General features: G+C 66.1%; 211 protein-coding genes, 2 tRNA genes and 2 pseudogenes. 121 read left to right on the top strand and 94 right to left on the bottom strand.

Annotation, left to right across the window (positions count from 1 at the left end):
• The first annotated feature begins 56 nt into the window (after window positions 1–56).
• From ASD87_RS01635 to ASD87_RS01605, 7 genes are all read left to right on the top strand, one after another.
• A complete protein-coding gene (locus ASD87_RS01635) occupies window positions 57–1,097 on the top strand; it encodes a cyclase family protein (protein WP_056316279.1) in 1,041 nt (346 codons plus the stop codon).
• Between the two features lie 3 nt (window positions 1,098–1,100).
• Window positions 1,101–2,705 (top strand): AMP-binding protein, encoded by a 1,605-nt coding sequence (locus ASD87_RS01630; protein ID WP_056316276.1) that lies wholly within the window; start codon window positions 1,101–1,103, stop codon window positions 2,703–2,705.
• A 13-nt stretch (window positions 2,706–2,718) separates the two neighbouring features.
• On the top strand, window positions 2,719–3,462 hold the full coding sequence (locus ASD87_RS01625) for a GntR family transcriptional regulator (RefSeq protein WP_056316273.1): 744 nt from the start codon (window positions 2,719–2,721) through the stop codon (window positions 3,460–3,462).
• Window positions 3,463–3,605: 143 nt separating this feature from the next.
• Window positions 3,606–4,865: an ABC transporter substrate-binding protein gene (locus ASD87_RS01620; RefSeq protein ID WP_082586178.1), complete on the top strand. Its 1,260-nt coding sequence runs from the start codon at window positions 3,606–3,608 to the stop codon at window positions 4,863–4,865.
• A gap of 131 nt (window positions 4,866–4,996) precedes the next feature.
• The gene (locus ASD87_RS01615) at window positions 4,997–6,217 is read left to right on the top strand and encodes a hypothetical protein (protein WP_056318629.1); all 1,221 of its coding nucleotides are present in this window, start codon (window positions 4,997–4,999) and stop codon (window positions 6,215–6,217) included.
• 49 nt (window positions 6,218–6,266) lie between these two features.
• Window positions 6,267–6,704 (top strand): NUDIX hydrolase, encoded by a 438-nt coding sequence (locus ASD87_RS01610; protein WP_056316267.1) that lies wholly within the window; start codon window positions 6,267–6,269, stop codon window positions 6,702–6,704.
• A 60-nt stretch (window positions 6,705–6,764) separates the two neighbouring features.
• Window positions 6,765–8,159, top strand: a complete 1,395-nt coding sequence (locus ASD87_RS01605; protein WP_056316265.1) for a GntP family permease — start codon at window positions 6,765–6,767, stop codon at window positions 8,157–8,159.
• On the opposite strand, the gene ASD87_RS01600 is transcribed toward ASD87_RS01605, so the two are convergent.
• Complete coding sequence (locus ASD87_RS01600; RefSeq protein ID WP_056316262.1) at window positions 8,138–9,049, bottom strand: LysR family transcriptional regulator; 912 nt, start codon at window positions 9,047–9,049, stop codon at window positions 8,138–8,140. The two genes, ASD87_RS01605 and ASD87_RS01600, sit on opposite strands and share 22 nt — an antisense overlap.
• Before the next feature lie 125 nt (window positions 9,050–9,174).
• On the opposite strand from ASD87_RS01600, the gene ASD87_RS01595 reads away from it, so the two are divergent.
• Together ASD87_RS01595 and ASD87_RS01590 are read left to right on the top strand one after the other, a co-directional pair.
• Window positions 9,175–9,918 carry an SDR family oxidoreductase gene (locus ASD87_RS01595; RefSeq protein WP_056316260.1) on the top strand — a complete coding sequence of 248 codons (744 nt, stop codon included), beginning with the start codon at window positions 9,175–9,177 and terminating at the stop codon, window positions 9,916–9,918.
• A 323-nt stretch (window positions 9,919–10,241) separates the two neighbouring features.
• Complete coding sequence (locus tag ASD87_RS01590; RefSeq protein ID WP_056316258.1) at window positions 10,242–11,126, top strand: crotonase/enoyl-CoA hydratase family protein; 885 nt, start codon at window positions 10,242–10,244, stop codon at window positions 11,124–11,126.
• A gap of 24 nt (window positions 11,127–11,150) precedes the next feature.
• Here ASD87_RS01590 and pdeR read toward each other — a convergent pair whose 3' ends face one another.
• Together pdeR and ASD87_RS01580 are read right to left on the bottom strand one after the other, a co-directional pair.
• A complete protein-coding gene (gene pdeR / locus ASD87_RS01585; RefSeq protein WP_056316254.1) occupies window positions 11,151–13,148 on the bottom strand; it encodes a cyclic di-GMP phosphodiesterase in 1,998 nt (665 codons plus the stop codon).
• Window positions 13,149–13,437: 289 nt separating this feature from the next.
• Entirely contained in the window at window positions 13,438–14,433 is a 996-nt protein-coding gene (locus tag ASD87_RS01580; RefSeq protein ID WP_056316251.1) for a tripartite tricarboxylate transporter substrate binding protein, read from the bottom strand.
• A gap of 222 nt (window positions 14,434–14,655) precedes the next feature.
• Between ASD87_RS01580 and ASD87_RS01575 the strand changes: the two genes are divergently transcribed.
• Both ASD87_RS01575 and ASD87_RS01570 read left to right on the top strand, forming a co-directional pair.
• Window positions 14,656–16,431, top strand: coding sequence for an IlvD/Edd family dehydratase (locus ASD87_RS01575; protein ID WP_056316248.1), 1,776 nt, complete (start codon window positions 14,656–14,658; stop codon window positions 16,429–16,431).
• A gap of 16 nt (window positions 16,432–16,447) precedes the next feature.
• Window positions 16,448–17,164, top strand: coding sequence for a GntR family transcriptional regulator (locus ASD87_RS01570; RefSeq protein WP_056316245.1), 717 nt, complete (start codon window positions 16,448–16,450; stop codon window positions 17,162–17,164).
• Between the two features lie 47 nt (window positions 17,165–17,211).
• Here the strand turns inward: ASD87_RS01570 and ASD87_RS01565 are convergent, their stop codons facing one another.
• Window positions 17,212–18,141: a LysR substrate-binding domain-containing protein gene (locus ASD87_RS01565; protein WP_056316242.1), complete on the bottom strand. Its 930-nt coding sequence runs from the start codon at window positions 18,139–18,141 to the stop codon at window positions 17,212–17,214.
• 116 nt (window positions 18,142–18,257) lie between these two features.
• On the opposite strand from ASD87_RS01565, the gene ASD87_RS01560 reads away from it, so the two are divergent.
• The 10 genes from ASD87_RS01560 to ASD87_RS01515 all read left to right on the top strand — a co-directional run bounded on the left by ASD87_RS01560 (window position 18,258) and on the right by ASD87_RS01515 (window position 29,339).
• Window positions 18,258–19,538, top strand: a complete 1,281-nt coding sequence (locus ASD87_RS01560; RefSeq protein ID WP_082586177.1) for an amidase — start codon at window positions 18,258–18,260, stop codon at window positions 19,536–19,538.
• 38 nt (window positions 19,539–19,576) lie between these two features.
• Window positions 19,577–20,743, top strand: a complete 1,167-nt coding sequence (locus ASD87_RS01555; RefSeq protein WP_082586176.1) for an ABC transporter substrate-binding protein — start codon at window positions 19,577–19,579, stop codon at window positions 20,741–20,743.
• A 25-nt stretch (window positions 20,744–20,768) separates the two neighbouring features.
• Window positions 20,769–21,638 (top strand): branched-chain amino acid ABC transporter permease, encoded by an 870-nt coding sequence (locus ASD87_RS01550; RefSeq protein WP_056316234.1) that lies wholly within the window; start codon window positions 20,769–20,771, stop codon window positions 21,636–21,638.
• A 13-nt stretch (window positions 21,639–21,651) separates the two neighbouring features.
• A complete protein-coding gene (locus ASD87_RS01545; RefSeq protein WP_082586174.1) occupies window positions 21,652–22,638 on the top strand; it encodes a branched-chain amino acid ABC transporter permease in 987 nt (328 codons plus the stop codon).
• Window positions 22,635–23,417 (top strand): ABC transporter ATP-binding protein, encoded by a 783-nt coding sequence (locus ASD87_RS01540; protein WP_056316228.1) that lies wholly within the window; start codon window positions 22,635–22,637, stop codon window positions 23,415–23,417. The genes ASD87_RS01545 and ASD87_RS01540 overlap by 4 nt, the downstream gene beginning before the upstream one ends.
• Window positions 23,395–24,105 carry an ABC transporter ATP-binding protein gene (locus tag ASD87_RS01535; protein WP_056316225.1) on the top strand — a complete coding sequence of 237 codons (711 nt, stop codon included), beginning with the start codon at window positions 23,395–23,397 and terminating at the stop codon, window positions 24,103–24,105. Before ASD87_RS01540 ends, ASD87_RS01535 begins: the two co-directional genes overlap by 23 nt.
• 15 nt (window positions 24,106–24,120) lie before the next feature.
• On the top strand, window positions 24,121–25,017 hold the full coding sequence (locus tag ASD87_RS01530; protein WP_056316222.1) for a polysaccharide deacetylase family protein: 897 nt from the start codon (window positions 24,121–24,123) through the stop codon (window positions 25,015–25,017).
• Between the two features lie 233 nt (window positions 25,018–25,250).
• A complete protein-coding gene (locus ASD87_RS01525) occupies window positions 25,251–25,772 on the top strand; it encodes a sigma-70 family RNA polymerase sigma factor (RefSeq protein ID WP_056316219.1) in 522 nt (173 codons plus the stop codon).
• Window positions 25,773–25,780: 8 nt separating this feature from the next.
• Window positions 25,781–26,833 (top strand): FecR family protein, encoded by a 1,053-nt coding sequence (locus tag ASD87_RS01520; RefSeq protein WP_056316218.1) that lies wholly within the window; start codon window positions 25,781–25,783, stop codon window positions 26,831–26,833.
• A gap of 70 nt (window positions 26,834–26,903) precedes the next feature.
• Entirely contained in the window at window positions 26,904–29,339 is a 2,436-nt protein-coding gene (locus tag ASD87_RS01515) for a TonB-dependent receptor (protein ID WP_200952109.1), read from the top strand.
• Window positions 29,340–29,426: 87 nt separating this feature from the next.
• Here ASD87_RS01515 and ASD87_RS01510 read toward each other — a convergent pair whose 3' ends face one another.
• Entirely contained in the window at window positions 29,427–30,335 is a 909-nt protein-coding gene (locus ASD87_RS01510) for a LysR family transcriptional regulator (protein WP_056316215.1), read from the bottom strand.
• A gap of 123 nt (window positions 30,336–30,458) precedes the next feature.
• On the opposite strand from ASD87_RS01510, the gene ASD87_RS01505 reads away from it, so the two are divergent.
• From ASD87_RS01505 to ccmI, 16 genes are all read left to right on the top strand, one after another.
• Window positions 30,459–31,421, top strand: coding sequence for a 3-hydroxyacyl-CoA dehydrogenase family protein (locus tag ASD87_RS01505; RefSeq protein ID WP_056316212.1), 963 nt, complete (start codon window positions 30,459–30,461; stop codon window positions 31,419–31,421).
• Window positions 31,418–32,278, top strand: a complete 861-nt coding sequence (locus tag ASD87_RS01500) for a 3-keto-5-aminohexanoate cleavage protein (RefSeq protein WP_056316207.1) — start codon at window positions 31,418–31,420, stop codon at window positions 32,276–32,278. Before ASD87_RS01505 ends, ASD87_RS01500 begins: the two co-directional genes overlap by 4 nt.
• A 255-nt stretch (window positions 32,279–32,533) precedes the next feature.
• Window positions 32,534–32,692, top strand: a complete 159-nt coding sequence (gene napE, locus ASD87_RS01495) for a periplasmic nitrate reductase, NapE protein (RefSeq protein WP_056316205.1) — start codon at window positions 32,534–32,536, stop codon at window positions 32,690–32,692.
• The gene (locus ASD87_RS01490; RefSeq protein ID WP_056316202.1) at window positions 32,692–33,033 is read left to right on the top strand and encodes a chaperone NapD; all 342 of its coding nucleotides are present in this window, start codon (window positions 32,692–32,694) and stop codon (window positions 33,031–33,033) included. Before napE ends, ASD87_RS01490 begins: the two co-directional genes overlap by 1 nt.
• On the top strand, window positions 33,017–35,512 hold the full coding sequence (gene napA, locus ASD87_RS01485; protein WP_056316199.1) for a periplasmic nitrate reductase subunit alpha: 2,496 nt from the start codon (window positions 33,017–33,019) through the stop codon (window positions 35,510–35,512). Before ASD87_RS01490 ends, napA begins: the two co-directional genes overlap by 17 nt.
• Before the next feature lie 18 nt (window positions 35,513–35,530).
• Window positions 35,531–36,007 (top strand): nitrate reductase cytochrome c-type subunit, encoded by a 477-nt coding sequence (locus ASD87_RS01480; protein ID WP_056316196.1) that lies wholly within the window; start codon window positions 35,531–35,533, stop codon window positions 36,005–36,007.
• Window positions 36,008–36,023: 16 nt separating this feature from the next.
• A complete protein-coding gene (locus ASD87_RS01475) occupies window positions 36,024–36,662 on the top strand; it encodes a cytochrome c3 family protein (RefSeq protein ID WP_056316193.1) in 639 nt (212 codons plus the stop codon).
• Window positions 36,649–37,332, top strand: coding sequence for a heme ABC exporter ATP-binding protein CcmA (ccmA, locus tag ASD87_RS01470; protein ID WP_056316190.1), 684 nt, complete (start codon window positions 36,649–36,651; stop codon window positions 37,330–37,332). Before ASD87_RS01475 ends, ccmA begins: the two co-directional genes overlap by 14 nt.
• Window positions 37,298–37,963 carry a heme exporter protein CcmB gene (gene ccmB, locus ASD87_RS01465; protein WP_056316187.1) on the top strand — a complete coding sequence of 222 codons (666 nt, stop codon included), beginning with the start codon at window positions 37,298–37,300 and terminating at the stop codon, window positions 37,961–37,963. Before ccmA ends, ccmB begins: the two co-directional genes overlap by 35 nt.
• 8 nt (window positions 37,964–37,971) lie before the next feature.
• Complete coding sequence (gene ccmC, locus ASD87_RS01460) at window positions 37,972–38,808, top strand: heme ABC transporter permease CcmC (protein WP_056316185.1); 837 nt, start codon at window positions 37,972–37,974, stop codon at window positions 38,806–38,808.
• On the top strand, window positions 38,805–38,954 hold the full coding sequence (gene ccmD, locus ASD87_RS01455) for a heme exporter protein CcmD (protein ID WP_056316183.1): 150 nt from the start codon (window positions 38,805–38,807) through the stop codon (window positions 38,952–38,954). Before ccmC ends, ccmD begins: the two co-directional genes overlap by 4 nt.
• Entirely contained in the window at window positions 38,951–39,457 is a 507-nt protein-coding gene (gene ccmE / locus ASD87_RS01450; protein ID WP_056316181.1) for a cytochrome c maturation protein CcmE, read from the top strand. The genes ccmD and ccmE overlap by 4 nt, the downstream gene beginning before the upstream one ends.
• Complete coding sequence (locus ASD87_RS01445) at window positions 39,454–41,478, top strand: heme lyase CcmF/NrfE family subunit (protein ID WP_056316178.1); 2,025 nt, start codon at window positions 39,454–39,456, stop codon at window positions 41,476–41,478. Before ccmE ends, ASD87_RS01445 begins: the two co-directional genes overlap by 4 nt.
• Window positions 41,478–41,999 carry a DsbE family thiol:disulfide interchange protein gene (locus tag ASD87_RS01440; RefSeq protein ID WP_056316176.1) on the top strand — a complete coding sequence of 174 codons (522 nt, stop codon included), beginning with the start codon at window positions 41,478–41,480 and terminating at the stop codon, window positions 41,997–41,999. The genes ASD87_RS01445 and ASD87_RS01440 overlap by 1 nt, the downstream gene beginning before the upstream one ends.
• Window positions 41,996–42,541 carry a cytochrome c-type biogenesis protein gene (locus ASD87_RS01435; protein WP_082586173.1) on the top strand — a complete coding sequence of 182 codons (546 nt, stop codon included), beginning with the start codon at window positions 41,996–41,998 and terminating at the stop codon, window positions 42,539–42,541. Before ASD87_RS01440 ends, ASD87_RS01435 begins: the two co-directional genes overlap by 4 nt.
• Window positions 42,538–43,887 carry a c-type cytochrome biogenesis protein CcmI gene (gene ccmI / locus ASD87_RS01430; RefSeq protein WP_056316173.1) on the top strand — a complete coding sequence of 450 codons (1,350 nt, stop codon included), beginning with the start codon at window positions 42,538–42,540 and terminating at the stop codon, window positions 43,885–43,887. Before ASD87_RS01435 ends, ccmI begins: the two co-directional genes overlap by 4 nt.
• Window positions 43,888–43,924: 37 nt before the next feature.
• Here ccmI and ASD87_RS01425 read toward each other — a convergent pair whose 3' ends face one another.
• The 4 genes from ASD87_RS01425 to ASD87_RS01410 all read right to left on the bottom strand — a co-directional run bounded on the left by ASD87_RS01425 (window position 43,925) and on the right by ASD87_RS01410 (window position 49,669).
• Window positions 43,925–47,125, bottom strand: coding sequence for a tetrathionate reductase subunit A (locus ASD87_RS01425; RefSeq protein ID WP_056316171.1), 3,201 nt, complete (start codon window positions 47,123–47,125; stop codon window positions 43,925–43,927).
• Window positions 47,126–47,162: 37 nt separating this feature from the next.
• Window positions 47,163–48,197, bottom strand: a complete 1,035-nt coding sequence (gene nrfD / locus ASD87_RS01420; RefSeq protein ID WP_056316168.1) for an NrfD/PsrC family molybdoenzyme membrane anchor subunit — start codon at window positions 48,195–48,197, stop codon at window positions 47,163–47,165.
• A 19-nt stretch (window positions 48,198–48,216) separates the two neighbouring features.
• Window positions 48,217–48,990, bottom strand: a complete 774-nt coding sequence (gene dsrO, locus ASD87_RS01415) for a sulfate reduction electron transfer complex DsrMKJOP subunit DsrO (RefSeq protein WP_056316165.1) — start codon at window positions 48,988–48,990, stop codon at window positions 48,217–48,219.
• 127 nt (window positions 48,991–49,117) lie between these two features.
• The gene (locus ASD87_RS01410; RefSeq protein WP_082586172.1) at window positions 49,118–49,669 is read right to left on the bottom strand and encodes a DNA-deoxyinosine glycosylase; all 552 of its coding nucleotides are present in this window, start codon (window positions 49,667–49,669) and stop codon (window positions 49,118–49,120) included.
• A 172-nt stretch (window positions 49,670–49,841) separates the two neighbouring features.
• Here ASD87_RS01410 and ASD87_RS01405 point away from each other — a divergent pair, with 172 nt between their 5' ends.
• Window positions 49,842–50,705: a pirin family protein gene (locus tag ASD87_RS01405; protein ID WP_056316162.1), complete on the top strand. Its 864-nt coding sequence runs from the start codon at window positions 49,842–49,844 to the stop codon at window positions 50,703–50,705.
• A 69-nt stretch (window positions 50,706–50,774) separates the two neighbouring features.
• On the opposite strand, the gene ASD87_RS26505 is transcribed toward ASD87_RS01405, so the two are convergent.
• The 3 genes from ASD87_RS26505 to ASD87_RS26825 all read right to left on the bottom strand — a co-directional run bounded on the left by ASD87_RS26505 (window position 50,775) and on the right by ASD87_RS26825 (window position 52,802).
• Window positions 50,775–51,077, bottom strand: a complete 303-nt coding sequence (locus tag ASD87_RS26505; RefSeq protein ID WP_082586171.1) for a DUF2332 family protein — start codon at window positions 51,075–51,077, stop codon at window positions 50,775–50,777.
• Window positions 51,078–51,105: 28 nt separating this feature from the next.
• Window positions 51,106–51,999: an IS3 family transposase gene (locus tag ASD87_RS26500; protein WP_082586170.1), complete on the bottom strand. Its 894-nt coding sequence runs from the start codon at window positions 51,997–51,999 to the stop codon at window positions 51,106–51,108.
• 86 nt (window positions 52,000–52,085) lie between these two features.
• Entirely contained in the window at window positions 52,086–52,802 is a 717-nt protein-coding gene (locus ASD87_RS26825; RefSeq protein WP_156403369.1) for a hypothetical protein, read from the bottom strand.
• Between the two features lie 647 nt (window positions 52,803–53,449).
• Here ASD87_RS26825 and ASD87_RS01400 point away from each other — a divergent pair.
• On the top strand, window positions 53,450–54,895 hold the full coding sequence (locus tag ASD87_RS01400) for an IS1182 family transposase (RefSeq protein WP_056316158.1): 1,446 nt from the start codon (window positions 53,450–53,452) through the stop codon (window positions 54,893–54,895).
• Between the two features lie 194 nt (window positions 54,896–55,089).
• On the opposite strand, the gene ASD87_RS01395 is transcribed toward ASD87_RS01400, so the two are convergent.
• Window positions 55,090–55,959: a LysR family transcriptional regulator gene (locus ASD87_RS01395; RefSeq protein ID WP_056316155.1), complete on the bottom strand. Its 870-nt coding sequence runs from the start codon at window positions 55,957–55,959 to the stop codon at window positions 55,090–55,092.
• Between the two features lie 110 nt (window positions 55,960–56,069).
• Here ASD87_RS01395 and ASD87_RS01390 point away from each other — a divergent pair, with 110 nt between their 5' ends.
• Entirely contained in the window at window positions 56,070–57,056 is a 987-nt protein-coding gene (locus ASD87_RS01390; RefSeq protein ID WP_056316152.1) for a zinc-dependent alcohol dehydrogenase family protein, read from the top strand.
• Between the two features lie 66 nt (window positions 57,057–57,122).
• Here ASD87_RS01390 and ASD87_RS01385 read toward each other — a convergent pair whose 3' ends face one another.
• Genes ASD87_RS01385 through ASD87_RS01375 form a run of 3 tightly spaced genes read right to left on the bottom strand, consistent with a single transcriptional unit; the run spans window position 57,123 to window position 59,970 of the window.
• Complete coding sequence (locus ASD87_RS01385; protein WP_056316151.1) at window positions 57,123–58,331, bottom strand: GGDEF domain-containing protein; 1,209 nt, start codon at window positions 58,329–58,331, stop codon at window positions 57,123–57,125.
• A 53-nt stretch (window positions 58,332–58,384) separates the two neighbouring features.
• Window positions 58,385–59,014, bottom strand: a complete 630-nt coding sequence (locus tag ASD87_RS01380) for a class I SAM-dependent methyltransferase (RefSeq protein WP_056318620.1) — start codon at window positions 59,012–59,014, stop codon at window positions 58,385–58,387.
• Window positions 59,015–59,064: 50 nt separating this feature from the next.
• Window positions 59,065–59,970 (bottom strand): LysR family transcriptional regulator, encoded by a 906-nt coding sequence (locus ASD87_RS01375; protein ID WP_056316148.1) that lies wholly within the window; start codon window positions 59,968–59,970, stop codon window positions 59,065–59,067.
• A 107-nt stretch (window positions 59,971–60,077) separates the two neighbouring features.
• Between ASD87_RS01375 and ASD87_RS01370 the strand changes: the two genes are divergently transcribed.
• Window positions 60,078–60,956: an aldo/keto reductase family oxidoreductase gene (locus ASD87_RS01370; protein WP_056316145.1), complete on the top strand. Its 879-nt coding sequence runs from the start codon at window positions 60,078–60,080 to the stop codon at window positions 60,954–60,956.
• A gap of 84 nt (window positions 60,957–61,040) precedes the next feature.
• On the opposite strand, the gene ASD87_RS01365 is transcribed toward ASD87_RS01370, so the two are convergent.
• The gene (locus ASD87_RS01365) at window positions 61,041–62,897 is read right to left on the bottom strand and encodes a phosphoenolpyruvate carboxykinase (GTP) (protein ID WP_056316142.1); all 1,857 of its coding nucleotides are present in this window, start codon (window positions 62,895–62,897) and stop codon (window positions 61,041–61,043) included.
• 141 nt (window positions 62,898–63,038) lie between these two features.
• On the bottom strand, window positions 63,039–64,685 hold the full coding sequence (locus ASD87_RS01360; RefSeq protein WP_056316139.1) for an acyl-CoA synthetase: 1,647 nt from the start codon (window positions 64,683–64,685) through the stop codon (window positions 63,039–63,041).
• A gap of 151 nt (window positions 64,686–64,836) precedes the next feature.
• Here ASD87_RS01360 and ASD87_RS01355 point away from each other — a divergent pair, with 151 nt between their 5' ends.
• Entirely contained in the window at window positions 64,837–65,562 is a 726-nt protein-coding gene (locus tag ASD87_RS01355) for a TetR/AcrR family transcriptional regulator (RefSeq protein WP_056316137.1), read from the top strand.
• On the opposite strand, the gene ASD87_RS01350 is transcribed toward ASD87_RS01355, so the two are convergent.
• A complete protein-coding gene (locus ASD87_RS01350; protein WP_056316132.1) occupies window positions 65,526–66,437 on the bottom strand; it encodes an SDR family oxidoreductase in 912 nt (303 codons plus the stop codon). The two genes, ASD87_RS01355 and ASD87_RS01350, sit on opposite strands and share 37 nt — an antisense overlap.
• A 138-nt stretch (window positions 66,438–66,575) precedes the next feature.
• Here ASD87_RS01350 and ASD87_RS01345 point away from each other — a divergent pair, with 138 nt between their 5' ends.
• The 5 genes from ASD87_RS01345 to ASD87_RS01325 all read left to right on the top strand — a co-directional run bounded on the left by ASD87_RS01345 (window position 66,576) and on the right by ASD87_RS01325 (window position 71,540).
• Window positions 66,576–67,370 carry an enoyl-CoA hydratase/isomerase family protein gene (locus ASD87_RS01345; RefSeq protein WP_056316129.1) on the top strand — a complete coding sequence of 265 codons (795 nt, stop codon included), beginning with the start codon at window positions 66,576–66,578 and terminating at the stop codon, window positions 67,368–67,370.
• Window positions 67,371–67,445: 75 nt separating this feature from the next.
• Window positions 67,446–68,723, top strand: coding sequence for a Zn-dependent hydrolase (locus tag ASD87_RS01340; protein ID WP_056316125.1), 1,278 nt, complete (start codon window positions 67,446–67,448; stop codon window positions 68,721–68,723).
• Between the two features lie 12 nt (window positions 68,724–68,735).
• Window positions 68,736–69,071, top strand: a complete 336-nt coding sequence (locus ASD87_RS01335) for a co-chaperone YbbN (RefSeq protein ID WP_056316122.1) — start codon at window positions 68,736–68,738, stop codon at window positions 69,069–69,071.
• A gap of 56 nt (window positions 69,072–69,127) precedes the next feature.
• Entirely contained in the window at window positions 69,128–70,033 is a 906-nt protein-coding gene (locus ASD87_RS01330) for a DMT family transporter (RefSeq protein WP_056318617.1), read from the top strand.
• Window positions 70,034–70,169: 136 nt separating this feature from the next.
• Window positions 70,170–71,540: a carotenoid oxygenase family protein gene (locus ASD87_RS01325; protein WP_056316121.1), complete on the top strand. Its 1,371-nt coding sequence runs from the start codon at window positions 70,170–70,172 to the stop codon at window positions 71,538–71,540.
• Here ASD87_RS01325 and ASD87_RS01320 read toward each other — a convergent pair.
• Both ASD87_RS01320 and ASD87_RS01315 read right to left on the bottom strand, forming a co-directional pair.
• Entirely contained in the window at window positions 71,525–72,409 is an 885-nt protein-coding gene (locus ASD87_RS01320; RefSeq protein ID WP_056316119.1) for a DMT family transporter, read from the bottom strand. The two genes, ASD87_RS01325 and ASD87_RS01320, sit on opposite strands and share 16 nt — an antisense overlap.
• Entirely contained in the window at window positions 72,400–73,188 is a 789-nt protein-coding gene (locus ASD87_RS01315; RefSeq protein WP_082586169.1) for a GNAT family N-acetyltransferase, read from the bottom strand. The genes ASD87_RS01320 and ASD87_RS01315 overlap by 10 nt, the downstream gene beginning before the upstream one ends.
• Window positions 73,189–73,315: 127 nt before the next feature.
• Between ASD87_RS01315 and ASD87_RS01310 the strand changes: the two genes are divergently transcribed.
• Window positions 73,316–74,821: a PLP-dependent aminotransferase family protein gene (locus ASD87_RS01310; RefSeq protein WP_056316116.1), complete on the top strand. Its 1,506-nt coding sequence runs from the start codon at window positions 73,316–73,318 to the stop codon at window positions 74,819–74,821.
• On the opposite strand, the gene ASD87_RS01305 is transcribed toward ASD87_RS01310, so the two are convergent.
• On the bottom strand, window positions 74,818–75,114 hold the full coding sequence (locus ASD87_RS01305; RefSeq protein ID WP_056316115.1) for a hypothetical protein: 297 nt from the start codon (window positions 75,112–75,114) through the stop codon (window positions 74,818–74,820). The genes ASD87_RS01310 and ASD87_RS01305 overlap by 4 nt on opposite strands.
• Complete coding sequence (locus ASD87_RS01300; protein ID WP_056316112.1) at window positions 75,114–75,746, bottom strand: LysE family translocator; 633 nt, start codon at window positions 75,744–75,746, stop codon at window positions 75,114–75,116. The genes ASD87_RS01305 and ASD87_RS01300 overlap by 1 nt, the downstream gene beginning before the upstream one ends.
• A 152-nt stretch (window positions 75,747–75,898) precedes the next feature.
• Here ASD87_RS01300 and ASD87_RS01295 point away from each other — a divergent pair, with 152 nt between their 5' ends.
• Window positions 75,899–76,741, top strand: coding sequence for a DUF72 domain-containing protein (locus tag ASD87_RS01295; protein WP_056316109.1), 843 nt, complete (start codon window positions 75,899–75,901; stop codon window positions 76,739–76,741).
• Window positions 76,742–76,760: 19 nt separating this feature from the next.
• On the opposite strand, the gene gorA is transcribed toward ASD87_RS01295, so the two are convergent.
• Window positions 76,761–78,119: a glutathione-disulfide reductase gene (gorA, locus tag ASD87_RS01290; protein ID WP_056316106.1), complete on the bottom strand. Its 1,359-nt coding sequence runs from the start codon at window positions 78,117–78,119 to the stop codon at window positions 76,761–76,763.
• A 182-nt stretch (window positions 78,120–78,301) separates the two neighbouring features.
• On the opposite strand from gorA, the gene ASD87_RS01285 reads away from it, so the two are divergent.
• Complete coding sequence (locus ASD87_RS01285) at window positions 78,302–78,925, top strand: LysE family translocator (protein WP_056316104.1); 624 nt, start codon at window positions 78,302–78,304, stop codon at window positions 78,923–78,925.
• Window positions 78,926–79,000: 75 nt separating this feature from the next.
• Here the strand turns inward: ASD87_RS01285 and ASD87_RS01280 are convergent, their stop codons facing one another.
• Both ASD87_RS01280 and nirK read right to left on the bottom strand, forming a co-directional pair.
• On the bottom strand, window positions 79,001–79,327 hold the full coding sequence (locus tag ASD87_RS01280) for a cytochrome c5 family protein (RefSeq protein ID WP_056316103.1): 327 nt from the start codon (window positions 79,325–79,327) through the stop codon (window positions 79,001–79,003).
• A gap of 71 nt (window positions 79,328–79,398) precedes the next feature.
• Window positions 79,399–80,481: a copper-containing nitrite reductase gene (nirK, locus tag ASD87_RS01275; RefSeq protein ID WP_056316100.1), complete on the bottom strand. Its 1,083-nt coding sequence runs from the start codon at window positions 80,479–80,481 to the stop codon at window positions 79,399–79,401.
• Window positions 80,482–80,672: 191 nt separating this feature from the next.
• On the opposite strand from nirK, the gene ASD87_RS01270 reads away from it, so the two are divergent.
• Window positions 80,673–81,431 (top strand): Crp/Fnr family transcriptional regulator, encoded by a 759-nt coding sequence (locus tag ASD87_RS01270; RefSeq protein ID WP_056316097.1) that lies wholly within the window; start codon window positions 80,673–80,675, stop codon window positions 81,429–81,431.
• On the opposite strand, the gene ASD87_RS01265 is transcribed toward ASD87_RS01270, so the two are convergent.
• Together ASD87_RS01265 and ASD87_RS01260 are read right to left on the bottom strand one after the other, a co-directional pair.
• Window positions 81,428–82,273, bottom strand: coding sequence for an SUMF1/EgtB/PvdO family nonheme iron enzyme (locus ASD87_RS01265; RefSeq protein ID WP_056316094.1), 846 nt, complete (start codon window positions 82,271–82,273; stop codon window positions 81,428–81,430). The two genes, ASD87_RS01270 and ASD87_RS01265, sit on opposite strands and share 4 nt — an antisense overlap.
• 111 nt (window positions 82,274–82,384) lie before the next feature.
• A complete protein-coding gene (locus tag ASD87_RS01260; protein ID WP_056316091.1) occupies window positions 82,385–84,670 on the bottom strand; it encodes a nitric-oxide reductase large subunit in 2,286 nt (761 codons plus the stop codon).
• Between the two features lie 212 nt (window positions 84,671–84,882).
• On the opposite strand from ASD87_RS01260, the gene ASD87_RS01255 reads away from it, so the two are divergent.
• Window positions 84,883–85,593 (top strand): aspartate/glutamate racemase family protein, encoded by a 711-nt coding sequence (locus ASD87_RS01255; protein WP_056316088.1) that lies wholly within the window; start codon window positions 84,883–84,885, stop codon window positions 85,591–85,593.
• 6 nt (window positions 85,594–85,599) lie between these two features.
• Here ASD87_RS01255 and ASD87_RS01250 read toward each other — a convergent pair whose 3' ends face one another.
• Window positions 85,600–86,310 carry a Crp/Fnr family transcriptional regulator gene (locus ASD87_RS01250; RefSeq protein WP_056316086.1) on the bottom strand — a complete coding sequence of 237 codons (711 nt, stop codon included), beginning with the start codon at window positions 86,308–86,310 and terminating at the stop codon, window positions 85,600–85,602.
• A gap of 160 nt (window positions 86,311–86,470) precedes the next feature.
• Here ASD87_RS01250 and ASD87_RS01245 point away from each other — a divergent pair, with 160 nt between their 5' ends.
• Both ASD87_RS01245 and ASD87_RS01240 read left to right on the top strand, forming a co-directional pair.
• Entirely contained in the window at window positions 86,471–88,126 is a 1,656-nt protein-coding gene (locus tag ASD87_RS01245) for an acyl-CoA synthetase (RefSeq protein WP_056316084.1), read from the top strand.
• A gap of 35 nt (window positions 88,127–88,161) precedes the next feature.
• Window positions 88,162–89,931: an acyl-CoA dehydrogenase gene (locus ASD87_RS01240; RefSeq protein ID WP_056316081.1), complete on the top strand. Its 1,770-nt coding sequence runs from the start codon at window positions 88,162–88,164 to the stop codon at window positions 89,929–89,931.
• 31 nt (window positions 89,932–89,962) lie between these two features.
• Here the strand turns inward: ASD87_RS01240 and ASD87_RS01235 are convergent, their stop codons facing one another.
• On the bottom strand, window positions 89,963–90,859 hold the full coding sequence (locus tag ASD87_RS01235; protein WP_056316078.1) for a LysR substrate-binding domain-containing protein: 897 nt from the start codon (window positions 90,857–90,859) through the stop codon (window positions 89,963–89,965).
• Window positions 90,860–90,983: 124 nt separating this feature from the next.
• Here ASD87_RS01235 and ASD87_RS01230 point away from each other — a divergent pair, with 124 nt between their 5' ends.
• The 6 genes from ASD87_RS01230 to ASD87_RS01205 all read left to right on the top strand — a co-directional run bounded on the left by ASD87_RS01230 (window position 90,984) and on the right by ASD87_RS01205 (window position 96,538).
• The gene (locus tag ASD87_RS01230; RefSeq protein ID WP_056316075.1) at window positions 90,984–91,733 is read left to right on the top strand and encodes an SDR family NAD(P)-dependent oxidoreductase; all 750 of its coding nucleotides are present in this window, start codon (window positions 90,984–90,986) and stop codon (window positions 91,731–91,733) included.
• A 37-nt stretch (window positions 91,734–91,770) separates the two neighbouring features.
• Window positions 91,771–92,760: a TRAP transporter substrate-binding protein gene (locus ASD87_RS01225; protein ID WP_056316071.1), complete on the top strand. Its 990-nt coding sequence runs from the start codon at window positions 91,771–91,773 to the stop codon at window positions 92,758–92,760.
• Window positions 92,761–92,834: 74 nt separating this feature from the next.
• Complete coding sequence (locus ASD87_RS01220) at window positions 92,835–93,365, top strand: TRAP transporter small permease (RefSeq protein ID WP_056316068.1); 531 nt, start codon at window positions 92,835–92,837, stop codon at window positions 93,363–93,365.
• Between the two features lie 13 nt (window positions 93,366–93,378).
• Window positions 93,379–94,638, top strand: a complete 1,260-nt coding sequence (locus ASD87_RS01215) for a TRAP transporter large permease (RefSeq protein WP_056316065.1) — start codon at window positions 93,379–93,381, stop codon at window positions 94,636–94,638.
• A gap of 29 nt (window positions 94,639–94,667) precedes the next feature.
• The gene (locus ASD87_RS01210; protein WP_056316062.1) at window positions 94,668–95,531 is read left to right on the top strand and encodes a transketolase; all 864 of its coding nucleotides are present in this window, start codon (window positions 94,668–94,670) and stop codon (window positions 95,529–95,531) included.
• Window positions 95,528–96,538, top strand: a complete 1,011-nt coding sequence (locus tag ASD87_RS01205) for a transketolase family protein (RefSeq protein WP_056316060.1) — start codon at window positions 95,528–95,530, stop codon at window positions 96,536–96,538. Before ASD87_RS01210 ends, ASD87_RS01205 begins: the two co-directional genes overlap by 4 nt.
• A 26-nt stretch (window positions 96,539–96,564) precedes the next feature.
• Here ASD87_RS01205 and ASD87_RS01200 read toward each other — a convergent pair whose 3' ends face one another.
• A complete protein-coding gene (locus ASD87_RS01200) occupies window positions 96,565–97,803 on the bottom strand; it encodes an MFS transporter (protein WP_056316058.1) in 1,239 nt (412 codons plus the stop codon).
• 92 nt (window positions 97,804–97,895) lie between these two features.
• Here ASD87_RS01200 and ASD87_RS01195 point away from each other — a divergent pair, with 92 nt between their 5' ends.
• Complete coding sequence (locus ASD87_RS01195) at window positions 97,896–98,354, top strand: helix-turn-helix domain-containing protein (protein ID WP_056316055.1); 459 nt, start codon at window positions 97,896–97,898, stop codon at window positions 98,352–98,354.
• Here the strand turns inward: ASD87_RS01195 and ASD87_RS01190 are convergent.
• The 4 genes from ASD87_RS01190 to ASD87_RS01175 all read right to left on the bottom strand — a co-directional run bounded on the left by ASD87_RS01190 (window position 98,351) and on the right by ASD87_RS01175 (window position 102,037).
• Window positions 98,351–99,322: a pyridoxamine 5'-phosphate oxidase family protein gene (locus ASD87_RS01190; protein WP_056316054.1), complete on the bottom strand. Its 972-nt coding sequence runs from the start codon at window positions 99,320–99,322 to the stop codon at window positions 98,351–98,353. The genes ASD87_RS01195 and ASD87_RS01190 overlap by 4 nt on opposite strands.
• A 30-nt stretch (window positions 99,323–99,352) precedes the next feature.
• The gene (locus tag ASD87_RS01185) at window positions 99,353–100,015 is read right to left on the bottom strand and encodes a glutathione S-transferase family protein (protein WP_056316051.1); all 663 of its coding nucleotides are present in this window, start codon (window positions 100,013–100,015) and stop codon (window positions 99,353–99,355) included.
• 104 nt (window positions 100,016–100,119) lie between these two features.
• Window positions 100,120–101,025 carry a LysR family transcriptional regulator gene (locus ASD87_RS01180; protein WP_056318615.1) on the bottom strand — a complete coding sequence of 302 codons (906 nt, stop codon included), beginning with the start codon at window positions 101,023–101,025 and terminating at the stop codon, window positions 100,120–100,122.
• A 127-nt stretch (window positions 101,026–101,152) separates the two neighbouring features.
• The gene (locus ASD87_RS01175; protein WP_056316048.1) at window positions 101,153–102,037 is read right to left on the bottom strand and encodes a LysR substrate-binding domain-containing protein; all 885 of its coding nucleotides are present in this window, start codon (window positions 102,035–102,037) and stop codon (window positions 101,153–101,155) included.
• A 122-nt stretch (window positions 102,038–102,159) separates the two neighbouring features.
• On the opposite strand from ASD87_RS01175, the gene ASD87_RS01170 reads away from it, so the two are divergent.
• Window positions 102,160–102,834 (top strand): flavodoxin family protein, encoded by a 675-nt coding sequence (locus ASD87_RS01170; RefSeq protein ID WP_056316046.1) that lies wholly within the window; start codon window positions 102,160–102,162, stop codon window positions 102,832–102,834.
• Here the strand turns inward: ASD87_RS01170 and ASD87_RS01165 are convergent.
• The 7 genes from ASD87_RS01165 to ASD87_RS01135 all read right to left on the bottom strand — a co-directional run bounded on the left by ASD87_RS01165 (window position 102,774) and on the right by ASD87_RS01135 (window position 109,618).
• A complete protein-coding gene (locus ASD87_RS01165) occupies window positions 102,774–103,661 on the bottom strand; it encodes an AraC family transcriptional regulator (protein WP_056316044.1) in 888 nt (295 codons plus the stop codon). The genes ASD87_RS01170 and ASD87_RS01165 overlap by 61 nt on opposite strands.
• Window positions 103,662–103,681: 20 nt before the next feature.
• Window positions 103,682–104,641, bottom strand: coding sequence for a proline dehydrogenase family protein (locus ASD87_RS01160; protein ID WP_056316041.1), 960 nt, complete (start codon window positions 104,639–104,641; stop codon window positions 103,682–103,684).
• Window positions 104,642–104,713: 72 nt separating this feature from the next.
• Window positions 104,714–105,622, bottom strand: a complete 909-nt coding sequence (locus ASD87_RS01155) for a DMT family transporter (protein ID WP_056316039.1) — start codon at window positions 105,620–105,622, stop codon at window positions 104,714–104,716.
• Window positions 105,623–105,793: 171 nt separating this feature from the next.
• Complete coding sequence (locus tag ASD87_RS01150; protein ID WP_056316037.1) at window positions 105,794–107,041, bottom strand: D-amino acid dehydrogenase; 1,248 nt, start codon at window positions 107,039–107,041, stop codon at window positions 105,794–105,796.
• 106 nt (window positions 107,042–107,147) lie between these two features.
• Window positions 107,148–107,585, bottom strand: a complete 438-nt coding sequence (locus tag ASD87_RS01145; protein WP_056316034.1) for an Rrf2 family transcriptional regulator — start codon at window positions 107,583–107,585, stop codon at window positions 107,148–107,150.
• Window positions 107,586–107,644: 59 nt separating this feature from the next.
• Window positions 107,645–108,862 (bottom strand): NO-inducible flavohemoprotein, encoded by a 1,218-nt coding sequence (gene hmpA, locus ASD87_RS01140; protein ID WP_056316032.1) that lies wholly within the window; start codon window positions 108,860–108,862, stop codon window positions 107,645–107,647.
• Window positions 108,863–108,952: 90 nt separating this feature from the next.
• A complete protein-coding gene (locus ASD87_RS01135; protein WP_056316029.1) occupies window positions 108,953–109,618 on the bottom strand; it encodes a 4'-phosphopantetheinyl transferase superfamily protein in 666 nt (221 codons plus the stop codon).
• Window positions 109,619–109,728: 110 nt separating this feature from the next.
• On the opposite strand from ASD87_RS01135, the gene ASD87_RS01130 reads away from it, so the two are divergent.
• The 19 genes from ASD87_RS01130 to ASD87_RS01040 all read left to right on the top strand — a co-directional run bounded on the left by ASD87_RS01130 (window position 109,729) and on the right by ASD87_RS01040 (window position 125,619).
• Entirely contained in the window at window positions 109,729–110,451 is a 723-nt protein-coding gene (locus ASD87_RS01130) for a beta-ketoacyl synthase chain length factor (protein WP_056316026.1), read from the top strand.
• Entirely contained in the window at window positions 110,448–111,311 is an 864-nt protein-coding gene (locus ASD87_RS01125; protein ID WP_056316024.1) for a 1-acyl-sn-glycerol-3-phosphate acyltransferase, read from the top strand. Before ASD87_RS01130 ends, ASD87_RS01125 begins: the two co-directional genes overlap by 4 nt.
• The gene (locus ASD87_RS01120; protein WP_056316022.1) at window positions 111,292–111,552 is read left to right on the top strand and encodes a phosphopantetheine-binding protein; all 261 of its coding nucleotides are present in this window, start codon (window positions 111,292–111,294) and stop codon (window positions 111,550–111,552) included. Before ASD87_RS01125 ends, ASD87_RS01120 begins: the two co-directional genes overlap by 20 nt.
• A gap of 16 nt (window positions 111,553–111,568) precedes the next feature.
• Window positions 111,569–111,823, top strand: coding sequence for an acyl carrier protein (locus ASD87_RS01115; RefSeq protein ID WP_056316019.1), 255 nt, complete (start codon window positions 111,569–111,571; stop codon window positions 111,821–111,823).
• Window positions 111,820–112,368, top strand: coding sequence for a hypothetical protein (locus tag ASD87_RS01110; protein ID WP_056316017.1), 549 nt, complete (start codon window positions 111,820–111,822; stop codon window positions 112,366–112,368). Before ASD87_RS01115 ends, ASD87_RS01110 begins: the two co-directional genes overlap by 4 nt.
• A gap of 4 nt (window positions 112,369–112,372) precedes the next feature.
• Window positions 112,373–114,076 (top strand): AMP-binding protein, encoded by a 1,704-nt coding sequence (locus ASD87_RS01105; protein ID WP_056316015.1) that lies wholly within the window; start codon window positions 112,373–112,375, stop codon window positions 114,074–114,076.
• Window positions 114,063–114,815 (top strand): glycosyltransferase family 2 protein, encoded by a 753-nt coding sequence (locus tag ASD87_RS01100; protein WP_056316012.1) that lies wholly within the window; start codon window positions 114,063–114,065, stop codon window positions 114,813–114,815. The genes ASD87_RS01105 and ASD87_RS01100 overlap by 14 nt, the downstream gene beginning before the upstream one ends.
• On the top strand, window positions 114,812–115,735 hold the full coding sequence (locus ASD87_RS01095) for a glycosyl transferase (RefSeq protein WP_056316011.1): 924 nt from the start codon (window positions 114,812–114,814) through the stop codon (window positions 115,733–115,735). The genes ASD87_RS01100 and ASD87_RS01095 overlap by 4 nt, the downstream gene beginning before the upstream one ends.
• On the top strand, window positions 115,728–116,177 hold the full coding sequence (locus ASD87_RS01090) for a thioesterase family protein (RefSeq protein WP_056316008.1): 450 nt from the start codon (window positions 115,728–115,730) through the stop codon (window positions 116,175–116,177). The genes ASD87_RS01095 and ASD87_RS01090 overlap by 8 nt, the downstream gene beginning before the upstream one ends.
• Complete coding sequence (locus ASD87_RS01085) at window positions 116,168–116,806, top strand: outer membrane lipoprotein carrier protein LolA (RefSeq protein WP_082586166.1); 639 nt, start codon at window positions 116,168–116,170, stop codon at window positions 116,804–116,806. The genes ASD87_RS01090 and ASD87_RS01085 overlap by 10 nt, the downstream gene beginning before the upstream one ends.
• Window positions 116,790–119,117 carry an MMPL family transporter gene (locus ASD87_RS01080; RefSeq protein ID WP_156403368.1) on the top strand — a complete coding sequence of 776 codons (2,328 nt, stop codon included), beginning with the start codon at window positions 116,790–116,792 and terminating at the stop codon, window positions 119,115–119,117. The genes ASD87_RS01085 and ASD87_RS01080 overlap by 17 nt, the downstream gene beginning before the upstream one ends.
• Window positions 119,118–119,142: 25 nt before the next feature.
• A complete protein-coding gene (locus ASD87_RS01075; protein WP_056316003.1) occupies window positions 119,143–120,405 on the top strand; it encodes an NAD(P)/FAD-dependent oxidoreductase in 1,263 nt (420 codons plus the stop codon).
• 7 nt (window positions 120,406–120,412) lie between these two features.
• A complete protein-coding gene (locus tag ASD87_RS01070) occupies window positions 120,413–120,967 on the top strand; it encodes a DUF3261 domain-containing protein (RefSeq protein ID WP_056316002.1) in 555 nt (184 codons plus the stop codon).
• Complete coding sequence (locus tag ASD87_RS01065) at window positions 120,964–122,163, top strand: beta-ketoacyl-[acyl-carrier-protein] synthase family protein (protein WP_056316001.1); 1,200 nt, start codon at window positions 120,964–120,966, stop codon at window positions 122,161–122,163. The genes ASD87_RS01070 and ASD87_RS01065 overlap by 4 nt, the downstream gene beginning before the upstream one ends.
• A complete protein-coding gene (locus tag ASD87_RS01060; RefSeq protein ID WP_056315998.1) occupies window positions 122,160–122,615 on the top strand; it encodes a hotdog family protein in 456 nt (151 codons plus the stop codon). Before ASD87_RS01065 ends, ASD87_RS01060 begins: the two co-directional genes overlap by 4 nt.
• Entirely contained in the window at window positions 122,612–123,343 is a 732-nt protein-coding gene (fabG, locus tag ASD87_RS01055; protein ID WP_056315995.1) for a 3-oxoacyl-ACP reductase FabG, read from the top strand. Before ASD87_RS01060 ends, fabG begins: the two co-directional genes overlap by 4 nt.
• Complete coding sequence (locus ASD87_RS01050) at window positions 123,343–124,569, top strand: beta-ketoacyl-ACP synthase (protein ID WP_056315992.1); 1,227 nt, start codon at window positions 123,343–123,345, stop codon at window positions 124,567–124,569. The genes fabG and ASD87_RS01050 overlap by 1 nt, the downstream gene beginning before the upstream one ends.
• A 64-nt stretch (window positions 124,570–124,633) precedes the next feature.
• Window positions 124,634–125,074, top strand: a complete 441-nt coding sequence (locus ASD87_RS01045; RefSeq protein WP_082586165.1) for an excinuclease — start codon at window positions 124,634–124,636, stop codon at window positions 125,072–125,074.
• Between the two features lie 80 nt (window positions 125,075–125,154).
• A complete protein-coding gene (locus ASD87_RS01040) occupies window positions 125,155–125,619 on the top strand; it encodes a GatB/YqeY domain-containing protein (protein WP_056315985.1) in 465 nt (154 codons plus the stop codon).
• Here the strand turns inward: ASD87_RS01040 and dinB are convergent.
• Window positions 125,616–126,713: a DNA polymerase IV gene (dinB, locus tag ASD87_RS01035; RefSeq protein WP_056315984.1), complete on the bottom strand. Its 1,098-nt coding sequence runs from the start codon at window positions 126,711–126,713 to the stop codon at window positions 125,616–125,618. The two genes, ASD87_RS01040 and dinB, sit on opposite strands and share 4 nt — an antisense overlap.
• Before the next feature lie 75 nt (window positions 126,714–126,788).
• Between dinB and ASD87_RS01030 the strand changes: the two genes are divergently transcribed.
• Window positions 126,789–127,211, top strand: a complete 423-nt coding sequence (locus ASD87_RS01030) for a PaaI family thioesterase (RefSeq protein ID WP_056318610.1) — start codon at window positions 126,789–126,791, stop codon at window positions 127,209–127,211.
• Between the two features lie 19 nt (window positions 127,212–127,230).
• Here ASD87_RS01030 and ASD87_RS01025 read toward each other — a convergent pair whose 3' ends face one another.
• Window positions 127,231–127,686 carry a BPTD_2524 family lipoprotein gene (locus ASD87_RS01025; protein WP_056315981.1) on the bottom strand — a complete coding sequence of 152 codons (456 nt, stop codon included), beginning with the start codon at window positions 127,684–127,686 and terminating at the stop codon, window positions 127,231–127,233.
• A gap of 138 nt (window positions 127,687–127,824) precedes the next feature.
• Here ASD87_RS01025 and ASD87_RS01020 point away from each other — a divergent pair, with 138 nt between their 5' ends.
• The gene (locus ASD87_RS01020) at window positions 127,825–129,741 is read left to right on the top strand and encodes a S9 family peptidase (RefSeq protein ID WP_056315978.1); all 1,917 of its coding nucleotides are present in this window, start codon (window positions 127,825–127,827) and stop codon (window positions 129,739–129,741) included.
• On the opposite strand, the gene ASD87_RS01015 is transcribed toward ASD87_RS01020, so the two are convergent.
• On the bottom strand, window positions 129,731–130,963 hold the full coding sequence (locus tag ASD87_RS01015; protein WP_056315975.1) for a GGDEF domain-containing protein: 1,233 nt from the start codon (window positions 130,961–130,963) through the stop codon (window positions 129,731–129,733). The genes ASD87_RS01020 and ASD87_RS01015 overlap by 11 nt on opposite strands.
• A gap of 396 nt (window positions 130,964–131,359) precedes the next feature.
• Window positions 131,360–132,595, bottom strand: a complete 1,236-nt coding sequence (locus ASD87_RS01010) for an MFS transporter (RefSeq protein WP_056315973.1) — start codon at window positions 132,593–132,595, stop codon at window positions 131,360–131,362.
• Window positions 132,596–132,774: 179 nt separating this feature from the next.
• On the opposite strand from ASD87_RS01010, the gene ASD87_RS01005 reads away from it, so the two are divergent.
• Window positions 132,775–133,590, top strand: coding sequence for a helix-turn-helix domain-containing protein (locus ASD87_RS01005; protein WP_056315971.1), 816 nt, complete (start codon window positions 132,775–132,777; stop codon window positions 133,588–133,590).
• Window positions 133,591–133,686: 96 nt separating this feature from the next.
• The gene (locus ASD87_RS01000) at window positions 133,687–136,305 is read left to right on the top strand and encodes a penicillin-binding protein 1A (protein ID WP_056315968.1); all 2,619 of its coding nucleotides are present in this window, start codon (window positions 133,687–133,689) and stop codon (window positions 136,303–136,305) included.
• A gap of 62 nt (window positions 136,306–136,367) precedes the next feature.
• Here the strand turns inward: ASD87_RS01000 and ASD87_RS00995 are convergent, their stop codons facing one another.
• Window positions 136,368–137,081 (bottom strand): metallophosphoesterase, encoded by a 714-nt coding sequence (locus ASD87_RS00995; protein WP_056315967.1) that lies wholly within the window; start codon window positions 137,079–137,081, stop codon window positions 136,368–136,370.
• Window positions 137,082–137,272: 191 nt separating this feature from the next.
• Between ASD87_RS00995 and ASD87_RS00990 the strand changes: the two genes are divergently transcribed.
• Window positions 137,273–138,448, top strand: a complete 1,176-nt coding sequence (locus ASD87_RS00990) for a PepSY domain-containing protein (protein ID WP_056315964.1) — start codon at window positions 137,273–137,275, stop codon at window positions 138,446–138,448.
• Window positions 138,445–138,642 carry a hypothetical protein gene (locus ASD87_RS00985; protein WP_056315961.1) on the top strand — a complete coding sequence of 66 codons (198 nt, stop codon included), beginning with the start codon at window positions 138,445–138,447 and terminating at the stop codon, window positions 138,640–138,642. Before ASD87_RS00990 ends, ASD87_RS00985 begins: the two co-directional genes overlap by 4 nt.
• Window positions 138,643–138,716: 74 nt before the next feature.
• Here the strand turns inward: ASD87_RS00985 and ASD87_RS00980 are convergent, their stop codons facing one another.
• On the bottom strand, window positions 138,717–139,541 hold the full coding sequence (locus tag ASD87_RS00980) for an aldo/keto reductase (RefSeq protein ID WP_056315959.1): 825 nt from the start codon (window positions 139,539–139,541) through the stop codon (window positions 138,717–138,719).
• Window positions 139,542–139,813: 272 nt separating this feature from the next.
• On the opposite strand from ASD87_RS00980, the gene ASD87_RS00975 reads away from it, so the two are divergent.
• Entirely contained in the window at window positions 139,814–141,619 is a 1,806-nt protein-coding gene (locus ASD87_RS00975; protein WP_056315956.1) for an ABC transporter ATP-binding protein/permease, read from the top strand.
• 51 nt (window positions 141,620–141,670) lie between these two features.
• Window positions 141,671–142,057 carry a Rieske 2Fe-2S domain-containing protein gene (locus tag ASD87_RS00970; RefSeq protein WP_056315953.1) on the top strand — a complete coding sequence of 129 codons (387 nt, stop codon included), beginning with the start codon at window positions 141,671–141,673 and terminating at the stop codon, window positions 142,055–142,057.
• A gap of 40 nt (window positions 142,058–142,097) precedes the next feature.
• Here ASD87_RS00970 and ASD87_RS00965 read toward each other — a convergent pair whose 3' ends face one another.
• On the bottom strand, window positions 142,098–143,081 hold the full coding sequence (locus tag ASD87_RS00965) for a bile acid:sodium symporter family protein (RefSeq protein ID WP_056315950.1): 984 nt from the start codon (window positions 143,079–143,081) through the stop codon (window positions 142,098–142,100).
• A 111-nt stretch (window positions 143,082–143,192) separates the two neighbouring features.
• On the opposite strand from ASD87_RS00965, the gene ASD87_RS00960 reads away from it, so the two are divergent.
• Complete coding sequence (locus ASD87_RS00960) at window positions 143,193–144,035, top strand: LysR family transcriptional regulator (protein ID WP_056315948.1); 843 nt, start codon at window positions 143,193–143,195, stop codon at window positions 144,033–144,035.
• 16 nt (window positions 144,036–144,051) lie between these two features.
• On the opposite strand, the gene ASD87_RS00955 is transcribed toward ASD87_RS00960, so the two are convergent.
• From ASD87_RS00955 to ASD87_RS00945, 3 genes are all read right to left on the bottom strand, one after another.
• A complete protein-coding gene (locus ASD87_RS00955; RefSeq protein ID WP_056315946.1) occupies window positions 144,052–144,360 on the bottom strand; it encodes a hypothetical protein in 309 nt (102 codons plus the stop codon).
• Between the two features lie 121 nt (window positions 144,361–144,481).
• Entirely contained in the window at window positions 144,482–145,360 is an 879-nt protein-coding gene (locus ASD87_RS00950; protein WP_056315944.1) for an N-formylglutamate amidohydrolase, read from the bottom strand.
• 3 nt (window positions 145,361–145,363) lie between these two features.
• Complete coding sequence (locus tag ASD87_RS00945; RefSeq protein ID WP_056315942.1) at window positions 145,364–146,353, bottom strand: tripartite tricarboxylate transporter substrate binding protein; 990 nt, start codon at window positions 146,351–146,353, stop codon at window positions 145,364–145,366.
• A 105-nt stretch (window positions 146,354–146,458) separates the two neighbouring features.
• Between ASD87_RS00945 and ASD87_RS00940 the strand changes: the two genes are divergently transcribed.
• A complete protein-coding gene (locus ASD87_RS00940; protein WP_056315939.1) occupies window positions 146,459–147,394 on the top strand; it encodes a LysR substrate-binding domain-containing protein in 936 nt (311 codons plus the stop codon).
• Window positions 147,395–147,491: 97 nt separating this feature from the next.
• Here ASD87_RS00940 and ASD87_RS00935 read toward each other — a convergent pair whose 3' ends face one another.
• From ASD87_RS00935 to ASD87_RS00910, 6 genes are all read right to left on the bottom strand, one after another.
• On the bottom strand, window positions 147,492–147,707 hold the full coding sequence (locus tag ASD87_RS00935; RefSeq protein ID WP_006388022.1) for a hypothetical protein: 216 nt from the start codon (window positions 147,705–147,707) through the stop codon (window positions 147,492–147,494).
• Window positions 147,708–147,807: 100 nt separating this feature from the next.
• Complete coding sequence (locus ASD87_RS00930) at window positions 147,808–148,914, bottom strand: AGE family epimerase/isomerase (RefSeq protein WP_056318608.1); 1,107 nt, start codon at window positions 148,912–148,914, stop codon at window positions 147,808–147,810.
• A gap of 147 nt (window positions 148,915–149,061) precedes the next feature.
• Window positions 149,062–149,274, bottom strand: coding sequence for a hypothetical protein (locus tag ASD87_RS00925; protein ID WP_006218759.1), 213 nt, complete (start codon window positions 149,272–149,274; stop codon window positions 149,062–149,064).
• A 327-nt stretch (window positions 149,275–149,601) separates the two neighbouring features.
• Window positions 149,602–149,826, bottom strand: a complete 225-nt coding sequence (locus ASD87_RS00920; protein ID WP_056315937.1) for a hypothetical protein — start codon at window positions 149,824–149,826, stop codon at window positions 149,602–149,604.
• 71 nt (window positions 149,827–149,897) lie between these two features.
• The gene (locus ASD87_RS00915) at window positions 149,898–150,644 is read right to left on the bottom strand and encodes a sulfite exporter TauE/SafE family protein (RefSeq protein ID WP_056315934.1); all 747 of its coding nucleotides are present in this window, start codon (window positions 150,642–150,644) and stop codon (window positions 149,898–149,900) included.
• 63 nt (window positions 150,645–150,707) lie between these two features.
• Complete coding sequence (locus ASD87_RS00910; RefSeq protein ID WP_056315931.1) at window positions 150,708–151,616, bottom strand: DMT family transporter; 909 nt, start codon at window positions 151,614–151,616, stop codon at window positions 150,708–150,710.
• Window positions 151,617–151,776: 160 nt separating this feature from the next.
• Here ASD87_RS00910 and ASD87_RS00905 point away from each other — a divergent pair, with 160 nt between their 5' ends.
• Both ASD87_RS00905 and ASD87_RS00900 read left to right on the top strand, forming a co-directional pair.
• Window positions 151,777–152,247 (top strand): Lrp/AsnC family transcriptional regulator, encoded by a 471-nt coding sequence (locus tag ASD87_RS00905; RefSeq protein ID WP_006226939.1) that lies wholly within the window; start codon window positions 151,777–151,779, stop codon window positions 152,245–152,247.
• Between the two features lie 125 nt (window positions 152,248–152,372).
• The gene (locus tag ASD87_RS00900; protein ID WP_056315928.1) at window positions 152,373–152,606 is read left to right on the top strand and encodes a hypothetical protein; all 234 of its coding nucleotides are present in this window, start codon (window positions 152,373–152,375) and stop codon (window positions 152,604–152,606) included.
• A 98-nt stretch (window positions 152,607–152,704) separates the two neighbouring features.
• Here the strand turns inward: ASD87_RS00900 and ASD87_RS00895 are convergent, their stop codons facing one another.
• Both ASD87_RS00895 and ASD87_RS00890 read right to left on the bottom strand, forming a co-directional pair.
• Window positions 152,705–153,301 (bottom strand): YSC84-related protein, encoded by a 597-nt coding sequence (locus ASD87_RS00895; RefSeq protein WP_056315925.1) that lies wholly within the window; start codon window positions 153,299–153,301, stop codon window positions 152,705–152,707.
• Between the two features lie 100 nt (window positions 153,302–153,401).
• On the bottom strand, window positions 153,402–153,581 hold the full coding sequence (locus ASD87_RS00890) for a hypothetical protein (protein WP_230965016.1): 180 nt from the start codon (window positions 153,579–153,581) through the stop codon (window positions 153,402–153,404).
• Between the two features lie 330 nt (window positions 153,582–153,911).
• Here ASD87_RS00890 and ASD87_RS00885 point away from each other — a divergent pair, with 330 nt between their 5' ends.
• Window positions 153,912–154,865, top strand: a complete 954-nt coding sequence (locus ASD87_RS00885) for a succinylglutamate desuccinylase/aspartoacylase family protein (RefSeq protein WP_056315919.1) — start codon at window positions 153,912–153,914, stop codon at window positions 154,863–154,865.
• A 104-nt stretch (window positions 154,866–154,969) separates the two neighbouring features.
• On the opposite strand, the gene ASD87_RS00880 is transcribed toward ASD87_RS00885, so the two are convergent.
• Together ASD87_RS00880 and ASD87_RS00875 are read right to left on the bottom strand one after the other, a co-directional pair.
• On the bottom strand, window positions 154,970–155,341 hold the full coding sequence (locus ASD87_RS00880) for a GNAT family acetyltransferase (protein WP_056315917.1): 372 nt from the start codon (window positions 155,339–155,341) through the stop codon (window positions 154,970–154,972).
• A 264-nt stretch (window positions 155,342–155,605) separates the two neighbouring features.
• Window positions 155,606–156,520 carry a PhzF family phenazine biosynthesis protein gene (locus ASD87_RS00875; protein ID WP_056315915.1) on the bottom strand — a complete coding sequence of 305 codons (915 nt, stop codon included), beginning with the start codon at window positions 156,518–156,520 and terminating at the stop codon, window positions 155,606–155,608.
• A 241-nt stretch (window positions 156,521–156,761) separates the two neighbouring features.
• On the opposite strand from ASD87_RS00875, the gene ASD87_RS00870 reads away from it, so the two are divergent.
• The 3 genes from ASD87_RS00870 (at window position 156,762) to ASD87_RS27545 (ending at window position 157,806) form a co-directional block, all read left to right on the top strand.
• On the top strand, window positions 156,762–157,004 hold the full coding sequence (locus ASD87_RS00870; RefSeq protein WP_056315913.1) for a CrpP-related protein: 243 nt from the start codon (window positions 156,762–156,764) through the stop codon (window positions 157,002–157,004).
• A 147-nt stretch (window positions 157,005–157,151) separates the two neighbouring features.
• Entirely contained in the window at window positions 157,152–157,460 is a 309-nt protein-coding gene (locus ASD87_RS00865) for a hypothetical protein (protein ID WP_227741206.1), read from the top strand.
• Window positions 157,461–157,581: 121 nt separating this feature from the next.
• A complete protein-coding gene (locus ASD87_RS27545; protein WP_175236208.1) occupies window positions 157,582–157,806 on the top strand; it encodes a CrpP-related protein in 225 nt (74 codons plus the stop codon).
• Window positions 157,807–157,989: 183 nt separating this feature from the next.
• Here the strand turns inward: ASD87_RS27545 and ASD87_RS00860 are convergent, their stop codons facing one another.
• A complete protein-coding gene (locus tag ASD87_RS00860; protein ID WP_056315908.1) occupies window positions 157,990–158,226 on the bottom strand; it encodes a hypothetical protein in 237 nt (78 codons plus the stop codon).
• A gap of 351 nt (window positions 158,227–158,577) precedes the next feature.
• Between ASD87_RS00860 and ASD87_RS00855 the strand changes: the two genes are divergently transcribed.
• The gene (locus tag ASD87_RS00855; protein WP_056315905.1) at window positions 158,578–159,849 is read left to right on the top strand and encodes a putative Na+/H+ antiporter; all 1,272 of its coding nucleotides are present in this window, start codon (window positions 158,578–158,580) and stop codon (window positions 159,847–159,849) included.
• A gap of 145 nt (window positions 159,850–159,994) precedes the next feature.
• Here the strand turns inward: ASD87_RS00855 and ASD87_RS00850 are convergent.
• The 9 genes from ASD87_RS00850 to ASD87_RS00810 form a co-directional block, all read right to left on the bottom strand.
• A tRNA-Pro gene (locus ASD87_RS00850) sits at window positions 159,995–160,071 on the bottom strand.
• Window positions 160,072–160,313: 242 nt separating this feature from the next.
• Complete coding sequence (locus tag ASD87_RS00845) at window positions 160,314–160,751, bottom strand: MerR family transcriptional regulator (protein ID WP_056315902.1); 438 nt, start codon at window positions 160,749–160,751, stop codon at window positions 160,314–160,316.
• A gap of 58 nt (window positions 160,752–160,809) precedes the next feature.
• On the bottom strand, window positions 160,810–161,148 hold the full coding sequence (locus tag ASD87_RS00840) for an integration host factor subunit alpha (protein ID WP_081101104.1): 339 nt from the start codon (window positions 161,146–161,148) through the stop codon (window positions 160,810–160,812).
• Between the two features lie 2 nt (window positions 161,149–161,150).
• Window positions 161,151–163,568, bottom strand: a complete 2,418-nt coding sequence (pheT, locus tag ASD87_RS00835) for a phenylalanine--tRNA ligase subunit beta (RefSeq protein WP_056315897.1) — start codon at window positions 163,566–163,568, stop codon at window positions 161,151–161,153.
• 13 nt (window positions 163,569–163,581) lie between these two features.
• The gene (pheS, locus tag ASD87_RS00830; RefSeq protein ID WP_056315894.1) at window positions 163,582–164,604 is read right to left on the bottom strand and encodes a phenylalanine--tRNA ligase subunit alpha; all 1,023 of its coding nucleotides are present in this window, start codon (window positions 164,602–164,604) and stop codon (window positions 163,582–163,584) included.
• Between the two features lie 77 nt (window positions 164,605–164,681).
• Complete coding sequence (rplT, locus tag ASD87_RS00825) at window positions 164,682–165,041, bottom strand: 50S ribosomal protein L20 (RefSeq protein WP_006218741.1); 360 nt, start codon at window positions 165,039–165,041, stop codon at window positions 164,682–164,684.
• Between the two features lie 17 nt (window positions 165,042–165,058).
• Window positions 165,059–165,256: a 50S ribosomal protein L35 gene (rpmI, locus tag ASD87_RS00820; protein ID WP_008159912.1), complete on the bottom strand. Its 198-nt coding sequence runs from the start codon at window positions 165,254–165,256 to the stop codon at window positions 165,059–165,061.
• 309 nt (window positions 165,257–165,565) lie between these two features.
• Window positions 165,566–167,092, bottom strand: a complete 1,527-nt coding sequence (locus ASD87_RS00815) for a YifB family Mg chelatase-like AAA ATPase (RefSeq protein ID WP_056315892.1) — start codon at window positions 167,090–167,092, stop codon at window positions 165,566–165,568.
• A 117-nt stretch (window positions 167,093–167,209) separates the two neighbouring features.
• Window positions 167,210–167,485, bottom strand: a complete 276-nt coding sequence (locus tag ASD87_RS00810; protein WP_056315890.1) for an accessory factor UbiK family protein — start codon at window positions 167,483–167,485, stop codon at window positions 167,210–167,212.
• 673 nt (window positions 167,486–168,158) lie between these two features.
• Here ASD87_RS00810 and ASD87_RS00805 point away from each other — a divergent pair.
• Together ASD87_RS00805 and amt are read left to right on the top strand one after the other, a co-directional pair.
• Complete coding sequence (locus ASD87_RS00805) at window positions 168,159–168,497, top strand: P-II family nitrogen regulator (protein WP_006218735.1); 339 nt, start codon at window positions 168,159–168,161, stop codon at window positions 168,495–168,497.
• A gap of 28 nt (window positions 168,498–168,525) precedes the next feature.
• Window positions 168,526–169,764 carry an ammonium transporter gene (amt, locus tag ASD87_RS00800; RefSeq protein WP_056315887.1) on the top strand — a complete coding sequence of 413 codons (1,239 nt, stop codon included), beginning with the start codon at window positions 168,526–168,528 and terminating at the stop codon, window positions 169,762–169,764.
• Between the two features lie 193 nt (window positions 169,765–169,957).
• Here the strand turns inward: amt and ptsP are convergent, their stop codons facing one another.
• The 6 genes from ptsP to thrS form a co-directional block, all read right to left on the bottom strand.
• Entirely contained in the window at window positions 169,958–171,667 is a 1,710-nt protein-coding gene (ptsP, locus tag ASD87_RS00795; protein WP_056318605.1) for a phosphoenolpyruvate--protein phosphotransferase, read from the bottom strand.
• 112 nt (window positions 171,668–171,779) lie between these two features.
• The gene (locus tag ASD87_RS00790; RefSeq protein ID WP_006387993.1) at window positions 171,780–172,049 is read right to left on the bottom strand and encodes an HPr family phosphocarrier protein; all 270 of its coding nucleotides are present in this window, start codon (window positions 172,047–172,049) and stop codon (window positions 171,780–171,782) included.
• 108 nt (window positions 172,050–172,157) lie between these two features.
• Window positions 172,158–172,559: a PTS sugar transporter subunit IIA gene (locus ASD87_RS00785; RefSeq protein ID WP_056315884.1), complete on the bottom strand. Its 402-nt coding sequence runs from the start codon at window positions 172,557–172,559 to the stop codon at window positions 172,158–172,160.
• Window positions 172,560–172,574: 15 nt separating this feature from the next.
• Complete coding sequence (gene gshB, locus ASD87_RS00780) at window positions 172,575–173,561, bottom strand: glutathione synthase (RefSeq protein WP_056315880.1); 987 nt, start codon at window positions 173,559–173,561, stop codon at window positions 172,575–172,577.
• A 163-nt stretch (window positions 173,562–173,724) separates the two neighbouring features.
• Complete coding sequence (gene infC / locus ASD87_RS00775) at window positions 173,725–174,276, bottom strand: translation initiation factor IF-3 (protein WP_082586164.1); 552 nt, start codon at window positions 174,274–174,276, stop codon at window positions 173,725–173,727.
• Between the two features lie 36 nt (window positions 174,277–174,312).
• Complete coding sequence (gene thrS, locus ASD87_RS00770) at window positions 174,313–176,250, bottom strand: threonine--tRNA ligase (RefSeq protein ID WP_056315874.1); 1,938 nt, start codon at window positions 176,248–176,250, stop codon at window positions 174,313–174,315.
• A gap of 566 nt (window positions 176,251–176,816) precedes the next feature.
• Between thrS and ASD87_RS00765 the strand changes: the two genes are divergently transcribed.
• Window positions 176,817–177,530 (top strand): response regulator transcription factor, encoded by a 714-nt coding sequence (locus ASD87_RS00765; protein ID WP_056315872.1) that lies wholly within the window; start codon window positions 176,817–176,819, stop codon window positions 177,528–177,530.
• A 27-nt stretch (window positions 177,531–177,557) separates the two neighbouring features.
• On the opposite strand, the gene hemN is transcribed toward ASD87_RS00765, so the two are convergent.
• The gene (hemN, locus tag ASD87_RS00760; RefSeq protein WP_082586163.1) at window positions 177,558–178,988 is read right to left on the bottom strand and encodes an oxygen-independent coproporphyrinogen III oxidase; all 1,431 of its coding nucleotides are present in this window, start codon (window positions 178,986–178,988) and stop codon (window positions 177,558–177,560) included.
• Between the two features lie 154 nt (window positions 178,989–179,142).
• Here hemN and ASD87_RS00755 point away from each other — a divergent pair, with 154 nt between their 5' ends.
• The 10 genes and pseudogenes from ASD87_RS00755 to ASD87_RS00710 all read left to right on the top strand — a co-directional run bounded on the left by ASD87_RS00755 (window position 179,143) and on the right by ASD87_RS00710 (window position 189,247).
• Window positions 179,143–179,406, top strand: coding sequence for a hypothetical protein (locus ASD87_RS00755; RefSeq protein WP_056315870.1), 264 nt, complete (start codon window positions 179,143–179,145; stop codon window positions 179,404–179,406).
• A 187-nt stretch (window positions 179,407–179,593) separates the two neighbouring features.
• Complete coding sequence (locus tag ASD87_RS00750) at window positions 179,594–180,334, top strand: FadR/GntR family transcriptional regulator (RefSeq protein WP_056315868.1); 741 nt, start codon at window positions 179,594–179,596, stop codon at window positions 180,332–180,334.
• A complete protein-coding gene (locus tag ASD87_RS00745; protein WP_056315867.1) occupies window positions 180,331–181,605 on the top strand; it encodes a Zn-dependent hydrolase in 1,275 nt (424 codons plus the stop codon). The genes ASD87_RS00750 and ASD87_RS00745 overlap by 4 nt, the downstream gene beginning before the upstream one ends.
• 174 nt (window positions 181,606–181,779) lie before the next feature.
• Window positions 181,780–183,342 (top strand): annotated as a pseudogene (locus ASD87_RS00740) (ABC transporter substrate-binding protein); the annotation flags it as partial.
• A 92-nt stretch (window positions 183,343–183,434) separates the two neighbouring features.
• Window positions 183,435–184,442 carry an ABC transporter permease gene (locus ASD87_RS00735; protein ID WP_056315866.1) on the top strand — a complete coding sequence of 336 codons (1,008 nt, stop codon included), beginning with the start codon at window positions 183,435–183,437 and terminating at the stop codon, window positions 184,440–184,442.
• The gene (locus ASD87_RS00730; protein ID WP_056315863.1) at window positions 184,439–185,278 is read left to right on the top strand and encodes an ABC transporter permease; all 840 of its coding nucleotides are present in this window, start codon (window positions 184,439–184,441) and stop codon (window positions 185,276–185,278) included. Before ASD87_RS00735 ends, ASD87_RS00730 begins: the two co-directional genes overlap by 4 nt.
• A 9-nt stretch (window positions 185,279–185,287) precedes the next feature.
• A complete protein-coding gene (locus ASD87_RS00725; RefSeq protein WP_056315860.1) occupies window positions 185,288–186,928 on the top strand; it encodes an ABC transporter ATP-binding protein in 1,641 nt (546 codons plus the stop codon).
• A 39-nt stretch (window positions 186,929–186,967) separates the two neighbouring features.
• Window positions 186,968–187,258 (top strand): cupin domain-containing protein, encoded by a 291-nt coding sequence (locus ASD87_RS00720; RefSeq protein ID WP_056315859.1) that lies wholly within the window; start codon window positions 186,968–186,970, stop codon window positions 187,256–187,258.
• A 47-nt stretch (window positions 187,259–187,305) separates the two neighbouring features.
• Window positions 187,306–188,370 carry a histone deacetylase family protein gene (locus ASD87_RS00715; RefSeq protein WP_056315856.1) on the top strand — a complete coding sequence of 355 codons (1,065 nt, stop codon included), beginning with the start codon at window positions 187,306–187,308 and terminating at the stop codon, window positions 188,368–188,370.
• Window positions 188,333–189,247: a DMT family transporter gene (locus tag ASD87_RS00710; protein WP_056315854.1), complete on the top strand. Its 915-nt coding sequence runs from the start codon at window positions 188,333–188,335 to the stop codon at window positions 189,245–189,247. The genes ASD87_RS00715 and ASD87_RS00710 overlap by 38 nt, the downstream gene beginning before the upstream one ends.
• A gap of 30 nt (window positions 189,248–189,277) precedes the next feature.
• On the opposite strand, the gene ASD87_RS00705 is transcribed toward ASD87_RS00710, so the two are convergent.
• Complete coding sequence (locus ASD87_RS00705) at window positions 189,278–190,303, bottom strand: LacI family DNA-binding transcriptional regulator (protein WP_056315850.1); 1,026 nt, start codon at window positions 190,301–190,303, stop codon at window positions 189,278–189,280.
• Window positions 190,304–190,433: 130 nt separating this feature from the next.
• Here ASD87_RS00705 and ASD87_RS00700 point away from each other — a divergent pair, with 130 nt between their 5' ends.
• The 4 genes from ASD87_RS00700 (at window position 190,434) to ASD87_RS00685 (ending at window position 195,245) form a co-directional block, all read left to right on the top strand.
• On the top strand, window positions 190,434–190,991 hold the full coding sequence (locus tag ASD87_RS00700; RefSeq protein ID WP_056315847.1) for a TRAP transporter small permease: 558 nt from the start codon (window positions 190,434–190,436) through the stop codon (window positions 190,989–190,991).
• A 79-nt stretch (window positions 190,992–191,070) separates the two neighbouring features.
• The gene (locus ASD87_RS00695; protein ID WP_056315845.1) at window positions 191,071–192,351 is read left to right on the top strand and encodes a TRAP transporter large permease; all 1,281 of its coding nucleotides are present in this window, start codon (window positions 191,071–191,073) and stop codon (window positions 192,349–192,351) included.
• Window positions 192,352–192,382: 31 nt separating this feature from the next.
• Complete coding sequence (locus ASD87_RS00690) at window positions 192,383–193,399, top strand: TRAP transporter substrate-binding protein (protein ID WP_056315844.1); 1,017 nt, start codon at window positions 192,383–192,385, stop codon at window positions 193,397–193,399.
• A 64-nt stretch (window positions 193,400–193,463) separates the two neighbouring features.
• The gene (locus ASD87_RS00685) at window positions 193,464–195,245 is read left to right on the top strand and encodes an IlvD/Edd family dehydratase (protein ID WP_056315842.1); all 1,782 of its coding nucleotides are present in this window, start codon (window positions 193,464–193,466) and stop codon (window positions 195,243–195,245) included.
• Between the two features lie 29 nt (window positions 195,246–195,274).
• Here the strand turns inward: ASD87_RS00685 and ASD87_RS00680 are convergent, their stop codons facing one another.
• The 14 genes from ASD87_RS00680 to leuC all read right to left on the bottom strand — a co-directional run bounded on the left by ASD87_RS00680 (window position 195,275) and on the right by leuC (window position 210,065).
• Window positions 195,275–195,670 (bottom strand): YbaN family protein, encoded by a 396-nt coding sequence (locus ASD87_RS00680; protein WP_196589544.1) that lies wholly within the window; start codon window positions 195,668–195,670, stop codon window positions 195,275–195,277.
• 64 nt (window positions 195,671–195,734) lie between these two features.
• Window positions 195,735–196,496: a tetratricopeptide repeat protein gene (locus ASD87_RS00675; protein ID WP_156403366.1), complete on the bottom strand. Its 762-nt coding sequence runs from the start codon at window positions 196,494–196,496 to the stop codon at window positions 195,735–195,737.
• A 5-nt stretch (window positions 196,497–196,501) separates the two neighbouring features.
• The gene (locus ASD87_RS00670; protein ID WP_056315838.1) at window positions 196,502–198,355 is read right to left on the bottom strand and encodes a hypothetical protein; all 1,854 of its coding nucleotides are present in this window, start codon (window positions 198,353–198,355) and stop codon (window positions 196,502–196,504) included.
• 31 nt (window positions 198,356–198,386) lie between these two features.
• A complete protein-coding gene (locus ASD87_RS00665; RefSeq protein WP_056315836.1) occupies window positions 198,387–198,725 on the bottom strand; it encodes an EamA family transporter in 339 nt (112 codons plus the stop codon).
• Window positions 198,722–199,708: a glycosyltransferase family 2 protein gene (locus tag ASD87_RS00660; protein ID WP_056315834.1), complete on the bottom strand. Its 987-nt coding sequence runs from the start codon at window positions 199,706–199,708 to the stop codon at window positions 198,722–198,724. The genes ASD87_RS00665 and ASD87_RS00660 overlap by 4 nt, the downstream gene beginning before the upstream one ends.
• Before the next feature lie 523 nt (window positions 199,709–200,231).
• Window positions 200,232–200,308 (bottom strand) — tRNA-Val (locus ASD87_RS00655).
• Window positions 200,309–200,511: 203 nt separating this feature from the next.
• Complete coding sequence (locus ASD87_RS00650; RefSeq protein WP_056315832.1) at window positions 200,512–201,177, bottom strand: phosphoribosylanthranilate isomerase; 666 nt, start codon at window positions 201,175–201,177, stop codon at window positions 200,512–200,514.
• A 68-nt stretch (window positions 201,178–201,245) separates the two neighbouring features.
• Window positions 201,246–202,343, bottom strand: a complete 1,098-nt coding sequence (locus tag ASD87_RS00645) for a TRAP transporter substrate-binding protein (protein ID WP_056315829.1) — start codon at window positions 202,341–202,343, stop codon at window positions 201,246–201,248.
• Window positions 202,344–202,395: 52 nt separating this feature from the next.
• The gene (gene truA, locus ASD87_RS00640; protein WP_056315824.1) at window positions 202,396–203,205 is read right to left on the bottom strand and encodes a tRNA pseudouridine(38-40) synthase TruA; all 810 of its coding nucleotides are present in this window, start codon (window positions 203,203–203,205) and stop codon (window positions 202,396–202,398) included.
• A 3-nt stretch (window positions 203,206–203,208) separates the two neighbouring features.
• Window positions 203,209–205,173 (bottom strand): FimV family protein, encoded by a 1,965-nt coding sequence (locus tag ASD87_RS00635; protein ID WP_056315820.1) that lies wholly within the window; start codon window positions 205,171–205,173, stop codon window positions 203,209–203,211.
• Window positions 205,174–205,500: 327 nt separating this feature from the next.
• Entirely contained in the window at window positions 205,501–206,631 is a 1,131-nt protein-coding gene (gene asd / locus ASD87_RS00630) for an aspartate-semialdehyde dehydrogenase (protein WP_056315817.1), read from the bottom strand.
• A gap of 249 nt (window positions 206,632–206,880) precedes the next feature.
• Window positions 206,881–207,957: a 3-isopropylmalate dehydrogenase gene (gene leuB / locus ASD87_RS00625; RefSeq protein ID WP_056315814.1), complete on the bottom strand. Its 1,077-nt coding sequence runs from the start codon at window positions 207,955–207,957 to the stop codon at window positions 206,881–206,883.
• Window positions 207,958–207,987: 30 nt separating this feature from the next.
• Entirely contained in the window at window positions 207,988–208,638 is a 651-nt protein-coding gene (gene leuD / locus ASD87_RS00620; protein ID WP_056315812.1) for a 3-isopropylmalate dehydratase small subunit, read from the bottom strand.
• A 23-nt stretch (window positions 208,639–208,661) separates the two neighbouring features.
• Window positions 208,662–210,065 (bottom strand): 3-isopropylmalate dehydratase large subunit, encoded by a 1,404-nt coding sequence (gene leuC, locus ASD87_RS00615; protein ID WP_056315809.1) that lies wholly within the window; start codon window positions 210,063–210,065, stop codon window positions 208,662–208,664.
• 530 nt (window positions 210,066–210,595) lie between these two features.
• Between leuC and ASD87_RS00610 the strand changes: the two genes are divergently transcribed.
• From ASD87_RS00610 to ASD87_RS00585, 6 genes and pseudogenes are all read left to right on the top strand, one after another.
• Entirely contained in the window at window positions 210,596–212,101 is a 1,506-nt protein-coding gene (locus ASD87_RS00610) for a TolC family outer membrane protein (RefSeq protein ID WP_056315805.1), read from the top strand.
• 25 nt (window positions 212,102–212,126) lie between these two features.
• The gene (locus ASD87_RS00605; RefSeq protein WP_056315801.1) at window positions 212,127–212,339 is read left to right on the top strand and encodes a hypothetical protein; all 213 of its coding nucleotides are present in this window, start codon (window positions 212,127–212,129) and stop codon (window positions 212,337–212,339) included.
• Window positions 212,323–214,488 carry a type I secretion system permease/ATPase gene (locus tag ASD87_RS00600; protein ID WP_056315798.1) on the top strand — a complete coding sequence of 722 codons (2,166 nt, stop codon included), beginning with the start codon at window positions 212,323–212,325 and terminating at the stop codon, window positions 214,486–214,488. Before ASD87_RS00605 ends, ASD87_RS00600 begins: the two co-directional genes overlap by 17 nt.
• Before the next feature lie 7 nt (window positions 214,489–214,495).
• On the top strand, window positions 214,496–215,917 hold the full coding sequence (locus ASD87_RS00595) for an HlyD family type I secretion periplasmic adaptor subunit (RefSeq protein WP_056318595.1): 1,422 nt from the start codon (window positions 214,496–214,498) through the stop codon (window positions 215,915–215,917).
• Window positions 215,918–215,936: 19 nt separating this feature from the next.
• Window positions 215,937–216,593: a response regulator transcription factor gene (locus tag ASD87_RS00590; protein WP_056315795.1), complete on the top strand. Its 657-nt coding sequence runs from the start codon at window positions 215,937–215,939 to the stop codon at window positions 216,591–216,593.
• Window positions 216,594–216,677: 84 nt separating this feature from the next.
• Window positions 216,678–222,884: pseudogene (locus ASD87_RS00585) on the top strand (retention module-containing protein); the annotation flags it as partial.
• Window positions 222,885–224,259 lie beyond the last annotated feature (1,375 nt).

Raw genomic sequence — 224,259 nt, 5'->3', positions numbered from 1 at the left:
TACGTAAATACGTACTATATTCATAAGAACATAGAAAACCGACAGGAGACAAGCAGATGAAACGCTGGACGCAACGCCCCGAAGGTTCCACCTGGGGCGACTTCGGCCCCGACGACGAACTGGGCCGCCTGAACCTCCTGACCGAGGAAAAGGTGCTGCAGGCGGTGCGCGAAGTGCAAGCCGGCAAGGTCTTCTGCCTGTCGCTGCCGCTGGATCTGCCCGGCGGCAACGTGCTCAATCCCCGCCGCCACGCGCCCACGCTCAAGCCCACCTTCCGCGAGGGCACGCCTTATTTGAACTTCGCCATGTCGCAGGTGCAGCCCGAGGCGGTCGACGTGCTGTCGGACGATCAGGTCACCCTGTCCATGCAGTACTCCACGCAATGGGACGGCCTGTGCCACGTGGGCGCGATGTTCGACATCCAGGGAGACGGCCAGGCGCGCCGCGTCTACTACAACGGCTACGCAGCCGGCGTGGATGTGTTTGGCGGCGCGGATCCCGACAACTCGCAAGCCCCCTGCTGCCCGCCGGGCGGCTCCTTTGCGCGCAAGCTCAGCGTCAGCCGCTACGCCGAAAAAGGCATGCAGGGCCGCGGCGTGCTGGTCGATCTAGCGCGCGCGTTTGGCCCCGGCCGCACCCTCGTCGGCCATGACCAGCTCCAGGCTGCCATGCGCGAGCAGGACGCCGTGCCCGAGGCCGGCGACATGCTGGTGCTGCGGACCGGATTCGCCGAAGCCATCGTGGCCATGAACGGCCAGCCCGATCCGCACAAACTCGAGGAAACCGGCGCGGTGCTGGACGGGGCCGACCCCGCCCTGCTCGACTGGATCACGCAGTCCGGCATTGCGGCAATCTGCGCCGACAACTATGCCGTGGAGGCCTATCCCGCGCGCACCGCCGGCCCGGGCCATTCCATCCTGCCGCTGCACCATCATTGCCTTTTCAAGCTGGGCGTGCCGCTGGCCGAGCTGTGGTACCTGAAGGACCTGGCCGACTGGCTTCACGCGCACGGCCGCAGCCGGTTCCTGCTGACCGCCCCGCCCTTGCGCATGCCCGGCGCGGTGGGTTCGCCCGTGACGCCCATTGCCACGGTGTAAGCCATGCCGCTGTCCCACTCCACGTTCTCCCAACACCTGGATGCGCTCGCGGCCCGTCAGCCCGATGCCATTGCGCTGATCGACCGCGACCAGCCGCTGCGCCTTGCCGACCTGCGCGCGCGCAGCCGCGCGTTGGCGGCTGGCCTTGCCCGCATCGGTGTGCAGCCCGGCCACCGCGTCGCCGTCTGGCTGCCCAATTGCGCCGCCTGGGTCGAAACCTTTCTGGCGTGCGCGCATCTGGGCGCGCTGGTGCTGGCCGTCAACACGCGCTTCCGGTCGGTTGAGGTGGCCGACATCCTGGGCCGCGGCCGCGCCGACTGGCTGGTGTACTGGCCCGACTTCAAGGGCATCGACTTCCAGGGCATCCTGGATGGCGTGGCGCCCGTGGATGCGGAGCAGTTGCAGGGCGCCGTCGCCCTGGCCGGACCGGACGAACTGCCCCCGGCATCGCTGCACGGCAAACCGGTGCACCGGTACGACGCGCTGCTGGCCTGCGCCGATCCCGCGCCCGCCCCGCACGCCAATGCCGGGGTGCTGTGTTTCACCACATCCGGCACCACCTCCAAGCCAAAATTCGTGCTGCACGATCAGCACACCCTGCTGCGGCACGGCGCCATGGTCGCGCAGGCGTTCGGCTACGAAGACCGGGCATGCGTGCTGGCCAGCGCGCCGTTTTGCGGCGCCTTCGGATTTGCCACGCTGGTGGGCGGTCTGGCGCGCGGCGTGCCGGTCGTCTGCGCGCCCGTCTTCGATGCGGCCGAATCGGCACGCGCCATCGCCCGCCACGCCGTCACGCACACCTATGCCAACAACGAGGCGCTGGTCGGCATGATGCAGGCCGCCGCGCCCGGCACGTTCTCGTCCGTCCAGTTGTTCGGTTTTGCCAGCTTCACGCCCGCGCTGGACAACATGCTGGACCTGGCCCGCGCGGCCGGCGTCCCGCTCACCGGCCTGTATGGCTCCAGCGAACTGATCGCGCTGGTGGCCGGCCAGCCCCGCGATCCCGCCGAAGGCGACGTGTCGGCGCGGCACCAGCCCGGCGGCACGCTGATCTACCCGGGTGCCCGCGTGCGGGCCCGCGATCCCGAAAGCGGCCAGGTGCTGCCGCACGGCCAGTCCGGCGAGATCGAGATCCTGTCGCCCAGCCTGATGCTGGGCTACCTGGACAACCCGGACGCCTCCCGCGCCGCCCTGACGGCCGACGGCTACTTCAAGACCGGCGATCTGGGCTATACGCTGACCGACCGCCAATTCGTGTTCCAGACCCGGATGGGAGATTCGCTGCGGCTCTCGGGCTTTCTGGTCAATCCGGTGGAGATCGAGCAGGTCGTCGAAACCCTGCCGGGCGTGCGCGCCTGCCAGGTGGTGGGCGCCACGCGCCACGGCAAGATCGTGCCCTACGCCTTCGTGCTGCTGCACGCGGGCGCCCAGGCCGACCCGGCCGGTTGGACCGCGGCGTGCAAGACGGCCATGGCGGGCTTCAAGGCGCCCGCCGGGTTTACCGTGCTGGACGCCTTTCCGTCGGTCGAGAGCGCCAACTCGGTCAAGATCCAGAAGCACCGGCTGCGCGAGATGGCGGACGCTATGCTCTCGGGTTCCGCGTCATAACCATCCGCCCGCCATGCCCGCCCGCAAGCTTTTTTCGCGCAGTCCCCAGCCGCTTTATCTGCAGGCCGCCGCGCTGTTTCGCAGCCACATCCAGAACCGGACGTGGCGGCCCGGACAGCAGATTCCGCCCCTGGAAGCGCTGATGGAAACCTACGGCATCTCGCGCGCGACGATCCGCCAGGCGTTCGGCCTGCTGGAAGAGGACGGCCTCATCCGGCGCTCGCGCGGGTCGGGCACCTTTGTGAACGCCGAGCTGCCGGAAACGCCCACCCTGCTCATTCCCAAGACCTGGGCCGAAACCGTCGAGCTGAGCAACCAGCTGGGCACCGTGTCGCTGGTCGAGTCCAACGCCGACTCCCCGCTGCCCGACACGCTGGGCATGCCGTGCGGCGCCGACCGCAGCGGCAGCTTCCAGTACTTGCGGCGCATCCACACGACCGATGCCGGCCCCTTCTGCTATAGCGAGGTTTTTCTGGACAGTGGCCTCTTTCGCAAGCATCGCGCCCGCATCCAGAAGAGCACCGTTGCGCCGGTGCTGGACCAGTTCTACGGGGCGCGCATCTCCGAGGCGCGCCAGGTCCTGAACGTGATCGAGGCGGGCCAGGAGTCGGCCGAATCGCTGCAGATTCCCGTGTCCTCGCCGGTGGCCGAACTGCGCCGCTATGCCTGCATCGACGGCCGCGTGGTGTATTTCGCGCGGCTGGAATTTCCGTTTCGCAAGGTGCGAATGGAATTCGACCTGCTCACCAACCGCTGACCGCCTTGCCGACCCGCTTCAAGGAGACCATCGCCCACCCATCGCCCGCCCGCTGTCCCAACCCCACACAAGGCGCCAGATCAATAAAACCAGGACACGCGCCCGCACTATCCGAAAAGAATCCGGCATACAGGGAGACAACCATGAAGCATGCCGACAAGACCCGGATTTCAATGCAGTGCCGCAGCAAGATCATCCAATTGTTCGCCGCCACGGCGATAGCTGCCGCCGCCGGCGCACTCGCGCAGTCGCCTGCGCCCGCCGTTTCCGACGACGTCGTGCGGCTGGGCCTGATCCTGGACATGAGCGGCGTCTATGCCGACGTGACCGGCAAGGGCAGCGCCACCGCCGCCGAGATGGCGATCGCCGATTTCGGCGGGACCGTGCTGGGCAAGAAGGTGGACCTGCTGGTGGTGGACCACCAGAACAAGGCCGACATCGCCGCCGCCAAGGCGCGCGAGTGGTACGACATCCAGAAGGTCGACGCCATCATGGACGTCGCCGGCTCCGCGCCCGCGCTGGCCGTGCTGGAAGTGGCGCGCGAAAAGAAGAAGATCGTCGTCTTCAGCGGACCGGGCACCGAGCGCATCACCAACGACCTGTGCTCGCCCTATTCCGTGCACTACACCTACGACACCTGGTCGCTCGCCAACACCACCGCGCGCGCCACCGTCGAGCAAGGCGGCAAAAGCTGGTACTTCCTGACGGCCGACTACGCGTTCGGCCACACGCTGCAGGCCTCGGCCACCGACGTCGTGAAGGCCAACGGCGGCACGGTGCTGGGCGCCTCGCGCCATCCGCTGGGCTCCAGCGACTTTGCCTCGTACCTGTTGCAGGCGCAAGCCAGCAAGGCGCAGATCGTCGGGCTGGCCAACGCGGGCGGCGACACGGTCAACGCCATCAAGGCGGCCAGCGAATTCGGGCTGACCAAAGGCGGGCAGAAGATGGCGGGCCTGCTTCTGTACATCAACGACATCCACGCCATCGGCCTGGACGCTGCCGCCGGCCTGACGCTGACGGAAGCTTTCTACTGGGACATGAACGACCAGACCCGCGCCTGGTCGCAGCGCTATTACGACAAGCTCAAGAAGATGCCCAACATGAGTCAGGCGGGCACGTATTCGTCGGTGATGCACTACCTGAAAGCCGTGCAGGCGGCGGGCACCGACGAGCCCACGGCGGTCATGAAGCAGATGAAGGCCACCCCCATCAACGACTTCTTCGCCACCAACGGCCGCATCCGCGAGGACGGCCGCATGGTCCACGACATGTACCTGTTCGAGGTGAAAAAGCCGTCGGAGTCCAAGCGGCCGTGGGACTACTACAAGCTGGTGGCCACGCTGCCCGGCGACCAGGCGTTCATGCCGCTGTCCCGGTCGACGTGCCCGCTGGTGCAGAAGTAGCGCGGCAGGCGGTCCTGCGGCGGGCGTCCCCGCGGCGGGCGGACGCGGCCGATGGCATCCGCGGCGGGAAACGCCCGCCGCGGGCAACGCCCGCCGCGTTATCCTTGCGGCTTTGCATCCGCCGCGCCGACATGCCGCAACAAGCCGCCCGCATCATCGAAGGCACGATAGACCAGATCCGGGTCGCCACGCCGGTCCGGCGAAACGATGTGTTCCTGCGGATCGGCGCGCAGATGATCTGGGGTCCCGGGCTGGACCCATCGCACATCGCCCAGCTGCGCGCCTTCCACGACAAAGGCACGGCCGTGCGCATTGGGGTGCTGGAGGCCGAGCATGGCCTGAACCGCTTCTGTTGGGCCGTGCCGGCGCAGGGCGATCCCATTGCTCCGCTCACCTACCAGACCGCGCAACGGCGTAGCGGGCGCGAGGCCGCGATCTGCGGCGCCGTGGGCGTGACCGCGCTGGGTGCAGCGTGGCTGTCCGGGATCGCGACGCTGCCGCGCGTATTCCTGATGGTGTTCGCGCTGGTGATCGCGTTGATGGGGCTGGTACTTGCCGCGAATGCCTTGCATGTCCTCTGGCACAACCGCCGCGAGCGGCCACGCATTCTCGCCAGCGAGGCGCAGTTCGATCCCGCCCGGCGGCCAGCGGCCATGGCGGCCACTTCAGCTGCGCCAGCCGCCCCGCGTCCCCGGCAGGAACCCGCTGCGCTGACGCAGGATGGCGATCCGCCCCTGCTCCTGATCCGGGGGCAGCTTGACGGGATCACGCATGAAACGCGGCATGTGCACAAAGGCCCGACCTACGGCCACTATCGCTTTTCCATCCAGGGCCGCGCGTTCCTGATGACGGTCGATGAATCGCTGGGAAGCTGGCAGCCGTTCCTGGCGCAGGACGATGCCGTGGAAATGGCCGTCAACGCCCAGCCGGTTCCGGGCGAACCGCATGCGGTGTATGCGCTGCGCAATCTGGAGGACGGGCGCGCCTACATGTGCCATCTGCGATTCCGCGCCATTCCCGGCCGCGACACGCCGGTCGGCGTCGGCATGAACCAGCGCGCGCCCCTGCTCAAGGCCATCGGCGGCCTGATGCTTGCGGTCTGGCTGTTTCTGATTGGCCTGACCTGGTTCCTCGACGCCGACGCGCTACAGGGCGATTTTCCGGAACTCGCGCTCTTCATCCTGGGGATGTTCCTGCTGGTTTGGCTGTGCTTTGCGCTGCCGCTTCTGTGGCTCGACATGCGGTGGCGCATGGGCAGGCCGACACGGCGCCAGCGCATCACCGAACGCATCTACGCGCTGCTCGGTCTGGGCACGCCGTTCGCCCCCAGCCAACGCATCGAAGAGGTGTGACCGGACCGGCGTATCCTTGCCGCATGCCTGACTGCCGCTGGAGACCCGCATGACGCCACCCGCCCCGCGCCCCATCGCCGCCACCATCGCCGCCGTCGTGCGCGACGGCCACGTGCTGCTGGTGCGCCGCGCCAATCCGCCCGATCAGGACCGCTGGGCGTTTCCGGGCGGCAAGATCGATGCGGGCGAACGCCTTCCCGATGCGGCCGCGCGAGAGTTGCTGGAAGAAACGGGCGTCACCGCCGAGCCGCTGCACGTCTTCGACGCCGTCGACGTGTTCGACCGCGACGACGCAGGCGCCCTGCGCCGCCACTTCATCCTGATCGCGGTGCTGTGCCGCTGGGTGTCCGGCGAACCGGTCGCCGGCGACGATGCCCGCGACGCGCGCTGGGTGTCCCTGGCCGATCTTGATGCCCACGCGCTGGCCACCAGCTTCGGGGTGGCGGAACTGGCGCACAAGGCGGCGGATTTGATGGCAGCGCGCTGACCGCCCGATACGTTAAGGTGTAGCCCCACACCCCTTGTCTCTTCATTCCTGGAGTACCGAATGACCGGATTGTTCATCGTGGTGGCGGCGTTGGCGTTCTTGATGCTGGCGGCGTATCGAGGCTATAGCGTGATCCTTTGCGCGCCCATTGCGGCGATGGGCGCGGTGCTGCTGACGGACCCGTCGGCGCTGGCGCCCGTGTTCTCGGGCATCTTCATGGAGCGCATTGCGGGCTTTGCCAAGCTCTACTTCCCCGTGTTCCTCCTGGGGGCCGTGTTCGGCAAGCTGATCGAGCTATCGGGCTTTTCGCGCGCCATCGTGCAAGCGGTGCTGCGGCTGATCGGGGCCGAGCGCGCCATCGTGGCCATCGTGCTGGTCTGCGCGGTGCTGACTTACGGCGGCGTGTCGCTGTTCGTGGTGGTGTTCGCGGTATACCCGTTTGCCGCCGAGATGTTCCGCCAGGGCGGTATCCCCAAGCGTCTGATGCCGGGCGCGATTGCGCTGGGCGCCTTCACGTTCACCATGACGGCGCTGCCGGGCACGCCGCAGATCCAGAACATCATTCCGACGACCTTCTTCGAGACCACGACCTGGGCCGCGCCCTGGCTGGGCCTCATCGGCGCCACGTTCACGCTGACCGCGGGCATCGCCTACCTGGAATGGCGCCGCAAGCGCGCCGCCGCGGCCGGCGAGACCTACGGCACGGACCTGCGCAACGAACCCGCCACGCCCCCCGCCGAACGCAATCACCATCCGCTGATCGCGCTGCTGCCGCTGGTGGTGGTGGGTGTGGTGAACTTTCTGCTGACGCGCTGGATCCCGGGCTGGTATCCGGCCGGTTCCGAAGTGAACTTGCCCGGCCTGCCCAAGCCCCTGCCCGTCAACGCGGACGAGCAGGTGGCGCTGTGGGCCGTGATGGGTGCGCTGATCGCGGGCATCGTCACCATCCTGCTGTTCTCGTTTCGCGCCATCAAGTCGCATTTTGCGGAGGGCAGCAAGAGCGCCGTGTCGGGCGCGCTGCTGGCCTCGATGAACACCGCGGCCGAGTACGGGTTCGGCGGCGTCATCGCCGCACTGCCGGGCTTTCTGCTGGTGGCGCAGGCCCTGAAGGCCATTCCCGATCCGCTGGTCGGCGAAGCCGTGGCGGTGACGACGCTGGCCGGCATCACCGGATCGGCCTCTGGCGGCATGAGCATCGCGCTGGCCGCGATGTCGCAGACCTTCATCGACGGCGCCCTGGCGGCCGGCATTCCCATGGAAGTGCTGCACCGGGTTGCTGCGATGGCGAGCGGCGGCATGGACACGCTGCCGCACAACGGCGCGGTCATCACGCTGCTGGCCGTCACGGGCCTGACGCACCGCCAGTCCTATGGCGATATCTTCGCCATCACCCTGATATCGACGCTGTCGGTGTTCCTGGTGATCGGCGTGTTCTACCTGACCGGCATCGTCTGATCGAAGGCGGCGGCAAACACGCCTGCCAGCCACTGCGTGAACACGCGCACCCGCGCCGGCACCTGCCGGTTCTGCGGCGTCAACACCGACACCGGCATCGGCGCGGGCGGCGCGTGGGGCAGCACGATCTTCAAGTGCCCCGCCGCCAGTTCGCGTTCCACGCGATAGCGCGGCACCTGCACCATACCCAGGCCCGCCAACGCCGCGCTGGTGTAAAGCTCGGCGCCGCTCACGCTGACAACCGCGCGCGGGCGCACCTGCACGATGCGGCCATCGACCCAAAAATCCAGCGGCGCCGCGCGGCCCGTGGCGCTGGACACGTAGTCCACGGCCAGGTGCTTTTCCAGCGCCTGCACGCTGTCCGGCATGCCATGTCGAGCCAGGTAGACGGGGCTGGCCACCGTCACCTGCGGCATCTGCGCGATCGTCCGCCCGACAAGCGTCGAATCCTGCAGCACGCCCGCCCGCAGCACGCAGTCCACGCCTTCACGCACCAGGTCCACCAGCCGGTCGTCTTCGCCCAAGTGCAGGGCAATGTCGGGATAGCGCTTCAGAAAGTCCGGCAGGCCGGGCATTACGAAAAAGCGGGCAAGCGTGCCCTGCGCATTGACCCTGAGCAGCCCCTTGGGGGCCGTATCCAGGAACGCGCCATCGGCCTCCTCCAGGTCGGCCAGCAGCCGCACGCACCGCCGGTAGTGGGCCTCGCCGTCGTGCGTCAGCCGCACCTGACGCGTGGTGCGCTCGAGCAGGCGTGCGCCCAACCGGGCCTCCATGCGCTTGATCAGGTTGGTCACCGTGGCGCGCGGAATGCGCAGGTCATCGGAGGCCTTGGTAAAGCTGCCGCGCTCTGCAATGCGCACGAACACCTGCATTTCCTGGAATCGATCCATGCCTTTGGCTACCTGCCACGCAGGTCCATTGTTAAAGCAAATGAAATTATCTTAGCAAACGGAGGCTAATTATCTTTCGAACGGAATAGTCGATCATATGCCTCACCCCTTCACGGAGAGATCGCATGACCGACCAAGCTTCCCAACGCGTTGCCCTCGTCACGGGCGGATCGCGCGGCATCGGCGCCGCCATCGTGCGCCGCCTGGCCCATGACGGCTTTGCCGTCGCCATCAACCATGCGTCCGGCGCGGCAGACGCCGACGCCCTGGCCGCCGACATCCGCCAGGCCGGCGGACGCGCCCTCGCGGTGCGTGCAGACGTCTCCAAGCCGGATGCGGTGCGCGCGATGTTCGATGCCGTCACGGCCGAATTCGGCCGCCTGGACGTGCTGGTCAACAGCGCGGGCGTGCTGCAGGTGCAGCCGCTGGCGGACACCAGCGACGACCTGTACGACCGGACGTTCGACATCAACACCCGGGGCACCTTCAACACTTTGCGCGAGGCGGCCGCCCGCCTTGCCGATGGCGGCAGCATCGTCAATGTGTCCAGCACCACCGTCGCGCTCAACTTGCCCGGCTACTCGGTCTACATCGCCAGCAAGGCCGCCGTCGAAAGCCTGACGCAGGTTTTTGCCAAGGAACTGCGCGGCCGCCAGATCAGGGTGAATGCCGTCGCCCCCGGCCCCGTCGCCACCGAGCTGTTCTTCAAGGGCAAGAGCCCCGAGCTGATCGAGCACTACGCCAAGATGCCGCCGCTGGAACGCCTGGGCCAACCGGATGACATCGCGGGCATCGTCTCGTTCCTGGCGGGACCGGACAGCGGGTGGGTAAATGGGCAGATCGTGCGCGCCAATGGCGGCGTGGCCTGAAAACTTTTTCGTCGGCGCCGGCGCCTTCCTGCGGCGCGCTCTCATCCCAACGCACGAGCCCGGCCAGTCGGCCGGGCTTTTCTTTCACGGCGCTGAACGCCGCATATTTGCTGCTGTCCTCATCCGTTCTACCCATGCGCGCCTCGGCCGATGGACCGAGGAGCCGTTGCAGGTTTTGAAATTTTCCGATCTCGCGCTCGGGACTTTGCATTACGGAAAAGTCTGGCCAGTTGGACGAGGTTTGCATGAGACGGAGTGCCTAAGCCGTGGTTTAGCCTGACCCGGCAGTACTCCGACTCACCTTGATCGATTGGACGAAAGCAATGAATCAACTCATTCATCCGGACTGCCACCCCTTTACCGCCGCAGGCAATCTGAAGCAGATCTCCGCGTATTACGAGGAAGGTCGCCGTGTCATGTGGATGATGCTGCGCGCGCAACCGCGCCCGTGCTTTAACCATGAACTCATCGACGAGATCATGACCCTGGCGCGCGCCGCCAAGGATTCCGGCCTGCCCATCGACTTCTGGGTCACCGGTTCGCTGGTGCCCCAGATCTACAACGTTGGCGGCGACCTGAACTTTTTCGCCGAGGCCATCCGCACCGGCAAGCGCGAGGCGCTGCGGGCCTATGCCCGCGCCTGCGTGGACTGCGTGCATGCCGCCACGCGCGGTTTCGATACCGGCGCCATCTCGCTGGCGATGATCGAAGGCACCGCGCTGGGCGGCGGCTTCGAGGCCGCGCTGGCCCACCACTTCGTGCTGGCGCAGAACAATGCGCGCATGGGCTTTCCCGAAATGGCGTTCAACCTGTTTCCCGGCATGGGCGGCTATTCGCTGGTCGCGCGCCGCTCGGGCATGAAGCTGGCCGAAGAGCTGATCGGCACCGGCGAATCGCACACCGCCGAGTGGTATCACGGCCGCGGCCTGGTCGACGTGCTGTTCGAGCCGGGCGACGCCTACAAGGCCACACGCACCTTCATCGACGTCATGCGCCCCAAGCTCAACGGCATGCGCGCGATGCTGCGCGCCCGCCAGCGCGTGCTCAGCCTGTCGCGTTCCGAACTGATGGATATCACCGAGGATTGGGTCGAGGCGGCCTTCTCCATCGATCCGAAGGACCGCGCCTACATGGAACGGCTGGTGATGGCGCAGAACCGCCGCACGGCAGGCAGCTCGGAGGCCACCGAAGTGGCCACCATGCACTGACCCGGCGGCGCGCCGCCGGTTGCGTCACGCAATGAGATGCAGCCGGCGGCGTTGCGCCAGCCAGGCGGTGAGCTCTTGCGCCGGCATGGGCTTGGCGTACAGATAGCCCTGCTTGGCGTCCACGCCCAGGGTGTCCAGGAAGACCGTTTCTTCCTGGGTCTCCACGCCCTCGGCGATGACCTTGAGCTCCAGCGTGCGCGCCACCGCGACGATGGCGCGCGCCAGCGCCTGCGACACCGGATTCTCGTTCACGCCGCGCACGAAGCTGGCGTCGAGCTTGATCGCGTCCAGCGGAATGCGCGCCAGCTGCGACAGCGACGAATAGCCCGTGCCGAAGTCGTCCAGGTGCACGCGCGCGCCCAGTTGCCGGAACTGCTTGATGAGTTCGATGGCGGCGTCTTCATCGTCGATCAGGCAGCTTTCCGTCAGTTCGATATCGAGAAGGCAGGGATTGAGGCTGGCGTCGTTGATGGCCCGCATGAATTCGCTGACCACACCCTTGTCGTCCAGCTGGCGGGCCGACATATTGATGGCGATGCGCAGATTCAGGCCGTCGCGCTTCCAGGCCGCCGCCTGCCGCGCGGCTTCGCGCATCACCCAGACACCCAGCGGCGAGATGAGGCCCGACTCCTCGGCATACGGAATGAAGGTGTCGGGTCCGACCATGCCGCGCTCCGGAGAGCGCCAGCGCACCAGCGCTTCCACGCCGTCCACCTCGCCGGTGCGTCCCACCAGCTTGGGCTGGTAGTACAGCATCAGATGATTCTCGGCCAACGCCTTGCGCAGATTGGTGTCCAGCCACACGTAGTCCGCGTTGCGGCGGTCCATGTCGGGCTGGAACACGCGGTACGTATGGCGGCCCGCTTCCTTGGCCACATACATGGCGATGTCGGCGCTGCGCACCACGCTGTCCAGGTCGGCCCCGTGATCGGGGTACATGGCGATGCCGATGGAGCAACTGGTGTAGACCTCGATGAGGCCCTGGCGGAAGGGCTCGCGCAGCCGGTCGATGATGCGCTGCGCGGTGGCCTCCAGCTGCCAGGCCTGCGCCTCTTCCTGCAGCACGATGAATTCGTCGCCGCCCAGGCGGGCCAGCGTCTGGCCATCGGAAAGGCAGTTCGAGATGGCGACGGCCACGGCTTTCAACAGCCGGTCGCCGAAGCCGTGGCCGTAGTGGTCGTTGATGCGCTTGAAGTTGTCCAGGTCCAGGAACAGCACCCCGCCCCGCCCTTCCCGGCCAGCGTCCAACGCGGCCTTCAACCGCGACGTGATCGCGTGCCGGTTGGGCAGGTTGGTCAGCATGTCGGTGTTGGCAAGCACCCGCAGGCGTTCCTGCGCCTGACGCTCTTCCGTGATGTCCGTGCCCGAACAGATCAGGTAGACGCGCTTTTCGCCGCTGCCGCTGGTGACGAACTTGTTGCGGAACAGAAAGAGGCGCGGCCCCTTGACGGTGTTGATCGTGCGCTCGACCTCATACGACTGTCCGCGCTTGTAGAACTCGGCAATATTACGGCGCGAGGCGATGGCTTCTTCGCGCGTCATGAACATCTCGAAGACGCTGCGGCCCACGATGTCCTGTTCGCGCTTGCCGGTGTATTCCTCGCACAGCTTGTTGAAGCGCTGCACGCGGCCATTCTGGTCCACGATGGCGATGACCGAATTGGCTTCCGACACCACCGTTTCGGCGAACGACAGGCCTTCGACGAGGTCCTTGGCGACGGATTCGGTATCGGTGTGAGCCGATGCGGTGCCGGCCCATTCGTTGGCGTTGATCTTGCGGCCGACCAGGTGCAGGTGCAGCAGATCGCCATACAACGTGATGTCGATGCGCAAGCTGGACGTGATGCCGGTCAGGCTGCGCACGGCCTCGGCCTGATCCGGGCGCAAGGCCATGGCAATATTGGTCGCGCCCTTGACTGCGGCGAGTTCAATCGCATCGCTATCGGCGGATAACCGCCAATATGGGCTCTGCGTACCGAAATGCGTGTGCAGGATCGACTTTTCGTCCTGGTTCTCAGTCATTGGTATCCCCCCGCCGTCCTAAGGCCCGCGAAACACATTACGGGCTACTGAATTTGGGGTCAACCACCTTTGCGGCGGTGCAAACCTATTTATTGCGGTTTATTGCACAGCCATTCCCGCAGCTTTGCAATTGTCTGAAATACAGGTGTTTTCCCGGCGCAGCCGGCGTGCAACGGGAATCGATTATTTCGCTTCCTTTCAATACCCGCAAAAACGACAACGCCGGAAACCCCTGGCGGATTTCCGGCGTGTGGCGGAGATGGCGCGCAAGGCGCCCGCGGCAATGGGCTTATTCGCCCTTCACGCCCGCCTCATCGATGACCTTGGTCCAGCGCGCCACTTCGGCCGACACGCGCTTGCCGGCGTCGGCAGGCGTGGTCCACGTGGCGATCGCGCCCTGGTTCAGCAGCGACGCCTTCACTTCGGGCTTGGCCAGGATCTTCTTGAGCTCGGCATTCAGGCGTTCGATGACCGGCGCCGGCGTGTTGGCGGGCGCCACGATGCCAAACATCGAGCTGACCTCGAAGTCCTTCAGGCCGGCCTCGGCGGCGGTGGGCACGTCGGGCAGCGCATCGACGCGCTGCGGCGAGGTCACCGCCAGGGCGCGCAGCTTGCCCGCCTTGATGTTGGCCTGCGCCGCAGGCACCGTTTCGATCATGCTCAGCACCTGTCCGCCCATCAGGTCGGTCATGGCCGGGCCGCTGCCCTTGTAAGGCACGTGCAGGATGTCGGCGCCCGCCGCGCGCTTGAACATTTCGCCGGCCAGATGCTGGGGCGAGCCATTGCCGGCCGAGGCCATGGTCAGGTAGCCGGGCTTGGACTTGGCGAGCGCGATGAATTCGGGCAGCGTCTTGGCCTGCACCGACGGATTCACCACGAACACCAGCGGCACGGTGCCGACGATGGACACCGGCGCGAAGCTCTTTTCCACGTCGTAGGTGACGCGCCCGCGGTACAGCGCGGCATTGATCGAGTGGCTGGTCAGCGCGCCCATCAGCAGCGTGTAGCCGTCGGGCTGGGCCTTGGCGACCTGGTCCGCGCCGATGTTGCCGGCAGCGCCCGCGCGGTTTTCCACCACCACGGTCTGGCCCAGCGCGCCCGTCAATTCCTGCGCAAGCACGCGGCCGATCACGTCGGTGGCGCCCCCGGGCGGGTAAGGCACGATCATGCGGATGGGCTTGTCCGGATAGGCGTCGGCGGCAAGCGCCGGGGCGGAAACGCCGGCGCAAAGGGCCAGCAGGGAAAACAGCACGGCGCGGCGCGGCCGCAGACGCAGGTCTGACATAGGGTCTCTCCAAGCCGGGATGGGTATAGGAATGAACGGACGCCCGGTTCGTCAACCGAGCCAGTGTAGGGGGCCGTGCTTGATTGAAGAATCGCCATTTTTCTATCGACTGATCTTTATTTCAGATCAATAGAAGGCATCTGCACAAACCGCTTGCGGGCGTTGCAAGGGGCTGGATATGATGACGCCGCAGGATTATCAATAATATTATCGGGACTGAAAATGACGGACGAGACCAAGGGCGGCAAGCCCGGCAAGGGCCCCTTTGACAGCGACAGCGCCACCGCGCAAGGCGTCGCCCGCGGGCTGACCAATTACGGCGACAAGGGTTTTTCGCTGTTCCTGCGCAAGGCCTTCATCAAGGGCGCCGGCCTGTCGGACGATGCCCTGGCGCGTCCCATCATCGGTATCGTCAACACCGGCAGCAGCTACAACCCCTGCCACGGCAACGCCCCGCAGCTCATCGAGGCCGTCAAGCGCGGCGTCATGCTGGCCGGCGGCCTGCCGATGGACTTTCCCACCATCTCGGTGCACGAAAGCTTCTCGCAGCCCACCAGCATGTACCTGCGCAACCTCATGTCCATGGACACCGAGGAGATGATCCGCGCGCAGCCGATGGACGCCGTCGTGCTGATCGGCGGCTGCGACAAGACCGTGCCTGCGCAACTGATGGGCGCCGCCTCGGCAGGCGTACCCGCCATCCAGCTCGTCACCGGGTCGATGCTGACCGGCTCGCACCGCGGCGAGCGCGTGGGCGCCTGCACCGACTGCCGCCGCTACTGGGGCCGCTACCGCGCCGAGGAAATCGACGCTGTCGAGATCGCCGACGTGAACAACCAGCTCGTCGCCAGCGTGGGCACCTGTTCCGTCATGGGCACGGCCAGCACGATGGCCTGCATTACCGAAGCGCTGGGCATGATGGTGACCGGCGGCGCCTCGGCCCCGGCCGTCACCGCCGACCGCGTGCGCGTGGCCGAGCACACCGGCGCCACCGCCGTCGCCATGGCGGCTTCGCGCCTGACCCCGGACCGCATCCTGACCGGCAAGTCCATCGAAAACGCGCTGCGCGTGCTGCTCGCCATCGGCGGGTCGACCAACGGCATCGTCCATCTGACCGCCATCGCCGGCCGCCTGGGCATCGACATCGACCTGGCCGGCCTGGACCGCATCAGCCGCGAGACGCCCGTGCTGGTCGACCTGAAGCCGTCGGGCCAGCACTACATGGAAGACTTCCACGACGCGGGCGGCATGCCCGCCCTGCTGCGCGAGCTGCGCCCCTTCCTGCATCTGGACGCGCTCACCGTGTCCGGCCGCACGCTGGGCGAAGAACTGGACGACGCCCCCCCGCCCTTCAAGCAGGACGTCATCCGCACGGCCGCCGCGCCCATCTATCCGGTGGGCGGCCTGGCCGTGCTGCGCGGCAACCTGGCGCCCGGCGGCGCCATCATCAAGCAGTCGGCGGCCAATCCCCAACTGATGGAGCATGAAGGCCGCGCGGTGGTGTTCGAAGACGCCGAGGACATGGCGCGCCGCATCGACGACGACGCGCTGGATGTGACCGCCGACGACATCCTGGTGCTCAAGCGCATCGGCCCCACTGGCGCGCCGGGCATGCCCGAAGCTGGCTACATGCCCATTCCGAAGAAGCTCGCGCGCGCCGGCGTCAAGGACATGGTCCGGATCTCGGACGGCCGCATGAGCGGCACCGCGGCCGGCACCATCGTGCTGCACGTCACGCCGGAATCCGCCATCGGCGGTCCGCTGGCTTATGTGCAGAACGGCGACCGCATCCGCCTGTCGGTGGCCCGGCGCGAAATCGCGCTGCTGGTCGACGACGCGGAGCTGGCGCGCCGCGCCGCCGCCCAACCCATCACGCGGCCGGCCGCCGACCGCGGCTACCGCAAGCTCTTCCTGCAGTCCGTGACGCAGGCCGACCAGGGCGTCGACTTCGACTTCCTGCGCGCCGGCGTCACGCACGACACGGTGCCCAAGAAGTAAACCTACCCTCATCGCCATGAACGCCATCACGCCCGCCGCCTTGCAGGAACCCGCCCCCGACGCCGTACAGGCGGCGGTGGCCGCGCTGGAGGAAGACATCGTCTTCGGCCGGCTGCATCCGCGCGAACGCCTGACCGAGGACGAGCTGATGGCGCGTTTTGGCATGAAGCGGCACGCGGTGCGCCAGGTGCTGGTCGACCTGGAGCTTCTGGGCGTGGTCGAGAAAAAGCGCAACATCGGCGCGGTGGTGCGGGCGTTCTCGGTGCGCGAGGTCATGGAGCTGTACGCCTTGCGCGAGGTGCTGGAAGTGCACGCCGCCCGCCAGATGCCGCTGCCCGTGCCCGAAGCGCGGCTGGCCGCGCTGGTGGCCGTGCAGCGCGAGCACGACGCCGCGGTGGCCGCGGGCGACGCGCGCCGCGTGTTCCGCAGCAACCAGCACTTTCACCGTGAATTCGTCGGCCTGCTGGACAACGCCGTGCTGGGCCAGGCCATCGAGGAATACGCGCGCCGCACCCACCCGATCCGCTTCGGCTCGCTGGTGACAGCCGGCCACCGCGAACGGGCGCGTCAGGAGCACTGGACGATGATCCAGGCACTGCGCGACGGCGACCGCGACGCGCTGATGGCCGTGTGCCGCGACCACCTGATCCCGTCGCGCGATGCCTATCTGGCCTCGCAACAGGCGTATGCGCAGACGCAGGGCGCGTACCTGCCGCCTTCCGCTGCGATCTGACCGCTCGCTGGTGATGGCTTACTTGTCAACGCATCCATCAATCTCGGTCACTTCGTTTTAGCCTCGGAACCGGCGGGCAAGCCCTTCTTTGATCCGCGCAGAATCCGGGCGAAGGCCTCTGCCGTGGGGTTGACGTTGTCGGGGCGGCGAGCACAGTAAAGGTCCACATCGAAGGCATTTTGCTGCCCCGTCAGCGGCCGGTATTCGACGCCGTTAATGCGCAGCGTCGCCGCCGATTCCGGCACCAGGGCCACCCCCATTCCGCCTTCGACCAGCGCCAGCAAGGTCGGCAGAACACTCTCGTACACGATATGCGGCCGCACATTGTGATCCCGGAACAATCGCGTCTGCACGGCATTGAAGTACGACGAGGCCTCACGTTTAAAGCCGACCACATCCAGACCGTCAAGTCGCGCCATCGGCACGCGTTCATAACGTGTCAGCGGATGTCCCGGCGGCAGAGCCAGGATCATCTTCTCGCGGTGCACCCGCTCAAACACCAGATCGGGCTCGACCGCGCGCGGCAAGCGGCGAAAGATCGCCAGGTCGATGGTATTGGCCATCAACTGTTCCGTCAGCTCGCTAGTTAGCGCATTTTCCAGCACCAATTCGACGTCCGGATACTCCGCGCGGTACTTCGCCAGCACACGCGGCAAGACCTGATAAGCCGCGGTGCTGACAAAACCCACCGCCAGCCGCCCGGCATCACCGCTGCCGGCACGCCGCGCCGCATGCACGGCGGCCTCATCCTCGTCGAGCAAACGCCGCGCGCGCAGCAAGAGCACTTCGCCCGCCTTGGTCAACTTGACGGACCGGGTGGACCGCACGAACAGCTCGGTGCCGACCTGGGCCTCGAATTGGCGTATCAACTGGCTAAGCGGCGGCTGGCTGAGATTGAGCCTGACTGCCGCCCGACCAAAGTGCAGCTCTTCGGCCACCACCACAAACGCACGCAGTGCGCGTGAAACCAAGGACATGGTTTACCCCGAACATTAGGTCAGTTTTCATCTTAATTGCTGTTTTTTATTGTATTAGACATACCAATTGGCCAACCATAAAGTTCTCAGTGACGTAGCCCACAACGGATCTCACTGTGAAGCCTTTGAATCAATGGACGGCCTGCGAAATGGCCGCCGCCATCGCCCGCGGCGACACCACCCCCGAAGCGGTGGCGCGGGCCTGCCTGGACCGTATCGCCGAGCGCAACGACGAAATACAGGCCTTTGTGGCGCATGACCCCGAGCGCGTCCTGGCAGAAGCCCGGCGTGTCACGCCCCTGGCCAGCGCGCCGTTGCGTGGCGTGCCGTTTGCCGCCAAGGACATCTTCGACTCGGCGGACTATCCAACCGAGTACGGCTCACCCATCTATCAAGGCCATCGCCCGTCCACCGACGCCAGCTGCATCGCCATGGCCCGCCATCATGGCGCGATGCTTCTGGGCAAAGTCGCCACAGGCGAATTCGCCACGCAAACACCCAGCCGCGCCGTCAATCCGCTGCGCGTGAGCCATACGCCTGGCGGTTCCTCCAGCGGTTCGGCCGCCGCAGTCGCGGATGGGATGGTGCCGGTTGCCTTCGGCACTCAGACCACCGCCTCCATTGTCCGGCCCGCCATTTACTGCGGCGTCGTGGGCTTCAAGCCCAGCTTCGGCCTGATCGCCTCAGCGGGCATGAAGGCCTTGAGCCCCTCGCAAGACACGGTCGGGGTGATTGTTCGCGATGTGGCCGACGCGGCGTTCTTCACCCTGGGCCTGCATGCCGCGCGCGACGTCATGGCCGCGACGGGCGCTCGCCCGCGCGTGGGGCTCTGCCTGTCCCGCCAATGGGACTATGCGCAAGCGGCAACACTGGGCGCCATCGAGCGCGCCGCCGCCGCATTGCAGCGCCAGGGCTGCACTGTTGAACGCTTCTGGCTGCCGGACGAGTTCGAAGCGCTGGAAGCGCTTCAGCTGCGCATCTTTGCCTTCGAGGCTCGGCTGTCCCTGGCGCAGGAACGTCTGCAACACGCAGATCGCCTGAGCCCGCGCCTGGCTGCCCGGCTCAGCACCGAAATCGGCCTGGACGAATACACCCTCATGCTGCAACAGGCCGCGCGGCTGCGCGCCCGTGCGCGCCGGCTGTTCAACGATTACGACGTGCTGCTGTATCCCGCCGCCGAAGGCGAAGCAGAAGCCGGCCACCAGTCTGCCGGCTCGCCCCGATATGGCGCGATCTGGACCTTGCTGCATTTGCCCTGCATCTCCTTTCCGCTGGAGATCGGCCCGGGCGGCCTGCCAGTGGGCGCGCAGCTCATTGGCCCCTATGGCCAGGACACGCGCCTGCTCGCCGCCGCCCGCTTTGTGACCGAGGCGCTGCAGCCGCCGCCTGCCTCGTGAATCCAGTCAACCGCAGTACGACTACAAGGGGAATACCAATGAAAGCAAAACATATCCTGGCCACACTGGCCTTGAGTGCATTGAGCCTGGGCGCCCACGCCCAGGAGACACTGAAGATCGGCGGTATCGGGCCACTGTCGGGTGGAGGCACCGCGTGGGGCCTGGCGGTGCAGCGCGGCGTGCAGATGGCGATCGACGAAGTCAACGCGCAAGGCGGCCTCAAGGTGGGCGGCAAGACCTATAAGCCCGAATTGCTGATGTATGACGACAAGTACAGCGCCACCGGCGGGCGCACGGCCGCCGAACGGCTGGTCAATTACGACAAGGTCAAGTTCATCGTCGGGCCCATCGGCACGCCGTCGGTCATGGCGGCAGTTCCCATCGTCAATCAGGGCCGCGTCATCATGCTGTCCAATGGCTATGCGCCGGACATCCTCAAGCAGAACGGCAAGGACGGCTACAACTTCCGCACCATGAACAGTAATGTCGAGTTCGGCCCGGCCATGGTGAAGTGGCTGAAGGAGAACCGTCCAAAAGCCAGGAAAGTGGCCCTGATCGTGCCCAATGACGCCACCGGGCAAGTCGTGATGCCCACGCTGGGCCAGGCCTATAAAGACGCCGGCTACAGCGTGTGGTCGGAAGGCTATGAGCGCGGCTCCAAAGAATTCACGCCGCTCTTGATGCGCATGATGGCCCAGGATGCCGATGTGCTGGACCTGAATTTGAACGCGCCAGGCGAGGCCGGCCTGCTGGTCAAACAGGCTCGCCAGATAGGCTACAAGGGCATCATCTGGCAGGTGGGCGGCCCTGGCATCGACGAGGTCGCCGATATCGCCGGCCCCCTGGCCGAGGGCTTCATGTCCTATGACGTGTTCGACTTCAACGAACCCGCCGCCAGGAAGTTCGTCGAGAACTACAAAAAGCGCTGGAGCGGCGTCATCAATGCCCAGACGCCCGGCTGGTACAACTCGGCGCGGATTCTCTTCAAGGCCATCGAAGAAGCGGGAACGGTCAGCGACACGGATAAGGTACGCAAGGCAATGGAGAGCATCAGCGGCTTTGACGCCGGCATTTACGGCCCGGTGGTCTGGGGCGGCGAACGCGCTTATGGCGTCAACCATCAACTGCTGAACAAGTTCTGGATCACCGAGATCAAGAACGGCAAGCCGCATGCCCTGACTTCCCTGGTTCCGGTCAAGGAATAAGCCCGTCCCGTTTCGAGGAATGCTCATGTTCTCCGCACCTGTGCTGATGCAGGTGCTGATCAATGGCTTGAGCCTGAGCGCGATCTATGTGCTGATCGCGCTTGGCTTCACGCTGTTGTTCGGCATCATGAAAGTCGTCAACTTCGCGCATGGCAGTTTCGCCATGCTGGGCGGCTACGCCCTGTTCTACTACTTCGGCGAATTGAAGCTGCCATACGTTGTCGCCATCGTGCTGGCGGCACTGACAGTCGCCTCGCTAAGCCTGATCCTGGAATGGCTGGTGTTCCGCCGTTTCTATCAAAAGATGTTCCAGAGCATGATTGGCCTGCTGGGATTGGACATCGCCATTGTGTACACCAGCGTGCTGGTCTGGGACGTCTATGAGCGTTCGGTGCCCGCAGCGCTCGACACCATGGTGCAACTGGGCCCGGTCATGATTCCCGCCCACAAGCTGATGGTGATAGGCATCGCGATCGCCGTACTGCTGGCGTTCTGGGCCTTCATGAGCAGCAGCCGCTACGGCCTGGCGGTGCGCGCCTCGGCCGAAGACATCGAGATCGCCGAAGCGCAGGGGGTGAACACGCGCCGCATCTACCAGCTGGCATTCTTTCTGGCGGTCTTCATGACCGCCATCGCGGGAGCCATCTACGCCCAGACCTATGCACTCTCGCCCTTCATGGGAGAGCGGCCTTTGATGGTTGCCTTCATCGTGGTCATTCTGGGCGGCATGGGCAGCATCCCCGGCGCGGCGCTCGGCGGTGTGATTTTCGGCTTTGCCGAGAGTTTCCTCGCCACGTTTTACGGCTCGGCCACCTCGACCTTTGTTTCCTTTGCGGTCGTCATCGCCCTGCTGGTGATACGCCCCTGGGGCCTGCTGGGCAAACCCGAACACTGAAGGACGCGCACTCATGACTCAACTATCCATGCCCCTGGCGCGACCCGCACGGCCCCGGCGCTCGCGCGGCCTGGCAGCCAGTCTGGCAGGCCTGCTGGTGCTGGCGCTGCTGGCACTGGCGCCCCAGGTGTTCGACAACGCCTTCCTGCTCGCCATCGGCGCGCTGATTCTGCTCAACATCATCGGCGCCCTGAGCCTGCACCTCATCATCCGAACCGGCCATATTTCGCTATCGCACGCAGGTTTTATCGGCATCGGCGCCTATGGCTGCGCGCTGGCCGTCACGAAACTGCAACTGCCGCCCGCAATGGGCCTGGCCGTGGGTACTGCCGCAGCCGGCTTGCTCGCCCTGCTGGTCGGCCCGGTGCTGCTGCGCCTGACCGGCAAGTATTTTGTGCTGGTGACCTTTTTGCTGGGCGAGATCATCCGTCTGGTGCTGGTCGAATGGGAAAGCCTGACGGGCGGCGCCAACGGCCTGTCCAATCTGCCACCGCTCAACCCGGCCTGGAGTTCACCGCTGGCCCAGTACTACGTGTCCCTGGTCGCGGCGGCGCTGTGCACCCTGCTGTGCGTGCGGTTGCTGATGTCCGAAACCGGCCGCGCCATCGATGCCGTGCGTGAGGCGCCGCGTCTGACCGAATGCGCGGGCGTGCGCGTGTTGCCGCTCAAGGTGGGCATTTTCGTGCTGGGTTGCGCGCTGGCGGGTCTGCAAGGCGGGCTGCTGGCTTTCTTCATGCGGTACATCGACCCGACCACGTTCGGGATGGTCGATTCGCTCAATCTGGTCGTGATGAATGTGCTGGGGGGCATGTATAACGCCATCGGCCCCATTATCGGCGCCGTCTTTCTGGTTGCCCTGCCCGAATTGCTGCGCGGCTATGTCGAAGTGCAGCGCATTCTGTTCGGCATCGCCCTTATCGTCGTGATGGCCGCCTTCCCTTCGGGCTTGGCAGGTCTGTTCAGCTGGCTGGCCACGCGCCGCCGTGGAGGCCAGGCATGAAAACCCTGCTTGAGGTGCAAGACATCGGTCGCAGCTTCGGCGGTCTGAAAGCGGTCGATGGCGTAAGTTTCGAAGTCTATGCTGGCGAAATTCTTGGCGTCATCGGCCCCAACGGCGCGGGCAAGACCACATTGGTCAACCTGATCAGCGGCGTCATCATGCCCTCACGCGGCACGGTCGTCTTCGATGGCGAAAAAGTGACCGGCTGGGCGCCATCCAGACTCAGCGGACGCGGACTGGTGCGCACCTTTCAGTCCACAGCCGTCTACAGCGCAGCCAGCGTGCGCGAAAACCTGGTGCGCGGCAGCTATCTGCTGCGCTATCCCGGCGCGCTGCCGGCTCTGTTCGGCATGGGCAGCAGCAGCCAGCGCCGGGCCGAGTCCGACGCGCTGGTCGAACAATTGCTCAGCAGCATGAATCTGCGCGCCGTGGCCGATGCCAGCGCCGGCAGTCTGCCCTACGGCTTACAGAAGATCCTCGGCATTGCCATTGCACTGGCGGCTCGGCCTCGGCTATTGATGCTGGATGAACCCGTTGCCGGCCTTAGCGCCGAGGAAACCGACCAGGTGCGCAAGGTCATCCAGCAAGTGCGCGAATCCGGGGTCACCGTCATGGTGATCGATCACAACATGCGCTTTATCGCCGGCCTGTGCGACCGCCTGCTGGTGGTTGCCGCCGGCCAGGAATTGACCCGAGGCAAACCGGCCGACGTGCTGCGCGACAGCCGGGTTGTCGAAGCTTATCTGGGGACGAGAAATGTCACTGCTGGAATTGCGTGATCTGGAAGTACGTTATGGCCAGGTGGTCGGCACGCGCCGGTTGTCGCTGACCATCGCCGCGGGTGAAACCGTCGCGCTCATCGGCGCCAACGGCGCCGGCAAAAGCAGCACCTTGCGCGCCATTTCCGGCCTGGCGCGGCAATATCAGGGCGAAATTCTCTGGGAAGGCCGCAGCATCAAGACACTGCCGGCTTCGGAAGTGGTCAAGCTGGGCATTGGGTTCTCGCCGGAGGGACGGCGCGTGTTTCCGTCGCTGACGGTGGCCGAAAACCTGAAGATGGGCGCGTTCGGCCGGGGCCGTGAACGCGCCACGCAGCGCATGACCGAGATTTACGGCTATTTCCCGCGCCTGAAGGAACGCGCCCGCCAGGCTGCGGGTAGCCTGTCCGGTGGCGAACAGCAAATGCTGGCCATCGGCCGTGCGCTGATGAGCGGACCAAGATTGTTCCTCCTGGATGAGCCCTCTTTGGGGCTGGCGCCTATTGTCGTCGAGCGCATTGGCGACATACTGCTCGAGATCCAGGCTCGCGAAGGCCTGAGCTTTGTGCTGGCGGAACAGAACGCCAACTGGGCGATGCGCGTCGCCAGCCGGACCGCCATTCTGCAATTGGGCGAGAAGGTCTATGACGACGCTTCTGATGCCCTGCTCGAAGACCCCAAGGTACAGACTGCCTTTCTAGGCGTTTAAACACAGGACACCATCATGCTTCTTCCGTATCACGACCGCTATCCCTATAGCGCGATTCCAGAACGCAGCAACTACAACTGGCCGCAAGGCAAACGTCTGGCGGTTTACCTGGGCCTGAACATCGAGCATTTCGCCTTCGGCGCCGGCCGGGGACACAATCTCGGCGCCGAGCTGCCGCAGCCGGATGTACGCGCGTTCGCATGGCGAGATTATGGGAACCGGGTCGGCGTCTGGCGCCTGCTGGATCTGTTCGACGAGCTTGAGCTGCCGGCCGCCCATTTGCTCAACACCGTGGTCTTTGACTACGCGCCGCAGATCGCCGAACGCCTGGTAGCGCGTGGCGATGAGATCATCGGCCATGGCCGGACCAATGCCGAAGCCCAAGGGCATCTCTGGCCGGCCGACGAACGCCGCCTGCTGCTGGAGGTGCGCGATGCCATCAAGACGCATACCGGCCAGGATGTTCGCGGCTGGATGGGACCATGGATGTCGCAAAGCCACCAGACACCGGAATTGCTGGTGGACACCGGCTACAAATTCGTCATGGATTGGCCGGCCGACGACCAACCGGTATGGATGAGCACGCAACAAGGCCCGCTGATGTCCGTGCCCTATCCGCTGGAGATCAATGACTCGCCGCAGATGCTGGTGCGCCGCCATTCCGCCGTGGAATTTGAACAGATGATCATCGATCAGTTCGACGAAATGCTGGCGCAATCGGCCAGGCAGCCTCTGGTCTGCGGCATTGCGCTGCACACCATGATCGTCGGCCAACCTTACCGCCTGCGGGCCTTGCGCCGTGCGCTGAAGTACATCGTCGAACACCCCGAGCGCGACAAGATCTGGTTCACCCGGCCGGGCGCCATCTACGATCACTGCGCGGCGCTCGCCACCGGCACCATGCCGCAATAGCCCAGTGCCCCACCGGTTCTGAAACCGATTCCGCCACTCGCTTTCAGAACCACCTATCCGGCCGCTTATATCTGACGCCTGCCGGCAACGCCCGGCCGCCCTCGCCCGGCAACAATTTGACAAGCCCTGCCTGGAATCGGTAATAATAACAATTACTATTTCCCGTAATTCGCATGAGCAGTTGTCCCGCCTCCGACTGCGAGGCGCCGGCGGCTTGATCAAAAGGTTGGATCTTGAGTACGCCGGGATGCGCCTTCCCCTCCTCCATCGAAACGCTTTATAGCGATCACCACTCCTGGCTGAGAGGATGGTTGCGCCGCCGCCTGGGCAACGCCGATCAGGCCGAAGACCTGGCGCACGACACCTTCATCCGCCTGCTTAGCAGCGATCGGATTCCGGCCACGCTCACCGAGCCGCGCGCGTTTCTTACCACCGTCGCCCAGCGCCTGGTGTCCAACCACTGGCGCCGCGAGAAACTGGAGCGCGCCTATCTGGAGGCGCTGGCCCAGGCCCCGCAGGCGGTGCACTGGTCGCCCGAGGACCGGGCCATCGTGCTGGAAACGCTGCTGGAGCTGGACCGTCTGCTGGACGGGCTGCCCGCCATCGTGCGGCAGGCATTCCTGCTGTCGCAGTTGGACGGGCACACGCACGCCCAGGTGGCTGACGCGCTGGGCATCTCGGTCCCCACGGTCAAGCGCTATCTCGTCAAGGCCTTGCAGCGCTGCTGCTTCGCCGATCTGTCTTTTACCGGATGAGCCGCCGCATGTCCGCCTCGCCGTGGTACGGCGCCACCCGCGATGCGGCTGCCGTATCGCCCGCCGTCGCGCAACGCGCGCTGGAATGGCTGGTGCAATTGCAAGACGACCCCGTTGCCCCCGAAACAGTGCGCGCATGGACCTCCTGGCGCGCCGCGCACCCCGACCACGAGCGCGCGTGGCTGCGCATCGAATCCGTGCAAGGCCGACTGCAGCCGCTGGCTGCCCCGGGAAGCTCGGCCATCGCGCAGGCAGCGCTGGCCGCCCCCGCCTGCGCCCAGCGCCGGCGCGCATTGAAGGCCGTGAGCGTCCTGGGTATCACCAGCGGCGCGGCCTGGGGCGTCGGGCAGAGCGCCCCGTGGCGCACTTGGACGTCAGACCATCGCACCGCCATCGGCGAACACCGCAGCCTGACGCTGCCGGACGGAACCCGTGTGGTGCTGAACACCGACAGCGCCATCGACGTGCGCTACAGCGCGGGTTTGCGGCGCGTGGCGCTCATCGCGGGCGAAATCCTGATCACCACTGCCCAAGAGACAGGCGTACCCCACCGGCCCTTTCTTGTCGAGACCGCGCACGGCACCGCGCGAGCGCTGGGCACCGAATACGCCGTGCGGCTGCTGGACACCTCGACCGAGGTCAGCGTGTTCGAAGGCGCCGTCCAGATCCGCCCGCGCGACGACGCCGCGCACGGACTGACGTTGCAGGCGGGACTGCGCGCCCATTACTCGTCGCGTGGCGTCGCGCAACCGGCCGCCGCCGAGACTAACCAGATCGCCTGGAAAGACGGCTTCATCGTGGCGCGCGGCATGCGCCTGGCCGATTTCATTGCCGAACTCGGCCGCTATAGCCGCGATACGCTGAGTTGCGATCCCGCCGTGGCGGACCGGCTGCTGTCCGGTTCCTTTCCCGTCAACAACGTGGACAAGGTGCTGGCCGCGCTCAGCGCCACGCTGGACATCCGCGTGGAAACCGAGACGCGGCGCTGGCGCGGCCGCCGTCTGCACCTTATCGCCGGCCCCGACACGGCGCGTCAGTCACCGTTGTTACAAAAAAGCTGATCCGTTTTTCGATCCCAAGGGTCAAGGAGGGTGAGCACACAGCAACCTCACCTCTCTGAAAGGCCAGTTCATGAATCACGTCCGGGCGCCCAAGCGCCAGTCCTCCCGCATCCTGCGCCGCGCAGCCACGGCGCGCCTGGCGGGCCGCATCGCCACCGCCACGCTGCTTGCGACGCCCGCACTGGCCGTCCCCACTGCCGCCCACGCGCAGGCCGCCGCCACGCGCAGCTACGACATTCCCGCGGGGACGCTTGAGGACGCGCTGGGCCGCTTCGGGCGTGAAGCCGGCATCGTGCTGTCGTTCCGGCCCGACGTGACGGCTGGCCTGCAAAGCAATGGGCTGCGCGGCACCTACGGCGTGCGCGGCGGGCTGGACACCCTGCTGGCCGGCACCGGCATCCGCGTGCTGCCGCAGTCCAATGGCAGCTATGTGCTGGACCGCCCGGCCGGCGCGGGCATCGCCACGACGCAACTGCCCGCCGTCACGGTCACCGCCTCGGCCGCCGATCCCACCCTGCCCGCGCCCTTTGCGGGCGGCCAGGTGGCGCGCGGCGGCGGCCTGGGCGTGCTGGGCACGGGCGACGTCATGGACGTGCCGTTCAGCACTACCAACTACACCGCGCAGATGATCGAGAACCAGCAGGCCCGCACGCTGGCCGACATCGTCATCAGCGAGTCCTCGGTGCGCACCACCACGTCCAGCGGCGGCTTCTCCGATGAATTCCAGATCCGCGGCTTTTCCGTCGCGGCAGGCGACGTGGGCCTGAACGGCCTGTACGGCCTGGCGTCCGCGAGCCGCATGCCCGCGGCCATGATGGAGCGCGTCGAAGTCCTGAAGGGCCCCGGCACGCTGATGAACGGCATCGGCCCCAGCGGCAGCATCGGCGGCGGCATCAACATCGTCACAAAGCGCGCGGGCGACGAACCCCTGACCCGCCTGACCACCACCTACCAGAGCAAATCGCAACTGGGCGGCCAGCTCGACATGGGCCGGCGCTTTGGCGAGAACAACGAATGGGGCATCCGCGTCAACGGCGTCTACAGCAACGGCGACACCAACATCGACGACGGCAAGCAGGAGCAAGGCGTGGGCGCGCTGGCGCTCGACTACCGCGGCACGAAGCTGCGCTGGTCGCTGGACGCCTACACCCAGCATGAAGACATCGACAATTTCCGTCCCCAGGTCGGCTTCCAGTCGAACGTGACCTCGCTGCCGTCGCCGCCGTCCGGCCACCGCAACTTCTATCCCGGCACCAAGCTCAAGCTGAACGACTCGACCGTGGCCACCCGCCTCGAGTACGACATCAACGACCACCTGATGGTCTACGGCGCGACCGGCTACCGCTACGGCACCGCCGAGCAGACCTTCCCGTCCGGCCCCGCCGATGCGCTGGGCAATTTCACGGTATCCAACGCCTATTACGACTCGTATTCGCGCACCTGGACGGGCGACGTCGGCCTGCGCGCCCGCTTCGACACCTGGGGCGTCGGCCACACCGTCACCCTGTCGGCCACGCGCCTGGACCAGGAGTCCGGCAACGCCTACGTCACGTCCTCGGGCCCGGGCGTGCCGTCCAGCATCTACCGCCCCGCGCCGCTGCCCCCGGTCACGGCCTACCGTGGCGCGCCGCAAAAGGCGTCCAAGACCGAGTTGACCAGCTACACGCTGACCGACACCCTGTCCTTCGCCGACGACACCCTGCTGATCACCGGCGGCCTGCGCAACCAGCGCGTCGCGCTGGACAACTATTCCACCGCCACCGGCGCGCGCCTGAACGCCTATGACGAAAGCGCGATTTCCCCGGTCGCCGGCATCGTGTTCAAGCCGATTTCCAACGTCTCGCTGTATGGCAACTTCACCTCCGGCCTGACCCGCGGCGGCATCGCCCCCGCCACGGCCGCCAACGCCGGCCAGGTGTTTGCGCCCTACAAGTCCAAGCAATACGAAGCGGGCGTCAAGGTCGACTGGGGCAAGATCATCACCAGCGCCTCGGTGTTCCAGATCACGCGCCCCAACTCGATGACCGATCCCGACACGCGGATCTACAGCTTCGACGGCGAACAGCGCAACCGCGGCCTGGAACTGTCGGCCTTCGGCGAAGCCATGCCGGGCCTGCGCATGATGGCCAGCGCCACGTTCTACGACGCCACCCTCAAGCGCACCGCGGGCGGCGTGAACGACGGCAACGAAGCCAACGGCGTGCCGAAGAACACCTTCAACCTGGGCGTGGACTGGGACACCCCCTGGGTGCGCGGCCTGAGCCTGAACGCCCGCGTGATCCACACCTCGTCGATGTACTTCAACGCGGCCAACACGCTGACCCTGCCCTCGTGGACCCGCTACGACATCGGCGCGCGCTACAACACCGAAATCCTGGGCCGCTCCGTGGTGTTCCGCGCGAATATCGAAAACCTGTTCAACAAGGACTTCTGGCTGGCCAGCGGCTCGTACGCGACGGTGGCCGCGCCGCGCACGTTCTTGTTGTCGGCGCAGATTGATTTTTGATCCGTACGCCTGCAAGGATTCGCGGCCCCCGCGCCGCGAATCAACTGCCTGCCGCAAAGCCGGCCTCCGCAACGAGGCCGGCTTTTTTCATCGCGGCTGCGACGCCACGTACTCCCGAAGCGTCTGCACCAGCGCCACGGCGGCGGGTGACAGACTGCGGTTGCGCGCCGTCACCAAGCCAATTGAGCGCTCGGCCACCGGCGCCGTCAGGCGGCGCTGCACGATGCCGGTCTGCGCCACCGCGCCGGCGGCGATCTCTGGCAGCGCGGCCACGCCGAAGCCGCATTCCACCATGGCCACGATCGTGGTCAGGTGCTCGGCCTCGAACGCGGGCGCAAAGCGGATGCGGTTCTGCAGGAAGGCCCATTCCGTGTATTGGCGCACGCTGCTCGGGTGGACCATTGACACATGCTCCGCGCCGGCCGTGTCGGCCCAGCGCAGCGGACCCTTTGCGCGCGCAAGCGGATGCGCCTCGGGAATCAGCAGGATGAAGCTGTCGGACATCAGCGGCACGTAGTGCAGGTCGGCGTGCTGCGGGTCGGCGGCGGTCAGGGCAAAATCCACTTCGCCCGCACGCACCAGATCGAAGGCCGGGCCGGACAGCGTGTCGCGCACTTTCAGCGCGACATGCGGGTGTGCCTGGCGGTAGGTCATCAGCACCCGCGGCAGCAGCCGCGCCGCCAGCGACGGCAGCGCGGCGACCGACACCTGGCCCTCTTCCGCGCTGGAAATGCCGCTCACGGCAGCGATCGCGTCGCGAAACGCCGCCTGCAGGGTCGCGGCCTGCTGCAGAAAGACCTCGCCCGCGGCCGTCAGCCGCACGGTGCGCGTCGTGCGGTCGAACAGGCGCACGCCCAGCGCCTCCTCGATCCGCTGGATCTGCGTGGACAACGCCGACTGCGACAGATGCAGCTGCCCGGCGGCCTGCCGGAAGTTGAGCGTACGGCCCAGCACCAGCGTGGTGTCGATGTCGCGCATCGAGAGATTGATCTGCATGGTTTGTCCCCGGGTGTTATTGATCTGATTGACCGATCATTCTATTCAAAAATTCTGATTCATCAATCAACCGCGCTTCTCTACACTCGCCTCCAGACGGGTTTCCAGAATCAGGAGAACAGCATGCAGAAGGACGCGAAGGCGCTGCCCAATCCGGGCGCGGCGCATGCAGTGGTGGTGGGCGGCGGCACGATGGGCGCGGATGTCGCCGTCGTGTTGACGCGCGCGGCGTGCCGAACCACGGTGATCGAATCGAATGCCGAACGCGCGGCCGGGGTGCCGGCGCGGGTGGCGGAGAACCTGAGGGTCATCGGGCGCGAGGCGAACGCCACGCTGCTGGCCACCGCGCCGTCGCTGGACGAGGTGGACTGGTCCACGGTGGACCTGGTCATCGAGTGCATTCCCGAGCGGCTGGACATCAAGCAGGCCCTGTTTGCGGACCTGGCGCGGCGCACGCGGCCGGACGCCATCCTGGCCAGCAACAGTTCCAGCTTTCCGATCAGTGCGATCAGCCAGGGGCTGGACACGCGCGGCCGCATGCTGGGCCTGCACTTTTTCATGCCGGCGCACCTGGTTCCGCTGGTGGAAGTGGTACTGGGCGAAGCCAGCGACGAGGCCTGCGCCGACACGCTGATCGCGTTCATGCGGCGTTGCGGCAGCGTGCCGGTCAAGGTGAAGCAGGATCTGCCCGGATTTCTGGCCAACCGCCTGCAGCACGCCTTGTCGCGCGAAGCCTTTGACCTCATCGACCGCGGCATCGCGTCGCCCGAGGACGTGGATGCCGCCGTGCGCTTCGGCTTCGGCTTCCGGTTCCTGGCGGCGGGCCCCGTCATGCAGCGCGACCACGCCGGCATCGACGTTCACGCGGCGGCCGGCGCCACGATGTATCCCACCTTCTGCAACGCCGACCACCCGGCGCGCTGCCTGACCGAACGCGCCGCCGACGGGCGCCACGGCATGAAGGCCGGCGAAGGCTTCCATGTCTGGACGCCCGAGACCATCGCCGCTGAACGCGCCCGCTACGACAGGCTGCTGCGCGCGGGCCTGGACCTGATTGCCCCCGAACTGCCGGAGATCCAGCCATGAGCGCCCCGGCCCCCGTCCTGCCACGCGCCGCGCTGGCCGACTCGCCCGTCATCATCACCGTCGCGCCCAATGGCGCCTACAAGAAGACCGCCGACCACCCTGCCGTGCCGTTGACCGCGCAGGCCCTGGCCAGCGAGGCCCGCGCCTGCCTGGACGCCGGAGCCGCCATGATGCACATGCACGTGCGCAAACCCGACGGCAGCCACCTGCTGGATGCCCAGGCCTATCGCGACGCGCTTGCCGCGGTGCACAAGGCAGTCGGCGACGAACTGCTGGTGCAGGTGACCAGCGAAGCGGCGGGTGAGTACCAGGCCGCGGAACAGATCGCGATGGTGCGCGAATTGCACCCCGAGGCCGTCTCCATCGGCCTGCGCGAAATTGCCGTGCCGGGCATTTCCGAAGCGGAACTGGCCGCCTTCCTGGCGTGGCTGGCCGAGCGCCGCATCATGACGCAGATCATCCTGTACGACGAGGCCGACGTGCGCCGCTGGCTGTCGCTGCGCGCGCGCGGGCTGGTGCCGCCCGGCGCGTGGTCGGTGCTGTTCGTGCTGGGGCGCTACAGCGCCGGGCAGACGTCGTCGGCGTACGACCTGCTGCCCTTTCTGGCCGCCTACGACCATTCGCTGCCGTGGGCCATCTGCGCCTTTGGCCCCGAGGAAAACGCCTGCGTCACGACGGCTGCCGCGTTTGGCGGCCACATGCGCGTGGGGTTTGAGAACAACCTGAAGCTGCGCGACGGGACGATCGCCCCGGACAACGCGGCATTGGTGGCGCAAGCCGCGCAAGGCGCGCAGGCATTGGGCCGGCCGCTGGCGACGGCGGCGGACGCCCGGCGCATTTACGGCGCGATCGGCTGACGCAGCCGCGGGCCGGATCGCGGCCGCCTGACGCGGCGGCGGGCGGCCGCCGTGGTCGCGGGCGGCATCGCGGACATCTGCGCTGGCATCTGCACGGACCGTCTTTCCCGTCATCGCAGCGTAAACAGTCCGCGTTAACTTCTCGATTATTTCGCTGTGTTGCAACATTGACGCGGCGCAAACTCATCTGCTACAAACTTTCGCATCAGTACGTTTGACGCAATACCCCTACAAGCTTTCGCAGCGAGGTGGTGTGTGCAAGACGAATCAGATGGCTACACAAAAGCCCAGGAATTCCGAAGTTTCCTGTTCCTGGCGGCAGTCATGGCTCCGGTGCTGGCAGTGGTCATCGTGGCCGGATACGGTTTTGCAGTCTGGATCTACCAGATGTTTGCAGGCCCCCCGGGAAGCTGATGACAAGCGCCCTCCCCCCTTCCCCCGACAATCGGCCCGCCCCCGCGTCCTGTAGCGCGGCGCCCGAGCTGCACATCGCCAGCATGGTGGTGCATGCCGCCCCGCGCCGGCTGGCCGATGTACGCGGCGCGATCCTCGCGATCGACGGCGGCGAAATCCACGGCGCTTCCGAGACCGGCAAGCTGGTGGTCACGCTGGAAGCCCCCTCTACCGAAGACATGCTTGCGCGCATCGCGCAGATCCAGCGGCTGGATGGCGTACTGGCCTCGGCGCTGGTGTATCAGCATTCCGACACGCTTGCCGCGATGAATGAGGAGATTGACGATGTCCATGGCTCGTAGAGAGTTCATCAAGCAATCTGCCGCCGCCGCTGCCGCCACGGTAGCCGGCATCCCCATCGTGGGCTACACGCAGAACATCGTGACCGAATCGGAAGCGGCCAAGCTGAAGTGGTCGAAGGCGCCCTGTCGATTCTGCGGGACCGGCTGCGGCGTGAACGTCGCGGTGAAGGACAATCAGGTGGTGGCAACGCACGGCGACTTCAACGCCGAGGTCAATCGCGGCCTGAACTGCGTCAAGGGCTATTTCCTGTCCAAGATCATGTACGGCAACGACCGGCTGACGTCGCCGCTGTTGCGCATGAAGGACGGCAAGTACGCCAAGGATGGCGAACTGGCCCCGGTCTCGTGGGATCAGGCGTTTGACGTCATGGCCGAACAGTTCAAGCGCGTGCTCAAGGACAAAGGCCCCGAAGCCGTCGGCATGTTCGGCTCGGGCCAATGGACCATCTGGGAAGGCTATGCCGCGCTCAAGCTGATGAAGGCGGGGTTCCGCACCAACAACCTCGACCCGAACGCGCGCCACTGCATGGCGTCGGCGGCGGTGGGCTTCATCCGCACCTTTGGCGCCGACGAGCCGATGGGCTGTTATGACGACATTGAAAGCGCCGACGCCTTCGTGCTGTGGGGCGCCAACATGGCCGAAATGCACCCCATCCTGTGGACGCGGGTGACCGACAGGCGGCTGAGCAAGCCCAATACCAAAGTGGTGGTGCTGTCCACCTTCGAGAACCGGTCGTATGAGCTGGCCGACGTGTCGCTGACGTTCACGCCGCAGACCGACCTGGCGATCCTGAACTACATCGCCAACCACATCATCAAGACCAAGCGTGTCAACCGCGAGTTCGTCGACGAGCACACCCGGTTCCTGGAGGGCAATACCGACATCGGTTATGGCCTGCGTCCGGAGCACCCGCTGCAAAAGGCCGCCAAGAACGCCAACAATGCCGGCGGGTCGCGCCCGATCACCTTCGATGAGTACGCGAAGTTCGTGTCCAAGTACGACCTGGAATACACCGCCAAGCTGACTGGTGTGCCGGCGCGGAATCTGGAAGCGCTGGCCGAGCTGTACGCCGACCCGAAGATCCGGGTCATGTCGTTCTGGACCATGGGCTTTAACCAGCACACCCGCGGCGTGTGGGCGAACAACCTGGTCTACAACATCCATTTGCTGACGGGCAAGATCTCCACCCCGGGGAACAGCCCGTTTTCGCTGACGGGCCAGCCGTCCGCCTGTGGCACGGCGCGCGAGGTGGGCACGTTCTCACACCGCCTGCCCGCGGATCTGGTCGTGACCAACCCCAAGCACCGGGCGCGCGCCGAAGAAGTCTGGGGGCTGCCCGACGGCACCATCCCCGAAAAGGTTGGCGCCCACGCGGTCTTGCAGAACCGGATGTTGAAGGACGGCACCATCAACGCCTACTGGGTGATGGTCAACAACAACATGCAGGCCGCGGCCAACATGTTGAACGAAGGCTACCCCGGCTACCGCAACCCCGCCAATTTCATCGTGGTGTCCGACGCCTACCCGACGGTCACCACGATCTCGGCCGATCTGGTTCTGCCCACCGCGATGTGGGTCGAGAAGGAAGGCGCCTACGGCAACGCCGAGCGCCGCACGCAGTTCTGGCACCAGTTGGTCAACGCGCCCAGCGGCGCGCGGTCGGATCTGTGGCAATTGATGGAGTTTTCGAAGCGCTTCACCACAGACGAGGTCTGGCCTGCGGACCTGCTGGCCAAAAAGCCCGAACTTCGAGGCAAGACGCTTTTTCAGGTGCTGTTCGAGAACGGCAAGGTCAACAAGTTTCCGAACACGGAGCTGGACCCGGAGTACGCCAACGACGAGGCCAAGGCGTTCGGCTTCTACGTGCAGAAGGGGCTCTTCGAGGAATACGCCGAGTTCGGCCGCGGCCATGGCCACGACCTGGCGCCCTTTGACACCTATCACCAGGTGCGCGGGCTGCGCTGGCCCGTCGTGGACGGGGTCGAGACGCGCTGGCGGTACCGCGAGAAGGCGGACCCGTACGTAAAGGTCGGTTCCGGCTTCAATTTTTATGGCAACCCGGACGGCAAGGCCAACATCTATGCCCTGCCCTACGAGCCGCCGCCCGAGGTGCCGGACGAGGAATATCCCTTCTGGCTGTCCACCGGCCGCGTGCTGGAGCACTGGCACTCCGGCTCGATGACGCGGCGCGTGCCGGAGCTGTATCGCGCCTTCCCCGACGCGGTCTGCTTCATGCACCCGGATGACGCGCAGGCCATGGGTCTGCGGCGCGGCGTACTGGTGGAGATCGCGTCGCGGCGCGGCAAGATGCAGACCCGTGTGGAAACGCGCGGGCGCAACAAGCCGCCGCGCGGCCTGGTGTTCGTGCCCTGGTTCGACGCCGGCCAACTGATCAACAAGGTCACGCTCGACGCCACCGATCCGATCTCGTTCCAGACCGACTTCAAGAAGTGCGCGGTCAAGATCACCAAGGCTTGACGGCCGACGGAGACGCTCATGAACATTCGCGCCACTTCGATCGCCATCGCCTTTCTGATTGGTTCCAACGCGTGGGCCGCCCCGCCCGACCCGATGGTCGATCCGATGCGGGGGCCGACGCCGCTGACCGAATCGGCCACGCCGCCCCTGATGCCCCCGGTTGAAAACCGCGACGTGCGGCGCATGCGCACGTACTCGATGCAGCCGCCGACCATTCCGCACAAGATCGACGGCTACCAGATCGACAAGAACTTCAACCGCTGCCTGGCCTGTCACGCCCGTGTCAACACGGAGCAGACGCAGGCGGTGCCGCTGAGCGTGACGCACTACATGGACCGTGACAGCAACGTGCTGGCCGAAGTGTCGCCGCGCCGCTACTTCTGTCTGCAGTGCCACGTTCCGCAAACGGAGGCCAAGCCGCTGGTCCCCAACAACTTCCAGGACATCGACGTGATCCTCAAGCGCCTCTCCGCCCCGGCGCCCGACAAGAAGTGAGGGACAGGAGCCCGTCATGGTCAAGCTCATCAAGCGTTACTGGAACATCATCCGCCGGCCCAGCGTGCACTTCAGCCTGGGCTTTCTGACCGTGGGCGGATTCATCGGCGGCATCCTGTTCTGGGGCGCGTTCAACACGGCCATGGAGCTGACGAATACCGAGAAGTTCTGCACCGGCTGCCATGAAATGCGCGACAACGTGTACGCGGAACTGAAGGGCACGATCCACTTCACCAACCGCTCGGGCGTGCGGGCGCTGTGCTCGGATTGCCACGTGCCGCACAACTGGACCGACAAGATCGCCCGCAAGATGCAGGCGTCCAAGGAAGTCTGGGGCAAGATCTTCGGCACCATCGACACGCGCGAGAAGTTCGTGGACAAGCGGCTGGAGCTGGCGCAGCACGAGTGGGCGCGCTTCAAGGCCAACGACTCGCTGGAATGCCGCAACTGCCACAACTACGAGTACATGGATTTCACCCGCCAGAGCGTGCGCGCGCAAAACATGCACTCGACCTACCTGGCCGACCGCTCCAAGACCTGCATCGACTGCCACAAGGGCATCGCCCACACGCTGCCGCACATACCGCCTGGCCAGACCTCTGAAGCGACGCCGCCGGCCAGGGCGTCCAAAGAGGTCGCCAATGCGGCCCGCTGACGCGCCGCCGCCGATGCTGAGCGCGCGCGGGCTGGTCAGCCGGCGCGGATCTCCCGAAGGGTCCGCGCCGCTGGATTTCGACGTGCATGCCGGTCAGCTGCTGCATGTACAAGGCGCCAATGGCAGCGGCAAGACCAGTCTGCTGCGGATGCTGGCGGGCCTGTTGCGGCCGCTGGACGGCGCCGTCATCGGCCAGGACGGCGATATCCGCCGCGATCCGGCGGCGCACTTTGCGCGCACGGCCTATCTGGGACACGGCAATGGCCTGTCGGGCGACCTGACCGCACTGGAAAACCTGCGCTGCGCGCTGCACGTGGCCGGCACGCCGCACGGCGACGACGCGATCGCTGCCTGCCTGCAGACGTGGCGGCTGGGCGGCTGCCTGCACACGCCGGCCGCCCGCCTGTCGCAAGGCCAGGGCCGCCGGCTGGCGCTGGCCGGCGTGGTGCTGGGCGCCAAGCCGCTGTGGCTGCTGGACGAACCCGACGCCGGCCTGGACGCGGCCAGCCTGGACCAGCTGGGCGAGGCGCTTGCCGCCCATCTGGCGGCGGGCGGCGCGGCCGTCGTCGCCTCGCATCGCGGCCCGGCAACCCCTGCCAAACACACCCAAACCCTGAACATGGATGACTACGCGGATGCTGGCAACGTTGTCTCAGTTGGCGCTGCGTGAAGTCCGGCTGGCCTGGCGTCGACCGGCCGACACGCTGGGCGCGACGCTGTTCTTCATCGTCACGGGGTCGCTGTTCCCGCTGGCGGTGGGGCCCGATCCCGTGCTGCTCCTGGCAATCGGGCCCGGCGTGCTGTGGGTCTGCGCGCTTCTGGGCATCCTGCTCAGCCTCAATCGCCCGTTTGCGCAGGACTACGACAACGGCGCGCTGGAGCAGCTGCTGGTGTCGCCGCATCCGCTGCCCATGCTGGTGGGCGTGAAGCTGGGCGCGCACTGGTTCAGCACCTGCGTGCCGCTGATTCTTGCCAGCCCGGTGCTGGCGTTGCAATTCGGCCTGCCGCCGCACGCCATCGGCATCCTGGTGCTGTCCCTGCTGCTGGGCACGCCGACGCTGGCGCTGGTGGGCGGCCTGGGCGCGGCGCTGACGCTGGGACTGCGCGGCGGCGCACTGCTGCCGCTCCTGGTGCTGCCGCTGTATGTGCCGGTGCTGATCTTTGGCGCGGGCGCCGTGACGGCCACGCACGCCGGGCTGGGCGCGGGACCGCAGCTGTCGCTGCTGGGCGCAGGCCTTTGCCTGGCGATCCTGCTCTGCCCCTGGGGCGCATCGGCGGCGCTGCGCGTGGCGCTGGACTGAGGTTATCCATGCACAATCCCTCCACCTTCGACGCTCCCCGCCCCGCCGCCGCGCGGTCAAGCTGGCTGCGCTATGCGTCGCCCGCGCTGTTCTATCCGCTGGCCGGGCGGATGATTCCGTTCTTCGCGGCGGGCGCCGCCCTGCTTGCCGCGGCCGGCTTGTACACGGGCCTCGTGGTGGCCCCCATCGACAGCCAGCAGGGCGAGGTCTACCGCATCCTCTTCATCCACGTGGCCGCAGCCTGGATGTCGATGTTCCTGTATCTGGTGATGGCGGGCTATGCGGCGCTGGGCCTCATCTTCAATACGCGCCTGTCGTTCATGATGATGCGCGCGCTGGCGCCCACGGGCGCGCTCTTTACCTTCCTGACGCTGTGGACCGGCGCGCTGTGGGGCAAGCCGACCTGGGGCACGTGGTGGGTCTGGGACGCCCGGCTCACGTCCGAGCTGATCCTGCTGTTCCTGTACCTGGGCTTCATGGCCCTGCAGGCCGCCACCGACGACACGCAGCGCGCGGACCGCGGCGGCGCCATCCTGCTGCTGGCGGGCGTGGTGAACGTGCCGATCATCTATTTCTCGGTGCAATGGTGGAGCACGCTGCACCAGGGCGCCTCGATCAACCTGACGTCGGCCCCCAGCATGGCGCGCGTCATGGTGACCGCCATGCTGCTGATGGTGGCGGCCTTCTGGCTGTACAGCGCGGCGGTCGCGCTGGCGCGCGTGCGCGGGATCATTGCGGAGCGCGAGCCGGGCGCCGTGCCATCGGGTGGCACGCCGGCGGCCAATTCGCCGGACGGCGCGGCGGCTGGCGGCGTGCGTCGCGGCACGCGGTCGGAGGCGCCATGAACTGGGATACGTTTTTTTCGCTGCAGGGCCACGGGCCCTACCTGATGGGCGCCTATGGCGTCACGATCGCGCTGATGGCGTGGGAAGTGCTGGCGCTGTGGCGGCGCGCACGCCGCGCGCGCCGCCCCGGAGGGCCGCGCCGATGACCCCGCGCAAACGCCGCGCGCTCGCCATCGTGGGCGGCCTTGGCCTGTTGGGCCTGGCCACCGCGCTGGTGCTCAACGCGCTGCAATCGAACCTGGTGTTCTTCTTCAGCCCGACGCAGGTGGTGGCGCACGAGGCGCCCGCCAGCGGCAGCTTCCGCGTGGGCGGTCTGGTAGAACAAGGCTCGCTGCGCCGCGACGCCGACGGCCTGACGCTGCGCTTTGCGGTGACGGACACCGCCCACGCCGTGCCTGTCACCTACCAGGGCCTGCTGCCCGACCTGTTCCGCGAGGGCAAAGGGGTGGTGGTGGCCGGCAAGATGGGCACGGACGGCGTATTCCGCGCGACCGAGGTGCTGGCCAAGCACGACGAAAACTACATGCCGCCCGAAGCCGCCGACGCGATCAAGAAGGCGGAGCAGCGCGCGCAGGGTGCGGCTGGCGTACCGGCGGCCGGCGTACCGGCAGCGGGGTACGGCCCGGCCCTTCAGGCGGAGGCGCGATGATCCCCGAAATCGGTCTTTTCTGCCTGATCCTCGCGCTGCTGGTCGCGGTGGCGCAAGGCACCCTGCCGCTCATCGGCGCGGCCACCGGCTGGCAGGCAGGATTGCGTGTGGCCAGGCCCGCCGCCATTGGCCAGTTCGGCCTGACGACGCTGGCCTTCGCCTGCCTGGCGTGGTCGTTCGTGCACAACGATTTTTCGGTGCTGTATGTGGCTGCGAATTCCCACGCCGACCTACCGGCCGGCTACCGCTTCGCGGCGGTGTGGGGCGGACACGAGGGGTCGCTGCTGCTGTGGCTGTATCTGCTGACCGCGTGGACGCTGGCGGTAGCGCTGTGCAGCAAGCGGCTGCCCCTGCCCTTCGTCGGCCGCGTGCTGGCGGTGATGGGCTGGATCAGCGTGGGTTTCCTGCTGTTCATGCTGTTCCTGTCCAATCCGTTCGAGCGCCTGATCCCGCCTGCCATGTCGGGCCGCGACCTGAACCCGCTGCTGCAGGACCCCGGCATGATCGTGCACCCGCCCATGCTGTACATGGGCTACGTGGGCTTCTCGGTGGCGTTTGCCTTTGCCATTGCGGCGCTTCTGTCGGGCGAGCTGGACGCGATGTGGGCGCGCTGGGTGCGGCCGTGGACGCTGGCCGCGTGGACGTTCCTGACCATCGGCATCCTGCTGGGCAGCGCGTGGGCCTACTACGTGCTCGGCTGGGGCGGCTGGTGGTTCTGGGACCCGGTCGAGAACGCATCGTTCATGCCGTGGCTGGCGGGCACGGCGCTGATCCATTCACTGATCGTGACCGAGCGGCGCGGCGCATTCCGAAGCTGGACCGTGCTGCTGGCCATCTGCACGTTTTCGCTCAGCATCCTGGGCACGTTCCTGGTCCGTTCGGGTGTGCTGACGTCGGTTCACGCGTTTGCGGTGGACCCGGGCCGGGGGCTGTACATCCTCGCGTTCATGACGCTGATCGTGGGCGGCTCGCTTGCCCTGTACGCATGGCGCGCGCCCACCGTCGGGCTGGGCGGCGGCTTTTCGCTGCTGTCGCGTGAATCGCTGCTGCTGTCCAACAACGTGGTGCTGACAGTCGCGGCGGGCTCGGTGCTGCTGGGCACGCTGTACCCCGTCGTGCTGGACGTGATGGAGTGGGGCAAGATCTCCATCGGGCCGCCCTACTTCGAAGCCGTGTTCGTGCCGCTGATGACACCCGCGATCTTCCTGATGGGGGTCGGACCCGTCGCGCGCTGGAAACAGGCCGAGGTGCCCGAGCTGGGCAAACGCCTGCGCGTGGCCTTCGTGGTCAGCGTGCTGACGGCGGTGCTGGTGCCGCTGGCAATGCCCGGGCCGTCGCGCTTTGGTTCGCCGATGATCGTGCTGGGCCTGTGGCTTGCCTCCTGGTCTGTGGCCAGCGCCGCGGCGCACGCGCGCCAGCGCCTGATGGATGGCGACGGCGAGGTGCTGCGGCGGCTTACGCGCCAGCCGCGCGCCTGGTACGGGATGCTGCTGGCGCACGTGGGCGTGGGCATCTTCATCGCGGGCGTCACGCTTGCCAACGGCTACGAGGACAAGCGCGAACTGCGCGTGGACGTGGGCGCCACGCAGGAAGCCGGCGGCTACCAATTCACGTTTGCCGGCATCGGCCCGGCCACCGGCCCCAACTACACCGCGCAACGCGCGGTATTCCACGTCGTGCGGGACGGCAAGCCGGTGGTAACGCTGTATCCCGAAAAGCGCCATTACACCGTGCAGGACATGGCGCTCAGCCAGGCCGACATCGACAGCGGCTTTACCCGCGACCTCTTCGTGGCGCTGGGCGAACCGGTGGCCGGCAACGCCTGGACCGTGCGAATCCAGGTCAAACCCTTCATGACCTGGATCTGGACCGGCTGCATCCTGATGGCGCTGGGCGGCCTGCTGGCGGCGGGCGACGGCCGCTACCGGCGTGCGCAGCAAGCGCAGAACAAGGCAGAGGCACAGCGGGCAGCGCAGGCCGGCCTGCCCGAGACCGCCCGCGCGGCGCGGGAGGGCTATTGATGCTGCGCTATCTGCTGCCGCTTGCGATCTTTCTGACGATGGCCGTGTTCCTGGCGAAGGGGCTGTCGCGCGATCCACGCGTCGTGCCGTCCGCGATGATCGACAAACCCGCGCCCGCCATCGGCCTGCCCGACCTGCTGGAGCCCGGCAAGACGCTGGATGTGGAGTCGCAGCGCGGCAAGGTGTGGCTGCTGAATGTGTGGGCGTCCTGGTGCGGCCCCTGCAAGGACGAGCTGCCCGTACTGCGCGAGGCCGCGCAGCGCCACGGCATTGCGCTTTACGGGCTGAATTACAAGGACAAGCCCGACGAGGCGCGCCAATGGCTGGCGCGCAACGGCAATCCTTACCTGGCCTCCGCCAGCGACGTCGACGGGCGCGTGGGCATCGAGTACGGTGTCTACGGCGTGCCCGAGACCTTCGTGATCGACGGCGACGGCCGCATCCGCTACAAGCACCTGGGCCTCATCACGCCGGAGCTATGGCGCACCCGTCTGCAACCTGTCATCGAGGCGCTGCAATGACCGCCGCGCCCTATCAGCCTTGCCCCCTGCTTCGTCTTTCGTTGCTTCGTCTTTCGTTGCTTCGTCGTTCGCTACATCGCCTGCTTCTGCCGCTACTGCTAAGCCTTCTGCTGCTGCCTGCCGCGCTGCTTGCCGCGCCCGCGCCCAATGCCGCGCCCGCCGCCGTGCTGTCGGCCGAACAGGAGCAGCGCGCCGACAAGCTGGCGCATGGATTGCGCTGCCTGGTCTGCCAGAACCAGACCCTGGCCGAATCCAATGCGCCGCTGGCCCAGGACATGCGCAACCTCATTCGCGGCCAGCTTGCCGACGGCAAGACCGACGCGCAGATCATGCGCTTTTTCGAAGACCGCTACGGCGACTTCGTGCGCTACGACCCGCCGTTCAAGCCGGTCACCTGGCTGCTCTGGCTGGGCCCGTTCGCGCTGCTGGCGCTGGGCTTTCTGGTGCTGGTGCGCACACTCAAGCGGCGTGCCGGCGTGCGCGCGCCGCTGACCGCGGACGAACGCGCCCGCGCCGCCCGCTTCCTGGATTCCGGCTCATGACCACGCTCTGGCTCATTGTCCTGGCCCTGCTCTTGGCCACCCTGCTCTGCCTGGTGCCGCCGCTGCTGCGCCGCACGCCGGCCGCGGAGACCGCGTCGGACGCCAGCGTGCGTGCCTTCTACCTTGCGCAGCGCGAACAACTGCGCCGCGATCTCGCCAACGGCGCCCTCACCCCGCAGGCGCACGCCCGCGCCGACGAAGAGCTGCAGCGCGACCTGCTGCAGGATCTGGCGATGCGCCGCGATCCGCGCGCGCGGCTGGGAGGCCAGCGCGCCGGCCTGGCCGCGGCCTGCGTACTGACGGTGGCCGTTCCGGTGGCCGCGGTGCTGCTGTACGGCCAGCTCGGCAATCCGCGCGCGGCCGCCACCGTCGCCTTGTCGCAGGCGCCCGAGCCGCATGCGCAGGCGGCGGACAACGACATGGCGCTGGCGATCAACGCGCTGGCCCAGCGCCTGCGCGCCTCGCCCGATGACGCCGACGGCTGGTACATGCTGGCGCGTTCCTACGAAACGCTGGGCCGCTACAACGACGCCGTCGCCGCGTATCAGGAAGTGCTGCGACTGGTGCCCGGCCAACCCGCCGTGCTGGCCGATCTGGCCGACGCCCTGCTGTCGGCGCGCCAGGGACAGCCCGACGAGGCCTCCATTGCCGCTGTCGCGCAAGCGCTTCAGGCCGATCCCGACCAGCCCAAGGCCCTGGCGCTGGCCGGCATGATGGCGCTGCGCCGCGGCGACGCCGCCGACGCGCTGACGCACTGGGAACGGCTGCGCGCGCTGCTGCCCCCGGACGCCGAGGCCGCGCGGCAGATCCAGACGAACATCGCCCAGGCGCGCGCCGTGGCGGCAAGCGGCACGGCCGGGGGAGCCGCCGCGCCGCCGGCTTCCGGCAATCCGGCATCCACCGCCGCGGGCCAACCGGCGACGCCGCCGGGGCCAACGGCATCCGGCGTGGCGACGCCCGACGCAGCGGCGCCCGACCCTTCCGCCGGCGCTTCGGTCACGACCGCCCGGCTGGCCGGCCAGGCTCGGATCGCCGACGCCCTGCGCGATCAGGTCCGCCCGTCCGACACCGTTTTCATCCTGGCGCGCCCCATGACAGGATCGCGCATGCCCGTCGCCATCCTGAAGATGCAGGCCGCAGACCTGCCGCGGGCCTTCGTGCTGGACGACAGCACCGCCATGTCGCCGGACGCCACGCTGTCCAAGGCCGGCAAGGTGCGTGTGGAGATTCGCGTCAGCCGCTCGGGCAACGCCGCCGCCCAGCCCGGAGACCTGAACGGCGTGCTGACGGATGTGGGGCCTGGGGCGGAAGGCCTGGCGCTGGTGGCCGACACCGTCGTACCCTGACGCTTACCGCCGCGCACGCCGGCCGGCCCCCCATCGGTCAGACCCGCTCGATCCGGGCAGGCAGGCCTTGCCGCACCGCCGCGCCCGACACCCAATCGATCCAGACGTTGGCGTGCTGGCCCCGCGTCGCGTCGCCAAAACCCAGATCGTTCAGGTTGACGCCCGCGGCCAGCGCCGGATCATGCGGCATTGGCTTGCCATCCACGACATGAACCCGCGCGCCCAGCTCGGTGTGGCCGTAGCCGTGCTCGATGCCCACCGCGCCCGGCTGCACGCCGTCGCGCAGCAACGCCGGCCCTGTCACCGACCCGCCCGGCGTGACGATGCGCACTGTGTCGCCGTTGCGGACGCCCAGCCGCTCGCCGTCCTGCCGGTTGATCGACACCGGGTTGTGCGGATGCACCTGGCGCAGGCGGTTCACGCCAATCGACAACGAGCTCATCAGATTGGACTTGAACGAACTCAGCAGGAACGGCCACTCCTGCCGCGGATACGCATCGCGCATGTCGCGCCCGTCCGCCAGCCTGGTCGGATACCAGGTGGGACAGCCGCTGTACCGCTCGCCCGTCATCGCATGACGAAAGCCCGCCAGCTCTTCGCTCCACACCTGCAGCGGCTTGGCGTGCGCCACGCGTGTGCGGCGCGTCTGGCCACCCTCTTGCGTCCAGGCGTCGTCCATCCGGTCGAATCGCCCGCCGCGGCTCATCAACATGGCCACCTGCCGCCATTCGGCAGGCTTGAGCTTGGCCTGCAGCAGGTCGCGATAGCGGTCGACGCCGGTCAGCGCCATGTCGTCGTCGCTGGCCTGCGGCACCGGCCGTCCCGCGGCAAACGCGATGTTCGCCATGCCGCGCAGGAAGAAGTCCTCGGGCGTATCCAGCGCGTACTTGGCGCCGTCCTTGTCTGACATCGCGCCCTCGCCGAATCCCGGCATGGCCAGGCGTTTGGCGCACGCGATCAGGAAAGTCTCCAGGCAAACAGGCTCGTTCGTGGCCGTGCGCGCCACGCGCGGCTGCACGGTCGGCCACCGCACCGTCGAGGCCTTCGCCACCACGTCCGCCCACGGCGCCGACACGCCCCAGCTTTCGTACGTGACCGTGTCCGGCACGATGTAATCGGCCAGCGCGTTGGTCTCGTTGATGAAAGGGTTGATCGACACCGCCAGCGGCAGGATGCGCGGGTCCTTCAGCTTTTCCAGCGCCACGTGCTTGAACCCGGCAATGCCGTAGACCGGGTTACTCATGTGGTTGAACCAGACCTTGGCGCGGTACGGATAGCCCGCCAGCGCCGAAGCCAGCATCTCGGAACTGAGGCCGCCCGTCGCCGGATACCACGGCGCGGCTGCCGGATAGGCAGGCTGGCCCGCGGCCTTTTTGCGCTTGAATTCGCTGGATTTTTCGTACGGAAAGCGGTTGCGCGACAGCGACACGCCCTTGGGCGTGGCCTTGTTCGCGAAGCCGGCAATGTTGTAGCGCGGCCCCGCACCGTAAGGCGGAAACGGCCCGGCATCCAGTACCAGTCCGCCTTCCACGTTCAGGTTACCCACCAGCGTGTTGAGCATGGCGATGGCGTAGGCGGTGTAGAAGCCCGCGCCGCTCATGGTGCCGCCGTGCGCATCGGCCACGGCGCGCTTGCCGTAACTGGTGAAACGCTCGGCCAGGGACGCGATTTTCGCTGCCGGCACGCCGCAGAGCGAGGCGTACTCGTCCAGCGTCTTGCGGCGCGCTTCTTCGCGCAGCAGGTCCAGCGAGGTCCGCACCCGCAGCGCCCCTTGCGTACCGGCCAACCCGGGCGCGACGACCGGCTCGTCGACAAACAGCGCGGCCGGCGAGGCCGTCGTGTGCGGCGCCAACGTGCCGTCAGCAAGACGCACTACGTAGACGTCCTCCCATTTCTCGTCCGCGTCGGCCGGGCGCGCCCAGCCCATATCGGCGCCACGCAAAAAGGCGCCCAGGCGCGGATGGCCCGGTTCGGCCACCACCAGATGCGTGGCGTTGGTCCAAGCCGCTTCGCCCGCCGCCTTCATGGCGGCGGGGCCCGGCTGCGCCAGCATGCGCGCGTCGAACCGTTCGTTGTCCAGAATCCAGCGGATCAGCCCCATGGCCAGCGCCAGATCGCTGGCCGGATTGACGGGCACCCATTCGTTGCCCGATCCCGCCGACAGGCTGGACGAGGCCGGCAGCACGGGCGACACCACCACGTAGCTGAATCCCGATTCCTGCGGGCGCACGCGAGCCTCGGCCAGCTGACGGGCCTGGCGTTGAAAGGGATTGCCCGCCTGCGCGGGCGCCGCGCCAATGAAGAGCCCGAAGCGTGCGTTGTCCCAGTCCGGCTTGCCGTGCGGCATGCCCTTCAGGTCGCCCAGCGCCGCGCCCGCCCCCACCCGGAAACTCTGCCCGCAGTACGAGCCGTGATTGCTGAAGTTGACGGTGCCGAAGGACTGCCCAGCAAAGCGCTGGATCAGCGGCGTGCGCCCTTCGTTGGACGCGTCGGTGAACAGGAACTGGTTGACCTTCGCGCCGTACTCGGGATTGTCGGCGTCCAGCGGCGTCTCGCGGTCGTAGATTGCGCGCAGGCCGTCTACGTGGCCCTCGCCAAACAGGTCGCCGCCTTCGCAGACTTCCTCGACCAGCTGCTCAAAGCTGATCGTCTGCCACTTGCCCTCGCCGCGCTTGCCCACCCGCTTCAAGGGCTGCAGCACGCGATACGGGCTGTCCATCTGCTCCAGCATGGCCGAGCCGCGCGCGCACGAGGTGGCGCGCCCTTCCAGGCCGCTGTCGCCGCCCAATTGCGCGTAGACCTCGCGCACCGGCGTCTCCATGGCCGCGGGCCGCGTCGTGGCCAGCGGGTGATACGGGTTGCCAGCGACGCGCAGGATGCGGTTCCCGGCCGTGTCCACGCGCAACCGCACGCCGCATTGCGTCCAGCAGCCCAGGCAGCTCGACGGGCTGACCGTCTGCCCCGGCTGGGCGCTGAGCGCACCGGTCAGCGGGTCGATGCGGAACTCTGGCGGCAGCGAGTTGCCGCGCACGGCATGCGCCGTCGGCACGCCGGCCGTGCCCTGCGCCAACCCCTTGACCGCCTTGACCACCGTGTCGCCGTAGCCCGCGGCAAACGCCGCCATGCCGCCGGCCGCCAGGCCGCCGCGCACCATGAGCTTGCGGCGGGCCTCGTCGCGAGGCAGATCCGGGCCATCGTCCGCGGCGCCGGGCTTGTCGTCTTTGTGTTGCTTGTCCATTGCGTTCTTATCCATGTGCTTTCTTATCGGCGCGCGCTCAGGCGGCCACGGCGCGTGCGCGCGCGGGGTAGATGTCCAGGGCCCAGGTCACGACGGTGATCAGCGCCACGCACAGCCCCAGCACGCCCACCATGCCCAGCAGCCCATCGCTGCCCCAGGGCATGTCGTACAGGTACAGCCCCGCGCCGTACTTGGGCACGCCCTGCACGCTCATGAAGACCACCCAGCGGAAGATCCACGCCGCGCCCAGCATGGTCAGCGCCAACACGGCCGACGGCAGGGGCGCGGCCAGCGTGCGTGCCGGCCGCTGCAGCAGCGCGACGATGCAGAAGGCCGTGATGACCGCGCCCGCCAGGCTCAGACGCCAGACCGGAAAGTCCGCGAAAAGCCGCAGCGCCGCCTCGAAAGACGCATCGAGTCCCGAGAGGCCCAGCAACGCCCACGCGCCCGCGCCCATCGCCATCATCACGACCGCGGTCACGCTCAGCCGGCGCAGCATCGCCACGGGCAGCACGCGCAGGCCGCCGGGCAGCCAGCGACCCACCAGGAACATCGCGCCCAGCGCGCCCAGCCAGGCGGTCAGCGCAAAGTTCACCGGCAGGAACATGGTGTGCCACAAGGGCCGCGAGCGCAGCACCATCACCTCGGCGCCGGTGTAGACCAGAATGGACAGCGCCGACAGCGCCAGCGCTGCCGCCACCACCCGCAGCCACCCCATCCGGCCCCACCACCACGCCGCGCAGAACAGCAGCGCCAGGGTCACGAAGACCGGCAGCAGCAACGCCCCCAGCCACATCCAGGACCACGGTGTGATGTGCGCATAGAAGTGCCAGAAGCGGCCGGGCTGGTGCAGGTCGGCCAACAGCGACACCGGCGCGGCGATGGCGCTGACCAGCAGCACCGTCGCCGCCGCCGGCAGCAGGCGGCGCGCGTCGGAGTCGGCCCGGCCGAAGGCCGCAAAGGCGGCGGTCAGCGCGGTGGTGGCGCTGATGCCGATAAGAAAGAAATACTGCACGGCCCAAGGCAGCCAGGCGGCGTCGTAGACCGGCGTGAGCAATTCAGAGATTTGCATGAGTGTCCCCTTCCTTGGCTCAGTGGCCGCCCGCCAGGCGCACGCCGGCCTGGCCGTCGACCTGATGCACAAACGCATCGGGCAGGCCGATGTAAAAAACGTGGGGATCGGTCTTCATCTCGGGCTTAAGCACCTTGATGTCCGCCTTGTGTTCGGCCAACAAGCGCGAAATGGCGCTGTCCGGATCGTTCATGTCCCCGATCACCCGGGCGCCGCCCACGCAGCTTTCCACGCACGCGGGCAGCAACCCCGCTTCCAGCCGGTGCTCGCAGAACGTGCACTTGTCGGCCGTCTGGGTCTCGTGATTGATGAAGCGCGCATCGTAGGGACAGGCCTGCACGCAGTAACCGCACCCCACGCAGCGCGCGTTGTCGACCAGCACGATGCCGTCTTCGCGCTGGAAGGTCGCCTGCACCGGGCAGACCGGCACACAGGGCGGCTTGTCGCAGTGGTTGCACAGGCGCGGCAGCATGACCATCGAACACGGCCCGCCCGCGTCGGGCGTGACCTCGTACTGCAGGACGGTCGTGCGGAACTGCCCGATGGGCGGCACGTTCTCCAGCGAACAGCTCACCGTACAAGATTGGCAGCCGATGCATTTGCGCATGTCGACAACCATGCCGTAGCGCTTGCCCGCCATGCCGGGCCGGCGCGGCGGCTGGCCATTGAGCCCGGGCGCGGCGTCGGCGTGGATGGGAATGACGGTGGCCGCGGCGCCCAGGCCGAGCAGCCCTTTCAGAAAGCCACGCTTGCCCGGCAGCGGTGTTTCCGGGGGACTGGTGGGGGTGTGCATCGTTAAACTCCGAAACGTTTAGGTGTTACGGAAATTAACTTATCACTTGTAGTTATATAGAGCCTTGATAAGCGTCAATTGGGGGACGGAGTTAGGGTAGCGGCGGGCGTTTGGCCTGGACGCCTCGTCAGGGCGGTGGAAGCGTCAGCGCCGGTTCCCAGGCAGCCAGTTTCTGCGCGAAGCTGGCCGAAGCGTGCGCGGGGCTGGTCGAAGGCAGTTCGAAAAACTGGATCGAGGCGGCGGCAGGCAGGTTGGGCAATGCATGCCGCCGGAACATCGCCGCGGCCTTCGCGCCGTTGAAACAGATGCGCGCGATCGAAGGATAGCGGTCCAGGAAGGCGTTGAAATCGTTCGGCACCAGCGTGTCGCCCCGGATATCGGCGTCCAGGCTGCCCGGCCGTTCGCACGCCTGCAGCACATCCCACAGCGCCACGCGGTTCGCCCGCAGCGCCTGCAACCGCTCCTCGTAACCCAGCCCGGCGTCAAACCCGAAGATCCGCACCGCCAGCGGCCAGAATGCGTTGCGCGGATGCGCGTAATACTGCGCCTGCCGCAGCGACGCCACGCCCGGCATGGAGCCCAGCACCAGCACGCGCGGGCCGTCCCCCACCACCGGGGCAAATCCCGTAACCACCGCCTCGCGCCGCGCCGCCGCGATGTCGTCCCTGATCTTGTCCATGCCCGGAAGGATACCCGCCGCGACGCTGGCCCGCCCGCCTCGCCCGTATTGATCGTTCGCCACATGGAACGGTGCTTATCAATCACGAGCACTACCGGGAATGCCGATCCGCCCTTATCTTCTTCCCTATGACGAACGGCCCCGAAGGGGCCGCGCAACAGGAAACCTCACCATGAAGAAGATCCTCGGCGTGCACGCCAGCCCCCGTCCCCACTGGGTGGGCGACGGATTTCCGGTGCGCTCCATGTTCTCGTACAACGACAAAGGCCGCGACACCAGCCCGTTCCTGCTGCTGGACTACGCCGGCCCCGCCGAATTCGGTCCGGCCAGCCAGCCCCGCGGCGTCGGCCAGCACCCGCACCGCGGCTTCGAGACCGTGACCATCGTCTACAGCGGCGAAGTCGAACACCGCGACTCCACCGGCAACGGCGGCGTCATCGGCCCCGGCGACGTCCAATGGATGACGGCGGCGTCCGGCATCCTGCACGAGGAATTCCATTCCCACGCCTTCACCCGCACGGGCGGCAAACTGGAAATGGTGCAGCTCTGGGTCAACCTGCCCGCCAAGGACAAGAAGGCGCCGGCCGGCTACCAGGGCATTCTGAACGCAGACATCCCGGTCGTGGACCTGCCCGACGACGCCGGCACGCTCCGCGTGATCGCAGGCAATTACGCTGGCCAAACAGGCCCCGCGCGGACCTTTACGCCGATGGACGTGTGGGACGTGAAGCTGGCGGCGGGCAAGGCGGCAACCTTCCCCGTTGCCGCGGGCCGCAACAGCATGCTCGTCATGCTGCGAGGCACGGTGCTGGTCAACGGCGAATCCGTGGCGCGGGATGCGCAATTGGCACTGTTCTCCAAAGAGGGAGAGGACATCACGGTCGAAGCGAATAACGACGCGGTGTTTTTGATCTTGAGCGGGGAGCCGATCGATGAACCCGTGGTCGGGTATGGGCCGTTTGTGATGAACTCGCAAGCGGAAATCGTCGAGGCGATCCAGGACTTCAATGCCGGAAAGTATGGGCAGATGGGGTAAGGGTTGATAGCGGTCTTTCGCATCTTCTCCATGGCGATTCCTACGTTGATCAGCGTAGGAATCGCTGGGTCACAGCCATTGCAGGGCGGCGCCATGTGGGTCTGTCCAGGCCACCGCATGGCCATCAATGCATAACAGGAACATACCGGACGGCTGCTGCACGTCTGCAGGCAAGAATTGCGGAAATACCAGCGGACTTTCGTTGCTAACCCAGACGCAACGCGAGGCCTGCATGCCGCGTGCGAATTCATGGCGCTGTGCCGGCTCCGCAACATAGTTCAGAACGGCAGAGTGATACACCACAACCGTCGCGTCCGCTGGCGCCTGTTCGATTAAGGAGGGAAGATCTCGACGTAAATCGCCTTGGACAATCTGGAGTTACCAGGGGTCAGTGGACAGCCTATTTCCGCTTGCTATGTGCAGGGTCGAATTCATTCGGACTAACTCCGCCGAGGTAGGTGTGCCGTCGCACGGAATTGTAGAAATCATCAATGTACTCCGCCAAGCTCAATCGGGCAGCATCTCGATCAGAGTAGATATGCCTTTTGATGTGTTCCTTCTTCAGGCTGCTAAAGAAGGACTCGGCTACAGCGTTGTCCCAACAGTTTCCCCGCCTACTCATGCTCGGCTCAAGGTGATTGACCTTGCAAATGCGCCGCCAAGCATCACTGCCATACTGAGTGCCTTGGTCTGAATGGATCAGCGTGCCCCGAGGACGTCGATGTCGTACGGCTTTGATCACAGCGTCTAAGACTAATTCTCGATGGATCGTTGGCTTTGTGGCCCAACCAATGACCTTTCTGGAAAAAAGATCCATAACTACGGCCAAGTAAAGCCATCCTTGCCACGTTCGAATGTAGGTGATGTCTGTCACCCAGGCCTCGTTGGGCTTCGAAACCGTAAATTTCCGCTGCAACAGGTTGGGGATCAATGGTGATTGCTTGGGTGCCGGAATATGTCTTGTGCGATAACCGTGCAAGGCCCGCAAGCCGTTCTCTCTCATGAGTCGAGCCACTCGATGTTTACTGCACGTCTCTCCGCGTTCTCGCAAGTCTTGCAAGACGCGGGGAGCGCCGTAGATGCCATGGCTCGCCATGAAAGAGGCACGAATCAAACGGAGAAGCCGAACGTCCTCCTGCGTCCGATCAGAAATTGGATCACTTAGCCAAGCGTAGTAGCCAGCACGCGCCACGCCAAGAACCCGGCACATAGCCGAAATGCTGTACTCGTCGCTATGGGCTTCAATGAACTTGTATGCTCGCCTTACTTTGCTTGGCGTCTTGTTCGCAGACATGGATCATCCCCAATCGGTTCAGATACTACTCTTGTCCACTGAACCCTGGAAACTCCACTCGGTCATCCGAGGCGAGACAACGGGCTCTATCGGCGAGCTCTCTTGTCATGCCACAAATAGCCCAACGAAAAAAAGACCCACAGCAGAAAATGCACCCACTGGGGCACCTCTGAAGTTCCGACGTGAGGTGCGCTCCAAGCAAAGAGTAACTCCAGTAAATATCCCACCGCAAGCAACGTTGTGAGCCCTGAAACGCAGCTGTAAGCAACGCTCTGAAACCAGTTGCGATGAGGATCGATGTCGTACGAACGTACGAGCATCAGGATGGAGACGCCAAGCACGCTCGACAAAAGGGTATATGGCCCCGATTGAGCAAAGGTAGACACAGCGGAAGCCAGTGAAGCCGCAGCGAGTGCAGCGGGGTCTATGCCACCGCGCCGCTCCACTTGACCGCTGGCTGGCGCCGCTGGTGGCTTCCAATCCGAAACCACCCTCCTCCCAAACCAAGCCAAGGACTTGCTGTGTTTCGGTATCACTGTATTAAATACATCCGTGTATTCGACTTCAATTGTAAGCCGCGCCAAGGCCGAGCGGACAGTGTCACGGCAAGCTGCAAAGTCATCGTCGTCGTCATCTTCAATTAGCTCTATCAGGATGATTTCGCTACAAGGTGCAATGGCTCGGCCTGCAATATTGCCAACAAAGAAATTCCAAGCGCGCTGCCCTAGCAGCGGGGGCATCCAATCGATGAGACTTGGGAATGTAGTGCTTCCGTCACTGACCGTCAGAGCTGTGATGAGCATAGGCCCTGTGCCTAGATTCACCAGTTTGACTCTCAGGCAATCCTCACAGTCCACGACAGACACTTCTGCGAGAGGTCGCACCGAGAGCGTGTTGTGCTGGCGGTCGCTCCGAACTGCCCAGACTGAAATTACTATAGAAATAGTTGAGACTATAAGCGCAAAGAATGCAGCAAGGGCGCTAGCAAGCGCACCAAAAGCATTTGCAGCATTGTGATTAGTCATCAAGAGATCAAACAAGGATTGGAGCATGTTCGTTAATACGTGGGCAGGTTACAGCCTGTGGAGGATAAGCAGGTCTGGCCATCTGTCAGTTGGCGGGCGACCTCGCAACTTCGTGTTTCTAAAACATCAAGTACGAAAATTTCGTAAAAATCACAAGCGGCCAATTCGGTGTTCGATTATATGGGTTGGCCAACTGCTCAAAAGCCGCAGCCAATTATTAGCAACTCCGGGTGATACAAGCCCAATGGCTGATATAGATGGTCGCGGTTATCAATTCACCAAAAATGGAATGGCGGCAGCCAACCCAAAGCTGTCATCTCTAGAAAAGACAATGAGGACCGCTTCTGGTCGAGGCTGTGTGAAAACTCTTTGACGCCGCTACGGTGATCTAGATAGAGTTTGGTATCTCGATCCCGGGAGTCGACATGCCCCGATTCATCGAAGGTCAGGACCGGCAGCAGGTAGCGTTGATCCCGGAATGCCTGGATGACTTCATCGCCGACGACAACCCGGTGCGCATAATCGACGCATTCGTCGACGAGCTCAACCTGGCATTGCTCGGATTTGAGAAGGCGGCGCCAGCAGCTACCGGCCGCCCGTCGTATCACCCGGCCGTGCTGCTGAAGATCTACATCTACGGCTACTTAAATCGGGTCCAGTCCAGTCGTCGACTCGAGCGAGAGTGCCAACGCAACGTCGAACTGATGTGGCTGGTCGGCCGTCTGGCACCAGACTTCAAGACCATCGCCGATTTTCGCCGTGACAATGGCTCGGGCATTCGCAACGTTTGCCGGCGGTTTGTTGCCGTATGCCGAGATCTCAAGCTATTCAGCCAAGCCCTGGTTGCCGTTGATGGAAGCAAGTTCAAGGCAGTCAACACGCGCGACAAGAACTTCACGGCTGCCAAGATAGACAAACGTCAGCAGCAGATTGAGGAGAGTATCCACCGCTATCTGGCGGCGCTCGACACAGCGGACCGGACGCAACCTGTCGAGATCGAGGCCAGGACCAATCGGCTCAATGACAAGATCGAAAGTCTGCGCAAACAAATGCGCACGCTGGATGACGTCAAGGAGAGGCTCAAAGACAGTCCAGACGGTCAGTTGTCGGTGACCGACCCGGATGCCCGCTCGATGGCCACCAGCGGCCGGGGCTCGGGGATGGTCGGCTATAACGTGCAGATGGTTGTCGAAGCCAAGCACCATCTGATCGCCGCGCACGAAGTGACGAACCGAGGACATGACAGGGACTCATTGGCATCGATGACACAAGCCGCGCGGGAGGCGATGGGCAAGAAGCGACTGCGTGCGATTGCCGATCGCGGCTACTACAGCGCGCCTCAGATCAAGGCATGTGCAGAGACAGGTATTGATGCGATCTTGCCCAAACCCACGACTTCCAATGCCAAGGCCGAAGGCCGCTTCGACCGTTCGGACTTCATCTACATCGCGAAGGACGATGAGTACCAGTGCCCTGCGGGCCAGCGCGCCATCCACCGGTTTAAGCGGGAGGAGAATGGTCTTCAATTGCGGCGCTACTGGAGCAGTGCCTGCCCACAATGCGCGATGAAGGAGCGATGCGCACCTAGCGCGTATCGGCGCATCAGTCGATGGGAGCATGAGCCCGTGCTTGAGGCGGCGCAGCGCCGTCTAGACCGAATGCCAGATGCGATGAAGGTGCGGCGGCGCACGGTGGAACATGTGTTCGGCACGTTCAAGCATTGGATGGGCTATACGCACTTCCTGACTCGTCGCTTGGGCAATGAGAGCACGGAAATGAGCTTGAATGTACTGGCCTATAACCTCAAGCGGGTCATGCAAATCCTGGGCTACCAGCAGACCATGAAAGCGGTGCTGGCGATGGGCGGCTGAGCCCTTCATGTGGCCCATAACGCACCTCAGGCCCTATCCGGGCCGCCCAAACGGCCTTGAGTGAGCCCCGCTTCGACAAATCGAAGTGAAGACCGCCCAAGGTGATGCGGACCAGGCTATTGCGCTGTAGCTGGCAGGACGAAAAGCGTTTCCACACAGCCTCGGCCGGAAGCAGACATCTGCCTCAGCCAGCCTCACGAATTCGCGAAGGCATTGATCGTGACGTCCAGAAGCGCGCGCAATCGCGCCACACGGCGCAGATCGCGGTGATAGCCCAGCCACACATCGCGACCCGGCGGCGCTTGGCCCAACTCGATTCGCCGGATGCCCGGCGTTGCGTCGCCTAGCGGACAGGGCAGCACCGCAAACCCCGCTTTCTCTGCACACATGCGGGCTTGAACGCCACGATTGTTGCTGCCGAAAACCAACCTTGCGCGGGGCAACATTTGCTTGACCCATTCGACGTCGGGCATCGATCCGAATGCGCTGTCCATGCTGATGAGCGTATGGCCGTCCCCGTCGCCCGGTGACGGCGGCGCAAGGTCGACGTGCCCGTATAGCGCATAGTCGATGCGCGTCAGCTTGCGCTGGATGACGTCGGATTCCTCAAACGGCGTTATTCGGAACAACAGATCCGCCTCGTGGCGCGCCAGGTTGTACAGGCGCGAATCCGTCAGCAGTTCCAGCGAGATGCCCGGATGCTGCGCGAGAAACCGCGCGAACACCGGCGTAAGCATGTGAATGCCGAACCAGTCCGACGAGGAGACGCGCAGCAGCCCCCGAAGTTGGGATTCCTTGCCGGTCAGCGCGCGGGTGAAGCCCAGCGCTTCTTCCTCCATGCGCTCGGCATAGGCCAGCACGGCCGCGCCGTCATCGGTCAGGACGAAGCCCTCGCTCGTGCGTTGAAACAGCGTGTGCCCAAGCGCTTCTTCAAGCGCACGCAACCTGCGCCCCATGGTGGGCTGGGTCTGCCCCACCTGCTTTGCCGCCGCGCCCAACGTGCCGCAGCGGGCAATCGCCAGAAAAACGCGAACGTCGCCCCAGTCCAGACGCATATCATTCATTTTTGTTTGGCCTATGTGCAGAAACGTTGATTTACATGCGTTATAGCATGGTCAATCATGACGCATCGGCCCACTCATTCGACGGGCCAGACATCGGAAAGGAGTTGATCATGACCATGCAAGCGCTCGTTCTCAATCGTTATGACGGTCCGCTTGAGTTGACCGAAATCCCGCTGCCGCAGCCGGCCCGCGGCCAAGTACGCGTCCGCATCGCCGCAAGCGGCCTGAATCCGCTGGATACCAAGATTCGCGCGGGCAGCGCCGCACACGCAAAGCATCCGCTGCCATTGGTGCTGGGCATCGACATGGCCGGCGTGGTTGATGCGGTGGGACCCGGCGTGACCACGTTCCGCGTTGGTGACGAGGTCTATGGCATGACGGGCGGCGTGGGTGGCATCCAGGGTTCGCTGGCCCAGTATGCGGCGGTGGATGCGGATCTGCTTGCCATCAAGCCGGCAAACCTCTCGATGCGTGAAGCGGCGGCGCTGCCCCTTGCGTTTATCACGTCCTATTCGGGCATCGTCGACCGCGCGCGCCTGCGGGCCGGTCAGACGGTGCTGGTGCAAGGCGGCGCGGGCGGTGTGGGCCATGTATCGGTGCAACTGGCGCGCGCACTGGGCGCCCACGTCTTTGCCACGGCGGCATTGCGCGATCACGACCGTGTTGCGCGCCTTGGCGCAACGCCCATCGACTACCAGTCACAGACGGTGGAGTCGTATGTGGATTCGTTCACGCAGGGCGCTGGCTTCGATCTCGTCGTTGACACCGTCGGCGGTCCATCGCTCGATGCTGCGTTTACGGCGGTAAAGCACTTTGGGCATGTCGTCAGCGCGTTGGGATGGGGCACGCATGCGTTGGCGCCCCTATCGTTCCGCGAGGCCACGTATTCCGGAATTTTCACCCTGTATCCGCTTCTCACGGGCCTGCATCGCGCCCACCACGGCGACATGCTGCGCGAGGCCACACGGCTGGTTGAAGCGGGCAAACTCATGCCCCATCTCGATCCCCGCCGGTTCGACCTGCGCTCCGCAGAAGCCGCCTACGACGCCATCACCCAAGCAACGGCACGCGGCAAAATCGTGGTGGATGTCGCATGAAGCATGATTGAAGGCCGGGCGCCGACGCTTGCCTTGCGGGCGTTGGCGGCGCCGACGGCGACACCCTTAGAAATTCGCCCCTGCCAATGCCACGCCCGCGGCCGCCCCGTGGCGGGACGCACTCGCCACCTCCACCCGGTTCCGCCCACCCGCCTTCCCGCGATAGAGCGCCGCATCGGCCTCGCGCAGCGCTCCCTCCAGCGCATCCGCCCCATCAAACCGTGACGACACGCCGATCGTCACGGTGCAGCGCAACCGCTCGTTCGCGCCGGTGACACGGATCGGCTGGCTCTCGATGCTGGCCCGCAGCCGCTCTGCCAGCACCATCACATCGGCCACGTCCGATTCGAGCAGAATGGCGACAAACTCCTCTCCCCCGATCCGGCCGGTCAGATCCCCACGGCGCACGCCCGCCCGCAGCAACCCCGCCACATGGCAAATCACCTCGTCCCCGGCCTGGTGGCCGTAGGTGTCGTTGATGCGCTTGAAGTGATCGACATCCAACACCAGTAAATACGCCGGCTTTGCATTGCGCCCATTGAAATACTGGACGAGCGCATCCGAGAGCCCGCGCCTGTTGAGCAGATCCGTCATCGGATCCCGCGCCGCCATATTCCGCAGGCTGTCCGTCAAACGGCGCAGCACCAGCCAGACAATCGACGGCGGCACGATGGTGGCGAGGGTGGACATATAGATGTAGAAAATCATCTGGAAGCGGCTGTCCATGTGCAGTGCATCCAGGCCGCCCTCCATGATTTTCAGGAACTTCAACGCGTTCAGCACGCAGATCCCGCCAATCAGGCATGCGAAGAAGACCATTTCCGCGCGCAAGTCCTTGGCGAAGGTTCGTGTGCCGCATAGCACCGTGACCGACATCGCAAAGAAAAGCAGCGTGGCCGACGCCGCGAGCATGGCGTAGCGGGCTTCCGGACCCATCTGCCATTGCACCCACCATTGCGCCATGCCGTACACGAGACAGAACGCAAGCAGCGGCTGCCACAAGCGGACCTGATGCCCGAAGAACCGCATGGCACCCAGCAGATAGGCGATTGGGGCGGCCAGCGTGAGGCAGTGGTTGACGACGCTCATGAGGCTCCACGCGGGGCCGCCTTCGATGAGTTGAAGAATGTAGGCGGCCGCCAGCAGCAGGTTGCCGACGGCAAAGAAGTCCATCCCCATCCTGTTGCCAGGCAGACGACGGCTGATAAGCAGAAACATGCCGGAAAAGCACAGCAGGTGTGCGCACAGCATGCCAACGAGCGTGGAGGCAACCATGAGAGAGACGTCAAGAAAGGAAGCGGATTTCCAGCACCGGCGTGAAGCCGGCGCTAATCGCGCCGCCGCCAGACGCTCGCCAGCCACGGCTGCTGCTCGCGCGGCAGCCCATCGGGCCGGTAGTAATGCTCCAGCTCCTCGAAGCCAGCGGCCTGCATCAGCGCCCGCCAGCCTTCAAGATCGTGATACGCGCCATAGCGCCCGCGATTCCAGCCTTCCTGGTTGCCGCCCCGCGGATTGGAGCTGAACAACACGCCGCGCGGGCGCAGCGTGGCGCGCAGTTCTTGCAGCACCCGCGGCAGTTCCTGCCCCGGCACATGGAACAGCACGGCGTTGGCGAAAATGCCGTCAAAGCGCGCCGCGGGCAGTTGGAGCTGCAGGAAATCCTGCTCCCAGACCTCGCAACCGCTTGCCGCGCGGGCCATTTGCACAAACCGCGGCGTGCCGTCCAGGCCGACGGGCCGGTGCCCCATCGCCAGGAACGTCTTCAGGTCACGGCCCGGTCCGCACCCGAGATCCAGGATGTCGAAGGGCGGCTCGCCGTCGATGTGACGCAGCAAGGCGGCGATGTTCTGGCTGACGTCGTGGTCCTGCGTGCCGGCCTGGAACGAATCGGCGTTCTCTTCGTAATGGGCGAGCGTCAGGGACGTGATTTTGGCGAGGTCTTCGGGATCCAGGTGCATGGGGCGATTGTGCATCAAACGGCGCAGGCCGGCGAGACCGAGCGCACCTTTCAGGTAATCGGCCGCGCCTTGATGAAGTCGATCAGCGCCTTGAGCGGCGAAGGCACGAGCCGGCGGCCGGAGTAATACAGAAACGGTCCCGAGAACTGCGGCCACCAGGGTTCCAGCACGGGTTCCAGCGCGCCGCTTTCGAAGTGCGGGCGCAGCCAGTCTTCGAACAGATACATGACCCCGGCGCCCGCAATGGCCGCATCCACGGCCAGGTCGACCGCGCCGCCGATCTGCACGACCAGCGGACCCGAGGCGTCGATGCGGACCGATTCTCCGTCCCGCTCGAACTCCCACGGCGGCATCGACCCGCTGGGAAACCGGCCGCGCAGGCAGGCGTGCTGCATCAGGGCTTCGGGATGGGCGGGCCGCCCGTGCCGGTCCAGGTAGGCGGGCGAGGCGCCGGCCGCAAAGCGCTGCACGCGCGGGCCGATGGGCACGGCGATCATGTCCTGTTCCAGCCGGTCGTCGTAGCGGATGCCGGCGTCGCACCCGGCGGCCAGCACGTCGACGAAGCTTTCCTCGGCCACGACTTCCAGGCGGATGTCGGGATAGGCGGCCAGGAAGGCCGGCACGATGGACGGCAGCACGAGCCGCGCGGCGCTGAGCGGCACATTGAGCCTGAGCGTGCCGGCGGGCTTGTCGCGAAACACGTTGACGGCGTCCAGCGCCGCCTCCACTTCCGTCAGCGCGGGCGCCAGCCGGGCCAGCAGTTCCTGGCCGGCCTGCGTCAGCGCGACCGAGCGCGTGGTGCGGTTAAAGAGCCGCACGCCTAGTTGCGCCTCAAGGCGGCGCACGGTGTCGCTTAACCGCGAGGCGCTGGTGCCGGCCGTGCGGGCCGCTTCGCGAAAGCCTTGCGCGCGCGCCACCGCGACGAAGGCGTTGAGGTCATCGAGGTCGGTCGCCATTGTTCATTTTTCCGTACAAGCCGTGCGGATTGTATTGGCTTATCAGGCGGCGCCGGAAGTTCTATCGTTTGGCCCATGCTTCCCTTTCATCGAAAACAGGATCAGACATGACTCAACTTGCAGACAGCGGCACCTACGCGCTCGGCTCGCGCCAGGTTTATCGGCTTGGCTACGGCGCCATGCAGCTTGCAGGCCCCGGCGTCTTCGGGCCGCCCAAGGATCGCGACGCCGCGCTGGCCGTCCTGCGCGAGGCCGTGGCCGCGGGCGTCAACCACATCGACACGAGCGATTTCTACGGCCCGCACATCACCAACCAGCTGATTCGCGAGGCACTGGCCCCCTATTCCGATGACCTGGTGATCGTGACCAAGGTGGGCGCGGTGCGCGGCGACGATGCGTCCTGGAATCCCGCGTTCTCGGCCGAACAGCTGACCCGCGCGGTGCACGACAACCTGCGCAACCTGGGACGGGACGTGCTGGACGTGGTCAACCTGCGCGCCATGTTCGACGTGCATGGTCCGGCGGAAGGCTCCATCGAGGAACCGCTGTCCGTGCTGGCCGGCCTGCAGCAGCAAGGGCTGATCCGGCACATCGGGCTGAGCAACGTGACGCCCACGCAGGTGGCGCAGGGCCGCGGCATCTGCGAGATCGTGTGCGTGCAGAACCAGTACAACGTCGCGCACCGGGGCGACGACGCGCTGATCGACGACCTGGCGCGCGAAGGCATTCCCTATGTGCCGTTCTTTCCGCTGGGCGGCTTCAGCCCGTTGCAGTCGTCCATCCTGAACGACGCCGCGGCGCGGATCGGCGCGACGCCGATGCAGACGGCGCTGGCCTGGCTGCTGCGCCGCTCGCCCAACATCCTGCTGATTCCGGGGACGTCTTCCCCGAAACACCTGCGGGAAAACCTGGCAGCCGCGTCGCTGCAATTGCCGGACGACGTGGCCCACGCGCTGGACGGGATCGCGGCCAGCAAGACGGCTTAAACCCCTGGGCTGAAACCGCTGCACGCAAAAAAACCCGCCTGCGCAAAGCAGGCGGGTTGGTTCAGACCACCGGATCCAGCAGCCTCAGGCCGCCAGACGGCCTTCGATCTCGGTCTTGGTGGTGCGCAGTTCGTCGGGCAGGCCTTGCGACAGCTGGCCGAAGAGCTCGTGATGCAGCGCCAGTTCTTCGCGCCAGGCGTTCTCGTCCACCGACATGACCTGCTCGAACTTGTCCGGGCTGAATTCCAGGCCGGTCCAGTCGATGTCCTGGTAGCTGGGCGACACGCCAAACACCTGGTCCACGCCCTTGGATTGGCCGTCGATGCGGCCCAGCATCCAGCGCAGCACACGCATGTTGTCGCCAAAGCCCGGCCAGACGAACTTGCCGTCCGGCCCCTTGCGGAACCAGTTCACGCAATAGATGCGCGGCAGGGTCGCGCCGGCGGCTTCGAGCTGCTTGCCCAGATTGAGCCAGTGGCCGAAGTAGTCGCTCATGTTGTAGCCGCAGAACGGCAGCATGGCGAACGGGTCGCGGCGCACCACACCTTGCTGGCCGGCGGCCGCGGCGGTGGTCTCGGAGCCCATCGTGGCGGCCATGTAGACGCCTTCGACCCAGTTGCGGGCTTCGGTGACGAGCGGCACGGTGGTGGAGCGGCGGCCCCCGAAGATGAACGCGTCGATGACCACGCCCTTGGGGTTTTCCCATTCGGGGTCGATGGACGGGCACTGCGAGGCGGGCGCGGTGAAGCGCGCGTTGGGGTGCGCGGCCTTGCGGCCGGTTTCGCGCGCGATCTCGGGCGTCCAGTCCTTGCCCTGCCAGTCGACCAGGTGCGCCGGCGGCGTGTCGGTCATGCCTTCCCACCAGACGTCGCCGTCGTCGGTCAGCGCGACGTTGGTGAAGATGACGTTGGCCTTGAGCGTGGCCATGGCGTTGAAGTTGGTCTGCTCGCTGGTGCCGGGGGCCACGCCGAAGTAGCCGGCCTCGGGGTTGATGGCATGCAGGCGGCCGTCCGGGCCGGGCTTGATCCAGGCGATGTCGTCGCCAATGGTGGTGACCTTCCAGCCGTCCATGCCTTGCGGCGGAATCAGCATGGCGAAGTTGGTCTTGCCGCAGGCCGACGGGAAGGCGGCAGCGACGTGGTACTTGCGGCCCTTGGGCGAAGTCACGCCCAGGATCAGCATGTGTTCGGCCAGCCAGCCCTGGTCGCGGCCCATCGTGGATGCGATGCGCAGCGCAAAGCACTTCTTGCCCAGCAGCGCGTTGCCGCCGTAACCGGAGCCGTAGCTCCAGATTTCGCGGGTCTTGGGGAAGTGCACGATGTACTTGGTGGGGTTGCACGGCCAGGCCACGTCGGCCTCGCCCTCGGCCAGCGGCTTGCCGACCGAATGCAGGCAGGGCACGAAGTCGCCATCGGTGCCCAGCACGTCATACACCTGCTTGCCCATGCGCGTCATGATGCGCATGTTCACGGCCACGTACGGGCTGTCGGACAGTTCGACGCCGATGTGGGCGATGTCCGAACCCAGCGGGCCCATCGAGAACGGCACCACGTACAGCGTGCGGCCGCGCATGGCGCCGTCGAACAGGCCGTTCAGCGTGTCGCGCATTTCGGCCGGGTCGGCCCAGTTGTTGGTGGGGCCGGCGTCTTCGGCGCGGTCCGAGCAGATGAAGGTGCGGTCTTCAACCCGCGCCACGTCGGACGGGTCGGACCACGCGAGATAGGAATTGGGGCGCTTGGCGGGGTTGAGCCGGCGCATGGTGCCGGACTGGACCATCTGCTCGCACAGGCGGTCGTACTCTTCCTGCGAGCCATCGCACCACACGACGCGATCGGGCTTGGCCAGCGCGACGAAACTGGCAACCCAGTCGATCAGTCCGCGGTGCTTGACGTACGCGGGCACGTTCAAGGCTGCCAGTCCCCCGTCCAAAGGCTTATTCATTGGGGTTATCTCCATACTTTGGCTAAAGGTGATACGGCCCCAATTGAGTGGGGCCGTATCCAGTTTGCGCCATCATACTTGCAGCGCCGGGCAACCCGTCAACCCATCCACATGGAGGAGATTGTCACTGGGTGAGACGGCTCAGGCCGGGTAACCGGCGCGCAACTCCCGGCGGATAATCTTGCCCGTCGCGGTCGTCGGCAAACTGGTTACAAACCGGATCGCGCGCGGATATTCATGGGCGGCCAGCCGGGTGCGGACATGCGCCTGCAGCGCCTTGACCAGCGCCTCGTCGCCTTCGATCCCCTCTTTCAGCACCACATACGCCACCACGATTTCCGTGCGCTCGGCATCCGGCATGCCCACCACCGCCGCCATGCGCACGGCGGGATGCCCGAGCAGGCAGTCTTCGATGGGGCCCGGACCAATCCGGTAGCCGGCGCTGGTGATGACGTCATCGTTGCGGCCCACAAAGCGGATGAAACCTTGCGCGTCACGCACGCCGATATCGCCGGTCAGAAGGTAATCGCCGGCAAATTTTTCCGCCGTTGCCACCGGGTTGTTCCAGTACCCCAGGAACATGACCGGATCCGGGCGCATTACGCCGATGTTGCCTTCCTGTCCATCGGCCAACTCGGCCCCGGCGTCATCCACAATAGCGACCCGGTGACCGGGCGCGGCGCGGCCGATGGAGCCCAGGCAAGGGTCGAACAGCGACGAGCACGAGGACACGATCATGTTGCATTCGGTCTGGCCGTAGAACTCGTTGATGGTCACGCCCAGCACGCGGCGGCCCCAGTCGATGAGTTCCGCGCCCAGCGATTCGCCGCCACTGGCCACCGAGCGCAGCGCGCGCGGCCCGGCGTCCTCGGGCCACTCGCAGCCGCGCATCATCTTGAGCGCGGTGGGCGGCAGGAAAGTGTGCGTGACGCCGTGGCGCGCCATGAGCTCCAGCGCCGAGGCGCCGTCGAATTTCTCGAACCGCCGCGCCAGCACCGGCACGCCGTGGTGCCACGACGGCAACAGCACATCCAGCAGCCCGCCGATCCATGCCCAGTCGGCCGGCGTCCACATCAGGACGGCGTTTTCCGGAAAGAATTCGTGCGACATCTCGACGCCGGGCAGATGGCCCAACAGCACGCGGTGCGCATGCAGCGCGCCCTTGGGCTTGCCGGTGGTGCCCGAGGTGTAGATGATGACGGCCGGATCGTCGGCCGCCGTCGCCACGGGGTCGAACGCGTCAGCCTCCAGCGCCAGGCTTTGCTGAAACGGCAGCGCATTGACCGCGGCCGCCGGGTCTTCCATACCCCCGGCCTCGCCGTCGATGCAATAGATCACTTTCAGATCCGGCAGGGTGTCGCGGATCTCGAGCAGCTTGCGGCAGCCTTCGGCATCCGTAATGAGCGCCGACGCCCCGCTGTTGGCCAACCGGTACTGGATGGCGTCCACGCCAAACAGCGTGAAAAGCGGCACCGCCACCGCGCCCATCTTGTAGGCAGCGACATGGGCGATGGCGGTTTCGGGCACCTGCGGCAGGTAGATGGCCACGCGATCCCCACGGCGGATGCCGTAGCGCGCCAGGCTGTTGGCCAGCTGGTTCGACTGCGCCTTGATCTGGTCGAACGTGTAGCGCGTCTGCGCCCCATCGCTCTTTTCATAGATCAGCGCCAGCCGGCCGCTGCCGTCCGCCCACTTGTCGCACACGTCGACGCCGATGTTGTAGGCCGCGGGCACCTGCCACTGGAACGTGGACAGGACTTGCGCGTAGGAATCTGCTCGATGCAGCATGGTTGTCTCTTGATGATTATGGTTGTTGCCATGAAGGGGCCGCGGCGGCGGGTTGCATCCCGTCTTGCCACGGCGTTGACCCTCGCTCAATAATAGGCGCTCGCGCGGACGGCCAGGCAGGCCGCCCGCCCCTTTTTCGCCTTTTGCCTGCATGGAAAATAGCCCAGCCGTCCCGATGCGCCGCCCGCCGGCCAGCGCCAAATCCGAGCAACGCATCCGCGACATCCTGCGGGTCGCGCGCCAGGTGTTCTCCGAAGCGGGCTTCCAGGCGGCCACCACTACCGAGATCGCGCAGCGCCTGGGGGTTTCGGAAGCCACCGTCTTTACCTACTTCGGCGGCAAGCGCGAACTCTGCGTGCGGGTGATCAGCGACTGGTACGACGAAATCATCGCGCGGGTGGAAGACCATCTTCCGCATATCCACGGCACGCGGGCCCAACTGCATTACCTGGTCCATACGCACCTGCGCCATCTGCTGGCCGAGGGTCCCGGCCTGTGCGCGTTCATCCTGTCCGAAGGGCGCGCGCGCAACGACGACTTTGGCGAGATCTACGCCGGCCTGCAACGCCGCTACACCGCGCCCCTGATGCGCATCCTGGCCCAAGGCCAGGCCGATGGCGACATCCGCCAGGACATGCCGCTGCGGCTGCTGCGCTCGGCGGTCTACGGGCCGATGGAACACGTGCTGTGGGACGCGATGCTGCGCGGCACGGGCGTGGATGTGGCGGCCACCGCCGACCACCTGGTGGGCTTTTTGTGGCAGGCCTTGCAGCCGCCGCGCCAGGATGCGCTGGCGCTGGCGCAGTTCCGGGGCGAAGTCCAGAATGCCCTGCATCGCCTTCAATCTTCGGAAAACAGCGACGGCGGCACGTACTGAGGAAAGCCGTTGTAGGCCTGGCCGCGCTCGGCCGGCTGCAGGTTCCAGGAATGGCGCGCGTTGGGCACGCCCCCATCGACGCGGATGACGCTGCCATTGATGAACGCCGCCGCGGGCGACAACAGGAAAACGACCGCCGCGGCAAGCTCGGCCTCGGTGCCGAAGCGCTGTAGCGGGACCTTGGTCTTCAGTTCGCGCAGCACGCCGCGGTAATGTTCGTCGTAGCTATCCATGCCGCTGGAAGCGATCCAGCCCGGCGCCACCGCGTTCACGCGCACGCCGGCATGCGCCCACTCGCAGGCGGCGGTTTCGGTCAGATTCCACACGCCTGCGCGCGCCGCGCCGGAATGCCCCATCCCCGGCATGCCGCCCCAGATGTCGGCCAGCATGTTGACGATGGCGCCGCCGTGCTGGCGCATGTGCTGGGTATAGACCTCGCGCGACACCAGAAACGTCCCGTGCAGGTTGTTCTGCACCACGGCATTCCAGCCGTTCAGGCTGATCCGGTCCAGCGGCGCGGGAAACTGCCCGCCCGCGCAATTGAATACTCCGTCCAGCCCGCCGTGCGCGGCCAGCGCATCGGCCACGGCGCCTCGAACGCCGGCCTCGTCGCGGATGTCGCACGCATGCTGGCTGATGCGGCTGGCGGCTTCGGGGTAGATGCCGGCGATTTCCTCGGCCACGGCGCGCAGCTTGTCGGGGTTGCGCCCCACCAGCGCCAGACCGGCGCCCAGCGCCGCCAGCTCATGCGCGGTGCATCGGCCCAGGCCGCTGCCGCCGCCGGTCACCATGACGGTCTTGCCGTCGAACAACCCCGGCCGGAATACCGATGCGTAACGCTGACCGGCGGACGCGCCGTCCTGATGCTGGCTCATGTCTGTCTCCGAATTTTTTATTGAGGATAACTCAATATGTCCAAACGAAGTATCGCGAAATCGCGCTTTTGCCCATAGAATCAGCCAGGCAAATGGCCACGCCGATTGAGCCATCATCAATAACACCGGAGACCGCGCATGACGCCGAATGCACCGCTGGACCTGGCCCTCGACGGCCCAATCGCCCGCCTGACGCTGAACCGGCCGGACATGCGCAACGCGTTCGACGAGACGCTGATCGCCGCGCTGACGGCGGCGGTCAAGACGGCCGTGGACGACGCCCAGGTCCGGGTCCTGCTGTTGACGGGTGCGGGCAAGGCGTTCTGCGCCGGCGGCGACCTGAACTGGATGCGCAAAATGGGCACGCTGACCGACGCGGACAACCGCCAGGACGCCACGCGGCTGGCGGACATGCTGCACGCGGTCTGGACCTGCCCCAAGCCCATCGTTGCCTGCGTCAACGGCGACGCCTACGCGGGCGGCATGGGGCTGGTGGCCGCCTGCGACATCGCGGTGGCGGCGGACAGCGCGCACTTCTGCCTGTCCGAAACCCGGCTGGGCCTGCTGCCCGCCACCATCAGCCCCTACGTGATCCGCGCCCTGGGCGAACGCGCAGCCAACCGGTATTTCCTGACCGCCGAACGTTTTGACGCCGCCACCGCGTTGCGGCTGGGGCTGGTGCACGAGGTGGTCCCTGCAGCGCTAGCGCTCGCGGCTGCCGAAGCGCTGTGCCGCACCTTGTGCGCCAATGGCCCGGGCGCCGTGCAGGCCAGCAAGCGGCTGGTGCGGGACTTCGCGGGCCAGCCGCTGGATGGGGCCCTGATTGCCGACTCGGTCGAACGCATCGCGGCCATCCGCAGCACCGGGGAAGCGCGCGAAGGCGTGACCGCCTTCCTGGAAAAGCGCGAACCATCCTGGCGCAGAACGACGTAGGCGGCGGCCCGGCGCGCGGCGGCATGGACGCCATGGCATTGATGCCATAATCCAGGGCGATCTTCTGGAAGTCTCATGCCGCAAGCCACACCGCCCGCCTTTCCTCCCCTGAACGCCGAACGCCTCTGGGCGCGCGTCGACACCCTGTCCAAATTCACCCTGCCCGACGTGCCCTGGACGCGCCGCGCCTTTTCGCCGCTGTTCGATGACGCGCGCGCCTGGCTGCGCAGCGAGTTCGAAGCCGCGGGGCTGGCCACGCGCCTGGACGCGGGCGGCAACCTGGTCGGCACGCGCGCCGGGCGCGACGCCGCGCGCAAGCCGATCGCCACCGGCTCGCACTGCGACACCGTCATGAGCGGCGGCCGCTTCGACGGCATCATCGGCGTGCTGGCCGGCATCGAGGTCGCGCACACGATGCAGGAACACGGCATCGCCCTCGACCATCCCTTCGAGGTCATCGACTTCCTGTCGGAAGAACCCAGCGACTACGGCATTTCCTGCGTGGGCAGCCGCGCGCTGTGCGGCCAGCTCAGCGCCGACATGCTGGCCGCGCGCAATCCGCAGGGCGAGACGCTGGCGCAGGGCATCGCCCGCATCGGCGGCGATCCGGCGGCGCTGAATGCGCCGCTGCGCCGCGCGGGCGAGACCGCCGCCTTCGTCGAACTGCACATCGAACAGGGCCCCGTGCTCGAGAGCCGCAACCTGCCGATCGGCGTGGTCACCAACATCGTCGGCATCCGCCGCGTGCAGATCGTGGTCGAGGGCCAACCCGATCACGCGGGCACCACGCCCATGGATATCCGGCGCGACGCGCTGGTGGGCGCGGCCCGAATCATCGACGCCGCCCACCGCCAGGCCAGCGCCGCCAGTGGCAATCCGCATTACGTCGTCGCCACGGTGGGCCGGCTGGCCATGACGCCCAATGCGGCCAATGCGGTGCCCGGCCGGGTCGAGATGACGCTGGAAATGCGCAGCGACAGCAACGCCGTGCTCGATGCCTTTCCGGAAACCCTGATGGCCGGCGTGGCGGACGACCTGAAGGCGCTGCGCCTGACCGCCGGTTTCACGCAGCTCAGCCGCGCGCAGCCCACGGACTGTTCGCCCCTGGTGATGGACGCCGTCAAGGCTGCCGCCGACCAGTTGGGCTACGCGTCGATGCGCCTGCCCAGCGGCGCCGGCCACGACGCCGTCTACATGGCGCCCACCGGCCCCATCGGCATGATCTTCATCCCCTGCCTGAACGGCCGCAGCCACTGCCCCGAAGAATGGATCGAACCGGCGCAACTGCTGGACGGCACCCGCGTGCTGTATCAGTCGGTGCTGGAACTCGATCGCGTGCTGCGCGGCGCTTGAGAGCCCTACACCATGGAACAGATAACCCTCAACGACAGCACCGCCGATCGCTATCTGCTGGACGCGCCCGGCCTGTCGCTCATCGTCTTTCACAGCCGCACCTGCGGCACCTGCCGCTTGGCGCGCGAGCAGCTTCCGGCCGTTGAACTGCCGGTCGAGCGCATCTGCTGGATCGACGCCGGCGACAACCGTGGCCTGGTCGAGCGCTACGAGGTTTTTCACCTGCCGGCCATGTTCGTCGCCCGCGACGGCGCCTTCTACGGACCGGTGCAATCCACGCTGGCCGAATGGGACCTGCGCCAGCAGATCGGGCTGGCGCTGGACAGCTACCCCGCCGAACTGCCGTGAGCGTCGCCGCCGCAAGGCCGCAACGCCTTCCCCTGGACACGCTGGCCACCAGCGCCATGCTGGCGCTGTGCGTGTGCTGGGGCTTTCAGCAGATTGCCATCAAGCTGGTGGCCGATGACATCGCCCCCATCATGCAGATCGGGCTGCGCTCGACGTTCGCGGCCCTGGTACTGGCGGTGGTGGTGTGGCGTTCAGAGCGCGGGCGCGCGTTCACCGACGGCACCATCCTGCCCGGACTGACCGTGGGGTTGCTGTTCGCGGGCGAATTCCTGTTCGTCGCGCAGGGTCTGGTCTACACCACGGCCTCGCACATGGCGGTATTCCTGTACACCGCGCCCATCTTTGCGGCGCTCGGCCTGCATTGGCTGCTGCCCGAAGAACGCCTCAAACCGCTGCAATGGGCAGGCGTGGCGCTGGCCTTCTGCGGCATCGCGGTCGCGTTCCTGGTCAAGGGCGGCGAACCCGCCGTCCACGAGGGCGCCCGCAACATGCTGCTGGGCGATGCGATGGGACTGGCGGCCGGGTTGCTGTGGGGCGCCACCACGGTCGCGATCCGCAAGACGGCGCTGTCCGAGGCCGCCCCCGCCAAGACGCTGTTCTATCAGATGGCCGTGGCCGCGGTAGGGCTGCTGGCCTTCGCCGTGGCCACCGGCCATCACGGCATCCGCTTTACCCAGGCCGCCGTGCTGAGCGTCGCCTTTCAGTCGGTGGTGGTGGCGCTGTCCAGCTACCTGGTCTGGTTCTGGCTGCTGCGCCGGTATCTTGCCTCGCGCCTGTCCATCCTGTCCTTCATGACGCCGCTCTTTGGCGTGAGCTTTGGCGTGCTGATCCTGGATGAGCCGCTGGATGCGGGATTCGTGATCGGCGCGGTGATGGTGCTGGCCGGGATCACGCTGGTCAGCGGCGCGGAAATGGTGCGGGAACGGCTGCGCAGGCGGCGCGGCGGCGCGTCTCGTGGTTGACTCAGGCCTCATGGTTGAACCGGCCATCATGGTTAACTCGGCTTTCACCCTGCGGTCCGGGCGGATATAACGGACGTTTGCCGCCCCGGACGCTTGCCGCCCCCCTCCCGGCGCGCGGCCACGGCCTGGAGTCCCCATGCAACCCTGGCACAGCGACAACCCCGCCCTGACCCGTGCGTTCGCACCGGTCTTTGACGAACGCGACGACGCGAACCTGTCCATTGAAGGCGACCTGCCCGCCGGCCTGTCCGGCGTCTTCATGCGCAACGGCCCCAACCCGCAATTCGAACCGGGACCGGGCTACGCCTATCCCTACGACGGCACGGGCATGATCCACGCGCTCTACCTGGACGGCGGCCGCGCGCGTTACCGCAACCGCTGGGTGCTGACCGCCGAGCTTCAGGAAGAACGGGACGCCGGACGCCGCCTGTACAACCCGACGTTCGGCCCGCCCCCGCAAGCCAACCTGGCCAACACCAATGTGCTGCGTCACGCCGGACGCATCCACGCGCTGTACGAAGGCGGCTGCCCGTACGAAGTGAACGACGCGCTGGGCACGCTGAGTCCCAATACGTTCCAGGGCAAACTCACGGGCGCGTTCTCGGCGCATCCCAAGGTCGATCCGCTGACCGGGGAAATGCTGGCGATCAACTACGACCTCGTGGCCGGCACGCTGCAATACATGCGGCTGGACGCCGCCGGCCAGGTGGACCGCCAGGTGTCCTTCGCGTCGCCCTGGCCGGCGCTGGTCCACGACATTGGCCTGACCGCCACCCACGTAGTCGCGTTTGTGTGCCCGCTGGTGTTCGACTTCAGCCGCGGACCCGCGGCGCCGGCCTGGGAGCCGCAACGCGGCACGCACGTGCTGCTCGTGCCGCGCGACTGCAACGACGCGGCGCAGATCCGGTGGATCGAAGCCGCCCCCTTCTTCAACTGGCACGTCGCCAATGCCTGGGTGGGCGGCAACGTGATCGAGGCCGTGCTGCCCTGGCACGACGGCTACGGACCCAGCTCGCGCAAGCGGCTCGAAATGCACCGGCTGCGCATCGATCTGGACAGCGGACGCGTGGACGATCAGATGCTGGACGATCAGCCCTGTGAGTTCGGCCGGGTCAACGATGCGTGGCTCGGGCGGCGCGCCCGCTTCTGCTATGCCGGCCTGCGCGACCCGCGTCCGGGTGAAACGCCGCAGCCCGGCGCCTTCGAAGCCTTTGCCCGCTACGACCTGCAGACGGGTGAAAAGTCCGTGTTCCGGCTGCCCGCCGGGCAGACCGCCTGCGAACCGGTGTTCGCGGCCGACCCGTCCGGCGCGGGCGAAGCGGACGGCTACATCCTGAGCTTCGTGCATGCGGAAAACGACACCGGGGGCCGGTTCATCGTGCTGGACGCCCGCGACCTGGCCGCGGGTCCTGTTGCGCAGGTTCGCCTGCCCCGCCGCGTGCCCGCCGGGCTGCACGGCACGTGGATGCCGTCGCCGCCCGAGGGCGCCGGTCAGGCGCGCCGCTGACCCAGGTTCAGGACGATCAGCCCCGCCCCGGCCATGACGAAGGCAAAACCCCACCAGTCCGCCGGGGCCGGCCGGTCGCCCACCAGCGCCATCGCACCCAGCACGCCCACGACCGGCACCATCAGCGTGGTCAGCGCGGCGACGGTGGCGCTGACGCGTTCGCTCAGCACGAACCACAGCCAGTACGCGACCGCGGTGCCCAGGATGATGTGAAACGAGAGCGCGCCCGCGACGCTGGCGGTCCAGCCGCGCGTGGGGAAGGACTCGCCGGCGATCAGCGCGCCGGCCAATGCGCAACTGGCGCCGACGACGAGCTGCCACGCGGTGATGACGATGCGGTCTCCCGCGACGGGCCAGCGCTTGAGATACACGGTGCCGGCCGCCCACCCGAACGCTGCCACCAGCGGAAACACCAGCCCCTTGGCGGCGGCCACGTCGTTGCCGGCGAACACCGCTTGCAGCACCGGCCAGGCCAGCACCGCCACCCCGCAAGCGCCCAGCAGCAGCGCCAGCCCCCGGCGGCGATCCAGACGTTCCCCCAGCACCAGCCACGCCAGCAGCGCCGACATCATCGGCATCGTGAACGTCAGCACCGCCGCGCGCGACGTACTGGTGCTGAGCTGCGCCCACGCCACGGCCAGGTTGAAGACGGCCACGGCCAGGACGCCGCCCACCACGATCCCGGGCCACGCGCTGCGCGGCGGCAACAGCGGCAAGCGTTTGGCGCCCGCCAGCAGCAATAGCAGCAGCGCGCCGCTGCCCAGGCCGAGCACGCGCAAGGTGAACGGCGGGAAGATGGACAGAATGATCTTCACCGCCGGCCAGTTCAGCCCCCAGAAAAGGGCCAGTGCCACCGGAATCAGGCGCACGCGGCCGGGTCTCCTGCGCCGTTGCCCCGCCGATTGCTGGCCACATCGTTGCCCGCGCCGGCGGCCGCTTCGGCCGCGATCAACGCCGCCAGGCCCTGGCGTTGCTTGCCCTCGGCGTCGAAATTGTCCGGGCTGAGCCAGCGCTCGTAGGCCGCGCGCCGCGCGGGCCATTCGCTGTCGATGATCGAGAACCACGCCGTGTCGCGGCTACGGCCCTTGTAGACGGTGGCCTGCCGGAAGATGCCTTCAAAGGTGAAGCCCAGGCGCAGCGCGGCGGCGCGCGACGGCGCGTTCAGGCTGTCGCACTTCCATTCATAGCGGCGGTAGCCCAGCTCGTCGAAGGCGCGGCGCATCAGCAGGAACTGCGCTTCGGTGGCAATGCGGGTGCGTTTGAGCTGGCGCGAATAGGACACGAAGCCGACCTCGATGACGCCGTTGGGCGCGTCGATGCGCATCAGCGCCAGCGTGCCGACGGCGCGGCCCGTGGCCAGGTCGATGATGGCGTGATGCATGGGGTCCGGGCTGGACTGCGCGGCTTCGGCGAACGTCCGGTAAGCGGCCTCGTCCGCGAAGGGGCCGACGCCCATGTAGGTCCAGTCGCTGTCGTCGGGCGCCTGGCTGAAGGCCTGGTACAGGTCTGCCGCGTGGCGCTCGGCCGACAGCGGCTCCAGGCGGCAATAGCGGCCGACGGCGGGCGTGAGCGGCGGACGCGGACGCGTCGTCCAGCCGGGCAGCGCCGGGCCGATGGGTTGCTGGAAATCGTTGGTGCGCGGTTGCATGCGGGCGGTGCCTCGGCGATCGGTTCAGGGCGCGCCGCCGACGGTGGCGGGCGCAACACCCAGGGCCTCACGATATCGGAACCGTGGCATCATAAAAAGCGCCACGAACCGGGAATTTAATAGGGCCATGACCGACTCTGCCTTGCGCGACGCCGCCAATGCTTCACTCCTGTCCAGTCCGCTTGCGCGCGGCCCGGGTTCGCTGCCGCGCCAACGCCAGCTCATCCAGCGGCTCAAGCAGGCCATTCTGGCGGGCCAGCTTCCGGCAGGCGGCAAGCTGCCGTCGTCCCGCGCACTGTCCGAGGACCTGGCCATCTCGCGCAACACGGTGCTGATCGCCTACGAGCAACTGACGGCCGAGGGCTACGTGATCGCCGATCGCCAGGGCACACGCGTGGCGCCGCTGTCAGCTGCAGCCCGCAGCGCCGCCCGCCAGGCCGTGCCCAGCCCCGCGCAGGCCCCGGCAACCGCCCGGCGCCTGGCCCGCATCGTCTCCACACGCCATGTCGCGGACGCCACGCTGCCGATGACGCCCGGCACGCCCGCGCTGACCCAATTCCCGCTGAATGCCTGGCGCCGCGCGCAGGACCGCGCGCTGCAGGCCGCCCCGGCCGCCGCGCTGGGCTATGGCGATCCGGCCGGCGAGCCCGCGCTGCGCGAGGCCATCGCCCAATACCTGCGCGTATCGCGCGGCGTGCATTGCGACGCTTCGCGCATCGTCATCACGGAAGGCGCGCAGGGCGGGCTGGCGCTATGCGTGCAACTGCTGACCAATCCCGGCGACACGGCCTGGCTGGAAGACCCGGGGTATCGCGGCGCCAAGGCCGCCTTTCATGCGGGCGATCTGAATGTCGTGGCCATGCGCGTGGATGCCGACGGCATCGTCATCCCGGAAAGTGCCTGGGCGCGCCAGCCGCCCCGCCTGATCCAGACGACGCCTTCGCACCAGTACCCCACCGGCGCGGTGCTGTCGCTGACGCGCCGGCTCGACCTGCTGGAACGCGCGCGGCGCGCGCACGCGTGGATCATCGAAGACGACTACGACAGCGAATTCCGCCATCAGGGCGAACCGATCGCCGCCATGCAGGGCCTGCTGCCGGACGCCCCGGTGCTGTACGTGGGCACATTCAGCAAAACCATGTTCCCTGCCCTGCGCCTGGGCTTTCTGGTGCTGCCCGAGGCCATCGCGCGCGAGGCCATGCCGTCCATCATCGAGATGCAGCGCGGCGGCCACCGGCTGGAGCAGCTCACCATGGCGGCCTTCATCGAAAACGGCCAGTTCTCGCGCCACCTGGGCCGCATGCGGCGGCTGTACCGCGAACGCCAGTCGGCGCTGCGCGAAGCGCTGGCGCAGCATCTGGGGATCGAACACGAGGTGCTGGGCGGACACTGCGGATTGCATCTGACCGTGCGGCTGCCGTCCGAATATGCGGATACGGCCATCGTGGCCGAAGCACGCAAGCTGGGCATGAATCCCGGCGCGCTGTCTTCGTTCGCGCTTACGCCGCGCCCCGAGGACAATGGTCTGGTGATCGGCTATGGCAACACCGGCGCGGAACGCTTTCCGGCGATGGTGCGGCGGTTGCGGGAGGTGGCCCAAGCGGTGGCAAAGGCGGTGCCGCGGGCCCGCTAGTCCACCAGCCCGCCCAGCACCAGCAGCGTCATGAACAGCCAGAAAAGGAACCCCAGAATCGAGCGCCGCAGCAGCGCCTTGACCGCGCCCCACAGGAACATGAGGCCCAGCGCCAGCAGCACCAGATTGAAGATCGACGGGCTCATGCCCATCGCGCCGGCCAGGCCGGCGTAGAAGTCCGCCAGCGCGCCGCCCAGGCCGCCCAAGAGCCATTTGATTCCTGCAACGATGGCGCGCAGGCCCTCGCCGAGCATGCCGCCCAGCGTCGCGAAAAATCCGTCCTGGGCCGGCATCAGCGTCGCGTATCCGCAAGCATCCGCACCGCCAGGCCGGCCAGCACCGTGCCCATCAGCCAACGCTGCACCACCATCCACAGCGGGCGGCCCGCCAGGAAACCGGCAATGGAACCCGCCATGATCGCGATCAGCGCGTTCACGGACAGGCTGATCACGACCTGCGTCATGCCCAGAGCCAGCGATTGGGTGAAGACGCTGCCGTGATCGGGCTGGATGAATTGCGGCAGCAGCGACACGTACATGACCGCGATCTTGGGATTGAGCAGATTGGTCAGGAGGCCCATCGTGAACAATTGCCGCGGGCTGCTTTTGGGCAGGTCATGCACCTGAAACGGTGACCGGCCGCCCGGGCGGATCGCCTGCCACGCCATGTAGAGCAGGTAGAGCGCCCCGCCGATGCGCAGCGCGTCGTAGGCGTAGGGCACGGCCATCAGCAAGGCGGTGATGCCGAACGCCGCACAGGCGACGTAGAAGATGAACCCGACCGCCACGCCCCCCAGGGAAATCAGGCCGGCCTGCGGCCCTTGCGAGATGGAGCGGGACACCAGGTAGATCATGTTGGGGCCGGGCGTGAGCACCATGCCCAGCGCTACCAGGGCGAAAGTCAGCAGATGTGTCAGGTCGGGCATGGGAAGCCGGCGTGCGCCGGACAAAAGTCGGATCGTGAATGCACACCTTAGCCGAAAACTGTACCGGAACAGCGGAATTTTCCGATGGGGTTGGCGGCTAGTCGCGCCGGCGATACAGTGGACCGCTCGACCCCTTTTGTGGAGCGCAGTCCATGCCGAAACGTCATCCGTCCCCGGCAGGCCGGGCCGCCGCGATCCGCGTTGGCATCGGCGGCTGGACCTTTGAGCCGTGGCGCGGCGGCGTCTTCTATCCCGACGACCTGCCGCACGCGCGCGAACTGGAATACGCCAGCCGGCAGGTCACGGCCATCGAGATCAACGGCACCTACTACGGCACGCAAAAGCCCGCCACGTTTGCCAAGTGGCGCGACGAGACACCCGAGGATTTTGTGTTTTCGCTCAAGGCGTCGCGCTATTGCACCAACCGGCGCGAGCTGTCGGGCGCGGGGGACTCGATCGATCGCTTCATTAAAAGCGGCATCGCCGAACTGGGCGCGAAGCTCGGCCCCATCGTGTGGCAGTTTGCCCCGACCAAGCAGTTCGATCCAAAGGACTTCGGGGCCTTCCTGGAATTGCTGCCGGACAAGGTGGACGGACTGCCCTTGCGGCATGCGCTGGACGTGCGTCATGCCAGCTTTGCCTGCGAGGAATATCTGGACCTGGCGCGCCGCCATCGCGCAGCGACCGTCTACACCGACAGCGACGAGTTTCCCGCCATTGCCGACCGGACGGGCGACTTTGTCTACGCGCGGCTGATGCGCGCCAGCACGCGGTACAAGGCCGGGTATGCGCCCAAGGCGCTGGACGCCTGGGCAGAGCGCCTGCAGGCCTGGTCGCGCGGCGCCCATCCGGACGACCTGCCACGCATCGGCGCGCCGGCCAAACCTGCCGAGTCTGCCAAGGCTGCCAAGGTTCAGGACGTCTTTGCGTACTTCATCAATGGGGCAAAGGAACGCGCGCCGGCGGCGGCGCGCGTCATGATCGAACGCCTGTAGCGTCAGGCGTTCGCGCGTCTTACTGCGCGACGGGCGTGCGCATCGTGACGAACTCTTCAGCCGCCGTGGGATGGATGCCGATGGTGTCGTCGAAGACGGCCTTGGTTGCGCCCGCCTTCAGCGCCACGGCAAGCCCCTGCACGATCTCGCCGGCCTCCGGGCCCACCATGTGCACGCCCAGCACGCGATCGGTCTGCGCGTCGACGATCACCTTCATCAGCGTGCGTTCCTGCGACTCGGTCAGCGTCAGCTTCATGGGCCGGAAGCGGCTTTCGAAAAGCCGCAGCTCGTACCCGGCGTCGCGCGCCTCTTCGGTGGTCAGGCCCACGGTGCCGATGTTCGGCAGGCTGAACACGGCGGTGGGGATCAGCTTGTAGTCGACCTTGCGATACTCCTGCGGGCGGAACAGCCGGCGCGCCACGGCCATGCCTTCGGCCAGCGCCACCGGGGTAAGCGGCACGCGGCCGATCACGTCGCCGATGGCCAGGATGGAAGGTTCCGCGGTGCGGTATTCGTCATCCACGTCAATGAAGCCGTCCTCGCGCAGCTTCACGCCGGTGTTCTCCAGCCCCAGGTTGTCCAGCATCGGACGGCGGCCCGTGGCGTAGAACACGCAATCGGTCTCGATGACGGAGCCGTCCTTGCAGGTGGCGGCCAGCGAGCCGTCCGCGCGCTTGTCGATGCGGGCGACCTCGGTGTTCATGCGCAGGTCGATGCCCTTCTTGACCAGTTCGTCGCGCAGGTGCTCGCGCACGCCCAGGTCAAAGCCGCGCAGGAACAGCGGACCGCGATAGGACTGGATGGTCTGCGCCCCCATGCCATTGAAGATGGACGCGAACTCCACGGCAATGTAGCCGCCGCCCACGACCAGCACGCGGCGCGGCAGGTCTTTCAGGAAGAAGGCCTCGTTGGACGTAATGGCGTGTTCCTTGCCCGGAATGTCGGGCACCTGCGGCCATCCACCGGTCGCGACCAGGATGTGCGCGGCGCTGTAGGTCTTGCCGTTGATGTCGACCGTGTTCGGATCGACGATGCGCGCGTGGCCTTCGAGCAGCGTCACGCCGCTGTTGACCAGCAGATTGCGGTAGATGCCGTTCAGGCGTTCGATCTCGCGGTTCTTGTTGGCGATCAGCGTGGGCCAGTCGAACTTTGGCGCATCCGCGGTCCAGCCAAAGCCATGCGCCTGTTCGAAGTCTTCGCTGTAGTGTGCGCCGTAGACCAGCAGCTTCTTGGGCACGCAACCCACGTTGACACACGTGCCGCCCAGGTAGCGGCTTTCGGCCACGGCCACGCGCGCGCCGAAGCTGGCCGAAAAACGGGCTGCGCGCACGCCGCCCGAGCCCGCGCCAATCACAAACAGGTCAAAGTCAAATGCCATGGGGTTTCCTTCGCGCGGCCAGGCGGCCGGCGTTCACTGTCCGGGAAAGCTGTATTTAACACCACCGCGTCGCGGACTGCCGGGTCTCGGATGCCGGCAGCCCTGATTCTCAGGCCGCCCCGGTTGGGATACATTGGCCGCAGCCGGCCCCACGCGCCGGTCCCTCTTGCGGAGTTCCTTCCATGTCTCTCGAAACCTGGCTGGCCTTCCTGGGCGCCTCGGCCCTGCTTGTCATGCTGCCCGGCCCCACCATCCTGACCGTGATCAGCTATTCGCTTACCCACGGCAAGCGCGCCCGCCTGCCGCTGGTGCTGGCCGTGGCGCTGGGCGATTCGACCGCCCTGGTGCTGTCGCTGCTGGGCCTGGGCGCGCTGCTGGCCGCGTCCGCCTTCTGGTTCACGGTGGTCAAGACCGTCGGCGGCCTGTATCTGCTGTATCTGGGTTACCGGCTGCTGCGCGCCGGCGTGTCGCCGGCCACGCTTCCCGCCGCCAAGCCGGTGGGTTCACGCTGGAAGCTCTTTGCCAACACGTATCTGGTGACCGCGCTGAACCCCAAGGGCATGATCTTCTTCGTGGCCTTCCTGCCGCAGTTCATCGATCCGGCGGGCGATGTGACGCGGCAGTTGTGGATGCTGTCGGCCACCTTTGTGGCCTGCGCGGGCATCAATGCCGCGGTCTACGCCATCTTTGCGGGCTCGGCCCGGCGGATGCTGGTGTCGCCACGCGCGCAGCGCGGCTTCAACCTGGGCGGCGGCGCGCTGATGTCGGCCGCCGGCGTGTGGGCCTTGCTGGCCCGCCGCGTGTAGCGAGGCGGGCCAGCCGCGTGTAGCAGGGCGGGCGGCCAGCCGCTTGTAGCGGCGCGCGCCSCCAGCCGTTGAGCGCTACTTCGCTGCCGCCATCATGTATTCCACGGCGGCGCGCAGCGTGGCGTCGTCTGCCGCCGAGCCGCCGCGCGGCGGCATGGCGCCCTTGCCTTTCAGCACGGTGACCATCAGCGCATCGGTGCCTTGCGCCAGAAACGGCGTCCAGGCTTGTTTGTCGCCCAGCTTGGGGGCATTGGCCACGCCGCTGGCATGACACACCACACAGGCGGATTTATAGAGCTTTTCTCCGGCGGGATTGACGGCGGCAAGCGTGTCGGCCGCGGCATGCTGCACGGGCAGTCCCGTCAGCGCAAGGGCAAAGGCGATTCGAGCAATAAGAGGCATGGCAGCAATTCCAGGCGTGGGGTTGATAGCAAACCGGCAGGCCGCGCGGCGCGCGCCCTGCCGTCTGGGCATTACTGCGGGATGGGGCCCGGCGCCTTGATCTGCTTCATCAGGTCGTCGTTCCACTTGCCCTCGACCTTGATGTGCCCGGCCGCGCCCAGCTCGAAGGCTTCGATCAGGTTGTGGTTCAGGTAGGCATACACGCCCGGCTGCTTGAACGTGTACAGCGCCGCGCCCGCCGAACCGCCGCGGATGAACCAGGTTTCCAGGTCCTTTTCGGGCGGATTGTTGAACTTGCCGGTTTCCCAGACCCAGTCGCCGTGGCCGCCGATGAGGTGGGGCCGCGTGTCGCGATTGGCTTGCGAATGGATCAGCAGCACGGTCTCGCCGACTTTGGCGGTAAGCGCGTTGTCGCCGGTCAGGGCGCCAACCTTGCCGTTGAAGACGATGTGCGACGGGGTCAGCTTGCGCATGACTTCCACGGTGTCGCCATAACTTTCAGCGAGGGTCGCGTAGTCTTTGTACTTGCCGTTGGCGTCTTTGGGGATGTACAGGTCGAACTCGCCGATGGTGTAGACGCGGTCGTACTTGAGCGGCTTGCCTTGCGGGTCCTTCAGGCCTTCGCGCGGCAGCACCATGATCGTGCCGCTCATGCCGGACACCACATGCCACGGCACCATGCCTTCGGGCGCGCAGTGATAGACGAAGGTGCCGGCGCGGTCGGCCTTGAAACGCATGGTGGCTTGTTCGCCGGGGTTCACGTTGGTGAGCTTGGCGCCGCCCAAGGCGCCCGTGGCGGCGTGGAAATCGACGTTGTGCGGCATCGCATTGGACTTGGGATTGACCAGGGTCAATTCCACGTAATCGCCCTCGTGCACGACCATCGTGGGGCCGGGCATGGATCCGTTGAATGTCATGGCCTGCAGCGTGGTGCCCTTGCTGTCGATGACCATCTTCTTTTCTTCGATGGTCATGGTGAATTCGACAACCTTGGGTCCCGACTTGGCCACCTGCTCATGCGGGTGAACCAACGGCGGGGCGACCAGCGTGACCTTGGCGCGCGGCAGCGTGTCTGCGTTCTGGGCGGAAGCCAGGCCACCCGCCATCGTGAACATCAGGGCGGCGGCAAGCAAGGTGGGGCGCAACGCGTTCATGTGCTACTCCTCTTTCGGTTTCTTCAAAGCCGAGTCTGTCGGCACCTCCATTGAAGAACCGCGAGCGATCGCGTTCTTTGCTGTAGCGCAAATTCGGGATAACCCTGCGGCCGCCCGCAAGTTGTCATGGTGCCCCTCAGGTGTCACCATCGATCCGTGGAAAATCCCTCCACGTCCACACGCGGACCGCCATGCCATCGCCTTTATGCCATGCCCTGCTGCGCAACCTGGATCTGTTCAGGCCCTTGTCCGATGCGCAGCTAGACACCGCGCTTAACGACGCCGTTCCCTGCCGCCTTGAAGCCGGCGAAGCCGCTTACCGGCAAGGCGCCGAAGGCGCCCATTTCTTCGTGTTGCTGCACGGCTGCCTCAAGGTCACCCAAATTACATCGGAAGGCGACCAAGTTGTCGTGAGATATGTCAATCCGGGCGATATGTTTGGCCTGGCTTGCGCGATGCGGCAGTCCTGTTACCCCGCCAGCGTATTGGCCGTACAGGAAAGCGTGTGCCTGGCGTGGCCGGCGTCGGCCTGGGAAGGCTTCATGGGCAGCCATCCGCAATTGGGCGCGATTGCGCTGCAGACCATGGGACAACGGCTGCAGGATGCGCACCTGCGCATCCAGGAACTGTCCACCGACGAAGTCGAACAGCGCGTGGCGCGCGCCATCCTGCGGCTGGTGCAGCAATCGGGGCAGCCCATGCACGACGGCATCGGCATCAGCTTTCCGATCACGCGGCAGGACGTCGCCGAAATGACCGGCACCACGCTGCACACCGTCAGCCGGCTGCTCAGCGACTGGAAGCAGCGCGGCATCGTCAGCAGCGGCCGCAAGCGCATCGTGCTTCGCTCGCCCGCCGCCCTGGCCAGCCTGTCGCAGAACGCGCAGCCGGCCATGGACTGCGCATCGTGCCTGTCTTGCCGCAACGGGTCACCGGCAACAGGCCACTAGCCCTCTTCCAATACCAGCCGCATCCCCAGGTTCGCGGGCGGCACGCCGACCGAACACGCGCCGTTCTTGGGATCGCGGATGAAATCAGGCAGGTACGCAATATGCCGTCCGGCCGCGACGCGTATGCCGCAGTTGCGGCTCAGGTCCGCGTCTTCGGCAGCGTCCGGCGCCGCGTCCAGCACGCGGCGCGAGTGGCAATCGGACGTCCAGTCCCACACGCTGCCCGCCATGTCCTTCAGGCCGGCCGCGTTGGCGCCATACTGGCCAAACGGCCGCACGTCGATGTCGGCACCCTGCTTGCTGCGGCGGATTTCCTGTTCGTATTCCGCCAGCCAGCGCTGCGCGGGGTCGTTGGGCGCCTGGCCGTTGTCTTGCAAGGCGGCAGGCGGCGATTCTTCGCGATAGGCCTCGCCGGCCGCGTAGATCCATTCGGCGTAGCGCGGCAAGCGATAGCGCTGGCCGGTCGAGCCCGATAGCCACGCGGCGTAGGCCGTCGCGTCGGACCAGCTGATGCCGGTGGCGGGCAGATCGGCAGATGCGTCCTTGCGGTGCGCCGCGTCCAGCGGTTTGCAGGCGCCGGCGGCCACGCACGCCGCGTATTCGGCCTGGCTGACCTGCCGCGTCATGATGGCGACGCCGCGCGGGTGGCGGGTGGTGACCGGTGCGGGGGTGACGGGATAGCCGTTGCGCAGCGCCTCGCCGGGGGGCTGATGCGTGACCTCTCCGGGCGGTAGCCGCGTAAGGTCAGGCAACGCAAAGCGGGCCCGGTCTGCGGGCCCGCAAGCGATCAACAACAATGTCATGGCGCCGGCAACGGTTGCGGCAATGGGCAGGAAGCGCATGCGGAGTTTCTCCGAAGCGCCTGCGCCAGGCCGGCGCAGGCTTTGCTTCCATTGGACCGGGAGGTCCCCTTCGCAACGTTGCGCTGGCGCAAAGTCGCGAAGGTACGCAGGTCAGCCGCGTGCCGCCTTGGGCGTCAGGCGCGGTTCGACCAGTGCGGGCTTGCTGCTGAGAAGGCCCAGGATCACTTGCATGACCATGGCCAGCGCGCCCAGCAGGAACACGACGTCGCCGAACGTGCGGCCCCAGCGCAGGGTCTTGAGCAGGTCCTGCTGCATGAAGGCTTCGCTGCGGGCGTACCACATGCCTTCGCTGACGCTGGCATGGAACTGGATCAGGCCCACGGGCAACAGGCTGGTGAAGATCATCAGGGCCAGACCGATGTTCATGCCCCAGAACGCCAGCTTCATCAGGCCCGGATTCAACGCGTACTGCGGACGGATGTAGCGCAGGACCAGCAGCGTGAAGCCAAGCGCCAGGAAGCCGTACACCCCGAACAGCGCGGCGTGCGCGTGCACCGGCGTGGTGTTCAGACCCTGGATGTAGTACAGCGAGATGGGCGGGTTGATCATGAAGCCGAAGACGCCGGCGCCCAGCATGTTCCAGAAGGCCACGGCCACGAAGCACATCAGCGGCCACTTCAGGTTGTCCATCCAGGCGGCGCGGGTCTTCAGGCGCCAGTTTTCCCAGGCTTCATAGCCCAGCACGATCAGCGGCACCACTTCCAGCGCCGAGAAGCTGGCGCCCACCGCCATCACAGGCGTGGTGGTGCCCGCGAAATACAGGTGGTGGAACGTGCCGGGAATGCCACCCAGCATGAACAGCGAGGCCGAAGCCAGGCTGGCTGTCGTTGCCATGCGGCGCGACACGAGACCCAGCGTGGAGAAGATGAACGCGAGCGCGGTGGTGGCGAACACTTCGAAGAAGCCTTCGACCCACAGGTGGACGATCCACCAGCGCCAGTACTCCATGACGGTCAGGTGCGTGCGTTCGCCGTAGAAGAAGCCTGCGCCGTAGAAGAGGCCAATGGCGCCGACCGATGCCGTCAAGAGCGCCAGCAGGTTCTTGTCGCCGCCCGGCGTGCGCAGCGCGGGCACGATGCCGCGCAGCATCAGCACCAGCCAGAAGCAGATGCCCGCAAACTTGCCGATCTGCCACAGGCGGCCCAGGTCGACGTATTCATAGCCTTGATGGCCCAGCCAGAAGTTCAGCTCGGGCGGCATGATCTGTGCAATGGCCAGGTAGTTGCCGGTAAACGAGCCGACCACGACCAGCACCAGCGCCCAGAACAGGATGTCCACGCCCACCTTCTGGTACTTGGGATCGCGACCGCCGTTGATCAGCGGCGCCAGGAACAGGCCGGCGGCCAGGAACCCCGTTGCGATCCAGAACAGGGCGCTCTGGATGTGCCAGGTGCGCACCAGCGAATACGGGAACCACTGAGAGACGTCGATGCCATAGAACTTCTGTCCTTCAACGGTGTAGTGCGCGGTGAACCCGCCCAGCAGCACCTGGAATCCGAACAGCGCCACGACCAGGAACAGGTACTTGCCCAGCGCGCGCTGCGAGGGCGTCAGGGCGAAGGTGGTCAGCGGATCGCGGGCGGGCGGTTGCGGTTCGTCTTCTTCCTGGCCGCGCAGGAACGCCCACGCCCAGACCAGGAATCCGATGCCTGCCAGCAGCACGACGACGCTGATGATGGACCACATGACGTTTTCAGCGCTGGGCTGGTTGCCGATCAGCGGTTCATGCGGCCAGTTGTTCGTGTACGTGACTGGCTTGCCTTCGCGTTCGGTTGCCGCGGCCCAGGCCGTCCAGAAGAAAAAGTGCGTCAGCTGCTGGCGGCGCGTGGCGTCCGGCAGCGTGTTTTCCTTCATGGCGAAGCTCTCGCGGCTGCCTTGCAGGGCCGGCGCATCGGAGAACAACTGGTCGTAATAGGCCGCCGTCTGCTCGATGGCCTTGGCGCGGCGCGGCGTGATGGTCAGCGTGTCGGTCGCGGCGTCGCTGCGATTGGCGCGGTACTCGGCCTTGAGCGTTTCGCGCAGCGCGGCCTGCTGCGGTTTGGACAGGTCGGCGTAGGCCTGGCCGTGCTCGTCGCGCGCGGCCAGGTCCAGCCAGGCCATCAGCTCGCGGTGCAGCCAGTCGGCCGTCCAGTCGGGCGCCTGGTAGGCGCCGTGGCCCCAGATCGAACCGAGCTGCATGCCGCCCACGGACTGCCAGGCGGTCTGCCCATCCAGGATGTCTTCGCGCCCGAACAGCGCACGGCCGTCGGACGTCACCACATGACCGGGAATCGGCGGCGCCTGGCGGTAGACCTCGCCGCCGTAAAACCCGAGCAGTGCAAATGTGATCGCCACCACGGCGATCAACGTGAACCATAATTTCCGATACGGACCCATGATGGGAACGCCCTCCTGTGTTGCGGTTGGTTGGGTACGTGTCCTCATGCGAAATCCGTGCCAGAAAAAAACCACGCAGAATCAACAGGTTGGATTCTTTGTGGTGTTTTTTACTATCGCGATTGCGGGTATAAACAACCCCTGCATGGTGAATTTGACCCTGATCCGCCCGCCATCTGGTCCATTGGACCCTTACAGAAGGAATCGCCTGGATGAACGCCACGCCGCTGCACATTGGCATCGTCGCCTGCTCCGCCGAAGGCGCCGCGCTTTGCTACCGCACCCTGTGCGCCGAAGGCGCGCAGCGCATGGGCCCGCATGCGCATCCCGAGATCTCGCTGCACACGCATTCGCTGGCGGACTATGTCGCCTGCCTGGATGCCCGCGACCTGGACGGCGTGGCCGCCCTGATGCTTTCGTCGGCCAACAAGCTGGCGCGCGCGGGCGCCGACTTTCTGATCTGCCCGGACAACACCATCCATCAGGCGCTCGGCGGCGTCATGGCGGACTCGCCGCGCCCGTGGCTGCACATCGCCCAGAAAGTGGCCACCGTCGCGGCGGCGCGCGGCTACCGGCGCGTGGGCATCCTGGGCACCCACTGGCTGGTGGACAGCGACGTCTACCCCGCAGCCTTCAGTGCCCGCGGCCTGGAGTATGCGCGGCCGAGGCAGGACGACCGCCGGCTGCTGGGCCGCATCATCATGGACGAGCTGGTCTATGGCGTCTTCGAGCCGGCCTCAGTAGCCCGGCTGCAAGGCATCGTCCAACGAATGAAGGACGACGGATGCGACGCGGTCGTGCTGGGCTGCACCGAACTGCCGCTGGTGCTGAACGACGGCAACTGCGCCCTGCCGACGCTGGATTCGACCCGTTTGCTGGCACGCGCCGCGCTGGACCGTGCGCTGGGCGGCGCGGCCCCCTGACGGCGGTCAGATCTGGTCCAGCCCGTACTGGCGCAAGCGCGACAGGTCCAGCACCTTGATCTGGTTGTAGGCGAGCGCCAGGATGCCCTGGTCGGCCAGCGTCTGCAGCGCCTGGTTGACCCGCTGGCGCGACAGCCCCGTCAGGTAACCCAGTTCTTCCTGCGAAATCGCCAGCGTCAGATCGGTGGACGGATACAGCTGCGGATTGAACAACTGCGCCAGCGATTGCGCCACACGCGCGTCGGCATCCAGCAAACGGTGGTTCTGGATGGACGCGATGAACTCGCCCATGCGGTCATTCAACTGGCCGATGACAAAGTGCGAAAACGGCAGGCTGGCCGACAGCAGCGCGTGGAAGGTCGCGGTGGGCACCATCATCACCAGCGACGGCTGGATGGCCACGACATCGTATTTGCGCAGCTCGCGCTTGATGACGCTGCCCTCGCCGAACCAGCCGCCCGGCGGCACGCCCGAGAACGTGCAACTGCGGCCGGATTCGTTATAGATGGCCAGCTTGAGCAGTCCTTGGCTGACGCCCAGCCAGTAGTCCGACGGCGCGTTGCGCCGCGCAATCCATGCGCCGCTGGCCACGTGTTCCGCGCGCGAGGTCGCCAGCACCAGCGCCTGGTGCCGCGCATCCAGCGCCCCGAACCACGTACAGGCGCGAAACAGCGCAGGCAGTTCGTCGGCGGAAACTGTGTTTGAAACATCGGACATGGGAAGAACCGTGTAAAACTTGAGGAATGCGCAACCGGCCGGGGGTCTGTCATGCAGGCGACAGACGCCATTTTCCAGCCGGCCATAAGCTAGGGCAAGCGACGGGGATCAACACCCCGCGGACTTGATAAGGGGTCAACCCGCCCCATTGGAGACAAGCATGACCGGCATGTTCGATCACGGCCTTGAACGCCGCGAGGCCAACTACGAAGCCCTGACCCCCGTGGATTTCATCGCCCGGGCGGCGCAAGTCTATGGCCAGCGGCTGGCCATCGTCCACGGCAAGGTCCGCCGGACCTGGGCGCAGACCTATGAACGCGCCCAGCGCCTGGCCGGCGCCCTGGCCCAGGCCGGCATCCAGCGCGGTGAAACGGTCGCCGTCATGCTGCCCAACATTCCCGCCATGGTCGAGGCGCACTTTGGCGTGCCCATGCTGGGCGCCGTGCTGAACACACTGAACACCCGCCTGGACGCGCCCAGCGTGCTGTTCATGCTGGGCCACGGCGAAGCCCGGGCGCTGATCGTCGACACCGAATACGCCGACGTCGCCCAGCGCGCCCGCGCCGAATTCCCGCACCTGAAGATCATTTCGGTGCACGACCTGGAAAGCGCTCCCGCCACGCTGCCGGGCGCCACCGACTACGAGGACTTCCTGGCGGCCGCGCCCGCCACCTACGACTGGAAACCGCCCGCCGACGAATGGGACGCCATCGCGCTGAACTACACGTCCGGCACCACGGGCGATCCGAAGGGCGTGGTCTACCACTACCGCGGCGCCTACCTGAACGCGGTCAGCAACATCCTCGAATGGGACATGCCCAAGCATCCCGTCTACCTGTGGACGCTGCCGCTCTTTCATTGCAATGGCTGGTGCTTCGCCTGGACCATCGCGGCGCGCGCGGGCGTGAACGTCTGCCTGCGCAAGTTCGACCCGAAGACGGTGTTCGACCTGATCCGCGACGAAGGCGTCACGCACTACTGCGGCGCGCCCATCGTGCAGAGCGCGCTGGCCAACGCCCCGGCCGAGCTGCGCGCCGGCATCACCCACACCGTGCGCACCATGGTGGCGGGCGCCGCGCCCGCGCCGGCCGTGATCGACAAGATGCGCGAGATCGGCTTTGAGCTCACCCACGTATACGGCCTGACCGAAGTCTACGGGCCCGCCGCGGTCTGCGCCCACCAGGACGCGTGGGACGCGCTGGACCCCGAGCGCCGCGCGTTGCTGACCGCCCGCCAGGGCGTGCGCTATCACCTGCAGGCCGGCGTCTCGGTGCGCGACCCCGAAACCATGCAGGAGGTGCCGCCCGACGAACAGACCATCGGCGAAGTCATGTTCCGCGGCAACATCTGCATGAAGGGCTACCTGAAGAACGCCCGCGCGACCGAGGACGCCTTTGCCGGCGGCTGGTTCCACACCGGCGACCTGGGCGTCATGACGGCCGACGGCTATGTCCGCATCAAGGACCGCAGCAAGGACATCATCATCTCGGGCGGCGAGAACATCTCCAGCATCGAGGTCGAGGACGCGCTCTACCGGCATCCCGCCGTGGCGGCCGTGGCCGTCGTGGCGATGCCGGATCCCAAATGGGGCGAGACGCCCTGCGCCTTCGTCGAGCTCAAGCCCGGCTGCACCGCCACCGCCGAGGAAATCATCGCGCACTGCAAGCTGCTGTTGTCGGGCTTCAAGGTGCCGCGCGCGGTGCGCTTCGGTGAACTGCCCAAGACCTCCACCGGCAAGATCCAGAAATTCGAGCTGCGCGCCGCCGTCGGCGCCACGTCCGCCATCGACGTGGCCGACCCCGGCAAGCCCGCCTGATCCGCTAATTCCATAAAACCAGGAGCGCCTACGCCATGACGTACCAAGCCCCCGTGAAAGACATGCTGTTCGTGTTGAACCATCTGGCCGGCCTGCCGCAGGTGGCCGCCCAGCCCGGTTTCGAGGAGGCCACGCCCGACACCGCCCAGGCCGTGCTGGAAGAATCCGCCCACTTCGCCGCGCAAGTGCTGGCGCCCCTGAACCATCCGGCCGACCGCGAACCCAGCGCCTGGCACGACGGCGCGGTGACCACCGCCCCGGGGTTCAAAGAGGCCTTTCGCAAATACGCCGACGCCGGCTGGCAAGGCCTGGCCCACCCCGCCGAATACGGCGGCCAGGGGCTGCCCGGCCTGATCGGCTCGCCGTGCTCTGAAATGCTGAACGCCGCGAACCTGTCGTTCGCGCTGTGCCCGCTCTTGACCAACGGCGCCATCGAGGCCCTGATGACGGCCGGCTCGCCCGAATTACGCGAGCGCTTCATCGGCCCCATGATTTCCGGCCAATGGACCGGCACCATGAACCTGACCGAGCCCCAGGCCGGTTCGGACCTGGCCATGATCCGCACGCGCGCCCAGCCGATGGGCGACGGCACGTACCGCCTGTCCGGCACCAAGATCTTCATCACCTACGGCGAGCACGACCTGGCCGAGAACATCCTGCATCTGGTCCTGGCCCGCCTGCCGGACGCGCCCGACGGCGTGAAGGGCATTTCGCTCTTCCTGGTGCCCAAATTCCTGGTCAATGAAGACGGCTCTTTGGGTGCGCGCAACGATGTGGCCTGCGTGTCCATCGAGCACAAGCTGGGCATCAAGGCCAGCCCCACCTGCACGCTTCAGTTCGGCGACGGCGGCGGCGCGCTGGGCTACCTGGTCGGCCAGGAGAACCGCGGCCTGGACGCCATGTTCATCATGATGAACGCCGCGCGTTATGCCGTCGGCGTGCAAGGCATCGCCATCGCCGATCGCGCCTACCAGCATGCAGTGGCGTACGCCGCCGACCGCGTGCAGAGCCGCCCCGTGGACGGCTCGTCGCGCGAGGCCGTGCCCATCATCCAGCATCCAGACGTGCGCCGCATGCTGGGCACCATGCGTGCCCTGACCGAAGCCGGCCGCGCGCTGGCCTACGTCACCGCGGGCCATGCGGACCTGGCGCATGCCAGCCCGGATGCGGACGAGCGCAAGCGCCACCTGGCGATCCAGGAATTCCTGGTGCCGATCGTCAAGGGCTGGTGCACCGAAATGTCGATCGACGTGGCCAGCCTGGGCGTGCAGGTGCACGGCGGCATGGGCTTCATCGAAGAGACCGGCGCGGCGCAGTACTACCGCGACGCGCGCATCCTGACCATCTATGAAGGCACGACCGCCATCCAGGCCAACGACCTGGTCGGCCGCAAGACGCTGCGCGACGGCGGCGCCGTGGCGCGCGCCTTGCTGGACGCGGTCCGCCAGACCGAGGCCGACCTGCAAGCCCGCAGCGAGCCCGCCGCCGCCCGCATGCTCAAGCCGCTTCGCGAGGCCCGCGAAGCGCTGGCCAGCGCGGTCGAGTTCATTCTTGCCAACGCGGCCGGCAATCCCAACGCGGTCTTTGGCGCGGCGGTGCCCTACCTGCTGCTGGCGGGCACGACCTTCGCCGGCTGGCAGATGGCCCGCGCGCTGCTGGCCAGCCTGGACCTGCAGGCCGAAGACCCGGACTTTCACAACGCCAAGATCGCCACCGCGCAATGCTTTGCGCTGCACAAGCTGACGCAGGCGCCGGGCCTGGCGGCGGTGGTGCTGGGCACGGCGGAGTACGAGGTTCAGCCGTAACGCGTCCCCGGGGCCGGCCCGCGGGCCGGTCCTATCGTTTCATCACGGTGGCGGCAGCTTCGGCGTGGAGCCACGCAAGAAAGGCCTCCACTGACGGCCGCTTGGCGTGCCGCGCCGGATAGACGACAAAGTGCGCCTTCACTGCGATGGCCTTGGCCATCCCGAAGATCGGCTGCAGGCTTCCCTGGGCCAGATGCATGCCCGCGATGGTGGCGCTTTCCAGCGCCACGCCCAACCCTTGCGCCGCGGCATCCAGCGACATCTGCGCGCGGTCAAAGCGGATGGTGAAGTGATCCGGCGCGCGCTTCTCCGAATAGCGTCCAAACCAGTCGGACCACTGGATGACGCTGACGTTGCTCTGGATCAGCGGCACGTCCAGCAACTGATCGATGCGCTTGATCCCGTGCTCGCGGATAAACGCCGCACTGGCCAGCGGCAAGATCCGCTCTTCGAACAATGGTTCCACCACCACATCGTCCCAATGCGGCACGCCATAGCGGATGTCGATGTCGGACTGGCCCAGCGCGAAATCGCTGTGCGAATGCGCCGCCGACAGGTTCAGCGCGACGTGCGGATGCGCCTCGGCAAAGCGCCTGAGCCGCGGCATTAGCCACAGGCTCGCAATGCTGGGGGCCGAATGCACATACAGGCTGTTGCTGACGCCCTGGCGCAGGTCTTCCGTGGCTGACGTGATCGCCGCCAGCGCCCCGCCGATACGCACCAGATATTGCTCGCCCGCGCTGCTCAGGCGCACCCCGTGCGCGCTGCGCTCGAACAGGCGCACGCCCAGGTCCGATTCCAGCCTTGAAATCTGGTGGCTGACCGCCGACGCAGTCAGGTGCAGTTCGGTCGCGGCGATGGCAAAGCTGCGCCGGCGCGCGACGGCTTCGAAGGCCAGCAGATTGACGATGGGCGGCAGCGCAGGCATGGGGGTTGACCCTGACTTCAGATGACGATTTGTCATCTTAGACTGATGACACATCGTTTGTCTTAATGCTAGGCGGCGTCCAGAATTGTCCGCACATATTCCAACAAGGACAGGAGGACGACAGATGCTGCTCAAGGACAAGGTCGCCGTGATTTCCGGCGGCGCAGGGATCAACGGACTGGGATTCGCCACTGCGCGGCAGATGGCCGCGCAAGGCGCGCGCGTGGTGATCCTGGATCTGGCGCGCGCCGAACCCGCCAGCGCGGCCGCCCGGCTGGGCGACGGTCATCTGGGACTGGTCGCGGACGTGACCGACAAGGCTGCCTGCGTGGCGGCCATCGAACAGGCGCTCAAGGCGTTCGGCAGGATCGACGTCCTGGTGAACAACGCCGGCATCACGCAGCCGGTCAAGACGCTGGAGATCACCGGCGCGGACTACGACCGCATCCTGGACGTCAGCCTGCGCGGCACGCTTTACCTGTCGCAAGCGGTGCTGCCCGCCATGCAGGCGCAGCGCAACGGGTCCATCGTGTGCATCTCGTCGGTGTCGGCGCAGCGCGGCGGCGGCATCTTCGGCGGCCCCCACTACTCTGCCGCGAAGGCGGGCGTGCTGGGCCTGGCGCGCGCCATGGCGCGCGAATTCGGCGGCGACGGCATCCGGGTCAACTGCATCACGCCCGGCCTCATCGAGACCGACATCACGCAAGGCAAGCTGTCCGCCGAGCGCAAGGCCGACATCGAAGGCACCATCCCGCTGGCGCGCCTGGGCCGCGCGGACGACGTGGCGGGCGCGTGCGTGTTCCTGGCAAGCGACCTGTCCGCTTACTGCACGGGCATCACGCTGGACGTCAACGGAGGGATGTTGATTCACTGATCCGCAGGACCCCATAAAAAACTGGAGGAGACACATCATGAAAAACAGAACCTGGCGGCACGTGGGCCTGGCCCTGGCCGCCGCCACCTTGCTGCCGATCACGGCGCATGCGCAGAATCTGAAGCTGACCCTTGGCCATGGCGCGGCCGTGGGAAATCCCCGGCACGAGGCGTCGGTGAAATTTGCCGAAGTGCTCAAGGCAAAGACGGGCGGACGCATCGAGGTCCAGGTCGCGCCGTCCGCGCAACTGGGCGACGACGCCGCAATGGTCACCGCGCTGCGCACGGGCGCACTGGATATGAGCGCCAATTCGCAAGGCGCCGTTGCCGCCGCCGTGCCGGAGTACGCGGCGTTCGGCATGCCGTTCCTGTTCCCGGACGCCAAGGCGGCCTTCAAGCTGCTGGATGGGCCGCTGGGCAAGGAGCTGGCCGAGAAGTCGGCCGCCAAGAATCTGATCCTGCTCGGCACGTGGGACAACGGCATCCGCCAGATGACCAACAGCAAGCATCCCATCAACAAGGTCGAGGACATGAAGGGCCTGAAGATGCGGGTGCCGCCGGACGCAACCCTGGTCGACATCATGAACGCCCTGGGCGCGCAGGCGCAGCAGATCAAGTTTGCCGAACTGTACGTGGCGCTGCAGCAGGGCGTGGTGGACGGCCAGGAGAACCCGCTGGTGAACTTCGAGGCCAGCAAGCTGTATGAAGTGCAGAAGCACCTGGCCATGACCAACCACCAGTTCCAGATGACGCCCTTCCTGATGAGCAAGCGCACCTGGGATCGCCTGAGCGAAGCCGACCGCAAGGCCGTGCGCGAGGCGGCGGACGAAGCGTCTGCCCTGCAGCGCAAGCTGAGCCAGGACGCCGACACCCGGCTGCTGGCCGAGTTGAAGGCCAAGGGCGTGCAGGTCACCACGCCCGACACCGCCCCCTTCGCCAAGGCCACTTCGTCCGTGGACGAAAAATGGCTGGCCGGTCCCATCGGCCCCTATGTGAAGAAGGTCCTGGCCGCCGCGCGCGGCAACTGATACGTCCTTCGGCCGCCGCCGCGCCCGCCTTCGCGCCGGGCACGGCGGCGGACCGGCACAAGGCAGGAGACAACATGAATACCGATCGACACGGATGGGTCGGCAGGGTCATCGACGGCATATGCCGCGTGGTCCTGTGGCTGTCCACCACGGTGATCTTCGTGATCCTCGTCGTCAACACCGCGCTGCGCTACGCAACCGGTTCAAGCCTGGAATGGGCCAATGAGATCCCCGAGCTGCTCTTTCCCTGGCTCGTCATGTCGGGGGTCGTGCTGGCTGCGCTGCACAACGCGCATATCGCCACCACATTCCTGATGGACGCCTTGCCCGCGCACGCCCGCCGCCTGGTCGCGACCGTGGCCTGGAGCGTGGTCGCCGTGCTGTACGCGACGCTGTCCTGGGCGACGTTCAACATGATCGAGATCGTCCACGACGAAAAATCCCCCATTCTGCAGATGCCCGGCTCGCTTACCTACGGGTGCGTGATGGGCGGCATGCTGCTGCTCGCCGTGCTGGCGGCGCAGTCGGCCTGGCAGAGCTGGCGTAGCCGCGACGCCGCGGCGCAGCCCGACGGCGAGCCGCAGGCGCCCGCCGTGCACTGGTGACGGGAGAACAGCCATGAGTGCATTGATACTGGTCGTCTTCATGGGCGCCGCCGTCGCGGCCATGCCCATCGCCCACGCCCTACTGGTCGCCGCGATGGCCGCGGTCGCCAGCACGGACCGCGTGCCCCTGGATGTGGTGGTGCAGCAGATGGTCGCGCAGGTGCAGAGCTTTCCTCTCATCGCCATTCCGTTCTTCATGCTGACCGGCTCCCTGATGATGGGCGGCAAGCTTGGCGAGGCGCTGGTCGGCGTGCTGTCGGCACTGATCGGCCGCTATCACGGCGGCCCCGCGCAGGTGGGCGTTCTGTCGTCCACGCTGTTCGGCGGCGTGTCGGGTTCGGCGGTGGCGGACGCGTCTGCCATCGGCTCGCTGATGATTCCCTGGCACAAGCGGCTGGGCTATCCGGCCGCGTTCTCGGCCGCCACGCTGGCAGCCGCCGCCACGATCGACATCCTGATTCCGCCGTCGATCCCCTTGATCCTGTTCGCCCTGACGGCCAACGCCTCCATCGCGTCGCTGTTCGTCGCGGGCGTGCTGCCCGGCCTGTTGTTGTGCGGCGGCTTCATGTTTGCGTGCTGGTGGGTGGGACGCCGCCGCAACTTCCCGCGGGACAGGTCGCCCTTCAACGGCGCCGCCTTCCGCCGGCACCTGCTGTATGCGCTGCCCGCCGTGGTGCTGCCGCTGCTCATCATCGTGTTCCTGCGGTTCGGCATCGCCACGCCGACCGAGGTCGCGGTCCTGTCCACGCTCTACGCGGGCCTGGTGTCCGCCGTGATGTACCGGGATCTGTCGTGGTCGCGGCTGAACGCCGCCATCGTCCACGCGGGACTGGCGACCGGCGTGGTGCTGCTGGTGATCATGGCCTCGTCCGCCATCGGCTGGCTGCTGACGTTCGACCAGACGCCTCAGGGCATCGCGCATTGGGTGCAGGAGAATGTCCATGCCAAATGGCTGGTCATCCTGCTGATGAACCTGATGATGCTGTTTCTTGGCATGTTCATCGACCTGCCCGCCGCCGTGCTGCTGCTGGCGCCGGTCTTCGTTCCGCTGGCGCAGAGCATCGGCATGGACATGACGCAGCTGGGCGTGATGATGGTGGTGAACCTGGCGATCGGGCTGTACACGCCGCCCGTGGGCACCACGCTTTTCATCACCAGCGCACTGGCCAAGGTAAAGGTGGGCCAGACCGTGCGCGAGCTGGCGCCCTTCTATCTGGTCGCGTTTGCGGTGCTGGGACTCGTGTCCTACGTGCCCGCCAGCATCCTGCAATGAACCCCCACACCATGAATAGGGAGCTTCGAATGGAGCAATCCAAGTCTTTGAGCGATCTGGCGGCCGCCGCGTGGCGCATCCGCCGCTACGCGGTCCGCATGGGCGAAGTCCAGGGCCAGGGCTACATCGGCCAGGCGCTCGGCTGGGCCGACGTGCTGGCCGTGGCCTACCGCCATGCGATGAACGTGCAGCCTGGCGACCCGCAATGGGAGGGCCGTGACCGCTTTCTGCTGTCGCACGGCCACTATGCCATCGCGCACTATGCAGCCCTGATCGAAGCCAGCGTGATTCCGGAGAGCGAACTGGAGACCTATGGCAGCGACGACAGCCGCCTGCCCATGTCGGGCATGGCGACCTACACGCCGGGCATGGAGATATCGGGCGGTTCGCTGGGCCAGGGCCTGTCCATCGGCGTCGGCATTGCGCTGGGGCTCAAGCACAAGCGCAATCCGGCCTTCGTCTACAACTCGATGTCGGACGGCGAACTGGACGAGGGTTCGACCTGGGAAGCCGCGATGGGCGCCGCGCACCATGAACTGGACAACCTCATCTGCCTGGTCGACATCAACAACCAGCAGGCGGACGGGCCGTCCGGCAAGGTGCTGGGCTTCGAGCCGCTGGCCGACAAGTGGGCCGCCTTTGGCTGGCATGTGCAGCGCGTGGACGGCAACGACCTGGCCGCGGTCATCCAGGCGTTCGACACAGCGCGCGCCCTGCCCGACGCCAAGCCGCGGGTCATCCTGTTCGATACCCGGATGGGCAAGGGCATTCCCTTCCTTGAGCAGCGCGAAAAGAACCACTTCATCCGCGTCGATCCGCCGGAATGGCAACAGGCGCTGGACATCCTGGACCAGAACCGCCCCACCCCCACGACCGAAGGAGCCTGGTCATGAGCAGCGCCAGCACCCAGCAAAAACCCCGCCTCACCACGTCGGCCATGATCGCGTCGATTGCCTCGGAGGGGCAGCGCGTCCGGGCTGCCCCCTTCGGCAAGGCGCTGGTCGAATACGCCGCGTCCAATCCGCAGGTCGTCGGCCTGACGGCGGACCTGGCCAAGTACACCGACCTGCACCTGTTTGCGCAGGCCTACCCCGAACGCTTCCACCAGATGGGCATGGCCGAGCAACTGCTGATGGGCGCCGCCGGCGGCATGGCCAAGGAAGGCCTCGTGCCGTTCGCCACGACCTATGCGGTATTCGGCACGCGGCGCGCCTACGACTTCATCCATCAGGTCATCGCCGAGGAGAACCTCAACGTCAAGATCTGCTGCGCGCTGCCGGGCCTGACGACAGGTTACGGCCCCAGCCACCAGGCCACCGAAGACCTGGCGATGATGCGCGGCATTCCGGGCCTGACCATCGTCGACCCTTGCGACGCGCTGGACATCGAACAGGCCGTGCCGCAGATCGCCGAACACCAGGGTCCGGTGTACATGCGTCTGCTGCGCGGCCAGGTGCCCGCGGTACTGGATGACATCGAGGGCTACCGATTCGAGCTGGGCAAGGCCAAAATGCTGCGCGAAGGCGCCGACGTGCTCATCATTTCGAGCGGCATCATGACGATGCGCGCGCTGGAGGCCGCCGAGGATCTGGCGCGCGACAACATCGGGGTGGCGGTGATGCACAGCCCGACCATCAAGCCGCTGGACGAGGCCAGCCTGGTCGAGGCGGTGCGCTACAAGCACCGGCTGGTCGTCGTGGCCGAGAACCATTCGGTGATCGGCGGACTGGGCGAGGCCGTCGCCAGCGCCCTGCTGCGGCATCGTGTGCAACCGGCCGGATTCCAGCTGGCCGGGTTGCCGGACGCGTTCCTGGATGCCGGCGCCCTGCCCACCTTGCATGACCGCTACGGCATCAGCCGTGAAGCGCTTGCCGGCCGCATCAAGCGCTGGCTCGGCTGAACGGCAAGCGGCGGGCGCGCACGCCGTCAGGCGCCCGCCCGCCCCTGCCTTGCACAGCTGGCGCGCGGCGCCGTCGCCGCCCAGAACACCAACGCCGCCACGCTGATACCCGCGCCCAACGCGCAAACGCCCAGCCACCCGGCGCGCGCATACACGGCCGTGCCTGCAATCGAGCCCAGGCCGCTGCCCACGGCGTAGAACATCATGTAGCCCGCGACCAGGCGGCTGTGCGCCTGCGCGCTGATGCTGAAGATCATGGCCTGGTTGGTCACGTGCAGCGCCTGCGCCGCCAGGTCCAGCACCAGCACGCCCAGCGCAAGCAGCCACAGGCTGTGGTCCAGCAAGGCAATGGGAACCCAGGCCACGCACAGCAGGGCCAAGCCCAGCGCGGTGGTGCGCTGGCCGTGCCCGGCATCGGCCAGACGGCCGGCGCGCGCCGCCATCAGCACGCCCGCGACGCCCACCAATCCGAATGCCCCCACCGCCGTGTGCGACAGCGAATGCGGCGGCGCGCTCAGCGGCAGCACCAGCGCCGTCCAGAACGCGCCGAACGCGGCAAACATCAAGAGCGCGATCATGCCGCGCACTCGCAGCACGCGCTCGGTCGCGAGAAGGGTGAATACCGAGCGCAGCAACGCGCCATAACCCAGCCCGGCCACGGGCAGGCGCCGCCGCGGCAGCCAGCGGGCCAGCACCAGCGCCAGCACCGCCGAAAGGCAGGCCGACACCACGTAGACCGCGCGCCAGCCCCACAGATCCGCCAGGGCGCCGGCCAGCGTGCGGGCTAGCAACAGGCCGATCACCACCCCGCCCTGCGCCGCGCCCACCACGCGCCCGCGCTCTGCCGGTGCGGCCAGGGCCGCGGACAGCGCAAGCAGGCCCTGCGTCATCGCCGTGCCCAGCAAGCCCAACGCCACCATGCCGGCCAGCAGCCAGGGCGAACTTGCCGACGCCGCCACCGCCGCCAGGGCCAGCACCAGCAGTGCCAGCTGCGCCAGCATCAGTCGCCGCCGGTCCAGCAGGTCCCCCAGCGGCACCACGAAGAACAGTGCCAGCGCGCAGCCCAGTTGCGTGGCGGTGACGACGATGCCCACCGCGCCCTCGTCCATGCGGAATTCGCGGCCGATCGCATCGAGCAGCGGCTGTGCGTAATAGACATTGGCAACGCTCAGCGCGCATGCCGCGGCCAGCAGCAGCACCAGCGCGGGCGGCATCGAGGGTGTCTCGTCGTATCCCGGCGCGCGGGATCGGGCGGTTGGCGTCATGATCTATCTAGTTTTATAACGAAACCAGAATGCTAGTTCATGAGGTTTTATAATGCAACCAACTTCACCCTCAGCCAGCGCAAGGAATCCGCATGGTCAAACGCACCAGCCTTGAAGGCGCCGCCTGTCCGGTCGCGCGCTCGCTCGACGCCATTGGCGATTGGTGGTCGCTGCTTATCGTGCGGGACGCCTTCGATGGCCTGCGCCGGTTTGGCGAGTTCCAGAAGAACCTGGGCATGGCAAAAAACATCCTGAGCGACCGGCTGCGCACGCTGGTCGCGCACGGCATTCTTGCCGTCGCCCCGGCGTCGGACGGCAGCGCGTATCAGGAATACGTGCTGACGGAAAAAGGCGAGGCGCTGTTTCCGGTGATCGTCGGGTTGCGCCAATGGGGCGAGGACCACTACTTCGGGCCGGACGAGCCGCACTCGACGTTGATCGATCGCCAGCGCGGCCAGCCGGTGCAACGCATGGAGATCCGCGCGCATGACGGCCGGCCGCTGCGACCCGGCGACACGGTCGTGCGCAAGGTGACGCAAGACAGCCGCTAGGCCGCGGCAGGCCACCGCCCCGTCGCCAATGCCGTGGGCGACCAGGCATCGAAGCGCCAGCGCAAGGCCAGCGCGCCAGGCCGCCTGACCACCCGGCGCACATGCACGCGCCACAGGCGTTCGGCGCCTTGGAAGGCCGAGATTTCCGGGCTGTCCAGAATCACCTCCGCCCTTCCCGTCAGTTGCAGCACGTCGCCGCGTTCGAAGTCGATGAACAGCAGCCCCGCGACGGGATTGGCGGCCAGATTGCCCAGCGTATTGAAGAACCGGTTGCCCGAGAAGTCCGGAATGGTCAGCACATCGCCATCCACCCGCACGAAGCCGGGCTTGCCGCCCCGGTGCGAGACATCGACGGCGCGTCCGCCCACGCTTTCATCGCGGTCCGCATAGCTGGCCACAAAGAAGGTGTCGGACACCGAGATCAGGGCGCGCGCCGCGTCGTCCAGCCCCGCGCGCTCCTGCGGCGCGGCGGCAAAGCGCAGCGACGGCGAACGCGCAAAGAAAAAATCGCGAGACTGGATGTACTGCGGACAGTTGCCAAACGACTGCGCCACCGCCACGTCAAAGCGCTTGCCGTCCCACGCCGCAATGCGGCCGTTCATGCGGTTGCGCCGGCGGGTGTGCAGCTCGATGCCCAGCAATCCCACCGGCTTGCCCAGTCCCAGTCCCGCGCGCAACGGGTCGTCCGCGTCCGGCATGGCGGCGATGCGCAACGTGTGCGGGTCCGGCGACACGGCAAAGCCCGGCTGCCCTTCCAGGATGCCGGCCCACGGATCGCCTTGGTCGTCGACCGCGCCGGCCACCACGAACGGCAACTGCGCGAAGAATTCGCGGTGTTGATCGGGCATGTAGTCGCGGATGACCTTGCGGCCGACCATGTCCATGCGCGCGGCAACGCCCGCGTGCGCTTGCAGTTGCAATTCACCAGCGTGCCAGGGCGACGGCGTGGTGTTTTCGGGAAGGTTCATGGCAATGTCCTCGCGGTCGATTGGCGGGAATCAGGCGGCCAGCAGGCCCACTGGCGACGATTCCATGGGAACGAAGCGCGGCAGGTTCTCGATGCGGCTCAGCCACGCGCGGATCCGCGGATAGTCCGCCAGCGACACGTTGCCTTCAGGCGCATGCGCCACGTAGGCATAGCAGGCCACATCGGCGATGGTGGGCTCGCTGCCGGCCAGGAAGTCACGCTGCGCAAGTTCGCTTTCCATCACGGCAAGCAGCGCATGCGCGCGCGCCAGCGTGGCGTCGACATCCAGCGGCGCGCCAAACAGCGTCACCAGCCGCGCCGACGCCGGACCGCCCGCCAGCGGCCCGGACGCCACCGACAACCAGCGCTGCACGGCCGCAGCGCCCGCCGCATCCTCGGGCAGCCAGGCCCCGCCGCCGTAACGCTTGGCCAGGTACACCAGGATGGCGGTCGAGTCGGCCACCACCACGCCGTTGTCGTCGATAACGGGCACCTGGCCGAAGGCGTTGAGCGCCAGGAATTCGGGACGCTTCTGCTCACGCTGACGCAGATCCACGTCGATGCGTTGGTGCGGCACGTCCAGCAGCGACAGCATCAGCGCGACACGATGCGCGTGACCGGAAAGCGCGAAGCTGTAGAACTTGAGCGGAGCGGCGGCTTGCGCCAGGGTGGCTTGCGAGGAGGTGGATGGCATCGGAGGCTCTCAGGTGGATTCGAGCCACCATCTTGAGCCTGCCCGCGCCAATGGAGAACGGCCGGCGCCGGCAAGACACTCTTGCCGGAAATGAAATAAACCGGTCAGGCCGGCAGCGCCGCCAGGTCGCGGCGCAGCGCCTCGACACAGAAATCGACAAAGCTGCGCACCTTGGCCGAGCTTTTGCGCCCTTCCGGATACACCAGATGGACGGGCACGGGCGGCATCTCGAAGTCGCGCAGCACCACCTGCAAGGCGCCGCTGGCCAGGTGCGGGGCCACCTGATAGGACATCACCTGGGTCAGGCCCCAGCCTTCCCGCGCAGCCGCCACGGCCGCCTGGAACGAGGTGACGGTCAATTGCGACTGCATGTTCAAGCGAAGGCTCTGGCCGTCCTGCAGGAAGCGCCATTGCGGCCCGCGGCCTTCCATGGCCGCGGTGATGGTGCAGAAGCGATGCAGCGATTCGGGGTCGGCCGGCTCGCCCTGGGCGCTCAGGAATCCCGGCGCGGCGCACACCACCCGGCGCACATGACCCACCGGCACCGCTGTCAGCGACGAGTCCGGCAGCGCGCCGATGCGCACGGCCACGTCGATGTCCTCGTCCACCAGGTTCACCACGCGGTCCACCAGCAGCGCGCGCAGCGACACCTGGCGATGCCCGCGCAGATAGCCCAGCACCGCAGGCATCACGTGAAGCTCGCCGAACAGCGCGGGCGCGGTGATGGACAGCGCGCCGCGCGGCACCGCCATCGCGCCCGCCGCGGCGTCATCGGCCTGCTCGACCTCGTCGAGAATGCGGCGGCAATCGGCGGCGTAGCGCTGGCCGGCCTCGGTCAGGCGCAGGCTGCGCGTCGTGCGCACCAGCAGCAAGGCGCCCAGGCGGCGTTCGAGCGCGGCGACGCTGCGCGTGACGCTGGGCGCGGACATCTCCAGCCGGCGCGCTGCCGCGGCAAAGCCGCCCGCGTCGGCAACCGCAAGAAATACCGTCATTTCATGGAATCGGTTCACGGCGGGGCGCACTCCGTAGTCTGAAAACGCGAACGCCGCACGCGGGCGGCGACGTCAATGTACCCGCTCGTGCGCATCCTGTCCCGCCGCGCGTGCGCGCACCATGGATGCCGCGCGCGGCCGGCCACTAGCCTTGGAAGGCCTTGCGCAACCATGCGAGGAATGCCTTGACGGGCGGATGACGCTCGCGCCCCGGCGCGCACAGCGCAGTGTAGGCCGCGCCCGGCACCCTGACCTCGGGCCGATAAGGCGCCAGCGTGCCCGCGGCGACGCTGTCGGACACCATCACCGAACTGGCCAGCACCAGGCCCTGCCCGGCAATGGCGGCCTGCAGCGCGTAGTGTTCCTCGGTGTAGGCGTGCTCCGCCACCGGCCGCTTCCATGCCGGCAGGCCGGCGGCTTCGCACCACGCCTGCCAACCCTGTTCGTATAAGGGCGAGTCGCGCCAGCGCACCGTCACCAGGGCCGGCGCCCGCCGGCCCGCACGGGCAACCTGCGCCGGCGCGCCGTATACCCCGAACCATTCGGGCAGCGCGCAGGCCGCGTGCAATGCGGGATAGCGCGCCCGGCTGTAGCGGATGGCGACGTCCACGCTGGCGTCCTTGAGCAGGTCCACGGGGTCGGGCGACGTATCCAGACGCACTTGATACTGCGGGTAGGCCTCGTGAAAGCGCCCCAGCCGGGGCACGAGCCACAACGCCGCAAAGGAATGCGTCGTGGACACGGTGAGCGCGCCGGATTCCGGCGCGGGCCGCAGGGCGTCCAGCGTCTGCGCCACGTCCAGCAACGCGCCATGCACGCCGGAAAAGAGGCGCGCCCCCTGGTCGGTCAGCCGCACGCCGCGCGGAACGCGATCGAACAGCGCGCACCCCACATGGCGTTCCAGTGCCTTGACCTGATGCGACACCGCCGTCGGGGTGACGGAGAGTTCGGCCGCGGCCAGCTTGAAACTGCGCAGCCGCGCGGCGGCCTCGAACGTGCGCAGCGCAGTGACGGGAAGCGTGGCGAACATGGGCGATTCCTGGGATGAACAGGATTCATCTTAGTGAAGGAATCGTCAGTTGTCGCGGTCCTGCCTGGAGATCAGCATTACCTATCCGAATGTAGTCCCAGCATTTCACCAAGGAGCCAAGAATGAATTCAAATCACCCAAAACAGCGACTGCTGATCCTGGTGGGCAGCCCGCGCCGCAATGGCAACAGCGCGGCGTTGGCCCACGCCGCACGCCAGGGCGCGCAGGCGGCTGGCATTTCGGCCTCCCTCTTTTTCCTGGATGACTACATCCAGGGCCTGCTGCCCGATCTGCGCCATGCCAAACCGCCCGCCGACCGGTACGCCGAACTTTTCCTGGACCATTTCCTGCCGGCCGATGGCGTGCTGTTCTGCACGCCGATCTACTGGTATGGAATGTCGGCGCAGACCAAGGCGTTCTTTGACCGATCGTTCAGCCACTACGCGGGTTCCGGCCCCGAACCCGAACGTGTCAAGGCACGCATGGCCGGCAAGCGGCTCGGACTGACGGTGGCGTCCGAAGAGACCTATCCCGGCGCGGCGCTGGGCATCGTGCATCAGGTGCAGGAGTTTGCGCGCTACACGCACTCCGATTTCGTGGGATATGTGCACGGCGCGGGCAACCGGCGCGGCGAGGTGGCGCTGGATCCGCGGCGCCCGCTGGCCGCCGCGCAGGCGCTGGGCGCGGAATTCTTCACACGCAAATATTCGGATTACCGGCTCGAAACGCCCCGCAGTCACAACGTCTGGGAGCCCACCGCGCCGGCTCTCACCAGTACGCCGGGCGGACTGCCGTAAACCTGCTTGAACACCCGCGTCAGGTGCGCCTGATCGGCAAAACCCACCGCCTGCGCCGCGTCCGCCAGCGGCAAGCCGCCGCGCAGCAGCACCCGCGCGCGCGCCACGCGCCAGTTGCGCAGCCACGCTTGCGGCGGTAATCCGTAACGCCTCGCAAACTGCTTGACCAGCGTGGTCCGATGACGATCCTGCGCCTGCGCCAGCGCTTGCAGGTCGGGCGCGCAGCACGGATCCGCCGCCATGCGCGCATGCAGCATGGCGCAAACGTCGGTGATGGCGGACAGGTCATCGGAGGGAGGTGCTGCGGGCGTCCCGGCTGCAGGCGTACCGGCTTCGGGCATACCGGCTCCGGGCGTCCCGCTTTCGTCCAGCGCCTCGCCATGCGCGGCCAGCGTGCCGAACAGGGCCGCGGACAGGCGTGCGCTGCGTTCGGCGGGCGCGATCTCGTCGGGCGTCAACGCCTCCAGCCATTGCGCGCACAGGGCGGCATCCGCGATCACCGGTCCCGCCAGCCGCGCACCCTGCGCATGCAGCGCGCGAGCGTGGTCCTGGAACCAGGCCGGATCGATATACGCCATGCGATACGCGAGCGGTCCGGCGGCCGTGCCGCCCGTGTGCACCTGTCCCGGCGCGATCACCACCAGTTCGCCCGCGCAGGCGGCGTGGGCCTCGCCCTGCACGGTGAAGTCGCACCGGCCATGCTCGATGGCGCCGATGGACCAGGCGTCGTGAAAATGCGGCGCGTACCGGTAGGCGCGCAGGTCCGCGATCAGCACGTCGCCGGGCAGTCCCGCGCCGCAATGCCAGATGTGTTGAGAAACCGCCATGTTGCGCCAGCCAGTCGCGGCTATCCGAAGTAATGCCCGTCCGATGTCAGCGAACGGGCCAGGAGCCACGCATTGCGAGGATTTTCGCCGACGCGGCGGATGGCATACGGCCACCAGTCCGCGCCGAACGGAAGATAAACCCTGACGTTATAGCCCAATCCGCGCAGCGCAATCTGCCAGTCCGGACGCACGCCGTAGAGCATTTCGAATTCAAATCCCTCGGCGGGCCAGTCGCGCTCGCGCGCCAGATCGACGATGGCCCCGGCCAGCCGGTCGTCGTGCGTGCCGAACACCGGGTAAAAGCCCGATTCGCGGGCCTCGCGCGACAACATGATGGACGCCGCGTCCAGATAGGCCTGGTCGACGCGCGCGCGCCCGGCGTGGTCCAGCGCGCGCTCCGGGAAAGCGCCTTTCACCAGCCGCAGCGATGTGCGCTGCCGGATCGCCCAGACCAGATCCTCGGGCGTGCGCCGGCGCCGCGCCTGCAGCGTAAGGCCCGCCGGCAGGCCCTCGGCCAGCAGCGTCCGGTGCAGCGCGCACGTGCGGTCGCGGATGCCCGAATCTTCCATGTCCAACACCAGCCAGTCCCGCCCCGAGCCCGAAACGGCCTGCACCGCCCTGCCGATACGTCGCGCGTTTTCCTCGCCCAGGGCATCGGCGTGCATGTAGCCGATGGCCGTGGGGTCGACGGAGACATGCACGTCCAGGCCCGCGCCCGCCAACGCCCGGCAGGCGTCGATGGCTTGCCCGACGTTGTGGTCGATGGCGGCGCGATCCGCCACGTACTCGCCCAGATAGAAGAGCGACGCGCGGATGCCGTGCGCCTCGCGCAGTCTAACGGCGGTGCGCACGGCTTCGTCCACGCCGGCGCCGCCGACGAACCGGCGCGCCAGCGATGTCCGGGCGGCCATCGCCCGCATCGCCTGGCCGACCGCCCGGCTCCGGGCCAGCGCAATTGTGGTCTTTTGAAAAATGCTCATCGCCTCACCGCGCAAAGCGGCCACTATGCGTCGGCGGCGGGCGCCTGTCTTGAACGCCCGTGAACGGCGGGGCTACGCCTTGCCGGCCGCCAGCGCGCGCCCGGCGCCAAACAGCGGCCGCTGGACAGTCTGCGCCAGCAGCACGCCCGCCAGCGTGACCGCGCCGCCCAGGACGTGATAGCGCTGCAGGTGCTCGCGCAGCATCACGAAAGCGGCCAGCGCGGTAAAGAGCGGCAGCAGATTGATGAAGATGCTGCAGCGGTTCGGGCCCAAGCGGTGCACGCCTTCGATCCACAGGTACGACAGCAGCACCGACGAGAAAATGCCGGCGTACAGGATCAGCGGAATGGTATTGGTGTCCAGCGCGGCCTGGGCGTCCGGCACCCGCAGGTAGAGCGGAAGCATGTAGATCAGCGCAAAAATCGACTGCACGAAGGTGGACTGCCAGGCGGGCACCGGCACCTTCCAGTGGCGCAGCAGCACGCCGTACAGCGCGTACGACAACGCGGCCAGCAGCATCAGCCCGTCGCCCACATGCACGCCATGCTGGAACACGCTCAGCATGTCGCCCTGCCCGACCAGGTACAACAGGCCCAGAAACGACAACGCCCCGCCCGCGGCCATGCCGAGCGTCAGCGGATCGCGCAGGATTACGACGCTGCCCAGCATGCTGAGCAGCGGGATCAGCGCAGTCAGAATGGCCATGTTGGTGGCGGTGGTGGTTTCGGCCGCCCGGTACGACAGCGCCTGGAAAACCGCCGACGACAGCGCGCCATAGAGCGCCAGCTTCGGCCAATGCCGCAGGATGACCCTGCGATTGCGCCACGCGGGACGGGCTGTGAACAGCCCCATGAGGAACAGCGCCAGCAGCAGGCGGTAGAAGGTGATGGCGGTGGGAGAGATGGCGCTGGCGGCCATCTTGGAGACGATGACGTTGCCCGCCCAGAACAGGATGGCGAACAACGGAAACAGATAGGACATGGTCAGGAGCTCGAAGGAGGGATCGGCTCATTCGCGTCCGCCGGAATGCGGTGCCGCGAAGGAGTGACCGCCATCCTATTGAGCTTGCGCCAGCCCGTCTGCCGATGAAAAGGCACGCGCTATCGCAAAATGGACATTGCCCTAGCTGGCGCCGGATTCACGCTTCGGGGTTCAGGGCTTGAACGGCGCCGGATCCAGCGGCAGCTCCAGGCCGCCCATTTGCGCCGTCAGCAACGCCGCGCTGCCGCAGGCCAAGGTAAACCCCAGCGCCCCCTGCCCCACGTTCAGCCACAGATTGTCGGCTGCCGGGCTGCGGCCGATCAGCGGCTTTCCGGTGGGCGTGGCCGGGCGCAGGCCCGCCCACGGAATGGCCTGGCGCAGGTCCAGTTGCGGGAAGGCTTCGAGCACCTGTTTTTTCAGAAGACCGACGCGAGCGGGGTCGATGTCGGCGTTGTTGCTGCCGATGTCCACCATGGCCGCGATCCGCAGCACGCCGCCGACGCGGGCGTAGACAATGCGCCGTTCGTAGTCGGTCACGCTGATGCGCGGCGCCACGGTGTCGTCGTCTGCCAGCGGCACGGTCAGGCTGTAGCCCTTCAGGGGGTACAGCGGCACGTCGTGGCCCAGGGGCCCAAGCAAGGCGCGGGTACCGATGCCCGTGGCCAGCACGACGGCGTCGGCGCCGATGTCGCCGTCGCGCGTGTTGACCGCGACGATGCGGCGGCCTTCGCGCTGCAGGCCGGACACCGGGTTGGACATGGCGCACTGCACGTTGCCCAGGCCTTGCAGGCGGTCGAACAGCGCTTCGGTGAATTGTCGGCAGTCGCCGGCTTCTTCGCTGGGGGTATAGATGGCGCCCGCCAGGCTGGCGCCCATGCCGGCCAGCGCCGGTTCGCGCGCCACGGTCTGGGCGGCATCGAGCACCTGCTGGTCCGCGCCGTGCGCCGCCTGGTACGCCACCAGCGCGCGCGCCTTTTCCAGCAGGTCGGGGCTGCGGTAGGCGATGAGCTTGCCGTTCTTCAGGTGGCCGAACGCCAGGTCTTCCTGTTCCAGCAGCGAGTGCATGACATCGCGGCTGAGGTAGGACAGCGTCAGCATCTGGGCGGTGGACGCCTTGGCGACCGAGGCGCGGCAGGCCAGCGCAAATTGCAGGCACCAGCGCCACTGATGCGGATCCAGGCGGGGCCGGAACCGCAGCGGCGAATCATGGCGCAGTAGCCAGCCCGGCACGCTGGGCAGCACGCCGGGCCCGGCCAGCGGCGCCACATAGCTGTAGCTGAGCTGACCGCCATTGGCATAGCTGGAGACTTCCGCCGGGCGGGGCTGGCTGTCGACCAGCACCACGTCATGACCCTGGCGCGCCAGGAAATAGGCCGACGTTACACCGACGACGCCGGCGCCAATTACGCAAACGCGCATACCGTTATCCAAGTAGACCGCGAACACGGCCATTCTGTAACGGCCGCCCCCGCGCCGGCAAATGCCAAACGCCGCAGGGGCCATAACCAAACATCATGTCCCCGATTCAGGCGACGCGGTGCAGCTTGATGATCGCGGCGGCGGTCGGTTCCCGGACCAGATCGGCCAGCGTGTAGCCATTGAGGGTGTCGTAGAAGGCCTGCAGCGTCTGCGCCAGCACGCCCGACAGCCGGCACACGCCGTCCAGCGCGCACGGGGGTTCGCGGCAGTCGATGAGGGGGCCCTGCTGTTCGAGTTCGCGCACCAGATCGCCGACGCGGTATTCCGTGGCGGGACGGGCAAGGCTCAGCCCGCCCCCCTTGCCGCGCGTGGTGCTGACCCAGCCGCGCTGCGACATGAAATGCACTACCTTGACCAGATGATTGCGCGACAGGCCAAAGCGGTCCGCGATCTCGGGGATCGTGACGGCTGCGGACCGGTCGCGGCATTGCGTCAGGTACATCAGGACGCGCAGGCCGAAGTCGGTGAATCGGTTCAGTTGCATGGTGTGAAGGACACGTGGACCCGGCGGCCCGGAAACGTCAGGCCGCCAGGATACACCGGTCAGCCGGCGACGCCGCCGGTGCCAAAGGCTTCGGCGTGGATGCGGTCTTCGCTCACGCCCAGCCCCAGCAACGCCTCGCGCTGCGCACGCATGAAGGCCGCCGGGCCACACAAGTAGTAGTCCGCGCCCGGCACGATGGCCTCGTCGCGAATGGCGTGCAGATCGACGCGCCCCTGGTGATCGTAGTCGCGGCCGGCCTGGTCGCCGTGGCCCACCTCTTCGTAGAACACCGCCTTGCGCACGTTGGCGCGCTTTGCCGCGATGTCGTTCACGTGGTCGCGCATGGCGTGCACCGAACGATTGCGGCAGCCGTGCACGAAGCGGATCTGGCGCGCGTCATTGGCATGCACCAGATGGTTCAGGATCGACACCATGGGCGTCAGACCCACGCCGCCGCTCAGCAGCACGACGGGCGCATCGCCGTCCTCGCGCAGGTGGAAATCGCCCTGCGGCGGCGCGACGTCCAGCACGCCGCCTTCTTCCAGGCGGTCATGCAACGCGTTGGACACGCGGCCCGCCGGCGTCTGGTCGCCCGCCGGTTCGCGCTTGACGGAGATGCGCAGGCGATCCTGGCCGGGCGCGTCCGACAGGCTGTATTGGCGCGGCTGCATCAGGCCCAGTTCCGGCACGAACACGCGCACGGACACATACTGGCCGGGCTGGTAAGCCGGGACCGTGCCGCCGTCGGCCGGGGCGAGGTAGAACGAGGTGATTTCGGCGCTTTCGGGCTGCTTGCCCACGACGCGGAACGCGCGCCAGCCGGTCCAGCCGCCGGGCTTGTTGGCCGATTCCGCATACAGGCGGGCCTCTTCGGCGATCAGCAGGTCGGCTAGTTGGCCGTACGCCGCCGCCCACGCGTCCACCAGTTCGTCGGTGGCGGCTTCGCCCAGCACCTCACGAATGGAAGCCAGCAGATGCTTGCCCACGATGGCGTAGTGCTCGGGCCGGATGCCCAGGCTGACGTGCTTGTGCACGATCCGCGTCACCACGGGCATCAGCACCGAGGGATCGTCGATGTGCTCGGCATAGGCGGTGACCGCGCCGGCCAGCGCGTGCTGCTGCGCGCCGCCCGCCTGGTGGGCCTGGTTGAACACGTGCTTGAGTTCCGGGTTGTGCTGGAACATGCGCGCGTAAAAGTGCTTGGTCAAGTCGACGCCATGGACCTTCAGGACGGGGGCCGTGGCTTTGACCAACTCGCGGATTTGGGGGCTCAACATCAACTGCTCCTTAAATGGCGAACAGGATCGCCTTTAAACATATATTCATAATACATCTTTAAATGCGAGCGGCGAAACGTCAGGGCGGTTTCAAGTCGTATCGGGCAGCCAACAACCTTGTATCAGGACATCCGGCAGCTGACAGCCGGCCGCGCCGGTCCACACGGGTTGCGCCAAGTCCCCAGCTGATCCTTCTGGGGCCTGCCACACCACCGAGGCCATCCAGCCGGCGTCCACCCGATAGGAGCAGGCCCGCCAGCGTCCCGGCGGCGAGCGCAGCGCCAAACCGGACGGCGCCGGACACAAGCCCACCGATGCCATGTCAGCCGGAAAATCCAGGCCGGCGGCCTTGATGAAGGCCTCTTTCAATGTCCATAGCTGGTAAAAGCGGAGCAGGCGCGCCTCGTCGGGCAGCCCTGCCAACAGGTCGCGTTCGGCGGACGAACACACCCACTGGGCCAGCCCCGGCACGTCGCGCGGGGAGATTGCCTCGAGGTCGGCGCCGACTTTCCAGCCTGCCGGGGCGGTGGCCACGATGGCGTGGCCGTTGCTGTGGCTGAGCGAGGCCGGGCGGGAATCGGGCTGGCGGCTGCGCACGTCATGCAACAGCGCGCGGCTGGCCTTCCAGTCGCGCAGCGCCTTGGCGCTGCGGATCGCAGCCGCTCGGGCAGCGTCTTCGGCGGACAGCTGCTCGGGGCTATATAGAGAGGCGGCGCTTTGATCCGCCCACCAGATTAAAAGTTCCTGAATATCCAACGGAGAACGTAACTATTTAGAAAATAATGCGAGAAATCTAAGCCAATTTGTGTGATGTGTAACTATTCAAAACAGTTTGAGCCGAGTTTGCCATAGTAGAATCGCGCGCTATGTTGACGTTCTCCATCGCGCATTGGCAAGGTTGGACACCAGGATTTCAAGACCCGAGCAGTTGGCAGCACTGGGCGGAACACCCATATTGCCCCCTCGGAGATCAGGCCGCCGCCCGCCTCGACTTCTTGCCCCCCATGCAGCGCCGCCGCCTCAGCCCTCTGGCTCGCGGGGTGTTTGCGTGCGCGTGGCCGCTTGCCGACGGATACCCGGACATGCCGTTCGTCTTCGCCTCGCGGCACGGAGAAACCACGCGCAACTTCGGACTGCTTGAGTCGCTGGCGGCGGACGAGCCGCTGTCGCCCACGGCATTTGGCCTGTCGGTTCACAACGCGATAGCCGCGCAATGGTCGATCATACGCCGCGAAACGGCCGAGTCCGTGGCGCTGTCCGTCGAGGACGACGGATTGGAGCACGCCTTCCTCGAAGCCGCGCTTCTGTTCGGCCAGGGGCATGACAACGTGCTGGTGGTGCTGGCCGAGGAAGTGCCGCCGCGCCCGTACGCGCCCTGGGTGGGCGACGCGCCGTTTTCCTACGCCACCGCGTTCCGCCTGTGTCCGGGCACGGACTGGGCGCTCTCGATGGGTCCGGTTGGCAACGGCGATGCGCCGCCGCAAGTCTGGCCCAATCCGCTGAATCTGGTTCGCCACCTGACGCTGCAGACCCCAAGCTGGCGGCACGCCAACCGCAGCCGCCAATGGACCTGGACACGTAACGCATGACCTCCCCGGCTCAAGTTCGTCAAGATTTCTGGCTTTGGCGCCTGGTCGCCACCGGCATGGCCTTCACCATGTTCGGGGTGGGCGGCGTGCTGCTGCGCCTGATGGTGTTTCCGCCCCAGCGCCTGCTGCCGGGCGACCGCCAGGACCGCCAACGCCGGGCCCGCTGGGCATTGAATGGCACCTTCAGGCTGTTCATCCGGTTCATGGTGCGCGTGGGCATCCTGACCGTGGAATTCAAGGGCGCCGACCGCCTGGGCCGGCCGGGCCAGATGATTCTTGCCAACCACCCGTCGCTGCTGGATGTGGTGTTCCTGGTCGGGCACGTCAAGAACGCCAACTGCATCGTCAAGCATGGCCTTGCCACGAATCCCTTCACCCGCGGCCCCGTGGCCAATGCCGGGTACATCACCAATGACGAAAGCTTCGACATGTTCGACCGCGCGGCTGATGTGCTGCGCAATGGCGAAACGCTGATCGTCTTCCCGGAAGGCACGCGCACGCCGCCAGACGCCATGCCGCAGTTTCACCGCGGCGCATGCGCCATTGCGCTGCGCGGCGCGCAGGTCGTGACGCCGGTCGTGATCCGGATGAATCCGCGCAGCCTCACCAAGGGCGAGCCCTGGTACCGGATTCCGCCCTCGCGCATGCGCTATGTCATCGAGGTCGGTGAGGACATCGACCCGGCGACCTGGAGCCAGGCGCATCCGCTGCCGATCGCCGGCCGCAAGATGAATGCCTACCTGCACGCCTATTTCGAAGCCAAGCTGGCGCCGCAGGCGCAGCAAGGCGCCCCAATGAACGCGCCGCCGCCCACGGCGGCGCAAGTGGAGTCAACGCTGGATGAATCAACTGGAACTTGAGCTCAAGACGCTCGTCATCGAGTCCCTCGGGCTCGAAGACATCACGCCCGACGACATCGACCGCGAAGCCGCGCTGTTCGGAGACGGACTGGGCCTGGATTCGGTCGACGCGCTGGAGCTGGGCCTGGCGCTGCAAAAGCGTTACGCCATCACCATCGATCCCGAAACGCGCAACATGCGCGAGCATTTCGCCAGCATTGCCAGCCTGGCGGCATTTGTCACTGCGCAACGCCGCGACTGACGCATACGGAGTCACCATGCACACCCGCGACGAAATCTTCAACACGCTGCGCGGCGCCCTCGTCGAACTGTTCGAAATCGAACCGGAACGGATCACGCCCGACGCGCATTTGTACACCGATCTGGAAATCGACAGCATCGACGCGATCGACCTCATCGACCACGTGCGCCGCCAGACCGGCCGCAAGCTGGACGCCAACGACTTCCGCACGGTCCGCACCGTCGAAGACGTCGTGCAGGCCATGTGGCAAAAGCAGGACCCGGCCGCATGAACCGTGGCGTTGCGGCCGCCTTGGCCGCCGCCGCAGTGGCTTACCCCTTCGTCGTGTACGCGATGCTGGGACGCGTGAACGCCGCCTGGCTGGCCTTGCCGCTGGCCCTGTTGTGGCTGGCCCGCGGCCTGACCGCGCGCGCCGCGCAGCCCGGCGACAAGCTGCTGCCCGCCGCCGCACTGGTCTTCTGCCTGATCTTGGCGGTAACCAATTCCGAGAGCTGGCTGCGCTGGTATCCCGTGCTGGTCAACGCCATGATGCTGGCCATTTTCGGCATGAGCCTGCGCGCCGGACAGCCCGTGGTGGAACGCCTGGCGCGCCTGCGCCACCCCGATCTGCCGCCCGGGGGCGTGCGCTACACCCGCAACGTGACCCGCGCCTGGTGCGTGTTTTTCGCCTTGAACGGCACGATCGCCGCCGCGCTGGCGGCCTGGGCGCCGTGGAGCTGGTGGGTGGCCTACAACGGCTGCGCCAGCTACGTGCTGATGGGCATGATGGCCGCCGGCGAATGGCTGGTGCGCCCCGCCGCCGCGAAGGCCGCCTGAAGCCATGGCCTGGACGCCCCTGCCCCACCTGCTGATGCCCGCCCCTGGCGGCATGGACGCTGCCATCGCGGATGGCCCGGCGATCACCCGCGAGGTCTTTGCGCGGAACGCCCTGTCCGTGGCGGGCGCGTTGCGCGCGCGCCCGGTGCGCCGCGCCGCGCTGTGGTTCGACGACGCGGTGGAACTGGCCTGCGCGCTGTTCGCGTGCTGGCGCGCGGGCGTCGTGGCCGTCCTGCCCGGAGACAACCAGGGCCAGACCTGCAACGGCCTGGACGGCACGGTCGATGCGTGGCTGACCGACACCGATCTGCCCGTGCCTGCCGCGCGGCAATGGCGGCTGGCGGACCTCTTGGACCAGCCGCCGCTCGCGCCCGCCGAACTGGATGCATCGGTGACGCTGGTGCTGTGCACATCGGGCTCCAGCGGCGCGCCCAAGCACATCGTCAAGCAATGGCGCCAGCTTGCGGCGGAGATCGACGCCTTGCAGCGGCAATGGCCCGACACGCAGACACCGGTGCTGGGCAGCGTGTCCGCCCAGCATATGTATGGCCTGCCCTTTCGCGTGCTGTGGCCGCTTTGCGCGGGCCGCCAGATCGACCGCCGCCAGCGGCTGTACCCCGAAGACCTGCAACAGGCCAGCCTGCGCTTTCCCACATTCGCCTGGATCGCCAGCCCCGCGCTGTTGCGCCGGCTGGGCCAGCGCCTGGACGCGGCGCAACTGCGCGGGCGGCTGACGCGCATCCATTCGTCGGGCGGCGCGCTTCCGCTTGACGTATCCGACGACATCGAACGTTCGCTCGGACTGCGCCCCACCGAGATCTACGGCAGTTCTGAAACGGGCGCGGTCGCGTGGCGCACCGGCGACACCGACTGGCAGCCGCTGCCAGGCGTCAGCGTCGACCTGAACGACGCAGGCGCGCTGCGCGTGTCGTCGCCCTGGGTGCAGTCCAGCGAGGCGCAGACCGCCGATGGCGCCGAGCTCACAGCGACGGGTTTCCGGCTGCTCGGCAGGCTGGACCGCATCATGAAGATCGAAGACAAGCGCGTGTCGCTGCCCATGATCGAACACGCGCTGATGGAACATGCCTTCACGTCCGACGTCCGGCTCGGCAAGGCCGCCGGCGCCACGCGCCTGGCCGCCCTCGTTGCGCTGTCGGCCCACGGTCTGCATGCACTGCGCAACCAGGGCCGCAAAGCTGTGGTGGACGCGCTGCGGGGCCATCTGGCCGCGCGCTTCGAATCGCTGGCGATTCCGCGCACCTGGCGGCTGCTGCCCCACCTGCCCGCCAACGCCCAAGGCAAACTGCCGCAAGCCGACTTCGAGGCCGCGGCCGGCCCGCGCCCCGTGGCCCCCGCCGCCATCCCGGCCGGCCTGCCCGGACAACCGGACAACGAACGCCGCTATACGCTGGACATTCCCTACGACCTGGCTCACTTCAGCGGACACTTTCCCGCGGCGCCGGTCGTGCCGGGCGTGGCGCAGATCAGCTGGGCCATGTCGCTTGCCCAGCGTGACCTGCACCCCGGCCTGAACTTCGCGGGCATGGAAGCGCTGAAGTTCCAGCGTCTGCTGCGTCCGGGCGACGCCGCCGTCCTGACGCTGAAATGGGACACCGCCAAACAGAAGCTCTACTTCACATTCACGGTGAATGACGCGCCGTGCTCGTCCGGGCGCATTCTCCACGGGGCAAGCCATGACGCCGCATAAGCTGTGCGCGGTCGTGCCCGTGTACAACCACGGCGGCACCGTCGCCGCAGTCGTCGCGCAGCTTGCCGCGCAAGGCCTGCCTTGCGTCCTGGTGGACGACGGCTCCGCGCCCGCGTGCGCCGCCGTGCTGGACGCCTTGGCCGAACGGCCCGACACGCACCTGGTACGCCGCGCCGTCAACGGCGGCAAGGGCGCCGCAGTGCAGGATGGCTTGCGGGCCGCGCTGGCATTGGGATACACGCATGCCCTGCAGGTGGACGCCGACGGCCAGCATGCGCTGCAAGACATCCCGCTATTCGCGCAAGCCTCGCGCGAGCAGCCGGACGCCGTGATCTGCGGCGCGCCCGTGTACGGCGACGACGTGCCGCGCAGCCGTCTCTACGGCCGCTGGCTGACCCGCGTGTGGGTCTGGATCAACACCCTGTCGCTCGACATCCCCGACGCCATGTGCGGGTTTCGCGTCTACCCGCTGGCAGCCGTGCTGCCGGTGATCGACGGCGCCCGCGTCGGCCAGCGCATGGACTTCGACATTGCCGTGCTGGTACGGCTGCACTGGCGCGGCGTGCGCATGGCCTGGCTGCCGACGCGCGTGGTCTACCCCGAGGGCGGCATTTCGCATTTCAAGGGCCTGCAAGACAACGTGCTGATCAGCCGCATGCACGCGCGCCTGTTTTTCGGCATGCTGGCCCGGTCGCCGGCGCTGTTGTGGCGCCGCGTGTCCCGGAGCGCCCAGCCATGAGCGTGGCCGATCCGCATTGGGCCGGGCAGCGAGAACGCGGCAGCCCCGTGCTGATGCGCCTGACGGCCTGGGCCGCGCGCAGACTGGGACGGCGCGCGGTCGCCCCGGTGGTCTGGGTGGTGGTGCTGTACTTCTACGCGTTTGGCGCCCGCGCGCGGCGCGCGATCGCGGTGTACCAGTCTCGCGTGGCAGCCTCCGGCGAACTGGCCGCGCCGCTGCCGCGCGCCCTGCCCGTGTACCGCCAGTACCTCGCCTTCGCCACCGCCATTCTGGACAAGCTGGACGTATGGCAGGGCAAGATCACGATGGCGCGTCTGGATATCGCGGACCCGGACGGCCTGCATGGCCAGATGGGCCACGGCCGCGGCCAGATCCTCGTGGGCTCGCACCTGGGCAACCTCGAAATCTGCCGCGCGCTTGCGGAGCAGACCGGCGCGCTGCGGCTCAATGTGCTGGTGCACAGCAAGCACGCCGTGAACTTCAACCGCCTGCTCGACGAGGCCGGCGGCGGGCTGCGCATGATCCAGGTCAGCGAGCTGGATGCCGCCGTCATGCTGGATCTGGCCGAGCGCCTGGAGCGCGGGGAATGGCTTGCCATCGCCGGCGACCGTGTGCCGCTGCGCGGCGACCGCACGGTGCCCGTGCAATTCCTGGGCGCCACCGCCCTGTTCCCCCAGGGCCCGTGGCTTCTGGCGGGCCTCTTGGGCTGCCCCGTGAATCTGCTGCGCTGCACCCGCCACGGCGGCCGCTATCGCGTCTCGATGGAGCGCCTGACCGAGCGCGTCGAATGGACGCGCGCGACCCGGCAGGCGCAGATCGCCGTCTGGACCCAGCGCTATGCCGACCGTCTGGCCGCGCATTGCCGCGACGCGCCGCTGCAGTGGTTCAACTTCTACCCCTTCTGGAAAGACGATGCGTAAACGTGGCGCGATCGGCGCGCAAGTCGAAATCCGTGTGCCCTTCTTCGATGTCGATTCGATCAACGTCGTGTGGCACGGCCATTACGTCAAATATCTGGAACAGGCGCGCTGCGAGCTTCTGGACCGGATCGGCCACAACTACGACGCGATGCGGGCAAGCGGCTACGCCTGGCCGGTGATCGACCTGCATCTGCGCTACGCCCAGCCCGCGCAGTTCGGCCAACGCCTGGTCGTGCGCGCCGAACTGGTCGAATGGGAGCACCGCCTCAAGATCAACTACCTGATCCAGGACGCGGCCACGGGCCAGCGGCTCACCCGGGCCACCTCCGAACAGGTCGCCGTGTGCCTGGCCAGCCGCGAAATGCAGCTGACCTCGCCCAACGTCTTCGTTGATGCGGTCCAACGCGCCCTTCAATCCCAGGAGACCGCGACATGCGCCTGACCCTGCCCCAGCGCTTGCCCCTGTTGCAGCGCTGGAACCGTTTCCTCTTTCTGCTGGCGCTGTCGCTGCTGCCCTTGAGCGCCCAGGCGTTCGACCTGAACGACCTGCAGCAGCAACTGCGCGCCACGCCGATCGTGCGCGGCCAGTTCGTCCAGCAGAAATTCCTGCGGTCGCTGCCCCAACCCCTGACCAGCCGCGGCGACTTCACGCTGGCCGCGGGCAAGGGCCTGCTGTGGCTGTTGCGTACGCCCATCGCCCCGGACCTGCGCATCAACGCCGACGGCATCGCGCGCCGCGACGAATCGGGCGCCTGGCAGGCGCTGCCCCAGCACACCGGCGCGGGACGTGAGAACCGGCTATTCCTGTCGGTCCTGGCTGGCGACACGCGCGGGCTCGAAGAGAACTTCGATCTGGCGCTGACGGGCGAGGCGACCGCCTGGAAACTGACGCTGACGCCGCGGTCGGCGCTGCTCAAGCAGATCTTCAGCACGATCCAGATCGACGGCGGCGCGCTGGTCGATCGCATCGAATTGCGCGAGACGCAAGGCGACCGCAGCGTCCTGCAGATGACGGGCGCGGTTGCGGCCGATGCGCTCACGCCCGAGGAACAGCGTGCATTCTCGGACTGAACGCTGGCTGCCCCGCCTCTTCAAGCTGGGGCTGCTGCTGGTGCTGCTTGCCGGCGCCTGGCAATGCCGCAATGGCTGGCCGGTGTCGGCCAACCTGATGGAGCTGGTGCCGCAAAGCGCCAGTGACGCCACGCGCCAGTTGGCCGAAGCCCGCATCCAGGAACCGCTGTCGCGCCAGCTCATCGCGCTGGTGTCTGCCCCGGACGGCGCCGACCCCGCGCAGCCGGCGCGCCTGCTTGCCAAACGCTGGTCGGACAGCGGCCTCTTTTCGGTCGTGCAGGTGGAAGTGAATGTGGACCTGGCCGCCCTGCGCGAACAACTGCTGGCCGGCCGCCTGGCGATGCTGCCGCTGGCGGACCGCCAACTGCTTGAGACCGATCCCGCCGCATTCGCACAGCGTCGCGCGCGCGAGCTGTCCGATCCGTTCTCCTCGTCGGGCCTCGTGCCCGCCGATCAAGACTGGCTGGGGCTCACGCGCCGCGCCGAGCAATCGCTCAGGCCTGGCGGACCCGTGCAATACGACATGGGATCGGGCACGCTGCAGGCGCAGCAGAACGGCAAACGCTGGGTGCTCGTGCGTGCCGAGACGCGCGGCGACGCATTCGACGCCGATGCGCCGCAACGCATCGCCACGCAGATCGCCAAGGACCGCGAGGCCCTGCAGGCCGGCGGCGCCCAGATGCTGGTGGCGGGCGGCGCGCTGTACGCGGCCGCCGGCAAGGCGCAGGCGGTCGCCGAAAGCAGCTGGATCGGGTCCGGCGCCACGATCGGCATCGTGCTCGTCCTGTTGCTGGCGCTGCGCCGCTGGCGCGTGCTGCTGGCCTTCGTGCCGGTGGCGGTGGGCCTTGTGACCGGCGCGGTCGCGTGCGTCGCGGTATTCGGCTCGATCCACGTCCTGACGCTGGTCATCGGCGCCAGCCTGATCGGGGTGGCGGTCGACTTTCCCATGCACTGGCTGGGCAAGCGCTTCGGGATGCCGGACTGGCAAGCGTGGCCCGCGCTGCGCCGCGTGCTGCCCGGCCTGACGATCAGCCTGGCCGCCAGCCTGGTGGGCTATGTCGCGCTGGCGTTCACGCCGTTTCCGGCGCTGACCCAGACCGCCGTGTTCTCGGCGGCCGGCCTGCTTGGCGCGTATGCCTGCACGGTGTGCCAGCTTCCGGCGTGGATGCGGGGCTGGCAGCCGCGCCCCTGGCTGCCGCTGCTTCACTTTGCCCAGGCCGCGCTCGCCACGCGCGAACGGCTGGGCGCCCGGCGCGGCGTCCTGTGGGCCGGTGCGGCCGTCCTGGTGGCGGTGACGGCGGGCGGCATCGCGCGGCTGGCGATCCAGGACGATCTGCGTCAATGGCTGAGCCTGCCGGCGCCGCTGATGCAGCAAGCCAGGCAGATCGGCGAGATCACCGGTTTCGTGCCCACGAGCCAGTTTTTCCTGGTGCGCGCGCCCGATCCCGACGAACTGCTGCGCCGCCAGGCGCGGGTCGCGCAAGCGCTCGACGCGCTGGTCCAGCGGGGCGGCCTGGCCACGTACAACGCGCTCAGCCAGCTTGTGTCGCCCGCCGCCGACCAGCAGGGCCTGGGCCGCCGCCTGGCCGAACTGGCCGGACAACCGCAAGTGTGGAAGCCCATGACGGACCTCGGCATTCCGCTCGAGGCCGTGACGCAGGAGCTGCAGTCGCTGGCGGCGCTGCCGGTCGTCACCATCGACGGCGCGCTGCAAGGCCCGCAGGCCGAACGCTGGCGCGCGCTGTGGCTTGGCCAGCACGACGGCGAGTACGCGGGCATGATCTCGCTGCTGGGCCTGACCGATCCCGCCGCGCTGCAAGGCATTGCGCAGGCCGCGCCCGGCGTCACGCTGGTCGATCGCAGCGGCGAGCTGAACCGCATGTTCGCCGCCACGCGGGTCGAAGCCGCCGAACTCAAGTTGCTGTCCTACGTGGCCGCGGCCGTGCTGCTGCTTCTGACGCTGGGACGCGCCGCCACCTGGCGCATCCTCGCCGTGCCGCTGGCGGCCACCGCCTGCAGCCTGGCCGCGCTGGGCTACCTGGGCCAGCCCTTGACGCTCTTTAGCCTCTTCGGCCTGCTGCTGGTGTCGGCCATCGGCGTGGACTACGCCATCTTCATGTACGAGCGCGTCGCTGGCGCCGCCGCCAGCCTCGTCGGCATTCTGCTGGGCGCCGTCACCACGCTGCTGTCTTTCGGACTGCTTGCCCTGAGCCACACGCCCGCCATCGCCAACTTCGGGCTGGCGGTGGCCCTGGGCGTCGCCTTTTCGCTCCTGTGGGCGCCCTGGGTCCGGCCGCCCCAGCGGGCCTGACATCTGCCTCTTTCACCAAGGAATCATGGAAACCTCCAGCATGGAACATCGGGAAGTTGTGGTTATCGGGGCGGGCCCCGCCGGCGCGGTCGCTGCGGCGCTGCTGAAACGGCAGGGACATGACGTGCTCATGCTGGAACGCCAGCAGTTCCCCCGGTTCTCCATCGGCGAAAGCCTGCTGGCGCACTGCCTGGAATTCGTGGAAGAGGCCGGCATGCTGCCCGCCGTCCAGGCCGCGGGCTTCCAGGTCAAGAATGGCGCCGCGTTCGCCTGCGGCGACGCCTACACGTACTTCGACTTCCGCGACAAGTTCACCGCCGGGCCGGGCACGACCTTCCAGGTACAGCGCGCGCATTTCGACAAGGTGCTGGCGGACGACGCCGCGCGCCAGGGCGTCGAGGTGCGCTATCAGCAGGAAGTCACCGCCGCGGACTTCGGCAGCGCCGGGCCCTTGCTGGACGTGCGCCGCGCGGACGGCAGCGCCTACCAGGTCAAGAGCCAGTTCGTGCTGGACGCCAGCGGTTACGGCCGCGTGCTGGCCCGTCTGCTGGACCTGGAACGCCCGTCCGGCCTGCCGCCCCGCAAGGCCATCTTCACGCACATCGAAGACCGCATCGACGATCCGGGCTTTGACCGCGAGAAGATCCTGATCACGGTTCACCCTGAACAACGCGGCATCTGGTATTGGCTGATTCCCTTCTCCAACGGCCGCTGCTCGTTCGGCGTGGTGGGCGGCGATGACCTTTTTGGCGGCCCCGGCGAGGACCTGATGACCACGTTGCGCGCCATGGCCGATGCCGCGCCCAACCTGAAGCGCGTCTTGAAGAACGCCGTCTGGGACACTCCGGCCAACACCATCGGCGGATACTCCGCCAGCGTCACCCGCCTGCACGGCCCCGGCTTCGCCCTCTTGGGCAACGCCGCGGAGTTCCTGGATCCGGTGTTCTCGTCCGGCGTCACCATCGCGCTGCGCTCGTCCAAGCTGGCCGCGGACGCCTTGCACCGGCAACTGGGCGGCGCGCAGGTGGACTGGCAAGCCGAGTTCGCCGACCCGCTGATGATCGGCGTGGAAACCTTCCGCGCGTATGTGCAGGGCTGGTACACCGGCGAATTCCAGGACGTCGTCTTCTATCAGCAGGCGCAACCGGAAATCCGCCGCATGATCAGCTCCATCCTGGCCGGCTACGCCTGGGACACGGCCAATCCCTTCGTCGCCAACCCGCAGCGCCGCCTGCGCATGCTGAGCGAGCTGTGCCGCAGCGGCGACAGGCTCGCCCAGCCCGCCTGACCCCGCCATGACCGCCCATCCCGCCTCCTTCCTGTCTGCCTGCCGCGCCCTGGCGATGACGCTGGCCTTGCTGGCCCTGGCCGGCTGCGCGGGCGCGCCGCCCCTGCCCGCGCGCGACGCCGGCTTTTCGCTGCCGCGCCAGTTGCACGTGGTGCAGGCCGCGCCGGGCCAGCCCGCCCAGGACCTGCTGCTGGTGGTCCAGCGCGAAGACGCCGCCTTGCGGTGGTCGCTGTTCGACCCCATGGGCGTGCCGCAGGCGCGCCAGATGCTGGAGCGCGGGCAATGGCGCAACGATGGTTTCATGCGGCCCAATGCGCAGGCGCGCGATCTGTTCGCGGCGCTGATGTTTGCCTGGACCCCGCAGGCCGAGCTTGACGCAGCCTACGGCCAGGCGTCGTGGCGCGCGGCCTCGCAAGGCGGCGCCACGCAACGTCTGCTGCTCGATGGCGGCAAGGTGCGCTGGACGGTCACCTATCCCGCGGACTCGCAGAGCCAGGCGTTGTCGATCGGCAGCGCCAGCGGCGTGACGTGGCGCATCACCCCACTGAAGGAGCAGCCATGACGACCTGGCTTGGCACTCCCGGCATCGTCTGCGCGCTGGGTGCTGGCGTGGACGCCGTCGGCCGCGCCGCTTTCGCGGGCGACACGAGCGGCATGCGCGCCCAGGACGGCTGGGTGAACGGCCGCACACTGACGCAGGGCGCCGTCACCGCCGCGCTGCCGCCGGCGCCCCCGCAGATGCCCGTGCATCACCACAGCCGCAATAACCAGTTGCTGCTTGCGGCGGCCCTCCAGATCGAGGACCGGCTGCGCGGCGCCATCGCCCGGTACGGCACCGCGCGGGTCGCGGTGGTGCTGGGCACCAGCACGTCCGGCGTGAACGACAATGCGCCCGCGTTCCGCCATCTGCGCGCGCACGGCGCATGGCCGGACGACTACGACTACCGCAGGCAGGCCCTGTCCTCGCCCGCCGCCTTCCTTGCGGACTGGCTGGGCGTGACGGGGCCGGCCTACACCCTGTCCACCGCATGCACCTCCAGCGCCCGCGCCCTGCTGTCGGCGCGCAGGCTGTTGCAGCTGGGCCTGTGCGACGCAGTGATCTGCGGCGGCGCCGACACGCTCTGCCGCCTGACCATCAATGGCTTCGCGACGCTCGAAGCGGTGGACGAAGCGCTGTGCGCGCCCTTCTCGGCCCATCGCCGCGGCATCAACATCGGCGAAGCCGGCGTGCTGTTCCTGATGGAACGCGATCCAGCCGATGCCAACGCCGTGGCGCTCTTGGGCGGCGGCGCCAGCTCCGACGCCTGGCACATGTCCGCGCCCGACCCGACCGGCGAAGGCGCGCGCCGGGCCATGCAGTCCGCGCTGCAATCGGCCAGCGTGGACGCCGCCAGCATTGGCTGGCTCAACCTGCACGGCACCGGCACGCCGCACAACGACGCCATGGAAAGCCACGCCACGCACGCGGTGTTTCCGAACGGCGTGCCCTGCGCGTCGACCAAGGCGCTGACCGGCCACACGCTGGGCGCGGCCGGCGCCCTGGAAGCCGCGCTGGCCTGGATCACGCTGTCCGCCGCCAACACGCAGGGCGCGCTGATGCCCCATGTGTGGGATGGCCAACCGGATCCGGCGCTGCCCGCGCTGGACTTCAGCACGTCCGCGCACCGCTACCCGGCGGGCCGGCGGCGGCTCGCCATGAGCAACTCGTTCGCCTTCGGCGGCAACAATGCCAGCCTGGTGCTGGGAGGCCAGCCATGACGACGTGGCCCATTGCCAGCCTGCTGCCGCACGCAGGCGACATGATCCTGCTCGACGCAGTCACCCACCATGACGCGGACAGCCTTACCGCCCAGGCCGTCGTGCGGCCGGGCCCCTACTCGCTGCCCGACGGCTCGCTGCCGCCCTGGCTCGGCATGGAACTGATGGCGCAGGCCGTCGGCGCCTGGGCGGGTTGCCAGGCCCGCCAGGCCAACGAAGCCGTCAAGCTCGGCTTCCTGCTTGGCACGCGTCGCTACGAATGCCACGACGCATCGTTGCCCGCCGGCGCCGCCCTCACCATCCACGTCGAACGCGGCCTGATCGACGCCAGCGGCATGAGCGTCTTCGAATGCGAACTGCGCGAGGGCACGCGCGTGCTGGCCCAAGCCCGGCTCAACGTCTATCAGCCCAGCGACCCCAACACCCTTATGCAGGAACAAGCCCCCCAATGAGCGCCGACCCCATTCTCGTCACTGGCTCGAGCCGCGGCATCGGCCGCGCCATCGCGCTGGCCCTGGCCGACGCGGGCCACGATCTGGTGCTGCATTGCCGCCAACAGCGCGCGCAGGCCGAGGCCGTCCAGGCCGAGGTGCAGGCCCGTGGCCGCCAGGCCCGCATCCTTCAGTTCGACGTGGCCGACCGCGCGCAGTGCGCCGCGGTGCTGCAGGCAGACGTCGACGCGCACGGCGCGTATTACGGCGTGGTGCTCAATGCCGGTCTGACGCGCGATGGCGCGTTCCCCGCCCTGACGGGCGATGATTGGGACCAGGTGCTGCGGACCAACCTGGACGGTTTCTACAACGTGATGAGCCCGCTGGCGATGCCCATGATCCGCCGCCGCGCGGCGGGCCGCGTGGTGTGCATGACCTCGGTCTCCGGATTGGTCGGCAACCGCGGACAGGTCAACTACAGCGCCTCGAAGGCCGGCCTCATCGGCGCCGCCAAGGCGCTGGCCGTGGAACTGGCCAAACGCCACATCACCGTCAACTGCGTGGCGCCCGGTCTGATCGATACGGACATGATCGACGAGCAGGTGCCGGTCGAGGAAATCCTGAAGGCCATCCCGGCGCAGCGCATGGGCCGGCCCGAAGAGGTGGCCGCGACCGTGGCATTCCTGATGTCGCCCGGCGCCGCGTACATCACGCGCCAGGTCATCGCCGTAAACGGAGGACTTTGCTGATGAAACGCGTCGTTGTCACCGGCATGGCCGGCATCAGCGCCCTGGGATCGGAATGGCAGGCCATCCAGCAGGCTTTCCAGGAGGGCCGCAGCGCCATTCGCGTCATGCCCGACTGGTCGCGCTACACGGAACTGAACACCCGTCTGGGGGGCCCGGTCGAAAACTTCCAGCCGCCCTCGCACTGGACGCGCAAGCAGTTGCGCAGCATGGGCCGGGTGTCGCAGCTGGCGGTGCGCGCCGCCGAAAACGCCCTGGCCGACGCCGGCCTGCTGGGCGAGCGCAGCATCACCGACGGGCGCATGGGCGTGGCCTGCGGATCGTCGGTCGGCAGCACCGCCGAAATCCGCGCCTTCGGCAACATGCTGCTCAACGGCGTGACGGATGACCTGAACGCCAATTCCTACGTGCGCATGATGCCGCACACCACCGCGGCCAACATCGGCATCTTCTTCGAACTGAAGGGCCGGATCATCCCGACCTCCAGCGCCTGCACGTCCGGCAGCCAGGGCATCGGCTACGCCTACGAGGCCATCCGCTACGGCCGCCAGGACCTGATGCTGGCGGGCGGCGCCGAAGAACTGTGCCCCAGCGAGGCGCTGGTGTTCGACGCGCTGTACGCAACCAGCCAGAAGAACGACACGCCGGAACTGACGCCCCGCCCCTACGACCGCGACCGCGACGGACTGGTCATTGGCGAAGGCAGCGGCATGCTGGTCCTCGAATCGCTGGAACACGCCCAGGCCCGCGGCGCGCGCATCCACGCCGAGATCGTGGGCTTTGGCAGCAATTCGGACGGCACGCACATCACCCGGCCCGAAGCGGCCACCATGCGCATCGCGATGGAAATGGCGCTGGCCGACGCCGGCCTGCCGCCCGAGGCAATCGGCTACGTGAACGGGCACGGCACCGCGACCGAACAGGGCGACGTGGCCGAAACGCAGGCGACTTCCGGCCTCTTTGGCAGCCGCATGCCGATCAGCTCGCAGAAAAGCTACCTGGGCCACACGCTGGGCGCCTGCGGCGCGCTGGAATCGTGGTTCAGCATCGAGATGCTCAGGCACGACTGGTACGCGCCCACGCTGAATCTGCAGAATGTCGATCCGTTATGCGGCGAGCTCGATTATCTGGACGGAGACGGCCGGCGCATGAGCAACGAATACGTGATGAACAACAACTTTGCGTTCGGCGGCATCAACACGTCCCTGATCTTCAAGCGCTGGCCCTGACGCGGGCCAGCGCCGCTGGTACCGCTTTCCCGCTTTTCCAACGTCTCATCAAGGAATGCAAGTCATGACCCTCCATTGCAAGCTCGCTGGCGCGCTGGCCGTGTCCTTTGCCCTGACCGCCCCGGTCCTGGCCGCGGATCGCACCGTCCACCTGCCCCTCGCGGCCGCCGTCAAGGCCGCGCAGGACGCCGGCAAGATCGACGGCAGCGTAAAGTTCTACCTGGCGGGCACGGGGCCCAAGGGCAAGGTGCTGGAGGCCGGCGTGGTCACCAACCGCAAGACGAACGCCTTTGCCAAGAAGGACGAAGAGGCTTGCGTGTGGGTGGCCCAGTCCGCCGTGATCGCGCTGCATGAAGCCGCGAAGAAGGCCGGCGCCAATGCCGTCACCAATATCGTCAGCTACTACCGCAAGAACGAATACCGCAGCACCACCGATTACGAGTGCCACGCCGGCGCCATGGTGGCAGGCGTCGCGCTGCGCGGCGACCTCGCCACGGTGAAGTAAGCGCAACGGGCCGGGGCCGCCCGGTGCGCCCCGGCCCGGTTTACACTTCCCGATTACCGCAACACCACAAAGGTTTACCGATGAGCACTGCTACGCTCAAGACCCGCCTGTCTGACGCCGTCAAGGACGCGATGCGCGCCAAGGCCACCGAGCGCCTGACCACGCTGCGATTCCTGCTGGCTGCCGTCAAGCAGAAGGAAGTGGACGAACGCCGCGATCTGTCCGACGCCGAAATCACCGCCATCATCGAAAAGCAGGTCAAGCAGCGCCGCGAGTCCATCGCCGCCTTCGAGCAGGCTGGCCGCACGGAAACCGCCGAGCAGGAAAAGGGCGAACTCGCCGTGCTGCAGGAATTCCTGCCCCAGGCCGCGACGCCCGAGGAAGTGGCTGCCGCCATCGACGCCGCGCTGGCGGAAGTAGCCGCGCAAGGCGTGACGGGCGCGCCCGCGATGGGCAAGGTAATGGCGATCCTCAAACAAAACCTGGCCGGCCGCGCCGACATGACGGCGCTGTCGCAGCAAGTGAAAGCCCGCCTCGCAAGCTAAAACGCCCCCCCAAACAGATCCGGCTGGCGCGACTGCTCCGCCGGGTCTGCGAAGTTGCTCATCCCCACCCCCGCCAGCCGGTACAGCGTGTCCGGCGGCAGGTCGACCCGTTCGCATAGCAGCCGAGCCAACGCGGCCAGTTCCAGGGCGGATGCGGGCGGCTGCGCGCAGGTCTGGCTGCGCGTCAGGATCCGGAAGCGGTCGGTCTTCAGCTTGAGCACCACCGTGCGTCCCAAGGCGCCCTTCTTCAGCGCCTGATCCCACACTTTTTCCGCCATGCGGTCCAGCGCGTCTCCCACGGCGTCCAGCCGGACATCGTTGGAAAACGTGGTTTCCGCGGACACCTGTTGCAGCGGCTGGTCCGTCTGCACCTCGCGTTCGTCGATGCCGCGCGCCAGTTCATACAGGCGCCGGCCGTAGCGGCCGAAATAGTGCTCAAGTTCCTGCGCGCTGTGCGTCGCCAGGTCGCCCACCGTCTGGATTCCAAGCTGCTCCAGCCGCGCCTGCGTGACCTTGCCCACGCCCGGCACCTTGCGCACCGGCAAGGCCTCCAGAAACGCCAGCACCTTGTTGGGCCGCACCACGAACAGCCCATCGGGCTTGTTCCAGTCAGACGCGATCTTGGCCAGGAACTTGTTTGGCGCCACGCCCGCCGACGCGGTCAGGCCGGTTTCCTCGCGGATCTGCTGGCGGATCACCTGCGCCACCTCGGTGGCCGATGGCAGCCCGCATTTGTTGACCGTGACGTCCAGGTAGGCTTCGTCCAGCGACAAGGGTTCGATCAGGTCGGTATGGCGGGCGAAGATCTGCCGCACCTGGCGCGACACGTCGCGGTAGCGGTTGAAATCGGGCGGCACGTAGATCGCGTGCGGGCAAAGGCGTTCGGCCTTGATGGCCGACATCGCGGAATGGATGCCGTAGCGCCGCGCCTCGTACGAGGCCGCGCACACGACCGAGCGCGGGCCCGTCCAGGCCACGACCACCGGCTTGCCACGCAGGTCGGGGTTGTCGCGCTGCTCCACGGATGCATAGAAAGCATCCATATCCACATGCACGATCTTGCGCGCGGACTGCGCGGGCGCCTGCCCCGTCATGGCCTCAATCCCGTGGCAAAAACATATATTATGACCGGCGACAATTCGCTATCCCTTCTTGCCCCCGACGGATCCATGACTGCACCCGCCCGCGCCAACACCGACTACTTCGGCCTGACCATTCCTTTCATGAGTTTCATCGGCCTGGTGCCGGAAAGCATCGCGCCCGCTTACGCCCGCACGACGCTGCCGTGGCGCGAAGACTTGACCAACAGCCGCGGCGATGTGCACGGCGGCACGCTGATGAGCGTGCTGGACTTCACCCTGAGCGCCGCCGCCCGCGGCTCGGCCGACGCCACCGAAGGCATGGCCACCATCGACATGAACACCACGTTCCTGTCGCCCGCCACCGGCGATCTGGTCATCGAGGCGCGGTGCCTGCGCCGCGGCGCTTCCATCGCCTTCTGCGAGGGCGACATCCGCCGCACTGACGGCGAACTGGTGGCTCGCGCCACCGCCACCTTCAAGATCATCCGCCGCCGTCCGGGCGGCGACTGACCTTACCAGGCTCCCTGTCCTACCTGGGCAGGTCGCGCGACGGCTTGACGGGCGGACGCGGATCCAGCGGCATGTACGTGCTGCACGACACCAGCCCGTAGTACACCGCGTCCTGCATGGCGCGCATCGCGGCGGCATCCCACGTGCCCTTGCCCCACATCACGACGCGCACGTCCGTGGACTTCGGGCCCAGCGACTTCAGGTCCACGCGCGACATTTCGCGATCAGAGTACGGCGCCAGCACGCGCACCACACCGGTTTGCGCGCTTTCGTTCAGGTCGGACACGACACGGTAGGCGTTGTCGGTGCTGCGCAGGCAGGCGTTGGACTGGCGGATGACCGCATCGTAGGCGTCCTTGAACGCCACCGGCGCCTTGAATTCGCTGTGCGGCGACGCGCTGTCCGGCGAAATGCCGAGCGAGCAGCCGGCCAGCCCCAGGGCCAGCGCCGAGGCCGCGACCAGATTCCTGTACATGTAAATCTCCAGAAGAATTGCCGCGATTATCCCGCAAACCGCCTGGCGGCATAAGTGGGGCCGGTTCGACACCCCTTGCGCGGCTATGGCATTATCGACCGGCCATTGCAACGCGGATCGACATCACGGAGGTTTCCCTTGTTCTCATTCCTGCGCACCGTCCTGGCGGCCGGCATTGTCGGCGCCTCATTGGGTGCCTGCGCCACGCAGCCGCCTCCTCGCGCCTATCCCCTGAAAGATTTCTTCCGCAACCCGGATCGCGGCTTTTTCCGGCTCTCGGACGACGGCCAGACGCTCTCGTTCATGCAGCCGACCAGCGTGGACGGCAATCCGGCCCGCATGAACATCTATGTGCAGCCCCTGCAAGGCAGCGAGCTCGTCGGCGAGCCGCGCCAACTGACGCGCGAGACCGCGCGCGACATCAGCGCCTACTTCTGGAAAGGCGCGGACGTGGTGCTGTACCAGAAGGATTTTGGCGGTGACGAGAACTTCCACGTCCTGGCCGTCAATGCCAAGACCGGCACGATCACCGACCTGACGCCCTACGAGGGCGTGCGCGCCGGCATCGAAGACGACCTGGAAGACGATCCCGACCACGTGCTGATCAGTCACAACCAGCGCGACCCCGAAGTCTTCGACGTCTACCGCGTCAACGTCCACACCGGCGCGGCCGTGCTGGTGGCGCAGAACCCGGGCAACATTGTCGGCTGGCAGACCGACCACGCCGGCAAGGTGCGCGCCGCCGTCGCCAGCGACGGGCTGAACACCACCCTGCTCTACCGCGACGACGAAGCCTCCGACTTCCGCCCCCTCATCACCACCGATTACCGCACCAGCGTCAGCCCCGCGTTCTTCACGTTCGACGACAAGAAGTTCTACGCGCTCAGCAACCGCGGCCGCGACAAGCTTTCGCTCGTCGTCATTGACCCGGCCACGCCGGACGTTGAAGACGTCATCTTCACGCCCGATGCGGTCGACCTGGACGGCGCGGCATTCTCGCGCAAGCGCCGCGTGCTGACCGTCGCGTCCTACCAGACCGACAAGCCGCAATACAAATTCTTCGACGCCGAAACCGAAGCGCTGTACAAGACCCTCGCCGAGCGCCTGCCCGGCTACGACGTCGTCCTGCAGGGCGGCAACCGCGACGAAAACAAGTTCATCGTCGCCGCCTACAACGACCGCACGCCCGGTTCGCGCTACATCTATGACGCGGTGGCCGGCACGCTGACCAAGCTGGCGGACCTGAATCCGGCGATCCCCGAGGCCGACATGTCGCGGGTGCAGCCCATCAGCTACCAAAGCCGCGACGGCCGCACCATCCACGGCTACCTGACGCTGCCTGCGGGCCGCACGCCCAAGAACCTGGCTTGCGTGGTCAACCCGCACGGCGGCCCCTGGGCCCGCGACGGCTGGGGCTACAACCCCGAAGTGCAATTCCTGGCCAACCGCGGATTCTGCGTCCTGCAGATGAACTTCCGCGGCTCCACCGGCTACGGCCGCGACTTCTGGGAAGCGGGCTTCGGACAATGGGGCCTGGCGATGCAGGACGACATCACCGATGGCGTCGAATGGCTGGTCAAGCAAGGCATCGCCGATCCCAAGCGCATCGGCATCTATGGCGCCAGCTACGGCGGCTACGCCACGCTGGCCGGCGTGGCCTTCACGCCGGACCTGTACGCCGCGGCGGTCGACTACGTGGGCGTGTCCAACCTCTTTACGTTCATGAAGTCGATTCCGCCCTACTGGAAGCCGATGCTGGACAAGATGCAGGACATGGTGGGCGACCCGGTGCGGGACCGCGACCGCCTGACCGCCACGTCGCCGGCGCTGCATGCGGACAAGATCCGCACGCCGCTATTCGTGGCGCAAGGCGCCAAGGATCCGCGCGTGAACAAGGACGAGAGCGATCAGATGGTGTCGGCGCTCAAGGCTCGCGGCGTCGATGTGGAATACATGGTCAAGGACAACGAAGGCCACGGCTTTCACAACGACGAGAACAAGTTCGAGTTCTACGAGGCCATGGAGAAGTTCCTGACGGAACACCTCAAGCCGTAGTGCCCGCGGCTTCGGCCTCCAGGGCATTCGTGGCGGCGGCCGGCTGGCCGCCGCCTGCCCGAACCATCCCCCGGCCGCTCCAGGCCATTTCCACCCGGTCGCGCCCCTGTTCCTTGGCCCGATACAACGCCACATCGGCCCGCGCCAGGATCACGTCGGCGCTATCGCCGGGCTGGTAGGACGCCAGCCCCCCGCTCGTGGTCATCTGCACTTCCAACCCCTGCAGGTAAAGCGGCATGTCGCGCAAGGCGTCGCAAACGCGCTGCGCTTGCACCAGCGCGCTCGCCGGATCACAGTCGTACATCAGCAGCACGAATTCCTCGCCGCCCATGCGTCCGAAGCGGTCGCTCGACCGGACCGCGTTCTGCACCACGCGCGCGAAGTGCCGCAGCGCGGTGTCGCCGCCCGCGTGCCCGTAGCGGTCGTTGATGGATTTGAAATGGTCGATGTCCAGCACCAGCACCGCCAGCTTCCCGCCGCTGCGCTCGCAGCGTTGCAGCTCGCGTTCCAGCTCGTCCAGGATGCTGCGCCGCGAGTAGGCCTGCGTCAGGCTGTCGAACGTCAGCGCGGCCTGCATCTTTTCCGCCTGGCTGGACTGGATCATAAAGAGCAGCGCCAGAAACAGCCCCGGCACCGTGACGGAGCCGCACACGATGAAGAACAGGCCCCACGCCGACGGCTGCAGCAGCGACACCGGCGCTTCCACGCCCGCGCCGTAGACATACACGCGCAGCGCGTGCAATCCCACCAGCCCGAAGAAGGCCAGCAGCAGGTAGAGCACGACGCCTTCGGTCTGGATGCGCCGCCGCTGCCGGAAGATGACCCAGCCCGTTGCCGCCATCAGCACGCAGGTGTAGCCGGAATACAGCATCATTCGCGACAGCAGGCTGTCGTTGCGATACAGCAGCAGTGCAAAGCCAAACGTGCACAGCGAGCACAACACGGTCGTGCGCAGGATGTGCGGATGCAAGCCGAAGAACTGTCGCACGCCGATGTACACCAGCGCGGCGGACACAGCCCAGGCCGCGTTGGACACCATCACATAGGCCGCGGGCGGCATCATCTCGGCGCACGCGTAGGCCAGCATCGACAGCACGGCCAGCGCATTGGCCGCCATGAACGCGGGCACGCCTTCGACGCCGCGGCCATGAAATGGCAGCAGCAGCGGCAACGCCAGCGCCGTGGCGAGTCCCCACATCAGGAAAAACAAGCTAGTCGTCATGGTTGTTCCGGCTCAGGCCTTCTGGGCCTGCCCCGCCGTTGGGAATTGCAGTTGCACTGGGTTCGCAATAGATAACGCGTTACACGTCAGCATTTTTGATGCTTTTTGTTACCAGAACGACAAAATGACCCACTGCGCGTTTGCCCATCGGGCAACGCGCGCCTGTTCGTTCAGAACCTTTACCGCCCGCGCCAAGACGATCGCACGGCCTGCGACGAAAGAATACGCCAAGGCGCCCGCGCCGTGACGTTCCCTTTGCAGTAATTGACAGTTAACTTACGCAAATATCCGTAAAGTTCCGTGCGTCGACGGCCCAGCCATAAGCGCCGCGACCACGCCCCGCGGGCGTGGCGCGCACATTTGGCGCCGGCATCCTTGCGATCCTCGCGGGCGCCCCTACACGCGCCGCATCTTTGGCAACAGGATGGCCACGACGCCCAGCAGCGGCAGATAGGCGCATAGCTGATAGACATGGCCAATGCTGGTGGCGTCAGCCAGCCGGCCCAGCACCGCCGCGCCCAGGCCGCCCATGCCGAACGCAAAGCCGAAGAACAGCCCCGCGATCATCCCCACCTTGCCCGGCACCAGTTCCTGGGCATAGACCACGATCGCCGAGAACGCCGAGGCCAGCACCACGCCGATGATGACCACCAGCACGCCCGTCCAGAACAGGTTCGCGTGCGGCAGCATCAGCGTGAACGGCGCCACGCCCAGGATCGACACCCAGATCACGATCTTGCGGCCGATGCGGTCGCCGACCGGTCCGCCCACCACGGTGCCCACCGCCACGGCGGCCAGGAACAGAAAGAGATACAGCTGCGCTTCGCGCACCGACAGCGCGAACTTGTCGATCAGGTAGAAGGTGAAGTAGCTGTTCAGGCTGGCCAGATAGAAGTACTTCGAGAACACCAGCACGCCCAGCACGGCCAACGCGCCCATCACCTGATGGCGCGTGAGCCCATTGTCCGCGCCCTCGCGCCGCGCGCGCGGCTTGAGCAGCACGCGGTTCGCGCTGTACCAGCGGCCGATCCAGATCAGCACCCCGATGCCGAACAGTGCCGCCACCGAGAACCACGCCACGCTGCCCTGTCCGTGCGGAATGATGACCAGCGCCGCCAGAAGCGGTCCCAGCGCCGATCCCACATTGCCGCCCACCTGGAACAGCGACTGCGCCAGCCCGTGCCGCCCCCCCGACGCCATGCGCGCCACCCGCGACGACTCGGGGTGAAACACCGACGAGCCGGTGCCCACCAGCACCGCCGCCACCAGCAGCCAGCCGAAGGACGGCGCCATCGACAACAGCAACAGGCCCACCAGCGTGAACCCCATGCCCACCGGCAGCGAGTACGGTTTGGGATGCCGGTCGGTGTACAAGCCGATGAAGGGCTGCAGCAACGACGCGGCAAGCTGGTAGACCAGCGTGATCAGGCCGATCTGCGTGAACGTCAGGCTGAACGAATCCTTGAGCATCGGATAGATGGCGAGCAGGATCGACTGGATCATGTCGTTCATCAGATGCGCCACGCTGATGGCGCCCAACACCTTGAAGGCGGTGGAGGGATCGGACGAGGCGGCCGGTGCCGCGGGCGGAGTGGCAGCCAGGCCGGCGGCGGGATTCTGGGCGGAGTTCATGGGGCGCGCAAGAAGTGGAGGGAAAGCCAGAGGAAAGGACAGCCGGCCAGACGCCGGAACCAGGCCTCAAGTGTAGAAATCCGGCGTCCGCGCGATCTGCCAATTTTCGTCGCCAAAGTGACAAAATAGGCGCACTGCGCTTTTGGGCGTGCCCTCATCCTCTTGCCGGAAGTGACACCATGGTCGTGCGCCCCGCCCCCGATCCCGCGCGCAGCATCAATGCCCAGGACTACCAGCATCGCCCGCGCGTCGTGACGGCAATGGCCAAGGAATTTCCCGCGGGCGCGCAAACCGGCTCGCATTCGCACCCCCGCGCGCAGCTCATCTACGCCATCGAAGGCGTGATGCGCGTCACCACGCCCAGCGGCTTCTGGGCCCTGCCGCCGCTGCGCGCGCTCTGGGTGCCGGCCGGCGTGCCGCACGGCGTGGACATGGTGGGCGCGGTCTCCATGCGTTCGCTCTACATCCAGGCCGAAGCGGCCGCGGGCTACTGGCCCCAGTGCCAGGTGATCGAGGTAAGCGGCCTGTTGCGCGAATTGATCCTGGCGCTGACAGCCGAGCCCATCGACTACCCGCTCGGGGGACGGATCGAACAGATCGCCGGATTGATCCTGGCCGAACTGGCCGCGGCCCGTGTCGTGCCGATTCAGATCCCCTGGCCGCGCGACCGGCGCCTGCAAGCCATTTGCGCGGCCATCCTGGACCAGCCCGGGCTGCAGCGCGGCATCGACGGCTGGGGCAGCGAGATCGGCGCCAGCGGCCGCACATTGATCCGATTGTTTCAAAGCGAACTGGGGCTGAACTACCGCCAATGGGTGCAGCAGGTGCGCCTGGCCGACGCCGTGTGCCGCCTGTCGCTGGGCGAGCCCGTCGCGCGGATCGCCGCGGACCTTGGCTACCGTAGCGCCAGCGCGTTCTCGGCCATGTTCCGCCGCGCGCTGGGCGCGCCGCCGCAGCGCTACCTGCAATCCGTCCCCGGCGCCGGAAACCCCTGACATAAAGCTGAATTCCTCCTGGGCGGGCAGATTTCGTTACCGAAACCTTATTGCGCCCTGGGCGGTCTATAGCGTTCTGACCTAGAATCGCCTGCAATGAGCACCCCCCAGCAATCCTCCGCCAACCCGGGCGGCAAATCGGGCCTCCCCTGGAAACCTCTCCTGGTCAAAGCGGGCATCGCAGCCGCCGGCGCAGCCGTGTGCGGCGCCATCCTGCTCGGCCTCGCGCTGGCCCTGGCGTGGCCCAGCCTGCCCGACCTGCACGCAATGACCGACTACCGGCCGCGCGTGCCGCTGCGCGTCTATACCGCGGACAAGGTCTTGATCGGCGAATACGGCGAAGAGCACCGCAACGTGCTGCGTTTCGACGAGATCCCCCCGGTAATGCGCCAAGCCGTGCTGGCGGCCGAGGACGACCGTTTCTACAGCCACGGCGGCGTCGACTGGATGGGCGTTGCGCGCGCCGTGCTGACCAACATCGTCAAGGGCTCCAAGTCCCAGGGCGGCAGCACGATTACGATGCAGGTTGCGCGCAACTTCTATCTGTCGTCGGAGAAGACCTACTCGCGCAAGTTCTATGAATTGCTGCTGACGTTCAAGATCGAATCCGAGCTCACCAAGGACCAGATCCTCGAGCTCTACATGAACCAGATCTACCTGGGCCATCGCGCCTATGGTTTCGCGGCCGCCTCGCGCACGTACTTCGGCAAGCCGCTGTCGGAGGTCACCCCGGCCGAAGCCGCGATGCTGGCCGGCATTCCCAAGGCGCCCTCGCGCTTTAACCCCATCACCAACTTCCCGCGCGCGGAAATCCGCCAGCATTACGTGCTGGGCCGCATGAAGACGCTGGGCTACCTGACGCCGGAGCAGACCGAAGAGGCCCTGAACCAGCGCCTCACGATCCGCGGCTCGGACGGCAGCAGCGCGCGCGGCTTCGCGGTGCATGGCGACTATCCGGCCGAGCTGGCCCGGCAGCTGATGTACGGCGTCTTCCAGGAAAACACGTACTCGCAGGGCATCGACGTCTACACCACGATCGATTCCAAGGCCCAGGAAGCCGCCTACCGCGCCGTGCGCGACGGCATCATCGATTACACGCGGCGTGCCGTCTATCCGGGTCCTGAAGACCAGGTCGACCTGCCCGACGGCGTGGAAAAGGATCCGCAGGCGCTCGACGAGGTCCTGGATGGCGTGCAGGAAAAGTCGCCCGACAGCGAAGACCTGCTCGCCGCCGTCGTGCTGGCCGCCAGCCCCACCGAAGTCACCGTGGCGCGCAGCGGACGCGACATCATCACGATCTCGGACAAGAAGGCCCTGGCGGTTGTCGCCCGCGCGCTCAATCCCAAGGCCAGCGACACCCAGCGCATCCGCCGCGGTTCCGTGGTCTATATCCACAAGAACGGCGACAACTGGGAAATCATCAACATGCCGGCCCTGCAGGCCGCGCTGGTGTCGATGGTGCCGCAGGATGGCGCCATCCGCGCCATGATCGGCGGCTTTGACTTCAATCGCGGCCACTTCAACCGCGTCACGCAGGCCTGGCGCCAGCCCGGTTCGAACATCAAGCCGTTCGTCTACGCGGCCGCGCTGGAACGGGGCCTGACGCCCGCCACGCAGATTTCCGACCAGCCCTTCATGCTGACGGCCGAGCAGACGGGCTCGAAGGCCTGGCAGCCCAAGAACGACGGCAACAAGTACGAACCCATGCTAACCCTGCGCCAGGGCCTCATGCGGTCCAAGAACATGGTGTCGATCCGCATCCTGCAGGCGATCTCCCCGCAATATGCCCAGGACTACCTGACGCGCTTCGGCTTCGACAAGTCGCGCTGGCCGGCCGTGCTGCCGCTTGCCCTGGGCGCGGGCGGCGCCACGCCGCTGCAGGTCGTCAATGGCTACAGCGTGTTCGCCAATGGCGGCTATCGCGTGACGCCCTACCTCATCGACCACGTCACGGACCGCTCCGGCAACGTGCTGATGAAGGCCCAACCCGTCGTGGCCGGCGATGCGCAGGCGCGCGCCATCGACCCGCGCACCGCCTGGGTCATGGACGACATCCTGCGCGACGTCACCGTCAACGGCACCGCCGCCCGCGCGCACCAGGTGCTCAAGCGCAACGACATCGGCGGCAAGACCGGCACCACCAACGACGCCGTCGACGTCTGGTTCTCGGGCTTCACGCAGACCCTGGCCACCACCGTGTGGATGGGCTTTGACCAGCCCAAGTCGCTGGGCACCAACGAGTTCGGCAGCGGCCTGGCGCTGTCCACCTGGCTGGACTACATGCAGCCCGTGCTCAAGGACGTGCCGCAGGCCAAGCCGGCGCCCCGTCCCGATGGCCTGCTGGTGGACAACGGCGAGTACTACTTCTCCGAATTCCCGCCCGGCCAGGCCGTGGCCTCGCTGGACCTGTCTTCCGGCGACGCGCTCACCGATTTCCTGAACAACAATCGCTCGACGGATGGCGTCGACACCTCGGTCAAGCCGCTGCCTCCGGGCGGCGCCGCGGCCCCGCAAGACAGTCCGATCCAACCGCCGCTGATGCCGATCCCGGTACCGCGCGCGGACGCCGCGCCCGGCCCGCAGGCGCAGGCCATGCCCGCCGCGGGCGGCGTGCAGCCGCCGGCCCTGCCTGCCGCGGTTGCGCCGACCGACTCGGCCGGCGTAAGCGCCAGCGCCGTCACCAGCCCCGGCACGGTGACCGCCCGGCCGCTGTAAGCGCCGCGCATCACGCAAAACGGGCGCCTCGGCGCCCGTTTTTCTTTTGGGACCCGCCCCCGCTACTCGGCGGCCGCGGCCTCGGTCACGACTTCGCGCGGCCACGCCTGCAGGGATTCCAGATTCAAAAAGGTGAAGTAGCCGCCATTCCAGCCTTCGGTGTCGATGTGATACACATTGCCCAGCGCAAGCGGCGATGCCACCGGGGTATGCCCCGCCACCACCGCCCTGACGCCCAGGATGCCGGTGCGGTCCATCTGGCGCAGGCGGTCGCGCGACCACTGGCACGCCGCGCTGGTGCGTTTGTAGCGGTCCTGCAACGCGGACTCCAGCCTGGGCCAGAACAGCACCGGGCAATCGGCATGCAGCAGTCCGACCGCGCCCGACGACGTTTCGACCTCGATGGCAATGGGCAGCCGGGTGAAGGCCTCGGCAAACACCGCTTGCCGCTCGGCAGGCAAATCCAGAAACCAGCCACCCCCGTAACCGCGCCAGTTCTGCACGTCGACTTGCCCGGTGCGCACGTGGCGAATCGCGTAGTCCTCGTGATTGCCTTGCACCGCGTAAAACCACGGCTTTTCCAGCCAGTCCAGCGCGGCCTCGTTCTCGGGCCCGCGGTCGACCAGGTCGCCCACGGAAAAAAGCCGATCGAAGGCGGGGTCGAACCCCAGCTCATCCAGCGCCTGTTGCAGACGCGAAAAATGGCCGTGCACGTCGCCCACCGCATAATCGCGGCCGGCTTCATTGCGCGGGACCTTGAGAAAACGCTGCTCCATGATGATTCGGGTATGCCGCAAGGAAAAATCTGACCCTTCTTTTTAACCCGCTTTGCTCTGTCCCCACGGCCAGCCCGGACGCCGAAAGGGTCAAATAGCGTTACGAGAATCGCTCTTGTTCGTGATAATGTTTCCTCCTTTCCCGTTCCGTTCTTGAGGGGGCAGCGCCTGGCCGCTCCCCCGCCGTCGCCATGACCGCCGTGTCCACCATCAAAACCTGGTATCTGGTCCATAAATGGACCAGCCTGGTCTGCACGATCTTCTTGCTGATCATCTGTCTCACCGGCCTGCCGCTCGTGTTCCATCACGAGATCGAGCACTGGCTGGACGATGCCAAGCCGCTATCGGAGGTGCCTGCCGGCACGCCGCCCGCCAACCTCGACAAGCTTGTGGCGAGCGCCCGCGAGATGTACCCGAACGAGGTCGTCGACTACCTGTTCTTCGACCCCGACGAACCGCAGGTCTTCGTCGGCATGGCCAAGACGCCGGGCGACGGGCAGGCCTCGGGCCACGCCATCCGCATGGACGCGCGCACGGGCGATGTGCTGCTCGACGGCCCGCTCTACACCGAAGACAAGTTTTCGTTCATGGGCGTCATGCTGGCGCTGCATGTGGACCTTTTCGCGGGGCTGGCGGGCGAGCTGTTCCTGGGCTTCATGGGCCTCTTGTTCTGCGTGGCCATCGTGTCGGGCGTCGTGCTGTACGGCCCCTTCATGAAGAAGCTGGAATTCGGCACCGTGCGCGCCACGCGTTCGACACGCCTGAAGTGGCTGGACCTGCACAACCTGCTGGGCATCGTCACGCTGGTCTGGGCGTTCGTGGTGGGCGTCACCGGCGTCGTCAACGAACTGTCCACGCCGCTCTTCCGGCTATGGCAGTCCACCGAACTGCCGCGCGTCCTGGAACCCTACAAGGGACAGCCCATCCCCACGCAGCTTGCATCGGCGCAACTGGCGGCAGACACCGCGCGCAAGGCCATGCCCGGCAACGAGGTTTCGTTCATTTCATTCCCCGGCAACGCCTTCGGCAGCCCGCAACACTTCATCGCCTGGATGCGCGGCGACACGCCGCTGACGTCCAAGCTGAATACGCCCGTTCTGATCGACGGCCGGACCGGCGAACTGACGATGGTCGCGCGGATGCCGTGGTACCTGACCGCGCTTGAAGTCTCGCGGCCGCTGCATTTCGGCGATTACGGCGGCCTGCCGCTCAAGATCATCTGGGCGCTGCTCGACCTGGTCACCATCGTGGTGCTGGTCAGCGGCCTGTACCTGTGGCTGGCCCGCCGCCGCGCCACCGAGGCGCGCATCAACGACCTCATCAAGAAACACCAGGCAGCCGCCGCCCCGCAAAGGACGCCCGCATGAGCCAGTTCAAAGGCAAAGGCGGCCGCGGCTTCCTGTTCGTGTGGGGCATGCCGATCCTGCTGGGCGCCCTCAGCATCTTCGGCCTGCTGGCCGCCCTACTGGGCACCGGCGCGTGGCACTGGGCGTCATGGACTGCCCTCACCATTCTGCTCGTGGTGATCCTGCGCTACTGGGTTTTCCCGCTCGATCACTAGCCGGCCGCTTGCCGGCGCAATCGGGCGGTCCAGGACGGCCGCGCGGCCCCGCTCGCCGCGCCTGCCGCCGCTCGTTACGCGAACTTCTCGGGGTCCGGCCCCAGCCGCGGGCCTTCCTTGATGCCGTCGATGGCCGCCATCTCGGCCGGCGACAGTTCGAAGTCGAAGACGTCGATGTTTTCGCGGATCCGCGCTGGCGTGATGGACTTCGGGATCACGACCAGGTCGTGCTGCAGATGCCAGCGCAGCGTCACCTGGGCCGGCGACTTGCCATGCTTTTGCGCCAGATCCAGGATCACCTTTTCCTTCGTGATGTTGCCCTGCGCAAGCGGGCTCCAGGATTCGGTCACGATGCCATGCCGGGCATGGAAGGCCCGCAGCGCGGCCTGCGTGAATCCGGGGTGCAGCTCGATCTGGTTGACGGCGGGCGTGACGCCCGACGCGTCGATCAGGCGTTCCAGATTCGCTTGCGTGAAGTTCGACACGCCGATCGATCGCGCGCGGCCATCTTCCTTCATCTCGATCATGGCCCGCCAGGCGTCCAGGAACTTCTCGCTGCCGGCCACCGGCCAGTGAATCAGGTACAGGTCCACGTACGCCAGGCCCAGCTTCTCCAGACTTTCGTCCATCGCCTTGTGCGCGTCGTCGTAGCCATGCCTGTCGTTCCACAGCTTGGTCGTGATGAACAGGTCCTTGCGCGCCACGCCGGCCGACCGCAAGCCCGCACCCACGCCCGCCTCGTTGCCATAGATGGCTGCCGTATCCACCGACCGGTAACCTGCCGCCAGCGCTTCCTTCACGCTGGAGGCGGCCTGATCGTCAGGCACCTGCCACACGCCCAGGCCCAACTGCGGAATCTTGCCTCCGTCGTTCAATTTCACTGCGGGTACCTTCGCCATAAGACCCTCCATAGCATGCAACGCCACCGCGGCGCGGCGAAAACGCGCCCGGTCGCGTAACCAGGGGAGCAGCCGGCCGGCCCCCCGGTTGGAAGAGAAAGAAACGGGCCCGACGCGCTGCGCCCGTGTCGCGATACCGCCTTGACGCCCCTGGTCAAGGTGCACCCGTGCCCAGGGGTTAAGCCTCAAATAGTACCGCTGGTGCTCCATAATGCCCTGCAAACGGCTTAACTCCCCTGGTGGAGCCCGCCTCAACCACGGCATCCCGACCCATGAATCCTCCTGAAACGCGGCCCGGCAAGGGCGGCGGTCTTGCCACGCTTCGCACCCTCTTTCCCTACCTGTGGCCGCCCGGCAAGACCGGCCTGAAGCTGCGCGTGGTGGCGGCACTGCTGTGCCTGTTCGCCGCCAAGGCCGCGACCGTCTACGTGCCCCTGCTGTACAAGCAGGCGGTGGACGAGCTGGGCAAGGGCGCGCCCGGCACGGTGACCGTGCCGCTTGGGCTCATCCTGGCCTACGGCACCGCGCGCGTCCTGTCGCTGCTGTTCTCCGAACTGCGCGACGCGATCTTCGCGCGGGTCGGCCAGCATGCGATCCGTTCCGTCGGCCTGCAGATCTTCCGTCACCTGCACAGCCTGGCGCTGCGCTTTCACCTGGCGCGCCAGACCGGCGGGCTGAACCGCGCCATCGAACGCGGCACCAAGGGCATCCAGACGCTGCTGTCGTTCCTGCTGTTCAACATCCTGCCCACGTTCTTCGAAATCAGCCTCGTCTGCGTCGTGCTGTGGAAGATGTTCGATGGCTGGCTGGCGCTGGCCACCGGCGCCACGGTCGTCCTCTACATGGCCTACACCCTGGCTGTGACCGAATGGCGCACCAAGTTCCGGCGCCAGATGAACGAAACCGACTCCGAGGCCAACACCAAGGCCATCGAAAGCCTGCTGAACTACGAAACGGTCAAGTATTTCGGCAACGAAGAACACGAGGCCCGGCGCTACGACGCTTCGCTCACCCGCTACGAACGCGCCGCCGTTCGCAGCCAGGTCAGCCTGTCGATCCTGAACGTGGGCCAGGCCGCCATCATTTCCGTGGGGCTGACTCTGGTGATGTGGATGGCGGCCAACGGCATCGCCGAGGGCCGCTATACGCTGGGGGACTTCGTGCTGGTCAACACCTATCTGTTGCAGCTCTACACGCCGCTCAGCTTCTTCGGGTTCATCTACCGCGAAATCAAGCAGGCGCTGATCGACATGGAGCGCATGTTCGAGCTGCTGGGCCAGGACCGCGAAGTGGCCGACCGCCCGGGCGCCACGCCGCTGCAGGTCTCGGGCGGCGCCGTCGAATTCCGCGACGTGCATTTCGGCTATGACCCGCGCCGCGCCATCCTGAAGGGCGTCAGCTTTTCCATTCCCGCTGGCAAAACGGTGGCCGTGGTCGGCACCTCGGGCGCCGGCAAGTCCACGATCGCGCGCCTGCTGTTCCGCTTCTATGACGCGGACAGCGGCGCCATCCTGATCGACGGCCAGGACGTGCGCGACGTCACGCAGGCCAGCGTGCGCGCGGCGATCGGCGTCGTGCCGCAGGACACCGTGCTGTTCAACGACACCATCCGCTACAACATCGGCTACGGGCGGCCCGGCGCCACGGACGCGGAAATCGAGGCCGCCGCGCGCCTGGCGCACATCCACGACCTCATCCTGACCATGCCGGACGGCTACGATACCCTGGTGGGCGAGCGCGGCCTGAAGCTGTCGGGCGGCGAAAAGCAACGCGTCGCGATTGCCCGCACCATCCTCAAGAATCCGGCCATATTCCTGTTCGACGAGGCCACCAGCGCCCTGGACACCCATACCGAACGCGAGATCCAGGCCAACCTGCGCGAGGTCAGCCAGGGCCGCAGTACGCTGATCATCGCGCACCGCCTGTCCACGGTGGCCGACGCGGACGAGATCATCGTGCTGGCAGACGGCCGCATCGTCGAGCGCGGCCGTCATCCGCAACTGCTCGCCCAGGGCAGCATCTACGCCGGCATGTGGACCCGCCAGCAGGAAAGCGCACGGTCCGCGCCCGCGGATTGACAAGCCGCGCCCCCTGTCCGAACATCGCACCCTTTGATAGCCAGGCCTCCCATGCAGGATTCCCCCACCCTTCCCGAAGTGCTCGTCTGCGCCGCCGGCGACCTGGTCAACGGCGGCCTGGGCGTGAAGGTGCCCGTGACCGATGGCGCGGGCCGCACCACCGCCTTCTTCGTGCGCTACCAGGATCAGGTGCACGGCTACCTGAACCGCTGCGCCCACATCGGCGTGGAGCTCGATTGGGAAGGCAGCTTCTTCACCCGCGCGGGCGACCTCATCATGTGCGCCCGCCACGGCGCCACCTACCAGCCCGACACGGGCGTTTGCGTGGGCGGGCCCTGCAAGAACGGACGCCTGACCACGCTGGCCGTCACCGAGCGCGACGGCAGCGTCTTCTGGCAGCCCGCCGGCAAGATCCAGCCGCTGGACGCAGCCGACTGATCCCATCGCCAGGCGGCCCGCCGCGCGGGGGCCGGGGGCCTTACGCCCGGGCCGGCACCGCCGCCGCCGGTTCCTCGCGCTCGGCATAGCGCCGCGCCAATACCGCGCAAACCATCAGCTGCATCTGATGAAAGATCATCAGAGGCAACACCACCACGCCCATCTGCGACGTGCCAAACAGCACCGTCGCAAGCGGAATGCCCGACGCCAGCGACTTCTTCGATCCGCAAAAGACCAGCGTAATCTCGTTCTCCTTGGTCATCCCCAGCTTGCGGCTGCCCCACGTCGTGATCACCAGCACCGATCCCAGCAGCAAGGCGTTCACCAGCACCATCGTGGCCAGGTCGATGGCCGGAAACGCGTGCCAGATGCCTTGCGCGACGGCTTCGCTGAACGCGGTGTAGACGGCCAGCAGGATCGAGCTGCGGTCGACCTTGGACAGCGTGCGGCTGTTGCGCAGCGCCCACGCCCCGATCCACGGCCGCAGCAGGCTGCCCACCGCGAACGGCAGCAACAGCTGCAACAGGATGCGGCCGGCGTCGGCCAGACCATGCCCGCCGCCCTGGCGATGCAGCAAAACGGCCACCAGCAGCGGCGTCAGCACGGTGCCCAACAGGTTGGAGGCCGTCGCCGCGCAGATCGCACCCGGCACGTTGCCCCGCGCCATCGACGTGAACGCAATCGAGGACTGCACAGTGGAAGACAGCGTGCAGACGAACAGCACGCCCAGCCACAGCGACGGCGTCAGCAGCCCGGGAAACAGGGCGCGCAGGCCCAGCCCCAAGGCGGGAAACAGCAGGAAGGTGCAGGCCAGGATCAGCCCGTGCAGGCGCACGTCCTTCACGCCGGACACGATGGCGTCCGTGGACAGCCGCGCCCCGTGCAGGAAGAACAGCAGCGAAATCGCCACGTTGCTGGCCACCATCATGAACGTCGCGCCCTTGCCCACCGCCGGGAAAAAGCTGGCGAACGCCACGGTGGCGATCAGGATGAGCGTGAATTGGTCGGGCAGAAAGCGGCGCATGGCGGGGACGTGTCGAAGAAAATGCGCCCACTATAGGCGCGCCCCTTGCCATCGTGAAGGCCACTGGGTACTTTAACTGTCATCGGCATTTCCTATGACCAGACCGCGCCCATGCTCAATCCCCTGTGGCTCAAGACCTTCGCGGCCGCCGCCGGCGCGCCAAGCTTCACCGAGGCCGCCCGCCGGCTGGGCCTGACCCAGCCCACTGTCAGCGAACACATCCGGCAGCTCGAATCGGCCGTGAATCGCCGACTGTTCCAGCGCGACACGCATTCGCTCGCCCTGACCAGCGATGGCCGCAGCCTGCTCGTGCATGCCGAAATCATCCTGGCCGCCCACGAAAAAGCCGAACGCCTGTTCGATGCGCCGCGGCTGCGCGGCCGGATACGGCTCGGCACCTCGGACGATCTGGCGATGGGTCCCCTGCCCGACGTCCTGGCGGCGTTCCGGCTTGCGCATCCCGAAGTGGAGCTGGACCTGACCATCGGCGTCACCAGCGAGCTCTACAAGCTGCTGGACGACAACCGCCTGGATGTGATGATCGGCAAGCGCCGGCGTGGCGACCGCCGCGGCCAGACGCTGCACAAAGAGGCGCTGCTGTGGCGCGCCAAGGAAGGCTTGCGGATCGTGCCCGACGAACCGCTTCCGCTGATCCTGCTGCGCGAGCCCAGCGTCACGCGCACGCTGACGCTGGACGCGCTGGCGCGCGCCGGACGCAGTTGGCAGATCGTCTGCACCAGCACCAGCTACGCAGGCTGCCAGGCGGCCGCGCGCGCGGGATTGGGCATCACCGTCCAACCCTCGCACCTGTCCACCGCCGGCCTGTCGGCGCCCGCGGGCGCGGCCAACCTGCCCGCGCTGCCGCCGGTGGAATTCATCGTGATCTCGGCCCCGGCGCCGGGCAAACCCACCCGCGCGCTGATCGACATCCTCATGCGCAGCACCCTGACCTGACCCGCCTGACGGCGGCCTACTCGGGCATCGGATCCGGCACGCCGTCCGCATTCACGGACTTCACGCGGTCCAGCGCATTGCGCGCCGCCGACATGGCCTCGATCGTGCTGCGAAAGCGCCGCGAAAGGAATATCTCGAAGGCCTGGCTTTCCGGCTCGGGCGCAGCCGCTTCGGCGCCGGGCTCGGCGTCATCGGCAGGCGCAGGCGTTGCGGCGGCTTTCACGGGCAGGCGCCGCGTCTCCAGAAACGCGCGCGCGGGGATGCGGCCCTCGGGCTGGGTCGCATAGGCGACCACTGAAAATCCATCGATGATCTTCTCGGACATTGCGGTTTCCTTGGGCGCGATCGACCGGGCGCGCCGACACGTTCACAACGGCTTGCCCCAAGAAAACTTAAGCCGGGACCGGCGCGGGTTTCCGCCCTGCGCGCCGGTTATTCAAACGACTCTATTTTGTCGACGGTATCGCCTGCGCGCGTACGCGCACATAGGCCGCCACCTGCTCCAGCACGTGCGACAGATCCGCGCGCAACGCGTCAAAACCCGCATTGCGTTCCCGCGTGGCTTCGTCCATGTAGAGCGGACGGCGGATCTCAACCTGCAGGCTGTGCCGGTTCAGTGCCGGCTGGCCAATCTGCGCGATCAGCTGCACGCCCTTGTACGGGTCGTTGCGCGCCACCGTGTAGCCCTTGTCGCGCAGCGCCGTCTCGATCAGCGCAATGAACTCCGGCTCGCACGTCGTGCCGTCCCGGTCGCCCAGCACAAAGTCGGCAAGCGGATGCTCACTCTGGCGTCCCAGCCGCTCGTAGGCGTCGTTCGGCATCGAATGCAGATTCAGGTGCCATACCGCGCCGAAGCGCTCGTGGACGTGCCGGATCGCCGTGGCCAAGGCCGCGTGATAAGGCTCGTAGTACGCCTGGATGCGATGCCGCACCTGCGACAGCGTCAGCTTGCGGTCGTAGATCGGCGTGGCCTTGTCCATCCGGCGCCAGATCAGGCCCTTGCCCAGGCGCGTCTTTTCGCCGGGGTCCAGCGGCTCGGGCCAGGGCTCGGCCAGCAACTCCGGATCCAGATCCTGCAAGGTGCGGTTCGGGTCGATGTAGACGCGCGGAAAATTGGCCGCGACCAGCGTCGCGCCCAGCGCGGGCGCCGCCGACCACAACGCGTCCACGTGCGTGTCCTCGCCCTGGCGCAATTGCGCCAGCGTGGCCGAGGCGCCGAAGTCATCGGGATAGCGCTCGCCGCTATGCGGCGAATCACAGACCAGCGGCAACGCGGGCCCGGTGGGTTCATGCACGGAAACAGCGGGGAAGTCGGCGGTCGTCATCGTTCAATCAGCCTGGATGTTGGCGGTCTTGGCCACTTTTGCATAGCGGGCCAGGGCCTGGTCGATCTGCACCTGGAATTCTTGCGGCGTCGTGGGCATCAGCGTACCACCCACGTCTTCGGCCTTCTTGCGGAATTCCGGATCTTCCATCGCGGCGCGGACGGCCTTGTTCAGACGCTCCACCACGGCCTGCGGCGTGCCGGCCGGCGCGACCAGGCCGAACCAGCCGCCGGTGCCCATGTCGGGATAGCCCAGCTCGATGTAGGTGGGCACGTCGGGCAGCAGCGGCGAGCGCTCGGCGCCCAGCACTGCCAGCGGACGCAGCTTGCCGCCCAGCACCTGCGGCAGCGTCGACGACAGGTTGTCCGTGATCGCGTCCACCTGCCCGCCCATCACATCGTTCAACGCCGGCCCCGCGCCCCGGTACGGCACGTGCAGCAGCTTGATGCCCGACAGCATCATGAAATTCTCGATGTTCACGTGCCCCAGCGAGCCCACGCCCGGCGACGCGAAGCTGTAGCGTTCGGGCGCGCCCTTGGCCAGCGCGACGAATTCGGCCATGTTCTTGGCCGGGACATTGGGGTTGATCGCAAAGATGCTGGGCACGGCCAGCACGTTGGCCACCGGCACGAAATCCTTGACCGGGTCGTAGTTCATCTTGCGGAACACCGCCGGATTCGACCCGTGCGTGCTCATGGTCGCCATGCCGATTGTGTAGCCGTCCGGCGTGGACCGGGCCACCTGTTCCATGCCCAGCGATCCGCCAGCGCCCGCCTTGTTCTCGACGACGATGGTCTGCTTCAGGTCGCGGCCCGCGTACTCGGCTACAAGCCGCGCCACGATGTCGGTCGACCCGCCCGCGGCAAACGGCACCACCAGCTTGATCGGACGAGCGGGATAGTCGGCGGCATGCGACATGCCGGCAAAGGACAACGTGGCAAACATGCCGGCGAGCGCAAAGCGCGCGGACCGGCCAAAAAGACGGCGGGACATGAGGCGACTCCTGGGTTGTCGTGCTGAAGGCCGCCAGTGTCCAAACTTTACGCTCCCCTTTCAAACGACTATATTGCACTCCTTCATTACCAAAGGTCATGCTAGATGCGCCTGCATTCGCCGTCGATGTCCGAGCTGCATGCCTTCGTGACCGCGGCCCGGCTGGGCAGCTTCACCCAGGCGGCAGAGGTGCTGTGCGTCACCCAGGGCGCCATCAGCCGCGCCATCTCGCGCCTTGAGGCGCACTTCGGCCAGCCGCTCATGCACCGCAATGCCCACGGCCTCACGCTGACCGAGACCGGCCGCAAGCTGTACGACGGCGCACAGGCGCCCCTGCATGCGATCGAAGCGCTCAGCACGGAATTGCGCGCTGACGACCGCCGGCTTCGCCTGACCCTATCCTCGGTGCCCACGCTGGCCAGCGCGTGGCTGGTGCCGCGTCTGCCGGACTTCCACCAGCGCCACCCGGACATCCAGCTTGGCTTCTCCGCTTACCGCCGCAACGAAGACTTCTCCGGCGCCACCCCGGATGCGAGCATTCTGTCGGGCACGCCCGACCAGTGGCCGGGCTGGCACGCGGACTACGTCATCGGCCGCGAAATGGTCGTGATCTGCCCCCCCGGGCGTCTGGCGGCACGCCAGGCCAAGGGCCTGTGGAGCACGCCGCAGGGCTTGTTGGGCGAGCCCCTGCTGTATCACACCAACGGCCGGGAAAACTGGGCCCAATGGTTCGCCGCGGCCGGCGTGCCTCGCGCCAGCGTCACGTTGTCGAACGGGTTCGATCAGGTATCGATCCTGATCCGTGCGGTCATGGCCGACATGGGCATCGCTGTGTTGCAACGCTGCCTCGTCCGAGACGAACTGCAGGCCGGCCGCGTCGCCGCCCCCTTCCCGGAACTGGCCATCCGTATCGACCGCGGCTACCACCTCTGCGCGCCCGCGCAGCGGCGCGATCACTACGCCTTGGCGTGTTTCCGCCAATGGCTGCTGGAAACCGCCAGCCTGGATCCTGACGTCATGGCGGCCAGCGCTCCCGCGTGAGACCCAAGCGTCATCGTTCGGGAATGCCCGCGCATGCAACCAAAAGCAACGGGCCCCATAACGGGGCCCGTGTCGTACGAGTTGCCGGCGGATCCGGTCAGGGCGCGAGCTTGAAGCCCAGGTCCACGCCCCACTTGTCGGTCTCGCGCAGCCATTTCGCGCCGCAATTCAGGCAGCGGAAGTGGTCTTCGCGGCTTTCCTCCCGGCCCTTCTGCGTTGGGTTGGTAAATCCTTGATGTCCCAAGTGCGAATGCGGCGCAACACCGGCAAGGCCTGGATTAATGCGTTGGCAAGCCAAACACATAACGCTCATTGATGCTTCCCCACAAACAGTGTTAGCAAATTGTAAGGGATTTCACCAATGTCTTTCTATTAATTCGCCCTCAACTTGGGAATAAAAATTGTTAACGTGATTAGGATACAACGTTTTGTAACGCGGTCAGGCAGGTCGCCAAGTGATAAGGCGAGGTCGACGGCATGTCGGCCCGCGTCACGTTGCCCTTCGCATCCAGGCATTCATGCCAGCCGCCCGGATGCAGAAACCGCTCGCGAAAGCTTGTCAGAGCCGTTTGCAGTGCCGGCAGATCGCCCATCACGGCCAAGACCCTCAGGTATTCCGTCTGCGCCCAGATCCGGCGCGTATCGTCCGCCACGGCTCCCGATTCATCCAGCGACGCGATCACGCCGGCGGCATCCACGCCATGGGCGCGCGACCATTGCACGGCGCGCGGCAATGTTTCGGCGAGATCCAGGCCTTCGAACACCTGCGCCGATTCGTGCACGAGGGACAGCCATTCGAACTGATGACCCGGCTCCAGCCGGTTGCCTGCGCTACCCTGCAACGCCTCGGATACGCATTGCGTGGGCGCGTGGACGAAGAACTGGCTGACGCCTTGCGCAAGCTCGCGCAGGTGCTGCGCAAACCCAGCCGGTTCGGCAACCTGCGCCGCCGCCAGATAGGCTTCGGTCAGGTGCATCATGGGGTTTTGCGCCGGCGGCTTCAAAGGTTGGGAAAAGTCCGCGCTCAGCGCCGCGTGGTACAGCGAATCCGAGGTCTTGAAACGCGCCTCGATTGTGCGCGCCGTGGCCAGCATCAGCTTGCGCGCCTGCGCATTGCGGCTGCGCTGGAAATACGCCGACGCGGCCAACACGATGAACGCGTGCGTATACAGGTCCTGGGTATCGTCCAGCGGCCGAGCCTGCGCGTCGACGCTATAGCGCCAACCGCCATGCTCGTCCTGAAAAACACGACGCAGGGATTCGAAGAGGCGATCAGCGTGCTGCGCGGCCGCCTGGCCAGGCGCCTGGGCAAAAACATAAAGCTGGCGCGCGCACGCCATGGCGCGATAACGCGTCACGGGCAGCGGTTCACCGCTGACGGCGTCCAAGGATTCGTAAGGCAGTCCGAGCGCGTCGTTGAAGCCGCGGTCCAACCACATGGGCAACACGACAGAATCAAAATGCGCCCGCAGCGCGCGGATATCATCCGCAAGAAAGGAATTGGTCTGTGCGGCAGTCATCTTGGAATGGCGCAAACCCGACGAGGGCCCCAGGTTTTGGAGCAGCAACGATAACCGAAATCGTCGCCGCCATCTCGCAGGAATCCGCCACGTGCTCATGCACACACAGACCGGTCGTGCCGATCAGCTCCGTCCAGGGTGCAAGCCCTATCGGAAGATATTTTCCTCTACCCAGTTTTGCGCGAAGATTTCCGCGCGATCACGAGCTTCGTCCAACGAAGCGCAGTTGCCCAAGTGGGAAAACGCGGCATCCACTTCGGTGCCGCCCTCAGCCGTAACCGTCAGCAATACGCCATATCCGCCGGTGTCCATGGCCGCTGTGGAAACGTCGATCAGTACTTCCTGGTCACGATGCTGCATGTGCTACCTCCCAGTCGGTTACCTAAACGCGCGAACCACGCGTGACGTGCAACAGGACAAAATTTCCCGCGCAAGACAATAGACCTTCAAACGTCACGCAAAGTTCATCTTACTGGCGAGACGCCGGGCCCGATACGACGGAAAGATGTCAATTCGCACATTCCGTCTCAGGATATGCCCGACGGCGCAGGGGTGGCGGCGCGGCGCCCGAAATACTGCGAAAACATTCGCAACCATGCGGTAATTTCGTTGCCGCCTTGGGCACGCGAACGCTGGGATGGTGCGTAAGCCGGCGATTGCCGCAAATGTGCGACGACCGCAAATGGCTTAACGCAAATGGATGGCGCCCGGCTCTTCCATGCGCAGCGAGAGCCTGCCCTTGTCGGTGATGACCCAGCGGCCGTCTGCGCCGGCCTGAATGCAGCGCAGTGTCTCAAGCGCTTGCGCGACGTTTGCGGGCACGTCGGTCTGGACTGCGCCGGGCTCGTTGTTGTCGGCCACGACGCGCAGCCAATGTCCCAGTTCGCCCTTTTCGAAACGATGCAATGCCATGCGTGGTTCTCTCATGAATTTGTCTACGATAGCATGGCCGTCAAGCCCGTCCGGCACGTGTCAGCCAATGGTCAGCCAAGCAGACGAGGCACCGACGACGCCAGCAACGCAACGCCCGAAACCGTCAACAGGCCCAGTACGACGCGGCGGAACGCCACGTCGCTGATGCCGACATACACGCGAGTGCCCAAGAGTGTCGGCACCAGCATTGCCGGCACGATCAGCGCAAAGAGGGGCAGCATGTCGCGTGTGACCACGCCGGTCAGCACATAACTGGCCATCGTCACCATCAGCATCGACAAGTTGAAGTTCTGAATCACCGCGCGCTGCACGTCGCGGTCAAAGCCGCGCAAGGTGCACCACAACGTCGGAATCACCCCGGTGAACCCGCCCAGCCCGCCCATGACCCCGCCAATCGCACCCGCGACGCCATCGGCAACCTTGCCGCCGACCGTGATGCGCGGGATGCGCGCGGCAAACAGCATGATCGGGCACCAGATCGCGAGCAGCCCGCCGATGAAGGCCTTGAACACCGTCGGATCCAGATGCGGCAGCACTTTCACGCCCAGCGGAATGCCCAGCAATCCGCCGGCGACGAATGGCAGCAGATGCGCGGCGGCAAAGCCCCGGCGCACGGTGAAAGCCGCCAGCAACTGTCCGGTCAACGCGCCAAACACCGCCATCGCCGCAGCCAGCCGCGGGTCCACGGTCCAGGCCCAGAACGACATGGCCACCATGCCGAAACCAAAGCCGGACAAGCCTTGCACGAAGCCCGCGGCCATGGCGCCCACCACGACCACTACATATAACGAGTCCATATCCGCTGCGCGTTCCGCATGACGTGCCGGCACCATTTCCGGCGCACGCCATTCTAGAGCCTTCTATGAAGGTCGCAGCGCCAACGGCCGCAGGCGCGCGGCCAGCGCCGAGGCCGCCACGCTGGCCGCGATCAGCGAAAGCCCAAGCGCCAGGTCCGCCGAGATGCGTTCGTGGAACACGACGGACGACACGATCAGCCCGATCACCGGCACGCACAGCATCGCAATGGACGTCGCGGCCGGCGGCAGCTTCTGCGTCATGCTCAGCACGACAATGAACGTCAGCGCAGTGGCAAGCGGTCCGGTGTAGAGGATCAGCGGCCAGGCTTGCGCATCGGCCAGAAAGGTCGGCGCACCGTCACGCAGCCAGGCCAGCGCAGCAAGCGGTATCGTGGCCAATGCGGTCTGCCAGGGAATCATGTCGGCGCCCAGCCGAACGTGGCGATTGGCGCGCAGCTGGATGATGTTGCAGGCCCATGCGAACGATGCGCCAAGCAGCATCACCAGACCGATGACGGTGTGCGCCTGCCACGGGCTGAACGCGGGCGCCACGATGATGCCGATGCCCGCGTAGCTCAGCGCCGTCGCCAGCCATTGGCCCATCGACAGGCGCTCTTTCAGGATCAGCGACGACAGCGGGATCACCCAGATGGACGTCGCATAGGCAATGACCGACGCGCGTCCAGGCGCCACATACTGCAACGCCCACAGCGCGAGGGCGGTGAAGGCGCCCATCTGCAGCAAGGCCACACCCGCGACCAGCGGCCATTCCTGGCGTGTCGGCAAACGCAGGCGACCCAGCAGGGCCAGCACCAGCACGCTGATGAGCGCGGCGGATCCGAACCGGCTGGCAGCCAGCCACAACGGGCTCATATGGGCCAGCCCCATTTTCATCACGGGCCAATTCCCTCCCCAGATGGCGACCGCACCCGCAAGCGGGAGAAACCTGCGAAGACTGCCTTGCTGACTCATCACTACCCTGCTCTACCGCTGAATATTCTGCATTCCGGCCCTATGGCCGAAGAACGGAACAGTCTATAGGGTAAACCCCAGAATTTTTGACTGCTTTATGCGTCGTTTACCGGCATACTCGGCACACATGCACCGTAAAACCGCCGTCTTGAGGTGACTTATGCCGGAAATCAACCTGGATGCCACCGACATCCGCATCCTGAACGAACTGCAGCGCGACGCCAGGCTCACCAATGTGGAACTTGCCGCCCGCGTGAATCTGTCCGCCTCCCCTTGCCTGGCGAGAGTGCGGCGGCTGGAAACCGAAGGACTCATCGACCGCCGCGTCACGCTCTTGAACGCGCGCAAGCTGGGCCTGAAGGTGAACGTCTTCATTCAGATCTCGCTCGACAAGCAACGCAAGGCCGCGCTGGATGTGTTCGAACGCGAGATCGCGGTGCTGCCCGAAATCATGGAGTGCTACCTGATGTCGGGCGACGCCGACTACCTGATCCGCGCGCTCGTGCCCGACGTCGATGCGCTGGAACGGCTGATCGTCGAACACATCACGCGCATTCCCGGGGTGGCAAGCATCCGATCCAGCTTTGCGTTGAAGCAGGTGCTCTACACCACCGCCGTGCCGCTGGCCTGACGCCGCATCTGGTATCCATCGAGCGCTTGCGGGATTGCGGCGGCAAGCCCACAATCAAATTGCATGGCGCCGTTTCGTTCATTCCGGCGCCAGCATCCCTCCCATCGCTTAGCAAGGAGCACACCATGCCCGAAACCGACTGGTTCCCCGGCAACACGCTACCCGATCGTCAGGGTTACTTCGAAGTGGAGTTCGCCTCCGGCGAAACTGAAATCACGCGCTACGGCATGCTGGGCTGGGAGCCCGAAGAAGAGCGCGGCCACATCCTTCGCTGGCGCGGTCTGGACCCCGCCATCGAGCAAGCCGAGATCGATCGCGAAACCGCCGTCCTCAAAAACAGCGATGACGTGATCGGCTGACCGGCCGGCAAAGGCCGCGGAGCAGGTCCGCCTTGCTCCGCAGCAAAACAAAACGCCGCGGCTTGATGCCGCGGCGTTTTGACTGGGCGCTAGCGCGATCAGCGATCCAGCTTCGAGATCTTGGTGCCCGCGAGCGACACGCCAGCCATCAAGCCGCCATTGTTCATGACGAAGCCCACGACCGGCTGCTGGGCCGTGTTGGTGTCGATGCGGCCATTGGCGCCGATATTGACCACCGCCACCGTGGCGTCCGCGCCAACGGTCCAGCCGCTGCTGTTGCGGAACTTGTTCAAGGCGTCATCCGTCATGAAGAGCAGGATCATCGCCTTCGATTGCGCGCCGGCCTGGAAGCCGATCGAGCCCGCCGTCGTGCTGTAGTAGCCGGCATTCGCGCCGTTCACCCGCAGCACGCCCTTGCCATGCTCGGCGCCGACGATGAAGCTGCCGCTCAACACGTCGGGAAACACCAGCACGCCCTTGGCGCGCGCAACCAGGTCCTTGGACTCGGGAGCGGCTTCATACAGCTTGGCGAGCGTGGCATTGGCCGCGCTGTTCATCGATTGCCGCTGCTCTGCCGTCGAAGCGGCCGGAGACTTGGAAGGCGTGGTCGTGGTACAGCCTGCAAACAGAACGCCGGCGGCGCCGATTGCAATCGCCATGCCGGTGCGGCGCAGAACGGGATAAGCGTCAAACATGGAACTCTCCTTTTGTTGTCATGCATGAACAACTGTACCGGGCATTCCACGTCCAACAAGACACATGAATGTGATAAACGAAACAAAACACTAGCAAGCGCTAGAGAATTCCGTATCGGGGCTCGCCGGTGAACTCGTCAACGGTCCGGATGCCCGAGAGCACCAGCTCGGCATGGCGACGCGCGGCGGCAGGATCGTTGAAGGTGACGAAACGGGGCAGCGACCACCGCTGCGTGGCGGCCTCGTTGCCCTGACGGCGGACCATGATTTCGATGGCCAAAACCCCGGTTTCCAAGTCCACCACTTCACACTGCACTTGAAAACCGTTGATATGACGCTCTGGCCACCCGCTCATGCTGCACCTCTGAATTCCGACTAACGGGCCGCAATATGCACCAAACAAAAAGGCTTGGAAAGCAGAGTTTTTAAGGGGTAAAACAGTACTAATTCGCCTAGTGCGAAGGCATCTTGAAGTTGAAAAAATCAGCGCTAAAAACCCGCTTTTTTGCCCTCATCGCCGAATTGGCGAACCGGCGCATAATGTCAGGCCACTGCGCTGCGCGTAATTGATTGCCCCCACCGGCTCACATTCAAACCTGCCATCGACCCCATGAACAAACCCGTCTTCGAACCTGATACCGCTCCGCTGGAAGTCTTGCCGCGAGACCTGTCCGCCTATCGCGAAGGCAACACCGGCATCCCCTACGTTCATCGCTTCGACTCCGGCAAGCCCGGACCGCACGTGCTCATCAACGCGATCACGCACGGCAACGAGATCTGTGGCATGGTGGCCGCCACCCATCTGCTGGACACCGGCGTGCGCCCGAAGATCGGCACCTTGACGGTCAGCTTTGCGCACGTCGAGGCCTACGAGGCTTTCGACATCGACAGACCTTACGACAACCGCCAGCTCGTGCACAACCTGAACCGCATCTGGTCGGCCGCCATGCTGGACGGTGCGGAAGACAGTCCGGAATTGCGCCGCGCCCGCGAGATGCGCCCTGTCCTGGACGCCGCCGACTTCGTGCTGGACATCCATTCCACGCGCGCCCCCGTGCAACCCTTCTGGGTCTACAACGAGATGGACCGCAACACCGCGCTGGCCGCTGCAGTCGGCTCGCCGCAGGTGCACCTGGTCATGCCGCAAGACAAGTTTCCGGGCACTGGGGTCATGGGCTACGGCCATCATGGCGATCCGCTGTCCGACAGCGGCGGTGCGCTCGTTGTCGAATGCGGACAGCATTTTTCGCGTTCCGCGGCCGAACTCGCCACCGACGTGACCTTGCGCTTTCTCGCGCATCTGGGCCTCATCGACACGCCGGCCGGCACCCCGGCCCCACCCACCCCGCAGCGCTATCGCCTGCTGGAGGTCCACATGGTGAAGTCCGAGGACTTCACCTTCACGCGTCCGGTGATTGGCTTTGAGACCTTCGACAAGGGCGAACTGATTGCCATGAATGGCACGGAAGAAATCCGCTCCCCGTGCGATGCCTGCACGATCTTCATGCCCACGCGCATGCCCATCGTAGGCCGCGAAGCCGTGTATCTGACGCAGGCGATCTGACGCCTGACATCGCGTGACCAAGCAACGCGGGCGCTGCACGCAGGCGCCCGGCTCGCCGCGCATACCGGGCATCAAGCGCCTTGCGCCTGATGCCCGCCGAATCCTCAAAGATCCGGAATCAGGCGCTTGCCCATGCTGATCACCGCGTCCTCCTGAAAGCCCAGGCTGTCGTAGAAGCGCTTCACCGCGACGTTCTCGGAACGGATCAGCAGATTGATCTTCGGGCAACCCATCTCAAGCAGCTTGCGCTCGACCGCCCGCATCAGCGCCGTGGCGAAGTGGCGCCGCCTATGCAGGGGTGAAACGGCCAGATAATTGATCCAGCCACGATGGCCGTCGTAGCCGCCCATCACCGTCGCGACAATGGCGCCATCCAACTCACCCAGCCGCGTCAGCCCGCAGGCTTGCCACAACGCGATCAGCGCGGTTTCGTCGGATGCCTGAAACGGCCGGATGGCGAGGTCTTGCTGAGACATGCTTCATTCCTTGTGATGAAAGAACGAATGCCTTGCGATACGCCCCGGATGCAAAACGCAATCAAACAAAAAAGGCCACGAGGGGTATCGTGGCCTTCTGGGATAAGCGCCGCATAACCGGCGCCCGAACACGGCTAGCCACTCAACGGAGACGTCGAGTGATTCGTCGGAAATCTGCGCGCAATGCGGCAGCGATGTGCGGTGCGTTCATGCGCTGCAGCTTACACGAGGCGCCCTGCCGCCCGCAAATCCCGCACCGCCTTGTCAATCGCTCGCGGGCGCGGGCAGTGTGCCTTCCATCACCACCACCGCCTGTCCGGCCACGTTGGCCCACACGCCGTCGTCCCGCGGCTCCGCATGCGCCAGCAACAGGCTTGCACGTCCCATGTCCACGCCCTGCCCCACGCGCAGCCGCAGGGCGCCCTTGCCCGCAAGCGAGGCGCGCAGCGCCGTGACGGCCGCCGTCGCACTGCCCGTGGCGGGGTCTTCCGTCATGCGGCTTGTAAGCATCCGCGCCTGGATATCGGTGGGCGCATCCATCGCTTCGCTTGCCGTGTCGGTGGTGTAGACATAGATGGACTTCGCGCCCAGTTGCGGCATCAAGGCCGCGTAGCCCGCCGCATCGGGCGACGCGCGGCGCAGCGCGTCGCGGCTGGCAACCTGCACCACCAAAAACGGCAATCCCACCGACGCCACCATCGGCGCGTGCGTTGACACCATGATGTCCGCGCAATCCAGACGCAGCGCCCTGGCCACCGCGTCCAATGGTGCCTCGCTGCCGCGCGATAGCGGCTGCGGCGCGCGTAACTGCGCACCCTGCAGGCCGTGCTCCCCGTACGTCAACGCAATGCGCACCAGGCCGGCTTCTTCCTCGAACACGAACGCCTGTGGCGCCGGCAACCCGGCCGCGATCTGCTCGCGCGCCAGCACGACCGCGGTGCCCACATTCGGATGGCCGGCAAACGGCACTTCGCGATCCGGCGTGAAGATGCGCACGTGCGCGGTATGGGCGCGGTCTTGCGGGGGCATCACGAAGCTGGTTTCCGAATAGTTGAATTCGCGTGCGATCCGCTGCATCTGGCGCGCGTCCAGACCCTGCGCGTCCAGCACGACAGCCAGCGGATTGCCGAGATAAGCATGGCCGGTGAACACATCGGCCGTCACGTAGCGGTAGCGCATCCAAACATCCTCAAGATCCCCCCGACACGGGCGGCAAGCCCAGATTGTGCGTGCCGCGGCGCGAACGTGAAAAGGCACAGAGCCGCGAAATTGCACGCATAACAGACGCCTTTCAACCTCAAGGAAGACGTCGCCGGCATGACGGCCGCACCGCCCCGCTTGGTGCGCCATCACTATTGAAAATCACAGGTCGCTGCGGAATACTTTGCGTCCCGAACAACTACTTTTGGAGGAGGTTGCAATGCAACGCGAAGACATCCAAAAGCTGGGCGCACAAGCTGCGCGAGACGGTTTGACCTTGTGGGATTGCCCGTTCTATCGGGCCGCCGCCATGCCGGGCCATACCGGCGAATCGATCTCCGAGTGGAGCGGCAAGGTCGAAGCCTGGGAAGCAGGATGGATGGAGGCCACGGGCGGCGGCCAAGCGCCCCCTGGCGGCCGTTTCCGCTACGTGCCGCGCGCGATGGCGCGGCTTTGCAATTGACTCGTTGACATGCGCCCCGCCTCCGGGGCGCTTTGCATTTGGCATGGCAAGCAAATGTCGCGGTGCAGATACGAAACCGGGATAAGTGAATCGGCCCCGTTTTTATCGACATATACTGTACATTCATACAGTATTTTTAGTTTCATCATGCGATGCACCGTCATCCGAACCCACATCCTGGGCCGGAAGCGCCACGACAACGATCCCGCCCCTGCAGTGACCGGGACGGTCCGCATGTATTCCATCATGCGCGAGGACATGCGCCGCTACATCAGCGTCATGACGCTGGACACCCTGGCCAAGTTCGGCGCGTCGCAAAAAGGCCCTATCCCCGATCTGCTCGAGCCCGAACTGCTCACCTTCGGATCCGATCGCGGCATGATGGTCTGCGGCTTCGAGGAAATCGACGGCAGGCGCTATTACCAGGGGTGGTGGATGCAGTGGGTGCACCTGTAGCCGCGCGGCAAAGCCGTGCGGACGATGATCCATCCCGCTATTTCTGCGCGTAACTTTTCTGGACAAGGATGGCGATCGCGCTCATCTTTTGGCTCAGGACCTTTCCCACGAGGAGGCGCGAATGGATGACCCCGTTCACAGAGCCGGCCAGGAAGCCGCCAGATATGGTGTGCCGCTATCTGCCTGCCCCCTCATGAAAGAAACCAACATGCCCAGCCATACGGGCGAATCGCTACCTGATTGGCGCGCCAGATTGGCCTCGTGGCAGGCCGGCTGGCATCAGGAAAACGAAGCCCGCCTTGCCGAGCTTCGCCGCCGCCGGTTATTGCAACAATCGCTGGACTGATCACGTCTGGGCCCGCTGGCGGGAACGGGGTTTGCTGGAACCCGATTGCCGCAGCGGCGTGATTGTCATTCGATCAAGCAGAGGGCGGCTCCGCACACTCCCTCCCTCTAGCCGCTGCGGCCCTCTCCGCCGCTTCAATTTCTCCGCGCTGTCCCCGCCAAGCGCGCTTGCTGCGCGAGCGCATTACAGTTCCCGGATGATCTTGTACCCGCAGCGCACGCATACATGGCCGTTGTAAAAGCGATCGCCCATGGATGACGTTGCGCCCACGACGTTATTCGAGTCACGAGACGACCCTGCGACCAGTGCTTTCGCCTTCGGCGGCGCGGTGCCGACCGCCGCGGTGTCGACCGCCGCGGTGTCAAACACCGGCCGGAAGTCGTGACTGAACAACCGCCCGGCAAGCCCTTTGCAGCGCATCGCTAACTCCTGAACTGACGCCGAACAGCCAGCGCCTTCGCAAGAGCGCCGACTGCTTCAGCCTCAAGAACAATGCCTGCGATTGACCGTTGGACCATTCGATCGCCCCGTCGATTGATAACCTGGCCAATATCCGCAAATACAAAAGGTATGTCGATAGGAACAATCTGAATCCTCGTCCCGCCTCTTGAAATACATCAATCGTCGCAATCGTGTCCCGCAGCGGCCACCGCGATGGGGTAGGCCGAAATCCGCGATCGAGATACACTACCGGGCTGGGTGTCAGGCGTATTCCTTCGCGCTGGCAGGTCAACGCGCTGGTCGGGCCGCCACGCAGGAGCCCGCGCGTCCATGCAGCCCAGCATCCCCCATGCCCTCGACATCGCAGCCGCCATCATCTTTGCATTGGCGCTGATCCACACCTTCACGGTCAAACAGTTCGAGCGGCTCTCCCACCGCTATCCCCGCCACGCCGGCCTGTTTCACCTGCTCGGCGAAGTCGAGATCGTCTTCGGCTTTTGGGCCTTTGTGCTTCTGATCGTCATGGCGATAGCCGCCGGTGGAGATCAAGCGCTCGCCTACGCCGAGTCTCGCAACTACACCGAACCGCTCTTCGTATTTGTGGTCATGGTCGTGGCGGCATCCCGCCCGGTCCTCCAAACGGTCATGGTCGCCGTCAACCTGATCGCAAAGAACCTGCCCTTCCATACCTCCGTCGCTACCGCGTGGCTGGGTCTTGCCGCGGTTCCGCTGATGGGATCCCTGATCACAGAGCCGGCCGCCATGACCATTGCGGCCCTCATGCTTGCCCCGCAATTGTTTCGGCCGTCGGTTCCCGCCGTTCCCAAGTACTTCGCGCTTGGCGTGCTGTTCGTCAACATTTCGATCGGGGGAACACTGACCGCCTACGCCGCGCCCCCCGTTCTGATGGTCGCGGCCACCTGGAATTGGGACTCGGCGTTCATGCTGGCCACCTTCGGCTGGAAAGCCGCCATTGCCGTGGTCGTGAACGCCACCGTGGCCACGTTCATGATGCGCAAGTATCTGCTTCAACTGCCGGCCGAAAGCATGACCCGGTCCGAGCGCCCTCCCGTGCCGATCACCGTGGTCATCGTTCACCTTGTCGTGCTGGCCGCGGTCGTTGCCCTGGCGCACCATCCCGTCGCGTTTCTCGGCCTGTTCCTGATGTTCCTGGGATTCACGCAAGCCTATGAGCGGCATCAGAATCCGCTGATCCTCAAAGAGGCGCTGCTCGTTGGCTTCTTCCTGGCCGGCCTCGTCATCCTGGGAGGCATGCAAGCGTGGTGGCTGCAGCCCATCGTCTCCAGCCTGGAACCCATCGCACTATTCTTCGGATCCCTGGCGCTCACCGCGATCACCGACAACGCCGCACTGACCTATCTGGGCTCGCTGATCGACGGCATCTCCGACGAATCGAAATACATGCTGGTGGCGGGCGCCGTCGCCGGCGGCGGCTTGACGGTCATCGCAAACGCCCCCAACCCTGCGGGCGTGGCGCTGCTAAAGCGCGGCTTTTCAGACGAAACCATCAGCATCGGCGGACTGCTGCTCGGCGCGTTGGGCCCCACGGCAGTTGCGGCGGGTGCGTTGCTTTTGCTGTAGCGGGGATTTGGGTCGGTTATCGGGCCCAATATTCGGGCTCGGTATTCGGGCCCGATAATTTGAGCTCTGCATTTGCAGCTCAAGAATAAAGCCGAAGAAATGAGAAAGGCCGTTAGTGATTTCTCACTAACGGCCTTGGAACTACTGGTCGGGACGGCGGGATTCGAACTCGCGACCCCTTGCACCCCATGCAAGTGCGCTACCAGGCTGCGCTACGCCCCGAAAGAAAAAGAGTATAGCAGAACTAAAAAATGTTTGCACGCATTGGTGCAAAAAAAGTGCTGAATACCGGAAAAAATTTTGCGCTTTGCGTTTGCCGTTCACATCAGTGCAAGTGATGAAGCGGCGCGCGCGAAGCGCAAGGCACGACTAGCTGCAACGCGCGCTGCCATGATGGCGGTCGCGCGTCGCGGGCACTGAAATCAAAGTCTGGATTGCAACCAATGGGTCGCGAAGAAAACGGCTCAGGCAGTGGGCGCGGTCTGCGTCGACGCAGCAGCGGCGGGCGCAGTGCCCGTCGTCGTTCCCAAAGCTTCGGCAAGCATCGCGGACACGTTGCCGAGCTCCGCGCGCAGCGACTGCATCTCGGTGCCCGACAGGCGCACGGCGGCGTCCTGGTCGTGCGGCACGTCGCGCGCATCGCCCAGGCGATTGCGCGCGCCGCTGATCGTGAAGCCTTGTTCGTAAAGCAGCGAACGGATGCGGCGGATGAGCAGCACTTCGTGGTGCTGATAATAGCGGCGGTTGCCGCGGCGCTTCACGGGCTTGAGCTGAGTGAATTCCTGTTCCCAGTACCGCAACACATGAGGCTTGACGCCACACAGGTCGCTGACTTCGCCGATGGTGAAGTAACGCTTGGCGGGAATGGGCGGTAAGGTAACGGTGGATTCAGTACGTGTCATAAGCGGATTTTATGCGCGCGATGCGTGGTGCGCCGATAACAATTACCGACAAAGCGTATCACTCCGCGGCGTCGGGCGTTGTAGGAACGGCCTGCTCGACCACGCTCTTGAGTTTCTGGCTGGCGTGGAAGGTGACGACACGCCGCGCCGCGATGGGAATGGTTTCTCCGGTCTTCGGGTTGCGGCCAGGGCGCGGCGGTTTGTCGCGCACCTGGAAGTTGCCGAAACCCGAGAGCTTGACGGAATCACCGCGCGCCAGGGCGTCGCGGATTTCCTCGAAGAACGTATCGACAATGTCCTTGGCTTCGCGCTTGTTCAGGCCGACCCGCTCGAAAAGCAGTTCGGCCAGCTCGGCCTTGGTGAGGGTGCGTTGCTCGGCAAGCATACTGGTCCCCATGTTCAGCCACGTTGGCGCGCGCCGTGCGCGGCAACCAGGGCTTCCTTGATGCGCGCGAGGCAGTCGGCCACGCGAGCTTCGTCCAAAGTGACCTCAGTGTCCTGTAGCCAGAAACGGAACGCAAGGCTTTTCTCGGCGACCGGTTCGCTGCCCTGCGCCTTGTCGCGCCACACGTCGAACACGCGCGCATCCTGCACAACGGCCAGTTGCGCATCGGCCTTGACGGCCTTGGCGACGGTATCGAGCATGGATTGGACCGTCACATCCTCGTCGACCCACAGCGCCAGGTCGCGCACCACGACGGGCTGGCGCGAGAGCTCGCGCACCTGCGGCAATTCGCCTTCCGACAGCGCGTCCACGTCCAGCTCGAAGACCACCGGCGCATGCGCCAGGTCGGCCTGTTGCGCCCAGCGCGGATGCAATTCGCCGATCCAGCCCACGTGCTTGCCATCCAGCATGACGCGCGCGCCACGGCCGGGATGCAGCGCGGGATGCGCCGCAGCCTCGAAGCGCAGGCGGCGGCCGCGTGCGCCGAACAACGACTCGACGTCCATCTTGACGTCAAAGAAGTCCACCTGGCGCGTGGGCACGCCCCACTGTTCCTCGGCCGCCGGGCCCCAGGCTGCGCCCGCGAGCTTCATGGGCTGGCGCACACCCGCCACTTGCAGCGGACCGTCCTCGGCCGACGCATCTCGGAAAAACACGCGTCCCAGTTCGAACAGGCGAACGCGCGATTGCTTGCGGTTGGCGTTGTGACGGATGTTGGCGACCAGGCCGCCGATCAGGCTGGAACGCATGACCGACAGATGGCTGGCGATCGGGTTCACAAGCCGCACGGGGTTGTCGTTGCCCGCGAAATCGCGTTCCCAGTCGGCTTCGACGAAGCTGTAGTTGACGACTTCCTGGTAGTCCTGCGCGGCCGCAAGACGGCGAAGCGCATGCGCGCCGCGGCGCACTTCGGGCTGCGAGAACATCTTGGCGCGCGCCATCGGCGGTACGTCGGGGATGCTTTCAAAACCGTAGATGCGAGCCACTTCCTCGATCAGGTCTTCTTCGATTTCCAGATCGAAACGGTACGACGGCGGATTGACGATGAAGTCGTCGCCCTCTAGCGCGTAATCCAGGCCCAGGCTGCCGAAGATGGTTGCCACCTGCTCACGCGTGACCGGCACGCCCAGCACGCGATGGCAGCGCGCCAGGCGCATGCGCACCGGCGGACGCTGCGGCAGATTGACGATCTGGTCGTCGATGGGGCCCACCTGGCCGCCGCAGATGTCGACGATGAGGCGGGTGATGAATTCAATGTGCTCGGGAATGCTGGCGTAGTCCACGCCGCGTTCGAAGCGGTGGCTGGCTTCGGAGCTGAACTTGAAGCGGCGCGCACGGCCGGCAATGGCTTGCGGCCACCAGAATGCGGCTTCGAGATAGATGTTCTGCGTGTCCAGCGTCACGGAGGTGGCTTCACCGCCCATGATGCCGGCCAGGCTTTCGACCTGATCGCCCGCGACGACGACGCCGACCTTCGGGTCGAGCGTGACGGTCTGGCCGTTCAAGAGTTCAAGCGTTTCACCTTCACGCGCCCAGCGCACGCTGATGTCGCCGCCGATCTTGTCCAGATCGAACACATGCGACGGGCGGCCGAGTTCAAGCATGACGTAGTTGGAGATGTCGACCAGCGCGGACAGCGAGCGCTGGCCGGCGCGCTCAAGGCGCGTCTTCATCCACTCGGGCGTCGCTGCGCGCGCGTTCACGCCGCGAATGACGCGGCCGCCGAAACGGCCGCACAGGTCGGGCGCTTCGATCTTGACGGGCAGGCGCTCATCGAGCGTGACGGGCACGGCAGCGGCCGTCGGCACCGACAGCGGCGCGCCGGTCAGCGCGGCCACTTCGCGCGCCACGCCCAGAATCGACAGGCAGTCGGCGCGGTTGGGCGTCAATTTGAGCGTGAACAGCGTGTCGTCCAGGTCCAGCGCTTCCCGGATGGATTGGCCGGGGACCATGTCCGCGGGCAGTTCCAGGAGGCCCGCGTGGTCTTGCGACAGGCCCAGTTCGCGCGCCGAGCACAGCATGCCGGAGGACTGCACGCCGCGCATCTTGGCCACGCCGATCTTCATGCCGCCGGGCAGTTCCGCGCCCACGCGGGCGAGCGGCACCTTCAGGCCGGCGGCCGCGTTGGGCGCGCCACATACGATCTGCAGGCGTTCGCCCGAGCCGTCGTCGACCTGGCAGACGCGCAGCTTGTCGGCGTCCGGGTGCGGGGCGATTTCGACGATGTGCGCGACGACCACGCCGGAGAAGGCGGGCGCGGCGGGTTCGGTTTCTTCGACTTCCAGGCCGGCCATCGTGAGCCGGTGCGCGAGTTCATCGGTTGCGATCGGAGGATTGACCAGCGTACGCAGCCAGGATTCGGGAAATTGCATGATCAGCCGTCTGTTATTCGTTGAACTGGCGCAGGAAGCGCAAATCGCCTTCGTAGAACTGGCGCAGATCGTTGACGCCGTAGCGCAACATCGTCAGGCGCTCGAGCCCGGAGCCGAAGGCAAAGCCGATGTAGCGCTCGGGATCCAGCCCGAAATTGCGCACCACCTGCGGATGCACCTGGCCGGAACCGGAGATCTCCAGCCAGCGGCCGCGGTTGGGACCCGACGTGAACATCATGTCGATCTCGGCGGACGGTTCCGTGAACGGGAAGAACGACGGGCGGAATCGCACGACCAGATCGTCGCTTTCAAAGAAGCAACGCAGGAAATCGGTGTACACGCCCTTCAGGTCGGCAAACGAAATGTCCTCGGCGATCCAGAGCCCTTCCACCTGGTGGAACATGGGCGAGTGCGTGGCGTCGCTGTCGACGCGATAGGTGCGCCCGGGCGCGATGACCTTGATGGGCGGCTTGTGCATGCGGGCATAACGCACCTGCATGGGGCTGGTGTGCGTGCGCAGCAGCAGCGGCAGACCGTCCGCGTCGTTCATGTCGACGTAGAACGTGTCCTGCATCGAACGCGCCGGATGGTCCAGCGGGTTGTTCAATGCGGTGAAATTGGTCCAGTCGTTTTCCACTTCGGGGCCGTCGGCCACGTCAAAGCCAATGGAACGGAAGATTTCTTCCACGCGTTCCCAGGTCCGGATCACCGGATGGATACCGCCCGGCGCGCGACCGCGGCCCGGGAGGGTGACGTCAATGGTTTCGGATGCCAGGCGGGCATCCAGCTCCGCCTGCGCCAGTTCGGCACGGCGCGAGGTCAGAAGCTCTTCGATCTTCTGCTTGGCCTGGTTGATTCGTGCGCCGGCCTCTCGCTTCTGCTCGGGATCGAGCTTGCCCAGGCCTTTGAGCAGCACCGTCAAGGCGCCTTCCTTGCCCAGGAAGCGAGCTTTTGCGTTCTCAAGCGCGGCGGCATCCGTAGCCGCGGCGAACCGTTCTTGCGCCTGGGCTACCAGGTCGTCAACCAATCGAGTCATGAAATCCAGCCTTCAAAACGCAAACGGGGCCATTACAGCCCCGTTTGCAGCGATGCGCGATGAGTTAAAGCGCGCGATCAGGCAGCCAAGGCAGCCTTGGCTTGCTGCACGATGGCGGCAAAACCGGCCTTGTCGCGCACGGCCAGATCGGCCAGGACCTTGCGGTCGAGTTCGATCGAAGCCTTCTTCAGGCCAGCGATGAACACGCTGTAGCTGACGCCATGCTCACGGACGGCCGCGTTGATACGCGTGATCCACAGAGCGCGGAACGTACGCTTCTTGTTGCGGCGGTCGCGGTAGGCGTATTGGCCAGCGCGCATGACTGCTTGCTTGGCAATACGGAACACATTACCGCGGCGGCCACGGTAACCCTTGGCGGCGGCAATGACTTTCTTGTGACGTGCGCGGGCAGTTACGCCGCGTTTGACGCGAGGCATAGTAGATCTCCCTTAGATCAAGCGAAAGGCATCATGGCCTTGACGGAGGCCACGTTGGAGTCATGAACCGCCGCAGAGCCGCGCAATTGACGCTTGGCCTTGGTGGTCTTCTTGGTCAGGATGTGACGCTTGAACGCCTGACCACGCTTGATGGAGCCGCTGCCGCGCACCTTAAAGCGCTTGGAGGCGCTTTTCTTGGTTTTCATCTTGGGCATGATGATTCCCTAAACTAAAACACGCATTGTTGATTTACATGACGCCAGGTGCTTGGCGCCAAAGACGCCAAAACTTGTAGACCTGTTGCCACTTCTGGGGGGTTCGCGAAATCTGAAAAGCCGGCTCCGAACGAAATGCATCCATTCGATAAAGCAGCCGGCCAGGCGGTTTCGCGATTGTTTCCCGAAGGCGGACAAAACTGACCCACATCCGGAAAAGCCTTTGATTATATGGTGATTTCCCGGACTTTGTCGAGTCAGCGCGTACGCCCGGAACAACGGGATCGCAGGGCCGACGCCGCCCGGGGATCATACCCCCGTACGCCGGTACTGCACCGCCTGGGCGACATGACTGGCCGCCAGCACCGCCTGGCCGTCCAGATCCGCGATCGTGCGGGCCACGCGCAGCGCCCGGTGCATCGCCCGCGCCGAGCCTGTCAGGCGGCGCATGGCCTGCTGCAGCAGCGTCTGGGCATCGGCATCCATCACGCAGAATTCGTCCAGCTCGGCCCCGGCCAGCCCGGCGTTGATCTTGCCCTGGCGGGCCATCTGGCGTTCACGGCAGCGGACCACGCGCTCGCGGACGGCTTGCGACGATTCGCCGGGCGGCGCGGTCATCCAGGCGGGGTCGGACGGCGGCAGGGCCACATGCAGATCGATCCGGTCCAGTAGCGGTCCCGATATCTTGCCCGCATAACGCGTCACCTGATCCGGCGTGCAGGCGCACGTGCGCGCCGGATGGCCCCGCCAGCCGCAAGGACAGGGATTCATGGCGGCCACGAGCTGAAAACGGGCCGGAAACTGCGCGGCGTGCAATGCCCGCGAAATGACCACCCTGCCCGCCTCCAGCGGCTCTCGCAGCGCCTCGAGCGAGCGGCGGCTGAATTCCGGAAGCTCGTCCAGGAACAGCACGCCGTGATGCGCCAGACTGATTTCACCGGGCCGCGGGCGTCCGCCGCCGCCGACCAGCGCGGCTACCGACGCCGAATGGTGCGGCGCCCTGAACGGCGGCTGCCCGGTGAGCGTATCGGGCATTCCGGCCATCGTCGCCACGGCCGCCGCCTCGAGCGCCTGATTGCGCTCCAGCGGCGGCAGCAGGCCCGGCAGGCGTGCGGCCAGCATGCTCTTGCCCGCACCGGGCGGCCCCAGCATCAACAGGCTGTGGCCGCCCGCCGCCGCGACTTCAAGCGCCCGCCGCGCGCCCGGCTGGCCCCGCACATCCGACAGACAGGGGACGGACGCGGCGGGCGGCCACGGCGCGGGCACGGCATTGGGAAGCAGGCAGGCGCCAGCTGCGTGGGCTGCCACGTCCGCCAGGCAGCGGGCCGACAGCACACGCAAGCCGGGAACCCAGGCGGCCTGCTCGGCGCTGCCGGCTGGCAGGATAAGCGTGGCGTCGGGCGCGTCCCGGGCGACGCTCAGGGCGATCACCAGCGGCGCAGCGACGGGCACAAGTGCCCCGGTGAGGGAAAGTTCGCCTGCAAGCACCAGCCCGGCCAGCGCGGGATCCGGTGCGCCGGCCGGCGCGCTGTCTTGCGCGGGGGCAGCCAACTGCCCGGACGCCAGCAGCACCCCCAACGCAATCGGCAGATCGAAGCGGCCGGACTCCTTGGGCATGTCGGCCGGCGATAGGTTGACGGTGATGCGCCCCGCCGGAAATTCAAAACCGCTGTTGATGATGGCCGCGCGGACCCGCTCGCGGCTTTCCCGGACTTCGGTGTCGACCAGCCCGACGACGTTGAAACCGGGCAGCCCGGGTCCCAGGTGCGTTTCCACGCGGACCGCATGGGCATGCATGCCGCAAAGGGCCCGGCTGGCAAGTACGGCAAGCGTCACGACGGTCTCCGGATGGTTCGGGCCGCCAGTATCCGCAAAAAACAAACGGCCGCGGGAAGCTGCCGTGACAAAACGATCTCGCGCAGGGCCCGCGCAAAGCGGGCGCGCGGGGCTTGCTTACTTGTCCAGCCCCGTGGCCGGCCCCTTGTCCAGCCCGGTCAGACGCTGTTCCATCTGCTGCACCTGGGCAGCCAGTTGATCGACGCGGGCGCGCGTGCGGGCAAGCAGATCCGCCTGCACGTCGAACTCTTCGCGGGTGACCAGATCCAGCTTGGAAAACGCCTGCGTCATCATGGCGCGCACATTGCGCTCGACGTCAGCCGCCGGGCTGCGCGCGATCAGGTCGGAAATGTTCTTCTGAAGGTCTTCCATCCACTGGGTGCGATTGTTCATAGTTGCCTCTCGATGTTCCGGATGCCTCAAGTGTAGTGCGTTGGTCGCCGGGTTCAGGCCGCGCCGCTTGCGCCGCCGCAAAAAAAAGGGCGGGCCGCATGCGGTGACCGCCCTTCAAAGCACAGGAGAAAACCGGGCTGCCTGACGGCAACCCCCTACCAACACCACTAGCCTTGCCGCCGGTCGCTGAGACCGCGCTGTGCATCGGTCATTTGCCCGATACACGTCCTGATTTCGATTCTTCTCGACCCCACCCCTGCCAACAAGCCGATCGGTGTAAACCCTCGTATCAGGCTCGCACCCCAATTTGAGGCGCTTTGGGGCAAACGCGGCCGCCCGCGAAACCCGCGCTGCATGCGCGGAGCCGCAGCCGGTAACGCTGAGCGGCCTGCGCAGCCGGCGCCACGCACCGGCGGATGCGGCGGCACGCACGCGGACGTGCCCGACATGTCCGCATTAAATGGCTACAAATCCTTCGTGCGGCATACATCTGGTTGCATGGCGGGGATACCCATTGTTGCGCACCAAAAAGAGGCCGCTCCACGGTGCATTGCGCACCATGATGGTGCCTTCCCGCACAACATTTGCGCCTTTCCCGGCCATCCCCGGCGCTGTCCAACATGGCACGGATATTGCTTTAACCAGGGTGCGTGCAACCATGAGAGGAAATGCCATGAAACTCATCATCGCCATCATCAAGCCCTTCAAGCTCGACGAAGTGCGGGTGGCTCTGTCCGGGATCGGGGTCCAGGGCCTGACCGTTACCGAAGTCAAAGGCTTTGGCCGCCAGAAGGGCCACACCGAACTCTATCGCGGCGCGGAATACGCCGTGGACTTCCTGCCCAAGCTGCGGGTCGAGGCCGCCGTGCCCGATCACCTTGTCGATCAGGTCATCGAAGCGATCGAACAAGCCGCCCGCACCGGCAAGATCGGCGACGGCAAGATCTTCGCCGCCCCCCTTGAACAAGTCATCCGTATCAGAACTGGCGAAGCCGGCGAAGCTGCGCTGTAAATAAATAAAGCCTCAATGGAGCCTGAAAATGGATAAAGCAGATATCTCCTGGTTGCTCGTCTCTACCCTGCTTGTATTGATGATGGCCGTACCCGGCCTGGCCATGTTCTACGCCGGCCTGGTGCGCAGCAAAAACGTGCTGTCCGTCTTGCTGCAAGTGTTGTGCACGTTCGTGCTGGGCCTGGTTCTCTGGTTCATCTATGGATACTCCCTCGCGTTCACCGAGGGCAACGCCTTCTTCGGCGGCCTCTCGCGCGCCTTCTTCTCTGGCATGTTCAACCCGGCAGACGGCACGTACGCCATGTCGAACACCCTGACCGAGCTGCTGTTCGCCTCGTTCCAGGCCACGTTCGCCGGCATCACCTGCGCCCTGGTGGTCGGCAGCTTTGCCGAGCGCGCCCGCTTTTCGGCCGTGCTGGTGTTCACGGTGATCTGGTTCACGTTCGCCTACATCCCCATTGCGCACATGGTGTGGTTCGCCTCTGAAACCGCGCCGGGCCTGTTGAATGCCCAAGGCGCGCTGGACTTCGCCGGCGGCACCGTGGTGCACATCAACGCCGGCGTGGCTGGCCTGGTCGGCGCCTACGTGGTCGGCAAGCGCGTGGGCTACGGCCGCGAAGCCATGCAGCCGCACAACTTGCCGATGACGTTCGTCGGCGCCGCCCTGCTGTGGGTGGGCTGGTTCGGCTTCAACGCGGGTTCGGCGCTGGCCGCCAACGAGAACGCCACCCTGGCCTTCTTCAACACCATGATCGCCACGGCGGGCGCCGTCCTGGCCTGGCTGTTCACGGAATGGGCCATCAAGGGCAAGCCCTCGATGCTGGGCGCCGCGTCGGGCGCCATCGCCGGCCTGGTCGGCATCACTCCCGCCGCCGGCCTTGTCGGTCCGGTGGGCGCCCTGATCATCGGCGTGGTTGCCGGCGTGGTCTGCGTCTGGGGCGTGAATGGCCTGAAGCGCCTGCTGCGTGCTGACGATGCGCTGGACGTGTTCGGCATCCACGGCGTGGGCGGCATTGTCGGCGCCCTGCTCACCGGCGTGTTCAACGCGCAGGTCTTCGGCGGCCCCGGCCTGGCCGAGCCCGGCATGATCGCCCACCAACTGTGGGTGCAGCTCGAAGGTGTCCTGCTGACGGTCGTGTGGTCTGGCGTGGTGGCATGGATTGCCTACAAGATCGCCAACGCCCTGTGCGGTCTGCGTGTACCGGAAGACCAGGAGCGCGAAGGCCTGGACGTCACCAGCCACGGCGAATCCGCCTATCACAGCTAAGCTGCTGCGACTCTCCCGCCGCGCCCTGCGGCGGGGGGGGGGATGGAAAATGAAAGAGCCCTTCATCGTGAAGGGCTCTTTTTTTGTCAGCTTGCTTGGGAGCGTGTCAGTCACCCGGCGGAAAGGGTCGTCTGCTTGCGGTCGACTCCACGGGTGTCTGACACCCGGTTCAGTCACTGCCGCGAAGGACGAATCAAGCCGGGCCGAGGGCGTCCAGGTCGACGGGCAAGGCGCGGTTCAGCGCCGAGGCCACCTTGATGCGGAGCGCGTTGGAATGCGCGCGGCGCACCTCGCGTTTCACGTCCAGGAGCTGCTGCGGGTGCATGGAGAACTCGGTCAGGCCCAGGCCAAGCAGCAGGCGCGTCATGCGCGAATCGCCCGCCATTTCGCCGCAGACGGCAACCGGCTTGCCCGCGCGTTCGCCCGCATTGATGGTGTTGGCGACCAGGCGCAGCACCGCCGGATGCAGCGGATCGTACAGCGACGCCACGTCGTGGTCGCCCCGGTCGATGGCAAGCGTGTACTGGATCAGGTCGTTGGTGCCGATGGACAGGAAATCCAGCGCCTGGGCAAAGGGTTCGATCGCGATGGCGATCGCGGGCACCTCGACCATCGCCCCCACTTCCATGTGTGGCGCATAGGCCTGGCCACGGGCATCGAGTTCGCGGCGGGCGGATTCGATGGCGGCCTTGGCAGCCACGACTTCGTGCATGTGCGCGATCATCGGGATCAAGAGGCGCACCGGGCCGTGGGCGGACGCCCTGAGGATGGCGCGCAGCTGAGTCGCGAACATCTCGGGACGCGCCAGGCAATAGCGGATGGCGCGCTGTCCCAGAGCGGGGTTGGTGGCCACGGTGGCCTCGCCGTCCAGCGTCTTGTCCGAGCCGATGTCCAGCGTTCGGATCGTGACCGGACGGCCGGCCATCACCTTGACGACTGACGCATAGGCCTCGTACTGCTCTTCTTCGCCGGGCAGGTCTGGCCGGCCCATGAAGAGGAATTCGCTGCGAAAGAGCCCGATGCCGTGCGCGCCGGACGCCAGCGCCAGCGCGGCTTCGTCCGGCAGCTCGATGTTGGCGTGCAGCACGATGTCGATGCCGTCCAGCGTGACGGAGGGCTCGTCGCGCAGGAGGCTGAGCTCGGCGCGCTCGTCTGCGTACGCGGCCTGGCGGCGGCGGTATTCCTGGAGGATGCGGTCGGACGGGTTGACCACCACCGCCCCGACCGAGCCGTCGATGATCAGCATGTCGCCGTCGCGAACGAGCTCGCGCACGTTGCCCATGGCGACCACGGCGGGCACGCCCATGCTGCGCGCCACGATCGCGGTGTGAGACGTCGGGCCGCCCAGGTCGGTGACGAAGGCGGCGAACCGGCCGCCGCGCAGGCGCAGCATGTCGGCGGGAGAGATATCGTGCGCCACCACCACCAGGGCATCGTCGCCGCCCATGTGGGACATGTCGGGCAGGATCGCCGACGTGCCGGCCAGGACGTGCAGCACGCGCTCGATCACCTGTCGCACATCCGCCCCGCGCTCGCGCAGGTACTCGTCTTCCATGGCGTCGAACTGCTGCCCCAGGATCTGGCCCTGCGTGGTCAGCGCCCATTCGGCGTTGTAGTGACGGTCGGCGATCAGGGCAAGCGTCTGTTCGGCCAGAAGCGGATCGCCCAGGAGCAGGCTGTGCACATTGAGCATCGCGCCCAGTTCGCGCGGCGCGTCGGCCGGAAGCGTGTCGGCCAGTTGCAGCAGTTCCTGCTGCGCCGACGCCAGCGCTTCGGTCAGGCGTGCGCTCTCGGCGGGCACGTCTTCAGGCGAGATTCGGTAGTGCGCCACTTCAAGGGCGGCAGCGCCCATGACCACGGCGCGGCCGATGGCGTACCCCTTGGCGACGCCTTTGCCGTACAGACACACAACGGGGCTGGCAGAGCCAGCCCCGTGAGGCGCGCCAGCAGCGGGCGCGCCGGTCGCGGGTGCAGGCGAACCGGCCCGAGCCGGGCCGGCAGCTTCAGAAGACGTTTTATTCCTGCTCACCGAATTTGCTGTCGAACAGAGTTTCGATTTCGGACAAGGCCTGCTCGGCATCGCTGCCGGAGGCCTCGAGCTTGACCGTGACGCCCAGACCGGCCGCCAGCATCATGACGCCCATGATGCTCTTGGCGTTCACGCGCTGCGCACCGCGCGAAATGAAGATTTCGCTGGAAAACTTGCTGGCAAGCTGCGTCAGCTTGGCCGCGGCCCGAGCGTGCAATCCCAGTTTGTTGCTGATGACAATGTCAGTATTAGGCATAGGAAAGATGGTGACCGCGGACCATGCCGCAGTGTTGATCGCAGCCAATCGTCGAACCGATCGTCGGCTTGAAATAATAGCCGACATAATAGGGCAATTTTCTGCCCGTCAGTCTACCCGCAAGACACCTTGCACGCCGCCGGCAAGCGCCTTTTCGCGGGTTTCAGCCAATGGCAGGTTGCGGTAGGTCAACGCGCGCAACAGCATCGGGGTGTTGAGACCCGCGAGCACACAGCACTGGATGCCCTGGGCCTGTGCGTCGGCGACCGCGCGCTTGGAAATATTGGCGGGGGTGGCGCCGATCAGGTCGGTCAGCACCAGCACGCCCGCGCCGTGGTCCTGTTCGAGGATGTCTTTCAGGACATCCGGCGCCAGGTCGTCCGGCTGATCTTCGGGCTGGATGTCGTGAATAGCCAGCATGCCGTCCAGATCGCCCATGACGTGGCTCGCGCATTCGCGCATTGCGGCGCCCAGGGGCGCATGCACGACGATCACAATACCCGTGGTCATGTCGGTTCCGGAAAATCAGGCTGCAACGGCGGCAGCGCCTGCAGCCTTGGCCGCCACCGCTTTCTCGAGCGCCTGCACGAACATGCCGGCCACATCGAACCCGGTCTGCTCGGCAATTTCGACGAAACAGGTGGGGCTGGTGACGTTGACTTCGGTGACGAAGTCGCCGATGACGTCCAGGCCAACCAGAAGCAAGCCGCGGGCGGCCAGCTTGGGCGCCACGGCTTCGGCGATCTGGCGGTCCCGGGGGGAGAGTTCCTGGGCGACGCCGCGGCCGCCGGCGGCCAGATTGCCGCGCGTTTCGCCTGCCAACGGGATGCGCGCGAGCGAATACGGCACGGGTTCACCGCCGATCAGCAGGATGCGCTTGTCGCCCTTGACGATGTCCGGAATGAAGCGCTGCGCCATGATGGTGCGCGCGCCGTTGTCGGTCAGCGTTTCCAGGATGGCGTTCAGGTTGGGGTCCTTGGGCTGCAGGCGGAACACGCCCGTGCCGCCCATGCCGTCCAGCGGCTTGACGATGACATCCTGGTGCTTGTCATGGAACGCCTTGAGGCGAGCCATGTTGCGGGTCACCAGCGTCGGGGCGGTGAACTCGCTGATCTCGGTGATGGCCAGTTTTTCCGGGTGGTTGCGGATGGCCGCGCCGCCGTTGAACACGCAGGCACCCTGCGCCTCGGCATATTCGAGCAGATGCGTGGAATACACGTATTCCATGTCGAACGGGGGGTCTTTGCGCATCACGACCGCGCCAAAATCCGCCAGTGGCAGATCCTGAGGGGTGGATTCGCGCCACCAGTCGTGGCCGTGCAGGTCGGCATCGGCGACGAGCTCGATCGGGGTGGTCTGCGCCTTGACGACGCCCGCCTCGATGTAGAGGTCGCCCTGCATGGCCACGCTGAGCGTATGGCCGCGCGCCACGAGGGCACGCATCATGGCGACCGAACTATCCTTGTACGCCTTGAGCAGCGGCAAGGGATCCAAAACGAACAAAACGTGCATCGCGACACCCTGAACGGACGCCGCCTCCCCTGCTGGGAAGGCGGCTAGGCTTTGTGACATCGTAGCGTAGAGCCAGCCAATAAGCGAACCCGCCGGTCACGAGACGGACACGGCGGGTTGCAGGAATGGGCGGCTGGGCCCTGCCTGTCGGTACGGCTGGGACTCAGGCTGCCGATTCAGGCTTGCCTGCAGGCACAGCCTTCTTTTTCGGCGACAGCACCATGACCATCTGACGGCCTTCGAGCTTGGGCATGGCTTCGACCTGGGCAAGCTCCAGGAGATCGTCGCGCACGCGCTCAAGGACGCGCATGCCAAGTTCCTGGTGAGCCATTTCGCGGCCGCGGAAGCGCAGCGTGACCTTGGCCTTGTCGCCTTCCTCGAGGAAGCGGCGCAGGTTGCGCAGCTTGACCTGATAGTCGCCCTCGTCGGTCGCCGGGCGGAACTTGACTTCCTTGACCTGGATGACCTTTTGCTTGGAGCGGGCTTCGGCCTGGCGCTTTTGCTCTTGGTACTTGAACTTGCCGTAGTCCATCAAACGGCAGACCGGGGGCTCGGCGTTCGGCGCGATTTCCACCAGATCCACGTCGTTTTGCTCGGAAAGACGGAAGGCGTCGGCAATCTTGACGATGCCCAGCTGTTCTCCGTCCAGACCTATCAGGCGCACCTCGGGGACGCGGATTTCACCGTTGATGCGATTGGCTTTTTCAGTGGCGATGTTGAAAGCTCCTAGAAATGTTAAGCAGCGCTGCTATCAAGTCGGTTGGACGTCGCGGCGGGCGGCCACGTCGTCGGACAACCGGGAAACGAAGTCGTCGAAGGGGATGGCGCCAAGGTCCAGGCCGCCCAGTCCGCGTACGGCAACAGTGCCGTTTTGCTTTTCCTTGTCGCCGACGACAAGAATGTACGGCACCTTTTGCAGGCTGTGTTCCCGGATTTTACGAGTGATTTTTTCACCGCGCAAATCGGACTCGACTCTAAAGCCTTGTTTTTTCAGGCTTTGCGTGATTTGCGCCGCATAATCGGCCGAAGGTTCGGAAATGCAGCACACAACTGCTTGCACGGGCGCCAGCCACGGCGGCATGGCGCCGGCGTGGTTTTCGATCAACATGCCGATGAAGCGCTCGAGCGAACCGAGGATCGCGCGGTGCAGCATGACGGGCGGGCGGCGCTGGTCGTTCTGGTCCACGTACTCGGCGCCCAGGCGCACGGGCATGGAGAAGTCGACCTGAATCGTGCCGCACTGCCAGTGACGGCCGATGGCGTCCTTGAGGGTGTATTCGACCTTCGGGCCGTAGAAGGCGCCCTCGCCCGGCGAGATTTCGAATTCGCAGCCCGTGCGGCGCAGGCTTTCCATCAGGGCGGCTTCAGCCGTATCCCAGACTTCGTCCGTGCCGATCCGCTTTTCAGGGCGGGTAGCGACCTTGTACAGGACTTCGGTAAAGCCGAAATCGCGGTAGACCTTCTGCAGCAGCGCCGTGAAATCGGCGCATTCGTCCTGCAGTTGCTCTTCGGTACAGAAGATGTGACCGTCGTCCTGCGTAAAGCCGCGCACGCGCATCATGCCGTGCAGCGAGCCGGAGGGCTCGTTGCGGTGGCATTGGCCGAATTCGCCGTAGCGCAGGGGCAGTTCGCGGTAGGAGTGCAGGCCCGCATTGAAGATCTGCACGTGGCCCGGGCAGTTCATCGGCTTCAGGCCATAGACGCGGTTTTCGGACTCGGTCGTGAACATGTTTTCACGGTAGTTGTCCCAGTGGCCCGTCTTCTTCCAGAGCGAAATATCCAGAATCTGCGGCGCCTTGACTTCCTGGTAGCCGTTGTCGCGGTACACGCTGCGCATGTACTGCTCGACCTGCTGCCACAGGGTCCAGCCCTTGGGGTGCCAGAAGATCAGGCCCGGGGCTTCGTCCTGGAAGTGGAACAGGTCGAGTTCGCGGCCGATCTTGCGGTGGTCGCGGCGTTCGGCCTCTTCGAGCATGTGCAGGTAGGCTTCCTGTTCTTCCTTGGTCGCCCAGGCGGTGCCGTAGATGCGCTGGAGCATCTCGTTCTTGCTGTCGCCGCGCCAGTAGGCGCCGGCCACCTTCATCAGCTTGAAGACCTTGAGCTTGCCGGTGGACGGCACGTGCGGGCCGCGGCACAGGTCGATGAAGTCGCCTTCGCGGTACAGGCTGAGCGTCTCGTTGGACGGAATCGAGGCGATGATTTCCGCCTTGTACTTTTCGCCGATGCCCTTGAAGAATTCGACGGCGTCGTCGCGCGACCATTCTTCGCGCGTGACGACTTCGTCCTTCTTGGCCAGTTCGGCCATCTTCTTTTCGATGGCGGTCAGGTCTTCGGGCGTGAAGGGGCGCTTGTACGAGAAGTCGTAGTAGAAGCCGTTGTCGATCACGGGGCCGATGGTGACCTGGGCGTCCGGGAAGAGTTCTTTGACGGCGTAGGCCAGCAGGTGAGCCGTCGAGTGGCGGATCAGATCCAGGCCGTCCGCGTCCTTGGCCGTCACGATGGCCAGACGGGCGTCTTGCGCGATGCGGAAACTGGTGTCGACGAGCTTGGATTCGGCGCCGTCGAACGTCACGCGGCCGCCCAGGGCAGCCTTCGCCAGGCCCGTACCGATCGATTGCGCCACGTCGGCGACCGTGACCGGTCCCGGAAATTGGCGCTGCGAACCATCGGGCAATGTGATCTGTACCATCGGGAGTGCTTCCTGGGGTTCTTGGAACTGAAAAACGAAAACAGAAACGAAAAACGCGGCTTCAAAGCCGCGTTCATTTGATTGTCTTGATGAGTCCTACCGCTGACCTGACACGGTGAAACCCGACGCACGAAAAAACTAACGCGACATGGGGCGAAAGTTCCGGGTCGTAGTTCGTGCGGACGGGAAAAGCATGTTTTGAGCCTGTGGGGGCGCGCGCGAAGCGCAGCGCGAATCAAGGTGCAGCAAGACAAATGCAGCCGAAATAGCTGCATGGATCGTTGCCGATTGTAGCACCGTTTGCGCCCCGCCCGTGGCGAAAACGCCACGCAGGATTGCAGGGCGACGCGGGGGACCGCAACGGATCAATTGCGCCGAGTGCATCGGTCTGATTTTGCCTCGATTGGCGACCCAAACGCGCGCCGACCACGTAATCTGCCCACCAATTTCAGGGCTGCTCAAGGAAACGCGCCACGCGACCGCCCCCTCGTGGCCGCCCGGATCGCCCTGAACCCCCATCCGATCGTGGAGCAACGATGAATTGCGTTTCAGAGACTGCAAGCCAGATGACCGGCGGCTCGCTTCACGGCCCGTTTATCGCGCCGGAGGACGGCTTTGAAACCCGAAAGCACCTGCTGCTGTCGCGGCCGCCGCCCGTCATCCGGGTCGCGGTCCTGGACGACCATCCCGTGGTGGCGTTGGGCATCGGCGCGTTCCTCGAAAGCCGGCCTGGCTTTCATGTCGTTCATCGCGAAACCTCTGCGCGCGCGTTGCTGGAAAAACTGGCGAAGCAGCCGTGCGACGTCGCGCTCATTGATTTCTATCTGCCGCTGGAACCCTGCGACGGCGTCAACTATCTGCGGCGGGTGCGCCGCTACCACCCCAGCATGGCGGTCATCACGTTTTCGGCCGGCAACCGGCAAGAGACCGAGTACGCGGCATACCGCGCCGGCGCCGCCGGCTATCTGGCAAAGCAATGGGGGCTGGTCTTGCTGCCGGACATGATCCGCGGCGTCATTGAGGCCAAGGCGCCCTTTCTGACGGTAGAGGACGGAAAGATCCGCTGCATGGAGCCGACGGCGCCGCACGCGCTGTTGACGACTTCGGAAGTGGAAATCCTGCGCCACATCAGGCAGGGGATGTCGGTGACGCAGATCGCCGAAAGGCTGGTGCGCAGCAAGAAGACAGTCAGCACGCACAAGCGCCGCGCCATGCGCAAGTTGGGACTGTCCGATGATCTGTCGCTGGCGCTGTACCTGCGCGACAAGTTTGCCGAATGAGCGCGCGGCGCCGCGGCCGCGCGCAGGTCAGATGATGCGGGAGTACCTGGCGGTCGGCATCGCCGAGCGCAGGTATTTGTCGAAGGTCATGGCCACCGCCCGCACGAAATACCAACCCAGGCCGGTGACGCGCAGTTCTCCGAGGTGCAGGTTCACCAGGCCCAGTTCGGCCAGGCTGGCCATCTGCGAGAGTTCTCGGCTGAAGTAGTCGCCGAACTGCAGGCCGTGCTTGGCTTCGATCCGCGAGAAGTCCACCCGGCCCTGGCACATGATGTCCATGATGACCTCGCGGCGGACCAGGTCGTCGGCGCTGAGCGTCAGGCCGCGCTCGACTGCGAACTTTCCGGATTCGATGGCCGCGTAGTATTCGTCGAGGATCTTCGCGTTCTGGCTGTAGGTGTCGCCAATGCGTCCGATGGCCGACACGCCCAGCGCGATCAGGTCGCGATCCGGCTGCGTGCTGTATCCCTGGAAATTGCGGTGCAGTTCACCGCGTTGCTTGGCAATGGCCAGCGCGTCGGTGTTCAGCGCGAAATGGTCCATGCCGATGTAGGTGTAGCCCTGGTTCAGGAAGCCCTGAATGGCCGAACTGAGCAGGCCAACGCGCGTCTCGCGATCGGGCAGGTCTGCTTCGTTGATGCGGCGCTGCGGCTTGAAGCGTTCGGGCAGGTGCGCGTAGGCGTAGAGCGCAATGCGGTCGGGCCGCAGCGCGATGACCTGTTCGATCGTGCGGGCAAACGACGCCGCGGTTTGCAGCGGCAGGCCATAGATGAGATCGACGTTGACCGACGCATAGCCCAATGCCCTGGCGCTGTGCATCAGCGCGGCGACGTTATCGAAAGACTGAACCCGATGCACCGCCACCTGCACCCGTTCGTCGAAATCCTGCACGCCGAAGCTCAGGCGGTTAAAGCCCAGCTGCTGCAGGAACGCAAGGCGCTCGGGCGTTGCAGTGCGCGGATCGACTTCGACGGAGATTTCGGCGTCGGGCTGGAAATGGAAGGCGCCGCGCAGATCGCCCATCAGGCGCGCCAGTTCCTCGTTGGACAGGAAAGTGGGCGTGCCGCCCCCGAAATGCAGTTGCGACACCGGCACGCCGGGGCCGAGTTCTTGCACGTGCAAGGCGATTTCGCGGGACAGGGCATCCAGGTAGCGGGCGGCTCGGTCATGGTGGCGGGTCACCACCTTGTTACAGGCGCAGTAATAACAGACCGATTCGCAGAACGGGATGTGTACGTAGAGCGACAGCGGCTCGGCCGGCGTGGCGGCGCGCCGCTGTTGCAAGGCAAGCCGGTAGTCTTGCTCGGCGAAGCCCCCGTGGTAGCGGTCCGCCGTGGGATACGAGGTGTATCGCGGCCCGTTCTTGTCCAACCGGGCCAGCAGTTGGGGAGGAAAAAACGGCTCGGCGGTGGCGGGCGCCGGCGATTCCGAAGATTGAGGGCGTAGAGCGGCTTGCATAACCCGGATTATTCGCCTGACCCGCGCCCTTCACATTGATCTTGCGCAAACCGAGCGCAAGGCATCTGCCGTTGGGCAAGCTTTGCCGGGCCGTTACCGGCCCGCGCCCTGCCCCGTAAAATGCCGCGATTCCCGCAGCAAACAAGGACCCCCAATGGAAACCGAACTGGAAGGCCGCCTGCTGGCCATGCGCCAGGCGCTGGCGATTGCGATCGCCCTATCCACCCGCAGCAGCCCCCAGGCCACCGACATGGCGCTGGAACTGCTGGGCGACCTGAAAGCCAATCTGGACAACACGCCGGCGGACAGCCCGTTCGACAAACCGGAATGGGTGATGGGCGCGCACGACGAACTGGACGGCATCGCCCGGCTGGTTCGCGCCTTCACGCAGACGCCCGAACCGGACGACGAAGCGTAGCGAACCCGGCATCCCGCCGCCCTGCGACGGCGGCGGACCTAAAAGGGCCGGTCCACTGGCCTGACCACCAGACGAACAGCGGTGGAATCCCTCACATCGTTTTCCCTGAAAGCGCCAGTTTTCCCTTTTGTTTCAATGGAGAGGTGCCTATATTGGTGGCCTGACCACCAGGCCAAGCCCCCGCCCGATGAGCACCTTCCAAGCCGTCGCCGTCACCCGTCTGTATCGCATGATCGCCGACCAGATCGCCGGACGGATCCGGGCCGGCGACTTCCCGCGCGGGCGGCGTTTGCCGTCGGAGCGGGACCTGGCCGAACAACTGCAGGTCAGCCGCGCGTCGATCCGTGAAGCGCTGATCGCGCTTGAAATCGAGGGCTACGTCGAGGTCCGCGTGGGCACCGGCGTGTTCGTGGCGGACAAGGAAGGCGCCGGCTTGGCGGCCGCCGCCGGAACACCGCCCAGCGCGGCGCAGGGCGTCGACGACATCGGGCCGTTCGACCTGCTGGAAGCGCGCCTCATCATCGAACCCGAATGCGCGGGCATGGCGGCGCAGCATGCCACGGCCGCCCAGCTGGCGGCCATCCTCGACGCCCACGACGGCATGTCCCTGACGGATTCGCCAGGCCGGCATGACCGGGAGTTTCACGGCGCGATCGCCGCCGCCTGCGGCAACGCCGCGCTGGCCGCTGCCGTCGCCCATCTGTGGAACCTGACCCAATCCAGCTCGGTGTACCGGCGGATGCAGGACTATTTCGTCGATGCCAAGGTGTGGGCCGTGGCCCACGCCGAACACCAGCGCATCCTGACCGCGATCGTGGCGCGCGACCCCATTCGTGCGCGGCACGCCATGCACGCACACCTGCTTGGCATCCTGGCGCGCCTGCGCGAGGACTTTGGCGACGTTTCCCACCCCCGAGGCGACCTATGACGACACCCCCTCTGTCCATCAACGGCAACCGGCTGTGGCAGTCCCTGATGGATCTTGCGCAGATCGGCGCGACGCCCAAGGGCGGCAACTGCCGCCTGGCGCTCACCGCGCTCGATGGCCAGGGCCGCGATCTGGTGACCGGCTGGATGCGCGACGCCGGCATGACGGTGCGGGTGGATCAGGTGGGCAACATCTTCGCCCGGCGCGCGGGCCGCAATGACAGCCTGCCGCCCGTGATGACGGGCAGCCATATCGACACCCAGCCCACCGGCGGCAAGTTCGACGGCTGTTACGGAGTGCTGGCCGGTCTTGAAGTGATCCGCACGCTCAATGACGCGGGCGTAACGACCGAGGCTCCGCTGGAAGTGGCCATCTGGACCAACGAGGAAGGCTCGCGCTTCGTGCCCGTGATGATGGGATCGGGCGTCTTTGCCGGCAAATTTCCGCTGGAAACCGCGTTGTCGGCGCGCGACGCGCAGGGCATCAGCGTGCGCGACGAACTTCAGGCCATTGGTTACGCCGGCGCCGACCCCGTCGGCGGGCGCCCGGTGGACGCCTACTTCGAGGCGCATATCGAACAGGGTCCGATCCTGGAGCACGAGGAAAAGACCGTCGGCGTCGTGACGGGGTCGCTGGGCCTGCGCTGGTACGACGTCACCGTGACCGGCATGGAAATGCATGCCGGCCCGACGCCCATGCCGATCCGCCGCGACGCGCTCTTCGCCACCAGCTTCCTGCTGCAGGCCGTGGTGAACATTGCCAACACCCATCAGCCTCATGGGCGCGGAACCGTGGGCGAGATCCACGCGTATCCGGGATCGCGCAACGTCATTCCGGGGCAGGTCCGTTTCACCACCGACCTGCGCCACGAAGATGAAGCGACGCTGGACCGCATGGACCGGGACTGGCGGCGCATCTGCGACGACATTGCGGTCGCGCACGGCGTTCGCGTCGACGTGAAGGACGTGCAGTATTTTCCGCCCACGCCGTTCGATCCAGATCTGGTCGACAAGGTGCGCAAGGGCGCCGCGGACCGCGGCCTGCCCGCCATGAACATCGTCACGGGCGCCGGACACGATGCCGTCTACATGGCTGCCGTGGCGCCCACCGCGATGATCTTCGTGCCGTGCAAGGACGGCATCAGCCACAACGAAATCGAAGACGCCCGGCCCGAGCATCTGGAAGCCGGCTGCAACGTGTTGCTCGACGCCATGGTGGCGCGAGCCAATGCGCCCCAAGCCGCCACCGCAGACATGGCCAAGCACCACTGAATTCTCCGCATTGGTGCGCGGCGCCTTAACCAGCACCTGAACGAAGCATTGTTGCAGCAGCTCCACCCGCAGTACCCGAGAAACGCAGGTGGCATGAGGTTTGCTTGATCCGGCACGGCGATCGCCGCGTCCGAGCGGCCGCCTGTCCGACCCTTTCCAGCCCGGAGGCTCGCAGTGAAATCGAAAAACTGGTTTTCCCTAAGCATCGGCGCATTGGTCCTTGCGGCCGCGCTGCCCGCCACGCAGGCCTTGGCTCAGACCAAGGGCGGCACGCTGAACATGATCGTCCAGCCCGAACCGCCGGTGATCGTCACGGCCATCAATCAGCAGGGGCCGACGCAATTCGTCGCGGGCAAGATCTACGAGAGCCTGCTGACCTACTCCACCGACCTCAAGCCGCAGCCCGGACTGGCCAAGTCGTGGGAGGCCGCCGCCGATGGACTGACCTACACCTTCCACCTGCAGGACAACGTGAAGTGGCATGACGGCAAGCCGTTCACGTCCGAGGACGTGGTGTTCTCGCTGGCGGACATGCTGCCCAAGACCCACGCGCGCGCCCGGGTCATCCTGAACAAGTTCGTCGAGTCCGTGCAGGCGCCCGACGCCAAGACCGTGGTCATCAAGCTGAAAACGCCGTTTCCGGCCTTCATGCTGATGTTCGAACCCGGTTTCGCGCCGATGATGCCCAAGCATCTGTACGCCGGCACGGACTACATGACCAACCCGGCCAACCAGAAGCCCGTGGGCACCGGCCCGTTCGTCTTCAAGGAATGGAAGCGCGGCGAGTACATCAAGCTGGCGCGCAATCCCGACTACTGGAAGCCGGGCAAACCGTATCTGGACGAGCTGGTGTTCAACGTGATTCCGGATGCGGCGTCGCGCGCGGTGGCCTTCGAGCGCGGCAGCGTGGACGTGCTGCGCGGCGGCGACGTGGACAACGTCGACATCAAGCGCCTGCGCGGCCTGCCCAACGTGGAATACACGACCGCGGGCTGGGAAATGTTCTCGCCGCAGGCCTACCTGATCTTCAACATGCGCAAGCCGCCCTTCGACAACCTGAAGGTGCGCCAGGCGGTCATGGCGGCCATGAACCGCAACATGGTGGTCAACAACATCTTCTTCGGTCTGGGCAAGGTGTCGACCAGCCCCTTCGTGACCACCGAGATGTTCTACGACAAGAACATGCCGCCGATGCCGTTCGACATGAAGAAGGCGCGCGCGCTGATCAAGGAATCGGGCATCAAGCCCGGCGACTACACGATCCGCCAACTGAGCTTCCCGTACGGCTCGACCTGGGACCGGCTGGGTGAATACACCAAGCAGGCGCTGGAACAGCTGGGCTTCAAGGTGAACGTGGAATCCACCGACGCGGGCGGCTGGGCAAGCCGCACCGGCAACTGGGACTTCGACCTGACCACCACCTTCACGTACCAGTACGGCGACCCCGCGCTGGGCGTGCAGCGCTTGTATATCTCGTCGAACATCGTCAAGGGATCGCCCTTTGCCAATGTACAGGGCTACAGCAACCCCGAGACGGACAAGCTGTGGGAGGCCGCCGCCTCCGAAGTCGATCCGGCCAAGCGCCAGGCCCTCTACACCCAGATCCAGACGACGCTCGTCAACGAGGTCGCCAATGGCTTCCTGGTCGACATGGAGTTTCCGACCCTGTATCGCGCCAACGTGAAGAACCTGGTCAAGACCGCCATCGGCTTGAACGAGTCGTTCGACGACGTCTACAGCGCCGCCGCGGATCCCGTGTCCGCGGCGGCGCCCGGCTGCGCGGCGGGCAGGGTTGCCGCGAGGCACGTCCGTCCTGAAAGGACCCGAGCATGAGATTCCTGTCTTTCCTGCTGTCCCGCATCGGCAAGGCCCTGGTGGTGGTGCTGGGCGTGGTGATCATCAATTTCTTCCTGATACGGCTTGCGCCCGGCGATCCCGCCGCCGTGCTGGCCGGCCAGGCCGGCGCGGGCGATGCCGCCTACGTGGACCAGCTGCGTGTTGCCTTTGGCCTGGACAAGCCCGTCCTGACGCAGCTTTTTCTCTATCTGAAGGGCGTGGTGCAGCTGGATCTGGGCTTTTCCTACCGCAACCACGTGCCGGTGCTGGACCTGATCGTCGAGCGCCTGCCCGCCACGTTCCTCCTTATGTCGTGCGCCTTCGTGTTTTCCATCGTGCTGGGCGTGCTGCTGGGCGTGGTGGCCGCCAAGGCGCGCTATCGCAACAAGCGCCGCTGGATCGACAGCTCGGTGATGACCGGCGCCCTGCTGCTCTACGCCACGCCGCTCTTCTGGCTGTCGCTGATGGGCATCCTGCTGTTTTCGGTGGTGCTGGGCTGGCTGCCGGCCTTCGGCATGGAGACCGTGGGCGCCAACCTGACCGGCTGGGCGCGCGCGGGCGACATCGCCCTGCATCTCATCCTGCCGACCGTGACGCTGGGGTGCTTCTTCATGGCCGTCTACGTGCGGCTGACTCGCGCGTCGATGCTGGAAGTGATCGGCATGGATTTCGTGAAGACGGCGCGCGCCAAGGGCGTGAGCCCCAGCCGCGTGATCCGCGCGCACGTGCTGCGCAACGCGCTGCTGCCGGTCATCACGTTTGCCGGCATCCAACTGGGGCAGATGGCGGGCGGCGCGGTGCTGACCGAGACCGTCTTCGCGTGGCCCGGCATCGGACGCCTGATGTTCGACGCCCTGCTGCAACGCGACTACCAGCTTCTGCTGGGGATCTTCCTGGTCACCTCCATCATGGTCGTGGTCTTCAACCTGCTGACCGACGTGCTGTACCGCCTGATCGATCCGCGCATCGGCGCGGGTGCGCAGCAAGGAGCCTCCGCATGAAGTCATTCGCCCGACGTTACCTGCGCAACTACGGGGCGGTGGCCGGCCTGGTCATCATGCTGATCGTGGTGGCCGTGGCCCTGGCGGCGCCGCTGCTGTACGAAGAGTCGCCCTGGATGATGGTGGCCGACCCGCTGATCCCGCCGTTCACCAATGCGGAATATCCGTTCGGCACGGACATGCTGGGCCGCGACATCACCGCGGGACTGGTGTGGGGCGCGCGCGTGTCGCTGATGGTGGGCCTGCTGTCCACCGCCGTCGCTCTGCTCTTTGGCATCGTGGTCGGTTCGATAGCCGGCTACTGCGGCGGCCGCGTGGACGACGCGCTGATGCGGTTCACCGAGTTTTTCCAGACCATTCCGCAACTGGCGATGGCCGTGGTGCTGGTCGCCATCCTGAGCCCGTCGGTGTATTCGATCATGGGCGCCATCGCGGTGGTGTCCTGGCCGCCGGCCGCGCGGCTGGTCCGCTCGGAATTCATGACGCTCAAGCAGCGCGAATTCGTGCAGGCCGCGATCGTCATCGGCCAGACGCCGGCCCGCATCGTCGGCACGCAGATCCTGCCCAATGCCATGTCGCCCATCATCGTGTCAGCCTCGTTCATGGTGGCGACCGCGATCCTGACGGAGTCATCGCTGTCGTTTCTGGGCCTGGGCGACCGCAACCTGATGAGCTGGGGGTTCATGATCGGCGCGGCGCGCACCATGATCCGCGAGGCCTGGTGGATGAGCGTGTGGCCCGGGGTCGCCATCCTCTTGACCGTGCTGGCCATCAACCTGATCGGCGAAGGCCTGAACGACGCCCTCAACCCGCAACTGCGCAAACGCGGCGAATAGGAGGCCGGCATGAATGAAAACCTGACAACCCCGCCGCTCCTGTCGATCCAGAATCTGACCATCGCATTGCCCAAGGGCGGCGACCGTCCCTACGCGGTAGAGGACGTGTCGTACGACATTCGCGCCGGTGAAATCCTGTGCATCGTGGGCGAATCGGGCTCGGGCAAGTCGATGAGCGCCAACGCCATCATGGGACTGCTGCCCGATTACCTGACGCCGCAGGCCGGCCGCATCCTGTTCCGCGGCCAGGACCTGCTGCAACTGGACGAACCCGCCCTGCAGGCCATGCGCGGCAAGGACATGGCGATGATCTTCCAGGAGCCGCTGTCGGCCCTGAACCCGCTGATGACGGTGGGCGAACAGATCAGCGAGGTGATGCGCGTGCATAACGCCTACCCCGGCGCAGAACGCTTGAAGCGCACGCTCGAACTGCTGGAGTTCGTCGGTCTGCCGGATCCGGCCACGCTGTATCACGTGTATCCGTTCCGCTTGTCCGGCGGGCAGCGTCAGCGGGTGATGATTGCGATGGCGCTGGCGCTGGAGCCCGCGCTGTTGATCGCCGACGAGCCCACGACCGCGCTGGACGTGACCACCCAGGCGCAGATCCTGGCGTTGATCGCGCGCATCCAGAAAGAGAAAGGCATGGGCGTGATGTTCGTCACGCACGACTTCGGCGTGGTGGCCGAGATCGCCCACCGCGTGGCCGTCATGGAGAAAGGCATTCTGGTGGAGCAAGGCCCGGCCAGCGAGGTGCTCAACCGCCCGCGCCATCCCTACACCCAGCGCCTGATCGCGGCCGTGCCGCACCGGCGCGGCGAGGAGCGCGCCGGACTTGCCGACGACACGCCAGTGCTGGAGGTCAAGGATTTGAAAAAGACCTACGTGATCGGCCACGGCTGGCTGGGCAACAAGCGCCAGGTGCACGCGGTGGACGGCGTGAGCTTTGCCGTGCGGCGCGGCGAGACGCTGGGCATCGTGGGGGAATCCGGTTCGGGCAAGTCCACGATCGGCAAATGCCTGCTCAAGCTAGTCGGCATCAATGGCGGCCAGCTGCTCTTTAACGGCCAGGACATCGCCACGCTGCCCGAATCGCGCTTTCGGCCGATGCGGCACGAGATCCAGATGATCTTCCAGGACCCGTTCGCCTCGCTCAACCCCCGGCACACGGTGGGCCGCATCATCAGCGACGGCCCGGTCGCCAATGGCGTCCCGCGCGCGCAGGCCGAGGCCCGGGCGCGCGAACTGCTGTCGCTGGTGGGCATGGACCCGTCCGCCTTTGACCGCTATCCCAACCAGTTTTCGGGCGGCCAGCGCCAGCGCATTGGCATCGCGCGCGCGTTGGCGCTGGAGCCCAAGGTGCTGGTGGCCGACGAATCGGTGTCGGCGCTGGACGTGTCGGTTCAGGCGCAGGTGCTGCAACTGCTGCACGACCTGCAGCAGCGGCTGAAGATTGCGCTGGTGTTCATCACCCATGACCTGCGCGTGGCGGCACAGATCTGCAATTCGGTGCTGGTCATGCATCGCGGCAAGGTGGTGGAGTACGGGTCGCCGTCCCAGATCTTCGACAACCCGCAGCACGCCTACACCCGCCAGCTGATCGCCGCCGTGCCGGGCCAGCATTGGGACCCGACCAAGGCGCAGGCCGCCTGACCGGACATCGCCTCACCATTGAATTCCAGGAGAACCGCTATGCAACGCCCCGCCGCCATCCCCACCGTGCAGATCGACAACGAACTGGTCACCGTCACCGAATGGCGCTTTCCGCCGGGCGGCGAGACGGGCTGGCACCGTCATGGCATGAACTACGTGGTGGTGCCGCAGACCACCGGCCCACTGCTGCTGGACACGCCCAACGGCCAGGTCACCAGCCAGCTCACCACGGGGGTGGCGTATTACCGGCCGGTGGGCGTGGAACACAACGTCATCAACCCCAGCGACACGGAATTCGTGTTCGTCGAGATCGAACTCAAGCGGGCATGAGCCCCACGCATCTGGCAGCGACCGTGACGGTCTGAGCGAGGATATCCATGAAGGCGTTTTTTTCCGAAGAACAGTTGCTGCATTCGCCCCGGCAATTCATGCGGCTGGGCCGCATCAGCGCCCCCACCGACCTGCCGTCGCGCGCGGAGAGCCTGCAGCAGGCGCTGGCCGCCCGCGGCGTGAAGGTCGAAGCGCCGTCCGACTATGGCCGCAAGCCGCTTGAACACGTGCACAGCACGGATTATCTGGACTACCTGGAAACCGCCTTTGCCCGCTGGCAGGCCCTGAAGGCGCCGGGCGTCGATCCCGGTCCGGAAGTGCTGCCCAATCTTTCGCCCTACTACAACGGCCGCATCGATGCCGCCGGACGGGGCCCCTGCCCGTCCCCGTCCATCGTGGCGCAAACCGGGTATTACCTGAGCGACCTCGCCTGCCCCATCGGGCCGCAGACCTGGCGCTCGGCGCTGCGGTCCACGCATAGCGCGCTGGCGGCGGCGGACCATGTGGCGAGCGCCGGTGGCGTGGCCTACGCGCTTTCGCGGCCCTCCGGCCACCATGCCCATCGCGACCGCGCCGGCGGCTTCTGCTACCTGAACAACAGCGCCGCCGCGGCAAGCCGCCTGTTGCAGACGTGGTCGAAGGTAGCAGTGCTGGACGTGGATGCGCACCATGGCGACGGCACGCAGAACATCTTCTATCACCGGGCAGACGTGATGACCGTCTCGCTGCACGCCGATCCGGCCGGGTATTACCCGTTCTATACCGGCTACGCGCACGAGCGCGGGCACGGCGCGGGCGAAGGCTACAACCTGAACCTGCCGCTGGCGCACGGCTGCGGCAACGCAGAATTCCTGCAGGCGCTGGACACCGCGCTGGATGCCCTGGCGGGCTATGCGCCGCAGGCGCTGATCCTGCCGCTGGGATTCGATACCTACAAGGATGATCCGATCAGCGTGCTCAGGCTGGACATCGACGCGTACCGCGACATCGGCGCGCGCGTCGCCGGTTTGCGCGTGCCCACCGTCGTGGTGCAGGAAGGCGGCTACATGGTCGAGGCGATCGGGCCCGCGCTGGATGCGTTTCTTGAAGGCTTTGGCCGTGGCGGCAAATGAAGGCACGCGCCAGACTGGCGTCCTGCTGTTCTTCGCGGCGCTAGTGGCGTTCGCCACCTTCGATGCGGGCGCCAAGCAGCTTCTGGAACGCTATCCGGCGCCCTTTCTGAACGTGATGCGCTACCTGGCGGTGGTGACGCTGGCGATGGGCATGCTGTGGCGCCACGGCCGCGGCCTGCGGCTGCGCGACGCGCCGGAAAAGCCCCTGCTGGTGCTGCGCGGTGTCATGCTGGCCACGGTGGCCACGTGCTTCATGACCGCGCTGATCTGGATGCCGCTGTCCGAGGCCACCGCCATTTACTTCACCGCCCCGCTCATCATGGTGGCGCTGTCGCCGTGGCTGCTGGGCGAACGCGTCCGGGCGGCGCAATGGGGCGCCGTTGCCGCCGGCTTTGCGGGCATGCTGCTGATCGTGCGGCCCGGCGGCGACCTGCCCCTGCTGGGCACGTTGCTGATGGCGGTGTCGGCCGTCAGCTACGCGATCTTCCAGGTGCTGACCCGCAAACTGTCGAACAAGGTGCCGGGGCCGGTGCAGTATGCGTACACGGCCTTCATCTGCCTGATCGTGACCGCGCTGCCCGCGCCGTTCTTCCTGCCCGACCCCTGGCCGGGAACGGCCGATACCGTCATCATCCTTGCCCTGGGCGCCTGCAGCGGCCTGGCGCAGATCCTGCTGATCGCGGCCTTCCAGCGGGTTCCGGCGGCAACGCTGGCGCCCCTGAACTACTTCCAGCTGCTGCTGGCGCTGGGCTTCAGCACGTTCTGGTTCCAGCGCCCGCCAGACGCGCTGGCGCTGGCGGGCATGGGGCTGATCATCGCGGCCGGGGTCTTTCTGGCGCTGCGACCTGTCAGAACGCCATCGGCGCCGGCCGCTTGAACAGGCGCGGCGCCTCTTGCGGCCGCGTCCTCAACTGGTTTCGCGCTGGACCAGTTCGAAACCCAAGTCCACATGCCGCGCGGGCACGGGTTCGCCCGCCAGGTGCTGCATGAGCAGTTGCGCGGCTGACAGGCCGATCTGGTAGCGGGGCGTGGCAATGGTGGACAGCGGCGGCGTGGTCCAGGCCGTGCCCGGAAAGTCATGAAAGCCGACGATAGCCATTTGTTCCGGCACACGCACGCCATCCCGGCCGCACTGAAACACAGCGCCTTGCGCCAGGTCATCGTTGCAAAAGAACACGGCGTCGCAGTCGGGATGACGCGCGTGCAGATCCTGGATCAACGACGCCCCCAGGCTGATCGACGATTTCTCGGGCGTCATGATTTCCAGGGCCGCGTCGTACAGCCCCGCATCGCGCAGCGCCTGCCGGCACCCTTCGCAGCGGCGCAGCGACCGGGGATCCAGCTGCGCGCCGATGATGCCGATACGGCGGTAGCCCCGTTCGACCAGATGGCGGCCTGCTGCGTAGCCCGAGTCGAACTGCGAGAACCCGACGCTCATGTCCTCGCCGCCGTCCAGCGTTTCGATCGTGTGCACCGTGGGAATCGCCTGCGCGCGCAGCAGTTCCCAGACGCCCGGATTGTGGTCGATGCCGGTCAGGACCACGCCGTCGGGCGAATGCTGCAGATACTTGCGCAGCAGTGCTTCTTCTTCGTCCGGCGAATAGCCCGTCACGCCGATCAGCATGTGGTAGCCGTGCTGATCCAGCACTTCCTTGATGCCCGTGATGATGTCCACGAACACCACGTTGCTGAGCGACGGAATGAGCACCACGATGGTCTGCGACCGCGCCGACGCCAGCGCGCTGGCGGCGTGGTTGGGCACGTAGCCCAGTTCCTGGCACACCCGCGCGATTTGCTGGCGCAGATCCTGGCCCACCTTATCGGGTGTGCGCAACGCCCGCGATACCGTGATCGCGCTGACGCCCACGCGCCGCGCGACGTCCTGCATGGTGACGCGGCCGGCGCGCGAGCTTCGAGGTTTGCGGATGGACATGGACCCTCGCGATGAATGCAAGCGCGTAGTCTGACCGAAAAAAAGGGGCTTGCCAAAGCAAAAATGTTAGCGCTAACATGATCCACATCAAACGGCTAAAAAAACTCCGGCAAACGGAGAGGAGACAAACATGCAAGCTTCCCCCTTGGGGCGGCCGGGGCCATCGCGTCCGGGCCGCTCGCCGCTGGCCCGCGCCGCGGATTGGTGTTTTGCGCTACAGACCTGGCTGATGGTCGCCTGTCTGGTCATCATGGTCGTGCTGCTGTTCGGCAACGTGGCGCTGCGCTATCTCTTCAATTCCGGCATCAACGTCTCGGACGAGGTCTCGCGCCTGGCGTTCGTCTGGATGATTTTCCTGGGTTCGGTGATTGCGCTGCGCGAGCACCAGCACATCGGCGTGACCATGCTGGTGGAACGCTTCGGTCCGGGCGCGCGCCGGGTGTCGCATATTGCCTGCCAGCTGATGATCCTGTGGGTGCTGTGGCTGATGGCCGAAGGCAGCTGGGTCCAGACAGTTATCGGCCTTGACACCGTATTGCCTGTCACCGGCATGCCCCAGGCCGTGTTCAACGCCGCGGGGCTATATGCCGCGGTGGCAATGGGCATCCTGACGGTCGTCGACCTGGTCCGCGTGATTGCGGGCGGTCCGCTACCGGCGGAATCCAGTCCGGAAGACCCGCTGGTCTGATCCGGACGTCATCCGCCCCAACAAGCGCCTCAACACGCGCCCCACCCCCGCCCCACACCCATCCGCCCGGATACCCGCAATGATCCTGACCGTCTTCCTAGTCGTGCTGCTGGGGCTGATTGCCCTGGGCATGCCGATCGCCTTCGCGCTTGTCATCAGCGCGATCGTCATGATGTTCCAGCTGGATTTCTACGACACCCAGCTTCTTGCCCAAAACATGCTGTCCGGCGCCAACAGCTTTACGCTGATGGCAGTGCCGCTCTTCATGCTGGCCGGCGAATTGATGAATGCCGGCGGCATCTCGCGCCGTATCGTTCACCTGGCCAATACGTTTGTGGGCCACATCCAGGGCGGCCTGGGTTACGTGGCCATCTTCGCCAGCGTGCTGCTGGCATCGCTGTCAGGCTCGGCCGTGGCCGACGCCGCGGCGCTGGGGTCGCTGCTGATCCCCATGCTGCGCGAAAAAGGCTATGACGCGGGGCAGGCCTCGGGCCTGATCGCCTCGGGCGGCATCATCGCGCCCATCATTCCGCCGTCAATCTCGTTCATCATCTTCGGCGTCGCCACCAATGTGTCGATCACCAAGCTGTTCTTCGCCGGCATCGCGCCGGGCCTCATGATGGGGTTGACGCTGGTGGCGGTATGGACGTGGGTGGCGCGCAAGCACGGCAGCATCACGCCCTCGCCGCGCGAGCCGTGGTCCAACCGTCTGAAAGCGCTGCGCGGATCGCTGTGGGCGCTGTTCCTTCCAGTCATCATCATCGGCGGCTTGCGGGGCGGCATCTTCACGCCCACGGAGGCCGCGGTCGTCGCCGCCGTTTATGCGCTGCTGGTCAGCATCTTCGTGTACCGCGAGATCGGCTGGCGCGACCTGGGTCCGCTCTTCATCAACGCCGCCCGCACCACGGCTGTCGTCATGTTCCTGGTGGCGGCCGCCATGGTGTCGTCCTACATGATCACGCTGGCGGACCTGCCGCAGGATCTCATCGCTCTCCTGGAACCGGTCATGGACCAGCCCAAGCTGCTGATGTTCGCGCTGCTGATCCTGCTGACGCTCGTGGGCACGGTGATGGACCTGACGCCGACCATCCTGATTCTCGGCCCCGTGCTGATGCCCGTCGTCACCAAGGCCGGCATCGACCCTGTCTACTTCGGCGTCATGTTCGTCATGGTCGGCAGCGTGGGCCTGTTGACCCCGCCGGTCGGCACGGTGCTCAACGTCGTATGCGGCGTGGCCCGCATCAATATGGAAACCATCTGCAGAGGGGTGTGGCGCTATGTCGTGGCCTACACGCTGCTGCTGGTTCTTTTGGTGATCTTCCCCGAACTGATCACCGTACCCGCACGCTGGATGCACTAGCGGCAATTACAAACCCCCGAGGAGAAACACCATGATCAAGCAATTGAAGACCCGCGTTCTTGTCCTGGCGGCGGTGCTGTCCTGCACCGTCGCCGGGGTGGCCGCGGCGGCGGACGTCAAGCCGCGCCTCATCCGCTTTGGCTACGGGCTGAACGAGGAAAGCGTGCAGGGCCGCGCTGCCCGCCATCTGGCGCAGGAACTGGAGAAGGTCAGCGGCGGCAAGCTCAAGATGAAGACGTTTGGCTCGGCCAACCTCGGGTCGGACGAGCAGATGCAGAGCGCGCTGGTGGGCGGCGCGCAGGAAATGATGGTGGGGTCGACCGCGCCGCTCGCCGGCATGGTCAAGGAGTTCGGCGTCTTCGACCTGCCCTTCCTCTTCAACAGTGAAAAGGAAGCCGACGCGGTGCTGGACGGCCAGCTCGGACAGGATCTGCTCAAGAAGCTGGAAGCCAAGGGACTGGTCGGCCTGGTCTACTGGGAAAACGGCTTTCGCAACATGACGAACTCCAAGCGTCCGATCACGCGCGCCGAGGACCTGCAGGGCATCAAGCTGCGCGTCATGCAGAACCAGATTGCGCTGGGCGTCTTCAATACGCTGGGCGCCAATGCCGTGCCGATGCCGTTCTCGGAATTGTTCACCGCGCTGGAAACCCGCACCGTGGACGGCCAGGAGAACCCCATCACCACGATCCAGAGCAGCAAGTTCTACGAGGTGCAGCCCTTCCTGACCATCACGCGCCACGTCTACACGCCGTGGGTGGTGATGGCCTCCAAGAAGTGGTGGGACACGCTCTCGCCCGAGGAACAGAAGCTGATCCGCCAGGCAGCCGCGTCGTCGCGCGACTTCGAGCGGCAGGATAGCCGCGCCGACTCCACCAAGGCCATGGGCACGCTCGAGAAGAACGGCATGAAGATCAACACCGTCTCGCCGGAGGAAGTTGCCCGCATGCGCCAGAAGGTGCAGCCCGTGGTCGACAAGTACACCCAGGAACTCGGGCCGGAACTGATCAAGCAGTTGAACGACGAAATCCAGAAGGCGCGGAACTAACCGTGCCGGCCCGGATCCCGTGGGGGTCCGGGCCTGTATGCAACCGAAGCAAAGCGAGACAGCCATGTCCCAGACACCCCGCCGACTGCGCAGCCAGAAATGGTTCGACGATCCCTCGCACGCCGACATGACGGCGATCTACGTCGAGCGTTATCTCAACTATGGCCTGACGCGCCAGGAACTGCAGTCCGGGCGGCCGATCATCGGTATCGCGCAGACAGGCAGCGACCTGGCGCCCTGCAATCGCCACCACCTGGCGCTGGCCGAACGCATCAAGGCGGGCATCCGCGACGCCGGCGGCATTCCCATGGAATTCCCCGTGCACCCGTTGGCCGAACAGGGACGGCGGCCCACTGCGGCGCTGGACCGAAACCTGGCGTATCTGGGCCTGGTGGAGATCCTGCACGGCTATCCGCTGGATGGCGTGGTGCTGACCACGGGATGCGACAAGACCACGCCCGCGTGCCTGATGGCGGCGGCGACGGTGGACATTCCGGCCATCGTGCTGTCCGGCGGTCCCATGCTGGACGGCTGGCATGAAGGCCAGCGCGTGGGCTCGGGCACGGTCATCTGGCACGCGCGCAACCTGATGGCGGCCGGCAAGCTGGATTACGAAGGTTTCATGACGCTTGCCACGGCATCCTCGCCGTCCATCGGCCACTGCAACACCATGGGCACCGCGCTGTCGATGAACTCGCTGGCCGAAGCGCTGGGCATGTCGCTGCCCACCTGCGCCAGCATTCCGGCGCCCTATCGCGAGCGCGGGCAGATGGCCTATGCCACCGGCATGCGCATCTGCGACATGGTGCGCGAAGACCTGCGGCCTTCTCAAATCCTGACCCGCGAGGCGTTCGAGAACGCCATCGTCGTGGCCTCGGCGCTGGGCGCGTCCAGCAACTGCCCGCCGCACCTGATTGCCATCGCGCGCCACATGGGCGTCGACCTCAGCCTGGACGACTGGCAACGGCTGGGCGAAGACGTGCCGCTGCTGGTCAACTGCGTGCCGGCAGGCGAGCATCTGGGCGAAGGCTTTCACCGCGCGGGAGGCGTACCCGCCGTGCTGCACGAGCTGCTGGCGGCCGGCCGCCTGCATCCGGACTGCCGAACCGTGTCCGGCAAGACCATCGGCGATATTGCGACGGCGTCCAAGACCCACAATACCGACGTCATCCGGACCTGCGACGCGCCGCTCAAGCACCGCGCCGGCTTCATCGTGCTGTCGGGCAACTTCTTTGACAGCGCCATCATCAAGATGTCGGTCGTGGGCGAAGCCTTTCGCCGGGCGTACCTGTCCGAACCGGGGTCGGAAAACGCCTTCGAGGCGCGCGCGATCGTGTTCGAGGGCCCGGAGGACTATCACGCCCGCATCGAAGACCCGGCGCTCAACATCGACGAACACTGCATCCTGGTGATCCGGGGCGCCGGCACCGTGGGCTACCCCGGCAGCGCGGAAGTCGTGAACATGGCCCCGCCATCGCACCTTATCAAGCGCGGCATCGAGTCCCTGCCCTGTCTGGGCGACGGCCGCCAGAGCGGCACATCGGCCAGCCCGTCCATCCTGAACATGTCGCCCGAAGCCGCGGTGGGCGGCGGACTGGCGCTCCTGCGCACGGGCGACCGGATCCGCGTGGACCTGAACCAGCGGTCGGTCATGTTGCAGGTGGACGAAGCGGAACTGGAACGGCGCCGCCAGGAGCCGCCGTATGAAGCGCCGCCATCGCAGACGCCGTGGCAGGAACTGTACCGGCAGACCGTGGGGCAGCTTTCCACGGGCGGATGCCTGGAGGCGGCGACGCTGTATTTGAAAGTGGTGGAGACGCGGGGCGATCCGCGGCATTCGCACTGAGGCCGGGACGGTGCGGCTTGGCGCGCGGCTTATTCGCGCGGCGGCTTGCTGGCCGGGCCGCCCGCGCGGGGGCTGGGCCGGCTGAGGACATACGCCGCGCTGGCCAGAAAGAAGATGCCTACGCCGATGGCCAGGGGCAGCGAGGGATGGGCGCTCCAGTAAAAGATCCCGTAACCAGCCGCCATGCCCAGGCTGGCATACGTCTTGCCTTTGCGCGACACCGCGCCCTCGTCGCGCCACGCGCGCAGCGACGGACCATAGGTCGGGCTATCCAGCAGCCATTTTTCAAGCCGGGGCGATGAGCGGGAGAAGCAGGCCACCGCCAGGATCAGGAAGATCGTCGTCGGCATCACCGGCAAGAAGGCGCCGATGACGCCCAGCGCCAGCATCAAGCAGCCCAGGCATAACCAAAGTGCTCTCATCATGATGGTGAGCAGGATATCGCAAATGGGCAGCCGGCAGTCCGCCAGGCATCGTGCGCCGCTTGATTCACGACGCGGCGGGCTCCGGCATCCTTGCGCGCAGCATCCTGACGAATTTCGCATCCGGACTGCCGCCCGCGGCGCGTGACTTGTGGACCATGGCCCACGCTTCCGCGTACTGGCCACGCCAGTAATAGGCCGTGGCCCACGAGGCATACAGATAGCCCTTGTCGGGCTCCACGGCCTCGCCCTTGCGGTACCACTCGTCGGACCTAGTCGTCGCCGCGATACGCGCTTCGGGGGGCAGCGTCTTGTCCTCGGCGGCGCAACGCGCCGCGATCCGGCCGGCATCCGCATGAATGCCGCGAAACGCCGGCGGATTCATGCTGATCGCGCGGTCCATCATGCTCATCGCCTGGCAGACCTTGCGCTGGCTTTCCAGCACCACCGCGAAACCCGCGTACACCTCAGGGTTGTCGGGATTGAGCAGCCACGCCTGATTGAATTGCCGCATGGCCTGGCCCGGCCGGTCTTCGCGAAAAAGCCGGTAGCCCTGCTCGACCCGCGCCTGCGCTGCCGCGGCAGGCGATCCAAACACCTTCACGGCCTCGGCGGCCTGTTGTTCATCGCCCGCGCGCAAGGCAGCGGCCGCGCGGCGATCCACCCCGGCATACATCGGCGCCTCGTCGCTTTGAACCGGAGCGGGCGCAGGAAGCTTGATCACGCAGCCGGACAACCACAGCGATTGGGCCAACAGCGAAGCCAGCGCCACTCGGTTGACCGTGCCCAAGCACGAAGTGCCGCCCGGGGCCGCCTCCAGATCCGACATTTCGGCTATTGGACCTGGGTCAAGACAAGCTGCCCATCCTTGCGAGCAACGCTGAATACGCCCGTAGTCCGTCCTCGGGCATCCGGTACAAAGAGATCGGAATTGGATCCCCAAAATTGCTCGTCAGCGTTGTACAGGACGACAAACGAATAGCCATCGAGAAGCTTTCGCAGATCTTCCTTGCAGGTCCAGACGTCGTCCTTATTGTATTTTTCGCCCACGGACCAGCACCACCATTGGGTCTCAAGCGGACTCACGCTGTAGCTGAACATGAACTTCTCGAAGCCCGTGGAATTCTGGTCAATGAAATAGACCTTATCCCCCTTCGCAGCATGCTTCTTGACGAGCTCGGCCAATGCATCGATTCGCTCACGCTGCTCCAGAACCTTCTCGATCTGGGGTGATGCGACCGGCGGAGCGAACAAACCGAGGGGCAAACACAGCAACCCCGCCAGTATGGGGATGGCGAGAACGGGGCGCAGCCATTTGATCTTGAATGTATCTACCGCCCCTGAATAGGCTCCAAACACGACCAGGGCCCAAGCCAGGAAATAGGTTCCCGCATATCGTTCGAAAGAAGCCAGCCGTATTCCTTCGTACTCCGAAAAGAACAGCAGATACGAGAGCAGAAGAAACAGCAGGTAGGCGATCGCACCGGCGGAAAGCAGCGAGAACGCTGCGATCCGAGGCAATATCTCGTAGCGCCGGCTGATCAGGATGCAAATCGCACTGAGCGCCATCAGCCAAAGCATCACGCTCAACGGAGACATGAGCAGCACGATCTTCCAGCCGCCGGGATAAAGCCCGAAGTTCTCAGCTTGGAACCGCTGAATGAATTCGAGCCCCGTCTTTCCGATCCGGCCCAGCAAAGGATCCTGAAACAGCGAACTCAGCTTGGGCATGGACACGGTAAGACCCGCGCCTATCGATTTCGAGTACCACTGCCACGAGGCAAAGGTCAGAAGTGTTGCGAGACAGCCCGGGATTACTTGGGCGATGGCACGCTTGAATCTGGCAGCAACACCGATATCGGCCGTTTGCAGAACAGACGAGAAAAAATGGATCGCGATGACAAGCATCGCCAATATCAGGCCGATCTGCTTCATGAGGACCAGCACCGCGAGGCTGACCGCTACCAGGAGCGACCCTCTGAGGCCCTTGGCCGTCGCCGCCAGCGCAACGCTTGCCGCAAACACAAGGGCCAGCAACGGATCCACGAATATGTGCTTATAGTCGAACCCAAAGAAATAGGGTATTGCGCAAGCCGAGAAGAACGTCAGCACCTCGAGAACCGAAGCACGCGCGTGAAAAGCGCCTATCGCACATGCAAGCGCCGCAAGCATGAAGATGATTTGAGCCGACAGCAACCCGCTTTCAGACCACGGACCTAAAAACAGAAAGTAATACTGAAATAGCTGCTGAGCGGGCGGATACGCCTTGAAAATATCAACGATCGGCGAATCTTTCAGATACAACGAATGGGTGGCGTGAATGACTTTCGCCCCGAGCCCCCAGAAGGAAAACTCATCCCAACCCGTGAGCTTGAAATCGAACGGCACGAGGGAGACGAAAAACACGAACGGTACAAGGTAAAGCAACTGGCTGAGCTTGCCGGCACTCCACTTCAGCGGCAGAAACTCCGCACGCCGCCGGAAAAGCCAGATAAGCGTGTACGCCAGCAGCCCCATTCCCGCCAAAACGGAAATGATTGCACCTGGGCGAAGCAGTCCGGCAAGGCCGGCGGCATACAGCCATAGCACCGTCAATGCCACATGCAAGTACATGGCGATGGACAGCTTGATGCGCAGGCGCCCTGCAAAAAAGGTCAGGAACCCCAACGAAGAAAGCAAGATCAACATATCGTCTTATTCGGGTCGCGTTCGTGCCGCCTTACGCCTTGGCTATGACAATAATGCCGAGCAGGATCAGAAATAAGCCGACGAAATATTGGGGCTGGAATCTTTCGCCAAACAGGAAATAGCTGCCGATGGGAACAAGCACAAACGCCAGCGCCATCAGGGGATAGACTTTTCCGAGTTCCAGCCGTTGCAGGACGTAAATCCACAAAATGGTCACGAGCCCGTAAAGACCGATGGAAAAAGAAAGCACCATGAAAGTCTTGGGATCGAAGATCGAACCGCTGTTCTTCAGAGTCGCGGCCCCAAATTTGAACAGCAGCTGACCGATGGCGATACCGACCACACATGCGATTGCGAGTAAATATGTCATTTCAATTTTGTTCTATGGAACGGCCTGGTCGGCACCGATGAGATATCGTAGCCAATGAATGAAAGAATGAACTGCACGCCAAGTATTATTGGCATCGCGGATATCATGACGGTACCCGCCGCAGTCGAAACCCCCGTCCGAGCCGACTCGATCCAATGGCCGGCGCCAAAGAAAACACCGCACAATACCAGCAGGACGCCCAGAGGCAATTCAAGGGACGCCAGGGAAACTCCGCGCAGATAATAGTTATAGAAAAGGCGCTTGAAGAAATTCCGGACATGCTTTACCAGAAATTCCCCAACGATTTTGCTTATCTTCAGATTGCTGACTTCATCGGCATACTTGGCCACCATCGGCACATCCACCACCACAGCGCCAAGGGTGTTGAGCCGAAACAACATGTCGGTCTCGAAAAAATATCGATTGCTGATTTTTTCGAAAGGAAGATATTTGGCTACGCTAGCGTGGATCGCAGTATATCCATTGGTGGGATCGAAAATATTCCAGTATCCGGACGAGAGCTTCGTCATGAACGAGAGCACGGCATTGCCGAACAAGCGCCGCTTGGGCATCGCGCGGACGCTTTCAAGATCGAAAAAGCGATTGCCCTTGCAGTAGTCTGCTTCTCCAAAAATAATCGGGGAGACGAACTCCTGCAGCAGGGACGGGTCCATTTGTCCGTCGCCGTCAATCTTGACGATGATGTCCATGCCATCTGCGATTGCCGCCTTGTAGCCTGCCATCACGGCACCACCGACGCCCTGATTCGTTTCGTTGCGCAAGACAACGACGCGGGCGTCGGAACAATGCGCTTCCACGAATTTGCCCGATTGATCGGGGCAGCAGTCGTCGACGATGTAGATTCGGCAGACTTCATCACCGATAGCCGCAATGACATGCAGGATGTGCTTCGTTACCTTATAAGACGGTATAACGACGGCGATCTTGAAACTGCTCGATGCAGTATTACCCTTGTTTTCCATGACACCATGCAACCAACCGCGATTGAGAAACAGACCTTAAGGAAGGTCTGCACAAGCCCGCATTCCGGCAGAATCCCTGCCACGACCCATTAATTTTCTTATGTGGAGTTTCTCTAGAGTGGTCTGCTCTGCCACCCGTGAAACTCATTATTGGCATTCCCGCCGTTTGCCATATTGGCCGTCTGCCGCCGGCTATGACACCGCCGCTCACGGCAAAAAGCGGAATACTGAATCGTGACCAATATATCGCCGCGGCACTCCCGGGCGGTGAATAATTCCGGTGGCGCATTGTAACCTGGGGTCGTGGCTCGCACGCAACACCGCCTATTGCTGTGGAAAATGCCTGTCGCGACGTCTGGCAGTACTGACAGACGGCAGGAGCTGGGCGCACCCTCTGGCTGAGCAAGTGTGCAGGCAAATCAACGGCGCCGCTGAATGCAAAAAAGCCGCGAAGTCATCAGACTTACGCGGCTTTTCAGGTCTGTGTTCGACTAGCTCTGTCAAACACACCTTTGCAGGAATTTGGTAGGCGGTATTGGAATCGAACCAACGACCTCCACGATGTCAACGTGGCGCTCTAACCAGCTGAGCTAACCGCCTGCAAAGAAGAAGAATTATATAGTGCTTTTTTAAACTATGCAAATCGTCTTGGAAGATTTTTTGCATTTTTTGTTGCGTCTGAAGTTTTGCGGCCATTACCGATTGCCAGCTTCACTTCTTGCGCAACGCGGTTGAAAGCGCGTTTAAATCAATTTGGCCAAAACCAAACTGCCATTCAACGCCCTACACCACCCGCCTAAGCACTACTTCTTGTCCTTCAATTTCGTGTCTGCGTCATGTGCCGCAGCAACGAAGAACGAGATTCTATCAGAACTTTTTATTCCTTGCTCGACTTCGACGCCGCTACTCACATCGATCGCCCAAGGCCGCACCAATTCGATGGCGGCGCCCACGTTTTCGGCGTTCAGTCCGCCGGACAGGATCAAGGGACGGGACACCGGGTCGGCCCGCACCTCATCGAGCAACGCATAGTCGAATCCATGCCCGCTGCCGCCGTAGCCGGCGCTATAGCTGTCGAACAACCAGCCCGCCGCCTCTCCGTAGGCGCGGCACGTGGCCGCAAGGCTCTCCGCCGTCTCAAGCCCCGGCGCACCGGCCCGGAAGGCCCGCAGATGGCGATGCCCGTAGCGCGCACATTCCAGCGGCGTTTCGTCACCATGAAACTGCAGCAACTCGGGCCCCACTTCACCCAGCACGGTGCGGATCTCTTCTTCCTGCGCGTTCACGAAGAGCGCGACGACGTCGACAAACGCCGGCACCATCCGGCGCAGCTGCGCGGCGCGCGTGGGCGTGAGGCAACGCTTGCTCTTGGGATAGAAGACAAATCCGATCGCGTCGGCGCCGGCGGCAACGGCGGCTTCGACGTCTTGTTCGCGGGTCAGCCCGCAGATCTTTATGCGTGTACGCATGACATTTTCTGGAAGTGTCGCCCCGCGGCGACTGGCTGGATCAGTATATCCGGACCGAAAAACCGGTCTCACGCGCCAGTCGAACCCAGCGTGGCCATCATGTTGTCGAAGCTGCCCTCGGCCATGCGGAACCAGGGGATCTGGTTGCCGCGCAATGCCAGCATGCTGTCGTAGAGCTTCTTGAACATCGCATCCTTGGCGCTCAATTCATTGCAGGCCGCCACGGTGGCTTCGTGAGCGGCTTGCAGCAGCGGCCTGGAATACGCCTTCAGTTGCGCGCCTTGCGACATCAGCCGGCGCAGCGCTTGCGGATTGTTGGCATCAAAGGTTGCGATCATGTTTTCGCTTGCCGCCGCGCAAGCCAGCGACAACGCGGTCTGGTATGACTTGGGCAGTTCCGCAAAGGCGTCCTGGTTCACGTACAGCGACAACTGTTGCGTACCGGCCCACCAGCCCGGAAAGTAATAGTTCCGCGCGACGTCAAAGAGCGCCAGGCGTTCGTCCTCGAACGGTCCGATCGTGACGGCCCCGTCCGCAAGGCCTTCTGCCAGCGCCGCATGCAGTTCGCCAGCGGGGATTGCCAGCGGCGAGGCGCCCAGACGCGACAGGATGTGCGCCGTAAAGCCGTCAGCCGCCACCTTGAGTCCGCGCAGGTCATCGAGGGTCTTGATCTCGCCCCGAAACCATCCGCCCATCTGCGCGCCGGTATAGCCGCACGGAAAGTTCAGGATGCCGTACTTGCCAAAGGCTTCGCGGGTCAGCGCCAGCCCCTCGCCCTGCCGCATCCACGCGTTCATCTGGCGGGTATTCAGGCCGAATGGCATGCCACCGTCAAAGCAAATCGCGGGATCGGTGCCGAAGTAGCGGGCCGACGCCGCGTGGCCGCATTCGACGATGCGGTGCTGCACGGCCTCCAGCGCCTGACCCGACTGGAACAGCTGGCCGGCGGCGGATATCTCGATGGTGAAGCGCCCCGCCGTGACCTCGGCCACGCAACGCGCAACGTCGGTCGCGCCCGCGAACAGCGTGGCCGCGTCGGCCGGAAAATCCGAAGCCAACCGCCAGGTGAGGTTGGGAGCTTCCTGCGCAATCGCGGGGGCCGCCAGCACGGCACTGCCCGCGGCGGCGCCCAAGGCGGTTTGCTTCAGAAACGCGCGGCGTTGCATGGCGCATGCCTCCAGAAAGGCGCGGGATCCCGCCGCCTGCGCGGCGGCTTCCCTAAAAGGATTGAGTAAAGGGCGACAGCAGCGACGATCCGCCGTCGAGCTCGCGCAGTCCGAAGGATTCGGGATAGTCGATCGCGGCCAGGTACAGGCCGTCAGGCGCAAACGTGGGCGCGCCGCGCTTGCGGTCGCGCCACGCCAAGAGCTGCGTCATCCAGTCAACCGTTTCCCTGCCCTGCCCCACTTGCAGCAACGCGCCCATGATGTTGCGCACCATGTGATGCAGAAAGGCGTTTGCCTTCAAGGTAAAGACGAGAAACGGTCCCCGCTCCTCGATCTCCAGGCTGTGCATATGCCGCACTGGATGCTTGGCCTGGCATTGCGACGAACGGAAGCTGGAAAAATCATGTTCGCCGACAAGCGCCTTAGCAGCCGCGCGCATGGCCTGCACATCCAACGGCTGGAAGCACCAGCCGGCGCGCCCCGCCCACAGCGCCGGACGCACCCGGCCGCGCCAGAGCAGGTAGACGTACGTGCGGGCGCGCGCCGAAAAGCGCGCATGGAATTCTTCGGACACTTCTTCGGCCCACTGCACCGAGATGCTGGGCGGCAGAAACGCATTCACGCCTCGGACCCAGGACTCCGTCTTGCGGGTGAGCGTCGTGTCCAGATGGACCACCTGCATCGCGCCGTGCACGCCCGTGTCGGTCCGGCCGGCGCAAATCGTGGGCACCGGCTCGGTGAAGCCACAAAAACTGGCGAGGGCGGACTCCAGGCAGTCCTGCACCGTCTGCCGGTGCGGCTGTGTCTGCCAACCCTGCCAGGCGGAGCCGTCATACGCCAGCCCCAATGCAACTCTAGACATGCTTCAAACCCGAGGACCGCCGATACGGCGCGGTTCGTCCGTGGGCGGTACGTCCAGGTCGAGATTGATGGTGTCGAGCTTGCGGTTCAGCGCTGCCGTATCCAGCGCCGGCTCGTTGTACGTGTAGCTTTCCTCGTCATCGTCGTCACGCCGCGCGCCGGCCCGGCGCAACAGCCACGCGATGGCGAAGGCGACGAGCGCCAGCACCGCGGTAACGATCACGAGAAGATTGTCGGCCAGCCAGCCAGGCATACCCGTTTGCACGGTCTTGTCCGGCAGCGTGCCGATGGGCTTGTCGGCATCGGCGGGCGCCGAGCCTGCGGCGCCTGGGGAGGTTGTGGTGTTAGACGCGCCTGTGGCGTTCGACGTGGTCGTCGCGGCGCCCGGCGTAGTTGCCGCGCCCGGAGTGCTTGCGGTGCCGGGCGTGCCCATTGCACCGGGAGAACCCGCTGCGCCGGGAGTGGCTGCTGTGCCGGGAGTGCCTGCTGTGCCGGGAGTGCTTGCTGTGCCGGGAGTGCCTGCTGCACCAAAAGTGCCTGCTGCACCGGGAGCGCCAGCAGCGCCGGGAGCGCCTGCTGTACCGGGAGTGCCTGCAGCACCAGAGGTGCCTGCTGCGCCGGAAGTGCCTGCTGCACCCGAAGTGCCTGCCACACCAGAAGTGCCTGCCACACCGGGAGTGCCTGCCGCACCGGGAGTGCCTGCCGCACCGGGAGTGCCTGCCGCACCGGGAGTGCCTGCTGCACCGGGCGCGCCTGCTGCACCGGGAGCGCCTGCTGCACCGGGAGCGCCTGCTGCACCGGAAGCGCCTGCCGCACCGGGCGTACCTGCTGCGCCCGACGTGCCAGCTGCGCCCGCCGTACCTGCCGCGCCAGTGCCAGCCGCACCAGCGCCGGCCGTGCCCGTACCCGCCGCGCCTGTGCCGGCCGCGCCCGATTGCTGCGCGACGGCCTTGGTCAGTTCGTCGACATTGCTTTGCAGCTGGGCGACTCGCCCTTGCGCGTCGGCCAAGGCCCGGTCGGCAGACGTCTTGGCGTCTGCCTGGGCTTCGGCCTGCGCGGCTGCGCTGTCCTGGGCCTGACCGGTCGACAGGCGCACGCGGTCCTGTGTCGGCGCGGCGGTTGCCACGCCGGTGTCGGCCGGCGGGGCGACCGTGCCCGAAGCTGCGTCCTGACCCTTGACCACCGACGGGTTCGATCCCGCCGCCGCGCCCACGCGGCCGCGGTATTTGGCATAGGCCTCGGCGTGCTCATTGAAGATGCGGCGGGCTTCGGCCGGATCGATGGCGCGCACCGTGGCGGCATCCGGGATCTTGAGTGTCTGGCCGGCCCGCACCAGATTCATGTTGTTCTGAATGAAGGCCTGCGGATTGGCGCGCCACAGCGCCACCAGCATCTGGTAGACCGAGGCGTTGGGCACCGCGTTGCGCTGGGCGATGGCAAAAAGATAGTCGCCCGACTTCACCGTGACCGAGCCCGAGGTGCCGCCCGCGCGGGCGGCCCCGCCCACGGCGGCGGGTGTAACGTCGGCGCCCGTGCCGCGCAGCGGCACCAGGATGCTGACCTGCACTTGGCGCTGACCCGAACTGGAGTTGATGTCCAGCAGCAGATCCACCGCGCCGCCCGCAGGCGCCTGCGTGGACCGCACCCGCAAATTCTTGCGCGTCGGATCCATTCCGTCTTCGACGCGGACCACCATGCTGGCAAGCGGCACCGGCGGCTTGACGCCCGCGCGCTGCCACGCGGCTTCATCGGCGATGGAAACCTTGAGCGAACTGATCTCTTCGGGCGTCAATTCCTGCAGACCCACGGTGGCTTGCAACGGCGCGCCCGGCACGGAAACGACGCGCGAATGCCCGACGCGCATGGCCAGCGCCGAACCGCACACGCTTGAACCGATCGCCAGCGCAATGGCCCACTGAAGGGCTTTCAAACGGCGGGCATGCTTCACTTGGCGCGAACGCTGGGTCATAAGCTGGAATTCCGTTCTTGTAATCGAATTACGGGCCTGGACCCATTCGCGCCATTTGCCGCGCAAAAAAGGGCCTCAATTCACCCGAAAAGTGTAATGGATCAAGCGCATTTCACAAACCTGAAAGGGGCGCGCACGTTGGCTTGCGGGCACGGGCGGCGCTTGTTGGCGTACGAGTCGCCCGCCGGGCTCGGCCGGACTGCGCCACGATGGTGCATCTTCGCGGGCTGGGCAATCCAGCCGCGCGCCAAAAAACAAGGGCACCCGAAGGTGCCCTGACTGCATCTTGCGCGTGGCGGGCGGCCAGAAAAGCCGCCCTGCACGACATCAGGCTTCGTTCAGCGCGATGCGCAGCATGCGGCGCAGCGGCTCGGCCGCGCCCCACAGCAGTTGGTCGCCAACCGTGAAGGCGCCCAGGTACTGCGAACCCATCGAGAGCTTGCGCAGGCGGCCCACCGGGATGTCCAGCGTGCCGGTGACGGCCACGGGGGTCAGCGCCGAAACGGTGGCTTCCTTGGTGTTGGGAACGACCTTGGCCCACTGCGTGCCCTGGGCGATGAGCGCTTCGATCTCGTCCAGCGGCACATCGCGCTTGAGCTTGATGGTCAGAGCTTGGCTGTGGCAGCGCATGGCGCCGATGCGCACGCACAGGCCGTCGATCGGGGTGACAGGCGTGCCGAAGGCGGCGCCGCGACCCAGGATCTTGTTGGTTTCGACTTCGCCCTTCCACTCTTCCTTGGACATCCCGTTGCCCAGGTCCTTGTCGATCCAGGGAATCAGGTTGCCGCCCAGCGGCACGCCAAAGTGTTCGTGGGGCAGCGCGTCGTCCTTCTGCTTGGCCAGCACGCCGCGGTCGATTTCCAGAATGGCCGAGGCCGGGTCGTCCAGCAGGGACTTGACCGACTGGTTGATCTCGCCGAACTGGGTCAGCAGTTCACGCATGTGCTGCGCGCCGCCGCCCGACGCGGCCTGGTACGTCATGGAGGTCATCCATTCGACCAGGTCGTTGTTGAACAGGCCCGCCAGGCCCATCAGCATGCAGCTGACCGTGCAGTTGCCGCCGATGAAGTTGCGCACGCCACGCTTCAGGGCCGCGTCGATCACCGGGCGGTTGACCGGGTCCAGCACGATGATGGCGTCGTCGGCCATGCGCAGGGTGCTGGCCGCGTCGATCCAGATGCCGTTCCAGCCCGCGCCGCGCAGCTTGGGATAGACCTCGGAGGTGTAGTCGCCGCCTTGCGCCGTCACGATGATCGGCAGTTTTTTCAGAGCGTCGATGTTGTAGGCGTCTTGCAGCGGGCCCGCGCCAGTTGCCCAAGTGGGGGCGGCGCCGCCAGCGTTGCTGGTGGAGAAAAACACCGGTTCGATCAGTGCGAAGTCGTTCTCGTCGCGCATGCGTTGCATGAGCACCGAGCCGACCATACCGCGCCAGCCGACAAGGCCTACTGCTTGATTCATTTCAATCGCTCTTTAAAGGGGGTGACAAGGTAAGGAGGGAAAAATCGTGCAATTCAACAATTTATCAGAATGCACGCAGGGATGTTGCGATGCATCTAGAAAAAAACGGGGCCGCAAGCGCAAGGAGAGACTTTCGGCGCGCGCCGGCAACAAGGCGTCTTGCATTGGCAAAACAAGCGAGGCCGCCTGCGGGGCGGCCTCGCTATCTATATAAAGAGACCGCGATCAGGACGCGGCCCCCTTGCGTCATCAGGCAAGCGCCTTCAAGACCGCGTCGCCCATGCCGGCGGTCGTGACCTTCGTCGTGCCCGGCTCGAAGATGTCCGCGGTGCGCAGGCCGCTGGCCAGCACGCTGCGCACGGCCGCCTCGATGCGGTCCGCCTGCGGCGCGAGGTTCAACGAGTAACGCAGCAGCATGGCGGCCGACAGGATCGTCGCCAGCGGATTGGCGATGCCCTGCCCCGCGATGTCGGGCGCCGAACCGTGGCTGGGCTCGTACAGGCCTTGGCCGCTGGCGTTCAGGGACGCCGAGGGCAGCATGCCGATGGAGCCGGTCAGCATCGCCGCTTCGTCGGACAGGATGTCGCCAAACAGGTTGCCGGTGACGATGACGTCAAATTGGCGGGGGTTGCGCACCAGTTGCATGGCCGCATTGTCGACATACATGTGCGACAGCTCGACGTCCGGGTACTCGCGCGCCACTTCGATGACGATGTCGCGCCAGAACTGCGAGGTCTCGAGCACGTTGGCCTTGTCAACGCTGCACAGCTTCTTGTTGCGCTTTTGCGCCGATTCGAAGCCGATGCGCGCGATGCGGCGCACTTCGGATTCCGCGTAGCGCATCGTGTCGTAGCCTTCGCGTTCGCCAGTGAAGGCGCCGTCCGGCGACGAGCGCACGCCGCGCGGCGTGCCGAAATAGATGTCGCCGGTCAGTTCGCGGATGATCAGGATGTCCAGGCCCGACACGATCTCCGGCTTGAGCGACGAGGCGCTGGCCAGTTCCGGGTACAGGATGGCCGGACGCAGATTCGCGAACAGGCCCAGCGCCTTGCGCAGGCCCAGGATCGCCTGTTCCGGACGGAACTCGCGCGGCAGGCTGTCGTACTTCCAGTCGCCGACAGCGCCGAACAGCACGGCGTGCGATTCCTTGGCCAGGTTCAGCGTGGCGGGCGGCAGCGGATGCTCGAACTGGTCAAAAGCAGCGCCGCCGACGGGCGCCTGTTTGATGTCGAAGGGCACATCCAGCGCCTTCAGGACGCGCACGGCCTGTTCGACGATTTCCGGGCCGATGCCGTCACCCGGCAGGACTGCGATGTTGTGGGTCATTGAATAACGATCCTGTGTGCGATGGTTTGATCAGGCGATGGGGCGGCTTTCGAGCCACGGATGGCGGGCCAGGCGCTCGGCTTCGAAGGCGCGGATCTTGTCGGCGTGGCGCAGCGTGAGACCGATGTCGTCCAGGCCGTTCAGCAGGCAGTACTTGCGGAAGGGTTCGATGTCAAAGCCCATCGCGCGGCCGTCCGCGGCGATCACGACCTGGCGGTCCAGATCGATGTTCAGCTTGTAGCCCGGGAACGCCTTCACTTCGTCGAAAAGGCGCGCCACTTCCAGTTCGGACAGCACGATCGGCAAGAGGCCGTTCTTGAAGCTGTTGTTGAAGAAGATGTCGGCGTAGGACGGCGCGATGATGGCGCGGAAACCGAACTGCGTCAGCGCCCAGGGCGCGTGCTCGCGGCTGGAGCCGCAGCCGAAGTTCTTGCGGGCCAGCAGGACCGAGGCGCCCTGATAGCGCGGCTGGTTCAGCACGAAGTCCGGATTGAGCGGGCGCTTGCTGTTGTCCATGCCCGGTTCGCCGTGGTCCAGGTAACGGAGCTCGTCGAACAGGTTGGGCCCGAAGCCCGTGCGCTGGATGGACTTGAGGAACTGCTTGGGGATGATGAGGTCCGTGTCGACGTTTTCGCGGTCGAGCGGCGCCACCAGGCCTTCATGAGTGGTAAATGCTTGCATGTTGTCTACTCGGTGCTTGACGCTTATCGGAACGTGCGAACGTCGACGAAATGGCCGGCGACGGCCGCGGCGGCGGCCATGGCCGGGCTGACCAGGTGCGTGCGGCCGCCCTGCCCTTGCCGGCCCTCGAAATTGCGGTTCGAGGTCGAGGCGCAACGTTCGCCGGGTTCGAGGCGGTCGGCGTTCATGGCCAGGCACATGGAACAGCCCGGTTCGCGCCATTCAAAGCCGGCTTCAATGAAGATCTTGTCCAGGCCTTCGCGTTCGGCCTGCTGCTTGACCAGGCCGGAGCCCGGCACGACCATCGCCTGGCGCACGTTGGAAGCCACGCGCTTGCCGCGCGCCACCACAGCTGCGGCGCGCAGGTCTTCGATGCGCGAGTTCGTGCACGAACCGATGAACACGCGATCCACGCGGATATCGGTCAGCGGGGTGTTGGGCTTCAGGCCCATGTATTCCAGCGCGCGCTCCATGCCGCTGCGGCGCACGTCGTCTTTTTCGCGGTCGGGGTCCGGCACGCGCGAATCCACCGGCAATACCATTTCGGGCGACGTGCCCCAGGTGACCTGCGGCTTGATGTCGCGCGCATTGACTTCGACCACGGTGTCGAACTTGGCGCCTTCATCGGTGTGCAGGGTGCGCCAGTACTTGACGGCTTGATCCCAGACGACGCCGGTGGGCGCAAACGGACGGCCACGGAAGTATTCGATGGTCTTGTCGTCGACCGCAACCATGCCGGACCGGGCGCCGGCTTCGATCGCCATGTTGCAGACGGTCATGCGGCCTTCGACGGACAGCGAGCGAATCGTGCTGCCGGCAAATTCAATGGCGTGGCCCGTGCCGCCGGCCGTGCCGATGATGCCGATGATGTGCAGCACCACGTCCTTGGCCGTACAGCCGAAGGGCAGTTCGCCATCGACCTTGATGAGCATGCTCTTGGCTTTCTTCATGAGCAGCGTCTGCGTGGCCAGCACGTGCTCGACTTCGGACGTGCCGATGCCGAAGGCCAGCGCGCCCAGCGCGCCATGCGTGCTGGTGTGCGAGTCGCCACAGACCACGGTCATGCCCGGCAGGGTGGCGCCCTGCTCCGGTCCGATCACGTGGACGATGCCCTGGCGCAGATCGTTCATGCGGAATTCGGTAATGCCGTACTTGCCGCAGTTGGCATCCAGCGTGTCCACCTGCAGGCGCGAGATGGGATCGTCGATGCCCTGCGCGCGATTCATCGTGGGCACGTTGTGATCGGCCACCGCCAGGTTGGCGCCGGTGCGCCACGGCTTGCGGCCCGCCAGCGTCAGCCCCTCGAACGCCTGCGGGCTGGTGACCTCGTGCAGCAGGTGGCGGTCGATATAGAGCAGACAGGTGCCGTCTGATTCCTGGTGGACGATGTGGGCGTCCCAGAGTTTGTCGTAAAGAGTTTGGGCCATGGATGCGCTCTGCAAATAGACAATCCGGCTCGAGCCTGGCGCGAGGGGTAAAACGCTACCCTGCCGCGCCGGCTGCTGCGGCATGAAGGGAATTATGCCCAGCCACCAAACCTAGTACAAGCACACCTGATATACCAGTACTACCACTACCATGCTGACCGACTCGCCGGAGGCCGATCCCGCAGTTGTGTTGACTTGTTGCATAGCCAATTAATGCCCGGGAAAAATCGCTATCGATACAAATTGGTAAACAAAATAGATACAGAACTCTCAAATAGATATAATCGTCCCACGCCCTGAAAGCGTTCACTTCGAAATAATGCGTAATAAACCGTATTAATAGAAATAAACGATTTTAGATTGAGCGATGTTCGTGCAAATTCGAAGAAGTAGTTAGATGTTGCGCGAAATTCACCTTATGGACCGCCGGCAACAAACCTCAAGAATTAACAAATCTTGACTCGCCAAAGCTGACATTTACATACAACATGGCGGCCATTCAATCTCAACTTGACTCGCGAATAATCACTATGGCTTCGTTTTTGCTCAAAAGCACGACCTCGGTCCTTGCCCTTGCATTTGCCCCTGCCGTTTTTGCACAGTCCGCGACGCCCGCTGCCACCGCACCGGCCGGGCAGCCGCAAGTGACGTTGAATCAGATCGTTGAGCAGACCCTGCTCAGCAATCCCGAAATCCAGGCCAAGTACCACGACTTCCAGGCGTCCCTGGAAGGCCAGGCCGTCGCCCGCGCCGCCTACTTTCCGCAGATCAATGCGCAAGGTTACCTGGGCCGCGAATGGCGCAACAACGTGCCCGGCGTCGGCTCGCAGAGCTGGAACCGCCCCGGCTGGAGCGTCGAGCTGCGTCAGCTGATTTTTGACGGTTTTCGCACCACCAACGACGTCAAGCAGGCCGGTTTCGACAAGCTGGCCCGCTTCTATGACGTGCTGGCCACCAGCGACAACACCGCGTTCACCGCCGTGCAGGCCTACATCGACCTGCAGCGCTACCGCGACATGGAGCTTTTGGCCCGCCAGAACTATTCGCTGCACGAAAACACGCTCAAGCAGATCGGCGAGCGCACGGAATCCGGCGTGGGCCGTCGCGTCGACCTGGAGCAGGCCGGTGGCCGCCTGTCGCTGGCCCAGACCAACCTGATGACCGAAACGGCCAACCTGCTGGACGTGCAGCAGCGCTTTCAGCGCGTGACCGGCGCCCTGCCGCCCGAATCGATGCTGCCGGCTCCGGATATCGCCGACAAGCTGCCCAAGGCCCCGGGCAACTTCAATGAATCCCTGCGCCGCAATCCCAGCTTCCTGTCCAAGCAGGCCAGCCTGCAGGCCGCGCAGGCGGGCGTGCAGTCGTCCAAGGGCGCGTTCTCGCCCAAGTTCGAGTTCGTTGCAAACACCGGCCGCGACCAGAATGATCCGACCCCGCAAAGCCGCGACATCCAAAGCTCCAGCGTCCAGGTCGTGATGAGCTACAACCTGTACCGCGGCGGCGCCGACTCCGCCCGCGTGCGCCAGACCGCCAACCAGTCGTATGCCGCCCGCGACATCCGCGATTACACTTGCCGCAACGTGCAGCAGGATCTGGCCGTGGCCTGGAACAACATCACCAGCCTGAGCCAGAAGCTGCCCTTCCTGCGTGACCACGAAGTGGCCACGACCAAGGTGCGTGATGCGTACGCGCAACAGTTCCAGATTGGCCAGCGCTCTCTGCTGGACCTGCTGGACACGGAAAACGAACTGTTCGAATCGCGCCGTGCGCTGACCAATGCCATTTATGATCTGCGTCTTGCGCAGTATCGCTGGCTGGCGCTGTCCCACACCCTGCTGCCGGCGCTGGCGCTGCAACCCGCGCGCAACGAAATGCCCGAGGAAAACGGCAAGCTGGAAGTGTCGGACGAAGTGATCAAGCTGTGCAATTCGACCGTTCCGGACACCGCCCGCCTGGCTCCCGTTCGCGTGCACTACAACGAAGGCACCCTTCCCCCGACGCTGGTGCCGGTGAACTCGCCTGCCGCCCGACCCTGATCGGAGCAGGCCGCAAGGAGGCCCAATGGCCAACAAGGGCAGTGATTTCTCGCAGTTGGACGCGGACTTTGTCCGCGTCCTGGAAGACTTGATCGACGCGTTGATCGCCAACGGCACCTTGCGTATGACGGACCTGCCTATCCAGGCCCAGCAAAAGCTCACCCAGCGCAAGCAGCAGCGTGCGCGCCTCTCGGAACACCTTGACCTGTTGGATGACGAAGATGGACAAGTTATCTGATCTGGCTGCCCGGGAATGGCGCGCGGACGCCCGCTCCGCGCACGACGACCCGCTGCTCGATTGCCTGGTGGAAATCACCCGCCTGCACGGCGTCGCGGCCACCGCGCAAGCCCTGTCGGCGGGCCTGCCCCTGGAAGAACACCGCCTCACGCCCGCCCTGCTGCCTCGGGCGGCCGCGCGGGCGCAGCTTTCCGCGCGCGTGGTCAAGCGCTCGCTGGATCACATCTCGCCGGACCTGCTGCCCGCCATCCTGCTGCTCAAGGGCGAACGCGCCTGCCTGCTGCTGAAAAAGGACGGCGGCAAGTTCGTGGTCAGCCACCCCGAACTGGGCGGCAGCTCCATCGACATGGATCCGGCCGAACTCGCTGAGCAGTACAGCGGGCTGGTCTGCTTTGTCCGTCCGCAATTCCGGTTTGACGCCCGGTCCCCGGAAGTGGCCAAGGTGCGCGAGCGCCACTGGTTCTGGGCCGCCATCATGGAGAACCGCCGGCTGTACCGCGACGCCCTGGTCGCGGCGCTGCTGATCAACGTGTTCGCGATGGCGATGCCGCTGTTCACCATGAACGTGTACGACCGCGTGGTGCCGAACAACGCCGTCGAAACGCTATGGGTGCTGGCCATCGGCATCACGCTGGTGGTGATCTTCAACATGATCCTGAGCACCGCGCGCTCGCATGTCGTGGACAGCGCCAGCAAGCGGGTCGACGTGCGCCTGTCCTCGCAGATCATGGAGCGCGTGCTGGACCTGCGCCTGGAAGGCCGCCCGGTGTCCGTCGGTTCGTTCGCGGCCAACCTGCGCTCGTTCGAATCCATCCGCGACTTCATCGCCTCGGCCACCATCACCACGCTGGTCGACCTGCCCTTCATCCTGCTGTTCCTGGGCGCCCTGGCCTGGATTTCGCCGTGGATGATCCTGCCGCCGCTGGTCGCGATCGTGCTGATCCTGCTGGTGTCGCTGGCGGCGCAGGCGCGCATGGAAGCGCTGACGATGGCCTCGTTCCAGGCCTCGTCGCAGCGCAACGCCACGCTTGTCGAAGCGCTGACCGGCCTGGAAGCCGTCAAGACGCTGAACGCCCAGGGCTCGATCCAGCGCAACTGGGAACGCGCCACGGAGTTCATCGCCCAGACGGGCGGCAAGCTCAAGCTGATTTCCTCGTCGACGGTCGGCTTCGTGCAGGCCGTCCAGCAGCTCGTCTCGATCGCCGTCGTGATCATCGGCGTGTACCTGGCGCAGGAATCCGCGCTGTCGATGGGCGGCATCATTGCCGCGTCCATGATCGCCGGCCGCTGCCTGGCGCCGCTGGGCCAGGTCGCCGGCCTGCTGATGCAATACCAGAATGCCCGCACCTCGCTGGGCTCCATCGACAACTACATGAAGATGGCGATCGAGCGTCCGGCCGAGGCCGAGTTCCTGCATCGCCCCGTTTTCCACGGCGGCCTGGAATTCCGCGACGTGACCTTCACGTATCCCGGCAGCACGCAGCCGGTGCTCAAGAAGGTGTCGTTCAAGCTCAAGCCCGGCGAGAAGGTTGGCATCATCGGCCGCATCGGCTCGGGCAAGACGACGCTGGAGAAACTGGCGCTGGCCCTGTACCAGCCCACCGAAGGCGCCGTGCTGCTCGACGGCGTGGACGTCCGCCAGATCGACCCGGCCGACGTGCGCCGGGCCATCGGCCACGTCCCGCAGGATCCCCTGCTCTTTTACGGCAGCCTGAAGCACAACCTGGCGATGGGCGCGCCCTACGCCGACGACGCCAGCATCCTGGCGGCCGCCAACACGGCCGGCGTGACCGAATTCGCCAACCTGCATCCCAACGGTTTTGACATGATCATCGGCGAGCGCGGCGAATCGCTTTCCGGCGGCCAGCGTCAATCGGTGGCCGTGGCGCGCGCGCTGATCAACGATCCGCCCATCCTGCTGCTGGACGAACCCAGCAGCAACATGGACCACCAGAGCGAGGCCCAGCTGCGCAAGCGCCTGGGTGAAGCCAGCGCAACCAAGACGGTCCTGCTGGTGACGCACCGCACCGCGCTCCTGGAGTTGGTCGACCGGCTCATCGTGATCGACAACGGCCATATCGTGGCCGACGGCCCGAAGGAACAGGTTGTCGAAGCCCTGCGTCAAGGACGCGTTGGACGCGGAAGCTGAGAAGACCATGCTGAACAATCCTGGAGCCCCCAAGCACGGTTTCTTTGGCAACCTGCTGCGCGCGCCGCGCAACGTCTTCGTGTTCTTCTTCGACCGCCTGCTGGACGGCGCCGAGAAAGGCAAGCCCGCCCAGCGGTCCGACTACATCGGCAATGCAGAATGGGTCATCCACGAGTCGCAGGCCCGCGGCTCGCGCATCCTGCTGTGGACGTCGCTGCTGGCCACCATGGGCCTGCTGGTCTGGGCAGGCTTTGGCAGCATCGATGAGGTGGTCCGCGGCGAAGGCAAGGTCGTGCCGTCCCGCCAGGTGCAGATCATCCAGAGCCTGGACGGCGGCATCGTCGAAGAGATCCTGGTGCGTCCCGGCCAGGAAGTCGAGGCCGGCGAGGTCCTGCTCAAGATCGACTCCACCCGTTTCAACTCGTCGCTGGGCGAGAACAACGCCGAGTACCTTTCGTTGCTGGCTAAGGCGGCCCGCCTGAAGGCGCTGGCCACGGGCGAACCCTTCGTCACGCCCGAGGAAGTGCTGAAACAGGCGCCCGGCCTGGGCGAAATGGAACGCAACGCCTGGCAGGCGCGCAACACCGAACTGAACGCCACGGTCAACGTGGCCCGCGAACAGCTCAAGCAGCGCCAGGAAGACCTGCGCGAAACCATTGCCAAGCGCGACCAGGCCTCGGCCAGCTGCGGCCTGACCTCGCGCGAGCTGCAGGTGACCCGGCCGCTGCTCAAGAGCGGCGCCGTGTCCGAGGTCGATCTGCTGCGCCTGCAGCGCGACGTTGCCCGCTATTGCGGCGAACAGAAAGGCGCCGAGGCGCAGATCGACCGCTTCCAGGCGTCCATCAAGGAAGCCGAAAGCAAGATCCAGGAAGCCGAGCTGAACATCCGCAACCAGGCCCGCAGCGAGCTCTCGGAAACCAACACCAAGCTGGCGACCCTGCGCGAAGGCAAGGCGGCGCTGGTCGACCGGGTCAAGCTGGCCGAAGTGCGCGCCCCGGTGCGCGGCACCGTCAAGACCCTGTTCAACAACACGGTCGGCGGCGTGGTGCAGCCGGGCAAGGACATCATCGAAATCGTCCCCAAGGACGACACGCTGCTGCTCGAAGTGCGCATCCAGCCGCGCGACATCGGTTTCCTGCACGCGGACCAGAAGGCCGAGGTCAAGTTCACAGCCTACGACTTCGCGATCTACGGGGGCCTGGAAGGCCGCGTGGAACAGATCGGCGCGGACACCGTGACCGACGAGAAAGGCAACTCCTACTACGTCGTGCGCGTGCGCACGGACCGCAGCACGGTAGGCGACAAGCTGTTGCCCATCATCCCCGGGATGGTGGCAGAGGTTCATATCCTGACAGGCAAGCGCACGGTGCTCCAGTACCTGCTCAAGCCCATTCTGCGGGCGAAGGCCAACGCCTTCACCGAACGTTAATGGAGAGCTTCAAGGCCTTATGAAACCCATTCCCGTCCTGTTGATTACGCACGACGACCTGCTTTGGCAGCACTGGCGCGCGCTTGACCCGGCGCGCTGGATGGCTGCCCGCGGGCGAGGCCTGGCGGATCTGCAACGCTGGCGAGAACAAGGCCGCACGCTGGCGGTGCTGGACGCCGACGTGCCCAAGCTGCCCGCCTGGCACGATCCGTTCTGGACCCCGACGCTGGCCGGCCTGCACGTCGTGGTCGCCAGCGCCAGCCCCAACGATGAACAAGGCACGCAGGCGCTGGGCGCCGGCGCGCACGGCTACTGCCACAGCTATGCGCCGCCCGCCGCGATGGCCCAGGCCCTCGAAGTCGTCGCCTCCGGCGGCATCTGGATGGGGCGCTCGCTGGTGTCGCGCCTGCTCAAGCTCGTCACCGAGCGTGCGCAGGACGCGCACGCCTGGGACGGCGGCCGGCTCACCGAGCGCGAAATCACCGTCGCGCGCTACGCCGCCAGCGGCCAGTCCAACGCCCAGATCGCCGAAGCGCTGGGCATCACCGAACGCACGGTCAAGGCGCACCTGTCGGCCGTTTTCGACAAGCTGGGCGTCACCGATCGCCTCCAGCTCGCCCTGCTGGTCCACGGCATTTCCGCACCCGCCGACGCGCGCAGCAAAATCACTGCGTAAACCTGTCCTCAAGGACAATACCCGCCGCCAGCGGCGACCCGTAGTATCTGGCCATCTTGGATAACTCCCTGAAACGGAACCAACATGGCCAACTCTTCTCCCGCAGTCGTCAACGAAATCTCCGGTCGCGCGTGGATACGCAATAGCGACGGTTCCTTGACCGAACTGCATCAAGGCAGCAAAGTCCCCGCCGGCAGCGACATCGTCACTGCCTCGGGCGCCACGGTTTCGCTTCAGGTTGAAAACGGCATGCCGATCGTGATCGGCGAAGGCCGCGAAGTCGCGGTCAACGGCGACATGACCGGCCCGCTGGCCGATCCGACCGAAGCCGCGGTTGCGCCTCCGTCGGGCACCGATTCGGACCGCCTGCTGGCCGCCCTGCAAGCCGGCCGCGACCCGTTCGACGAACTCGATCCGACCGCCGCCGTCGTGGCTGGCGGCGGTGAGGCCGGCGGCAGCAGCTTCGTCCGTCTGGCCCGCATCCTCGAAACCACCAGCCCGCTTGATTTGGCCTACCCGAATCCGGCGCGCGGCGACGACACGCTGCCGCGGGTTTCCGGCGCGGCGCTGACCGCCGACGACGGCGACGCTGCTGCAGCTGTCCCGGGCAACACGCCCCCGGTCGCGCAGAACGACGGCGTCACCACCCGTCAGGACAATTCGATCAGCGGAAATCTGCTCGCCAACGACGCCGACGCCGATGGCGACGCATTGACGCTGGTTTCCGTCAACGGCCGCCCCATGACCAGCGCCGGCCTGACCGTGCCCGGCTCGAACGGCGGATCGTTCACGGTGTTCCCTGACGGTTCGTACGTCTTCAACCCCAATGGCGATTACCAGGCGCTGGGAGAAGGCGAGACCGCGAGCTCCACCATTTCCTACACGATCACCGATCCGTCGGGCGCCACCTCGACCGCAACGGTCGCCGTCACGATCGTTGGCGTGCTCGACGTGCCCACGATCGCCGTTTCGGACGCCGGCACCATCAACGAAGGCGGCAGCGCCACGTTCAACATCAGTCTGGGCAACACGATCGATCTGGACCGTGAAACGACCATCACGCTCAAGGTTGGTGGTCAGGTCGAACCCCAGGACGTCGGCGTGCCGGTCGTCACCATCGGCGGCGTGGCCGTGGCCGTAACTGCCAATGCAGACGGCACGTACAGCTTCCAGCTGCCCGCCGGCGTCACGAACGGCATCGTGGTGACGTTGCCCACGACGGACGACAACACTTTCGAGGGCAGCGAGACCCTGACGCTGGAGGCCACGCTCAGCGGCCAGGCCGCCAACGGCGCCCAGCTGCCCGCCGGCATCTCCGACACCGGCAACGCGACGATCGTCGACACCGACAGCACCGACCCGACCAACCCGAACCCGGGCGCCGACGTGCCTGCCCTGTCCGTCTCGGACGCGGGCGATGTCAACGAAGGCAGCGATGCCGTCTTCAACGTTGCCCTGACCAAGGCTGTCGACGCCGACACCACCCTGACGTTCACGCTGGGCGGCCAAATTGAAGCGGGCGATGTGGGCACCCCCACCGTCATGATCGGCGGCAGGCCCGCCACCGTCACGGCCAACGCCGATGGCTCCTACAGTGTCACGGTGCCTGCCGGCACGACCGGCGGCATCGTCGTCACGGTCCCCACCACCGACGACGCCGTGTTCGAAGGCCGTGAACAGCTGACGCTGGACGCCACGCTGACCGGCAGCTCCGCCAGCGGCATCGCCCTGCCTGGCAACATCACCGACTCCGGCAGCGCCGTCATCGTGGACGACCGCGGCACCGGCGCCGATGTGCCGGCCATCAACGTGTCCGACGCAGGCGATGTCAACGAAGGCAGCAACGCCGTCTTCAATGTCGCGCTGACCAAGGCGGTCGACGCCGACACCACGTTGACGTTCACGCTGGGCGGTCAAATCGAAGCCGGGGACATCGGCACCCCCACCGTGATGATTGGCGGCCAGCCCGCCACCGTCACGGCCAATGCCGACGGCTCCTACAGCATCACCGTGCCTGCCGGCACGACCGGCGGCATCGTTGTCACCGTGCCCACCGCCGACGACTCGGTGTTTGAAGGCCGTGAACAGCTGACGCTGGACGCCACGCTCTCGGGCAATACCGCCAGCGGCATCGCCCTGCCTGGCAACATTACCGACTCCGGTAGCGCCACGATTGTCGATACCGAAAGCACCGATCCGTCGAACCCGAACCCGGGCGCCGACGTGCCGGCCCTGACCGTCTCGGACGCGGGCGATGTCAATGAAGGCAGCGACGCGGTCTTCAATGTCGCGCTGTCCAAGCCGGTTGATGCCGACACCACCCTCACCTTCACGCTCGGCGGCCAGATCGAAGCCGGCGACGTGGGCGCGCCCACCGTCGTGATCGGCGGCAAGCCTGCCACCGTCACCGCCAATCCGGATGGCACGTACAGCGTCACGGTTCCTGCCGGCACGACTGGCGGCATCGTCGTCACGGTCCCGACCACCGACGATTCCGTCTTCGAAGGCCGTGAACAGCTGACGCTGGACGCCACGCTTTCGGGCAATACCGCCAGCGGCGTCGCCTTGCCGGGCAACATCACCGATTCCGGTAGCGCCACGATTGTCGATACCGAAAGCACCGATCCGTCCAACCCGAATCCGGGCGCTGACGTGCCGGCCCTGACCGTCTCCGACGCGGGCGATGTCAATGAAGGCAGCGACGCCGTCTTCAATGTCGCGCTGACCAAGGCGGTCGATGCCGACACGACCTTGACGTTCACGCTGGGCGGCCAGATCGAAGCCGGCGACGTGGGTACCCCCACCGTGATGATTGGCGGCAAGCCCGCCACCGTCACTGCCAATCCTGACGGCACGTATAGCGTTACGGTGCCTGCTGGCACGACCGGCGGCATCGTTGTCACCGTCCCGACCACCGATGATTCGGTGTTCGAAGGCCGTGAGCAGTTGACGCTGGACGCCACGCTGACCGGCAACTCGGCCAGCGGCATCGCCCTGCCGGGCAATATCACCGATTCCGGCAGCGCCACGATTGTCGATACCGAAAGCACCGATCCGTCGAACCCGAACCCGGGTGCTGACGTACCTGCCCTGACCGTCTCCGACGCGGGCGATGTCAATGAAGGCAGCGACGCCGTCTTCAATGTCGCGCTGACCAAGGCTGTCGATGCCGACACGACCTTGACGTTCACGCTGGGCGGCCAGATCGAAGCCGGCGACGTGGGTACCCCCACCGTGATGATCGGCGGCAAGCCTGCCACCGTCACGGCCAATCCTGACGGCACGTATAGCGTTACCGTGCCTGCCGGCACGACCGGCGGCATCGTTGTCACCGTTCCGACCACCGACGACTCGGTGTTTGAAGGCCGCGAGCAGCTGACGCTGGACGCCACGCTGACCGGCAACTCGGCCAGCGGCATCGCCCTGCCGGGCAATATCACGGATTCCGGCAGCGCCACGATTGTCGATACGGAAAGCACCGACCCGTCCAACCCGAACCCGGGCGCCGACGTGCCGGCCCTCACCGTCGCAGACGCGGGCGATGTCAATGAAGGCAGCGATGCCGTCTTCAATGTTGCGCTGACCAAGGCTGTTGACGCCGACACCACGCTGACGTTCACGCTGGGCGGCCAGATCGAAGCCGGCGACGTGGGCACGCCCACGGTCATGATCGGCGGCAAGCCTGCCACCGTCACGGCCAATGCCGATGGCTCCTACAGCATCACCGTGCCTGCTGGCACGACCGGCGGCATCGTTGTCACGGTCCCGACCACCGATGACGCCGTCTTCGAAGGCCGCGAACAGCTGACGCTGGACGCCACCCTCTCGGGCAATACCGCCAGCGGCGTCGCCCTGCCTGGCAACATAACCGACTCCGGTAGCGCCACGATTGTCGATACCGAAAGCACCGACCCGTCGAACCCGAACCCGGGCGCCGACGTGCCGGCCATTTCCGTCTCGGACGCGGGCGATGTCAACGAAGGCAACGACGCCGTCTTCAATGTCGCGCTGACCAAGGCCGTCGACGCCGACACCACGCTGACGTTCACGCTGGGTGGCCAGATTGAAAATGGTGACGTGGGCACCCCCACCGTCATGATTGGCGGCAAGCCCGCCACCGTCACGGCCAATCCGGACGGTACGTACAGCGTCACGGTTCCTGCGGGTACGACGGGCGGCATCGTCGTTACCGTCCCGACCACTGACGATTCGGTGTTTGAAGGCCGCGAACAACTGACGCTCGAAGCGACGCTCTCGGGCAATACCGCCAGCGGCGTCGCGCTGCCTGGCAACATCAGCGACTCCGGCAGCGCCGTCATCGTTGACGACCATGGCTCCGGCGCGGATGTGCCCTCGCTGAGCGTCTCGGACGCCGGCGACGTCGACGAAGGCAACGACGCCGTCTTCAACGTCGCGCTTTCCAAGCCGGTTGATGCCGACACCACGCTGACGTTCACCCTGGGCGGCCAGATCCAAGCCGGCGACGTGGCCACCCCCACCGTCATGATCGGCGGCAAGCCTGCCACGGTTACCACGAACCCCGATGGCTCCTACAGCATCACCGTGCCGGCTGGCACGACCGGCGGCATCGTGGTCACCGTCCCGACCACCGACGACTCGGTGTTCGAAGGCCGCGAACAGCTGACGCTCGACGCCACGCTGACTGGCAGCTCGGCCAGCGGCATCGCCCTGCCGGGCACCATCACCGACTCGGGCAACGCCGTCATTGTTGACGACCATGGTTCGGGTGCGGATGTGCCGACCCTGTCCGTCTCGGACGCCGGCGACGTCGATGAAGGCAACGACGCTGTCTTTAACGTCGCCCTGTCCAAGCCGGTTGATGCCGACACCACCCTGACGTTCACGCTCGGCGGCCAGATCGAAGCTGGCGACGTGGGCACCCCCACCGTCATGATTGGCGGCAAGCCTGCCACCGTCACGACCAACGCCGATGGCTCCTACAGCATCACCGTGCCTGCTGGCACGACCGGCGGCATCGTGGTCACGGTCCCGACCACCGATGACTCCGTCTTCGAAGGCCGCGAGCAGCTGACGCTGGACGCCACGCTGACCGGCAGCTCGGCCAGCGGCATCGCGCTGCCGGGCACCATCACTGACTCGGGCACCGCCGTCATCGTTGACGACCATGGTTCGGGTGCGGATGTCCCGACCCTGTCCGTCTCGGACGCCGGTGACGTCAACGAAGGCAACGACGCCGTCTTCAACGTCGCCCTGTCCAAGCCGGTCGACGCCGACACCACCCTGACGTTCACGCTCGGCGGCCAGATCGAAGCCGGCGACGTGGGCACGCCCACGGTCATGATTGGCGGCAAGCCTGCCACCGTCACGACCAACGCCGATGGCTCCTACAGCATCACCGTCCCGGCTGGCACGACCGGCGGCATCGTTGTCACGGTCCCGACCACCGACGACTCCGTCTTCGAAGGCCGCGAACAGCTGACGCTGGACGCCACGCTGACTGGCAGCTCGGCGAGCGGCATCGCGCTGCCGGGCACCATCACCGATTCCGGTAGCGCCACGATTGTCGATACGGAAAGCACCGACCCGTCCAACCCGAATCCGGGCGCCGACGTGCCGGCCCTGACCGTCTCCGACGCGGGCGACGTCAACGAAGGCAGCAACGCCGTCTTCAACGTCGCGCTGACCAAGGCTGTCGACGCCGACACGACGCTGACGTTCACGCTGGGCGGCCAGATTGAAGCTGGCGACGTGGGCACGCCCACGGTCATGATCGGCGGCAAGCCTGCCACCGTCACGGCCAACGCCGATGGCTCGTACAGCATCACCGTGCCGGCTGGCACGACCGGCGGCATCGTTGTCACGGTCCCGACCACCGACGACGCCGTCTTCGAAGGCCGCGAACAGCTGACCCTTGACGCCACCCTCTCGGGCAATACCGCCAGCGGCGTCGCGCTGCCTGGCAACATTACCGATTCCGGCAGCGCCACGATTGTCGATACGGAAAGCACCGACCCGTCGAACCCGAACCCGGGCGCTGACGTGCCGGCCCTCACCGTCTCCGACGCGGGCGACGTCAACGAAGGCAGCAACGCCGTCTTCAATGTTGCGCTGACCAAGGCTGTCGATGCCGACACCACGCTGACGTTCACGCTCGGCGGCCAGATCGAAGCCGGCGACGTGGGTGCCCCCACCGTCATGATCGGCGGCAAGCCTGCCACCGTCACGGCCAACGCCGATGGCTCCTACAGCATCACCGTGCCGGCTGGCACGACCGGCGGCATCGTTGTCACGGTCCCGACCACCGACGACNCGGCCAGATCGAAGCCGGCGACGTGGGTGCCCCCACCGTCATGATCGGCGGCAAGCCTGCCACCGTCACGGCCAACGCCGATGGCTCCTACAGCATCATCGTGCCGGCCGGTACGACTGGCGGCATCGTCGTTACCGTCCCGACCACCGATGACGCCGTCTTCGAAGGCCGCGAACAGCTGACCCTGGACGCCACGCTGACCGGCAGCTCGGCCAGCGGCATCGCCCTGCCTGGCAACATCACCGATTCCGGCAGCGCCACGATTGTCGATACGGAAAGCACCGACCCGTCGAACCCGAACCCAGGCGCTGACGTGCCGNATCGCCCTGCCTGGCAACATCACCGATTCCGGCAGCGCCACGATTGTCGATACSGAAAGCACCGACCCGTCGAACCCGAACCCRGGCGCYGACGTGCCGGCCCTGACCGTCTCGGATGCCGGCGACGTCAATGAAGGCAGCAACGCCGTCTTCAATGTCGCGCTGACCAAGGCTGTCGATGCCGACACGATCTTGACGTTCACGCTGGGCGGCCAGATCGAAGCCGGCGACGTGGGCACCCCCACGGTCATGATCGGCGGCAAGCCTGCCACCGTCACGGCCAATCCTGACGGCACGTACAGCGTCACGGTTCCTGCCGGCACGACCGGCGGCATCGTCGTCACCGTCCCGACCACCGACGACTCGGTGTTTGAGGGCCGCGAACAACTGACGCTCGACGCCACGCTGACCGGCAGCTCGGCCAGCGGCGTCGTCCTGCCGGGCAACATCACCGATTCCGGTAGCGCCACGATTGTCGATACGGAAAGCACCGATCCGTCCAAYCCSAACCCGGGCGCCGACGTGCCRGCCCTGACCGTCTCGGATGCCGGCGACGTCAACGAAGGCAGCAACGCCGTCTTCAAYGTYGCGCTGACCAAGGCTGTCGATGCCGACACCACGCTGACGTTCACGCTGGGCGGCCAGATCGAAGCCGGCGACGTGGGTGCCCCCACCGTCATGATCGGCGGCAAGCCTGCCACCGTCACGGCCAACGCCGATGGCTCCTACAGCATNCGGCCAGATCGAAGCCGGCGACGTGGGTGCCCCCACCGTCATGATCGGCGGCAAGCCTGCCACCGTCACGGCCAACGCCGATGGCTCCTACAGCATCACCGTGCCGGCCGGTACGACTGGCGGCATCGTTGTCACCGTCCCGACCACCGATGACGCCGTCTTCGAAGGCCGCGAACAGCTGACCCTGGACGCCACGCTCTCGGGCAATACCGCCAGCGGCGTCGCCCTGCCTGGCAACATCACCGATTCCGGCAGCGCCACGATTGTCGATACCGAAAGCACCGACCCGTCCAACCCCAACCCGGGCGCCGACGTGCCG

This window comes from Achromobacter sp. Root170, from assembly GCF_001428165.1.
GTDB lineage: Bacteria > Pseudomonadota > Gammaproteobacteria > Burkholderiales > Burkholderiaceae_B > Achromobacter > Achromobacter mucicolens.
Note: the sequence above shows the minus strand (reverse complement) of the source record. Positions and strands in the feature narration are given on the sequence as shown.

Excerpts from the sequence above, each read along its gene's own strand:
- ASD87_RS00635 (WP_056315820.1), bottom strand. The coding sequence starts at position 205,173 with ATGACCCAGCGTTCGCGCCAAGTGAAGCATGCCCGCCGTTTGAAAGCC.
- ASD87_RS00965 (WP_056315950.1), bottom strand. The coding sequence starts at position 143,081 with ATGCGCCGCTTTCTGCCCGACCAATTCACGCTCATCCTGATCGCCACC.
- ASD87_RS01325 (WP_056316121.1), top strand. The coding sequence starts at position 70,170 with ATGCAACCCTGGCACAGCGACAACCCCGCCCTGACCCGTGCGTTCGCA.
- ASD87_RS01265 (WP_056316094.1), bottom strand. The coding sequence starts at position 82,273 with ATGCGCTTCCTGCCCATTGCCGCAACCGTTGCCGGCGCCATGACATTG.
- ASD87_RS00915 (WP_056315934.1), bottom strand. The coding sequence starts at position 150,644 with ATGGACTCGTTATATGTAGTGGTCGTGGTGGGCGCCATGGCCGCGGGC.
- ASD87_RS01590 (WP_056316258.1), top strand. The coding sequence starts at position 10,242 with ATGAATCAACTCATTCATCCGGACTGCCACCCCTTTACCGCCGCAGGC.
- ASD87_RS00670 (WP_056315838.1), bottom strand. The coding sequence starts at position 198,355 with ATGTTGATCTTGCTTTCTTCGTTGGGGTTCCTGACCTTTTTTGCAGGG.
- ASD87_RS01030 (WP_056318610.1), top strand. The coding sequence starts at position 126,789 with ATGACTGCACCCGCCCGCGCCAACACCGACTACTTCGGCCTGACCATT.
- ASD87_RS00705 (WP_056315850.1), bottom strand. The coding sequence starts at position 190,303 with ATGTCCATCCGCAAACCTCGAAGCTCGCGCGCCGGCCGCGTCACCATG.
- ASD87_RS01505 (WP_056316212.1), top strand. The coding sequence starts at position 30,459 with ATGCAGAAGGACGCGAAGGCGCTGCCCAATCCGGGCGCGGCGCATGCA.
- ASD87_RS00600 (WP_056315798.1), top strand. The coding sequence starts at position 212,323 with ATGGACAAGTTATCTGATCTGGCTGCCCGGGAATGGCGCGCGGACGCC.
- dinB (WP_056315984.1), bottom strand. The coding sequence starts at position 126,713 with ATGACGGGGCAGGCGCCCGCGCAGTCCGCGCGCAAGATCGTGCATGTG.
- ASD87_RS01310 (WP_056316116.1), top strand. The coding sequence starts at position 73,316 with ATGACCGACTCTGCCTTGCGCGACGCCGCCAATGCTTCACTCCTGTCC.
- ccmI (WP_056316173.1), top strand. The coding sequence starts at position 42,538 with ATGACCACGCTCTGGCTCATTGTCCTGGCCCTGCTCTTGGCCACCCTG.
- ASD87_RS00675 (WP_156403366.1), bottom strand. The coding sequence starts at position 196,496 with ATGTCGGATCTGGAGGCGGCCCCGGGCGGCACTTCGTGCTTGGGCACG.
- ASD87_RS01510 (WP_056316215.1), bottom strand. The coding sequence starts at position 30,335 with ATGCAGATCAATCTCTCGATGCGCGACATCGACACCACGCTGGTGCTG.
- ccmD (WP_056316183.1), top strand. The coding sequence starts at position 38,805 with ATGAACTGGGATACGTTTTTTTCGCTGCAGGGCCACGGGCCCTACCTG.
- ASD87_RS00940 (WP_056315939.1), top strand. The coding sequence starts at position 146,459 with ATGCGCCTGCATTCGCCGTCGATGTCCGAGCTGCATGCCTTCGTGACC.
- ASD87_RS01070 (WP_056316002.1), top strand. The coding sequence starts at position 120,413 with ATGACCGCCCATCCCGCCTCCTTCCTGTCTGCCTGCCGCGCCCTGGCG.
- ASD87_RS00990 (WP_056315964.1), top strand. The coding sequence starts at position 137,273 with ATGACCGCCGTGTCCACCATCAAAACCTGGTATCTGGTCCATAAATGG.
- ASD87_RS01295 (WP_056316109.1), top strand. The coding sequence starts at position 75,899 with ATGCCGAAACGTCATCCGTCCCCGGCAGGCCGGGCCGCCGCGATCCGC.
- leuC (WP_056315809.1), bottom strand. The coding sequence starts at position 210,065 with ATGGCCCAAACTCTTTACGACAAACTCTGGGACGCCCACATCGTCCAC.
- ASD87_RS00785 (WP_056315884.1), bottom strand. The coding sequence starts at position 172,559 with ATGACCACGGGTATTGTGATCGTCGTGCATGCGCCCCTGGGCGCCGCA.
- rplT (WP_006218741.1), bottom strand. The coding sequence starts at position 165,041 with ATGCCTCGCGTCAAACGCGGCGTAACTGCCCGCGCACGTCACAAGAAA.
- ASD87_RS00650 (WP_056315832.1), bottom strand. The coding sequence starts at position 201,177 with ATGCGTACACGCATAAAGATCTGCGGGCTGACCCGCGAACAAGACGTC.
- ASD87_RS00700 (WP_056315847.1), top strand. The coding sequence starts at position 190,434 with ATGCAAGCTTCCCCCTTGGGGCGGCCGGGGCCATCGCGTCCGGGCCGC.
- ASD87_RS01210 (WP_056316062.1), top strand. The coding sequence starts at position 94,668 with ATGGAGCAATCCAAGTCTTTGAGCGATCTGGCGGCCGCCGCGTGGCGC.
- ccmA (WP_056316190.1), top strand. The coding sequence starts at position 36,649 with ATGCGGCCCGCTGACGCGCCGCCGCCGATGCTGAGCGCGCGCGGGCTG.
- leuD (WP_056315812.1), bottom strand. The coding sequence starts at position 208,638 with ATGCAAGCATTTACCACTCATGAAGGCCTGGTGGCGCCGCTCGACCGC.
- ASD87_RS01610 (WP_056316267.1), top strand. The coding sequence starts at position 6,267 with ATGACGCCACCCGCCCCGCGCCCCATCGCCGCCACCATCGCCGCCGTC.
- ASD87_RS01285 (WP_056316104.1), top strand. The coding sequence starts at position 78,302 with ATGTCTCTCGAAACCTGGCTGGCCTTCCTGGGCGCCTCGGCCCTGCTT.
- ASD87_RS01370 (WP_056316145.1), top strand. The coding sequence starts at position 60,078 with ATGACTCAACTTGCAGACAGCGGCACCTACGCGCTCGGCTCGCGCCAG.
- ASD87_RS01195 (WP_056316055.1), top strand. The coding sequence starts at position 97,896 with ATGGTCAAACGCACCAGCCTTGAAGGCGCCGCCTGTCCGGTCGCGCGC.
- ASD87_RS01120 (WP_056316022.1), top strand. The coding sequence starts at position 111,292 with ATGAATCAACTGGAACTTGAGCTCAAGACGCTCGTCATCGAGTCCCTC.
- truA (WP_056315824.1), bottom strand. The coding sequence starts at position 203,205 with ATGTCTAGAGTTGCATTGGGGCTGGCGTATGACGGCTCCGCCTGGCAG.
- ASD87_RS01260 (WP_056316091.1), bottom strand. The coding sequence starts at position 84,670 with ATGGGTCCGTATCGGAAATTATGGTTCACGTTGATCGCCGTGGTGGCG.
- ASD87_RS00805 (WP_006218735.1), top strand. The coding sequence starts at position 168,159 with ATGAAACTCATCATCGCCATCATCAAGCCCTTCAAGCTCGACGAAGTG.
- ASD87_RS01330 (WP_056318617.1), top strand. The coding sequence starts at position 69,128 with ATGCTGGCGCTGTGCGTGTGCTGGGGCTTTCAGCAGATTGCCATCAAG.
- ASD87_RS00910 (WP_056315931.1), bottom strand. The coding sequence starts at position 151,616 with ATGAGTCAGCAAGGCAGTCTTCGCAGGTTTCTCCCGCTTGCGGGTGCG.
- ccmE (WP_056316181.1), top strand. The coding sequence starts at position 38,951 with ATGACCCCGCGCAAACGCCGCGCGCTCGCCATCGTGGGCGGCCTTGGC.
- ASD87_RS00765 (WP_056315872.1), top strand. The coding sequence starts at position 176,817 with ATGACCGGCGGCTCGCTTCACGGCCCGTTTATCGCGCCGGAGGACGGC.
- ASD87_RS01340 (WP_056316125.1), top strand. The coding sequence starts at position 67,446 with ATGCCGCAAGCCACACCGCCCGCCTTTCCTCCCCTGAACGCCGAACGC.
- ASD87_RS00905 (WP_006226939.1), top strand. The coding sequence starts at position 151,777 with ATGCCGGAAATCAACCTGGATGCCACCGACATCCGCATCCTGAACGAA.
- ASD87_RS26500 (WP_082586170.1), bottom strand. The coding sequence starts at position 51,999 with ATGTCTGCGAACAAGACGCCAAGCAAAGTAAGGCGAGCATACAAGTTC.
- ASD87_RS01005 (WP_056315971.1), top strand. The coding sequence starts at position 132,775 with ATGGTCGTGCGCCCCGCCCCCGATCCCGCGCGCAGCATCAATGCCCAG.
- ASD87_RS01615 (WP_056318629.1), top strand. The coding sequence starts at position 4,997 with ATGCCGCAACAAGCCGCCCGCATCATCGAAGGCACGATAGACCAGATC.
- ASD87_RS01255 (WP_056316088.1), top strand. The coding sequence starts at position 84,883 with ATGAACGCCACGCCGCTGCACATTGGCATCGTCGCCTGCTCCGCCGAA.
- thrS (WP_056315874.1), bottom strand. The coding sequence starts at position 176,250 with ATGGTACAGATCACATTGCCCGATGGTTCGCAGCGCCAATTTCCGGGA.
- ASD87_RS00925 (WP_006218759.1), bottom strand. The coding sequence starts at position 149,274 with ATGCAGCATCGTGACCAGGAAGTACTGATCGACGTTTCCACAGCGGCC.
- ASD87_RS01580 (WP_056316251.1), bottom strand. The coding sequence starts at position 14,433 with ATGTCAGACCTGCGTCTGCGGCCGCGCCGCGCCGTGCTGTTTTCCCTG.
- ASD87_RS00855 (WP_056315905.1), top strand. The coding sequence starts at position 158,578 with ATGCAGCCCAGCATCCCCCATGCCCTCGACATCGCAGCCGCCATCATC.
- ASD87_RS01205 (WP_056316060.1), top strand. The coding sequence starts at position 95,528 with ATGAGCAGCGCCAGCACCCAGCAAAAACCCCGCCTCACCACGTCGGCC.
- ASD87_RS01530 (WP_056316222.1), top strand. The coding sequence starts at position 24,121 with ATGCTTCTTCCGTATCACGACCGCTATCCCTATAGCGCGATTCCAGAA.
- ASD87_RS01345 (WP_056316129.1), top strand. The coding sequence starts at position 66,576 with ATGACGCCGAATGCACCGCTGGACCTGGCCCTCGACGGCCCAATCGCC.
- ASD87_RS01355 (WP_056316137.1), top strand. The coding sequence starts at position 64,837 with ATGGAAAATAGCCCAGCCGTCCCGATGCGCCGCCCGCCGGCCAGCGCC.
- ASD87_RS01125 (WP_056316024.1), top strand. The coding sequence starts at position 110,448 with ATGACCTCCCCGGCTCAAGTTCGTCAAGATTTCTGGCTTTGGCGCCTG.
- ASD87_RS01475 (WP_056316193.1), top strand. The coding sequence starts at position 36,024 with ATGGTCAAGCTCATCAAGCGTTACTGGAACATCATCCGCCGGCCCAGC.
- ASD87_RS00680 (WP_196589544.1), bottom strand. The coding sequence starts at position 195,670 with ATGATGAGAGCACTTTGGTTATGCCTGGGCTGCTTGATGCTGGCGCTG.
- ASD87_RS00995 (WP_056315967.1), bottom strand. The coding sequence starts at position 137,081 with ATGGAGCAGCGTTTTCTCAAGGTCCCGCGCAATGAAGCCGGCCGCGAT.
- ASD87_RS01635 (WP_056316279.1), top strand. The coding sequence starts at position 57 with ATGAAACGCTGGACGCAACGCCCCGAAGGTTCCACCTGGGGCGACTTC.
- ASD87_RS01605 (WP_056316265.1), top strand. The coding sequence starts at position 6,765 with ATGACCGGATTGTTCATCGTGGTGGCGGCGTTGGCGTTCTTGATGCTG.
- ASD87_RS01390 (WP_056316152.1), top strand. The coding sequence starts at position 56,070 with ATGACCATGCAAGCGCTCGTTCTCAATCGTTATGACGGTCCGCTTGAG.
- napA (WP_056316199.1), top strand. The coding sequence starts at position 33,017 with ATGTCCATGGCTCGTAGAGAGTTCATCAAGCAATCTGCCGCCGCCGCT.
- ASD87_RS01185 (WP_056316051.1), bottom strand. The coding sequence starts at position 100,015 with ATGCCATCCACCTCCTCGCAAGCCACCCTGGCGCAAGCCGCCGCTCCG.
- ASD87_RS00920 (WP_056315937.1), bottom strand. The coding sequence starts at position 149,826 with ATGGCATTGCATCGTTTCGAAAAGGGCGAACTGGGACATTGGCTGCGC.
- ASD87_RS01625 (WP_056316273.1), top strand. The coding sequence starts at position 2,719 with ATGCCCGCCCGCAAGCTTTTTTCGCGCAGTCCCCAGCCGCTTTATCTG.
- ASD87_RS00750 (WP_056315868.1), top strand. The coding sequence starts at position 179,594 with ATGAGCACCTTCCAAGCCGTCGCCGTCACCCGTCTGTATCGCATGATC.
- ASD87_RS01380 (WP_056318620.1), bottom strand. The coding sequence starts at position 59,014 with ATGCACCTGGATCCCGAAGACCTCGCCAAAATCACGTCCCTGACGCTC.
- ASD87_RS00885 (WP_056315919.1), top strand. The coding sequence starts at position 153,912 with ATGAACAAACCCGTCTTCGAACCTGATACCGCTCCGCTGGAAGTCTTG.
- hemN (WP_082586163.1), bottom strand. The coding sequence starts at position 178,988 with ATGCAAGCCGCTCTACGCCCTCAATCTTCGGAATCGCCGGCGCCCGCC.
- ASD87_RS01445 (WP_056316178.1), top strand. The coding sequence starts at position 39,454 with ATGATCCCCGAAATCGGTCTTTTCTGCCTGATCCTCGCGCTGCTGGTC.
- ASD87_RS01245 (WP_056316084.1), top strand. The coding sequence starts at position 86,471 with ATGACCGGCATGTTCGATCACGGCCTTGAACGCCGCGAGGCCAACTAC.
- ASD87_RS01335 (WP_056316122.1), top strand. The coding sequence starts at position 68,736 with ATGGAACAGATAACCCTCAACGACAGCACCGCCGATCGCTATCTGCTG.
- ASD87_RS01190 (WP_056316054.1), bottom strand. The coding sequence starts at position 99,322 with ATGAACCTTCCCGAAAACACCACGCCGTCGCCCTGGCACGCTGGTGAA.
- asd (WP_056315817.1), bottom strand. The coding sequence starts at position 206,631 with ATGAATCAAGCAGTAGGCCTTGTCGGCTGGCGCGGTATGGTCGGCTCG.
- ASD87_RS00745 (WP_056315867.1), top strand. The coding sequence starts at position 180,331 with ATGACGACACCCCCTCTGTCCATCAACGGCAACCGGCTGTGGCAGTCC.
- ASD87_RS00865 (WP_227741206.1), top strand. The coding sequence starts at position 157,152 with ATGCGATGCACCGTCATCCGAACCCACATCCTGGGCCGGAAGCGCCAC.
- nirK (WP_056316100.1), bottom strand. The coding sequence starts at position 80,481 with ATGAACGCGTTGCGCCCCACCTTGCTTGCCGCCGCCCTGATGTTCACG.
- ASD87_RS01400 (WP_056316158.1), top strand. The coding sequence starts at position 53,450 with ATGCCCCGATTCATCGAAGGTCAGGACCGGCAGCAGGTAGCGTTGATC.
- ASD87_RS01280 (WP_056316103.1), bottom strand. The coding sequence starts at position 79,327 with ATGCCTCTTATTGCTCGAATCGCCTTTGCCCTTGCGCTGACGGGACTG.
- ASD87_RS01220 (WP_056316068.1), top strand. The coding sequence starts at position 92,835 with ATGAATACCGATCGACACGGATGGGTCGGCAGGGTCATCGACGGCATA.
- ASD87_RS00685 (WP_056315842.1), top strand. The coding sequence starts at position 193,464 with ATGTCCCAGACACCCCGCCGACTGCGCAGCCAGAAATGGTTCGACGAT.
- ASD87_RS01095 (WP_056316011.1), top strand. The coding sequence starts at position 114,812 with ATGAGCGTGGCCGATCCGCATTGGGCCGGGCAGCGAGAACGCGGCAGC.
- ASD87_RS00875 (WP_056315915.1), bottom strand. The coding sequence starts at position 156,520 with ATGCGCTACCGCTACGTGACGGCCGATGTGTTCACCGGCCATGCTTAT.
- ASD87_RS00590 (WP_056315795.1), top strand. The coding sequence starts at position 215,937 with ATGAAACCCATTCCCGTCCTGTTGATTACGCACGACGACCTGCTTTGG.
- ASD87_RS01165 (WP_056316044.1), bottom strand. The coding sequence starts at position 103,661 with ATGGCGGTTTCTCAACACATCTGGCATTGCGGCGCGGGACTGCCCGGC.
- ASD87_RS01065 (WP_056316001.1), top strand. The coding sequence starts at position 120,964 with ATGACGACCTGGCTTGGCACTCCCGGCATCGTCTGCGCGCTGGGTGCT.
- ASD87_RS00870 (WP_056315913.1), top strand. The coding sequence starts at position 156,762 with ATGCAACGCGAAGACATCCAAAAGCTGGGCGCACAAGCTGCGCGAGAC.
- ASD87_RS01535 (WP_056316225.1), top strand. The coding sequence starts at position 23,395 with ATGTCACTGCTGGAATTGCGTGATCTGGAAGTACGTTATGGCCAGGTG.
- ASD87_RS01440 (WP_056316176.1), top strand. The coding sequence starts at position 41,478 with ATGCTGCGCTATCTGCTGCCGCTTGCGATCTTTCTGACGATGGCCGTG.
- ASD87_RS00715 (WP_056315856.1), top strand. The coding sequence starts at position 187,306 with ATGAAGGCGTTTTTTTCCGAAGAACAGTTGCTGCATTCGCCCCGGCAA.
- ASD87_RS01015 (WP_056315975.1), bottom strand. The coding sequence starts at position 130,963 with ATGACGACTAGCTTGTTTTTCCTGATGTGGGGACTCGCCACGGCGCTG.
- ASD87_RS00660 (WP_056315834.1), bottom strand. The coding sequence starts at position 199,708 with ATGGAAAACAAGGGTAATACTGCATCGAGCAGTTTCAAGATCGCCGTC.
- ASD87_RS00810 (WP_056315890.1), bottom strand. The coding sequence starts at position 167,485 with ATGAACAATCGCACCCAGTGGATGGAAGACCTTCAGAAGAACATTTCC.
- ASD87_RS00725 (WP_056315860.1), top strand. The coding sequence starts at position 185,288 with ATGAATGAAAACCTGACAACCCCGCCGCTCCTGTCGATCCAGAATCTG.
- ASD87_RS00595 (WP_056318595.1), top strand. The coding sequence starts at position 214,496 with ATGCTGAACAATCCTGGAGCCCCCAAGCACGGTTTCTTTGGCAACCTG.
- ASD87_RS01160 (WP_056316041.1), bottom strand. The coding sequence starts at position 104,641 with ATGAGCATTTTTCAAAAGACCACAATTGCGCTGGCCCGGAGCCGGGCG.
- ASD87_RS01050 (WP_056315992.1), top strand. The coding sequence starts at position 123,343 with ATGAAACGCGTCGTTGTCACCGGCATGGCCGGCATCAGCGCCCTGGGA.
- ASD87_RS00845 (WP_056315902.1), bottom strand. The coding sequence starts at position 160,751 with ATGACACGTACTGAATCCACCGTTACCTTACCGCCCATTCCCGCCAAG.
- ASD87_RS01235 (WP_056316078.1), bottom strand. The coding sequence starts at position 90,859 with ATGCCTGCGCTGCCGCCCATCGTCAATCTGCTGGCCTTCGAAGCCGTC.
- ASD87_RS01090 (WP_056316008.1), top strand. The coding sequence starts at position 115,728 with ATGCGTAAACGTGGCGCGATCGGCGCGCAAGTCGAAATCCGTGTGCCC.
- ASD87_RS01490 (WP_056316202.1), top strand. The coding sequence starts at position 32,692 with ATGACAAGCGCCCTCCCCCCTTCCCCCGACAATCGGCCCGCCCCCGCG.
- pdeR (WP_056316254.1), bottom strand. The coding sequence starts at position 13,148 with ATGACTGAGAACCAGGACGAAAAGTCGATCCTGCACACGCATTTCGGT.
- ASD87_RS01410 (WP_082586172.1), bottom strand. The coding sequence starts at position 49,669 with ATGGACAAGATCAGGGACGACATCGCGGCGGCGCGGCGCGAGGCGGTG.
- rpmI (WP_008159912.1), bottom strand. The coding sequence starts at position 165,256 with ATGCCCAAGATGAAAACCAAGAAAAGCGCCTCCAAGCGCTTTAAGGTG.
- ASD87_RS01620 (WP_082586178.1), top strand. The coding sequence starts at position 3,606 with ATGAAGCATGCCGACAAGACCCGGATTTCAATGCAGTGCCGCAGCAAG.
- ASD87_RS00755 (WP_056315870.1), top strand. The coding sequence starts at position 179,143 with ATGGAAACCGAACTGGAAGGCCGCCTGCTGGCCATGCGCCAGGCGCTG.
- ASD87_RS00720 (WP_056315859.1), top strand. The coding sequence starts at position 186,968 with ATGCAACGCCCCGCCGCCATCCCCACCGTGCAGATCGACAACGAACTG.
- ASD87_RS00945 (WP_056315942.1), bottom strand. The coding sequence starts at position 146,353 with ATGTCCCGCCGTCTTTTTGGCCGGTCCGCGCGCTTTGCGCTCGCCGGC.
- ASD87_RS01405 (WP_056316162.1), top strand. The coding sequence starts at position 49,842 with ATGAAGAAGATCCTCGGCGTGCACGCCAGCCCCCGTCCCCACTGGGTG.
- ASD87_RS01385 (WP_056316151.1), bottom strand. The coding sequence starts at position 58,331 with ATGGTTGCCTCCACGCTCGTTGGCATGCTGTGCGCACACCTGCTGTGC.
- pheT (WP_056315897.1), bottom strand. The coding sequence starts at position 163,568 with ATGCAATTTCCCGAATCCTGGCTGCGTACGCTGGTCAATCCTCCGATC.
- ASD87_RS01515 (WP_200952109.1), top strand. The coding sequence starts at position 26,904 with ATGAATCACGTCCGGGCGCCCAAGCGCCAGTCCTCCCGCATCCTGCGC.
- amt (WP_056315887.1), top strand. The coding sequence starts at position 168,526 with ATGGATAAAGCAGATATCTCCTGGTTGCTCGTCTCTACCCTGCTTGTA.
- ASD87_RS01040 (WP_056315985.1), top strand. The coding sequence starts at position 125,155 with ATGAGCACTGCTACGCTCAAGACCCGCCTGTCTGACGCCGTCAAGGAC.
- ccmB (WP_056316187.1), top strand. The coding sequence starts at position 37,298 with ATGCTGGCAACGTTGTCTCAGTTGGCGCTGCGTGAAGTCCGGCTGGCC.
- ASD87_RS01630 (WP_056316276.1), top strand. The coding sequence starts at position 1,101 with ATGCCGCTGTCCCACTCCACGTTCTCCCAACACCTGGATGCGCTCGCG.
- ASD87_RS01315 (WP_082586169.1), bottom strand. The coding sequence starts at position 73,188 with ATGCAACCGCGCACCAACGATTTCCAGCAACCCATCGGCCCGGCGCTG.
- ASD87_RS01075 (WP_056316003.1), top strand. The coding sequence starts at position 119,143 with ATGGAAACCTCCAGCATGGAACATCGGGAAGTTGTGGTTATCGGGGCG.
- gorA (WP_056316106.1), bottom strand. The coding sequence starts at position 78,119 with ATGGCATTTGACTTTGACCTGTTTGTGATTGGCGCGGGCTCGGGCGGC.
- ASD87_RS01520 (WP_056316218.1), top strand. The coding sequence starts at position 25,781 with ATGTCCGCCTCGCCGTGGTACGGCGCCACCCGCGATGCGGCTGCCGTA.
- ASD87_RS00665 (WP_056315836.1), bottom strand. The coding sequence starts at position 198,725 with ATGACATATTTACTCGCAATCGCATGTGTGGTCGGTATCGCCATCGGT.
- ASD87_RS00950 (WP_056315944.1), bottom strand. The coding sequence starts at position 145,360 with ATGACGACCGCCGACTTCCCCGCTGTTTCCGTGCATGAACCCACCGGG.
- ASD87_RS01545 (WP_082586174.1), top strand. The coding sequence starts at position 21,652 with ATGACTCAACTATCCATGCCCCTGGCGCGACCCGCACGGCCCCGGCGC.
- ASD87_RS00730 (WP_056315863.1), top strand. The coding sequence starts at position 184,439 with ATGAAGTCATTCGCCCGACGTTACCTGCGCAACTACGGGGCGGTGGCC.
- ASD87_RS00645 (WP_056315829.1), bottom strand. The coding sequence starts at position 202,343 with ATGCAACGCCGCGCGTTTCTGAAGCAAACCGCCTTGGGCGCCGCCGCG.
- ASD87_RS00960 (WP_056315948.1), top strand. The coding sequence starts at position 143,193 with ATGCTCAATCCCCTGTGGCTCAAGACCTTCGCGGCCGCCGCCGGCGCG.
- ASD87_RS00975 (WP_056315956.1), top strand. The coding sequence starts at position 139,814 with ATGAATCCTCCTGAAACGCGGCCCGGCAAGGGCGGCGGTCTTGCCACG.
- ASD87_RS01250 (WP_056316086.1), bottom strand. The coding sequence starts at position 86,310 with ATGTCCGATGTTTCAAACACAGTTTCCGCCGACGAACTGCCTGCGCTG.
- ASD87_RS01240 (WP_056316081.1), top strand. The coding sequence starts at position 88,162 with ATGACGTACCAAGCCCCCGTGAAAGACATGCTGTTCGTGTTGAACCAT.
- ASD87_RS00840 (WP_081101104.1), bottom strand. The coding sequence starts at position 161,148 with ATGGGGACCAGTATGCTTGCCGAGCAACGCACCCTCACCAAGGCCGAG.
- ASD87_RS01200 (WP_056316058.1), bottom strand. The coding sequence starts at position 97,803 with ATGACGCCAACCGCCCGATCCCGCGCGCCGGGATACGACGAGACACCC.
- ASD87_RS01480 (WP_056316196.1), top strand. The coding sequence starts at position 35,531 with ATGAACATTCGCGCCACTTCGATCGCCATCGCCTTTCTGATTGGTTCC.
- ASD87_RS00935 (WP_006388022.1), bottom strand. The coding sequence starts at position 147,707 with ATGAGCGTTATGTGTTTGGCTTGCCAACGCATTAATCCAGGCCTTGCC.
- ASD87_RS01555 (WP_082586176.1), top strand. The coding sequence starts at position 19,577 with ATGAAAGCAAAACATATCCTGGCCACACTGGCCTTGAGTGCATTGAGC.
- ASD87_RS26825 (WP_156403369.1), bottom strand. The coding sequence starts at position 52,802 with ATGCTCATCACAGCTCTGACGGTCAGTGACGGAAGCACTACATTCCCA.
- ASD87_RS01110 (WP_056316017.1), top strand. The coding sequence starts at position 111,820 with ATGAACCGTGGCGTTGCGGCCGCCTTGGCCGCCGCCGCAGTGGCTTAC.
- ASD87_RS01570 (WP_056316245.1), top strand. The coding sequence starts at position 16,448 with ATGAACGCCATCACGCCCGCCGCCTTGCAGGAACCCGCCCCCGACGCC.
- ASD87_RS01435 (WP_082586173.1), top strand. The coding sequence starts at position 41,996 with ATGACCGCCGCGCCCTATCAGCCTTGCCCCCTGCTTCGTCTTTCGTTG.
- pheS (WP_056315894.1), bottom strand. The coding sequence starts at position 164,604 with ATGACTCGATTGGTTGACGACCTGGTAGCCCAGGCGCAAGAACGGTTC.
- ASD87_RS01130 (WP_056316026.1), top strand. The coding sequence starts at position 109,729 with ATGTTGACGTTCTCCATCGCGCATTGGCAAGGTTGGACACCAGGATTT.
- ASD87_RS01395 (WP_056316155.1), bottom strand. The coding sequence starts at position 55,959 with ATGAATGATATGCGTCTGGACTGGGGCGACGTTCGCGTTTTTCTGGCG.
- ASD87_RS00930 (WP_056318608.1), bottom strand. The coding sequence starts at position 148,914 with ATGACTGCCGCACAGACCAATTCCTTTCTTGCGGATGATATCCGCGCG.
- ASD87_RS01225 (WP_056316071.1), top strand. The coding sequence starts at position 91,771 with ATGAAAAACAGAACCTGGCGGCACGTGGGCCTGGCCCTGGCCGCCGCC.
- ASD87_RS27545 (WP_175236208.1), top strand. The coding sequence starts at position 157,582 with ATGGATGACCCCGTTCACAGAGCCGGCCAGGAAGCCGCCAGATATGGT.
- ASD87_RS01365 (WP_056316142.1), bottom strand. The coding sequence starts at position 62,897 with ATGAATAAGCCTTTGGACGGGGGACTGGCAGCCTTGAACGTGCCCGCG.
- ASD87_RS01550 (WP_056316234.1), top strand. The coding sequence starts at position 20,769 with ATGTTCTCCGCACCTGTGCTGATGCAGGTGCTGATCAATGGCTTGAGC.
- ASD87_RS01350 (WP_056316132.1), bottom strand. The coding sequence starts at position 66,437 with ATGAGCCAGCATCAGGACGGCGCGTCCGCCGGTCAGCGTTACGCATCG.
- ASD87_RS01150 (WP_056316037.1), bottom strand. The coding sequence starts at position 107,041 with ATGCGCGTTTGCGTAATTGGCGCCGGCGTCGTCGGTGTAACGTCGGCC.
- ASD87_RS01500 (WP_056316207.1), top strand. The coding sequence starts at position 31,418 with ATGAGCGCCCCGGCCCCCGTCCTGCCACGCGCCGCGCTGGCCGACTCG.
- ASD87_RS01155 (WP_056316039.1), bottom strand. The coding sequence starts at position 105,622 with ATGTCCTATCTGTTTCCGTTGTTCGCCATCCTGTTCTGGGCGGGCAAC.
- ASD87_RS01565 (WP_056316242.1), bottom strand. The coding sequence starts at position 18,141 with ATGTCCTTGGTTTCACGCGCACTGCGTGCGTTTGTGGTGGTGGCCGAA.
- ASD87_RS01105 (WP_056316015.1), top strand. The coding sequence starts at position 112,373 with ATGGCCTGGACGCCCCTGCCCCACCTGCTGATGCCCGCCCCTGGCGGC.
- ASD87_RS01360 (WP_056316139.1), bottom strand. The coding sequence starts at position 64,685 with ATGCTGCATCGAGCAGATTCCTACGCGCAAGTCCTGTCCACGTTCCAG.
- ASD87_RS00880 (WP_056315917.1), bottom strand. The coding sequence starts at position 155,341 with ATGTCTCAGCAAGACCTCGCCATCCGGCCGTTTCAGGCATCCGACGAA.
- ASD87_RS00790 (WP_006387993.1), bottom strand. The coding sequence starts at position 172,049 with ATGCCTAATACTGACATTGTCATCAGCAACAAACTGGGATTGCACGCT.
- ASD87_RS00860 (WP_056315908.1), bottom strand. The coding sequence starts at position 158,226 with ATGCGCTGCAAAGGGCTTGCCGGGCGGTTGTTCAGTCACGACTTCCGG.
- ASD87_RS01215 (WP_056316065.1), top strand. The coding sequence starts at position 93,379 with ATGAGTGCATTGATACTGGTCGTCTTCATGGGCGCCGCCGTCGCGGCC.
- ASD87_RS01170 (WP_056316046.1), top strand. The coding sequence starts at position 102,160 with ATGAATTCAAATCACCCAAAACAGCGACTGCTGATCCTGGTGGGCAGC.
- ASD87_RS01305 (WP_056316115.1), bottom strand. The coding sequence starts at position 75,114 with ATGCCGGCCCAGGACGGATTTTTCGCGACGCTGGGCGGCATGCTCGGC.
- ASD87_RS00710 (WP_056315854.1), top strand. The coding sequence starts at position 188,333 with ATGCGTTTCTTGAAGGCTTTGGCCGTGGCGGCAAATGAAGGCACGCGC.
- ASD87_RS01575 (WP_056316248.1), top strand. The coding sequence starts at position 14,656 with ATGACGGACGAGACCAAGGGCGGCAAGCCCGGCAAGGGCCCCTTTGAC.
- ASD87_RS01375 (WP_056316148.1), bottom strand. The coding sequence starts at position 59,970 with ATGGCGACCGACCTCGATGACCTCAACGCCTTCGTCGCGGTGGCGCGC.
- ASD87_RS01230 (WP_056316075.1), top strand. The coding sequence starts at position 90,984 with ATGCTGCTCAAGGACAAGGTCGCCGTGATTTCCGGCGGCGCAGGGATC.
- ASD87_RS01540 (WP_056316228.1), top strand. The coding sequence starts at position 22,635 with ATGAAAACCCTGCTTGAGGTGCAAGACATCGGTCGCAGCTTCGGCGGT.
- ASD87_RS00900 (WP_056315928.1), top strand. The coding sequence starts at position 152,373 with ATGCCCGAAACCGACTGGTTCCCCGGCAACACGCTACCCGATCGTCAG.
- ASD87_RS00610 (WP_056315805.1), top strand. The coding sequence starts at position 210,596 with ATGGCTTCGTTTTTGCTCAAAAGCACGACCTCGGTCCTTGCCCTTGCA.
- ASD87_RS01060 (WP_056315998.1), top strand. The coding sequence starts at position 122,160 with ATGACGACGTGGCCCATTGCCAGCCTGCTGCCGCACGCAGGCGACATG.
- ASD87_RS00895 (WP_056315925.1), bottom strand. The coding sequence starts at position 153,301 with ATGTTTGACGCTTATCCCGTTCTGCGCCGCACCGGCATGGCGATTGCA.
- ASD87_RS00985 (WP_056315961.1), top strand. The coding sequence starts at position 138,445 with ATGAGCCAGTTCAAAGGCAAAGGCGGCCGCGGCTTCCTGTTCGTGTGG.
- ASD87_RS01175 (WP_056316048.1), bottom strand. The coding sequence starts at position 102,037 with ATGTTCGCCACGCTTCCCGTCACTGCGCTGCGCACGTTCGAGGCCGCC.
- gshB (WP_056315880.1), bottom strand. The coding sequence starts at position 173,561 with ATGCACGTTTTGTTCGTTTTGGATCCCTTGCCGCTGCTCAAGGCGTAC.
- ASD87_RS01270 (WP_056316097.1), top strand. The coding sequence starts at position 80,673 with ATGCCATCGCCTTTATGCCATGCCCTGCTGCGCAACCTGGATCTGTTC.
- ASD87_RS01145 (WP_056316034.1), bottom strand. The coding sequence starts at position 107,585 with ATGCAACTGAACCGATTCACCGACTTCGGCCTGCGCGTCCTGATGTAC.
- ASD87_RS01000 (WP_056315968.1), top strand. The coding sequence starts at position 133,687 with ATGAGCACCCCCCAGCAATCCTCCGCCAACCCGGGCGGCAAATCGGGC.
- ASD87_RS01425 (WP_056316171.1), bottom strand. The coding sequence starts at position 47,125 with ATGGACAAGCAACACAAAGACGACAAGCCCGGCGCCGCGGACGATGGC.
- ASD87_RS01100 (WP_056316012.1), top strand. The coding sequence starts at position 114,063 with ATGACGCCGCATAAGCTGTGCGCGGTCGTGCCCGTGTACAACCACGGC.
- ASD87_RS00970 (WP_056315953.1), top strand. The coding sequence starts at position 141,671 with ATGCAGGATTCCCCCACCCTTCCCGAAGTGCTCGTCTGCGCCGCCGGC.
- leuB (WP_056315814.1), bottom strand. The coding sequence starts at position 207,957 with ATGACCCACAACATCGCAGTCCTGCCGGGTGACGGCATCGGCCCGGAA.
- nrfD (WP_056316168.1), bottom strand. The coding sequence starts at position 48,197 with ATGCAAATCTCTGAATTGCTCACGCCGGTCTACGACGCCGCCTGGCTG.
- ASD87_RS01115 (WP_056316019.1), top strand. The coding sequence starts at position 111,569 with ATGCACACCCGCGACGAAATCTTCAACACGCTGCGCGGCGCCCTCGTC.
- dsrO (WP_056316165.1), bottom strand. The coding sequence starts at position 48,990 with ATGCACACCCCCACCAGTCCCCCGGAAACACCGCTGCCGGGCAAGCGT.
- ASD87_RS01045 (WP_082586165.1), top strand. The coding sequence starts at position 124,634 with ATGACCCTCCATTGCAAGCTCGCTGGCGCGCTGGCCGTGTCCTTTGCC.
- ASD87_RS00690 (WP_056315844.1), top strand. The coding sequence starts at position 192,383 with ATGATCAAGCAATTGAAGACCCGCGTTCTTGTCCTGGCGGCGGTGCTG.
- ASD87_RS00605 (WP_056315801.1), top strand. The coding sequence starts at position 212,127 with ATGGCCAACAAGGGCAGTGATTTCTCGCAGTTGGACGCGGACTTTGTC.
- ASD87_RS01595 (WP_056316260.1), top strand. The coding sequence starts at position 9,175 with ATGACCGACCAAGCTTCCCAACGCGTTGCCCTCGTCACGGGCGGATCG.
- hmpA (WP_056316032.1), bottom strand. The coding sequence starts at position 108,862 with ATGTTGAGCCCCCAAATCCGCGAGTTGGTCAAAGCCACGGCCCCCGTC.
- ASD87_RS01085 (WP_082586166.1), top strand. The coding sequence starts at position 116,168 with ATGCGCCTGACCCTGCCCCAGCGCTTGCCCCTGTTGCAGCGCTGGAAC.
- ASD87_RS00980 (WP_056315959.1), bottom strand. The coding sequence starts at position 139,541 with ATGGCGAAGGTACCCGCAGTGAAATTGAACGACGGAGGCAAGATTCCG.
- ASD87_RS01025 (WP_056315981.1), bottom strand. The coding sequence starts at position 127,686 with ATGTACAGGAATCTGGTCGCGGCCTCGGCGCTGGCCCTGGGGCTGGCC.
- ASD87_RS01600 (WP_056316262.1), bottom strand. The coding sequence starts at position 9,049 with ATGGATCGATTCCAGGAAATGCAGGTGTTCGTGCGCATTGCAGAGCGC.
- fabG (WP_056315995.1), top strand. The coding sequence starts at position 122,612 with ATGAGCGCCGACCCCATTCTCGTCACTGGCTCGAGCCGCGGCATCGGC.
- ASD87_RS01010 (WP_056315973.1), bottom strand. The coding sequence starts at position 132,595 with ATGAACTCCGCCCAGAATCCCGCCGCCGGCCTGGCTGCCACTCCGCCC.
- ccmC (WP_056316185.1), top strand. The coding sequence starts at position 37,972 with ATGCACAATCCCTCCACCTTCGACGCTCCCCGCCCCGCCGCCGCGCGG.
- ASD87_RS00735 (WP_056315866.1), top strand. The coding sequence starts at position 183,435 with ATGAGATTCCTGTCTTTCCTGCTGTCCCGCATCGGCAAGGCCCTGGTG.
- ASD87_RS01300 (WP_056316112.1), bottom strand. The coding sequence starts at position 75,746 with ATGCCCGACCTGACACATCTGCTGACTTTCGCCCTGGTAGCGCTGGGC.
- ASD87_RS00695 (WP_056315845.1), top strand. The coding sequence starts at position 191,071 with ATGATCCTGACCGTCTTCCTAGTCGTGCTGCTGGGGCTGATTGCCCTG.
- ASD87_RS00955 (WP_056315946.1), bottom strand. The coding sequence starts at position 144,360 with ATGTCCGAGAAGATCATCGATGGATTTTCAGTGGTCGCCTATGCGACC.